The sequence below is a fragment of the Alcanivorax profundi genome, assembly GCF_003597125.1.
Lineage (GTDB): Bacteria > Pseudomonadota > Gammaproteobacteria > Pseudomonadales > Alcanivoracaceae > Alcanivorax > Alcanivorax profundi.
In genome coordinates this window covers 625,791-856,476 of sequence record NZ_QYYA01000002.1, presented here as the reverse complement: position 1 = coordinate 856,476, position 230,686 = coordinate 625,791, and the positions used below count along the sequence as shown (strand labels likewise).

219 protein-coding genes (1 of these 219 running past the window's edge) are annotated in these 230,686 nt (G+C 57.9%); 119 read left to right on the top strand and 100 right to left on the bottom strand.

What is annotated here, in order from left to right; all coding sequences use genetic code 11:
* Positions 1-58: 58 nt before the first annotated feature.
* Both tmpT and D4A39_RS09275 read left to right on the top strand, forming a co-directional pair.
* Positions 59-724, top strand: coding sequence for a thiopurine S-methyltransferase (gene tmpT / locus D4A39_RS09280; RefSeq protein WP_119917955.1), 666 nt, complete (start codon positions 59-61; stop codon positions 722-724).
* A gap of 204 nt (positions 725-928) precedes the next feature.
* Complete coding sequence (locus D4A39_RS09275) at positions 929-1,405, top strand: peroxiredoxin (protein WP_022986078.1); 477 nt, start codon at positions 929-931, stop codon at positions 1,403-1,405.
* Between the two features lie 90 nt (positions 1,406-1,495).
* On the opposite strand, the gene D4A39_RS09270 is transcribed toward D4A39_RS09275, so the two are convergent.
* The 4 genes from D4A39_RS09270 to D4A39_RS09255 all read right to left on the bottom strand — a co-directional run bounded on the left by D4A39_RS09270 (position 1,496) and on the right by D4A39_RS09255 (position 6,762).
* A complete protein-coding gene (locus D4A39_RS09270) occupies positions 1,496-3,133 on the bottom strand; it encodes an alpha/beta hydrolase (RefSeq protein ID WP_147393901.1) in 1,638 nt (545 codons plus the stop codon).
* A gap of 202 nt (positions 3,134-3,335) precedes the next feature.
* A complete protein-coding gene (locus D4A39_RS09265; RefSeq protein WP_022986076.1) occupies positions 3,336-4,418 on the bottom strand; it encodes a DUF481 domain-containing protein in 1,083 nt (360 codons plus the stop codon).
* An 86-nt stretch (positions 4,419-4,504) separates the two neighbouring features.
* Positions 4,505-5,563 (bottom strand): glutaminase A, encoded by a 1,059-nt coding sequence (glsA, locus tag D4A39_RS09260; RefSeq protein WP_022986075.1) that lies wholly within the window; start codon positions 5,561-5,563, stop codon positions 4,505-4,507.
* Between the two features lie 32 nt (positions 5,564-5,595).
* Positions 5,596-6,762, bottom strand: a complete 1,167-nt coding sequence (locus D4A39_RS09255; RefSeq protein ID WP_233552449.1) for a DcaP family trimeric outer membrane transporter — start codon at positions 6,760-6,762, stop codon at positions 5,596-5,598.
* Positions 6,763-7,060: 298 nt separating this feature from the next.
* On the opposite strand from D4A39_RS09255, the gene D4A39_RS09250 reads away from it, so the two are divergent.
* From D4A39_RS09250 to D4A39_RS09220, 6 genes are all read left to right on the top strand, one after another.
* Complete coding sequence (locus D4A39_RS09250) at positions 7,061-7,891, top strand: HAD family hydrolase (RefSeq protein WP_022986073.1); 831 nt, start codon at positions 7,061-7,063, stop codon at positions 7,889-7,891.
* Positions 7,892-7,977: 86 nt separating this feature from the next.
* Entirely contained in the window at positions 7,978-9,390 is a 1,413-nt protein-coding gene (locus D4A39_RS09245; protein ID WP_119917953.1) for an amidase, read from the top strand.
* Between the two features lie 576 nt (positions 9,391-9,966).
* The gene (locus D4A39_RS09235) at positions 9,967-10,623 is read left to right on the top strand and encodes a hypothetical protein (RefSeq protein WP_119917952.1); all 657 of its coding nucleotides are present in this window, start codon (positions 9,967-9,969) and stop codon (positions 10,621-10,623) included.
* Between the two features lie 64 nt (positions 10,624-10,687).
* The gene (locus D4A39_RS09230) at positions 10,688-11,401 is read left to right on the top strand and encodes a restriction endonuclease (RefSeq protein WP_119917951.1); all 714 of its coding nucleotides are present in this window, start codon (positions 10,688-10,690) and stop codon (positions 11,399-11,401) included.
* 62 nt (positions 11,402-11,463) lie between these two features.
* Complete coding sequence (locus tag D4A39_RS09225) at positions 11,464-12,720, top strand: Ea47 family protein (protein WP_119917950.1); 1,257 nt, start codon at positions 11,464-11,466, stop codon at positions 12,718-12,720.
* Positions 12,721-12,842: 122 nt separating this feature from the next.
* Complete coding sequence (locus D4A39_RS09220; RefSeq protein ID WP_119917949.1) at positions 12,843-13,613, top strand: hypothetical protein; 771 nt, start codon at positions 12,843-12,845, stop codon at positions 13,611-13,613.
* A gap of 95 nt (positions 13,614-13,708) precedes the next feature.
* On the opposite strand, the gene mmsB is transcribed toward D4A39_RS09220, so the two are convergent.
* The 3 genes from mmsB to D4A39_RS09205 form a co-directional block, all read right to left on the bottom strand.
* Complete coding sequence (gene mmsB, locus D4A39_RS09215) at positions 13,709-14,596, bottom strand: 3-hydroxyisobutyrate dehydrogenase (protein WP_119917948.1); 888 nt, start codon at positions 14,594-14,596, stop codon at positions 13,709-13,711.
* Positions 14,597-14,727: 131 nt separating this feature from the next.
* A complete protein-coding gene (locus tag D4A39_RS09210; RefSeq protein ID WP_119917947.1) occupies positions 14,728-15,879 on the bottom strand; it encodes an acyl-CoA dehydrogenase family protein in 1,152 nt (383 codons plus the stop codon).
* Between the two features lie 171 nt (positions 15,880-16,050).
* Positions 16,051-17,547 (bottom strand): CoA-acylating methylmalonate-semialdehyde dehydrogenase, encoded by a 1,497-nt coding sequence (locus tag D4A39_RS09205; RefSeq protein ID WP_119917946.1) that lies wholly within the window; start codon positions 17,545-17,547, stop codon positions 16,051-16,053.
* A 101-nt stretch (positions 17,548-17,648) separates the two neighbouring features.
* Between D4A39_RS09205 and D4A39_RS09200 the strand changes: the two genes are divergently transcribed.
* Entirely contained in the window at positions 17,649-18,557 is a 909-nt protein-coding gene (locus tag D4A39_RS09200) for a helix-turn-helix domain-containing protein (RefSeq protein ID WP_119917945.1), read from the top strand.
* Positions 18,558-18,562: 5 nt separating this feature from the next.
* On the opposite strand, the gene D4A39_RS09195 is transcribed toward D4A39_RS09200, so the two are convergent.
* The 4 genes from D4A39_RS09195 to D4A39_RS09180 form a co-directional block, all read right to left on the bottom strand.
* Positions 18,563-19,285: a DUF1963 domain-containing protein gene (locus D4A39_RS09195; protein ID WP_119917944.1), complete on the bottom strand. Its 723-nt coding sequence runs from the start codon at positions 19,283-19,285 to the stop codon at positions 18,563-18,565.
* Positions 19,286-19,433: 148 nt separating this feature from the next.
* On the bottom strand, positions 19,434-20,870 hold the full coding sequence (locus D4A39_RS09190) for a GTPase/DUF3482 domain-containing protein (RefSeq protein WP_119918030.1): 1,437 nt from the start codon (positions 20,868-20,870) through the stop codon (positions 19,434-19,436).
* Positions 20,860-22,248, bottom strand: a complete 1,389-nt coding sequence (locus D4A39_RS09185; RefSeq protein ID WP_119917943.1) for a DUF2868 domain-containing protein — start codon at positions 22,246-22,248, stop codon at positions 20,860-20,862. The genes D4A39_RS09190 and D4A39_RS09185 overlap by 11 nt, the downstream gene beginning before the upstream one ends.
* Positions 22,249-22,260: 12 nt before the next feature.
* On the bottom strand, positions 22,261-22,569 hold the full coding sequence (locus D4A39_RS09180; RefSeq protein ID WP_119917942.1) for a hypothetical protein: 309 nt from the start codon (positions 22,567-22,569) through the stop codon (positions 22,261-22,263).
* Positions 22,570-22,691: 122 nt separating this feature from the next.
* On the opposite strand from D4A39_RS09180, the gene D4A39_RS09175 reads away from it, so the two are divergent.
* Positions 22,692-23,465, top strand: coding sequence for an ATP-binding protein (locus D4A39_RS09175; RefSeq protein WP_119917941.1), 774 nt, complete (start codon positions 22,692-22,694; stop codon positions 23,463-23,465).
* A gap of 98 nt (positions 23,466-23,563) precedes the next feature.
* Here the strand turns inward: D4A39_RS09175 and D4A39_RS09170 are convergent, their stop codons facing one another.
* The gene (locus D4A39_RS09170; RefSeq protein ID WP_119917940.1) at positions 23,564-24,592 is read right to left on the bottom strand and encodes an alpha/beta hydrolase; all 1,029 of its coding nucleotides are present in this window, start codon (positions 24,590-24,592) and stop codon (positions 23,564-23,566) included.
* 82 nt (positions 24,593-24,674) lie between these two features.
* Positions 24,675-25,295: an outer membrane beta-barrel protein gene (locus D4A39_RS09165; RefSeq protein ID WP_119917939.1), complete on the bottom strand. Its 621-nt coding sequence runs from the start codon at positions 25,293-25,295 to the stop codon at positions 24,675-24,677.
* Positions 25,296-25,415: 120 nt separating this feature from the next.
* Here D4A39_RS09165 and D4A39_RS09160 point away from each other — a divergent pair, with 120 nt between their 5' ends.
* A complete protein-coding gene (locus D4A39_RS09160; protein ID WP_022986054.1) occupies positions 25,416-26,333 on the top strand; it encodes a homoserine kinase in 918 nt (305 codons plus the stop codon).
* Positions 26,334-26,417: 84 nt separating this feature from the next.
* On the opposite strand, the gene D4A39_RS09155 is transcribed toward D4A39_RS09160, so the two are convergent.
* A complete protein-coding gene (locus D4A39_RS09155) occupies positions 26,418-27,509 on the bottom strand; it encodes a cellulase-like family protein (RefSeq protein ID WP_022986053.1) in 1,092 nt (363 codons plus the stop codon).
* Positions 27,510-27,658: 149 nt separating this feature from the next.
* Between D4A39_RS09155 and D4A39_RS09150 the strand changes: the two genes are divergently transcribed.
* Positions 27,659-28,012 (top strand): hypothetical protein, encoded by a 354-nt coding sequence (locus tag D4A39_RS09150; RefSeq protein WP_233552447.1) that lies wholly within the window; start codon positions 27,659-27,661, stop codon positions 28,010-28,012.
* Positions 28,013-28,047: 35 nt separating this feature from the next.
* On the opposite strand, the gene D4A39_RS09145 is transcribed toward D4A39_RS09150, so the two are convergent.
* On the bottom strand, positions 28,048-28,941 hold the full coding sequence (locus D4A39_RS09145) for a metal ABC transporter substrate-binding protein (RefSeq protein ID WP_233552446.1): 894 nt from the start codon (positions 28,939-28,941) through the stop codon (positions 28,048-28,050).
* A gap of 123 nt (positions 28,942-29,064) precedes the next feature.
* Between D4A39_RS09145 and znuC the strand changes: the two genes are divergently transcribed.
* From znuC to D4A39_RS09130, 3 genes are all read left to right on the top strand, one after another.
* Positions 29,065-29,841 (top strand): zinc ABC transporter ATP-binding protein ZnuC, encoded by a 777-nt coding sequence (gene znuC, locus D4A39_RS09140; RefSeq protein ID WP_022986050.1) that lies wholly within the window; start codon positions 29,065-29,067, stop codon positions 29,839-29,841.
* Positions 29,834-30,616 (top strand): zinc ABC transporter permease subunit ZnuB, encoded by a 783-nt coding sequence (gene znuB, locus D4A39_RS09135; protein ID WP_031226729.1) that lies wholly within the window; start codon positions 29,834-29,836, stop codon positions 30,614-30,616. Before znuC ends, znuB begins: the two co-directional genes overlap by 8 nt.
* Positions 30,617-30,826: 210 nt before the next feature.
* Positions 30,827-32,107 (top strand): MATE family efflux transporter, encoded by a 1,281-nt coding sequence (locus D4A39_RS09130; protein WP_119917937.1) that lies wholly within the window; start codon positions 30,827-30,829, stop codon positions 32,105-32,107.
* Here D4A39_RS09130 and D4A39_RS09125 read toward each other — a convergent pair.
* From D4A39_RS09125 to rd, 6 genes are all read right to left on the bottom strand, one after another.
* Positions 32,104-33,165 carry a GGDEF domain-containing protein gene (locus D4A39_RS09125; protein WP_119917936.1) on the bottom strand — a complete coding sequence of 354 codons (1,062 nt, stop codon included), beginning with the start codon at positions 33,163-33,165 and terminating at the stop codon, positions 32,104-32,106. The two genes, D4A39_RS09130 and D4A39_RS09125, sit on opposite strands and share 4 nt — an antisense overlap.
* 218 nt (positions 33,166-33,383) lie before the next feature.
* Positions 33,384-34,025, bottom strand: a complete 642-nt coding sequence (locus tag D4A39_RS09120) for a hypothetical protein (protein WP_022986046.1) — start codon at positions 34,023-34,025, stop codon at positions 33,384-33,386.
* An 81-nt stretch (positions 34,026-34,106) separates the two neighbouring features.
* A complete protein-coding gene (locus tag D4A39_RS09115) occupies positions 34,107-34,505 on the bottom strand; it encodes a hypothetical protein (protein ID WP_119917935.1) in 399 nt (132 codons plus the stop codon).
* Positions 34,506-34,662: 157 nt separating this feature from the next.
* Positions 34,663-35,040 (bottom strand): hypothetical protein, encoded by a 378-nt coding sequence (locus D4A39_RS09110; protein WP_022986044.1) that lies wholly within the window; start codon positions 35,038-35,040, stop codon positions 34,663-34,665.
* Positions 35,041-35,105: 65 nt separating this feature from the next.
* Entirely contained in the window at positions 35,106-36,254 is a 1,149-nt protein-coding gene (locus D4A39_RS09105) for an NAD(P)/FAD-dependent oxidoreductase (RefSeq protein WP_119917934.1), read from the bottom strand.
* Between the two features lie 108 nt (positions 36,255-36,362).
* A complete protein-coding gene (gene rd / locus D4A39_RS09100; RefSeq protein WP_119917933.1) occupies positions 36,363-36,527 on the bottom strand; it encodes a rubredoxin in 165 nt (54 codons plus the stop codon).
* 230 nt (positions 36,528-36,757) lie between these two features.
* On the opposite strand from rd, the gene D4A39_RS09095 reads away from it, so the two are divergent.
* From D4A39_RS09095 to D4A39_RS09070, 6 genes are all read left to right on the top strand, one after another.
* Positions 36,758-37,273 carry a chorismate--pyruvate lyase family protein gene (locus D4A39_RS09095; protein ID WP_119917932.1) on the top strand — a complete coding sequence of 172 codons (516 nt, stop codon included), beginning with the start codon at positions 36,758-36,760 and terminating at the stop codon, positions 37,271-37,273.
* A gap of 189 nt (positions 37,274-37,462) precedes the next feature.
* Complete coding sequence (gene ubiA, locus D4A39_RS09090; RefSeq protein WP_119917931.1) at positions 37,463-38,335, top strand: 4-hydroxybenzoate octaprenyltransferase; 873 nt, start codon at positions 37,463-37,465, stop codon at positions 38,333-38,335.
* A 266-nt stretch (positions 38,336-38,601) separates the two neighbouring features.
* Positions 38,602-39,306 (top strand): phosphate regulon transcriptional regulator PhoB, encoded by a 705-nt coding sequence (gene phoB, locus D4A39_RS09085; protein WP_022986040.1) that lies wholly within the window; start codon positions 38,602-38,604, stop codon positions 39,304-39,306.
* Between the two features lie 71 nt (positions 39,307-39,377).
* Positions 39,378-40,688 (top strand): phosphate regulon sensor histidine kinase PhoR, encoded by a 1,311-nt coding sequence (gene phoR / locus D4A39_RS09080; protein ID WP_022986039.1) that lies wholly within the window; start codon positions 39,378-39,380, stop codon positions 40,686-40,688.
* Between the two features lie 54 nt (positions 40,689-40,742).
* On the top strand, positions 40,743-41,327 hold the full coding sequence (locus tag D4A39_RS09075) for an LOG family protein (protein ID WP_022986038.1): 585 nt from the start codon (positions 40,743-40,745) through the stop codon (positions 41,325-41,327).
* 180 nt (positions 41,328-41,507) lie between these two features.
* Positions 41,508-41,684, top strand: a complete 177-nt coding sequence (locus tag D4A39_RS09070; protein ID WP_022986037.1) for a DUF1328 domain-containing protein — start codon at positions 41,508-41,510, stop codon at positions 41,682-41,684.
* Positions 41,685-41,688: 4 nt separating this feature from the next.
* On the opposite strand, the gene D4A39_RS09065 is transcribed toward D4A39_RS09070, so the two are convergent.
* The 4 genes from D4A39_RS09065 to D4A39_RS09050 form a co-directional block, all read right to left on the bottom strand.
* Positions 41,689-42,234, bottom strand: coding sequence for an NADPH-dependent FMN reductase (locus D4A39_RS09065; RefSeq protein ID WP_119917930.1), 546 nt, complete (start codon positions 42,232-42,234; stop codon positions 41,689-41,691).
* A gap of 194 nt (positions 42,235-42,428) precedes the next feature.
* Positions 42,429-43,289, bottom strand: coding sequence for a pirin family protein (locus tag D4A39_RS09060; protein ID WP_119917929.1), 861 nt, complete (start codon positions 43,287-43,289; stop codon positions 42,429-42,431).
* A gap of 97 nt (positions 43,290-43,386) precedes the next feature.
* Positions 43,387-44,388, bottom strand: coding sequence for a glutathione S-transferase family protein (locus D4A39_RS09055; protein WP_119917928.1), 1,002 nt, complete (start codon positions 44,386-44,388; stop codon positions 43,387-43,389).
* A gap of 51 nt (positions 44,389-44,439) precedes the next feature.
* Positions 44,440-45,030: an FMN-dependent NADH-azoreductase gene (locus D4A39_RS09050; RefSeq protein WP_022986033.1), complete on the bottom strand. Its 591-nt coding sequence runs from the start codon at positions 45,028-45,030 to the stop codon at positions 44,440-44,442.
* Positions 45,031-45,152: 122 nt separating this feature from the next.
* Between D4A39_RS09050 and D4A39_RS09045 the strand changes: the two genes are divergently transcribed.
* The 3 genes from D4A39_RS09045 to dsbG are packed head-to-tail and all read left to right on the top strand — an operon-like array spanning position 45,153 to position 47,208.
* Positions 45,153-46,055: a LysR family transcriptional regulator gene (locus tag D4A39_RS09045; RefSeq protein WP_022986032.1), complete on the top strand. Its 903-nt coding sequence runs from the start codon at positions 45,153-45,155 to the stop codon at positions 46,053-46,055.
* 47 nt (positions 46,056-46,102) lie between these two features.
* Complete coding sequence (locus tag D4A39_RS09040; RefSeq protein WP_119917927.1) at positions 46,103-46,621, top strand: DUF4136 domain-containing protein; 519 nt, start codon at positions 46,103-46,105, stop codon at positions 46,619-46,621.
* Positions 46,621-47,208 (top strand): thiol:disulfide interchange protein DsbG, encoded by a 588-nt coding sequence (gene dsbG / locus D4A39_RS09035; protein WP_022986030.1) that lies wholly within the window; start codon positions 46,621-46,623, stop codon positions 47,206-47,208. The genes D4A39_RS09040 and dsbG overlap by 1 nt, the downstream gene beginning before the upstream one ends.
* Here dsbG and D4A39_RS09030 read toward each other — a convergent pair.
* The 3 genes from D4A39_RS09030 to gstA all read right to left on the bottom strand — a co-directional run bounded on the left by D4A39_RS09030 (position 47,184) and on the right by gstA (position 50,099).
* Positions 47,184-48,170, bottom strand: coding sequence for a YheT family hydrolase (locus D4A39_RS09030; RefSeq protein ID WP_119917926.1), 987 nt, complete (start codon positions 48,168-48,170; stop codon positions 47,184-47,186). The two genes, dsbG and D4A39_RS09030, sit on opposite strands and share 25 nt — an antisense overlap.
* A 256-nt stretch (positions 48,171-48,426) precedes the next feature.
* Positions 48,427-49,491: an NAD(P)H-dependent flavin oxidoreductase gene (locus D4A39_RS09025; protein WP_119917925.1), complete on the bottom strand. Its 1,065-nt coding sequence runs from the start codon at positions 49,489-49,491 to the stop codon at positions 48,427-48,429.
* Between the two features lie 11 nt (positions 49,492-49,502).
* Positions 49,503-50,099, bottom strand: a complete 597-nt coding sequence (gene gstA, locus D4A39_RS09020; protein ID WP_119917924.1) for a glutathione transferase GstA — start codon at positions 50,097-50,099, stop codon at positions 49,503-49,505.
* 103 nt (positions 50,100-50,202) lie between these two features.
* On the opposite strand from gstA, the gene D4A39_RS09015 reads away from it, so the two are divergent.
* From D4A39_RS09015 to D4A39_RS08980, 8 genes are all read left to right on the top strand, one after another.
* Complete coding sequence (locus tag D4A39_RS09015; protein ID WP_119917923.1) at positions 50,203-51,123, top strand: LysR family transcriptional regulator; 921 nt, start codon at positions 50,203-50,205, stop codon at positions 51,121-51,123.
* An 18-nt stretch (positions 51,124-51,141) separates the two neighbouring features.
* Positions 51,142-51,858: a 16S rRNA (uracil(1498)-N(3))-methyltransferase gene (locus tag D4A39_RS09010; RefSeq protein ID WP_119917922.1), complete on the top strand. Its 717-nt coding sequence runs from the start codon at positions 51,142-51,144 to the stop codon at positions 51,856-51,858.
* Between the two features lie 5 nt (positions 51,859-51,863).
* Positions 51,864-52,304, top strand: coding sequence for a DUF1294 domain-containing protein (locus D4A39_RS09005; RefSeq protein ID WP_199699437.1), 441 nt, complete (start codon positions 51,864-51,866; stop codon positions 52,302-52,304).
* Positions 52,305-52,459: 155 nt separating this feature from the next.
* Positions 52,460-52,702, top strand: coding sequence for a hypothetical protein (locus D4A39_RS09000; protein ID WP_119917921.1), 243 nt, complete (start codon positions 52,460-52,462; stop codon positions 52,700-52,702).
* A 63-nt stretch (positions 52,703-52,765) separates the two neighbouring features.
* Positions 52,766-53,191: an MAPEG family protein gene (locus D4A39_RS08995; protein WP_022986025.1), complete on the top strand. Its 426-nt coding sequence runs from the start codon at positions 52,766-52,768 to the stop codon at positions 53,189-53,191.
* A complete protein-coding gene (locus D4A39_RS08990; protein ID WP_119917920.1) occupies positions 53,191-54,054 on the top strand; it encodes a DMT family transporter in 864 nt (287 codons plus the stop codon). The genes D4A39_RS08995 and D4A39_RS08990 overlap by 1 nt, the downstream gene beginning before the upstream one ends.
* Positions 54,054-54,389, top strand: a complete 336-nt coding sequence (locus tag D4A39_RS08985; protein WP_119917919.1) for a TfoX/Sxy family protein — start codon at positions 54,054-54,056, stop codon at positions 54,387-54,389. The genes D4A39_RS08990 and D4A39_RS08985 overlap by 1 nt, the downstream gene beginning before the upstream one ends.
* A gap of 16 nt (positions 54,390-54,405) precedes the next feature.
* A complete protein-coding gene (locus D4A39_RS08980; RefSeq protein WP_199699436.1) occupies positions 54,406-54,981 on the top strand; it encodes a DJ-1/PfpI family protein in 576 nt (191 codons plus the stop codon).
* A gap of 57 nt (positions 54,982-55,038) precedes the next feature.
* Here D4A39_RS08980 and D4A39_RS08975 read toward each other — a convergent pair whose 3' ends face one another.
* From D4A39_RS08975 to pilG, 15 genes are all read right to left on the bottom strand, one after another.
* On the bottom strand, positions 55,039-55,482 hold the full coding sequence (locus tag D4A39_RS08975) for a winged helix-turn-helix transcriptional regulator (RefSeq protein WP_022986021.1): 444 nt from the start codon (positions 55,480-55,482) through the stop codon (positions 55,039-55,041).
* A gap of 99 nt (positions 55,483-55,581) precedes the next feature.
* Positions 55,582-56,124: a lactoylglutathione lyase gene (gloA, locus tag D4A39_RS08970; RefSeq protein ID WP_022986020.1), complete on the bottom strand. Its 543-nt coding sequence runs from the start codon at positions 56,122-56,124 to the stop codon at positions 55,582-55,584.
* 231 nt (positions 56,125-56,355) lie between these two features.
* Positions 56,356-57,315 carry an SPFH domain-containing protein gene (locus tag D4A39_RS08965; protein WP_022986019.1) on the bottom strand — a complete coding sequence of 320 codons (960 nt, stop codon included), beginning with the start codon at positions 57,313-57,315 and terminating at the stop codon, positions 56,356-56,358.
* Between the two features lie 28 nt (positions 57,316-57,343).
* Positions 57,344-57,796: an NfeD family protein gene (locus D4A39_RS08960; RefSeq protein ID WP_022986018.1), complete on the bottom strand. Its 453-nt coding sequence runs from the start codon at positions 57,794-57,796 to the stop codon at positions 57,344-57,346.
* A gap of 157 nt (positions 57,797-57,953) precedes the next feature.
* On the bottom strand, positions 57,954-58,442 hold the full coding sequence (locus tag D4A39_RS08955) for an FKBP-type peptidyl-prolyl cis-trans isomerase (RefSeq protein ID WP_022986017.1): 489 nt from the start codon (positions 58,440-58,442) through the stop codon (positions 57,954-57,956).
* Positions 58,443-58,469: 27 nt separating this feature from the next.
* Positions 58,470-59,462, bottom strand: a complete 993-nt coding sequence (locus D4A39_RS08950; protein ID WP_022986016.1) for a lysophospholipid acyltransferase family protein — start codon at positions 59,460-59,462, stop codon at positions 58,470-58,472.
* Entirely contained in the window at positions 59,455-60,453 is a 999-nt protein-coding gene (locus D4A39_RS08945) for an MBL fold metallo-hydrolase (RefSeq protein WP_119917918.1), read from the bottom strand. The genes D4A39_RS08950 and D4A39_RS08945 overlap by 8 nt, the downstream gene beginning before the upstream one ends.
* Positions 60,450-60,896, bottom strand: a complete 447-nt coding sequence (locus D4A39_RS08940; protein ID WP_022986014.1) for a chemotaxis protein CheW — start codon at positions 60,894-60,896, stop codon at positions 60,450-60,452. The genes D4A39_RS08945 and D4A39_RS08940 overlap by 4 nt, the downstream gene beginning before the upstream one ends.
* 29 nt (positions 60,897-60,925) lie before the next feature.
* Positions 60,926-61,939, bottom strand: a complete 1,014-nt coding sequence (locus D4A39_RS08935; RefSeq protein WP_119917917.1) for a chemotaxis protein CheB — start codon at positions 61,937-61,939, stop codon at positions 60,926-60,928.
* Entirely contained in the window at positions 61,936-69,093 is a 7,158-nt protein-coding gene (locus tag D4A39_RS08930; RefSeq protein ID WP_119917916.1) for an Hpt domain-containing protein, read from the bottom strand. The genes D4A39_RS08935 and D4A39_RS08930 overlap by 4 nt, the downstream gene beginning before the upstream one ends.
* 49 nt (positions 69,094-69,142) lie before the next feature.
* Positions 69,143-70,021: a CheR family methyltransferase gene (locus tag D4A39_RS08925; RefSeq protein WP_022986011.1), complete on the bottom strand. Its 879-nt coding sequence runs from the start codon at positions 70,019-70,021 to the stop codon at positions 69,143-69,145.
* Positions 70,022-70,052: 31 nt separating this feature from the next.
* Positions 70,053-72,080 (bottom strand): methyl-accepting chemotaxis protein, encoded by a 2,028-nt coding sequence (locus D4A39_RS08920; RefSeq protein WP_022986010.1) that lies wholly within the window; start codon positions 72,078-72,080, stop codon positions 70,053-70,055.
* Positions 72,081-72,137: 57 nt separating this feature from the next.
* Positions 72,138-72,686, bottom strand: coding sequence for a chemotaxis protein CheW (locus D4A39_RS08915; protein WP_022986009.1), 549 nt, complete (start codon positions 72,684-72,686; stop codon positions 72,138-72,140).
* Positions 72,687-72,700: 14 nt separating this feature from the next.
* The gene (gene pilH / locus D4A39_RS08910) at positions 72,701-73,069 is read right to left on the bottom strand and encodes a twitching motility response regulator PilH (RefSeq protein ID WP_022986008.1); all 369 of its coding nucleotides are present in this window, start codon (positions 73,067-73,069) and stop codon (positions 72,701-72,703) included.
* A 32-nt stretch (positions 73,070-73,101) separates the two neighbouring features.
* Positions 73,102-73,485 carry a twitching motility response regulator PilG gene (gene pilG, locus D4A39_RS08905; protein ID WP_022986007.1) on the bottom strand — a complete coding sequence of 128 codons (384 nt, stop codon included), beginning with the start codon at positions 73,483-73,485 and terminating at the stop codon, positions 73,102-73,104.
* Positions 73,486-73,729: 244 nt separating this feature from the next.
* On the opposite strand from pilG, the gene gshB reads away from it, so the two are divergent.
* The 4 genes from gshB to ruvX all read left to right on the top strand — a co-directional run bounded on the left by gshB (position 73,730) and on the right by ruvX (position 77,009).
* On the top strand, positions 73,730-74,683 hold the full coding sequence (gene gshB, locus D4A39_RS08900; protein WP_102790610.1) for a glutathione synthase: 954 nt from the start codon (positions 73,730-73,732) through the stop codon (positions 74,681-74,683).
* A 133-nt stretch (positions 74,684-74,816) separates the two neighbouring features.
* The gene (locus D4A39_RS08895) at positions 74,817-75,692 is read left to right on the top strand and encodes an energy transducer TonB (RefSeq protein WP_119917915.1); all 876 of its coding nucleotides are present in this window, start codon (positions 74,817-74,819) and stop codon (positions 75,690-75,692) included.
* Between the two features lie 185 nt (positions 75,693-75,877).
* The gene (locus D4A39_RS08890; RefSeq protein WP_022986004.1) at positions 75,878-76,438 is read left to right on the top strand and encodes a YqgE/AlgH family protein; all 561 of its coding nucleotides are present in this window, start codon (positions 75,878-75,880) and stop codon (positions 76,436-76,438) included.
* 169 nt (positions 76,439-76,607) lie between these two features.
* Positions 76,608-77,009 carry a Holliday junction resolvase RuvX gene (ruvX, locus tag D4A39_RS08885; protein ID WP_119917914.1) on the top strand — a complete coding sequence of 134 codons (402 nt, stop codon included), beginning with the start codon at positions 76,608-76,610 and terminating at the stop codon, positions 77,007-77,009.
* A gap of 57 nt (positions 77,010-77,066) precedes the next feature.
* Here the strand turns inward: ruvX and D4A39_RS08880 are convergent, their stop codons facing one another.
* Together D4A39_RS08880 and D4A39_RS08875 are read right to left on the bottom strand one after the other, a co-directional pair.
* Positions 77,067-77,654: a YceI family protein gene (locus D4A39_RS08880; RefSeq protein WP_233552456.1), complete on the bottom strand. Its 588-nt coding sequence runs from the start codon at positions 77,652-77,654 to the stop codon at positions 77,067-77,069.
* Positions 77,654-78,241, bottom strand: coding sequence for a cytochrome b (locus D4A39_RS08875; RefSeq protein WP_022986001.1), 588 nt, complete (start codon positions 78,239-78,241; stop codon positions 77,654-77,656). The genes D4A39_RS08880 and D4A39_RS08875 overlap by 1 nt, the downstream gene beginning before the upstream one ends.
* 361 nt (positions 78,242-78,602) lie before the next feature.
* Between D4A39_RS08875 and pyrR the strand changes: the two genes are divergently transcribed.
* The 3 genes from pyrR to D4A39_RS08860 all read left to right on the top strand — a co-directional run bounded on the left by pyrR (position 78,603) and on the right by D4A39_RS08860 (position 81,709).
* On the top strand, positions 78,603-79,169 hold the full coding sequence (gene pyrR, locus D4A39_RS08870) for a bifunctional pyr operon transcriptional regulator/uracil phosphoribosyltransferase PyrR (RefSeq protein WP_119917913.1): 567 nt from the start codon (positions 78,603-78,605) through the stop codon (positions 79,167-79,169).
* Positions 79,170-79,437: 268 nt separating this feature from the next.
* Positions 79,438-80,439, top strand: coding sequence for an aspartate carbamoyltransferase catalytic subunit (locus tag D4A39_RS08865; protein WP_022985999.1), 1,002 nt, complete (start codon positions 79,438-79,440; stop codon positions 80,437-80,439).
* A complete protein-coding gene (locus tag D4A39_RS08860) occupies positions 80,429-81,709 on the top strand; it encodes a dihydroorotase (protein WP_022985998.1) in 1,281 nt (426 codons plus the stop codon). The genes D4A39_RS08865 and D4A39_RS08860 overlap by 11 nt, the downstream gene beginning before the upstream one ends.
* A gap of 49 nt (positions 81,710-81,758) precedes the next feature.
* Here D4A39_RS08860 and D4A39_RS08855 read toward each other — a convergent pair whose 3' ends face one another.
* The gene (locus tag D4A39_RS08855) at positions 81,759-82,454 is read right to left on the bottom strand and encodes a TetR/AcrR family transcriptional regulator (protein WP_022985997.1); all 696 of its coding nucleotides are present in this window, start codon (positions 82,452-82,454) and stop codon (positions 81,759-81,761) included.
* Between the two features lie 171 nt (positions 82,455-82,625).
* Here D4A39_RS08855 and D4A39_RS08850 point away from each other — a divergent pair, with 171 nt between their 5' ends.
* From D4A39_RS08850 to D4A39_RS08840, 3 genes are all read left to right on the top strand, one after another.
* Positions 82,626-84,068 (top strand): coniferyl aldehyde dehydrogenase, encoded by a 1,443-nt coding sequence (locus D4A39_RS08850; RefSeq protein ID WP_022985996.1) that lies wholly within the window; start codon positions 82,626-82,628, stop codon positions 84,066-84,068.
* A gap of 151 nt (positions 84,069-84,219) precedes the next feature.
* Entirely contained in the window at positions 84,220-84,753 is a 534-nt protein-coding gene (locus D4A39_RS08845; protein WP_022985995.1) for a hypothetical protein, read from the top strand.
* A 31-nt stretch (positions 84,754-84,784) separates the two neighbouring features.
* Complete coding sequence (locus tag D4A39_RS08840) at positions 84,785-86,398, top strand: GMC family oxidoreductase N-terminal domain-containing protein (protein ID WP_102790616.1); 1,614 nt, start codon at positions 84,785-84,787, stop codon at positions 86,396-86,398.
* Positions 86,399-86,514: 116 nt separating this feature from the next.
* Here the strand turns inward: D4A39_RS08840 and D4A39_RS08835 are convergent, their stop codons facing one another.
* From D4A39_RS08835 to D4A39_RS08825, 3 genes are read right to left on the bottom strand one after another with little or no spacing between them, the layout of a single operon-like run.
* The gene (locus D4A39_RS08835) at positions 86,515-86,769 is read right to left on the bottom strand and encodes a hypothetical protein (protein ID WP_119917912.1); all 255 of its coding nucleotides are present in this window, start codon (positions 86,767-86,769) and stop codon (positions 86,515-86,517) included.
* A 7-nt stretch (positions 86,770-86,776) separates the two neighbouring features.
* Positions 86,777-87,265 (bottom strand): hypothetical protein, encoded by a 489-nt coding sequence (locus tag D4A39_RS08830; RefSeq protein WP_147393900.1) that lies wholly within the window; start codon positions 87,263-87,265, stop codon positions 86,777-86,779.
* Complete coding sequence (locus tag D4A39_RS08825) at positions 87,258-87,635, bottom strand: MerR family transcriptional regulator (protein WP_022985991.1); 378 nt, start codon at positions 87,633-87,635, stop codon at positions 87,258-87,260. The genes D4A39_RS08830 and D4A39_RS08825 overlap by 8 nt, the downstream gene beginning before the upstream one ends.
* Positions 87,636-87,748: 113 nt before the next feature.
* Here D4A39_RS08825 and D4A39_RS08820 point away from each other — a divergent pair, with 113 nt between their 5' ends.
* Complete coding sequence (locus D4A39_RS08820; protein WP_119917910.1) at positions 87,749-88,801, top strand: NAD-dependent epimerase/dehydratase family protein; 1,053 nt, start codon at positions 87,749-87,751, stop codon at positions 88,799-88,801.
* On the opposite strand, the gene D4A39_RS08815 is transcribed toward D4A39_RS08820, so the two are convergent.
* From D4A39_RS08815 to D4A39_RS08795, 5 genes are all read right to left on the bottom strand, one after another.
* On the bottom strand, positions 88,798-89,373 hold the full coding sequence (locus D4A39_RS08815) for a DUF4334 domain-containing protein (protein WP_199699435.1): 576 nt from the start codon (positions 89,371-89,373) through the stop codon (positions 88,798-88,800). The genes D4A39_RS08820 and D4A39_RS08815 overlap by 4 nt on opposite strands.
* A 244-nt stretch (positions 89,374-89,617) precedes the next feature.
* Positions 89,618-89,977 carry a hypothetical protein gene (locus tag D4A39_RS08810; protein ID WP_119917909.1) on the bottom strand — a complete coding sequence of 120 codons (360 nt, stop codon included), beginning with the start codon at positions 89,975-89,977 and terminating at the stop codon, positions 89,618-89,620.
* A gap of 38 nt (positions 89,978-90,015) precedes the next feature.
* Positions 90,016-90,426, bottom strand: a complete 411-nt coding sequence (locus D4A39_RS08805; protein ID WP_022985987.1) for a roadblock/LC7 domain-containing protein — start codon at positions 90,424-90,426, stop codon at positions 90,016-90,018.
* Positions 90,423-90,974 (bottom strand): GTP-binding protein, encoded by a 552-nt coding sequence (locus D4A39_RS08800; RefSeq protein ID WP_119917908.1) that lies wholly within the window; start codon positions 90,972-90,974, stop codon positions 90,423-90,425. Before D4A39_RS08800 ends, D4A39_RS08805 begins: the two co-directional genes overlap by 4 nt.
* 2 nt (positions 90,975-90,976) lie before the next feature.
* Positions 90,977-91,954, bottom strand: coding sequence for a hypothetical protein (locus tag D4A39_RS08795; RefSeq protein ID WP_022985985.1), 978 nt, complete (start codon positions 91,952-91,954; stop codon positions 90,977-90,979).
* Positions 91,955-92,452: 498 nt separating this feature from the next.
* Here D4A39_RS08795 and coaD point away from each other — a divergent pair, with 498 nt between their 5' ends.
* The 3 genes from coaD (at position 92,453) to D4A39_RS08780 (ending at position 95,260) form a co-directional block, all read left to right on the top strand.
* The gene (gene coaD / locus D4A39_RS08790; protein ID WP_119917907.1) at positions 92,453-92,944 is read left to right on the top strand and encodes a pantetheine-phosphate adenylyltransferase; all 492 of its coding nucleotides are present in this window, start codon (positions 92,453-92,455) and stop codon (positions 92,942-92,944) included.
* Between the two features lie 208 nt (positions 92,945-93,152).
* Entirely contained in the window at positions 93,153-94,862 is a 1,710-nt protein-coding gene (gene ggt / locus D4A39_RS08785) for a gamma-glutamyltransferase (protein ID WP_119917906.1), read from the top strand.
* Positions 94,859-95,260, top strand: coding sequence for an SRPBCC family protein (locus tag D4A39_RS08780; RefSeq protein WP_022985982.1), 402 nt, complete (start codon positions 94,859-94,861; stop codon positions 95,258-95,260). The genes ggt and D4A39_RS08780 overlap by 4 nt, the downstream gene beginning before the upstream one ends.
* Before the next feature lie 100 nt (positions 95,261-95,360).
* Here the strand turns inward: D4A39_RS08780 and D4A39_RS08775 are convergent, their stop codons facing one another.
* Positions 95,361-97,151: an alpha/beta hydrolase family protein gene (locus tag D4A39_RS08775; protein WP_233552445.1), complete on the bottom strand. Its 1,791-nt coding sequence runs from the start codon at positions 97,149-97,151 to the stop codon at positions 95,361-95,363.
* Between the two features lie 367 nt (positions 97,152-97,518).
* Between D4A39_RS08775 and D4A39_RS08770 the strand changes: the two genes are divergently transcribed.
* Complete coding sequence (locus D4A39_RS08770) at positions 97,519-98,556, top strand: NAD(P)H-dependent flavin oxidoreductase (RefSeq protein ID WP_119917904.1); 1,038 nt, start codon at positions 97,519-97,521, stop codon at positions 98,554-98,556.
* Between the two features lie 122 nt (positions 98,557-98,678).
* Positions 98,679-99,098 (top strand): SRPBCC family protein, encoded by a 420-nt coding sequence (locus D4A39_RS08765; RefSeq protein ID WP_022985979.1) that lies wholly within the window; start codon positions 98,679-98,681, stop codon positions 99,096-99,098.
* Positions 99,099-99,151: 53 nt separating this feature from the next.
* Here the strand turns inward: D4A39_RS08765 and D4A39_RS08760 are convergent, their stop codons facing one another.
* Positions 99,152-100,915 carry a monovalent cation:proton antiporter-2 (CPA2) family protein gene (locus D4A39_RS08760; RefSeq protein WP_119917903.1) on the bottom strand — a complete coding sequence of 588 codons (1,764 nt, stop codon included), beginning with the start codon at positions 100,913-100,915 and terminating at the stop codon, positions 99,152-99,154.
* Between the two features lie 183 nt (positions 100,916-101,098).
* Between D4A39_RS08760 and D4A39_RS08755 the strand changes: the two genes are divergently transcribed.
* Positions 101,099-101,692 (top strand): HPP family protein, encoded by a 594-nt coding sequence (locus D4A39_RS08755; RefSeq protein ID WP_102790629.1) that lies wholly within the window; start codon positions 101,099-101,101, stop codon positions 101,690-101,692.
* Between the two features lie 91 nt (positions 101,693-101,783).
* The gene (locus D4A39_RS08750; protein WP_119917902.1) at positions 101,784-103,043 is read left to right on the top strand and encodes a PepSY-associated TM helix domain-containing protein; all 1,260 of its coding nucleotides are present in this window, start codon (positions 101,784-101,786) and stop codon (positions 103,041-103,043) included.
* A 78-nt stretch (positions 103,044-103,121) separates the two neighbouring features.
* On the opposite strand, the gene D4A39_RS08745 is transcribed toward D4A39_RS08750, so the two are convergent.
* From D4A39_RS08745 to serA, 5 genes are all read right to left on the bottom strand, one after another.
* Positions 103,122-104,417, bottom strand: coding sequence for a CsgG/HfaB family protein (locus tag D4A39_RS08745; protein WP_119917901.1), 1,296 nt, complete (start codon positions 104,415-104,417; stop codon positions 103,122-103,124).
* A 121-nt stretch (positions 104,418-104,538) separates the two neighbouring features.
* Positions 104,539-105,129: a penicillin-binding protein activator LpoB gene (gene lpoB, locus D4A39_RS08740; RefSeq protein WP_022985974.1), complete on the bottom strand. Its 591-nt coding sequence runs from the start codon at positions 105,127-105,129 to the stop codon at positions 104,539-104,541.
* Positions 105,130-105,170: 41 nt separating this feature from the next.
* Positions 105,171-105,569, bottom strand: coding sequence for a YcfL family putative periplasmic lipoprotein (locus tag D4A39_RS08735; protein ID WP_022985973.1), 399 nt, complete (start codon positions 105,567-105,569; stop codon positions 105,171-105,173).
* The gene (locus tag D4A39_RS08730; protein ID WP_022985972.1) at positions 105,566-106,936 is read right to left on the bottom strand and encodes a COG3014 family protein; all 1,371 of its coding nucleotides are present in this window, start codon (positions 106,934-106,936) and stop codon (positions 105,566-105,568) included. Before D4A39_RS08730 ends, D4A39_RS08735 begins: the two co-directional genes overlap by 4 nt.
* 111 nt (positions 106,937-107,047) lie before the next feature.
* Positions 107,048-108,277 (bottom strand): phosphoglycerate dehydrogenase, encoded by a 1,230-nt coding sequence (gene serA, locus D4A39_RS08725; protein WP_022985971.1) that lies wholly within the window; start codon positions 108,275-108,277, stop codon positions 107,048-107,050.
* A gap of 143 nt (positions 108,278-108,420) precedes the next feature.
* Here serA and D4A39_RS08720 point away from each other — a divergent pair, with 143 nt between their 5' ends.
* Together D4A39_RS08720 and D4A39_RS08715 are read left to right on the top strand one after the other, a co-directional pair.
* A complete protein-coding gene (locus D4A39_RS08720; RefSeq protein WP_119917900.1) occupies positions 108,421-109,815 on the top strand; it encodes a D-2-hydroxyglutarate dehydrogenase in 1,395 nt (464 codons plus the stop codon).
* Entirely contained in the window at positions 109,808-110,509 is a 702-nt protein-coding gene (locus D4A39_RS08715; RefSeq protein WP_119917899.1) for a fumarylacetoacetate hydrolase family protein, read from the top strand. The genes D4A39_RS08720 and D4A39_RS08715 overlap by 8 nt, the downstream gene beginning before the upstream one ends.
* A gap of 133 nt (positions 110,510-110,642) precedes the next feature.
* Here the strand turns inward: D4A39_RS08715 and D4A39_RS08710 are convergent, their stop codons facing one another.
* The 4 genes from D4A39_RS08710 to D4A39_RS08695 all read right to left on the bottom strand — a co-directional run bounded on the left by D4A39_RS08710 (position 110,643) and on the right by D4A39_RS08695 (position 116,313).
* Entirely contained in the window at positions 110,643-111,986 is a 1,344-nt protein-coding gene (locus tag D4A39_RS08710; protein WP_119917898.1) for a hypothetical protein, read from the bottom strand.
* Positions 111,987-112,120: 134 nt separating this feature from the next.
* Positions 112,121-113,482, bottom strand: a complete 1,362-nt coding sequence (locus tag D4A39_RS08705; RefSeq protein ID WP_119917897.1) for a PepSY-associated TM helix domain-containing protein — start codon at positions 113,480-113,482, stop codon at positions 112,121-112,123.
* A gap of 126 nt (positions 113,483-113,608) precedes the next feature.
* A complete protein-coding gene (locus D4A39_RS08700; protein ID WP_119917896.1) occupies positions 113,609-115,696 on the bottom strand; it encodes a TonB-dependent receptor family protein in 2,088 nt (695 codons plus the stop codon).
* Between the two features lie 152 nt (positions 115,697-115,848).
* The gene (locus D4A39_RS08695) at positions 115,849-116,313 is read right to left on the bottom strand and encodes a bacteriohemerythrin (protein ID WP_022985959.1); all 465 of its coding nucleotides are present in this window, start codon (positions 116,311-116,313) and stop codon (positions 115,849-115,851) included.
* A 217-nt stretch (positions 116,314-116,530) separates the two neighbouring features.
* On the opposite strand from D4A39_RS08695, the gene D4A39_RS08690 reads away from it, so the two are divergent.
* Positions 116,531-118,015 (top strand): bifunctional 2-methylcitrate dehydratase/aconitate hydratase, encoded by a 1,485-nt coding sequence (locus D4A39_RS08690; RefSeq protein ID WP_119917895.1) that lies wholly within the window; start codon positions 116,531-116,533, stop codon positions 118,013-118,015.
* Positions 118,016-118,058: 43 nt separating this feature from the next.
* Here the strand turns inward: D4A39_RS08690 and D4A39_RS08685 are convergent, their stop codons facing one another.
* Both D4A39_RS08685 and arfB read right to left on the bottom strand, forming a co-directional pair.
* On the bottom strand, positions 118,059-119,009 hold the full coding sequence (locus tag D4A39_RS08685; RefSeq protein WP_119917894.1) for an NAD(P)-dependent alcohol dehydrogenase: 951 nt from the start codon (positions 119,007-119,009) through the stop codon (positions 118,059-118,061).
* A gap of 108 nt (positions 119,010-119,117) precedes the next feature.
* Positions 119,118-119,534, bottom strand: coding sequence for an alternative ribosome rescue aminoacyl-tRNA hydrolase ArfB (gene arfB / locus D4A39_RS08680; protein WP_022985956.1), 417 nt, complete (start codon positions 119,532-119,534; stop codon positions 119,118-119,120).
* Between the two features lie 43 nt (positions 119,535-119,577).
* Here arfB and D4A39_RS08675 point away from each other — a divergent pair, with 43 nt between their 5' ends.
* Genes D4A39_RS08675 through D4A39_RS08665 form a run of 3 tightly spaced genes read left to right on the top strand, consistent with a single transcriptional unit; the run spans position 119,578 to position 123,582 of the window.
* Complete coding sequence (locus tag D4A39_RS08675; RefSeq protein WP_119917893.1) at positions 119,578-121,266, top strand: molecular chaperone HscC; 1,689 nt, start codon at positions 119,578-119,580, stop codon at positions 121,264-121,266.
* Positions 121,266-122,456: a J domain-containing protein gene (locus tag D4A39_RS08670; RefSeq protein WP_119917892.1), complete on the top strand. Its 1,191-nt coding sequence runs from the start codon at positions 121,266-121,268 to the stop codon at positions 122,454-122,456. The genes D4A39_RS08675 and D4A39_RS08670 overlap by 1 nt, the downstream gene beginning before the upstream one ends.
* Before the next feature lies 1 nt (position 122,457).
* Complete coding sequence (locus D4A39_RS08665; protein ID WP_022985953.1) at positions 122,458-123,582, top strand: RDD family protein; 1,125 nt, start codon at positions 122,458-122,460, stop codon at positions 123,580-123,582.
* Positions 123,583-123,626: 44 nt separating this feature from the next.
* On the opposite strand, the gene D4A39_RS08660 is transcribed toward D4A39_RS08665, so the two are convergent.
* The 9 genes from D4A39_RS08660 to D4A39_RS08620 form a co-directional block, all read right to left on the bottom strand.
* Positions 123,627-124,979, bottom strand: a complete 1,353-nt coding sequence (locus tag D4A39_RS08660; protein WP_119917891.1) for an SPFH domain-containing protein — start codon at positions 124,977-124,979, stop codon at positions 123,627-123,629.
* Positions 124,980-125,139: 160 nt separating this feature from the next.
* The gene (locus D4A39_RS08655) at positions 125,140-125,670 is read right to left on the bottom strand and encodes a cytochrome b (RefSeq protein ID WP_022985951.1); all 531 of its coding nucleotides are present in this window, start codon (positions 125,668-125,670) and stop codon (positions 125,140-125,142) included.
* Between the two features lie 127 nt (positions 125,671-125,797).
* On the bottom strand, positions 125,798-127,054 hold the full coding sequence (locus D4A39_RS08650; protein ID WP_022985950.1) for a DUF445 domain-containing protein: 1,257 nt from the start codon (positions 127,052-127,054) through the stop codon (positions 125,798-125,800).
* A 3-nt stretch (positions 127,055-127,057) separates the two neighbouring features.
* On the bottom strand, positions 127,058-127,732 hold the full coding sequence (locus D4A39_RS08645) for an Abi-alpha family protein (protein ID WP_022985949.1): 675 nt from the start codon (positions 127,730-127,732) through the stop codon (positions 127,058-127,060).
* Positions 127,733-127,859: 127 nt separating this feature from the next.
* On the bottom strand, positions 127,860-129,731 hold the full coding sequence (locus D4A39_RS08640) for an MFS transporter (RefSeq protein WP_022985948.1): 1,872 nt from the start codon (positions 129,729-129,731) through the stop codon (positions 127,860-127,862).
* Between the two features lie 58 nt (positions 129,732-129,789).
* Positions 129,790-130,386 (bottom strand): TetR/AcrR family transcriptional regulator, encoded by a 597-nt coding sequence (locus D4A39_RS08635; protein WP_022985947.1) that lies wholly within the window; start codon positions 130,384-130,386, stop codon positions 129,790-129,792.
* 209 nt (positions 130,387-130,595) lie between these two features.
* Complete coding sequence (locus tag D4A39_RS08630; protein WP_119918026.1) at positions 130,596-131,282, bottom strand: PspA/IM30 family protein; 687 nt, start codon at positions 131,280-131,282, stop codon at positions 130,596-130,598.
* Between the two features lie 37 nt (positions 131,283-131,319).
* Entirely contained in the window at positions 131,320-131,592 is a 273-nt protein-coding gene (locus tag D4A39_RS08625) for a YiaA/YiaB family inner membrane protein (RefSeq protein ID WP_022985945.1), read from the bottom strand.
* Positions 131,593-131,671: 79 nt separating this feature from the next.
* On the bottom strand, positions 131,672-132,304 hold the full coding sequence (locus D4A39_RS08620) for an acyltransferase (RefSeq protein ID WP_119917890.1): 633 nt from the start codon (positions 132,302-132,304) through the stop codon (positions 131,672-131,674).
* Between the two features lie 226 nt (positions 132,305-132,530).
* Here D4A39_RS08620 and D4A39_RS08615 point away from each other — a divergent pair, with 226 nt between their 5' ends.
* Positions 132,531-133,247, top strand: a complete 717-nt coding sequence (locus tag D4A39_RS08615) for a DUF4197 domain-containing protein (RefSeq protein ID WP_233552444.1) — start codon at positions 132,531-132,533, stop codon at positions 133,245-133,247.
* A 132-nt stretch (positions 133,248-133,379) separates the two neighbouring features.
* Here the strand turns inward: D4A39_RS08615 and D4A39_RS08610 are convergent, their stop codons facing one another.
* The 3 genes from D4A39_RS08610 to D4A39_RS08600 form a co-directional block, all read right to left on the bottom strand.
* On the bottom strand, positions 133,380-134,108 hold the full coding sequence (locus D4A39_RS08610) for a glutamine amidotransferase (RefSeq protein WP_022985942.1): 729 nt from the start codon (positions 134,106-134,108) through the stop codon (positions 133,380-133,382).
* A gap of 296 nt (positions 134,109-134,404) precedes the next feature.
* Positions 134,405-134,968, bottom strand: a complete 564-nt coding sequence (locus tag D4A39_RS08605; RefSeq protein ID WP_119917888.1) for a DNA-3-methyladenine glycosylase I — start codon at positions 134,966-134,968, stop codon at positions 134,405-134,407.
* Entirely contained in the window at positions 134,937-135,659 is a 723-nt protein-coding gene (locus tag D4A39_RS08600; protein ID WP_102790656.1) for a helix-turn-helix transcriptional regulator, read from the bottom strand. The genes D4A39_RS08605 and D4A39_RS08600 overlap by 32 nt, the downstream gene beginning before the upstream one ends.
* A 179-nt stretch (positions 135,660-135,838) precedes the next feature.
* On the opposite strand from D4A39_RS08600, the gene glyQ reads away from it, so the two are divergent.
* The 5 genes from glyQ (at position 135,839) to D4A39_RS08575 (ending at position 140,950) form a co-directional block, all read left to right on the top strand.
* A complete protein-coding gene (gene glyQ / locus D4A39_RS08595; protein WP_022985939.1) occupies positions 135,839-136,828 on the top strand; it encodes a glycine--tRNA ligase subunit alpha in 990 nt (329 codons plus the stop codon).
* A complete protein-coding gene (gene glyS, locus D4A39_RS08590) occupies positions 136,828-138,900 on the top strand; it encodes a glycine--tRNA ligase subunit beta (RefSeq protein WP_119917887.1) in 2,073 nt (690 codons plus the stop codon). The genes glyQ and glyS overlap by 1 nt, the downstream gene beginning before the upstream one ends.
* 256 nt (positions 138,901-139,156) lie before the next feature.
* Positions 139,157-139,699 (top strand): D-glycero-beta-D-manno-heptose 1,7-bisphosphate 7-phosphatase, encoded by a 543-nt coding sequence (gene gmhB, locus D4A39_RS08585; protein ID WP_022985937.1) that lies wholly within the window; start codon positions 139,157-139,159, stop codon positions 139,697-139,699.
* Positions 139,700-139,701: 2 nt separating this feature from the next.
* On the top strand, positions 139,702-140,427 hold the full coding sequence (locus tag D4A39_RS08580; protein WP_119917886.1) for a lysophospholipid acyltransferase family protein: 726 nt from the start codon (positions 139,702-139,704) through the stop codon (positions 140,425-140,427).
* A 166-nt stretch (positions 140,428-140,593) separates the two neighbouring features.
* Positions 140,594-140,950 carry an H-NS histone family protein gene (locus D4A39_RS08575; protein WP_022985935.1) on the top strand — a complete coding sequence of 119 codons (357 nt, stop codon included), beginning with the start codon at positions 140,594-140,596 and terminating at the stop codon, positions 140,948-140,950.
* A gap of 308 nt (positions 140,951-141,258) precedes the next feature.
* Here D4A39_RS08575 and gyrB read toward each other — a convergent pair whose 3' ends face one another.
* From gyrB to dnaA, 4 genes are all read right to left on the bottom strand, one after another.
* On the bottom strand, positions 141,259-143,676 hold the full coding sequence (gene gyrB / locus D4A39_RS08570) for a DNA topoisomerase (ATP-hydrolyzing) subunit B (RefSeq protein WP_022985934.1): 2,418 nt from the start codon (positions 143,674-143,676) through the stop codon (positions 141,259-141,261).
* A gap of 9 nt (positions 143,677-143,685) precedes the next feature.
* Positions 143,686-144,795 (bottom strand): DNA replication/repair protein RecF, encoded by a 1,110-nt coding sequence (recF, locus tag D4A39_RS08565; RefSeq protein WP_022985933.1) that lies wholly within the window; start codon positions 144,793-144,795, stop codon positions 143,686-143,688.
* Between the two features lie 600 nt (positions 144,796-145,395).
* Positions 145,396-146,496, bottom strand: coding sequence for a DNA polymerase III subunit beta (dnaN, locus tag D4A39_RS08560; protein ID WP_022985932.1), 1,101 nt, complete (start codon positions 146,494-146,496; stop codon positions 145,396-145,398).
* Between the two features lie 43 nt (positions 146,497-146,539).
* Positions 146,540-147,955 carry a chromosomal replication initiator protein DnaA gene (dnaA, locus tag D4A39_RS08555; protein ID WP_119917885.1) on the bottom strand — a complete coding sequence of 472 codons (1,416 nt, stop codon included), beginning with the start codon at positions 147,953-147,955 and terminating at the stop codon, positions 146,540-146,542.
* Positions 147,956-148,743: 788 nt separating this feature from the next.
* Here dnaA and rpmH point away from each other — a divergent pair.
* The 8 genes from rpmH to D4A39_RS08515 all read left to right on the top strand — a co-directional run bounded on the left by rpmH (position 148,744) and on the right by D4A39_RS08515 (position 158,865).
* The gene (rpmH, locus tag D4A39_RS08550; protein WP_008929683.1) at positions 148,744-148,878 is read left to right on the top strand and encodes a 50S ribosomal protein L34; all 135 of its coding nucleotides are present in this window, start codon (positions 148,744-148,746) and stop codon (positions 148,876-148,878) included.
* Between the two features lie 37 nt (positions 148,879-148,915).
* The gene (gene rnpA / locus D4A39_RS08545) at positions 148,916-149,281 is read left to right on the top strand and encodes a ribonuclease P protein component (RefSeq protein ID WP_022985930.1); all 366 of its coding nucleotides are present in this window, start codon (positions 148,916-148,918) and stop codon (positions 149,279-149,281) included.
* Between the two features lie 40 nt (positions 149,282-149,321).
* Positions 149,322-151,070 carry a membrane protein insertase YidC gene (gene yidC / locus D4A39_RS08540; protein ID WP_022985929.1) on the top strand — a complete coding sequence of 583 codons (1,749 nt, stop codon included), beginning with the start codon at positions 149,322-149,324 and terminating at the stop codon, positions 151,068-151,070.
* 174 nt (positions 151,071-151,244) lie between these two features.
* A complete protein-coding gene (mnmE, locus tag D4A39_RS08535; protein ID WP_119917884.1) occupies positions 151,245-152,612 on the top strand; it encodes a tRNA uridine-5-carboxymethylaminomethyl(34) synthesis GTPase MnmE in 1,368 nt (455 codons plus the stop codon).
* A gap of 361 nt (positions 152,613-152,973) precedes the next feature.
* Positions 152,974-154,734, top strand: coding sequence for a hypothetical protein (locus tag D4A39_RS08530; protein ID WP_119917883.1), 1,761 nt, complete (start codon positions 152,974-152,976; stop codon positions 154,732-154,734).
* 10 nt (positions 154,735-154,744) lie between these two features.
* Positions 154,745-156,046: a hypothetical protein gene (locus D4A39_RS08525; protein ID WP_119917882.1), complete on the top strand. Its 1,302-nt coding sequence runs from the start codon at positions 154,745-154,747 to the stop codon at positions 156,044-156,046.
* Positions 156,047-156,062: 16 nt separating this feature from the next.
* Entirely contained in the window at positions 156,063-156,773 is a 711-nt protein-coding gene (locus D4A39_RS08520) for a hypothetical protein (RefSeq protein WP_147393899.1), read from the top strand.
* A gap of 10 nt (positions 156,774-156,783) precedes the next feature.
* Positions 156,784-158,865: a DUF6160 family protein gene (locus D4A39_RS08515; protein ID WP_119917880.1), complete on the top strand. Its 2,082-nt coding sequence runs from the start codon at positions 156,784-156,786 to the stop codon at positions 158,863-158,865.
* A 59-nt stretch (positions 158,866-158,924) separates the two neighbouring features.
* Here D4A39_RS08515 and D4A39_RS08510 read toward each other — a convergent pair whose 3' ends face one another.
* Positions 158,925-159,491 (bottom strand): carboxymuconolactone decarboxylase family protein, encoded by a 567-nt coding sequence (locus tag D4A39_RS08510; protein WP_022985923.1) that lies wholly within the window; start codon positions 159,489-159,491, stop codon positions 158,925-158,927.
* A gap of 174 nt (positions 159,492-159,665) precedes the next feature.
* Between D4A39_RS08510 and D4A39_RS08505 the strand changes: the two genes are divergently transcribed.
* Positions 159,666-160,259, top strand: coding sequence for a TetR/AcrR family transcriptional regulator (locus D4A39_RS08505; RefSeq protein WP_022985922.1), 594 nt, complete (start codon positions 159,666-159,668; stop codon positions 160,257-160,259).
* A gap of 69 nt (positions 160,260-160,328) precedes the next feature.
* On the opposite strand, the gene D4A39_RS08500 is transcribed toward D4A39_RS08505, so the two are convergent.
* Positions 160,329-161,078: a transporter gene (locus D4A39_RS08500; RefSeq protein WP_022985921.1), complete on the bottom strand. Its 750-nt coding sequence runs from the start codon at positions 161,076-161,078 to the stop codon at positions 160,329-160,331.
* A gap of 297 nt (positions 161,079-161,375) precedes the next feature.
* Here D4A39_RS08500 and D4A39_RS08495 point away from each other — a divergent pair, with 297 nt between their 5' ends.
* From D4A39_RS08495 to D4A39_RS08480, 4 genes are all read left to right on the top strand, one after another.
* Positions 161,376-163,007, top strand: a complete 1,632-nt coding sequence (locus D4A39_RS08495) for a fatty acid--CoA ligase (protein ID WP_022985920.1) — start codon at positions 161,376-161,378, stop codon at positions 163,005-163,007.
* 416 nt (positions 163,008-163,423) lie between these two features.
* The gene (locus tag D4A39_RS08490) at positions 163,424-164,536 is read left to right on the top strand and encodes an efflux RND transporter periplasmic adaptor subunit (protein ID WP_022985919.1); all 1,113 of its coding nucleotides are present in this window, start codon (positions 163,424-163,426) and stop codon (positions 164,534-164,536) included.
* Positions 164,533-167,625: an efflux RND transporter permease subunit gene (locus D4A39_RS08485; RefSeq protein ID WP_119917879.1), complete on the top strand. Its 3,093-nt coding sequence runs from the start codon at positions 164,533-164,535 to the stop codon at positions 167,623-167,625. The genes D4A39_RS08490 and D4A39_RS08485 overlap by 4 nt, the downstream gene beginning before the upstream one ends.
* A gap of 174 nt (positions 167,626-167,799) precedes the next feature.
* Positions 167,800-168,465: a M48 family metallopeptidase gene (locus D4A39_RS08480; RefSeq protein WP_022985917.1), complete on the top strand. Its 666-nt coding sequence runs from the start codon at positions 167,800-167,802 to the stop codon at positions 168,463-168,465.
* Between the two features lie 122 nt (positions 168,466-168,587).
* On the opposite strand, the gene cspE is transcribed toward D4A39_RS08480, so the two are convergent.
* The 3 genes from cspE to D4A39_RS08465 form a co-directional block, all read right to left on the bottom strand.
* Positions 168,588-168,791 (bottom strand): transcription antiterminator/RNA stability regulator CspE, encoded by a 204-nt coding sequence (gene cspE / locus D4A39_RS08475; protein ID WP_022985916.1) that lies wholly within the window; start codon positions 168,789-168,791, stop codon positions 168,588-168,590.
* 194 nt (positions 168,792-168,985) lie between these two features.
* Positions 168,986-169,873 (bottom strand): D-hexose-6-phosphate mutarotase, encoded by an 888-nt coding sequence (locus D4A39_RS08470; protein WP_022985915.1) that lies wholly within the window; start codon positions 169,871-169,873, stop codon positions 168,986-168,988.
* A 155-nt stretch (positions 169,874-170,028) separates the two neighbouring features.
* Positions 170,029-171,402 (bottom strand): WS/DGAT/MGAT family O-acyltransferase, encoded by a 1,374-nt coding sequence (locus D4A39_RS08465; RefSeq protein WP_022985914.1) that lies wholly within the window; start codon positions 171,400-171,402, stop codon positions 170,029-170,031.
* A gap of 582 nt (positions 171,403-171,984) precedes the next feature.
* Between D4A39_RS08465 and D4A39_RS08460 the strand changes: the two genes are divergently transcribed.
* Positions 171,985-173,583 carry an isocitrate lyase gene (locus tag D4A39_RS08460; protein WP_022985913.1) on the top strand — a complete coding sequence of 533 codons (1,599 nt, stop codon included), beginning with the start codon at positions 171,985-171,987 and terminating at the stop codon, positions 173,581-173,583.
* Positions 173,584-173,916: 333 nt separating this feature from the next.
* Here the strand turns inward: D4A39_RS08460 and D4A39_RS08455 are convergent, their stop codons facing one another.
* The 3 genes from D4A39_RS08455 to D4A39_RS08445 form a co-directional block, all read right to left on the bottom strand.
* Positions 173,917-175,731 (bottom strand): acyl-CoA dehydrogenase C-terminal domain-containing protein, encoded by a 1,815-nt coding sequence (locus D4A39_RS08455; protein WP_119917878.1) that lies wholly within the window; start codon positions 175,729-175,731, stop codon positions 173,917-173,919.
* 298 nt (positions 175,732-176,029) lie between these two features.
* Entirely contained in the window at positions 176,030-176,839 is an 810-nt protein-coding gene (locus tag D4A39_RS08450; protein WP_022985911.1) for an SDR family NAD(P)-dependent oxidoreductase, read from the bottom strand.
* Between the two features lie 102 nt (positions 176,840-176,941).
* Positions 176,942-178,642, bottom strand: a complete 1,701-nt coding sequence (locus D4A39_RS08445; RefSeq protein WP_022985910.1) for a potassium/proton antiporter — start codon at positions 178,640-178,642, stop codon at positions 176,942-176,944.
* Between the two features lie 356 nt (positions 178,643-178,998).
* Between D4A39_RS08445 and mnmG the strand changes: the two genes are divergently transcribed.
* The 15 genes from mnmG (at position 178,999) to glmS (ending at position 194,367) form a co-directional block, all read left to right on the top strand.
* A complete protein-coding gene (gene mnmG / locus D4A39_RS08440) occupies positions 178,999-180,894 on the top strand; it encodes a tRNA uridine-5-carboxymethylaminomethyl(34) synthesis enzyme MnmG (protein WP_022985909.1) in 1,896 nt (631 codons plus the stop codon).
* A complete protein-coding gene (gene rsmG / locus D4A39_RS08435; RefSeq protein ID WP_022985908.1) occupies positions 180,891-181,517 on the top strand; it encodes a 16S rRNA (guanine(527)-N(7))-methyltransferase RsmG in 627 nt (208 codons plus the stop codon). The genes mnmG and rsmG overlap by 4 nt, the downstream gene beginning before the upstream one ends.
* Before the next feature lie 149 nt (positions 181,518-181,666).
* Positions 181,667-182,464: a ParA family protein gene (locus D4A39_RS08430; RefSeq protein WP_022985907.1), complete on the top strand. Its 798-nt coding sequence runs from the start codon at positions 181,667-181,669 to the stop codon at positions 182,462-182,464.
* A gap of 114 nt (positions 182,465-182,578) precedes the next feature.
* A complete protein-coding gene (locus tag D4A39_RS08425) occupies positions 182,579-183,496 on the top strand; it encodes a ParB/RepB/Spo0J family partition protein (RefSeq protein ID WP_022985906.1) in 918 nt (305 codons plus the stop codon).
* 395 nt (positions 183,497-183,891) lie between these two features.
* Positions 183,892-184,320, top strand: coding sequence for an ATP synthase subunit I (locus tag D4A39_RS08420; RefSeq protein WP_233192030.1), 429 nt, complete (start codon positions 183,892-183,894; stop codon positions 184,318-184,320).
* Positions 184,321-184,336: 16 nt separating this feature from the next.
* Complete coding sequence (atpB, locus tag D4A39_RS08415) at positions 184,337-185,245, top strand: F0F1 ATP synthase subunit A (protein WP_022985904.1); 909 nt, start codon at positions 184,337-184,339, stop codon at positions 185,243-185,245.
* A gap of 56 nt (positions 185,246-185,301) precedes the next feature.
* The gene (atpE, locus tag D4A39_RS08410) at positions 185,302-185,523 is read left to right on the top strand and encodes a F0F1 ATP synthase subunit C (RefSeq protein WP_007151035.1); all 222 of its coding nucleotides are present in this window, start codon (positions 185,302-185,304) and stop codon (positions 185,521-185,523) included.
* Positions 185,524-185,572: 49 nt separating this feature from the next.
* Positions 185,573-186,043 (top strand): F0F1 ATP synthase subunit B, encoded by a 471-nt coding sequence (locus D4A39_RS08405; protein WP_022985903.1) that lies wholly within the window; start codon positions 185,573-185,575, stop codon positions 186,041-186,043.
* Between the two features lie 15 nt (positions 186,044-186,058).
* Positions 186,059-186,595: a F0F1 ATP synthase subunit delta gene (locus tag D4A39_RS08400; protein WP_022985902.1), complete on the top strand. Its 537-nt coding sequence runs from the start codon at positions 186,059-186,061 to the stop codon at positions 186,593-186,595.
* Positions 186,596-186,611: 16 nt separating this feature from the next.
* A complete protein-coding gene (gene atpA, locus D4A39_RS08395) occupies positions 186,612-188,156 on the top strand; it encodes a F0F1 ATP synthase subunit alpha (RefSeq protein ID WP_022985901.1) in 1,545 nt (514 codons plus the stop codon).
* A gap of 23 nt (positions 188,157-188,179) precedes the next feature.
* The gene (gene atpG / locus D4A39_RS08390) at positions 188,180-189,040 is read left to right on the top strand and encodes a F0F1 ATP synthase subunit gamma (RefSeq protein ID WP_022985900.1); all 861 of its coding nucleotides are present in this window, start codon (positions 188,180-188,182) and stop codon (positions 189,038-189,040) included.
* 42 nt (positions 189,041-189,082) lie between these two features.
* On the top strand, positions 189,083-190,465 hold the full coding sequence (gene atpD / locus D4A39_RS08385; protein ID WP_022985899.1) for a F0F1 ATP synthase subunit beta: 1,383 nt from the start codon (positions 189,083-189,085) through the stop codon (positions 190,463-190,465).
* A 20-nt stretch (positions 190,466-190,485) separates the two neighbouring features.
* On the top strand, positions 190,486-190,908 hold the full coding sequence (locus D4A39_RS08380; protein ID WP_022985898.1) for a F0F1 ATP synthase subunit epsilon: 423 nt from the start codon (positions 190,486-190,488) through the stop codon (positions 190,906-190,908).
* 143 nt (positions 190,909-191,051) lie between these two features.
* The gene (gene glmU, locus D4A39_RS08375) at positions 191,052-192,413 is read left to right on the top strand and encodes a bifunctional UDP-N-acetylglucosamine diphosphorylase/glucosamine-1-phosphate N-acetyltransferase GlmU (RefSeq protein ID WP_022985897.1); all 1,362 of its coding nucleotides are present in this window, start codon (positions 191,052-191,054) and stop codon (positions 192,411-192,413) included.
* Between the two features lie 124 nt (positions 192,414-192,537).
* On the top strand, positions 192,538-194,367 hold the full coding sequence (gene glmS / locus D4A39_RS08370) for a glutamine--fructose-6-phosphate transaminase (isomerizing) (RefSeq protein ID WP_119917877.1): 1,830 nt from the start codon (positions 192,538-192,540) through the stop codon (positions 194,365-194,367).
* Positions 194,368-194,475: 108 nt separating this feature from the next.
* Here the strand turns inward: glmS and D4A39_RS08365 are convergent, their stop codons facing one another.
* Both D4A39_RS08365 and D4A39_RS08360 read right to left on the bottom strand, forming a co-directional pair.
* Entirely contained in the window at positions 194,476-195,417 is a 942-nt protein-coding gene (locus tag D4A39_RS08365) for an ADP-ribosylglycohydrolase family protein (protein ID WP_199699434.1), read from the bottom strand.
* A 23-nt stretch (positions 195,418-195,440) separates the two neighbouring features.
* A complete protein-coding gene (locus D4A39_RS08360) occupies positions 195,441-196,175 on the bottom strand; it encodes an NUDIX domain-containing protein (protein WP_022985894.1) in 735 nt (244 codons plus the stop codon).
* A gap of 127 nt (positions 196,176-196,302) precedes the next feature.
* Between D4A39_RS08360 and D4A39_RS08355 the strand changes: the two genes are divergently transcribed.
* From D4A39_RS08355 to D4A39_RS08255, 20 genes are all read left to right on the top strand, one after another.
* Complete coding sequence (locus tag D4A39_RS08355; RefSeq protein ID WP_119917875.1) at positions 196,303-197,361, top strand: bifunctional nicotinamide-nucleotide adenylyltransferase/Nudix hydroxylase; 1,059 nt, start codon at positions 196,303-196,305, stop codon at positions 197,359-197,361.
* 18 nt (positions 197,362-197,379) lie between these two features.
* On the top strand, positions 197,380-198,474 hold the full coding sequence (locus D4A39_RS08350; RefSeq protein WP_119917874.1) for a hypothetical protein: 1,095 nt from the start codon (positions 197,380-197,382) through the stop codon (positions 198,472-198,474).
* On the top strand, positions 198,464-199,570 hold the full coding sequence (locus D4A39_RS08345) for a class I SAM-dependent methyltransferase (RefSeq protein WP_119917873.1): 1,107 nt from the start codon (positions 198,464-198,466) through the stop codon (positions 199,568-199,570). The genes D4A39_RS08350 and D4A39_RS08345 overlap by 11 nt, the downstream gene beginning before the upstream one ends.
* A 207-nt stretch (positions 199,571-199,777) precedes the next feature.
* Entirely contained in the window at positions 199,778-201,181 is a 1,404-nt protein-coding gene (locus tag D4A39_RS08340) for a nicotinate phosphoribosyltransferase (protein WP_119917872.1), read from the top strand.
* A 283-nt stretch (positions 201,182-201,464) separates the two neighbouring features.
* On the top strand, positions 201,465-202,349 hold the full coding sequence (locus D4A39_RS08335; protein ID WP_199699433.1) for an urease accessory protein UreD: 885 nt from the start codon (positions 201,465-201,467) through the stop codon (positions 202,347-202,349).
* A 31-nt stretch (positions 202,350-202,380) separates the two neighbouring features.
* The gene (gene ureA, locus D4A39_RS08330) at positions 202,381-202,683 is read left to right on the top strand and encodes an urease subunit gamma (protein ID WP_022985888.1); all 303 of its coding nucleotides are present in this window, start codon (positions 202,381-202,383) and stop codon (positions 202,681-202,683) included.
* A 12-nt stretch (positions 202,684-202,695) separates the two neighbouring features.
* Positions 202,696-203,001 (top strand): urease subunit beta, encoded by a 306-nt coding sequence (locus D4A39_RS08325; protein WP_022985887.1) that lies wholly within the window; start codon positions 202,696-202,698, stop codon positions 202,999-203,001.
* 77 nt (positions 203,002-203,078) lie between these two features.
* Positions 203,079-204,773, top strand: coding sequence for an urease subunit alpha (ureC, locus tag D4A39_RS08320; RefSeq protein WP_306461024.1), 1,695 nt, complete (start codon positions 203,079-203,081; stop codon positions 204,771-204,773).
* Between the two features lie 28 nt (positions 204,774-204,801).
* Positions 204,802-205,362: an urease accessory protein UreE gene (ureE, locus tag D4A39_RS08315; RefSeq protein WP_119917870.1), complete on the top strand. Its 561-nt coding sequence runs from the start codon at positions 204,802-204,804 to the stop codon at positions 205,360-205,362.
* 43 nt (positions 205,363-205,405) lie between these two features.
* A complete protein-coding gene (locus tag D4A39_RS08310; RefSeq protein ID WP_158586925.1) occupies positions 205,406-205,984 on the top strand; it encodes a HupE/UreJ family protein in 579 nt (192 codons plus the stop codon).
* Between the two features lie 22 nt (positions 205,985-206,006).
* Complete coding sequence (locus tag D4A39_RS08305) at positions 206,007-206,696, top strand: urease accessory protein UreF (protein WP_119917868.1); 690 nt, start codon at positions 206,007-206,009, stop codon at positions 206,694-206,696.
* Positions 206,697-206,813: 117 nt separating this feature from the next.
* Entirely contained in the window at positions 206,814-207,461 is a 648-nt protein-coding gene (gene ureG, locus D4A39_RS08300; RefSeq protein ID WP_119917867.1) for an urease accessory protein UreG, read from the top strand.
* Positions 207,462-207,687: 226 nt separating this feature from the next.
* Positions 207,688-208,161 carry an SLATT domain-containing protein gene (locus tag D4A39_RS08295; RefSeq protein ID WP_158586924.1) on the top strand — a complete coding sequence of 158 codons (474 nt, stop codon included), beginning with the start codon at positions 207,688-207,690 and terminating at the stop codon, positions 208,159-208,161.
* A gap of 1 nt (position 208,162) precedes the next feature.
* Positions 208,163-208,789 carry a hypothetical protein gene (locus tag D4A39_RS08290; RefSeq protein ID WP_147393897.1) on the top strand — a complete coding sequence of 209 codons (627 nt, stop codon included), beginning with the start codon at positions 208,163-208,165 and terminating at the stop codon, positions 208,787-208,789.
* Between the two features lie 599 nt (positions 208,790-209,388).
* Positions 209,389-209,796, top strand: a complete 408-nt coding sequence (locus D4A39_RS08280; protein WP_119917863.1) for a hypothetical protein — start codon at positions 209,389-209,391, stop codon at positions 209,794-209,796.
* A 195-nt stretch (positions 209,797-209,991) separates the two neighbouring features.
* Entirely contained in the window at positions 209,992-210,633 is a 642-nt protein-coding gene (locus D4A39_RS08275; protein WP_119917862.1) for a hypothetical protein, read from the top strand.
* On the top strand, positions 210,620-211,051 hold the full coding sequence (locus D4A39_RS08270; protein WP_119917861.1) for a hypothetical protein: 432 nt from the start codon (positions 210,620-210,622) through the stop codon (positions 211,049-211,051). The genes D4A39_RS08275 and D4A39_RS08270 overlap by 14 nt, the downstream gene beginning before the upstream one ends.
* A 2-nt stretch (positions 211,052-211,053) precedes the next feature.
* Positions 211,054-211,512, top strand: a complete 459-nt coding sequence (locus D4A39_RS08265; RefSeq protein ID WP_119917860.1) for a hypothetical protein — start codon at positions 211,054-211,056, stop codon at positions 211,510-211,512.
* Positions 211,513-211,845: 333 nt separating this feature from the next.
* A complete protein-coding gene (locus D4A39_RS08260; RefSeq protein ID WP_119917859.1) occupies positions 211,846-212,037 on the top strand; it encodes a hypothetical protein in 192 nt (63 codons plus the stop codon).
* A 209-nt stretch (positions 212,038-212,246) separates the two neighbouring features.
* On the top strand, positions 212,247-213,227 hold the full coding sequence (locus tag D4A39_RS08255; RefSeq protein WP_119917858.1) for a transposase: 981 nt from the start codon (positions 212,247-212,249) through the stop codon (positions 213,225-213,227).
* Between the two features lie 221 nt (positions 213,228-213,448).
* On the opposite strand, the gene D4A39_RS08245 is transcribed toward D4A39_RS08255, so the two are convergent.
* Both D4A39_RS08245 and D4A39_RS08240 read right to left on the bottom strand, forming a co-directional pair.
* Positions 213,449-214,015 carry a hypothetical protein gene (locus D4A39_RS08245; protein ID WP_102792573.1) on the bottom strand — a complete coding sequence of 189 codons (567 nt, stop codon included), beginning with the start codon at positions 214,013-214,015 and terminating at the stop codon, positions 213,449-213,451.
* Entirely contained in the window at positions 214,008-214,460 is a 453-nt protein-coding gene (locus D4A39_RS08240; protein ID WP_146026896.1) for a hypothetical protein, read from the bottom strand. The genes D4A39_RS08245 and D4A39_RS08240 overlap by 8 nt, the downstream gene beginning before the upstream one ends.
* Between D4A39_RS08240 and D4A39_RS08235 the strand changes: the two genes are divergently transcribed.
* Positions 214,439-214,996 carry a tellurite resistance TerB family protein gene (locus D4A39_RS08235; protein ID WP_199699448.1) on the top strand — a complete coding sequence of 186 codons (558 nt, stop codon included), beginning with the start codon at positions 214,439-214,441 and terminating at the stop codon, positions 214,994-214,996. The genes D4A39_RS08240 and D4A39_RS08235 overlap by 22 nt on opposite strands.
* Before the next feature lie 18 nt (positions 214,997-215,014).
* Here D4A39_RS08235 and D4A39_RS08230 read toward each other — a convergent pair whose 3' ends face one another.
* On the bottom strand, positions 215,015-216,091 hold the full coding sequence (locus D4A39_RS08230) for an MBL fold metallo-hydrolase (protein WP_233552443.1): 1,077 nt from the start codon (positions 216,089-216,091) through the stop codon (positions 215,015-215,017).
* Between the two features lie 150 nt (positions 216,092-216,241).
* On the opposite strand from D4A39_RS08230, the gene D4A39_RS08225 reads away from it, so the two are divergent.
* The 6 genes from D4A39_RS08225 (at position 216,242) to D4A39_RS08200 (ending at position 224,828) form a co-directional block, all read left to right on the top strand.
* Positions 216,242-216,853, top strand: a complete 612-nt coding sequence (locus D4A39_RS08225; protein WP_102792589.1) for a TetR/AcrR family transcriptional regulator — start codon at positions 216,242-216,244, stop codon at positions 216,851-216,853.
* A gap of 119 nt (positions 216,854-216,972) precedes the next feature.
* A complete protein-coding gene (locus D4A39_RS08220; RefSeq protein WP_119917855.1) occupies positions 216,973-220,242 on the top strand; it encodes a carboxyl transferase domain-containing protein in 3,270 nt (1,089 codons plus the stop codon).
* Positions 220,243-220,542: 300 nt separating this feature from the next.
* Positions 220,543-221,886: a Na+/H+ antiporter NhaC family protein gene (locus tag D4A39_RS08215; protein ID WP_119917854.1), complete on the top strand. Its 1,344-nt coding sequence runs from the start codon at positions 220,543-220,545 to the stop codon at positions 221,884-221,886.
* 91 nt (positions 221,887-221,977) lie between these two features.
* Positions 221,978-222,823, top strand: coding sequence for a DNA ligase (locus D4A39_RS08210; RefSeq protein WP_119917853.1), 846 nt, complete (start codon positions 221,978-221,980; stop codon positions 222,821-222,823).
* 83 nt (positions 222,824-222,906) lie between these two features.
* Positions 222,907-224,316: a phospholipase D family protein gene (locus D4A39_RS08205; RefSeq protein WP_119917852.1), complete on the top strand. Its 1,410-nt coding sequence runs from the start codon at positions 222,907-222,909 to the stop codon at positions 224,314-224,316.
* A gap of 68 nt (positions 224,317-224,384) precedes the next feature.
* Complete coding sequence (locus D4A39_RS08200; protein ID WP_119917851.1) at positions 224,385-224,828, top strand: acyl-CoA thioesterase; 444 nt, start codon at positions 224,385-224,387, stop codon at positions 224,826-224,828.
* A 7-nt stretch (positions 224,829-224,835) separates the two neighbouring features.
* Here the strand turns inward: D4A39_RS08200 and D4A39_RS08195 are convergent, their stop codons facing one another.
* The 4 genes from D4A39_RS08195 to D4A39_RS08180 form a co-directional block, all read right to left on the bottom strand.
* The gene (locus tag D4A39_RS08195; RefSeq protein ID WP_119917850.1) at positions 224,836-225,816 is read right to left on the bottom strand and encodes an NADPH:quinone oxidoreductase family protein; all 981 of its coding nucleotides are present in this window, start codon (positions 225,814-225,816) and stop codon (positions 224,836-224,838) included.
* A 291-nt stretch (positions 225,817-226,107) separates the two neighbouring features.
* The gene (locus D4A39_RS08190) at positions 226,108-226,980 is read right to left on the bottom strand and encodes a MerR family transcriptional regulator (protein ID WP_233552442.1); all 873 of its coding nucleotides are present in this window, start codon (positions 226,978-226,980) and stop codon (positions 226,108-226,110) included.
* 98 nt (positions 226,981-227,078) lie between these two features.
* A complete protein-coding gene (locus tag D4A39_RS08185; RefSeq protein WP_119917849.1) occupies positions 227,079-228,821 on the bottom strand; it encodes an SDR family oxidoreductase in 1,743 nt (580 codons plus the stop codon).
* 42 nt (positions 228,822-228,863) lie between these two features.
* Complete coding sequence (locus D4A39_RS08180; RefSeq protein WP_022985856.1) at positions 228,864-229,541, bottom strand: M24 family metallopeptidase; 678 nt, start codon at positions 229,539-229,541, stop codon at positions 228,864-228,866.
* A gap of 256 nt (positions 229,542-229,797) precedes the next feature.
* On the opposite strand from D4A39_RS08180, the gene D4A39_RS08175 reads away from it, so the two are divergent.
* A protein-coding gene (locus D4A39_RS08175) for a mechanosensitive ion channel domain-containing protein (RefSeq protein WP_119917848.1) crosses the window boundary here: on the top strand, positions 229,798-230,686 show its beginning. It continues 1,400 nt past the right edge of the window; 889 of the gene's 2,289 nt are visible here — the first part of the coding sequence; its start codon is at positions 229,798-229,800; its stop codon lies beyond the right edge, outside the window.

The window sequence follows — 230,686 nt, the reverse complement described above, 5'->3', positions numbered from 1 at the left end:
TCCTGCCGGTCAACCCGCAGGAAGACACGTCTTTCCCTGTTACTCACTGGAGTCTCAAATGGAACCGGATTTCTGGCATGACAAATGGAACAAGAATGAAATCGGCTTTCATCTAAGCCGGGCTCACCCGTTGCTGACATGTCATTGGAACCGATTGGGGCCGGCTTCCTCCGGCCGCGTTTTCGTTCCCCTGTGCGGCAAGACCCTGGACATCCACTATCTCCGTGATCAGGGGGCAGACGTCGTGGGAGCGGAATTAAGCGAACATGCCGTTCTTGCATTCTTCGAAGAAGCGGGCCTTGAGCCCAGAGTATCTGATTGGCATGCAGGAAAACGCTTCTGTACCGAGGGAATTACTTTGTTCCAGGGGGATATCTTCGCGTTGGATCGGAGTACCCTTGGCACCATTGACGCTGTCTATGACCGCGCGGCTGCCATTGCGCTCCCTCCAGCATTACGCCAACAATACGTCCGGCACGTCATCGAGCTCACCGGAAGCTCACCGCAATTGCTTATCACACTGAGCTACGATCAGTCGCTCATGCCGGGCCCGCCATTCTCTGTGGATGCCGAGAATGTGAAGGAATTGTACAGCCAGCATTACCGCCTGAACTGCCTCTCCAGCGAGGAAATTATCGAGAATGAAGTCCGCTTCAGGGAGCGCGGACTCACCACACTGACAGAACGTTGCTGGCATCTTGGGCCAACATTACCAGCAACGTAATCGTGCGACTGCCCTGTGCCATAAACACCCGATTACCACAGCCTAAAGTCACCGTAAGAAAGGTATTACTGCGTGTCAATCATCACGATTATTTGACACATTACTCACGACCAATCATGTTGACTTGAAGGCTTGCACTGGTGCCCCCACAGTAACGAATAGCGCCAATTGCCCTTAATTTCTGAGATTCGAAACGGAGCTACTATGAGCATTTCTGTCGGCGACACCCTCCCTGATGTCACCCTAAAGACCAACGGCGATAATGGCCCGGAAGATCTGGGTACTGGCGATTTTTTCAAAGGCCGCAAAGTCGTACTGTTTGCCGTTCCAGGGGCCTTCACCCCTGGCTGTTCCAATACCCACATGCCCGGTTTTGTGGTCAGTGCCGACACCATTCTGGAGAAAGCCGACCGTATTGCCTGTATGGCTGTGAACGATGCTTTTGTGATGGATGCCTGGCAGAAAGACCAAAATGCTGAGCACATCACCATGCTGGCTGATGGTAATGCCGAATTCACGAAAGCGCTCGGAATGGTTCTGGATGCCAGCGGCTTTGGCATGGGCACGCGCAGCAAGCGATTCGCCATGATTGTTAATGATGGCATCGTGGAGTATCTCGGTGTGGATGATAAGGGTGTGGATAAAAGCAGTGCAGAAACGGTGATTGCACACCTTGCTTGACACCAGGATCCTGCTGGCGGCTGGTGAGTCTCTGATCCGGCTGCCAGCCGCGCAGTTTCGCTCTGTGTTGCCGACAACCCTGACCCGCAGTCAGTGCTGACCGGAAAGGCGGTTACGCTCGATGAAGCGGGTGGAGTCCGTTCCGAAAGAACCTCCGTAACTTTCCCTCACCATTATCTTTTCAGCAATGCCATGCAGACGGTATTGCTCCAGCATCACCAAACCATAATTGGGCAAATGGGTGGTATCCACTTCCTTGTTGGTCTTCTCGCTTGCAGTCACCTTGTGATCGATGAAATCCTGCTCGTACACCAACTCCAGAATCGGAGCATTCACTGACACATCGGCCAACGCATGGCCATAAATCATCCGTTCGATATCATCGTGATAATCTGGTTGGTAGTAAGGCCATATCTCTTCCTCAAGGAAATTAGACCGGAACCAATGTGGCGAGAATGAACTCTGGCCCGTTGCAAGGAATGCACCACGAATACCCGATGACGTACGTCTCACAGGCGATGGATCATCGGGGTTCGCCAGCTGTTTGACCGCAGCATGAATTCCTGCTCCCGCCCCCAACGAAGAACCGGTGATAAAAATATCATCGGGGTTGATATTGAAAACGTCCGCATAATAACGGAAAAACTGAACCGCATGGCTCATATCATCCAGCGATACTGGATAACCGTTGCTATCTATGTCCTTGGCCGGGTGACGAAAGTCCAGGGACGCCACGGTAACCCCTCCGGCAGCACCACCGATTCCCATGTACGCGGACAAGGTCCCCTTCTTCGGGCCCAGCAGTGTTTCCTTGTTATGGTTGGCCGAGTGAGCATAGATAACAAGTGTGTTTGGTGCCCCTTGCGTATGCACACGTCCATCTTGCGTCGGATAATAGACATCAATTCGCAAGCCATTGGGTTCGGCATCAGGCCCGACCAGAGGCAGCCAACTGACCGTTGAATCACCGTAATAGATGTTGCTGTAGTAACCACACACCGGGTCGCAATCCGCGCGGGCAATATAGTGTTGCTGCATCAACTCTGCGCTAAAGGGGTCTGGCGCATCTGCGGCGGCCGGTGCCAGACCGGCTGTGATGGTCTTGTAACCACATGCCTGATCATTCGAAGTATCAACGCAGATTTTTACCTCAATGCTGTCACCGGCCTCCATGCCCCAGGGATAGGTCACTGAAAACTCCGCAGCAGCGTGACTTCCCTTATCGCGTGTCGACAACAATTCGCCATCTACATAATAGTAGTGGCTGGAATCTGTGGGTTTGAGCACGTCATAGTGAATATCAAACGGCGCATCCGGAGTGACATGATTTTTCACTCCGACCGTGTGAATTTCTACCGCCTGGTCCAATGACAGCACGGTACCTGACCGGACCCGTATTTCGTCACAGATTTCATCACCATTTTCCAGCAGACAGATACCAATGGTTTTGATGCTGCCTTCGGGCAAACCGCCGGGGTAGGTCACAGAAAAGCGCCCGGGATCACTGCCAGTAACACTATTTGGTCGCGTTAATCTGAGACTATTGTCTACGTAGTAATAATGGTCGGACTGACTCTCAAAGGTGACATCGTAGTGCAAGGTGAAGGATTGGTTCGGAGTTACCACATTGCCTTGTTCCACGGCATGAATACGAACCTGCAACGGAACAGAGGCCATCACCGGCGCCCATGGCATTGCGGCCACAACGATTATTACACTGATGATCAAGTAAACGCCCTGCATATCCCTACTCCTGCACAGCGTGCCAAAACAAGGGGATGCAACGAGCATAGGAGCAGGAAAAAATTACCGCCATGCCGACAGCGCATTTTTCACTGGAATGGGGACAGTTTCAGCCCCGCGGCTAACCCTGTGGGGAGGCAACCCTCCTCATTTGGCTAGCTCGCGGCTCAGCGTTTGGACTGAGAGATTAAATTTCCAGTGCCAGCCCCAGTGTGGCGGTAAAGTCATCTTTTTGGGGGGTAACACCATCACTGTCCGGCTGCGGTCTTTCGATTCGCTTCCAGGTGCCTGAAATGCGTAAATCCAGCCGCTCTGTGAGATCCACATCCAGTGCAGTATAGAGATCATGTTTGGCTCTACCGGCAGCGGTTTCTGTCACCGTTACCTGATAGCTCATTTCCAACTCGATTTCATCCGTCAGATCCTGCTCATAGAAAGTCCCAAACAGAAAAGCTGGCGTCGATACGGTTCGGTCTTCTCCTTCGGCAACGTCGACGTACTCTGTTCGCTGGTAGCCCGGACCCGCAGTAAACCACCAGTCCAGCTTAGGGGTATCGAATATCTGGTAACCGGCCCCCAGACCCACCGTCCACTCGGCCTCACGGTTTTGGAACGGGTCGCGATAATATTCAGCTTGCACCGGGCGCAAAAACCAGCGGTGGCTAATACGATAATCGTGCGAAAGACTGGCGGTATGATTATTCGCAAGCTCTTCGGATTCTGACTCCGAGTAATTCCCCGTATAACTCATCCTGGTGTAATTCTTGACGGTCCTGCGCTTCAATACCGCCTTGGCGTTGGCATCTTTCTGCTCAACGTTACCGCTTCGAAAATTGACCCCTGCAGAAATATCTGCAGACCATAAATCAAACTCTCTGGGGGAGGCCGTTGCGATACCCACCACCCGCTCAAACTCCACGGGCTCACCCCCAATGTGCAAACGGCCATTTTCGGTTGTCAGCCGCCCCAGAATAATCTCACCGCCATCCAGCAACACAGACTTGGTACGACCGGTACGGATATAGGCAACATCCTCCCAGTCGATGGAAATCAGATCGAAATGATCACTGTCAATTTCGATGGTTTCATCGTTGAGCACCTTGAGCCGCCCCTTGATCCACTCCCCTGTATCCAGCTGAATCCAGTCCCACTGTTGCACATCAAACGCAGGGGGTGTCCAGATTTCCGGAGGGGTACTGGCAGACTCGAAGGTCTGGTCTGCGGCGAACACAGAGTGGGGAATCAGCGCAACAAAAGAGGCAGCCAACATGGCTGCCCTTGTTGCCTGCCCAGCGTGGCCACCGGGCAGGATTTGCCGAGCTGTTTGGATTGCCCGGTTATGCATTGCGTATTTCATTACTTACCGTAAGGTTTGGCCTCGTACGGATTTCCCCCCAACGCGGCGGAAATATCTGCAATCGCTTTCTGAGCACGCACGCTGTTACCGGCGGCATCCAGCGGAGGCGAGATAGCGGCGATACCGAATTTTCCGGGAGAAACTGCGATGATACCACCGCCTACCCCACTCTTGGCAGGCAAGCCGGTCTTGTAAAGCCACTTGCCGGCATCGTCGTAGAGGCCGGCTGTCGCCATCACCGCCAGGATTTCCGGCATATCTTCGGGCTTGACCAGCTGCTTGCCCGTGACCGGGTTGGTGCCGGCATTGGCCAGCGTCGCCGCCATGGTTCCCAGATCTTTGGCATTGACCCCTACAGAGCACTGACGGGTGTAAATGTCGGTCGCTTGCAGCGGATCACCCTCGATGTGGCCATAGGCATACATCAGGTGAGCGATAGCCTGGTTACGCTGGTTGGTGTCCGCTTCGGATTTGTAGATATCTTCCAGCACGGTAAGTTCCCGGCCAGCAAAATCGCTGTAGTAGCCAAGAATCTTGTTCCAGATCTCATTGTAGCTCTTACCCGAGACCATACTGGTGGAGGTAATCGCACCGGCGTTCACCAGCGGGTTCATTTCATGGCCCTGGTGCTGCTCGATAGCGTAGATGGAATTGAATACCTGACCGGTGGCATCCACACCCACATTCTTCGGCAAAGCATCAATCCCCTTCTCTTCAGTCACCTTGGCCATGGTGAAGACCTTGGAGATCGACTGGATAGATACTTCTGATTCAATATCGCCTACGGTGTAGACCTTGCCATCCACCGTAACCAGCACAATACCGAAGATATTGGAGTCCACCTTGGCCAGCGCCGGGATGTAATCCGCATTGGCGCCTTCCTTCAGGCCCTTGTACTTGTCATAGGCCTTTTTCAGGGCGTCGTTGATATTTTTCTCGGTCAACTTGCTGTCCACCGGTGTAGCCGCCGGTGCTTCTGTTTCCGCCGAGCAGCTGGCGCTGGCCATCGCCAGCATGCCAGCGAACATCAGGCTGAAAAACTTACGCGAATATTGCATTGCTCATGCTCCTTCTGAGTGACTCGTTGTTCTTACAGCAGATTGCCGCTGGAAAAACTGTATTTGACGCTGAATTGCACCCGGCGGTCATAACCGGTGGTGCCATCATTGGCGGTACGTTTACCGAACAGGTACTCCATCCCCATCATGACTTTGTCGTTAGGGGTATGCAGCAGGTTAACGGAGGCATACTCGCCCTTGTTGAAGGCATCTGCGGCCTGGAAATCCATGTTGTCGATTTCCGTTGAGCTGTAGCCAAACGAAGTGCTGTAGGCATCGTTCCAGTAGTGATCGTAGTAGGCGATGATGCCCGTCAGCGGCACCGCCTTGTAATCCGGATCAGCGGCATCACCGTCTGGCGCCATATCGACACCGCCATCGTTCATGTAGTTGGAAATACCGTTACCATGAACCACGCCCAGAATGATGCGATCTTTTTCAAACATGTTGATGGTGGAGGTCAGATTCACCCCCCAGCCCAGCTCGCTGTCGTCAGGGCTGCCATCATCACCACCCGGGGTGTCATAACCCACCTGACGCAGAATGCCCGCCACCTGGAAATGCCCCCAATCGCCGACCTGACGGAAATGGGCAGTAATATCCGGATATTCATCATCTCCAGCAGCAGTATCAGGGCCTGCACTGGTTTCGTTGTCCACACCACTGCCGGGGTTCTCGATTGCCACCGCAAAGGTGGAATCCCCACTCACCGGGGTCCAGCGAATTTGAGGATTACGCAGGAACACCATGCCCGACGGGCCCCAGTAATCGATTACGTTGGGGAATACATCACCGTCCATGAACACACTGTTGGTCTGGCCGGCAAGGATCGATTTCCACTCGCCATAGGCATGCCGTAGCCGAATCGTGGTCTGACCCTCATCCGCGCCGACACCAAACATATCGAACTCGAATTTGGTGGTCAGCTCGCTATCACCGGCCATGGTGCTGGCGTTTACGCCCAGACGGCTCTGACGAACACTCAACACGGCCTGACCATCGCTGCCCACGGCGTCCTGGTCGTAAGGAATACGCCCGGGCCTCAAGGTGTCCTCCCACTCGGGAGTCACACGATCAAAACCCTGCACATAATCCACCATGCCAAAGCCATACACTTCGAAAGAGGAATCTGCCACAGCAGTCAGAGGGGCCAGCAGCAGCGCTGCACCAAGGCCACGGAGAGGAATCGTCGTACCCATAGTCATGCATCCCTGTTCTGTTCTTGTTGCCGCAACGTCATCCCTGTTGCCGGAACCCGTCGCACTCCCAAGCGGTTTTTGCTAATTGGTCCGACTGTGATATGAACACATTATCAATATCGAGTCACGAGGCTGACACGCCTGTATCGCAATTCAATGACAACACCATCACACTACCTTCACGCGAACCTGAAAATTCTTATTGCAGGAGTGCAAAAAAACCGTCGTAAAGGTGACTCGCCATGAGGGAAAAATAGAACGATTTCGTCGTCATTACAGGAGCCTAAAAAAAAACGACATGAGTATTCTGCAGCTTCCTCACGCCCGACCGGATGCTATCCTGATGGACTGGCATGCCACCCTTGTCGACACCCACGACGCGATGTATCACGCTGTAGATGATGTCTTGCCTCACCTTGAAGAACTGGACCTCTGGGATCGACTGCTGGATCCCGATGATTCCAAAACCATAGAAGATGCAAAGCTTCTGATGTACGTCAAGGATCATCACCGGCTTCACCCCAAGATTGTTGCTCAGCGAAAAATTTCCCGGACTGACATTTTTGAGGTGCTTTTTGGCAGCGATCAGGAAGCCAAAGCCCGCGCGCACCAGGCATTTGATTCGGCTTACAAAAAATACGTTCAGGAAGTCCACCCGCTGGAACCGGACATACGCCGACAACTCGAGCGCATTCGTGCCATCCATATTCGCACAGGCCTTATCTCCAACCGCAAACGGGATTTCCTGGAGCACGAACTGGCGCTGGTCGATGGTACTGGCTGGGAAGACCTGTTTGACACTGTGGTCTGTGGCAGCGATGTGGCACGCCGCAAACCCGCGCCAGATATGCTGCTTGAAGCGCTGAAAAAACTGCAACTGCCTGCCGATGAACGCTGCTGGTACCTTGGCGACAGCACCACCGACGTAATCGCTGCCAAAGAAGCCGGAATCACCTCGATTTTCTATAATGGCGCGGGCTGGCCACAACCCTGGCTGGACAAGATTTTTCCGGATACCACCAAACACCCCCATCGACCGGATGCCGTAGTGAGCAGCATTGCCGAACTGGCGGACCTGGCCCGACACCTGCTTGCTCAACACAAGAGGGTAATCCGGGCGAAATCCTGACCCACAGAAGGATTGGCCCAGTTGCACACGTTCTTCGGCCCCTTTAATGGTACATTCGTACCAACGAAACGCCACAGGACCGCACAATGAGCCAGCCTCGCCTTCATGTTTTTACCGACGATGCCCTGGGCACCAGCGATGCCACCGCACTCGCACAACAACTGGCGCAAGGCAGCGTCAGCGCCACGGAGGTAACCGAAGCGGCAATTGCGCGGCTTGAGCGGGCTGCACCACTGAACGGATTGACCTTGGCGGCATTCGATAACGCACGTCGGCTCGCAAAAGATAACGCGTTCAGCGGCCGCTTTGCAGGCGTTCCCAGCCTGATCAAAGACAATATTGATATACAAGGACTTCCGACTCTCCATGGCAGTGCCGCCATGGGACGCAAGCCCATGAAGAAAACCAGCATCCTGGCCAAACAATACCTGGCCCAGGGCTTCAACTTGCTGGGCAAAAGCAGTCTGCCTGCGTTTGGGTTCACCGCCTCCACGGAAATGGCTCACACCCCTTCAACCCGCAACCCCTGGCACCTGGCCCACTCTGCCGGAGGCTCATCAGGCGGCAGCGCGGCCCTGGTGGCCGCCGGCGCCGTTCCCATCGCCCACGGCAATGATGGCGGCGGCTCCATTCGTATTCCCGCCGCCGCCTGTGGCCTGGTGGGACTCAAATGCACCCGCGGCAGACTGGTGACCCAGGAAGCCGGTAAAGCCCTGCCGATCAATATCATCAGTGATGGTGTGCTGACCCGCACCGTGCGCGACACGGCCAATTTTTTTGCCGAAGCGGAAATCAGCTATCGCAATCGAAAACTCCCGCCCATTGGTCAGATCAGTGGCCCGGGGAAACAGCGCCTGCACATCGGCTTGATGGTGGACTCCATCGCCGGCGACCCGACCTGCGCGCAAACCCGCCTTGCGGTAGAGGCCACAGCCAAACGCCTGTCGGACCTCGGGCACCATGTAGATGTGGCACAGATTGATCTGCCGCAACGCTTCGTGGACGACTTTCTTCTGTACTGGGCCATGCTGGCCTTTTTCGTCAGCAAGTTTGGTCTCGTGCTGTTCCCGCAGGGATTCGACCGGAAGCAACTGGACCCGCTGACCCTCGGCCTTGCCCGTTATTATCAGCAACGCTTCCTGAAGACCCCGGGCATGCTGCGGCAGCTCCGCAAGAGCCAGGCCCATTACGCCGAAGTCTTCAGCCAGTTTGATGTGATGCTGACACCGGTACTCGCTCACACCACACCTGAGCTGGGTTATCTGGGCCCCGCTGTCGACTTCGACACCCAACTGGAACGCCTGCTGCGCTATACCACCTTCACCCCGGCCAACAATGCGGCAGGCAGCCCCGCCATCTCCCTGCCGCTGGGACAAGCAGAAAACGGTTTGCCCATTGGCGTTCAGCTCAATGGACGCCACGGTGATGAACGCACCCTGCTGGAACTGGCGTTTGAGCTGGAAGCGGAGCAACCGTTCCTTCGCCTTGATCAGGTTTGAGGAGCCCACCCTCGTACAGGAACCGCACGGGGCTCTACACAACACGCGAGCCCCCCTATCTGGCCGATCCCCTCATGCGCGGCACCGCTCATGCGTTCGGCTTTTTTATCATCAAGGTGCTGGATTGAAGACGCCTGGAAGGCGAAAACCCATGCCGGCCCATTCCGCGAGCACAGGAAAATCTGGTCGCCGGAAAACATCGACCCTGCTGTTGGCCCGGCTGCCCACACCGGGAACGTACCGGCAAGGCGTAGCCGAAAAGCGGAAGCACGACCGGCCGCAAGCAGAGTGAGGGCTTTCCTGTTTTCAACGGAACGCCGCCTTCCAGATACACGCCCCTTTGCAATTTTCTTTATAATCAAGCACTTTGCTGTCATCCAACCCGGAAATTCCCGCCAGGAGTTATAAGGAAGCATCTATATAACTCCGTGTAGGAGATTTGCCATTACGTCGTAGCCTGTTGATATGGCAGGATTTTATCGGACGGGAAGCGACTACGGTTCCGGAGTTATATAGAACCGAGTTATACGGAACGTTCTAATTAATACGCTGTTATGCAATGTTAGGAGAAAATAAATGACAGGGGCTGAGATAACTGGCTTAGTGGCTTCGATTGTGTCTCTAATAATTGGAGGCTTTGCCATATGGCTATCGGTAACATTTTATAGAATGTCCAATAAGAGCTCTCAGGAATTGGAGAAGGCTTCATCAAACATAAATTCAACTGTTGATCGCCTTGAAGTGCTTTTTGACAAACTTTATTCCGATACTTTCAACATGATGAAAGATACTGTGACTGACATGAGGAACCATGTTTGGAAAACTAGCACCTTTAAGGAAGGAACAGAGAAAACAGAAATTGAAGAAAGCTTTGATGAACTAAAAAAGGAATTAAATGAAAAAATTGAAAGCCTGATTGCAAGTCAAGGTTCCGCTAGCAACAGGCTGGATGGATTTGCAAAACAAGTCGAATCATTAATTAGTGAGACCATAGACAAATCAGCCAAGGAAAGAGCCGAAAAGTCATGGGAAGAAAAAGAACAACTGATTATAAATGCAATCAGAAAGCGTGGACCATTAACTGAAGGTCAGCTCAGAAAAATTACTGGATTGCCAGAGCATGATACTACTAGCCTTATATTCATTCTTGGTCGAGAGCAACGGCTGGATTGGGACGGTGCTCCTGATTCATTTTCTTCGGGAACTAAATTTTCACTAGGAGATAATGCATAACAAAGCATTGCAGCGGACAAGCCGCTGAATGCGGCGTTAGGCGATCAATACTAGAGGGCATTACTTGAACTGGAAAGATTATCAAGAAAAGGCAGCAGAATTTTTTCAATCTCTTGGGCTAGACGCAGAGACAGATGTGACAATCCAAGGAGCACGGACAAAGCACGATGTTGATGTCTTAGTAAAATCGCACCATGCAGGCTTTGATGTTACGTGGATTGTCGAATGCAAGCATTGGAAATCTAAGGTGTCTAAGCTCCATGTTCTTGCACTTCGTGAGATTGTAAATGATACAGGGGCTGATCGAGGGATCTTGCTTGCTGAAGAAGGTTTCCAGAGTGGCGCAATTGAAGCTGCAAACCTTACGAATGTTCAGGTAACGTCTCTGGCACATGTAGAGACTTCAGCCAGTACGGCTATCAACGCTATGAAGCTGAGAGATCTATTTGATCGTTTAACTTGGTGTAAAACTGAGTATTGGGAAATACCTAAAGATGTCCGGATTAAATCAGGGCTGCGCCCAGAGACAGGAGGGGCTGTCGGATACTCCGGAGACTGGGCAACAAAAGTAGGAGAGGACCTTATTTCAAAGGCGTTCCGAGGTGAATTTCCCGTCACTCCAGACGAGATGCACCAAATGGCCTCTAAAGGACTCGTGGGCCAAGAAATGCCGAGTGAATTTGTAACCATGAAAGATCTAATGCAGTTTTTAGAGCCATTGATTGAAAATCTCGAGAACAGAATCAATGAATGCAAAGCTGAGTTTGGTGAAGCCTAACAAGGCCATGCACGCGACAAGCGCGTGATGGCAGCGTTAGCCCTCTTGAGATAAGTTTAACCATGAATGATTCGCTAAAACCTGCATTTCGAAGGCTATTTGACGCGAAGGCGCACTGGCAGAAGGCAATCGATGGCTACTTCGAACCCAATGACTTTCGGATGGCCGTCAACTCATGCATTCAAGAGCTTCGAAATGTCACATTCGTGCTGCAGGCGAATAAACGGGAGATTCCTGGGTTTGATGCGTGGTACGGCCCTTGGCAAGAAAAGATGCGCGCGAACCCCTCGCTACGCTGGCTCGTTGATGCGCGTAACTACATAGTAAAACAGGGGGATCTAGAGTTACTTAGCAAGCTTAGAATAGAAGTTATTGGCTCGTACTTGGCCGGCGAAGTTGCGATTTTCGAGGAAGACTACAACCCCAACCTGACGAATTCTGAAATCTATTCTAAGACTGTTTCTCTAGGACTCCCAGTTGAAGTCTTTGAAAATTCTTACGTTAAGCTTCAACGTCGCTGGATCGATAAAAATTATCCCGACCATGAGCTAAGCGAATTGCTTAGCGAATGTTGGCTAGCTGTCTCGGCGCTGTTGTTCGACGCTCCGAATTCCGGTTTATCGGCCAGCGGGAAAGAAGGGCCCAGGTTGCCGCCATGTATGCACGAACAACTTCATATGCGAGCCACTTTGATGAAGGTAAGTGGAGAAACACTTGTGCCAACTCTGATTAGCTCCGAAAGCGTTTCAGTAGACGATGAAAAAAGGGCTGCGTTGCAGGAGAAGTATGGAGATACTCCCCTTTTTCGTTCAGCGGGGGAGGGGAAAAAACTCCCAGAGAGGCCGTTTAGGGAGCAATGTGAGTTGTTCTTTGAGCAAGCGAAAGCAGTTCTACAACGGGATCGTTATCATGTTCACCTCGCAATGGTATTTGTCGGAAAAAAGCTTGCACAGCTCATTGAAATCAGAAATGAGGACAAAGCGGATAAATACGTAACCATTAGAGACCTCGCTTCAACGATGGAAAGAATCGGAGCGGACGCCGTCATCATGGTCTCTGAAGCTTGGAGTGCTACATTTGACCCGTCTAATCCCTATCGTGGGGCGGCAGATGCGCCAACGCGGCAAGAGGGCCTCATGCTTGTTGGTGCAACAATGCAAGGTGAAACCTATTGTTTTACAGCACCGTTTTTCAGAATGGATGGCGACATTTCGTTTGGTGATGAATCTGTAGTCGATGCTAAGAATGTGAATGTGATTCAGCCTATCATCGCGATGTGGGAAAAACAGAAGGGAGCCGGTAGTGGAGGCGAGAGCTAACAATACGTTGCAGGCGACGTTTGACCCGCTGTGCATCCGTGCTTCCGCAAGAATGCACATCGCCTCAAACTCGCCTGAACGTGGGCGTTAGCGAGGCGTTAGCGATCAAAACCGGGAGCCTTATGCGTAGATGGATTCTGGAAAAATTTTCAGTAATGACGGAGGAAGAGCTAGCATATTGGATTGCTGCAATTCTATTCGTGTTTGCATTTGTCGCAATTAAGCCAAGTCGCTATTTCGACGTAGAGCTTCCTCAAGTATTGGCTTATGTGGCAGTAGGGTTCCTCATCTATGGGTTTTGGACTTACCTATCACCGGTACTCAAGAAAGCCAGTGAATCTCTAATTGTTAAGGCTGTATGGGCAGCAATCACTATTGCTGGAGCAACGGTTTCTTTTGCTTTCGCTCAGCTTATGGTGAACGAGACGCTAAAAGTGCCATCGTCTGCGTTTCCATATACACAAACGCTTGTCGCTATCCTTGTGGCGCCAGTTGTGATTGGAATATTTGTATTGGCACTTGGCTTGGTGCTAATTCCAGTATTTCAGGTCATGCTTTATTCGGAAACTGGACAGCTTTCAATCAAGTCTCTCCTCGGTCCCCGCAGTGAAGGCTTAAATAAAAAGGGAACAGAAGCTAAGTATTGTGTTCGCTTCGTTGCATTCTTTCTGATTTTGGCCTTATGTGGATATGGGTTGGCTCGCAATGATGTTTACCTTAACGGAATCGGTGATTTCGTCCGCTGGTTTGCCTTTCATTTTGAAACTGAGAACTACTCCAGCTGCGTCGTTGATCCAGGGACGAGAGTTGGATATCTGGGAGGTGATCGAGTCGTTGCCGCATCAAAAGATGGAGATGTTTATGATTTCAAAGTCATTGAATGTGCAACTTGAGTGCTAACAATCGCAGGGACGGCGACGTCTGCTACATTGCGGCTTCGCCTCCATTCCGTACCCGCGCGTGCTGCGGGCGTTAACTGTCTTACGCCCTACTCCTTGTGTCGAAAAAAACGCTGAATGCTGGAAAAGTCTTTTTCAGCGTAGCCATGATTACCATGAGCGGCATACAGGGATTTCGCCAGATTCCCCATGGGTGTCGCCGACTGGCTGCTTAGTGCAGCTTGCAGCGCCAACCCCAGATCCTTGTTCATCAGTTTGACGGCGAAGCCGCCTTCATACTCGTTTGATGCCGGCACATTTTCCATGACGCCGGGCCAGGGGTTGTACTTGTCCAGCGACCAGTTATCCCCGGAGCTGGCTTTCATGATCTCCGAAAGCACCGCAGGATCGAGACCATGATCTGCCCCCATCTGCAAGGCTTCTGCCGTACCAATCATATGGATGGCGAGGAGCATGTTGTTACAGATTTTGGCCAGCTGCCCTGCGCCATTGTCCCCGGCACGAAATACCTGCGCTCCCATGCACTCGAGCACGGGACGTGCCCGATCAATGGCCTCTTCCTGACCACCACAGATAAAGGTCAGCGTACCGGCTTTGGCGCCGCCCACCCCACCGGAGACCGGCGCATCGATCATCACCCTGCCCTGCTCTTTGGCGATGGCGGCCACCTCACGGGCTGTGTCGGCATCGATGGTGGAGCAGTCGATAATCAGGGCACTGGCATCGATATGCTTCAGCACACCCGCTTCACCCAGATAGAGGCCACGCACGGCGCCCGCCGACGGCAACATGCTAATGACAACGTCAGCGCCCTGCACCGCTTGCGCGGCACTGTCTGCCGCTTTGGCACCCTGTTCCACCGCCGCGTTGAGAAGCTCGGGCACCAGATCAAAGGCAATCACCTCATGGCCGGCCTTGACCAGGTTGGCCGCCATGGGGCCACCCATATGACCGACACCGAAGAATCCGATTTTCATTGTTATCTCTCCCTGCCTCTTACACGGACGGATATTGATGCGTATTGGGTAAAGGGTCTGAGCTTGTAAGCCAGACGCTTGAACCCGTTTTTTTATCGTCTGAGGTCTAACCCCAGACGTCCGGCTTTTCTTTACAGAAACGACAAATCCTTGAGCACATTGCGCGCAATGATCACGCGCATGATTTCGTTGGTCCCTTCCAGAATCTGGTGAACGCGGGCATCACGCAGGTAGCGCTCCAATGGATATTCGCGGATGTATCCATAGCCCCCGTGCAGTTGAAGTGCCTGGTTACAGACGTTGAAACACAGGTCCGTGGCCATGCGTTTGGCCATGGCGCAGAGCATGCTTTTGTCGTGGTGATTGTGATCCAGCTTCCAGGCGGCCAGCCGTACCATCTGCTGTGCCGCGACCAGCTCCGTTGCCATATCTGCCAGAGAAAACTGCACGGTCTGGAAATCGCCGATGACCTGGCCAAATTGTTTGCGTTCCTGCACATACTGCTGCGCTTGCTTCAAGGCCGCCTGGGCCGCGCCCAGTGAGCAACTGGCAATATTGATACGCCCGCCATCAAGGCCACTCATGGCGATTTTGAAGCCCTGCCCTTCTTCACCCATCAGGCACTCGGCCGGGATACGGGCCTGTTCCAGGATCACCGCGCGGGTGGGCTGGCTTTTCCAGCCCATCTTGTCTTCATTGCGCCCGTAGGAAATCCCCGGCGTGTCTGCAGGCACGGCAAAGCAGGAAATGCCGCCAGCACCCTGCCCACCCGTACGCGCCATCAATACCAGCAGATCGGTATCACCTGCACCGGAAATAAAGGCCTTGGCGCCATTCAGTACATAGCTGTCACCGTCCTTTCGCGCGGTAGTTGTCAGCGACGCGGCATCGGAGCCGGCGTTAGGCTCCGTCAGACAATAGGACGCCAGTTTTTCACCCGACATTAGCGCATCCGCCCAGCGTGCACGGGTGGCATCATTGCCATAGCGCGTCAGCATCCAGGTGGCCATGTTATGAATGGTGATAAAGGCGGTGGTGGACGTGCAGCCCTGAGAGAGCTGTTCAAAAACCAATGCGGCATCCAGGCGTGACAGTCCCATGCCACCGTGTTCTTCGGCACAGTACAGCGAGCAGAACCCCAGCTCGCCCGCCTGGCGAATCGCATCCTTCGGGAAAACGCTGTTGGCATCCCATTCAGCGGCAAAGGGTGCCAGAGCCTTTTCGGAAAACTGTCTGGCCGTTTCGCGGAAGGCCAGCTGCTCTTCAGTAAAAGAAAAATCCACGGTTGATCCTTTCAAGATCGCTGATAGTTAACCCTTCTCGCCGTAGGAGCGTCGCTGGCGGCGCGATTTCTGCCTCGGTTATCGCGCCGCCAGCGACGCTCCTACAGTGATGTATCTCCACCATCGAACGCAGAATGCGGAGATGGGCATTCGCCCATTTCCGCCCTACGATCATTTCAAATGAATACTCATATTCGGGCCGCTTGCCGGGATGTCATCGTCGAACCAGCGGCTGGTGACGGTCTTGGTTTCCGTATAGAACCGCACCGCCTGTTTGCCGTACGCATGCTGGTCGCCGTAGAACGATCCTTTCCAACCAGTGAAGCTGAAGAACGGCAGTGGCACCGGGATCGGTACGTTGATCCCCACCTGCCCCACTTCCACTTCGTGCTGGTATTTACGGGCGGCAGCACCGCTGGCGGTAAAGATGGAAGTGCCATTGCCGTAGGGGCTGTTATTCACCAACGCCAATGCTTCTTCCAGGGAATCCACGGTGACACAGCACAACACCGGGCCGAAAATTTCTTCCCGGTAAATGGCCATGTCCGGTGTCACATCGGTGAACAGGGTCGGGCCAACCCAGTTACCATCGGGCAGGCCTTCCACGGTGCAATCGGAGCCATCCAGTAGACAGGTTGCGCCCTCCTCCTTGCCCTGCTTGATCAGTGTCAGCACCCGTTGTTTGGCCTGGGGGCTGATCTGTGGTCCGTAGGCCGCTTGCGGATCGTTCCAGGCACCGGGGCGGATGTTGGCAAACTCGTCCTTGAGCTCATCCACCCAGGCTTTTGAGTCGCCGACGAATACGGCCACGCTGATGGCCATGCACCGCTGCCCCGCCGCCCCACAGGACGCCCCCACCAGGCTGTTGATCACCTGGTTCTTGTTGGCATCAGGCATGATCACCATGTGGTTCTTGGCACCGGCGAAACACTGGGCCCGTTTCATGTGATCCGTGGCGGTGCGGTAAACGTGCTGCCCCACCGGCACCGAACCAACAAAGGACACGGCCTTGATATCCGGATGGGTGAGCAGGGTGTCCACCTGCTCCTTGCCACCATGCACCAGCTGCAGCACTCCCGGGGGCGCGCCCGCTTGAAGAAACAGTTCCACCAACCGGTTGGGGGTCATGGGGTCCTGCTCGGAGGGCTTGAGGACAAAGGTATTCCCCGCAGCAATGGCCAGCGGGAACATCCACAGCGGGATCATGGCGGGAAAGTTGAAGGGGGTAATGCCTGCGCATACGCCCAGCGGCTGGGTCCAGGAATACGTGTCGATGCTGCGGGCCACGTTTTCCACCGTTTCCCCCATCATCAACGAGGCGATGTTAGCGGCCTGTTCGGCGACTTCGATACCGCGCCAGACATCCCCCTTGGCATCCTCGAAGGTCTTGCCGGTTTCCTGACTAAGGATCTCGGCAATTTCTTCCTGATGCTCTTTCAGCAACGCCTGATAACGCAGCATCAACCGTGCCCGCTCAGATACCGGCACTTCCTTCCAGCTTTCAAACGCCGCCTTGGCAGCGGCGATGGCTTGCGCCATTTCGTCTGCCGTGGCAGCAGGGGCCTCACAAAGAATTGCCTGGGTAGCCGGGTTGGTCACGGGGATCCACTCACGGGTCTGACTGGCAACGAACTCACCGTTGATCAACAGGGGCAGGCGATGGGGCATAACAACTCTCCAGAGGGTATCGGTTCTGGTTCCAGTTGTAGCACAGCCCCAGCCGATGGCAGATAGTCCTTTTTGCCGCCTAATGGACTATATTGCGGTTTATGAGCCTCTCAACATCCTCTTCACATGGTCACGCGGAGCCCTCCAGCTGGCCACTGTCAGAACGCGGTCAGCGGACGGTTATCCCGCCCGCGGTACTGGACAGCATTGCCGGGCACCCACTGTGTTCAGGCTGCATGCCCCATGGTGTCGGCTTTTATCCACGTGCACGGGGGCATCGCATGCAGCGGCGCAGGCCCGCGGATGACCTGTTGATCTACTGCATTGCCGGGCAAGGAATCTTGCAGGTGGATGGCCACGAACAATACATCGACGCAGGCGATCTGGTGTTGTTGCCCAATGGGGTCGCGCATCAATACCAGGCCGACCCGGCCCAACCGTGGAGCATCTACTGGGTGCACCTGGGCGGCCATGATGTGGCACGTTTTTTTGACGAAATTGCCAGTCAGGCCGGTGACTACAAGGTTCATATCGGCGTTCATTCACGACTGGCGGAGACCTTCCAGGCCCTGCTGGTGGCGGCTACCCGGGTTCAACCGGAACACCTGGTGTATGCCGCCAACCTGCTACGCAGCCTGCTGGCCTTTGCCGCCCTGATGCGCCATCAACATCTGGCTCGCCATGCCACGCTCGACGTGACCCGGGTCAACAGTTACCTGCAAACCGCGCTGGATCGGCGCCTGTCGCTGGACGAGTTGGTCGATGCCACCAGCACGCTGTCCCGTTATCACTTTATTCGTGAATACAAACGGCAGACCGGACAAACCCCCATGCAGGCTTTTCAGCGCATCAAAGTCAGCCATGCCTGTTATTTGCTGGATATTACCGAGGAGAGTGTAGTGCAGGTCGCCGCCCGGCTGGGCTATGACGACCCCTATTATTTTTCACGGTTATTCAAGAAACAGATGGGGGTCTCGCCACAACAATATCGGCGCGAGCGGGGGCAGTAACCGGCTTACATCTCCCGGTTCTGCCAGGTAAGCGTCATGATGTCCCGGTGGGTGTCGCACTGAAATACATGGGCGCAACCATAATAGCCAAAGCAGAAGGGCAGGGTATCCGACGAGTCCAGTTGCAGCACAAAGTTCATCGGTTGCTGGCAACAAGGACAACTGGGGTACGCCACCCCTTCCACCCAGTGAGGCCAGCCCAGCAGCTTGTCCCCTGGCCGTGGAGCGGGTCGATGGGCATGCAACAATGCCAGCGTACCCTTCGGATGACGATCATTGACCGCTTCGGTTTCTTCACTGTCCGGATAATCGGTCAGTGCAATCCAGCCTGTCAGGGCTTGTTCGGGAAACGCATTGGGCTGGTTGAATGGCAGAGCCTCAAAGCCCTGGGCCTGGTCTCGTGGGATAACGCGCACCAATGAGGCATCCGAGAAAGGCAAATGTGCCTGGCCAAGCACCTCGCAATCCTCTTCTCCGTTGGTGCAATAAAATACCTGCAGAACGCCATCCCCGAAGGGCGAGGAAGCAGGCAAGTCCCGGGAATCCAGTTGCACCATCAGTTGCATGGGCTCGTGGCAGCAGGCACAGCACGGCCAGCTTTCATCCGGCTTCAGCAGCGGCAGGCCTCCAAACTTGGACATGGCGCCTGGTACCGCCGGGCCCGCCTGGGGACGCCAGGCAGGACGGGAAAAGGAATCCAGTCTGAGTTTGATTTCTTCGGGCAGCATGTCACGTCCTCTTACGTCCGTGCCAGATTGCCCCTGCGCCCACCTATGGCGCAATGAATGACTTTCGGAAGGGCGTTTTTATCGCCCCAGCGGCGTGCAAATTTTGGTCATACGATACAAATTCGCCGTATGCCCCCACTCCATGCCATCAAAATTGCTCCAGTTGCCACTGGGCAAAGGCCTGTTGCGCCAGCTCCAGCTGCTCGATCAGGCGCTGTCGCTTGCTTGGGTCAAAGCGGCGGCGGGCCAGCGCTTGCAGGCTCTTCTGCAGGGCATTGCGGTCCCCACGGGATAACACGTCCAGCCAATGGCCATCGCTGTCGGTGACCACCAACACATCTCGACCGGCGTGATTACGCTGGCTGACCTGATACCAGTGCACCAACGCGCGTCCCAGCACCACATAGGCGAATTGTGGATCCTTGAGCGGGCCGTAGACCGCTTCGCGGAAACCCCCACTGAGCGGGCCCACTTTGACCTTGTTGAGCTTGTCACTGTAGAAATAACTGCCCGCTGCCCCCAGCAACCCGCCCACCAGGGCCCCGGTTCCCAGGGAATGCCCGAAGGTGACCGCATCGAGCCCGGCACCGCCCACCGCCCCCGCCCCGAAACCGGCAGCGGCCAGTTGCCCCTTGCTGATCCCCCATAACTGGCGGGTTCGCTCGCTGAACAGATCACTTTCGTCTGGCAGGGTCAGATCCGACTCTTCGCGCTGCAGCCGCCTGTGCAGGTAGATATCTTCTACCGCGCGGCGCTGGCGCTGCTCCCGCTCCCGCTGCCAGGCCTGCCAGCGCTGGCGCAACTGCGGCAACAGGGGCCGGGCATCCTGATGTTCCCCCAGCCGGGCCGTTTCCTGATGGCCCAGCATGTCGATGAGAGCATCGGCGATCTGCTCCAGGGCCTGGTGGTCCCGGCCGAACTTCAACGCCTGCAGGTATTCCAGCGCCGCATCCAGGGTTTCGCGCCATTTCGGCGCCAGTTCCCCGAAACTTCGCAGCAGATCAAGGTGTTTTTCGAACGGCGCCCGCACCGCGTCAAAGCGCCGCACAATCTGGAAGTACTGCCCCAGGGCCGCTTCCCAGTCGGCACTGTAGTCGTCACTGCCGATCTGGTTGATCAGCGCCAGACTGGGCCGCCCAGTCCAGCGCAGGATATTCATTTCCGCTTCGTGCTCGCGGTTGTAGGGCACCGACCCATCCACCACGTAGATAATCCCGGCGCCCGCCACAATGGGCCGCAGCAGCTCGCATTCGTCGTGATAACGGGGATCATCGCTATGCTGGTTCACAAACGCGGCCACGGTATCAGGGCGGTCGGACGCAGACAGGCTGTGCCCCTGCAGCCAGGCCAACAGCTTGCGCGGTCGCTGGAACCCCGGGGTGTCGATCAATTCATAGAGGGTGACGTCATCCACCTTCATGGGATAGCGGTGGCTGTCGCGGGTGGTGCCGGGCTCCATGGCGATGGCAATGGAGTCATTCTGGGCGAGGGTCGCCACCACGCTGGACTTGCCTTTGTTGGGGTGGCCCACCACCGCGAAGCGGGGCAGGCTGTCAGCGGCCTTGCCGGTGTCGTTAGCGTCCATGGTCTGCATCAACCGGAGTATTGTCGGATTGGGCCTCAGGGGCACAGAGCAGGAGATGGGAGTCCTGCTGGCGTTCCACAAACCGTTGCCATTGGGCCTGCAAGCCGCGGTCGGTCAACGCCGCCCCCTCTTCATCAGCCAGCGGCACCAATGCCAGCAGGGTGCCTGCAGGCCACTGCTCGCGGGCATCCATAATGAAATCACTGAGTTCACCCGTGGGCGGCTCCCAGCCCCGCGCCACCAGAATCACCGGCTCCCGGCGTTGGCCCGCCTCACGCAGGGCCTCTGCATCCTGCTCGAGCGTGCTGTTGCCTCCGGCCCGTAATTGCCGGGGGCCCGGCCCACGACTCAGGGCACCTACCACGGCACCTGAGCGCATGCCGGCACCGGCCCAGTGAATCAGGGTGCTACTGGCAGGCAAGGGCGACAGGGCCACGGTGGCCTCTGCCGGGGCCCTCGGCGCCTCTTCTTCACCGCGGGTTTCCACCCACGGAGTCTCGAACCGGTACAGCAGGGGGGCATAGCCCGGGTGCCGGGCCAGTGCCCGTCGGGCCTGCCAACGCACCTGCAGACCCGCCAGCACCAATAACACCAGTCGAGGCAGCAGCACGTAGCTGAGCCACAGCATCAACACAAAGGGCCACCAGGTGCCCAACAAGGCGGGATCACTGACAGCCCCCTCGCTGTTGAGACGGTAAAACTGGGAGGCGGAAACCAGCGCCTGGCTCGGCACAGCCTCTGGCCATAGCGTCTGCCAGGGTTGGGCCAACAGACTGACCAGAGCGTGATAGCCCTCGGCAGAGGTCTGCAAGGTAGTACTCCAGCCAAAGGCCAGATCCTGTACCACCACCATGACCAGCAAGGCCAGCAAACCACTGATAGCAAACAGCAGCCCACCGGTATGGGCGATACGGGCAGACAGGGCAGGGCGCAGCGAGGCCAGCGGGTCGTCATCCGCCTGGGCACCGAACAGGCCGCGCCAGGGTTGCCAGCCCAGCCAGGCCTGCACACTGGTCAGCACCGCCAGCAGGCATTGCAGGGCGACCAGCGCCATCAGCAGGGTCAGGTTGATCTGACGGCCACCGTCGTACACCAGCAATCCCAGCATGAAGGCGGCCCCTAGCACCGCGCCAAGACCAGCAAACACCCAACGGGCCTGCCGCCAGCGACGCAGGCGCACATCGGGGCCCGAATCACGGCGCTGGTCATTGAGCGCATGGAGGGCCTGCAACCAGGCCGGCACCGAGAGAGGCTTGCCCTGCTCCTGTTGCTGCTGGGCAAAGCGTCGGTCACGACGGTGCAGAAACGCCTGATCCTGTTTCTGATCACGCCGGTACTGGTCATCAAAATCCAGCAACCGGGTCAGGGCTCGGCTCAATCGCTCCCCCGCTTACTGGGCGCTGGCGGGCGGGTTCTGTTGCGGCGCCGGACGCGGCATTTCCGGGTTCTGTTTCGGCGAGGTGTATTTCACCGCGTTCTGACCGCAAGCCATGCAGGCGTTGCCAAACTCCCCCAGAATGCCGCCGTTTTCATCATAGCCATAGGCCGGACGGTAATCCTGGGTGCACTGCTGCGGCGGATCTTCCGGACAGCTTTCCGTATCGGAGGGCAGCCCCATGGGGTAATCCGTATCGTATTTGTGGGTACAGCCCGCCATCAACAACACAAGGGCAGGCAAGGCCAGTGCAGCAGCTTTCATCAAAGCATCTCCTGAATTCATGAGCGTTCTGCCCCAAGCATAGTCAAAGCTGACGACGGACGCATGTATGATGAACCGGATTTCTCGACTATTTTTCCCTTTCTATCCGTTGTGGAGTTTTCATGAACGCCTCCTCACCTCTCGACTGGCGCACCCTGCCTGCGGCCATCTGGCGCGGTCGCACCGCGTCACTGCGCCCGGTGCAACATCCCGACCCGGTACGACTGGATGATCTGCTCGGCATCGACGAACAAAAGCGAAAGATCATCCAGAACACGGAGCGTTTTCTGGCCGGCCAACCCTGCAACCATGTGTTGCTGTGGGGCAGCCGCGGCACCGGCAAGTCGTCCATCGTCAAGGCCCTGCTCAATGCGTATGCCCCTCGTGGTCTGCGCGTGATCGAGGTGGACAAGGATGACCTGCACGACTTGCCGGAGATCGTCGATGACATTCGCGATCGAAGCCAACGGTTCATCATTTATTGCGACGACCTGTCGTTCGAAGACGGCGAAAACCAATACAAGCATTTGAAAAGCGTGCTGGAAGGATCGCTGGAACTGCCACCGGAAAATGTGCGCATTTACGCCACCAGCAACCGCCGACATCTACTACCTGAATACATGAAAGACAATGCGCAATCACAGGTGGTAGGGCGGGAAATACACCACGGTGATGCCGTGGAAGAAAAGATTTCCCTGGCGGACCGTTTTGGGCTGGGACTGAGTTTTTATCCCATCAGCGAGCCACAATTTTTCGAAATTGTGGATCACCTGTTCGGTGAGGTTGCAGACCGCGAACAACTCCACATTCGTGCGCGGCGCTTTTCCATTGAAAAGGGTGTGCGCTCAGGGCGCACTGCACGGCAGTTTTATAATCAGTTTGTGGGGGAATTTTAACAGCAGCTGCGAGCTTTGAGGAAAAGCCGAGTCTCGAGTTACGAGTAGAAAAAGGCAAAATCTTCAGGCTTGCGATGTCTGGTTTTCGCAGCTCGTAGCTAGAAGTGATTTGCCGTCGCGTCGCAGATCGCATCCAGGGCCGCTTTTGCCGCGGGAATCACGCCACCCATGGTGAAAAAACCGTGGACCAGCCTCGGGAAATCCAGACTGCTGACGGACACCCCGGCCTCACGCAGTTTTTCCCCGTAGGCCAACCCTTCATCGCGCAGCGGGTCGGTGGCGGTCACCAGCACCGCTGGTGGCTGACCGACCAGATCAGGGTTACGCAGGGGGGATACGCGATAATCCTCGACCAGTGCGTCATCCTGAATAAAATGGCTGCGGAACCAGGTGAGCAACGGCAGGTCCAGACCAAAACCCTGCCCCAGATTCTGAATCGAGGGATGCGCCAGAGCCCCATCGGTAGTGGGATACACCAGCACTTGCAAGGCCGGCACCGGCACCCCGGCCAGGGCCGCCTGCTGACAGACCACGGCAGCCAGGTTTCCGCCAGCACTGTCACCCATGACCGCAAGGCGCGTGGAATCCAGCCCCAACGCCGCGGTGTTGTCCAGCAGCCATCGCCACACCGCCAGGCTCTGATCGGCACCGGCCGGCGAGGGATGCTCAGGGGCAAGGGGGTAGTCCACACTCAATACGACGGCATTGGTGCGTTCGGCAATGTAGCGACAAACACGGTCATACTCATCGACACCGCCTACGGTAAATCCCCCGCCATGAAAAAACAGGATTGCCGGAGCCAGCCGCGGAGCATTCTCGGGGCGATAACGTCGCACCAGAACCGCGGTGTCTGTTGCCACCGGCACCTGGTGATCCACCACTACCGGCATGGGACGCTCAGGCACGTCCAGCAGGGCAATCATGTCACGATAGAGCTGGCGCGCTTGCGCCACCGGGACACTGTTGAGTGCCGGCTTGGCAGCACTCAACGCAAGCAGAAAACGGACGTGCGGATCGAGATGATCCCTGGCCCGGGTTTCCATTCCCGCGGCAAGTCGGGACAGCACCGGTCGCGGCAACATCATCAGGGATTTCAGCGCAACACGTTCCAGAGCGACTGAGCTCATCGGGACTCCTTGACTATGGGATCTGCAATCGCGTTTGCCGGCGAGCGTGCTGCGTGCCGGAAACAGAATGTGCGCGAGTGTATCAGAAATACCACTCCAGGCCGCCCTCGATCCCGGTCACGGTGATGTATTCCTTGTCTACGTATTGCATGTACTGCAGGCTAAGACCGATATTCCAGGCCGTGCGCACCCCAATGGCAGCACCGAAAGCCAGACTGGTGTCATCATTGCGATCCACATCGCGACGACAACCCGCCGCATTGCAACGATGCGCTTCGGTCTTGACCTTCACATCAGCAATGCCCGCAAACCCTTGCAGAAAGACACTGTCCAGATGCTGTTTGGCGACCGGGGCAGCGAACGACCACTTGCCGGTCGCCAGCAGCGCGGCGACGTGATCCACGCTGTAGTCAACCTTGCTGCGACTGGTTTCCGAGCGCCGGGTATCCGGGGAAGGGCCAGCCCCCAAACGCAACTCAACCCCCCAGTTCTCATCCACCATACCCCCCAGACGCAGGGCAAGGCCGGAGGGCGTCGTTTCGTAACGGTCGTAATCCAGATTGAAGTGCATCAGGTTTGCAGCAGCGTACCCATAGCGGGCATCCTGAAAGTGGGCAACCCGGGAGGCAGAGTCACGCCCAGCCGCTTCGGCCGCCCATAGGGCGGGGCTGATGAGCAAACCGAAAAGCATCCAGTAACGCATGGAAAGTCATCCTTTTTTGTTATTCTTTGAGTCTCGGCTGCCTGTTATACCACCGCCAGCAGGCTGAGTCTTTGTCCATCGGCCGGGAAGCCCCTCAGCCGCCGCACCAGGAAGCTCCTCATGTCTGTCTACACACCACTTCCCCCAACAGAGATGGCCCGAGTGCTGGCAGCATTTGGTTATTCGCTGGTGAATTTCCGTGGCGCCAGCCACGGCATTGAAAACAGCACCTTCCTGATTGATGCCACAGATTCACAGGGGCGATCAGCAGGCCTGGTGCTTACCGTGTTCGAAAACCTGGACCGCAATGCAGTGCAACCCTACCTGCATTTGTTGGCGGAACTCGCCACTGACCCACAGCTACCCGTACCCGGCCCATTGCGGGATGCCCATAACCGCTGGCAAATTACGGTCGCGAACAAACCTGCAGTTCTGATGCCACGCCTGCCGGGCGACCATGATTTTTCCGTGGATGAGCTGCGCTGCGGCCAGGTTGGTGCCCTGCTGGCACGACTCCATCAGTGCGACACCCGCGCCCTGATGCCGCTCCCGGCTGAACGCCAGCGGCTGGCGTCACTACAGGCCCAGCTGGACAAGCTACCCGCCGCCCAACAGCCCATCGCCCGCGCCCTGCTGGACGCCTGGCAGTCAACCGCTACCGGCAATACCTTGATCCATGGCGACCTTTTCCGTGACAACCTGCTCTGGCAAGACGGCCGCATCAGTGCGCTGCTGGATTTCTACAACGCCTGCCTGGATCACCCGGAATACGACCTCGCCGTGACCCTTAACGACTGGTGTGTGAATGAGGAAGGCAAGCCGGTACCTCTGCGGGAAGAGGCGTTACTGAAGGCGTACCAACAACAGGGGGGAGTGATCGATAACGCTCGCCTGGCACTGGCGCTACCTGTAGCCGCACTGCGTTTCTGGTTGTCTCGACTGGCCGGACCGGTGGCACAACAAAGCGAAGGGCAGGGCAGTAAGGATCCCGCAGAATTTGCCCGGATTTTTGCCTGGCGGACGCAAGATCTCGAATGAATCCGCCTTCTTCGAAGGCGCCACACTGGCAGGTGCATAACTGCAACAATCCATCCCTGCCGCAGGCTCTACTGCCGGGTCCGGTCAGCGCGCTCCCGCCAGGATCATGTGGTTCAGGTGGGCCAGGTAGTCCTGCTCCTGCCACAACCAATCATAATGCGGAGAGGCCAGCGAGGTTGGGGTCATGGCGTCGACGCCCTGAGTCAGGGCATTCACGACCATCATTTCATGCAGATCCGCCCAGCCTGTCGGCATACTGCGCAGCCCTCTCGGCTGGCGCACAAAACCATTGCCCAAAACCGGGCTCAGCCGCCGCAAGCGGGTAAACGCCATACGGCGCTGCAACTGCTCTTCCAGGCGCCGCTGCCAGTGGGTGCCCGCCGCATCCAGCAATACCTGTTTGACCGGACTTGCCAGGCGGCCAAGCAAGCCGGACATGGGCATGGCCTCGCCAGTGGCAAGCCGATACCGGGGATCCTCATCGAGCCACAGGCTGAAATCGAGAAAATCCAGCTCACTGGTGTCCAGCTGGCGCAGCTGTTCACTGAGCGCGGAGGTAGTGCTGAGCCCTACCGGCACCGAGGGGAACAGCGCATGCAACGCCCGTGGCACCTCCAGCAGATAGGCCTCCAGCCGTTCGGCGGCGGTGGGCGACCAGCGAGACGGCAAGCCACGCTCCGGCGAACGACCGAAGACCCTCCGGGTCACTCCATGGGCCGCCGGCAGCGACGGAAACTGATAGCAAAAATCCACCCCCGCGACGTCATCCAGGTAACCCCATTCCTGAATCAGCGAGAGCGTATCGCTCCACACGGCCACATAATCAGCCGGCCGCCGAACAAAGGAGCGGCGGGCACGGCTGTCATTGATGAAGTGACTGCTGAACCACAGCTTCATGCCCCGTTCATGGGTGGATTGCATCAACTGCTGCAAGGCATGTCGGATTTTGACTTCTACCGGTTGGCCGTGACTGGGGATTAACTCACAGCGATCCAGATGGATACCATTTTCCGGCGAAGCAATCAGGTGAGGGCAAGGATCCACACGCAGGGCATTGAACCCACGCAATTGGGTGTCGTCGAGCACACGCTCCAACGAGGCAAAGGCACCGTCGCGCAAGTCGCGGTGCAACAGCCAGGATAGATCCCAGCATGCCATTGCCAACGGTTGAACCATGTGTATCCCTCATAGAAAGCGAACCAGCATACCGGTTTCCGAATCCGCCTCAATGGCTATGGTTCCTGTTATCGGTGAAATGACCCACCTTGACATCCCTCTCAGGGAAAACATTCCCCTTTTGGAGGGCGGCAGCTATGATTCGAGACATGAAAAAACTGATAACAAGCTTACTGCTGGCACCGGGCCTGAGCCTGGCCGCAGAACAATTGCCGGATACGGCGCCGCCTGATGAGCAGGCCCCGCAAACCCGTGAGTCCGGCCCCGCCACTCCGCTCAATGGCGATGAGCTGGAGTCGCTCTACCTGCAATCTCCGGTCGAGCTGGATACCAGCGACGAGAGCCAGGGACTTAACGCCATGAGTAACGAGGCTCGCTTTCTGGAAAATGAGCAGCAGGAAATGCGCCAGCGTCAGGCAGAAACGGTCCGCCCTGTGGCGCCTCCACCCAGTGAGACGCCGCCTCCACCGCCACCCACACTGATCCCGATTCGGGATTTATAGTCCGGTTAGCGGCGACGCGATGCTGAGCCTCCCCTTCAGCCTCGCGCTTGCAGGCAACGCGCAAAACCCTCCCCCAGGGTGTTGAGCCAGGGGAGATAGTGTAACGACGGCTGATCGCGCCCCAGAGGATCCAGCGCCACGGCCTGGCACTCCGGGCAGAGCCTTTCCAGCATGTTGACTCGCGCTTCCGGCTCTACAATCATGCAATGCAGTTCACGGTCACGAATCTCTTCGGCCAGCGCCACAAAGCGGCGGCTTCCAGGGCCGGCATCCAATTGAACACTCACCTGCACCGGCTCAGCCAGCCCCATTGTCTCACTGAAATACCCCCACGGATGGTGATAGCTCAACCAGTCGGTGTTCCCATGAGGCGCCAGTTGCTGGCGGAGTGTTACACGGGTGGCATCAGCCTGTTGCAGCCACACCTCTGGCTGCCCCTGCAGTAACCCCCCGGGCATGGCGTTGGCCACCGCCTGCGCCAGCAACTGCATGTTCTTGATCGACAACCACAGATGAGGATCCAGGCTGGCATTGTGATGCGCATCGCTATGGTCAGGGTGATCATGCTCATGACCGTGCTCGTGATGGGCATGCTCTCCCTCGCGACGCTCCACTGTTGGCTGCTCCAGTAGCGCCACTGACGGCCGGTTACGTCGCGCCACCAGTGGCGCCAGCGGCGCCTCCACTCCAGCGCCCAGCCACACCAGCAAATCCGCGTCGCGCACTTGCATCACCTGACGCGGCGACAGCGCCAGCTGATGCGGGTTCTGGTTGGCCTGCAACAGCGTGACTACCTCCACCTCCGGGCCATACAGGCTGCGCAGCAGCTTGGCCAGCGGCTCCACACTGGCCACGATGGTCTGGCTCCAGGCCGGACCGGCAAACAGCAGCAGAACAATCAACCCCAAACAGCGCATAGCGTCATTCACTCTCAGACCTTTGTTGTCAGCCCCCTGCCTGAGTGCCGCCAACACCGTTGTTTACCGCCCGCTTCGTGCAGGCGAAAGGGCAGCAGTATATCATTGCGCCTTTGTTCTTCGGGCGGGTTTCTCATGTCGGAACCACTGGTCAAGGTTGAGTCGGTCTCGGTCACCCTGGGTGGCACCTCGGTGCTGTCGGAGGTGAGCCTGGATCTTGCGCCCGGCCGTATCACCACACTGATTGGTCCCAATGGGGCAGGCAAGAGCACTCTGGCACGGCTGGTACTGGGTTTGGTGACCCCGGATCAGGGTACGGTGGTGCGCCGGCGCGGCCTGCGGGTCGGCTACATGCCCCAGCACCTCAATATCGACGACAGCCTGCCACTCACCGTGGACCGCTTCCTGTGGCTGGGCGCCAGCGGCCCCACCGCCGCCCGCCGTGCCGCCCTGGAACGGGCCGGGGTCGCGCATTTGCGGCGTCGTGCGGTGCAAAAGCTGTCCGGCGGCGAAATGCAGCGGGTATTACTGGCCCGGGCCCTGCTGCGCAAACCCGACCTGCTGGTCCTGGACGAACCGGCTCAGGGCGTGGATGTGGCCGGCCAGAATGCCCTCTATGGATTGCTCAAGGATGTCCGAGACGAACTGGGCTGCGCCATCCTGCTGATTTCCCACGATCTGCACCTGGTGATGGCCGCCACCGACGAGGTGATCTGCCTGCAACGCCATGTGTGCTGTTCCGGCAGCCCGGAAACCGTTAGCCGGGACCCGGCCTACCACGAACTGTTTGGCCCCACTGCCGGCACGCCGAACCTGGCGCTCTACACCCACGATCATGACCACGATCATGATCTGGATGGCAATGCCCACCACCATCACCACGACCATGAAGGCCCCTGCAACCATGATTGAACTGCTGCTCCCTCCTTTGCTGGCAGGGCTGGCCGTGGCGCTGGTCTCGGGCCCCATGGGCGCATTTGTGGTGTGGCGTCGCATGGCCTTTTTCGGTGACACCCTGGCCCACGGAGCCTTGCTGGGCGCCGCCCTCGGACTGGCACTGGATATCAGCCTGTATGTGGGGGTAGTGGCCATGTGCCTTGGCCTTGCCGCCGCACTGACCGCGCTGCAACACCAGCGCCAACTGGCCAGCGATACCCTGCTCGGGATTGTGGCCCATACCACCCTGGCACTGGGGGTGATTGCCATCAGCCTGCAAACCGGTATCCAGGTAGACCTGTTCGCCTACCTGTTCGGTGATCTGCTGGCCGTGGGCTGGCAAGAGGTGGTCGGGCTGTGGGCTGGTGCATTGGTGATTCTTGCCATGATGGTGTGGCAATGGCGTGCCCTGTTGAGCATCACTGTCAACGAAGAGCTGGCACAGGTCGAAGGGGTGGCGGTGCAACGCACCCGCCTGTTGCTGATGCTGCTGCTGGCGCTACTGATTGCCGGCGCCATTCGTACCGTCGGGGTGCTGTTGATTACTTCGCTGCTGGTCATCCCCGCTGCCAGCGCCCGGCGTTTGACGCACACCCCTGCCCAGATGGCGATCGTCGCCAGCGTCCTCGGCACCCTGTCTGTGCTCGCCGGGCTGACGGTGAGCTGGTTTGCCAATACGCCCGTGGGGCCGTCGATCGTGGTCGCCGCCAGCGGCTTGTTTATGCTGACGCTGTTGCGCAAAACCTCGTAGGAGCGTCACTGGCGGCGCGATTCCAGACCAGGATCAAAAACGTTTCCACCACAGAGATCACGGAGACCACTGAGGAAAGCCATTGTTTTGACTCAGTGAACGCTATGTCCTCTGTGGTAAATCTGCCTTTAACAACGCAGGCGATCGCGCCGCCACCAAGCGCAACGAATAACCGACGCTCCTGCGGCGGGGCATTTTGCCGGAGCATGAATGAGTCTGTCGCTTAACGAACGCATCTGGATGCTGGCCTGGCCATTGCTGCTGTCGAACCTGACCGCGCCGCTGCTCGGGCTGGTCGACACGGCGGTGGTCGGCCATCTGGCACACCCTCGCTATCTGGCCGCGGTGGCGCTGGGCGGCAATTTCTTCATGTTCCTGTACTTCTCGTTCAATTTCCTGCGCATGGGGACCACCGGTTTTGCGTCCCAGGCCCGTGGCGGGGGCCGGGACACCCGCGTGGTGCTGTTACGCGGGCTGGCACTGTCCTGCGCACTGGGGCTCGCCCTGATTGCGCTGAGCCCCCTGCTACGCGAGGCCGGCCTGTGGCTGTTGGGCGGCAGTGACGAGGCGCAAGGCCTGGCGAGGGATTACATTGATATCCGTATTCTGGGTGCCCCTGCCGCACTGGCCAATTTCGCCCTGATCGGCTTTGCCATCGGCACCCATAACACGCGGGTACCACTGAAAATGACCGTGCTGATGCACAGCACCAATGCCCTGCTGGATGTGCTGCTGGTACAGGTGTGGCACTGGGATGTGCGCGGGGTTGCCACAGCCAGTGCCATCGCCGAGTACGTGGGCCTGATTGGCGGGCTGTTCTGGCTGCGTCATGCATTGCGTTCGCCATCGCAGCCCGAACCGGTATGGCGGCTCAGTGCGCTGCTGGCGTTGATGAGTGTGAACCGCGATATCTTCATTCGCAGCCTGGCGCTGCTGACCGCCTTCTTTTTCTTTACCGCGCAAGGCGCCCGATTGGGGGATACGGTACTGGCCGCCAACGCCGTCCTGATCACCTTTCTGCTGATCCTCAGCAACCTGCTGGACGGCTTCGCCAATGCCGCCGAGGCGCTGGTGGGGGAAGCACAGGGCAAAGGAGATCACGCCGGATTTCGTGAGGCCGTGAGCGCCACCGGACGCTGGACCATCGGCTGCGCGGCCCTGGGCTTGGCGGGCTTTGCGTTGGGCGGCGCCCCTCTGATTGGGTTGCTGACCGACCTGCCCGCGATCCGTGATACGGCCACGGCATATCTGCCGTGGGTGTTGCTGTTGCCACTGACCGCCAGCGCCGGCTTCTGGCTGGACGGCATCTTCGTCGGTGCTACCTGGGGCGCCGCCATGCGCAATACCATGCTGGTCTCGGTGGCCCTCTTTTTCGCCATCTGGGCGCTGACCCAGCCCTGGGAAAACCATGGCCTGTGGCTCACCATGAACGCCTTCATGGCCGCCAGGGGGATGTGTATGGGCTGGGTGCTGTGGCGTAACCGCCGCTAGCCGGCGGCTACATCCTTGCTGGCAGATTTGTTCAGGTACATACGCCGGTCGGCAGACTTGAGCAGGGCATCGGCATCTTCGAAATGATCGGGCCCGGTCTGCACCACTCCCATGCTGATACTCACTTCCGGCAACCGCTCCGCCAGCAACCGCCGAATCCTCTGGCAATAGGCGGCCTCCGCCTGCTCCTCGGTGCTGTTGGCCAGCAGCACACAGAACTCATCACCACCATAACGCACACAGGTGTCCTCGCCCCGCGCCGTTTCCAGCAAGACCTTGCCCAGCTCCGTCAGCACGCGGTCCCCATAAGCGTGGCCGCGGCGATCGTTAAGCCCCTTGAAGTCATCGACATCCACAAATATCAACGAAACCGGCTCGCTGCGCCGCTGCGCCGCCTTGACGGTCCGCTGCAGGGCTTCATTCAGATAACGGCGTGTTGTCAGCCCGGTCAGTGCATCCGTGCGCAACTGGCCATTGCGCATGGCAACCGTTTCCTCCAGGGCCCTGGCATATTCTTCCGTGCGGTTTTTCACTGCCTCGATTTCAGAGACCAGACTGAGGATATAGGTTTCAAACACCAGGGTGACGTCAAAGTAGATCAGCTTGTCCAGTGCCAGCAGTGCTCGCTGCAGCTCCAAACCGGACTCCATGGTGTCGTTAAGGTTTTGCACCAGCAACCGGTGCAGCAGATACACCGCCGACAGATAGAATTTGGGCTCTACCCCAATACGCTTGTGGACCAGCCCGATTCGCAGACGGTTATTCGTGTATTCCAGGTCATAGGCGCCGGAAAACAGATCCATGATATAACGGCGCTGGGCGGTCTCCAGGCGCTCAAGCGTGTCGGAATCCCCGATCAGTGAAGCAATATCCGGATTACTGGTCTGAATGCCATAAAAGGTTTCTACGATGTCATCCAGACGACGTTCGATGTGATCCCGACAGCGCAGCAGCGCGGCGACATCCTGGTCATCAAACTCCAGCAGCCGCTTTCGCGCCCCGATTTCCATTTCGGTAATACGCATCTGTTCCAGCAGGGTTTTCATATTGGAATGCATGCACGCTCCCTCGCCCCAAGCAGGTCATCCTGACCCCATGCAAATATGACGGTTATGCCACCATAGTACCCCGTTGTCCGAACATGACCATAGGACCAGGGGGAAAGTTGTGCGTAAGGGACAGACCTGAGGATGAACAGAGTTCAGGAAAGAGGCGCATCCGCCGTGGGAAAGAACAGGAAAGCCGGGCTGGCAAGGCAGCCAGCCCCGGCGGGAAGTCAGCGTTTCAGGGCACCATCCTTGTCCAGCTGGCCCACCACGCTTTTGGCGTAACCCTCAGCACCACTCTTCAGGTTATAGGGGTTCATGCTGCGGGACTGGGCCTGCCACACCGGTTTCTCCGTGGCTGCACTGTAAACCTGAGTTTGCAGATAATAGTCGGTGGCGTTCTGGTAGTAGCCTGGCTGGTAGATCGCGCTGTAGCTATAACCCACATAAGGACCATAGCCCAGATACATCGGTGCAGAGGTCATGGGCATGTAATCCACGGTAGGCGGAATGTACTCATCGCGCTCTTCCACCTTTAGCAGGCTCACGACCATGACACCATCTGCTCCGCTTTCCTTGACCGCGGCTTCGATCTGTTCACGGAAGTCATCTGCGTGTTGCCGCTCGCCTGCGAGACTGGCGGTAGACAGGGTCGAATCTATCGAACGTTTTTTGAGGCTTTTGGCAACTTGCTGCTCAACGACAGCGGACGTCACCGCCGTTTCCGCCAGTACCACAATAAACAGGTGATCAAACGCCGGGCGTGGCTCGCCGGTCTTGGTTTGCCAGGTGGAGTGAGTTTCGGTGGTAGTGGCACAGGCAGCCAGCATGACTGCGGCAGCCAGAACGAACAGGCGTGTAACCATCTGCATGGGGAATCCTTCGTTATGCAAGGGAATGAATCCACACAGAGTAATGCGGCAAGCGCGGTTCGCCAAGCATCTTGCCGAGTATCAGGGCGTCAGCAACCGCTGCGCTGACTTCCCGCAGAATTGCTGCCGGCTTTCGCCACCACGCTGCCGCACCGAGGCCATGCACTTGCTATAACTGCCATGGGACACCACGTTCAGGACATCATTCTCGATAGTCACCGAAAAAACATTGTCCCGAGGGCGCATGCCACTGCGATCCCAATCGGAGAATCGCTGGACGCCACTGGCACAGGCATAGCTGGTGGTGTAGGTAAAACCACGGGCAGCACGGGTGATGTGGGTATAGACCTGCCAACCCCCCCGTCGCCCGTACATAATCTCCCGCTCGCACCCTTTGATCGTATCAATGGCGTCATCCTGGAAAAAAACCACCTCGTTGTAGGTAGTACCATCCAGGTCGAACTTGGCTACCAGATACACAGGGGCATCCGAAGCAGCAAAGGCCCGAACGCAAGACAAGAGAAAAACGACAGCCACGAAACAGGGAAAGGGTCTCATTAATCCGCCAAATGCAATTTTTTGTTATTCAATCCTAGCGGAGAAAACGCAGGCAATACAGGCCCGCCATCAGGCAAGGTTATTTTTTTCCACCCGGCATGATGAATTTCATCAACGTCATGAACCACATCAACTGGCCGGGATCGCCTTCGATCTTGATATCACCGGACTGCATCCCTTCCATGAAGGCCATCTGGTTCTTGCCGGCCTTTTGCAGGGTGTCGAAGGCATAGCCCGCATCTTTGAAATTCAGGGTGACGGTCGGTGCCGGATGAATCCCTCCTTTGGCTGCGACCTTGCCCGGAGTGAATTGGAACCAGCGCGCCGGCTTACCGTTAAAGGTCCGCCATTGCATGATGACGTTGCGGTTTTCCAGCTGCTTTCGGAAACCTTCGTTACGCCACGCCAACCAGCGCAAACGCCACCCCAGAACCAGCAACACCAATGCAAATTTCATGGACCTTCCTTTATCAATGAACAGCGCAACAGCCGGGCTCATGGTGACATGAGCCCGCTGCAAGCTTACGGCATCACCGCCGGCAGTTCCTTGTTGAGCTTCATTTTTTCCTTCACCGCATCACCGGTGAGGGCATAGCCCAGCAAATTGCCGTCCTTGCCGCGGAACAGGGCCTGAACCGTGTTGCCATCGGCTTCCACTTCCCAATCGCCTTCACTGCCTGCCGGAGCCGGACACACCACCACCGGGCAAGCCGGGGTCTTGATGGTGACAGGCATTACGCCGTAGCTGACATCGGTGGGCTCACCGGCCAGCGTTTTGGCCAGCGCCCGGGCAGACGCCATCAGCGGCAACACGTAGGGCAGCACATGGCCTTCTACTTCGGCACAGTCGCCCAGGGCAAAAATATCCTCGGCGCTGGTGCGCAGGCCCTTGTCGGTGAGGATGCCACGATTGGTGCTCAGGCCGGCTTCCTTGGCCATGTCGATGCGCGGGCGCAAGCCGATGGCAGACAGCACCACATCCGATTCCAGCTTGCTGCCGTCAGACAGCTCGGTCACCAGCTTGCCGCTGTCTCCGTGGTGCACCGCCTTGGCCAGCGGGCCGAAGTGGAACTGCACACCCAGTTCCTGCAGGCCGCGACCAACCGCTTCAGAAGCAGCTTCCGGCAGCAGCAAAGGCAGACAGCGTCCCATGGGCTCAACCAGCTGTACCTGGAACCCACCGTTAGACAGATCGTTGGCAAATTCACAGCCGATCAAACCACCACCGAGAATGGTGATTGTCTTCTTGCCCTCAATGGCTGCACGGAATTTGGCGTAGTCCATCAGATCGTTGACGGAAAACACCTCGCCAACCGCGTCACCTTCCAGGGGCGGAGTCCAGGTATCGGCACCCAGCGCCAGCACCAGCTTGCTGTAATCCAGGTGGTCATCCGGCAGCAGTACACGCTTTTTTTGCGGATCGATTCCGGCCACATGAACACCGGTACGCACATCCACATTGAACTGCTCGGACACCTTTTCCGGTGTCGCCATGCACAGGTCATCGGCGGTCTTTTCCTTGGTAAAACCGGCGGACAGCATGGGCTTGGAATAGTTACGGCCGTCGTCTGCGGTGAGCATGACGATGGGCGTTTCCTTATCCAGCTTGCGGAATTCCTTGACGGTATTGAAGCCGGCGAGGCCGGTGCCGATGATGACGATGGGCTGCATGAATGATCCTTTCACTGTTCAATGGACGGGCGGGATGCGCGGGCGCTCAGAATGCGCTGATGCCAGAAGAGATCGGACGGCCCCTGCCGGGGCCAGACCTCGGTGGAATCAGATTTCCACCATCTCGAAGTCTTCCTTGCCCACACCACAGTCCGGGCAAACCCAGTCTTCCGGCACATCTTCCCAGGCGGTACCCGGGGCAATACCTTCGTCCGGCAGACCTTCGGCTTCGTCATAAATGAAACCGCACACTACACATTCCCACTTCTTCATGGTGAACCTCATCGGATTGAAGTAAGCACTCGCTTACTCTGCTACATACAGGGTGTATCTCGGGGGTCGTTAACCTATCGGGGCGGCGCCGAAAAATCAATGACAGTGACCACTGTCATATTCGGTCTATTATGCCGATCCGCACCCCGCAATCCCCGGGTTTTGCGGCCGCCCTTGCTCTCTGTACAACCATGGGCCATAGTCCGCCGGCCTGAAGCCCGGAAGATCCCATGCTGCCTGCCGCCCTGCATCCTGACAGCCTTTGGCGCCCGCTGGAACAGCTGGTGCTACCCCCGATAATCCGCGACTGGATGGCGGACCCGGACTCGCTCACTCGCCGGCTGTCCCGCTACGGTGCCTTCCGCGTTGTCCCGGGTTTCCATGCCCACGCCGTCCCTAAAGCCGATGAACGGCAACTGCTGGCACTCCCCGCCCGTCAGGTAGCACTGATTCGCGAAGTCACTCTTATGCTGGATGACACCCCGGTGGTTGCCGCCCGCAGCGTATTGCCGGTTGGCAGCCTGACCGGGGCAAACCGCTCTCTCGGCCACATGGGCAGCCGCTCACTGGGACTGGAGCTGTACAAACGCCCCCTCTGCCAGCGCGACCAGGTATGGGCAAGGCGGGGCTCACCCGATCAGGACCTGCCGCTGTGCTGGGGCCGCCAATCCCGCTTCATCAAGCGTGGTGCACCGCTACTGGTAGCGGAGTATTTCCTGCCGGCGTTGTGGGAGAAGGTGGGGTAGCGCGTTGCCGAACAGCCCCGTACTCGTCTGCCATTAGACTCTCTGGGCCTGTTTCCTCTGCGTCGCGCGGCGCAAACGATACTCGTCTGGCGCCACAACCCGCTCGCGCGTTTCCACTTTGAACTTTCAACTTGCAACTCAACCCCACCCGTCCGGACAATACCTCCACGCCTGACAACCGGATGTCCCATGTTTACCTTTGTTGAAAACCGCTATCCCGCCCTGTGGCCCTACCTTCAGCTGATGCGCCTGGACCGGCCCATCGGCACCCTGCTGCTGCTGTGGCCGACCCTTTGGGCGGTGTGGATTGCAGGGACAGGCACCCCGAGCCTGACCACCATCGTGATCTTCTTTCTGGGGGTGGTGATCATGCGCGCGGCAGGCTGCGTGATTAACGATTTTGCCGACCGGGATTTCGACGGCGATGTGGAGCGCACCCAGGGCCGGCCGCTGGCCACTGGCGCCATCAGCAGCAAAAAGGCGCTGGCGCTGTTCGCCGGGCTGGGGCTGCTAGCCTTCGTACTGGTGCTGTTCCTCAACGAATTGACCTTCTGGCTGTCCTTCGGTGGCCTTGGGCTGGCGGTGCTGTACCCCTTCACCAAGCGCTTCACCTTTATGCCGCAGCTGTTTCTGGGGGCCGCCTTCAGCTGGGCCATCCCCATGGCTTTTGCCGCAGAAACCGGCGAGGTCCCGGAAATCGCCTGGCTGCTGTACGTGGCCAATGTGGTGTGGACGGTCGCCTATGACACCCAGTACGCCATGTGTGACCGTGAAGACGACCTGAAACTGGGCATAAAGAGCACCGCTATCCTGTTTGGCGACGCCGATCGGTTAATGATCGGTGTCCTTCAGGGGCTAACCCTGCTGGGGCTGATCATGGTCGGCCACCGCCTTGGGTTCAGCTGGCCCTGGTATGCAGGCCTGGCAGGGATGACCATGACCTTCCTCTACCAGCACAGCCTGATCCGCTATCGCGAACGCTGGCCCAGTTTTCATGCCTTCCTGAACAATCACTGGAGCGGGGCGTGTGTGTTTGCGGGGTTGTATTTCCAGTACTTTTGAGTTGAAAGTTTAACGCTCAAAGTGGAAAAGGCGGGAGGCAGGTTTTGCCGTTCCGGCTCTCTGTACCCGCGCCATTACCTGCGAGCGCGGGCACGGCTATGCAAAACCTGCTGGCTTGGGCCGCGTTTCAATTTTGAACTTTCAACTCATCACTCCCTCTCCCGCTTGCAATTCCCCCGCATCCGGCTCAACTTGTCATACGCATGTCATAAAAGAGCAATCTAATAGGGCACCAACAAAAGACTGACAGGCGAAGGAAGGAAGCCATGTCCCGTAACCGAATTTTGATTGTTGATGACGAGCCGGCTATCCGTGAGATGGTCGCTGTCGCCTTGGAACTGGCGGACTTTGATGTACTGGAAGCTGAAAATGCCCAGCGCGGCCACGAGATCATCGTCGACGAACGGCCAGACCTGGTACTGCTGGACTGGATGCTGCCCTCCGTGACCGGCATTGAGCTGGCCCGTCGCCTTAAGCGTGATGAGACCACCAATGAAGTGCCGATCATCATGCTTACCGCCAAAAGCGAAGAAGATAACAAGATCCAGGGCCTGGATGTGGGTGCTGACGACTACATCACCAAACCGTTTTCCACCCGCGAACTGATTTCCCGGATCAAGGCGGTACTGCGCCGCTCTTCCAGCGCTGCCGCCGAAAAAGCTATCGAAGTGGAAGGGCTATGCCTGGACCCGGTCAGCCACCGTATCAGCGCTAACGACGAGCCGGTGGATATGGGGCCAACCGAATATCGCCTGCTGGAATTCTTCATGAGCCATCAGGAGCGAGCCTACTCCCGCACCCAGTTGCTGGATCAGGTGTGGGGCGCCAATGTGTACGTGGAAGACCGCACCATCGACGTCCACATCCGCCGTTTGCGCAAGGCTCTCGCACCCTACGGCTTTGACCGTTTTATCCAGACGGTACGAGGTACGGGCTATCGCTTTTCGATCAAGGCCGCCAAGGCGAGCTGAAGCCAATAATGTGTTAGGGTTCATGACCTCGGTATAACTCCAGTCTGACCCCACAAGGGCAACACACGATCATGAAAGCCAGCCTGGCCAAAGAAGTTAATCGAATCGCCGGCCTGATCGCCCTGGCCGCCTTGACCGCTCTCGCAGTCGGTCACATCTGGCCATTGCTGGTAGGCCTGGTGGGCTACATTTTCTGGAGCACCCGGCAGCTGTTCTCCCTCTACAGCTGGCTGGTCCGTGATGATCATACCGAACCGCCAGACAGCATCGGTCTGTGGGGCGAGTTCTATACCCGGCTTGAACACTTGTTTCAGAAAGAACGGCGTGCGCAGGAAAACCTGCAAAGCATCATCCACCGCGCCCAGCAATCCGTAAACGCTCTGGAAGAGGTGGTCATCCTGATTGACCAGCACGGCTATCTGGAATACTGGAACGCCGCCGCAGAGCGCTATATGGGCTTCAACCCCAGCCAAGACCTGGGGCAACCGCTCACCAACCTGGTGCGCCACCCCGGATTTACCGAATACCTTCATCGCGCCGATTTTCGCGAACCCCTGGAAATTCCCTCTCCGGTGAATGACAACCGCATCCTGCAATTCAGGGTGACGGAGTTCGGCGTTGGCGAGCAACTGCTGATGGCCCGTGATGTCACCCGGATTCATCACCTCGAACAAATGCGCAAAGACTTTGTAGCCAATGTCAGCCACGAGTTGAAAACCCCTTTAACAGTACTCAAAGGCTACCTTGAAACGCTGCTGGATACCGTGCCTGAAGAACAGCCTCGTCTGCGGCGTGCACTGACTCAAATGGAAAGCCAGTCTGACCGCATGGAAGCGCTGGTCACGGATCTGTTGTTGCTCTCGCGACTGGAAAATACCGATGCGGATAACGATCGCCAGGCCGTCGCTGTACACGGCATGCTCAACCGCATGCGCGAAAACGCCCAAGCTCTGAGCGCGGACAAACATCATCAGATTGAAATGGATGTCCCAACCGAGGCGCGTCTGGTCGCCAACCCCGCCGAACTGGAAAGCGCCTTTGGAAACCTGATTACCAATGCAGTGAAGTACACCCCTTCCGGTGGCCTGATTCGCATCCAGTGGTGGCAGGACGAAAAGGGCGCGCATCTGGCCGTTACCGATAATGGTCTGGGAATTGACCCTGCCCATATTCCACGGCTCACAGAACGCTTTTATCGCCCCGATAATAGCCGGGTCACCCAAACGGGTGGCACGGGTCTGGGGCTCGCCATTGTCAAACACGTGATGATTCGTCATAACGGCAAACTGGACATCAAGAGCGAGCTGGGCAAGGGCAGCACCTTTACCTGCCACTTCCCACCAGAGCGACTGGTTAATCGCCCCACTGCAGTTGCAGGGTAAGACGCTCCACCTGCAACCGATTTGCGACAAACCCAAACACCATTAGGGATGATGATGAAAAAAGTCTGCGTTTACTGTGCTTCCAGCGACGGAAACGATCCTGCTTTTGGCATCGCGGCTGAAAACCTGGCCGCAGCATTGGTAAGCCGAAATCTTGGGCTGGTGTATGGCGGCGCCAGCGTGGGGATCATGGGAACTCTGGCCAACGCGGTCATGGACAGGGGGGGAGAGGTAATAGGAATTATCCCCCAGGCACTGCTGCGCCGTGAGATTGGCAATCACCACCTGACCGAGTTGCAGATCGTCGACTCCATGCACGAGCGCAAGGCAGCCATGGCGGATCAGGCCGATGCGTTCATCGCACTCCCCGGTGGCATGGGCACCCTGGAAGAGCTGTTTGAGATTTTGACTTGGGCACAGCTAGGCTTTCATCACAAGCCAATTGGTCTGCTGAACGTCAACGGTTACTACGACCACCTGGCGGCCTTCCTTGGTCACAGCGTCGACAAGGGTCTGCTCAAGCCAGAGCACCGGAACTTGCTGCAGGTCAGCGCCAGTGCGGACGACCTTCTGGGACGCTTCGCAGACTGGAAATCGCCACCGTTGGAGACCTGGCTGGAAACAAGCCACCCATTGTAACGCACGCCACCCAGTCAATAAGACGCGTGCTTTCTGCAAACACCACGATAATGTTTCTAATTCTGGCGGCCGGAAAACGCGAGCACAGTATAAAAAATCGTTAAAGCATTAACCTCTGCACGGAAGCTAAAACGCAGCAACGTCATTCTTGAGACTCATTCTATTAGCGAGGACATTCTCATGCTTGGATGGGCTCTGACTTTTTTTATTGTTGCCATTATCGCTGGCGTACTCGGCTTTGGAGGCATTGCCTCTGGCGCCGCCTCTATCGCGAAAATTATCTTTTTCCTTTTCCTGATACTGCTGGTGATCAGCCTGGTCGCCAACGCCTTGCGGGGTCGAGGTCCCAAAGTCTGACGGTTCACGAAAAATGGGCTGACCATGCCTGCAACGCCACCAACTGATCGGCGATCAGGGATTGTGTCTTGTCGTCGGTCAGGTTGCCCTGCTCGTCACATTTTTCGTGTGCGCTGGAGACAAAGACTTCGGGCTTGTTAAGCAGGTAGGCATCCAACCCCACCAGTATCTGCCGCAAATGGTATTGGCTTCGGCTGCTGCCCATTCCGCCCATGGATGCACCCATGATAGCGGTGGGTTTACCCGCGAAGACTTTGCCCGGCACCCGGGACAGCCAGTCCAGCGTATTCTTCAACACGCCGGGAACGGAGTAATTATATTCCGGTGTGGCAATCAGCAGGGCATCGGCCTTCTGCAGTTTTTCTGCCAGCGCCAACACTTCGGCAGGGCGTTCCTTGTCATTATCGATATCGCCGTTGTACAGGGGGATGCTAGAGATATCGGCGATCTCGATATCCATGCCTTTCGGGGCACAATCAACGGCAGCACGCACCAGGCCTTGATTGAAAGATTGCTGTCTGAGACTGCCTGCAATGGCGATAACTTTCATGGCTGACATTCCTTTGAACGCGAGAAAGTGAGTGGGTTGATGCTCTTTGACAAACCTTGAGGAGTCAACCCGATTTCCGTGAAGATTCAGCATGGGATGCCCATCGTTTATCCCGTGCCTTAACGGTAATCCAATAGCACAATCCCGGTGGCTCGGCACGAGCCTCGCCAACGGGAAAGCCTTTCCTTTGATGGCTAGAGTTGTGACGGTTCAGCAGTCAGGGTGCCATTGCGATAATCACTCAGGGCCTGATTGATTTCTTCCTGGGTGTTCATCACAAAGGGGCCGTACTGGGCAATGGGTTCTCCCAGGGGGCGACCTGCCAGCAGCAGCAGCCTTGCGCCCTCACGGCCCGCCTCGACCGTGAGATGATCACCGTCAGTGAGGGTCGCCAGGTGATCCTGCTGTACCGTTTCCCCTGCCACGGTTATCAGGCCTTCAAACACATAGACAAAGCTGTTGTAGCCCTGGGTGACCGGTACAGTCAGCGCTTCTCCCGGACGCAGTTTCACATCCAGATACAACGGATCGGTGCTACCGCCTTTCATCGGCGCGGTCAGCAATTCACCCGCCACCGTGACTTCACCGGCAATTGCCTTGATCTGTCCGCCGCTGGCCAGGTCCAGACGTGGCATCTCTGTATCTGCTACATCCCGGTAGCCTGCCGCGGTCATTTTTTCTGCAGCAGGCAGATTGATCCACAGCTGAAAGCCACGCAACAGACCGTCTTTTTGTTGGGGCATTTCTTCATGAATGATGCCCCGGCCTGCCGTCATCCATTGCACCCCCCCCTGCGTCAGATCTCCTTCGTTACCCAGGTGATCCCGGTGACGCATATGTCCTTCCACCAGGTACGTTACCGTTTCAAAACCACGGTGGGGGTGCGGAGGGAAACCGGCAATATAGTCATCCGGATTCTCCGAAGAAAAGGCATCCAGCATCAGAAACGGATCCAGACGCACCATGGGGTTATAACCCAGCGCCCGTTTCAGGCGAACCCCTGCGCCATCGGATGTATCCAGTGCGCGAATCGTGTTGAGAAGGGTGCGTTCCATGGGAACCTCCTGTGGAAAGAAGCTGCGAGCTACGAGCTATCAGCTTCGAGTTAACATCAAAATCTTTTCCTCATAGCTGATCGCTCACGGCTCACCGCTAGTCGCTGATCTTTCTCTCCCCCAATCGCTCACGGTCATGGGGAGTTTGCCAATCCAGTTGCGGGCCGATGGAGATGATCCCGTGAGGGTTCACCGTCGGATGGCTGCAGAAGTAGTGATGGCGGATGTGCGCCAGGTTCACGGTTTCTGCCACGCCGGGCAGCTGGTAAATATCTTTTAAAAAACCCTGCAAATTCGGGTAATCGCTAATGCGTTTTCGGTCACACTTGAAGTGGGTGACGTATACCGGATCGAATCTCACCAGAGTAGTCCACAAACGAATGTCGGCTTCTGTGAGGGTGTTACCCACCAGATAGCGCTGCTCGCTTAACCTTTGTTCCAGCTCATCAAGCCTGTCGAACAGCGTCGTGACAGCTTCGTCATAGGCGTCCTGACTGGTGGCAAAACCACTCTTGTACACGCCATTATTCACATCGTGATACACGCGCTCGTTAATGGCATCGATGTCGGCCTGGAGTGCATCCGGATAGTAATTCCCCGGCGTGGCACCCAATGCATCAAAGCTGCTGTTGAGCATGCGAATAATGTCTGCCGACTCATTGCTGACAATCGTTTCGCGTTGCGTATCCCACAACACGGGCACTGTGACACGACCGCTGTAGCGATCATCGGCTTTCAGGTAAAGCTCATACAGTTTGCTGAAGCCGTGCAACGCATCGCCAGTCGCGCCGGCAAAGTCATCGCGCAGCTCCCAACCGTTTCCCAGCATGTGGGGATGGACCACCGAGACACCGATGTGGTCCGGCAGCCCTTTCAGTGCACGCACGATCAGGGTGCGATGCGCCCAGGGACAGGCATAGGACACATACAGGTGGTAACGCCCACTTTCCGCCGGGAAACCCTTGTCTCCACTGGGGCCCGCACTGCCGTCCGCCGTCACCCAGTGACGGAACTGACTCTCAGAGCGCTTGAAGCGGCCACCGGTGCTTTTGGTGTCGTACCATTTGTCTTGCCACTGTCCATCCACTAACAGTCCCATGATGCCTCCTGATCGTTGCCCATGACGTTTTCGGTGTAGAAACCTCGAGCCTTATCCTGCAATCACGGACTTCGCTTCCTGCATCGCTTTTTCTTTGGCCTCATCACCCATGTTCAGGCCTTCCGCATACACCAGTTCTACAGACGTGATGCCAACAAAACCGAAGAACAATTTGATGTAGGGCGTCACGGTATCGTTATCGGTTCCTGCATAGAGCCCCCCCCGGGCCGCCAGCACCGTTACCGGCTTGTCATCCAGCAAACCCTGAGGGCCATTCTCGGTATAGCGGAAGGTAATGCCGGCACGGGCCACATGATCAATCCAGCTTTTCAGCTGGCTGGGAATGCCAAAGTTGTACATCGGCAAGCCAAGCACGACATGATCCGCGGCTTTCAATTCTTCAATCAGCGTCAGGGAAAAATCGTCCACCTGTTGCTGCTCGGCCGTACGTTCTTCGGCCGGGGTGAAAAAGGCACCGACACGCTCTCCATCCAAGTGTGGAATCGGCTGTGCAGACAGGTCACGCACCACCACGGTCGCTCCCGGATTGGCTGCCTTGAGCTGCTCCACCTTGGTATTGACCAACGCAGAGGAATTGCCGTTATCACCGAATACACTGCTTTTAATAACCAGAATGTTCATGTCTGCCACTCCTTGTGAAATTTGGGTACGACCCGGTGTCGAATCGTTATGGGACTATTGTGATTTCAGCTGATCCGATATAAAACGGGACAAATTCGCACGTTTAGCTCAGGATTTTTGATATGTCAGCCAAAATCACGCTGGATCAATGGCAAGCCTTGCTGGCCGTGGTCGACGAGGGCGGCTACGCCAACGCCGCCGAGGCCCTGGACAAGAGCCAGTCGGCCATCAGTTATGCCGTGCAGAAGATCGAAACCGAGCTGGGCGTGCGCGCGTTCAGCCTGGAAGGCCGCAAGGCCAAGCTCACAGAAACCGGACAAATGCTCTATCGCCAGGCCAAAGTGCTGGTGGAAGAGGCGGAGCGTATCGAGAGCACGGCTATCCAGCTGAGCCAGGGCTGGGAACCGCTGGTGCGGGTCGCCGCCGATGCCCTGTTCCCGCAGCACTGCATGCTTACCGCATTGGACGCCTTTGCCCAACAGAGCCCTCTGACACGCGTCGAATACAGCGAAACCGTGCTGTCCGGATCTGATGAGGCCCTGCTACGCAAGGAAGCCGATGTGGTGGTGAACGCCCGCATCCCCCCCGGCTTTGTGGGCGAACCACTGATGCGGGTGCGCTTTCTGGCCGTGGCGTCAGCTGACCATCCGCTCAATCAGGTCGACAGCCTCACCCACGAGGACCTGCGCCAGCATCGCCAGATCGTAATTCGCGACTCCGGCAGCCGCCGCATTGATGCCGGCTGGCTGGGCGCCGAACAGCGCTGGACGGTATCCCATACCTCCACCCGGATTGCCGCTATTCGCCGGGGACTGGGCTTTGCCTGGATACCGGAAGCCGAAATTGGCGATGGTCTGGAAACCGGTGCGCTCAAGGTTCTGCCGCTCAAAGAAGGGGTCGAGCGCTTTGTGGACTTACACCTGATCTACGCAGAGGGTCAGTATGCCGGCCAGGCCGCACGCTATCTTGGGGAACAGATTCATGCCGCCGTGGCCAAACCTTGTCCAGGCGTCACCGTTTTATGACGTCATCGCCACTATACTGAATATTCTTTCGCCTGAAGGAGAAAGCCATGCGCTTTATCGCCCCCACCCTGGGCCTGCTGGTCAGCCTGCTGCTGACAGCCTGCGTCAGCCCGGTGGTCATCGACCGCCAGAGTGACACCAATCTGGCCCATCTTCAGACTTACCGCTTCGTCAGCCAGGACGAGGACAGACCCCGTGAACTGGATGACCAGCGTGCCCGCAGTGCTTTGGCGCTGGCACTGGCTGACAAGGGGCTACACCCCGATGAAAACCAACCGGACGTGGAAGTAAAACACTTCTTCAAGCGTCAGCAACGCTTCGATGGCTCCACCCTTCAGTTCGGCTTTGGCTTCACCCGCAACAATGTCGGCCTGGGTGCCAGCACTCCAACCGAAGGTGAAATCACCGAGGAATACAAACTGGTCGTGCAGCTGATCGACCCCCAGAGCAACAATGTCCTCTGGCAAGCCACCAGCCGGGATCAGCTTTATGACGAGATGAGCAGTGCACGCCGTGAAGCGCATATTCAGCGCGCAGTACAGGACATGTTCAAGAGGTTCCCGTAATGCCGTTGCGTGCGTGGTTGGCCAGCCTGTTGATGCTGGCCACGTTGGGCGCCCATGCCAGCCAGGCAAACAGCGAAAGTCGCGAAGGCGCCAGCATGGATTCCTTGCTGGCACGACTGGAGAACAGCAGCTGGGTCGCAGAAGGCCCCGCGAAGCCGCAGCGGGTGGCCTATGTGTTTACCGACATGGCCTGCCCCTATTGCGCTCAGTTGTGGGAAAACATGCAGCCACTGGTGACCGATCCCGCCAACACGCTACAGGTGCGACACATCATTGTCGGCATGATCAACCCCAAGCGCAGCTTCAGCCAGGGTGGGGCCGTGCTCGCCGCCGACAACCCGGCCGCCGCCCTGGCCCTGCATGAATCCCGTTTTGAAGCCGGCGGCATTGAACCGCTGCTACCCGTACCGGCAGCGATCCGCAGCCAGATCCACAACAATACGGGCCTGATGATCGGGCTTGGCCTTGGCGGCACGCCCACCCTCGTATTCGAAGATCGACAGGGGCAGTGGCGAGTCGCACCGGGGGTGGTCAAACCCGACGCCCTGCGCGATGAAGTGTTTCAGCTGGAAAAACCGAAGCCCTGAACCCAGGCCAACAAGCGCTGCTCCAGCCAGTAGGGATTCTCCGCGCCGACAAACCCTACATGACCACCGTGATCACTGATTTCTGCCGTCACCGCGGGGCCCAGCTCCTCACGGCGAGGCAGGGTCTCTGGCGTCATGAAAGGGTCGTCCCGATTCTGCATCAACAGGGTAGGGGTGCGTATCCCTTGCAGGCGCGGCCCCGCATTGCACTGGGCGTAGTAATGACTGGCGCCGCGAAAGCCGTAAAGCGGGGCAATAATCTGATCGTCGTACCGCCAGAACGAACGGATGCCCGACATGTTCAGGCGATACAGCCGCTTGGCTTCCGCCGGATTGACCTGATCCAGATGTCGCTTCTGGTTGTCCAGGTAACCCAGCAAGGCCTTGAGCAAATGGCCGCGATACAGTCGTGACAGGCCGCGGTCCAGCCGGTTGGCGCACAGGTCCAGGCGCAACGGGGCGCATACCGTCGCCACCCCTGCCAGGCGACCGGAATCCCGATGGATCAACCAGTTGAGCAGCCGGCTGCCCCCCAGCGACACACCAATAGCGATACGATGCCCGGTGGGATCCTGGTGGAACACATGTTCAATCACGGCGTCCACGTCATCGGTTTCCCCGGCGTGATAGCACAGGGCCGTGTCATTGGGGCCCTTGGCCCCGCGGCTGTTGATTGCCACCGAACGGATACCGGCGCCGGCCAGGGTTTTCTGGATACCGCGCATGTAGTGCGAGTCACTGCAACCGGATAACCCGTGCAGCAGTATCACGGTGAGGTGCCCCGGGCCATGTCGGGGACCGGCCCAGTCCAGCAGCAGAAAATCACCATCGGCCAGATCCAACCGCTCACTGTGACGCGCCACCTCCGGCAACGACCGGCCCAACGGCCCCCACAGGGTTTGCAGGTGCGCATTGCGCAGCCACAGAGGGGGCCGGAACGCAGAACGGACAATCTCGCCCATGTTTTACTCGCTTGATAGCAGCCTGTTTGACCGGCGCTATGGTAGCCTTTTGCTTCTGCCTCTGGCGACTGATACCTGTCCGACAAGGGGCTCTCGTATGGACCTTTCGTGTAGTACAGATTACGCAGCCGCAGGCTATCACTGTTCTGGTCGAGTTCATGATTGATCAGCACAAACTGGCTGGGGCAAAGTGCGAGCCTGGCAACCCGTGTTAAGGCGATTGGGGGCTGCCGCCATCAAAGACGACAGCCTTGCTTTACACCGGCAACCTCGCCAGACAATCCGTGATCATCGTGCGAATCAGGGTTCTGGCCTGGCGATGTTGCAGCAACGGTGACGCTTGGCTGGCCCACAGGGCCAGCAGCTCCGGGTTTTCCTGCTGCTGGGCAATCTGTTTCAGTGGCCGTGTCATCCAGGTTTGCAGTGGGTAGCCAGGGATGTCTTGCCGCCCGGCCATTTCCTCCATGAAGCGATTGCGGATCCCCCGCGCCAGCCGGCCGCTAAAGGCCCGCGTCAGGCCGGTGTGTTGTGCCCGCTCACTGAACAGCATGTCGCGGTGCAAACCAGAGGCATTGGATTCCTCGCAAGCCAGAAATGCGGTACCCACCTGAACGGCATCCGCGCCCAACATCAGGGCGGCGGCCATGCCTCGGCCATCGGCAATACCACCGGCAGCAATCACGGGCAGACTCACCGCGTCACGAATTTGGGGAATCAACGCGAAGCTACCATTAAGCGAATGCTCTGCTTCCTCCAGAAACGACACCCGGTGACCGCCCGCTTCAAAGCCGGTAGCAATAATGGCATCCACACCCGCCTGTTCCAGGGCCCTGGCTTCTGCCACAGTCGTCGCCGTACCCAGGGTGCGGATACCCCGTTGCCGGCAGGCACGCAGAGTCGCCGGTTCGGGAATCCCATAAACAAAGCTGAACACCGCCGGACAGGCTTCCAGAATGGCTTCCACCTGCTCGCCATAGTCCGGCCAGTAATCCGCATTGGGGAGGGTGGGCGGCGCCAGGCCCAGTTCGCGGTAGAACGGTGCCAGCAAGTCACTACCGTGCTGCACATCGGCAGGGGTGGCCGGGTCATAGGGAGGGATCCACAAGTTCAGGGCGAATGGGCGATCAGTTCGCTGCCGGATGGCCGCTGCCGTTTCCAGAATGTTGTCTGCTGTCAGGTGGTGTGCTCCAAATGAACCCAGCCCCCCTGCCGCACTAACGGTTGCGGCCAGGGTCACCGATGACAGCCCACCACCAAAGGGCCCCTGAACCAGTGGTATATCGAGATCCAGCAATTGGGTGATGCGGTTGCCGTTCCACATGTCGTACTCCTTCACAGCAGGCTTTCGGCTTTCATCGCCTGACGGACACTGTCGCGCCGTATCAGGGTTTTCCGGTAAGTCTGCAGGCGCTCGGGCAACGCAATACCGGCAACGTCTGCCCAGCCAGTGACGGTGAACAGGTATGCGTCCGCCAGGGTGAAGGTGTCTCCGGTGAGAAAGTCGTGCTGCGTTAATTGATGCGCGATCCAGTCAAATGTGTTTTCCAGAGTATCGCGGGCCCGTGCCCGGCTGGCGTCCGGATAGCCGGGTTTGAAAAAGGGGGCAAAGTTCTTGTGCAGCTCCGTGGCGATGAGGTTCTGCCATTCGTGCACCCGGAAGCGCTCCAGACTGCCTGCTGCGGGGAGCAGGTCCCGGCGCTGGAAATGATCCGCCAAATACTGGCAGATGGCAGGCCCTTCCGTGAGCCGGGTACCGTCATCCAGTATCAGAAGTGGCACCCGACCGTGGGCGGACAGCGAGAAAAAGTCCTGCTCACCCGCGCGGTGAGTGGTCAGGTCCACCTCGGCGAGGGAAAAATCCGTGTCCAGCTCCCGCAAGACAATATGCACCGCCAGGGAACAGGCGCCGGGGGCGTAGTAGAGTTTCATCGTGGTGATTCCTTGTTAGCAATGAAGGAATCCAAAGCGTATTTCTTGCCCTATAATCAATAAATGGCGCTAATATCACATCAGTTATTACATGGTGTAATGAATGGCTCGTTATTTTGGCAATGTGGAGTTGGGGGGCATCGAGCTCTTTTGCTTGGCCGCAGAACAGGGCAGTTTTACCAGGGCAGCCCAAGCGGCCGGGATTTCCCCGGCGGCGGTGAGCCGGGCCATGGGGCGCCTGGAAGCCCGGCTGGGGGTGCGGTTGTTCGTCCGTACCACCCGGTCCCTGCGGCTCACCGACAGCGGGCAGACCTATCTACAGCATTGCCAGGGGGCGCTGGAAAGCCTGAAGGAAGTAGAGCGGGAACTGAGCGGTGCCCAGCAACAGCCAGCCGGCACGATCCGTCTGAGCGTACCAACAACATACGGTCATGCGCGGATCCTCCCCTTGCTACCGGCCTTTCAGCGGCGCTATCCCCAAGTGCGGTTTGATATCCACGTGGGTAACCGCAACGTGGATTTGATGGCAGAAGGTTATGACCTGGTGGTGCGGGCGCGACCGCCAGCGGATAGTGGCTTGGTGGCGCGCCCTCTGGAACAAGCCGAGCTGGTGGTCGTGGCATCGCCGGAATATCTGGCAACACGAGGGGCACCCCAAAACCTGGGGAATCTGGACGACCATCAGTGCATCCAATTTCTGCTGCCTCGTACAGGTCGCCATGTAGCTTGGCTGTTTATGGAAAATGGTCAGGAAACCGCTATGCTCACCCGCGGCGATTATCAGTGTCAGGAGGATGTCAGTGCCGGCATTCAACTGGCACGTGCCGGGGCCGGCCTGTACCAGACTTACCGGTTTATGGTCGAGGCGCAACTGGCGCAAGGGGAGTTGCACGAGGTGCTGCAGCCCTATGCTGGCTGTGCGCGTCCGTTTTCATTGTTGTACGCCAGAGATCGGTTACTTTCACAACCGGTTCGTTTATTTATCGATTACCTGCTTGACTCTGTACCACAGGTAAACCATTAACTACCGCCAAGAGACGTTATGCGCCGTTTTTTCGATGATCAGGGATTTCAGTCCGGCCTTGCCACGGAGCTGGGCGCCAATGCCAGTCACCATATTGGCAAGGTGCTGCGCATGGCGGTCGGTGATGCCGTGACCCTGTTCAACGGCCAAGGCGGCGAATGGTCGGCGCAGATCACCGCCATCAGCAAAAAAAGCGTGACGGTGGAACCGCAGGTTTTCACCGCCGACAACCGCACCCCGCCCCTGAACGTGACCGTAGCCCTGCCCATGATCAAGGGCGACCGGATGGAATATGCCATCCAGAAGGCCACCGAACTGGGCGCCGCCACGATCGTGGTGCTGGACACGGAACGCTGTGAAGTGCGCCTGAAAGGCGAGCGAGCCGACAAGAAAATCGCTCACTGGCAACAGGTGGCGGTCAGCGCCTGCGAACAATGCGGCCTGAATATTCCCCCGCTCATTGAGGGGACCGTGGAGCTGAAACACTGGCTGAACCGAGACTTGCCGGATCTTCGCCTGATCGCCCACCCGGGTGAACAACCCTTTGATCCCGGGGTGCTGTCCACCACCCAAAACCTGGCACTGCTCACCGGTCCGGAAGGCGGGTTTTCGGACGACGAGCTGAACGCCGCCCAGGCCGCCGGGTTTACCCCCTTCGCCCTGGGTGAGCGGGTATTGCGGGCGGAAACCGCGCCCGTGGCGCTGCTGGCGGCCCTCTGGGCCTGGCGAGGATAACCCCCATGCGCGGCCTCACCTTGCCCATCGCCCTCGGGCTGGCTATCGGCTATTTCGCCGGGCTTTACAGCATCACCCGTGAATACCACTTTTCTCCCTTTCTGATTGTCGGCACCGGATTGATCAGCCTGTGCACCCTGATCATCTATGGTCTGGACAAGCGCGCAGCACGACGGGAGCACCAACGCACGCCGGAAAACACCCTGCATCTACTGGCACTGTTCGGGGGCTGGCCCGGCGCACTGGTGGCACGGCCATTGTTTCGTCACAAGACCCGCAAGCAGCCCTTTGTCGGCCTCTTCTGGGGGACAACAGTGGTTAGCCTGTTAATGCTTGGCAGCCTGCTCTTTAGTTCACCACTGGCCCCAGCCAGAGACTGGCTCGATGAGAAAGCCCTGCAGTGGCCGCTGGTCATCCAGCAGCACCTCAACACTGTTAAGCGTTAGCTTCGCTAGCCAATAACCGCTTTGAATGCACCTTCTGTCACTGCAACTGGCAGCACCGCCCCCTTCTGCGTGATACTGAACGAACCGCGCTGATGGCAGATCGCCACTAGCGGGTACCCTGGCCAGGAGGCCAGGGCATTGCAGAGAGGGAAGGCATGCGACTACCGGAAGATGTGGAAACCATCTGGCAACACCACGGCAAGCTGGCGGCAATTCGCTATTTGCATTCGGAATATCAACTAGGCTGGCGCTACGCCACCCTGTGCATCACCCGACAATCCCCCCACCTTGTTCATCTTGAGCCGCTGCTGATTGCCAACCGTTGGCACTATCTCTCGCTCACGGGAATGTTCGCTGTTGGCATCGTTCTCGATTACTGGCTGGACCACGCGTTCTGACCCCGCCTGCACCCTGAGGTATGATCGCAATTCATAACAACGAAACGCTCAGGGAGATTTCACATGGAACCCACCAGTCCCATTCTTGCCCCCGTCGTGACACTGGTTGCCTGGTCCATGGTCATGTGGCTGTGGATGTACCTGACCCGGTTGCCGGCCATGAAAGCCGCCAACATGACCCCCGATCCCCAGGCCCCGCGCGGGGAGCAAATGAACACCCTGCCTGCCAACGTGCGCTGGAAGGCGGACAACTACAATCACCTGATGGAACAGCCCACCGTGTTCTACGCCATTGCCTTGTCGTTGGCGATGCTGGGGCAGGGCGACGGTATCAACCTGACACTGGCCTGGACCTATGTGGGCATTCGGGTCGTGCATTCCTTGCTGCAAGCGCTGGTGAACAAGATTGAAGTGCGCTTCGTGCTGTTTTTCCTGTCGTCCCTGGCGCTGATTGGCCTGACCATCAACGCCCTTCGCACCGTGTTTTGATGCCGCTTCGGCACCCCCTGGTCTTGACCGCGATCGCCATGCTGGCCTTCGCGGCAAACTCGGTATTGTGCCGGCTGGCCCTGCACGATGGCGCCATCGATGCGGCCAGCTTTACGGCGGTGCGACTGGTTACCGGTGCACTTACCCTGGTGCTGATTCTTGGCATTCGCCAGAGCACCTGGCCGCGCCCGCTTGCCCACGGCAATCACCGCTCCGCGCTGGCGTTGTTTGTCTATGCGGCAGGGTTTTCCCTTGCCTATGTGGAGCTCGCAACAGGCACTGGCGCATTGCTGCTGTTTGGCGCCGTTCAGGCCACCATGATTGGTTATGGGCGCTATCGAGGTGAACGCCTCAGTCGTTGGCAATGGGCGGGGCTTGCCCTGGCACTGACCGGGTTATTGGTCCTGTTGCTGCCCGGCGCCACGGCGCCGCCGGTCACTGCAGCCTTGCTCATGCTGCTGGCCGGCATCGGCTGGGGTGTCTATTCGCTGCGCGGCAAGGGCACCGCCGATGCCACAGCCGAAACCACCGGCAACTTCCTGCGTTCCTTGCCCTGGCTGGCGCCGCTGTTGATTATCGCCTGGCCGCCACACCTGCCCACCGGGGAGGGGCTGCTCTATGCCCTGTTATCCGGGGCGCTGGCCTCAGGAGCGGGGTACGCCATCTGGTATCTGGCCTTGCCTGCACTGGCCACCAGTACCGCCGCCACCGTCCAGCTTGGCGTCCCGGTTCTGGCAGCCCTCGCCGGCACCCTCTGGCTGGACGAATCCGTCACCGTCAGGCTGGTGATCGCATCAGTGGCCATTCTTGGCGGCATCGCCCTGGTGATCCGCGGTCGTCTGAGCGCCGGGGAAAACACGTAATGGCTTACGACACCGATCTGGCCGATCGCACCCGTGAGGCATTACTTGCCGTGACCGGGGCCCTGCCTGATGAAAGGCGCATGTTTGGCGGGCTTTGCTTTCTGATCGCGGGCAATATGTGTTGTGGCATTTTGGCAGAGCGGCTGATGGCCCGAGTCGGGCCGCAGGCCTACGACACGCTGCTTGCCAGGCCCGGTGCCGCCGAAATGGATTTCACTGGACGCCCCATGCGCGGCATGATCATGCTGGAAAGCGATGCCGTAGCGGACGAGGATGCTTTACAGGAATGGCTTGGCCACTGCTTCGCTTTCGTCCGCACCCTGCCACCGAAATAATGTCACGAGAGTTGCTATGCTGCAGATTGGTATTGTGATCTATGATGAAGCAGAAGTGCTCGATTTCGCCGGTCCCTACGAGGTGTTCGCCACCGCCGCACGGTTGTGCGGCACCAAGCCCTGGTCGGTGTCACTGATCAGTGAACGCAAAACTGTCCGGGCCAGGGGAAGCTTCCCGGTACAAAGCCATTTCACTCTGGATAATCATCCCCCGCTTGACGTCCTGCTGGTTAGCGGAGGGGTGCATACCTGGGCAATGAACAACACCGTCTTGCTGGATTCGCTTCGCCGCGCAGCTCGCTCCGCCCAATGGATTACCTCGGTCTGTACTGGTGCTTTTATATTGGCGCAGGCAGGCTTGCTGACCCATCAGAACGTGACCACCCACTGGGAGGACATCGACGAACTTGGAACACGCTTTCCTGACTTGAGCATCAAGGAGAACGTACGCTGGGTAGAAGATGGGAACCGCATAACGTCGGCAGGAATTTCGGCAGGAATAGACATGAGCCTGCATCTGGTTGAAAAGCTGCACAGCCGTGATCTCGCACTCAACACAGCGAAACAGATGGACTACTTCTGGGAATCTTGACGGGCAGAACGGAACATCTCATCGGGAAATCGCCAACCTTGACCACGAAGAAACGTTTTATTTTTTCTTCTTTTTTCCTTTGTTTTTCTTCTCTGCTTTTTTGATTTTTTTATCTTTTTTCTTGTTCTTTTCTTTCGGTTTTTTTATTTCTTTTTTGTCATTTTCGCTTTTATTTTTTGATTTTTTCTTTTTCCCTTTCTTGTCTTTCTTGTCTTTCTTGTTGTTTTTTTCTGGGACAATAACAACATCGCTAACGGAACCATTGCCTGAATCGCCATCTGGTTTTGACAACTCAAACATGGCCATTCCAACAGAACGGAAGCGACGCACACAGTATCGGACCTGACCCAGGCTCAAGCCAGATTTTTCAGCCGCTTGCGATTGTGTCGCCCCTTGATTCAAGGCCAGCAAGGCTGCTGCTCTAGGACTGTCTTTTGACGACTTTTTTTGTAACTCAAGGCAGATGTCTTTCTGCGCATCTGTAAGCAAGGCCGCCATCATGATTTCTCCCGCTGTGAGCTTGACGTAATGCCAAACCCACACCTTAAGGGAGAAGAGAAAGAAAAAGCAAAAAAGAAATTTTTTGTCAAAAAAGTGACATCAACTCTGCTGGCTCTCCAACATGTCAGCCTGAAGAATTTCGATCCAGTAGCCATCCGGGTCCTTGATAAAGGCCAGCCCTTTCATTTTTCCGTCATCCGGTCGTTTGACAAATTCCACGTTCATTTTTTCAAACCGCTCCGCCGCCGCGTACACGTCGGGTACCGTGATGCCGATGTGTCCGAACCCCTGGGGCTGCGCATTGCCATCGTGGTAACTGAAGGCCTCATCATCTTCAGTCCCCCAGTTATGGGTCAATTCCAGCATGGCCTCGCGCGCAAAAGTAAACGTCAGGCGCTTGGCATCATCTGCAGGCACCTCACCGGCGTCTTCCTCGCTCAAGTAACCGAGAAAATACAGGCTGAATTGCATCTCCGGGAAATCAATCTTGCGCACCAGTCGCATGCCGAGCACACGGGTATAAAAATCCAGGCTGCGCTTGGGCTCCTTGATACGCAGCATGGTCTGATTAAACAGGTATTCCTGCGTCACCTCGTCCGGGTGCTCGTGCAGGCCTTCGGCTTTCTCAAAATGGCGGGACATGGGAGGCTCCTGAATGCAGAAAATGGGCACTCAGAATATCGGGATGAGGGGGACGAATTACAAGGCCCTCCGCCAAGCACCGCTGATTCGCAGGCGCCAGAGAGGGACACAAAAAACCGTTCTTTTTCTCGGAGAACGCTGTGGTCTCTGCAGGAGAGAGATTTTTTCAGGTTATCGCGCCGCCACCAAAGGAGATGTACGGCGCGAATACCCGGCGCTTCAAGGGAAGGCTCAGGCCGGGGTTTTATCTACCGTCTTGAGTACTTTCTGCAAGCCAGCGACGGCACCACCAATGTCGCTGAGACCATTGGGCAACAGCATGGTGGTGGACTCCTTGGCGACTTTTTCAAAGGCAGCCACATATTGCTCCGCAATACGCAAGCTCACGGCTTCCTGGCCGCCCTCTTCCTTGACCGCAGTCGCGACCATACGCAGACCCTTGGCCGTCGCCAACGCCACCAGCTCGATCTGCTGGGCACGGCCTTCTGCCTCGTTGATCTGCTTCATCTTTTCCCCTTCGGAGATATTGATCATCTCCTGCTTTTCCCCTTCAGAACGGTTGATCGCCGCCTGACGATCCCCTTCCGAGCGGTTGATGGCGGCCTGACGCTCGCCTTCGGACTCTGCTACCACCGCACGGCGCTCCCGCTCAGCCCGCACCTGCTTCTCCATCGCATCCTTGATGGACACCGGCAGGTTGATGTCGGCCACTTCATAACGCAGAACTTTGACACCCCAGGGCTGGGCTGCCTCATCCACAGCCTTGACCACTTCCATGTTGATTTCGCCCCGCTCTTCAAAGGTCTTGTCCAGATCAATCTTACCGATCACAGAACGCAGCGTGGTCTGGGCCAATTGCTGTGCCGCCAGCACATAATCATCAACACCGTAACTGGCCGCTTTCGGGTCGATTACCTGCAAGTACATGACACCATCAATGGACACTTCGATATTGTCTTTGGTGATGCAGCTCTGGCGGGGTACGTCCCGCACGATTTCTTTCAATGAGTGCTTGTAGGCAACCCGGTCAATAAATGGCATCAGGAAATGCAGCCCTGCATCCAGGGAGGTCTGGTATTTGCCCAGTCGCTCTACTACATACACCTCCCGTTGAGGGACGATGCGGATGATCATGAACAGCAATACCACTACGCCGACAGCGATCAATCCGGAGATAATCAAACCTTCCATAAAACGTTCCTTGTGTCGTCAAAAGGGGTCAGGAAACAGATGTTGAATTCCAGGGTTCAACGGTAAGCCACAGGCCATCGTGCTTAACGATGCGCACCATTTGCCCGGGCTTGAGGGGATGAGGGCTCTGTGCCTGCCAGCGCGCACCACGGTAGTTGACGATGCCACTGCCATCGGTAAAAGGCTCCGCCACAGTGGCTCGCTGGCCAATCAAGCCGGCACTGTCTTCATTGCCACCCTGACGCTGCTCTTTGCCCATCAGTTTGTCGCTGAGAACCCGGCGGACAAAGACCAGCAACAGCACGCTGATGAGGGCGAACAGGGTGAGTTCCCAAGTGGTGTCATCGAGCAGGCCGACAAACTTGAGACTGCCGACCAGAATGGCGGCGATACCGAAAAAAATCACCACCAGACCAGAGACGGCGAACTCAGCGATGATCAGTGCCAGACCGGCGATAATCCAGTAACTGTATTCCGGCATTCCCGTGCCCTCTTTCTCATGCTTTTGGCTGAGTAAGATAGCACGAAACAACGAGGGGTAGGAGCATTGCTGGCAGCGCGATCGCCACGGCGTTAAGCCGCGACATCAGCGCCACAGAGCGCCCACGATCAGAGTGTCGCCCTTTGAGCAAGACCAATCAGTGCTGATGGCCACCCACACCGTGGGCATGTTTGTGGGCTTTCTCTTCGTCGCTGGCATCACGGATATCGGTGATATTGACCACAAAGCGTAGCGCTTTGCCGGCAAGCGGGTGGTTGGCATCCACATCGACGGTCTTCAAGCCGACTTTCAGTACGGTCAGCATACGCGGACCTTCTTCAGTGCTGACGGTGACCACCTTGCCGGGGACCAGCTTGCCCGCATGCTTGAGATACTTGCGGGAGATTCGCTGGAACAGGGTACTGTCGTATTCACCATAGGCCTCCTTGGCCTCTACGGTGACGTCGACCTGTTCGCCAACTCCCTTGCCTTCCAGAGCCTTCTCCAGCCCGGCAATGATGTTGTTATAACCATGCAGGTAGGCCATGGGCTCACCGGTTTGGTTGGAGTTTTCGATCTCGCTGCCATCTTCGGCATTGAAGAGCTGGTAGTGCAGGGTAACAACCTTGCCGTTTTCGATGGTCATGGGATTCTCCAGAAAAATAAGACCGAATTACGTATCCGCGTCCGGATGCAGACCCAGGGTCTTGCGATCCACACCCTGCTCGATCTGCTTGAGCAAAGGCATGGACTGACGGTACCAGTTGCGCCGCCCCCGGGGGCTCCACTTGAAACGCTTGTAGGTCCACTGGTACTGCGCCACGTTGCGATCAATACAGCGCTGCAATGCCGCATTCATTTCCGTGAGAATCGCGGTGCAATCACTGGCCTTCTCGATATCCGGAGAGTGCTCGAAATGGATATGGATATCCTTCACTCCGCCCTTGCCACGCTGGCAGGACACGATGAATACATGAGGCCGGTATCGTTGAACCAGTTTGTCGATCAGGGCAGGCGTGGGCACATCATACCCAAAGAAGGGAACGCAGGGATTACTGCGGTTACCGGGATTGTGGTCAGACAGAATACCGAGGGTACCACCCGCCTTCATTGCTGCCAGCGCCTTCTTCACGCCTTGGCTGTTGGTGGGAATCAGGACCGAGCCGGTTCGCTCCCGTGCCGCTTTGACCATGGCATCCATCAGGGTTGCGGGATGCGGCTGGTACATGATCAGGGTTTTCTCCGGGTCGGTCTTGTCACCCAGGTACAGGTTACTGATTTCCCAGCTGCCCTGGTGCAAAGACAACAACAACACCGGCCGCTCACTGGCCGTCGCATCAAGGAACGCCTGTTCGCCATGGATATGCGTGACCCGCGCCAGGGTTTCCTCTACCGGTCGATGCCAAACATGGCTGAATTCGGTCAGGGTACGTCCAAGCTCCGCCATGCTCTTGCGCCCGATTCGCCGGGCCTCTGCCAGACTCATCTCCGGATGGGTGGCCAGCAGATTAATTAACACCACCCGGTAGGCACTGGCATACCGCAATGGCACCAGCGTGATCAAGCTTGCCATCAATGCACCAAACGCGGTGACCAGCGGCAAGGGAAGCCAGGCGAGAAAACGGACCACCAGCCACAACCGGCGCCCCTTATAGAATTTACTCATTACGCTCTTCAAATAGCAGGGTCTCACCATGCTGCGCGACCCGAAATGTTCCAGGGTTAATCTGTTGCTCTTGCAGGGCTGCTGCCAGCGCTTTTGGCGGCGCATCCATGGGCTCGTCGGTCAGTACAAAGGTCCCCCAGTGCATGGCCACAGAGTGACGAGCGCGGATTTCCTGATGAATGCGTACCGCTTCTGCTGGATTGACATGCACTGGCGACATGAACCAGCGCGGTTCATAGGCACCGATGGGCAGCAATGCCAGGTCTACCGGCCCCATTACGTCACCTATCTGCGAAAACAATGGGGCGTACCCGGTGTCGCCGGCAAAATACAATGAGAAAGCGGGAAACTCCAGACGCCAGCTGCACCACAAGCTGCGATTATTGTCACCGGGACCCCGACCACTGAAATGCTGGGCAGGCAGACAGAATGCCTCTACCTGGCCATGAAAACTGCTCTCCCACCAGCCCAGCTCAGTGACTCCTTCCACGCCCAGCTTGCGCAACCAATCGGCCACCCCACTCGGCACGAACCACTGAATATCCGCGCCATACTGGGCATGTAAGGCCGATACCGAAGCCTTGTCCAGATGGTCGTAGTGATTATGGGACACCAGCACCGCATTGATGGGCGGTAACTGGTCAAGGCTGAGAGCCGGCGGCACAGCCCGTTTCGGACCGACAAAGGAAAAGGGTGAACAGCGCTCCGAAAATACCGGGTCGGTAAGCAAATTCCAGCCGCTGTACTGAAACAGAAACGTGGAATGGCCAATCCAGGTCAGTCTTGGAGCACTGGCCGGCTGGGCCAGCAACGCCAGGTCCGGCTCTTGTAGGGGGAAAGCCTGATGACCAGGGAAGCGGCCGCGGGTATCCCATTGCCAGCGCAGAAAATCCTTAATCCCGTGCTGCGGGGTAGGGTAAAGGTTACGAAATCGCCCCTTGGCTGGCCCCTGTTGTGCCGCCAATGCCTGCAGCCGGTCACGATCAATCATGACAGACCGGCAACCGCCCCTTCGATGGCGTCCAGATCGGGAATTACCGCCAGATCTCCACCCACCTGAATGTACATGGATTCCGCCGGACCGGTTTCCACCGGTTCTTCAACCGGGTCATCTTTACCGACCTTGAGGAGACGCGGAATCCCCTGCACGATCACTGCATAAAAAGGGATCTTGCCGGCCACTGTGTTAAGCACCGCAATCCGGGCATCCTGGCCGATGGTAATCTGGCCAGACTCATTGAGCTTTTCGAAGGAGACCAGAGGGATATTCTGGTCACGCCAGCTGAGCCAACCCAGCAGCCATTCCGGCCCCTGACCGGGACGGTCTGGTTGGCGCAAGGGAATGACCTCGGCCACGACAATGTTCGGCACCAGCCAGGGGCGCCCCTGCATGGGAATCAGCAGACTGTTGATGTCGGATGGCAAACTCGCCATAAGCATTCCTCAATGGTTCGTGCCGGTTGTTATCCCGCCTGCACGTTCAGTTCTTTTCTTACCCGCTCTACCAGTTGCAGGGCAAGTTGTTCCGGGGAGCCACTAAAGCTGACACACCCGGTTTCACGCACCGAATCCGGCTGGCTACTCACCGCACAGGTGTCGGCACTCTGAGCCCAGACCGGGCACCCCATGGCTGACAGCCTTGGCGCTGCAATGGCTCCGTCATTACCCATCCCGGAAAACAGAATGGCACCACTGGCCTGGCCAAACCCTTCACCCACATGCTGAATAACCTGGTCAATCGATGGCGCATAGGGCCCTTCCCAGGGCTGTCCTGTGGACTGGATACGACCATCATGGCGAAACTGCACTGCATACTCCACCGGGGCAATCGCCAGTTCCCCATGGCGCAGGGCTTCACCGTCTCGGCCCACTTTACAGAAAATCTTGTTGTCTCGGCCCAACACCCCGCACAGGGTATCCAGAAAACTGCCATCAATGTGCTGGGCCAGCACAAACGCCACTGGCAGATTGTCTGGCAAGCAATCGAGAAACACCTTTACGGCGGCAGGGCCACCGAGACTGGCACCCAATACCCAGACCCGCTGTGGCCTGTCCGCAGGCGCAATTGCCTGAAATTCCCGTGGGGCAGGAATTTGCTGGCGCGGTGGCTTCGCCGGAATGACATCGAGACGCTCTTCCACTGGCGGCTTGCCGATAAAGCTGACCAACTTGGTTACCAGCCGCCGCTCCCATTTGGGATAACGGGCATCGGTACGGGCCGGGGCCTGACCATCACAAAACAGGATCGGTGCACCGGCCCGCTCAAGCAGGGTGTCCAGAAAAACCTGCCAGCGATCCTCACTGGACAGATCGACCACCCACAGATCCAGCGCATCTTCCGAAAGCCAACGCGCCTCCAGAGCATCAGGCTCCGTACTGACCACCACCTGATAACCCTGGCTTTTCACCGCGCTGGAAAGCAGGTGACCCTGCAATGTGTCGTCGGCAATCACACCGACGCGGCCGGGCGCGGTCATTCGTTATGGCTTTCCTGCAGCTCACCCAGCAGCTCACGGATGGTGTTGAGCAGTTCGTTTTCCTGGAAGGGTTTACCCATGTAGCAATTCACCCCGATATCAAACGCCCGCTCGCGGTGTTTTTCACCGGTTCGCGAGGTAATCATGATGATCGGCACATCCTTCAGGCGGCTGTCATGGCGCACATGGGTTGCCACTTCAAAACCGTCCATGCGTGGCATTTCGATATCCAGCAGCATGACATCCGGTTTGACGTCTTCCAGTTTGGCGATGGCGTCCATCCCGTCTTTGGCAGTAACCACTTCGTAGCCATTGCGCTCCAGGAGACGCGTAGTCACCTTTCTCACCGTTACCGAGTCGTCCGTTACCATCACCACTGGTGTCTCGCGGGCTGGCACCGGTTCGACATCCGGCAGCGCCGGGGTTTCTTCCACCTCGACCACCGGCAGGGTCGGTACTTGAACGTGCGCGGCGCGGATCAACGAATGGATATCGAGAATGATCACAACGGAGCCATCCCCAAGGATGGTGGCACCACTGATACCGGCCACACTGGCAAGTTGCGGGCCCACGGACTTCACTACCACTTCCCGGGAGCCCACCAGGTCATCTACCACAATGGCCACCGTGTGTTCGGTGCTGCGAATCAACAGTACCGGCATGGGAGTGGTCTGGTTTTCCAGATGCGGGGCGCGGTTGCCATGGACAAAGTTGCCCAGGTAGACCAATTCGTAATCCTGGCCTACGTAGGTGTACACCGGATTGTCTTCTTCAAAATAATGCTGCAGTTCGAAGGGGCTGATACGCACAATGCCTTCGATCTGATTCAGCGGAATGGCATAGGTGTCTTCCGCCGCTTTCACCATCAAGGCACGGTTCATGGCCAGGGTGAAGGGCAGGCGGATAATGAAACGCGTGCCTTGTCCCTTGCGCGAATCAATGGTGACCGAGCCACCCATCTGCTTGATTTCGCTGGCCACCACATCCATGCCCACGCCTCGCCCGGAAATCTGTGTCACGGCGGCCGCCGTCGAGAAGCCGGCATGGAAGATAAATTGCTGGATTTCCTGATCCGAGAGCTGCGCATCCGGCGCCACCAGGCCCCGCTCGATGGCTTTATTGAGTACCGCTTCGGTATCAATCCCCTTGCCGTCATCGGACAGGGTGATCACCACCTCGCCCCCTTCTCGGCCCAGTTCCAGATTGATGCGACCGGTATCATCCTTGCCGGCAGACTGACGCCCCTCGGCGGTTTCGATACCGTGGTCCACGGCGTTACGCAGCATGTGTTCCAGTGGCGCGACCACACGCTCCATCAGCGAGCGGTCCAGTTCGCCTTCCGGGTTAAGCACATCGAAGTCCACGCGCTTGCCCACTTCACCGGAAATCTGACGCACGATACGGCGCAGACGCGGCACCAGTCGGGTAAACGGCACCATGCGCGTGCGCATGAGTTTTTCCTGCAGCTCGGTGTTGATGCGTGATTGCTGCAGCAGCAGGGTTTCGGTGTCTTTGGTGCGGTCGAGCAGGGTATTACGCAAATCCAGCAAGTCAGAGGCGGATTCCGACAACTGCTTGGTAATCTGATGCAGCTCGGAGTACTGGTCCATTTCCAGAGGATCGAAGTCCTCGTCGAATTCACCGCGGTCCACGCCCTTCTGATAGTTGGACATGATCTGCGCTTCGGTTTCTGAATCCAGGCGCCGCAGCTGCTCGTAGAGACGGTTAACGGTATTGCCCATCTCTTCAAGGTTGAAGGTGAATTCGGAAATCCCCTGTTCCACCCGGCCACGGTTAATGGAAGTCTCACCGGCCAGGTTAACCAGCGCTTCCAGCACATCCGCGCCCACCCGAACCATTTCCTGTGGCTGAGCCTGGGTCTGGCGCTGGCGGCGATCATCCGGTTTCGGTTGTTGCGGCTGCGGACTGGCAGCGGGGATCACTTCCGTGGCGGGGGCCGCTTCTGGCTCCGCCTTCACCTCTGGCAAGTCGGCGCTTCGAGCCACACTTTCCATACCGCGGCTGATTTGATCATGCCAGGCCAGCATGGGTTTGAAGTCGTCCTGGCTGGGCGCACCGGTGCGCTTGTCCAGTTCCAGCAGATAGGTTTCAAAATCGTGGCTGATATCGCCCAGCTCTTTCAGGCCAGCCAGACGCGCACCGCCTTTCAGGGTATGCAGAGCGCGTTTGAGATCATCCACAAAGTCGTTACTTTCCGGATGATCCTTCCAGCTGCTCAGGCAGCCATCAATGATTTCTGACAGCTCCTCCGATTCTTCCAGGAAAATCGCGAGAATTTCCGGGTCGGTATCCGGCTGCCAGGTTTCGCCAAGCATTACCGGCTGCGGGGAGTCCGACGCAGGCGGGGCGGTCACTTGATCAGATGTTTGCTCATCCGTGACGGGTTGCACCGGCGACTCCGGGGTGGCCGTCACGGTATCCATTGCCGGCAGGACAAACCCTGCCGGATCGGCCACATAATCATGGATCGCGACCATCAGCACATCGCCGGTTGGCAAGGCGCGATTGGCTTTCAAGGCCTCGACCATTTCGGCCAACCGATCGTGACAACGGTGGAGAAGATCAATCAGTGAGGGTTCTACCGCCAGCTGGCTCTGCGCCAAACCTTCATACAGGGTTTCCAGCTCGTGCCCCAGATCCCCCAATTCCGGGACCTCGGCCATCCGTGCGCCCCCTTTGAGGGTATGCAAGTCCCGCTGCAAAGACTGCAGTTCGATCAGGTTATCCTGCTGCTCGACCCAGGTCTCCAGGCTGGTACCCGCAGACTCAAGGATTTCATCGGCCTCTTCCAGGAAGATCTCAACCAGCTCCGGGTCACGCTCCGGTTGGGGCAGCACCGCATCCTGATGGGCATCCTCAACCACAACGGGCTCGGCTGGCGGTTCAGGCGCCACATCGCTGAACCCAGGTGCACTCTCCGGCAGGCTGGCTTGCGGCACTGAAGAGGCATCAACGGTATCTGTCGGTTCACCTGACATGAAGGCTCGAATATCAGCCTCCAGCTCGGGGGAACCGCCAGGGGTCCCGCCACGTTTGAGACTGTCGATCATATCCGCCAGGCGATCATGGCAGCGGTGAAGAAGCGCAAACAGGGACGCTGTTACGTTCAGTTGACCTGCGTTATAGCCCTCGTAAAGGTTTTCCAATTCGTGGGAAAGGTCACCAACCGGAGCAATCCCGGCCATCCGCGCGCCGCCTTTCAGGGTATGCAGATCGCGCTGCAGGGCACTGACATTACCGCTATCGCCGTTTTCCCACTGGTCGAGAATGTTGCTCGCCGATTCGAGAATTTCTTCCGCTTCTTCAAGGAATAACTCAACCAACTCCGGATCAAGATGAGCCTGGTACTGACTGCTTATCGCATCGGCGTCGCGAGGCATTTCCAGATTCATCGTCGCCGGATCATCACTGGCGAATTCTGCCGCTTCGGTAATTTCGTCGCCATGAGCTCCAGGCCCAGGTCCATCGTCATCGGGGCCACCCTCGTGAGAGGCTAACTCTCTCAAGGCATCAACCAGCCCGAGTTCCGCACGCACCGTTTGCCCAGCTGCCAGGCAGTCCATCATGTTCATCAGGGCATCCTGCCCCTCTGCAGCCTGCGTGTGCAGCTCTTCACTGAACGGCAAGCGGCCTTCTTCTACCGCGCTGTAGCAATCAGCCAGTGCCGCGGCCAACTCCTGAATCTCCGCGAGACCTGCTGTACTGGCACTGTTGGCCAACAGGTTGAGTTCGTCCCTCAGTCTTACCAGCTCTTCGGTCTGTTGCGGATGCTGCGCCCATTGTTCCAGCAATTGCTCAGCGTCGACGATCAGATCCATGCCTTCGGAGAGGAATACTGCAAGAATATGCGGGTCTGCCTGGCTCGCCGTCGCGCCGGAGGCATTCTCCTGACGCTGTTGCAGCAAGGCGGCTATCAGTGTTTCTGCCCCCGGCAGATGCTCCTGATGCAAACCATGGTCAAGGTTATCGGCAATCAGCTCTCCAACCTGACGCACCAGCGCCACCTGCTCATTGGTCGCCCTGCGATTGTTGCTGATCAGATCGCGCACCAACTTTTCTGCTGGCTCCGCCACTTCTGCCACCGCTTCAATCTCGGCCATACGCGCACTGCCCTTGAGCGTGTGCAGAGCACGATGGACCTCGTCGTCGACGGCATGTTCAGACAGATCGCTGTCCAGACTGAATAACCAGCGGGTTACCAATGCCAGGTTACGGCGTGCCTCGCTGGCAAAGATCTCAAGAAGAACCGGATCCTTGTCACCAATGGCCAGGGCCTGCCCGGACACGTCAGCCTTATCAGCCATGTCAGGAATATCGTCCAGGGAATCGGTGGCGGTGTAATCCGGTTCCCGTTCTGGCAAGCCCAGCTCAATGGTGTCATCAAATTCGCTCGTGACATCCCCATCATCACTGCCGAGATCAATATCAATGGCATCACCCAGCGCACCATCGTCACCGGACTCAATCGCCCAGGGATCTTGTTTGGGCGCATCGCTCACTGCGTCCTGAAAAGCAGAGACATCATCCTCAGAGAGGGAGAGATCTCCGGACTGCGTACCGTCTTCCGCGTTTTCATCAGCCGTATCGGTGGTTTCTGCGCCGGTCTGGGAGGACGCCAAATCCGTTAAAGTCAGCTCAATGTTTTCGCCACTGTCTTCACTGTCCCCGACATCTTCTGCTTGCGCGTTTTCCGCTACACCGGCATCTACCTCAGGAACAACGTCAATCTGTCCACCCGCGGCAAGCGTATCGGCGGCATCAGCGAGAGGCTGCACGTCATAGGGATCAGGCTCACGCCGGGTAAACGCCGTTACCAGCGCAGGGATCCGCTCACGTACTTGCTGTACCAGTTCAATCAAGGTCGGGGTCGGCTCAATGGTCTTGTCGATCACCCGGTTCATCATGTTTTCCACCGACCAGGCCAACTCACCTACCGTGGCGGCGCCCACCATACGGCCAGAGCCTTTCAGGGTATGGAAGGCACGGCGAAATTCCACCAGCGACTCTTCGTCGCTGGTGTTGGCGACCCAGCGGGGGAAATATTCGTCCAGGGCTTCCAGCACTTCGCTGGCTTCTTCCTGGAAAATTTCAATGATCTCATCGTCGATCAGATCATCGCTGTCATCACCGGCTTCAGAACCCTCCGCCGCGGCCGGGTCCAGGGTTGTAACCGGTTCATCCGTCTCATGACTGTCATCGACATCTGGCGCGATGGCTTCGACTACGTCGTTTTCCGCCGGGCCCTGCGGCAGGGTCAGCTCGATGGTGTCGTCCTGCTCTTCACTGACGACAGCCTCGTCATCGTCAAACGCCAGTGGTTCGCCATCCTGCTCCAACGTCTCAGAGGCACTCTCGTCACTGGCAGGTAATGCTTCCACCTCGGTAACGGCGGCGGTATCCAGTTCGATGCGCTCTACATCGACGGCATTACTATCAAATTCGGTTTCTTCTGCGAGCGGATACCCCAACGCATCCACACTGGCACGGGCCAGATGCAGAATGTCATCGGTTGTCTCGGGGTCATCACTGAGACGCTCCAGGTAATACTCGACGGATGTGATGGCATCGGCCAGCGTGTCCATGCTGCGCCAGTCCGGCTTGGGCTTGTCGCTTGCCAGCAACTGCTCTTCGATAAAGCTGACACACTGGCGCAGTATTGCGCCCGGCCGAGCAAGCTGAATCAGTTCCAGCCCTCCGCGTACCGCGTTTAAACGATCAGGAACCGGAACCAGATGCTCGGTATTCCACTGGGAAGCAATAAATTCCACAATGCCATCTTTGGCTTCTTCCAGACCTGCACGGCATTCGCGCAGCACTGCATCCATGGCCTGCCCGACGTGACCCGGCATGTCACCCAGCTCACCACCGGCCTGGCCACGACGATCACCGCCGCTGATACCTGCCAGAGTCGCTTCCACATACAGCAAGGCACCGGCAATATCCATCAAGGCTTCACGCTCAGCAGGATGCTTACCCGCGACGATGTCCTCCATGGCACGTAATTGCTCTTCTACCAGGGTGCGCGGCTGGCCCAGGCCGAGCACGGCCACCGTATCGGCCACTTGTTTCAGCGTGACGGTCTGGGGCTGCAGGGTAGAGGCATCGGTGTTGCCGTTATGAACGAATGACTCCAGTGCATCCTTGACGGTGGTCAGCTCTTCAGAAAGTGCCTGCACCACAGAGCTCATGGCCTCCGCATCCGGGCCGGTCATTCGTGCCCGTTCGGCATTGACCAGGTCGTCTGAAGGTAGGGCATCGTCAAGGCGATAACGTGCCTTGATATCGCGGATACGGGCGCTGGCGGCTTCCGCCTTGGCCACGTAATAAAGCAGGTTTTTTAGCAGATCGGTCGGCGCGGGTTGATTGAGGCTAGCAGCCCCGTCAGTCACCAGCGCACGCATGGTGCGATCGATCTGACCCAACATCATCTTGACAGAGGTACCCAGCACGATGGCGTCTTCGGACAGACCATCCACCAGCGCGTGGCTGATTGACCACAGAGGCGCCCGCGGCGCATCACCTGTCACTTGCTCCAGCTTGGTGAAAACCTTGGCCATGTAACCCAGGTTTTCGCCCATGCGATCGTTACGCAGCACCCCCAGCAGTGCAATCTGGAACATCTGGCGAATTTTTTTCGCCAGTGCCACAAAACGTGGATCATCCAGCAACGCCTGAGGTACCTGGCCCCGGCCAGTCGCCTCACTCAGGTCAGGCTTGAACAGTGCGGTTTCAGAAAGCAGGGATTCTCCACGGGCAGCACGCAGATCATTAAGCAACGGCAGCAGGACAACCGGAAGATCGCGACGATTGCTGGCCACCCGATCCAGATAGGGGGGCAGCTGCAGGATTGCCCGCATCAGGGTTTCCTGACCGTCGGCAACGTTGCCCACGCGTCCTTCGAGCAACGCCTGTGCCAGCTTTTCCATTTCTTCGGCCAGCAAGGCAGCGCCGTAGAACTCCACCATCTGCAGGGTGCCGAACACCTGATGCAGATGAGCCTGGCAAAAACGCATACGGGTGGCGTCGTCCGGGTTTTCCACGAACGCTTCCAGAGCCTGCTGCGCCTGGTTCAGGGTTTCCTGGATTTCCCCGCGAACCCAATCCAGAGCCAGATAGTCGTGACGGTCACTCATGACGTCTCCTGTCATACATCAACCTGCCTTCCTTGAGGCAGGTTTCTTGTTATCTACAGCGCCGAAAGGCCAGCGTATCGGCAAAGTGCACCCGTTCCAGATCCGGATGCTGCCAGTCTGTTACTTCCCCGGGGCCCAGTATCAGCATCCCCCCGGGGGCCAGCCGCTCGGCCAACCGATTGACGATCTGCCGTTTCCGCCAGCGCCGGAAATAGATCAACATGTTCTGGCAAAAAATCAGATCCATGTTGTTCATGGGCGCATTGCCCAGATCCAGTACATTGAGCCGGGCGAAGCAGATACGCTCCTTGAGTTGTGGCGCGACGCTGACCGTCTGACCGTTCTCGGACGGCAGAAAATATTTTTCCCGCAGGCTCGGATCCACCTGCAGGATGCGTCTTGCCGGATACTCTCCACGGCGGGCTTTCGACAGGGTTGGGAGACTGATATCCGTTGCCGTGATGCCGTAAAACAGCTTGCGGTCATTGCCGCAAAACTGCTCGTTGATCAGCATGGCAAGGGAATAGGCTTCCTCACCGGTGGAGCACCCCACGCTCCACACGTCCAGATTGGCAGCGTCAGGCTGCTCGGCCATGAAGCGCTGTACGAATTCCTCCACCAGGGCAAACGAGCCCGGGTGACGGAAAAAACTGGTTTCCTGCACGGTGAGCCTATCCACCAGTACGGACCATTCCATGGCCCGCGTTTGAGTGGTGCCCACCATCAGGTGCTCGTAATAGGTGTCGTAGTCCTCGATCCCCAACTCGCGCATTCGTATGCTCAAGCTGGTTTCAAGGAAGGTCTTGCGTTCGGTCGACAACGTCATCCCGGTACGATCTTCCAACAACGCCTGCCACAGCTGGAATTGCTCCATATCCATGGCTGGCGTGTTCTTGATCGACCAGCGATCTGTCATGGCCGCACCCATCGCAAAACCCCTTTAACCGGCATCAACCGGATCAGGAGTGCTCCGGCAGGCGGAAGCCGGCAACGGAGTTACGCATTTCCTGAGCCATCTCGGCCAGGTTACCAATGGACCGTGCGGTGGCAGTGGTACCCGCCGAGGTCTGAGAGGTAATTTCCTGGATCACGTTCATGGTGTTGGAAATGTGACCTGCTGACGCCGCCTGCTGGCGCGCCGCATTGGAAATGTTCTGGATCAGGTCAGCCAGGGTCTTGGATACGTTTTCAATTTCTTCCAGTGCCACACCCGCATCCTGCGCCAGACGAGCCCCTTTCACTACCTCGGCCGTGGTGGCCTCCATGGAGATAACCGCTTCGTTGGTATCGGTCTGAATGGTTTTTACCAGTGTCTCAATCTGCTTGGTGGCCGCGGCAGAACGTTCCGCAAGGCGCTGTACCTCATCCGCTACCACCGCGAAGCCCCGGCCGGCTTCACCAGCCATAGACGCCTGAATGGCAGCATTCAATGCGAGGATGTTGGTTTGGTCCGCAATATCGTTAATCAACGAAACGATGTCACCAATCTCTTGGGAGGATTCACCCAGACGCTTGATCCGTTTGGAGGTTTCCTGAATCTGCTCGCGGATCGTGTCCATACCATGGATGGTTGCCTGTACCACTTCGGCACCCTTGTTGGCGATGGCTACCGCCCGTTCCGCTACCGCGGCGGACTCGGCGGCATTGGCCGATACCTGGTCAATGGATACCGCCATCTCATTTACCGCCGCCGAAGCCCCGGCGATTTCCTGCGCCTGGTGCTCGGACGCCTCAGCCAGATGCATCGCCGTGGACTGGGTTTCCTGAGCCGCCGACGCGACCTGTACCGCGGTGTTGTTAATGGTCTGTACCAGGCTGCGCAGCTGGTCAATGGAGTAGTTGATGGAGTCCGCGATGGCCCCGGTGAAGTCCTCGGTTACCGTCGCCTGTACGGTAAGGTCACCGTCAGCGAGGTCACCCAGCTCATCGAGCAGACGCAGAATCGCCGCCTGGTTACGCTGGTTTTCGCTTTCCAGTTCTTCTTTCTTTTTCGCTTCCTGGCGGTTCCGTTGAGCCATGATCAGGAAGAACAGCAGCACCGCAATAGCGGCAGACATACCACCCAACGTCACCGACGGGAAGAAAGTACCGGTGGAATCTTCAAACTGGTTGTTCAGGTTAGTCGCTTCCTGAAGCAGGTCCTGCGAGCGACGGAAGATGGTGTCTGCCGCGTTACGCACCTGGAACAGCTCCGGGGCCGTTTCCAGGATCTCGTCCACGGACTGGGTAACGAATTCGTCGAACAGATCGGCCACCTCGGCCAGATAATCCAGCGCGTCCGGGTCATTGACCTGGTCAATACCCATGGCGCTGTCGCCTTCGATCATGCCATTCATGACACGGCCGAAGAGGCTGGCATCACGGCCAAAGGAATCCGCTGCAATCACCGCGCCGTCGCCACCTTCCAGCACCTTGGAGATGGAACGCACGATACGCTCGGCCAGCCAGGATTGGCGCTGCGCAAAGGCGATCTGCTCCGGGTCAGCGCCGTTCATGACCAGAATTTCCACTACGCCTTCATATTCCGCCTGAAGGGAAGGAATGGTCTGGGCCAGGGTGTCTGCCACTTCGTGCAGATCCAGAACCGGGTCTTCCCCTTTCAGAATGGTGGAGGCGTTATCGTCCACTTCATTCCACAGAGTCTCCAGCCGTTGCTGCACCTGTGGATCGGACACTTCCTTGTCTTTTACCGCGCCCCAGGCTTCCTGGAAACCTTTTCGCGATTTATCCAGCAATTCGAAGGCGTCGGCGTTGCCGGCAGCCGCTTCCAGGGCGTTCTTTGCCAGCTGCTGGGAAATTACCCGCATCTCGGAGGCCCGGGTAATATTTTCCTGGGCTTCGTTCGCAGTAGTGGCAGACAGCAGGAAGTTGATCAATGCCAATACGAGAAAAATGGCAAGACCAATATACAGTGCAATATTCAGCGAATTACCGCCGCTCGCACCCCCCCGCAGTTTGTCGAAAAATGCTCCCGGATTGAACTTCATAGTCTGGCTCCTGGCCTGGCGTTCGCTCTTCTTATGTACCCCTAGTACGCGCTGCAGCTAGCCGGTGCGGGCTACCTGCATAAAACGCGGGTCCTCTGCCAGCCGGCTAAGGCTGAAAACGGACCAGTACTCCCCTTCGCGCCGATAGGCCCCGCGCACATACCCTGTGACAGAGGGGTCGCTAACCGGCAGTGATTCCACAAACTCATCAATGGGGAAATGTTGCATCCCCAGCACCTCATCCACTGTCATCCCTGTGTAGAGGTCATCCTGGTCCAGCACCAGCAGTCTTCGCCGCCGCTCCTGTACCGGTGAACTTTTTTCCAGAAAACCGCTGAGATCCATCACGGTCATCAGCCTGCCCCGCACGTTGGCGATCCCCTTCATCCAACTTTGGGCGCCCGGTATCCGGGTGTAGGAGGGCACCGTCAGAATTTCGGAAACCTCATCCAGCGGTGCGACGTATTTCTTGCCATCAAGCACAAATCCCACGCCACTCCAGTAACTCACCGCATCCTGCTGCATGGGCAGGTCACGGGCCTGCTCACGGCAACGCTGATGGTATTCGGCAAGCTTGATATAGGGGGCTGACGCGGTTGCACTCATGGAAGGCTCCAGGTTCAGCTGTCGGCCAGCATGCGGTCGACGGTTTGCAGGAGCACATCTTCATCCACCGGCTTGGTCAGGTAATCCCGGGCGCCCTGGCGCTTGCCCCAGACTCGGTCGGTTTCCTGATCCTTGGTGGTCACGATGACGATGGGAATGTGAGCGGTATCAGCACCCTTGGTGAGCTGGCGAGTCGCCTGGAAGCCATTCAGGCCAGGCATCACTACGTCCATCAGAACCAGCTCCGGCAGCTCGGAGCGCGCCATCGCCACCCCATCGGCCCCGTTGGCGGCCTCGAGCACCTCGTGGCCGTGCTTTTCCAGGATCTCCCGGAGTTTGTAGGTCTCGGTGGGAGAGTCATCCACAATCAGAATACGTGCCATCTTTTCCTCTTCCGGTTACGCGGCAATGCCGCTTAACCTGATATATGCTGACGAATTGCCCCAAGCAGCTCGTCCTTGGAGAACGGCTTGGTCAGGTATTCGTCGGAACCCACGATGCGGCCCTTGGCCTTGTCGAACAGACCGTCCTTGGAGGACAGCATGATCACCGGGGTGGACTTGAAGGCACTGTTGTTCTTGATCAGCGCGCAGGTCTGATAACCATCCAGCCGCGGCATCATGATATCCACAAAAATGATACTGGGTTTGCTGTCCGCGATTTTGGCCAAGGCATCGAAGCCATCGGTGGCGGTGATCACTTCACAACCTGCTTTTTTCAACAAGGTCTCAGCGGTACGACGAATAGTCTTGGAATCGTCGATCACCATTACCTTGAGGTCTTGGAAATTGTCAGTCATGGAAACTGCCTTTAACCGTGAACCGTAATTGGCCGCAACTTGTTGTAATTTTTGGCCTTTTTAGTAATTCGATGGGCGGGGCCTGTGGCATTATCAACCCAAGCGAAGTTTTTAACACAGATTCTACAATCAATCTATAAGGCCCTGTGAAACTTGAGAAAGCGGGCTGTTCCTGCATGCGTAGCGAACACCCTTCAGCGCTGCTAAGATTGGCCAGCCCCGTTCCCGTCCCAGTGGAGACCCCATGAGCCTGCGCATCGGCGTGGTGATGGATCCCATCGCCAAGATCAAACCCTGGAAAGACAGCACCTTTGCCATGATGCTGGAGGCCCAGCGCCGCGGCTGGTCCCTGCACTACATGGAGCCAGGCGATCTGTATGTGCGCGATGGTCGCACCTTTGCTGCCACCCGGACACTGACCGTCACTGACAATAACGACGATTGGTACCGTATGGCCGATGCCGTGAATCACGATCTGGCCGATCTGGACATTATCCTGATGCGCCAGGACCCGCCGTTCAACACGGAATACATCTACGCCACCTATCTGCTGGAGAAAGCGGAGCGCGAGGGTGTACTGGTCGTCAACCGCCCCGGCAGCGTGCGCGACAGCAACGAAAAACTGTTCGCCACCGACTTCCCGCAGTGCTGCGCCCCCACCCTGGTCAGCAGCCAGGCCGGCCTGTTGCGCGATTTTGTACGGGAATTCGGTGACACTGTGATGAAGCCGCTGGATGGCATGGGCGGCAGCAATATCTTCCGGGTACGCAAGGACAGCCCCAACATTTCGGTAGTGATCGAGGTGCTGACCCAGCATGGCAAGACCCCGATCATGGCCCAGCGTTTCGTGCCGGAAATCAAGGATGGCGACAAGCGCATCCTGATGATCAACGGCGAACCGGTACCCTATGCGCTGGCACGCATTCCCAAGGAAGGCGAGCTGCGAGGCAACCTGGCCGCTGGGGGTACCGGCCAGGGCCGCGAGCTCACCGACCGTGACCGCTGGATCTGCGAACAGGTGGGGCCAACCCTGAAACGCAAGGGGCTGTATTTTGTCGGGCTGGACGTTATCGGCGACTATCTGACCGAAATCAACGTCACCAGCCCCACCTGCATCCGCGAGCTGGATGCCATTTTTGATATCAATATTGCCGGGCAGCTGTTTGACACCCTGCTGGAGTTACGTGAAGGCGCCTGACGGCGCCCTTCCTGCAATCGTTCGACCTGCGTCTAAGTTCAACGCATCATCGCTTGCAGACTGACTCCCGCGACACCCAGAATAGCCGCTCGCATGATCAATAATTAAAAAGCAGTAGCGATAAGACACACTCATGGCAGCCAATTCCCCCGTCAGCGCCAACGACCGCCTCACCTTCACGGTATTTCTGGCGTTGGCCTTCCATGGCATCCTTGTTTTCGGGGTCAATTTCGCCCCGGAAAAACAGCGCGCCGCCCCCCATACCCTGGAAGTGACCCTCGCCCAGTTCCAGAGCGACAACGCCCCGGACGAAGCGGACTTTATCGCCCAGAGCAACCAGGAAGGCTCCGGTGACCAGGCCGACAAGCAGGAACTAACCACCACTGAGCAGGCCGACTTTGCCGATAACAAGCTCGAAAATGTACAGCTCAAGGAGCAGACCACCACCGAGCAGTACCAGCGTCAGTCGCAACTGCTGGTCATCACCACCCAGCGCGACAGCGACTACAAGATCAACACCGAGCAAAAAGACAAGACAGAGAAAAAGCCGCTGAAAGTGGCCGAACAGGAAAACCTGGCGGACCTGAGCCGGGAGATCGCCAGCCTGCAAGCGCGCCTGGCCGAGCAGAAGCAGGCCTACGCCAAGCGCCCGCGCATCCGCCGCCTGACCTCGGTCTCCGCCAAAGCGCACTATGAAGCTCAGTACATCGATACCTTCCGCCGCGAAGTGGAAGCCATGGGTACCCGCCACTTCCCGCCCCAGGCCCTCAACAGCAAAACCTTTGGCGCCGTGCGCCTGCTGGTGGCACTGAACAAGGACGGCAGCATCAAGGAAACCCGCGTACTCCAGTCATCCGGCCACAAGTTCCTGGACCAGGCCGCCGTGCAGAGTGTGCGCCTGGCCGCTCCCTTCGATCCGTTCAGCGCCGAAATGCGCCAGAACATGGATGTACTGGAAATCATCCGCACCTGGAAATTCGACAGTAACCGGCGGGTTTCGTCGAAGTAACAGCGGCAAGCTACAACACGAAAGCCGGGCGGAGTTGATTGCAAGATTGGGGCTCCGCGCTGCAATGTCCAAAGATCGGCACATGGCCGCGGCGCGGCGCGTGCGGTTGCGGAATGGCTCCGGATGCTTCCCCGCGTTGTAGCTTGAAGCTTGCAGCTCCTCCCGCGGCGCCGGATACTGTCCCCATGGACGAGACAACCCTGAAACACCAGTTGCTGGTGGCCATGCCGCAAATGGCCGACCCCAACTTCGAGCATTCGGTAACCTATATCGTTGAGCACAGCAGCGAGGGGGCCATGGGGCTGACCCTCAACCGCCCGGTGCAGATCAGTCTCGGCGATATTCTTGCCGACATGGATATCGAGATCGAAGTGCCGCCGTCTGAACGACACCGCGTCGTGGCCGGTGGCCCGGTACAACAGGAAGCCGGCTTCATCCTCCACGCGGCCAGCACCCACTGGCAGTCCAGCATCCTGCTCAGCGATGGCCTGATGCTCACCACCAGCCGCGACATCCTCGAAGCCATCGCCATCGGCGAAGGCCCGGAGCAGTCACTGGTGTGTCTGGGCTATGCGGGCTGGGAAGCCGGACAACTGGAACAGGAACTGGTCGAAAACGCCTGGCTCAGCACCCCCGCCAGCCGCGAACTGATCCTCGACACCCCCTTTGAACAAACCTGGCATGCCGCCGCCGCCCGTATCGGCGTCGACATGAGCCTGATTGCAACCCAGGCAGGACACAGCTAGCAGTTAATAGTGAAGAGTTAACAGTGAACAGTGACGCGAGATCGGTTTTTTCTTTTCCCGAGGCGGCAGGCCGCGGCCTTGGCGTGTGCGCGACGGATAGATTGACAAAAACACGGATCAGTTGTCGCGCAACTATTCACTATTCACTGTTAACTGTTCACTGCTCCTCATGATTTTGGCGTTTGATTACGGCACACAAAAAATCGGCGTGGCCTGTGGTAACGAACTGCTGGGTACCGCCTCGCCCCTGAAAGCCCTGCCTTGCAAAAACACCCAACCCAACTGGGATGACATCGCTGCCCTGTTGAAAGAATGGGAGCCTGAGGCGCTGGTGGTGGGCTTGCCGTTGAACATGGACGGTACTGACAGTGAGTCCACTGCCCGGGCAAAGAAATTTGCCGGCCGCCTGAAGGGTCGCTTTGGCATGAAGGTCTGGTTGGTGGATGAGCGTCTCACGACTCGTGAAGCGCGCGAGCGAACCGGCATTCAAAAAGCTGATAGCCGGGTGGACTCCATGGCAGCAGTGATTATTGCCGAAGGGTTTTGGAGCGAGGGCGGCCAGCCGGTCTAGCAGTTGGCGTAGGGCGGAAATTGGCGTGAGCCAATCTCCGCCGTAGCAGAAGCCCTGTTACTTCTTGATCCCCTCCACCGAGATAATGATCTCTACGCTCTCAGAGGCCGGGCCAAGATTCTTGGTGATGCCGAAGTCGGCCAGTTTGAGTGTGGTACTGGCTTCCAGGCCCATGCGGTAACCGCCCCAGGGATCATCGCCGTAGCCAATGAGTTTGGCATCCAACGTCACCGGCTTGGTGACGCCGTGCAGGGTGAAGTCACCGGTGATTTTGGCGGTCTTGTCGCCGGTTTTTTCAATGCTGGTGCTCTGGAAGGTGGCGGTGGGGTACTTGTCCACATCCAGGAAGTCGTCACCGCGCAGGTGCTTGTCACGCTCGGCGTGATTGGAATCGACACTGGCGGTCTGGATGGTGGCCTGGACACTGCTTTTTTCCGGATTGTCAGCATCCACAGTGAAAGTGCCATTGAAGTCATTGAAGCGGCCATACAACCAGCTGTAACCCAGGTGGGAAATCTTGAACATGACAAACTGGTGTGCGCCTTTCTTGTCGAACTGATAGGTGCCGCCAGGTTCGGCAAAAGCCAGGGTACTGAGCATCAGGGCGGCGGTGGCCAGGCCCGCTTTTTTCATCAGACTTACCATCATTGTGACTCTCCAGGTGATGACGGGGTTGGGTGTCGCGGCGACAGCCCCAGCATACGGCGCAGGGTATCGTCACGATCAAGAAAATGGTGCTTGAGCGCGGCCAGGGCATGCAGCCCCGCCAACACGATAAGGCTCCAGACAGCGACTTCATGAATATCGCCTGCGATGTCTTCCAGCCCGGATTGATGCCCGGTAAGGGAGGGTACCGAAAACCCGCCAAACACTGACACCGATGAACCATCCGCACTGCTGATCAGGTAACCGCTAACCATCGCCACAAATAACAACAGGTACAGGGCCCAATGGGCGAGATGAGCCAACAGGGTTTCCCAGCGCTGGTGGGTTGGCAGGGATGCCGGGGGAGGGGATAACCATCGCCAGAGCAATCGCACCAGCATGACCGCAAACAACAGAATCCCAATGCTGCGATGGATATCCGGGCCGGTGCGATACCAGGGGTCGTAGTAGCCCAGGTCCACCATCCACAGGCCCAGCGCAAACAGGCCGATCACTGTGGCGGCCACCAGCCAGTGCAGGCCAATGCTGAGCCATCCATAGCGTGTACGGTCATTGCGTATTGGCATCCTGCTTCCCTTTCCCTCACCGTCGTCCCGTCTTTGGTTGGAGCCGTTCAGACGGCACAAGTTTCAACACTGTACAAAACTTACCGTGAGGGACCGGGTGACTCCCATCCCAAAAAACTGAAGGGTTTGATCGGATGGTTAGGGATGAGGGTGGCTGCGGGAGATCCTTGGGGGTCCTGCAGCCGCTCACAGACGCTAGGCGATAGAGTGGGAGCGGTCGTTCGACCGCTATGGTCCCGCTCGTGCCTTTGTTCGCAGTGGAACCACCGGTCCCACCGTTCGGGAGGAAGGCTTTGCCTTTCAAAACCCGTATCTCGCAACTCGCGCCTGATCAGGCTTTATTCTTTGCACAACAGAGGCCATGCTTGTCTTTCGCCATACGAGCATGGCACCTACCGTCAGTATCGATTTTCTGGAGAGCCCCTTGAGTTGGGACGAACAACAACTGCAGACACACCTCAGCAGCATGGCCGCAGCCATTGATGCCCACTTTCACGGCCGCAGCCCGTTGCTGGTAGGCATCGAATCCGGCGGCGCCTGGGTCGCCACCGCACTGAACAACAAACTGGCCAAGCCGCTGCCCATGGGCACCCTGAATCCAGCCTTCTACCGGGACGACTTCGATACACGGGGCCTGAAAGCCACAGTCACCCCCTCCAAGCTGCCCTTTGATGTGGATGGCCAGCACATTTTGCTGGTGGATGATGTGCTGATGACCGGCCGCACCATACGTGCAGCCATGAATGAACTGTTCGATTTTGGCCGCCCGGCGTCCATCAGCCTGGCAGTGCTGTTTGATATCGGCCACCGGGAATTGCCGATTCGTGCCGATATTTGTGGCGAAACTTTGGCATTGCCCCCCCATCAACGGGTAGAATTACGCGGGCCCGCCCCCCTTGTGGCGGAGATACGAGACACAATGGCCTAGGCCTGTTATCAGTTTCCTGGGCCGCCGTGTTGCGCCGTAAATAGCGCCAGGCAAGGCGCGAGGAGTGATGTTTGGTTTATCCAAATGAACGACGAGCAACACGGCATGGCGCTATTTACGGCACAACCCGAAGGGCCGGGTCCCTTTTTCCGCAATACGGTGTTGCCGTTCACTTATGTAGAATAACTACACGGTGCTCACGGCGCCTTGTCTTGCGAAAAAACTGCCACCGGCACGGTGGCCCAGGAAACTGATAACAGGCCTCCGAATGACGCTTGCGCCATCCTCCCGCGTACAACTTACCGACGACGGTAAGCTTCGCCATTTCCTCACCACCGAGCACCTCCCCCGTCCCCTGTTGGAAGACATCCTTGATACCGCCGCCAGTTTTGTCGATGTGGGTGGACGGTCCATCAAGAAGGTGCCGCTGCTGCGCGGCAAGACCGTGGTGAATCTGTTCTTCGAATCGAGTACCCGTACCCGCAGCACCTTCGAGCTGGCTGCCCAGCGCCTGAGCGCGGACGTACTCAACCTGGACATTGCCAAGTCGGCGACCAGCAAGGGCGAAACCCTGCTCGATACCCTGCGCAATCTGGAAGCCATGGCCGCCGACATGTTCGTAGTGCGCCACCAGGATTCCGGCGCACCGTTTTTTATCGCCAACGAGGTCACCCCCAATGTGGCCGTGATCAACGCCGGCGACGGGCGCCATGCCCACCCGACCCAGGCCATGCTCGACATGTACACCATTCGTCACTACAAGGGCGGCTTTGCCGGCCTGAAGGTGGCCATTGTCGGCGATATCCTGCACTCCCGAGTGGCCCGCTCCCAGGTCCACGCCCTGAATACGCTGGGGGCCGAAGAAGTCCGCCTGATCGGCCCCAAAACCCTGTTACCCGTGGATGCCGAAGCCCTGGGCGCCACTGTTTTTACCGATATGGCCCAGGGCCTCAAAGAGGTAGATGTGGTCATCATGTTGCGCCTTCAAAAAGAGCGCATGGACTCTGCCTTGCTGCCCAGTGAAGGGGAATTCTTCCGGCTGTACGGGCTCAACAACGACAAACTGCAATTCGCCAAAGAGGACGCCATCGTGATGCACCCGGGCCCCATCAACCGGGGGGTGGAAATCGCGTCAGAGGTGGCTGACGGCCCCCGCTCGGTGATTCTCAACCAGGTCACCTTCGGGATCGCCGTGCGGATGGCGGTCATGTCCATGGCGATCAGCGGTCAGGACAGCGTGGCCGCACAAGGAGGCGCCCATGGCAGCTAAGGCCAATATCCTGATCCGCAAAGGTCGGGTGATCGACCCCGCCTCTGGTCGCGATGATGTGGCTGACCTGTTGATCGAAAACGGGCGCCTGACACGTATCGGCGCCAGTCTCGACGCCCCCGGTGCCGACATTATTGAAGCGGACGGCCATTGGGTGTTGCCAGGTCTGGTGGATGCCTGTGTGCACCTGTCGCTGCCAGGCAGTGGTCGCACTGGCGACATCGCCAGCGAAACCCGCGCTGCCGCTGCCGGTGGTATTACCCACATGGCGGCCCAGCCCGATTGCGGACCGGTCGATTCCACTGCGGTGGTGCGCCTGATTCGCGAACAGGCCGGGCAGGCGGGCTTTGCCCGCATTATGCCCATCGCGGCCATGACCCAGGGGCTGCAGGGTGAACAGCTGGCGGAAATGGCCACCCTGGCCAAGGCGGGCTGTATTGCTGCCGGTAATGCCGGGCGCCGTATTGCCAGCGCCCTGGTGCTGAAACGCTGCCTGGAATATGCCGCCACCTTCGATATGCCCGTCATGTTCCGCCCACAGGACTCGGCCCTCAGTGCCGGCGGTTGTGCCCATGAAGGGCCCGTGGCCACCCGTCTGGGGCTGCCCGGCATCCCGGCCATCGCTGAGAGCGTCGATTTGTCCCGGGATCTGCTGCTGGTGGAAGCCACCGGGGTGCGTGCGCACTTTCAACAGATTTCCAGCCGTCAGTCCCTGCGCTTGCTCCGTGAAGCCAAGCAGCAGGGCCTGCCGGTAACGGCCGATGTCAGCATTCAGCATCTGCTGCTGGACGAATCCGCACTGGAAGGCTTCAACAGCTACTGCCACGTGATCCCCCCGCTGCGCAGTGCCCAGGACCGCGAAGCCCTGCTGGAGGCAGTCGCCGACGGCACCATCGACGCCATTTGCTCCCAGCACACCCCGATCGGCTCGTCCAGCAAGGCGGCACCGTTCCCGGCAACCCGGCCAGGCATGGCTGGCGTGGATACCCTGCTGTCACTGGTACTGGAACTGGTGGACGAGGGCAAGCTGAGCCTGACCCGGGCACTGGATGCAGTCACCGCCGCGCCGGCACGCTGCCTGGGTATTCAGGCAGGTCAGCTGGAAACCGGTCGCCCGGCCAGCCTGTGTGTGGTGGATGCGCAAAGTCGCAAGGATTATGGCGAACACTGGCTATCCGCCGGCAACAACTCGCCGTGGCGCCGCGCGGTACTGAAAGGCAATGTGAAGCTCACCGTGTGCCAGGGCAAGGTCAGCTGGCTGACCGACTGAACCGTGCGAGCGCGGCGGCCGCAAGCCGCGCTCGCCGCCACACCCGGCCTCATTCTTCCCCGGCAAGCTCCATGGGAAACCCCATCAACAGCTGCATGGTGCTGTCCGCCGAGCGGTAACGGTCTTTCATCTCCTGAAGATGGTCACGGGCCTCACCGCGCAGAAAAGGCTCTTCCAGACAGATAATCTGGTAGATGCCGTGGCGCATCAGCCCTTCGTCCAGGGCTTCATCGCTGGCCGCATCCGGGCGCAAACCGTGCACCAGCGCCGCCCAGGTGGACATGATGATCCAGGTGTTCACCATCAGCCCCTGCAGCTGTTCGTCATCGACCTCGATAATGCCACTGCTGCGCAATTCCTCGTAAATCACCGTCCCGCGAACCAGTACCGCCTGCACAAAACGGTGGTAGCTGGCGGCCAGCTGTGGGTCCGCCTGCAGGAAGTGGGACAGGTCCCGGTGAAAAAAGCGGTACTGCCACATGGCCGCCAGCAACCCTTCGAAATAGTACACCTTCACCCGCCAGCTCAGCGGTCCCTGGGGCGCTTCGAGCAGTTGCAGCAACTGCTGCTGATAGCGGTCGAACAACCCCGCCACAATCACTCCCTTGTTACGGAAGTGGTAGTACAGGTTGCCCGGGCTGATGCCCAGCGCCTCGGCAATGTGATTGGTGGTCACGTTGCGTTCTCCCTGCTGGTTGAACAGGGCCAGGCTGGTTTCGAGGATACGGTCTTTAGTGCTGGTCATTATGGGCCAAAGGTCGACGTTTACAGAAGCGCTGTTGACTCTTAGAGTAATTACTCTAAAAATCGATTCAAGATTAATTTTTAGGCGGTAGCGAACCGGACTTTGCAGTGGGCTACCGGCAGCCATCTTATACAAAACAGTCACAACAATTGAACTCGGGAGGCGAAGACCATGGTCGCCGAAGTGAAAGAACTGCAGCAGAACAATACTGAAATCCAGCGCATGCAGCGCATTTTTGATGCCCAGAAGGCGGCCTACCGCCAGCATCCCTATCCCACTGCCGAACAGCGTATTGACCTGATCAGCCGCATTCGCCCCATGCTGGTGGACCACCAGGATGCCTGGGCCAATGCCATCAGCGCGGATTTCACCAACCGTGCGGTGGACGAGACCAAGCTGGCCGAGATCATGATTACCCTGGAAGGCCTGAAGTACACCACCAAGCGACTGCGCAAGTGGATGAAGCCCAGCAAGCGTCATGTCAGCGCCCTGAGCTGGCCCGGCAAGACCTGGGTGGAATACCAGCCGCTGGGTGTGGTGGGCATCATGGTGCCCTGGAACTATCCGATTCAGCTGGCCGTCGTACCGCTGATCACGGCGCTCGCCGCCGGCAACCGGGTGATGGTGAAAATGAGTGAAGCCACTCCCCGCACCGGCGCGCTGCTGGAAAAGCTGATTGGCGAATTGTTCCCGGAAGACCAGGTCGCCGTCATCAACGGTGAAGTGGACGTGGCCCAGGCCTTCTCCCAGCTGCCCTTCGACCATCTGCTGTTCACCGGCTCCACCGCGGTGGGCAAACATGTGATGCGTGCCGCCGCCAATAATCTGACGCCGGTGACCCTGGAACTGGGCGGCAAGAGCCCCTGCATCATCGGCCAGGATTTCCCCATGAAGGACGCCGCTGAACGGATTGCCTTCGGCAAGTGCCTGAACTCCGGCCAGACCTGTGTCGCCCCGGATTACATTCTGTGCCCGGAACATCGCATGGATGAATTCATCGAGGCCTGGAAAGCCCAGGTGACGCAGTCGTACCCGACCATGGTGAACAACCCGGACTTCACGGCCATCGTCAATGAGCGTCAGCACAGCCGCCTCACAGGCTACATTCAGGAGGCTCGCGAAAAAGGCGCCACGGTGATCGAGATCAACCCTGCCAACGAAGATTTCACCGGCAGCCAGAAGATCCCTCACACCATGGTGCTCAATGTCACCGATGACATGCGCATTGCCCAAGATGAGATCTTCGGCCCGCTGATGATTGTCGTGCCCTACAAGACACTCAATGAGGCCATCGAGTACGTCAACGACCGCCCCCGTCCGCTGGCGCTGTACTACTTCGACTGGAACCAGGACAACTGCGACCAGGTGCTCAAGCACACCCATTCCGGTGGCGTCTGCCTCAACGACACCATCTCGCATGTGGGCGTGGATGACATTCCGTTTGGCGGTATCGGCCCCTCCGGCATGGGGGCCTACCACGGCCCGGAAGGTTTCCAGACCTTCTCCAAGGCAAAAGGGATTTACAAGAAGGGCAAGTTCAACGCCACCAGGTTTATCCTGCCGCCTTATGGCCGGGGCATGCACAAGTTCATGTTCAAGCACATGCTGAAATAATCCTGGAGCCGACCGCAGGACACCACGTCATCCCGGCGCACCCGGGGTGACGTTTTTCACCTTGTTATTAACCGTTTATGGCTTGTTCGTCCTGTGGATTTATTCAAAGCTGGTCTCCACTACCAACACTAACAACAAACAAGAGTGCGCTATGGATCAGGGAATCAACCGTCGCGGCTTCCTCAAATTGGGCGCCTTTGGCAGCGCCATGCTCGCCACCGGCTCCGGGCTCGCCCTGCTGAGTGGCTGCGCCAGCAATGATGGCCCAGCGACGGGCTACCGCTACTTTCGTCAGCAAGACATCGAACTGCTCACCCCGTTGGTTGGCGTGGTCATGGGCCCGGCGCTGGCCGCGGTCAACGCGTCTGCCGAAGATGGCATGAAGGCCTATGACGATCTTCTGGAAGGCGCCATGCCCGGCACACGGGCGACCTTGTTCCAGTTACTGGATCTGCTGCAATTGGGCGCCGCCCGCTGGTTTCTGACCGGCACCTGGGCAAGCTTTGCCGAGCAAAGTGACGAGCAACTGCAACAGACCCTGGCCGACTGGTCAGCCAAGGAAAACAGCATTGCCCGCATGGCCCTCAAGGGCCTTACCCAGCCAATGCACATGGCCTGGTATGTGAAACCGGAGGCCGCGCGCAGCACCGGCTACCCCGGCCCGCCAAAGAAAATACTTGCCTGATTGTCTGCCAGCCAAATAACAAGGATTAGCCATGCAGGACCTCAGTTCTCTCCCGATCAAGGTGTCCGATCCGTGGAAAGACCCCGCCGCCAATGGCTGGGACGTGATCGACGGCCGAACCATTCACGACAACCGCACCCTGGAAGCCGATGTCGTCATTATCGGCAGTGGTGCCGGTGGCGGGGTCAGCGCCGAAATTCTCAGCCAGCAAGGCCTGAAGGTCATCATCGTCGAGGCCGCCCGGCTGAAAACCTCTGACCAGTTCAACATGGACGAAGGCGAGGCCTACCGCGACCTGTATCAGGAAGGCGCCATGCGTGCCACCAAGGATGCCGGCATGACCATCCTGCAGGGAAGGGCAGTGGGCGGCACCACCGTGGTCAACTGGACCAGTTCTTTCCGCACCCCTCACGAAACCCTGAATTTCTGGCGCGATCGCTACGGCGTGGACGGGCTCGACCGGGCGTCCCTGGATCCCTGGTTTGCCAAAATGGAGCAGCGCCTGAACATCGAAAAGTGGATCATGCCCCCCAACGCCAACAACGATGTGCTCAAGCGCGGTTGCGATGCCAAGGGCTGGCATGTGGATGTGATCCCCCGCAATGTGAGCGGCTGCTGGAACATCGGCTACTGCGGCATGGGCTGCCCGACCAATGCCAAGATGTCCATGCTGGTCACCACCCTTCCGGAAGCGCTCAACCAAGGCGCTACCCTGATCCACAGCGCCCAGGCACACCAGCTGGTGATTGAGGGTGACACGGTCACCGGGGTGATCGTCCATCCCCTGCAAAACGACAAACAGCCCACTGGCGCCACGGTCACCCTGAAGGCCCGTGCCGTGGTCACCGCCGGTGGCAGCATGCAGAGCCCGGCGTTGCTGTTACGCTCTGAGGCGCCGGACCCCAAGGGGCTGGTCGGCACACGGACCTTCCTGCACCCCACCAATTTTGCCTACGGCATTTACGACAAGGAAATCGCTCCTTACTACGGTGCCCCGCAATCCATGTACTCCGATGAGTTTGTCTTCAAGCATGGAGTCGATGGCCCGGCAGGCTACAAGCTGGAAATGATGCCCATGCATCCTGGCCTGAATACGGCGCTGGTCGGCGGTTACGGCATCGATGCACGACAGCAGGCGGAACAGTTGCCCAACCTGGCCGCGTCCATCGCCCTGCTTCGCGACGGCTTCCATGAAGACAGCCAGGGCGGCCGTGTAGAACTGCGGGACAATGGCGAGCCGCTGCTGGACTACCCGGTGAATGACTACCTGCTCGACGGCACCCGACGTGCCCATCTGACCATGCTGGAAATGCAGTTTGCGGCGGGCGCCAAACAGGTTCGGCCAGGGCACCACGATGCCCCGTACTACAAAAGCTGGAAGGAAGCCAAAGCCGGCATAGCCAGCCTGGACTATGCGCCCACCATTACCGGCCTGGGCAGCGCCCATGTGATGGGAGGCTTAACCATGGGGCAGGATGACAGCCACTGCACCGTTAACAGTGACGGCAGCTACAAGTACCTGAATGGCCTGTACGTCATTGATGGATCGGTGTTCCCCACTAGCCTCGGGGTTAACCCACAGCTCACCATCTACGGCATCAGTGCCCGCAACGCGACACGACTGGCGGAAGCACTCAGCGTGTGACTCGCGTTTACCGGCAAGCCCCGGAGACAACGCCCCGCGCCTTGTCTCCGGGGCCCGGCAGGCTCAGAGCCCAAAGGGCACCGCAAAGGGCCTTCACCCGACGGGACCGGCAACCCCTACCAGAACGTCACCACCGCACCCCAGATCACACCCCCGACACCGATCGGGGCCGTGAAAATCATCAGCCAGTGGCACATGAACAGCGTGTAGAGCACACCACTGATATCCACACCCGCCACGAAACAGGGCTCGGCTTCGGCGGCATCCAGCCGTGTGCCTTTCAACCGGGCAATACCACTGCCCAGCAGCGCCAACCCCAATGGGGCCAAGCCAATCACCACCAACACCGTCACCCACTGTGCTGTGCTCATGTTGTCCTCATCTCGCGATCCCCGAAAAACACACGGACAAATCCGGCGTCAATTTTGGCAGAAGATTACCTGCCCACACCCAGCCTTGCGCCGACAAACCGCACACCAACAACACAACCATGAAAAACAACGCCGGGCGCAAACGGGCCCGCCGGCCGTACACATAACGGGTCGGGCGCAACACCTTTTCTCCTGGCAGGGGGAACTGCCCGAGCCGCCAGGTGCGCCAGCTTCGTCGCCCTTCCAACAACACCACCACGATCACCAGCGAAGCGGGCAAGCCGACTAACACGCCATAGATCACCAGCGTCAATCCATTGATACCCAGGTATTCATGGCAGTGGGCAAGGGGCACAACCGCGTCGAACCAGGGCAGGAAAATTTTTGTTGTCAGCAACAATAACGGCACCGCCCAAAGCAACGTCAGCAACAGCATCCGCCAACGCTCACGCAACGTATATTGTGGAGCAAAACCCGAGGGGGGCAGATTATTCATGAATGGCCTGCCCATGCTCACGGGCCTGCTGCTCCAGCCGCGCTTGCTCTTTGCCCAGCAGAGCGCTGAGCTGTCTGAGTTCGCGGATTCGCGCCTTCACGGCCGCCCGCTTGCTCGCCATCAACCTCGCCCCCTCAGCACAGTTGATACTGTCTGCCCGCAATGCATCCAGCACGTCGCGAATTTCCCGCAGGGTGAAACCCAGCCCCTTGAGTTGGGTCAACATGGCCACCCGCTCCACCGCCTTTTCCGGATAATCCCGGTAGTTATTGCCGCTGCGAGAGACCTCCTGCAGCAGTCCTTCCTTTTCGTAATAGCGAAGCGTATCCCGGCTTACACCGGTGCGAGCTTCCAACTCGGCAATTCGCATCGGACACCCTCCCTGTCTCAGTGGCTGAAGGTCGTGCTTGACCTTGGAGCTTACTCCAGCCTTTAGGGTGACAACAGACCCCACCCATCACACACTGCAAGGAGCCTGACCCAATGACCATTCTGGTTACCGGTGCCACCGGTTTTATTGGCCGCCATGTCTGCGCCACACTGACGAGCCAACAGCATCATGTCGTTGCGCTACTGCGGGACCCGACCACACAACTGCCCACATTGAAGCAACAGATTCGCCAGCTTGGGGGTGACGAACACGCACTCAGCGCCGTAAAAGGCGACCTGGACGAGACCTCGCTGGGGCTGCAGGGCCCGTTACCCGCGCTGTCCGCGATCGTACATCTGGGCGCCCGGTTTGCCTGGCAGCTCGCCATGGCAGAAGCCCGGCGCACCAACGTGGCGGGCAGCCTGGCGGTAGCGGAACTGGCCAGACAACAACAATGCCGGCTGGTGTTCATCAGTGGTTTCATGCTCGAAAACCACGCGCATCTGGCTCGATTGGGGATCGATACCCAACCTGGAGGAAAGACCGAATGGCCCAGTGTCTACACGCGGGCTGGCGGTTACGAAGCCAGCAAGCTGGAAGCGGCCATACGGGTACGGGAGTTTGCCCGTCAACACCCGCTGGACATGGTAGAAATCCAGCCGGCGACGGTGTCCGGTCACAGCCAACGCGGAGAACTGGACCCCCAGCAACCGCTTTACCAGCTGATTGCCAACCTGCACACCGGCCGGTTGGCCATGATCCCGGGGAGTCAATGCCACTGGTTGCCGCTGGTCTGCGTGGACGGGCTCGCCGAGCTTATCGCCCTTGCCTGTGTTGACCCACAGGCCCCTGCACGACTGCTCGCGCTGGATCCAAACACGCCATCACTGGGCGGGCTCCTGCAACACTGTGCGGCAGCACTGGGACGTAAACCGCCCCGCCACTATATGCCGATACCACTATTGAGAGGATTGTTACGGTTGCCCGGGTTACCACGGTTAATGAATACCTGGCCGGAAGCCTTGCACTTCATTCAGACAACCCGGTTCGATACACGGGCCAGCAGCGACTACATGAAACAGCACGGGTTGGTGCACCCGGACACGGACGGGGTGCTGACTCTCTGCGTGCAGCACTTTTTGTGCTGCACGCAGCGCGAGCATTAGCTGTCGCGACGCAGCACAAAGAAGAAAGACTGCTTCATGCCTTTCAGGTCCATGATGCCGAGCACGGTATTGTCATCCACCTTGCGAAAGACATCATTGATGGGCAGGTTGTCGTACACCATGGTCGCGGTGGGCTTGCCGCGGTAGGTGGTCATGCGCAGACGGGCAGCAGACTTGTTGCCGGACAGCAGGGGAATCAGGGTTTGGAACATGGCCCCTGCGGCATCGGTTTTCAGGAAGGTGAGCTTGTCCAGCAGGCCAAGGCCTGGCATGGCCAGCAGCGGCTTGACGCTGGACAGCTCGCCGTTACGTTTGCGAAATACCAGCGGGTGCACATGCTCGGTGGTGTCGAAACGCTTGCCGTGCCAATGGCAACGCTCAAGCATACCGTCCATGGGGTGGCCGGTCTCAAAACCTTCCCCTTTCCACGCCCCCAGCATGAAATCGGCCTCCACCGGCTCCAGTGCATCGAAAATCGCCAGGGCTTCCTCACTGCTTGTGCCGGTCTGTTGTGCCTGGGCAAATCCCGTCACGGCATTATCGTGTGCCATTTCACTTTGGGTGGCGGCCATGCTGAACTCCTTGGTATGCATTCACAGTTGGCTCCAACCTAGAAGCCAAACTTGGCAGACACCAGAAAAGTCAGCGAATTGTCAGGCAGGGCGGGTTACCAAAAAGATCAGAATTGACCGTTACTATCATTGGCGGGCAAATAGCGGTCCGGGCGCGGACCTGTGTGCGTCCCGGCGATGCCAAGACATCCCGAAAAAAGAACCGCCGGCATGGGAGTGCCGGCGGTAACACGAGACAGAAAACTTACAGCTCCAGCGAGTTTTCCACTTCCTGACAGGCTCGACGAGCCAGTGCCAGATTCGACTTGGCCTTATCCAGCACCAAGTAGATGAACAACCCTTCCTTCGAAGACACCGGTCGGATGATGTGATACTGGGTACCGAGGGTAATCAGAATGTCCTCGATCTTGTCGTTCAGACCCAGAGACTTCATGGTTTTCATCTTCGCACGCACCACTTCGGTGTTACCTGCGGCAGCCAGCTCCAGATCCAGACCCGTCCCCTGCTGCCCCAGAACCATACCGCTGTTGGCATCCACAATAGCGGTACACATTGCACCATCGGGTTCCAACAGGGCCGCCATGCTGTCTTTTACATTCGCCATAATACTTCTCCTAAAGAAAGGCTTTTTTCTACGTAGATTCAGGATTGGTTACCCAGTTTCTTGCTTAACTCTTCACAGCAGGTTTTGGCTCCCCAAAGAAGCTGCCCAAGCAAAGAGGCATCATTGGCCACCACGGCAAGTGCCATGGGTGGTTCAAGATTCGGTACTTTCATAACCGCCACGACGCCTTCGTCCGATTCCACGATCAGACGACTGCACTCGGAAATACCCGCCTCCTTGGCGATAGCGGAACTAATGGCGGCCAGAGAACTCCCCATGGCCGCCAGGCGGCTGGCGCTCTTTTTGTCCACCTGCAATGCAGCAACTTCGAAACCGTCACTGCTCAACAGCACCGCAGAGGTAACCCCTGGCGTACTGTTGCTGAAAATCTGTAACTGTTTTTCGGCAATACCAACCGCTGTTTTACTAATAACGGATCCTGCTTTCATGCTTCCGCCAACCCCAGTTCGTTAACTTCAATCTGACAAAGCAGTGCTTCGACCAGAAGCAGCACATCGTCTTTCCTTCTCACATCCACTGACAGAACCGGCGGATTGATGTTGCGTTCAACCAGCGCCTCGGTAATGGCATCAATGGTGAAAAAGTCATCATCAGAGAGACGCCCCACGCCAATCACCATCGGCATCCGGCCGCCTTCCCAAAAGGCATCAACAAAGGTCGACAGGTGTTCGTCAAGATCGGGATGCTGGCCATTCAGAAGCACAATGACCCCTGCGGCATTGCTGGCCAGAATTGGCCACATAAAGCGAAAACGCTCCTGACCTGGTGTGCCGTATAAACGCACTCCGCTGGCACCGGGGATATCAATATGGCCGTAATCCAGGGCGGCGGTCGTCAGCGCCTTGTCGCACTGTTCAAGATCGGTGTTGACCACATCTGTCGAGACACATTCCTGGTCACTCAGCGCCGTTATCGCCGTTGTCTTGCCTGCGCCCATGGGCCCGGTAAAAATAATTTTGAACTCGCCTTCGGTCATCGCTATGCACTCAACCCCAGTCGACTACGCAGTCCCTTGATCAGCCCGCCGAAACGGCTCCCCGCAGCCTCTGCCGAGACGCCCGGCAACGTTTGCAAATCCGCCTTGTCGTAACGCATCAGGCCGCTCATGGCACAGGCATTGATAAAACGGTCCGTGTCATCTTCCGCCGCCTGAGAAAGCGACAGCACCTGATCGCGAGTAAGCGCTTTCTTCGTCAACAAGGCACACAGGGTGAGATCAGAACGGCTTTTGGCAAGGCTGCCAAAGCTTGGCCAGCGCAATAGCTGAAAGGCGCTGTCCGCACTGATCCAGGATGAGAGCCCCGCGGGCAGATGCGGTGTTATCATCCAGCTCATGGCAAACAACGAGCACGCCACAGCACCTTCGGTAGCAGGAGCATTACAGGCCCGCAGTACCCCGGGGCGGATGTTGTGATGCATCATCCGCTTGAGCAACAACGGGTCTGCCATGAAACGACGACTGCGGGCATCCAGCCACAATTCTCCTTCATCGCTTTGCGCCACGTACCAGTGGGCTGCGGCAGGAAAATCTCCATAAAGAAGTTCATGTAGACTGTCCCAGAACTCTCCCACGTCAGCGGCTTCTGCGCCCGCCTGAATACTGGAAGGGGGCAAGTCCGTTTTCAGCGGTGTCTGAGATTGGGTGGGAGCAAGCAGACTGGCAACATCTTCAAGGACACTCAGCAGCTGCATGACACGGAAAGGATGTTGCAAGACGTGGGAGGCAGAAGGTTTGGGTTCGTTGTGGTGGTAAACCACAATCCGGGGCTTGCTGGTGTGTTCCCAGCGTCGGGTTTCATCGGTGCTTTCGTTGGCGACCATCAACACATCGGCCGCATCCGGATCGCTGAGACTCCACGAGATACCTGAGCGCCCGTCCATGATCTTCAACATGGATAAACAGGCACTGGCCGTGTCATCCCCTAAACCTACAAAACCAAGTCGCTGCTGCTTCATTGTTATTCACATCCATGGAGTGATACTTTCCTTCTGCCCTGTGGGAGCAAGCCCTTACTCCCTTCGCTCTACTTCTCTGTTCATCAGTGATCTGCTTCTCACGCTAGTCCTCCCAAACGGGATCAGGGAACCTTGGGGCGACAAGCGGCCGTTATTTGGGGATGAAGAAAGTTTCACATCAACGGATCAAAATCTGACCAATTGTGCAAGGCAAAACAACACGGAAATCGCTTAATTCTTTGTAGGATATTGCTTACAGGAAAAGCACAAAACGTGACATTTTGTGACCTGTTAACCAGTTTTATCGTCACATTTTTGTCATTTCCACTCGCCCCCCACCACGCCTGGGCGCCCCCYCCGATGCGCGCATTACCCCCCGCCCAAAACGACACCCACCCACAGACCTGCACGGCAGCCGGCGCTTGGGGTATCCTTGCGCCACGGTAATGGCGGACCTTGTCCCGCCATGGATCCTGCAGACAGAGAGGCAATTCCCCTATGACCAACCGCGTAATCTACCCCGGCACCTTCGATCCTATTACCAATGGCCACCTGGACCTGGTGGAACGGGCTGCCAAGATGTTCGATGAAGTGGTGGTCGGCATTGCTGCCAGCGAAAAGAAAGGGCCATTGTTCACCCTTGAAGAACGGGTCGAACTTACACAGCGGGTGCTGTCCCACCTGCCCAATGTCAGGGTCTGCGGCTTTTCCAAACTGCTGGCGCATTTCTGTGAAGAGCAGGGCGGCAACATCCTGCTACGGGGCTTGCGCGCCGTCAGCGACTTTGAATATGAGTTCCAGCTGGCCAATATGAACCGCCAACTGGCCCCGGATCTGGAAACCGTGTTTCTCACCCCCGCCGAACACTTGTCCTTTATTTCCAGCTCCCTGATCCGCGAGATCGCCCTGCTGGACGGGGATGTAAGCAACTTCGTCCCACCGCTGGTGGCAGACGCGCTGGAAGAGAAGCGCAAGGCGCGGCAGAAATAGCCGTTCAAAGTTAAAAGTTCAAAAGCGCAGGCTTGGTGATTGGGCTTTGGAGCGCCTTACCCTCTCCCTTAGCGGGGGACGCGGGCAGGGCGTCCAAGAACACAAAGACCAACACCGCGTTTCACCTTTAACCTTTTAACTTTCAACTAAGGCATAACAACAACGCCGGACACTGCTCACCAACACCGGCCTTCAAGGAGGAACCCCCATGCGCTACCTGATCCCTCTACTGCTGCTGCTCACGCTGACCGCCCAGGCCGCAGGCCCGGGCAAAAATGCCGTGGCCAGTGCGCATCCGTTAGCCACCGAGGCCGGCCTGGAGATCCTGGATCAGGGCGGCAACGCCTTTGACGCCGCCGTCGCCGTCGCCGCCGCCCTGGCGGTGGTCGAGCCCTATTCCGCGGGCATGGGCGGTGGCGGTTTCTGGCTGCTGCATCGTCAAAGCGACCAGTTCCAGACCTTTGTGGATGCCCGCGAAACCGCCCCGGGCGCCGCCTCCGCCACCATGTATCAGGACAAGGACGGCAAGGTCATGCGTGACTGGGCGGTGAATGGCCCCAGCGCCGCTGGCATTCCCGGCCAGGCGGCTGCCTTTGTGCATCTGGCCAGCCGCTATGGGCGGCTACCGCTCAGCACCACCCTGGCGCCCGCCATCACGCTGGCACGGGACGGCTTTGCCATCGACCCCCATTACCGCAAGCTGGCCGGCTACCGTGAAGAGGTGCTCAACCGGTTCCCGGACGCCGCGGCCATCTTCCTGCACAACGGCAAGGTGCCGCCCACTGGCCATGTGATCAAACAGGCTGATCTGGCCCGCGTGCTCACGGCCATTGCGGACAACGGCAAGGCCGGCTTCTATCAGGGAGACGTTGCCCGGCAACTGGTCGAGGGGGTTCAGCAGGGCGGCGGCATCTGGACACTGGATGATCTCGCCAACTACTCGGTGGTAGAGCGCACCCCCACGGTCAGCCACTTTCGGGGCGCACGCATCGTTTCGGCACCGCCACCGTCCTCCGGGGGCATTGTCATGGGCAACGCCCTCAACATCATCAGCCAGTTCAACGACGGGCATACCGGCGACATGACGCCACACATCGCCATCGAAGCCATGCGGCGAGCCTATCAGGATCGGGCCCGCTATCTGGGCGATCCCGACTTTGTGGATATGCCTGTGGATAAGCTGTTGAGCACGGAGTATGCCCGCCAGCGCGCCGCCAGCATCACTCTCGACAAGGCCACCCCCAGCAGTAGTCTGGGCAAACCGGTTGGCGTGGATGAGGGAACCCACACCACCCACCTGTCGGTACTCGACAGCGAGGGCAACCGGGTCGCCGCCACCCTCAGCATCAACTTGCCATTTGGCAGCGGTTTTGTGGCCCCCGGCACCGGCGTCCTGCTCAACAACGAAATGGATGATTTCTCCGCCAAGCCTGGCAGCCCCAATGCCTACGGTCTGGTCGGCAGCGAGGCCAATGCCATCGCACCCGGCAAACGCCCGCTGTCCTCCATGACGCCCACCTTTGTGGAGTTCGACGATCGCATTGCCATCCTCGGCACCCCCGGTGGCAGCCGCATCATTTCCATGGTCATGCTCGGTGTGCTGGAAGCGGCCAATAACCAGCCCGTCGATGATTGGGTGGGCAGGGTGCGGTATCACCATCAGTACCTGCCCGATGAAGTTCAGGCAGAACCCGCGTTTGTCGGCAGCGAGGAAGCCAAACAGCTGATGCTGCTGGGCCACAAGGTCGTCTCTACCGGCCGGGATTATGGCGATATGCATGCCATCCTGTGGCGAACCGACAGCAACGAACTGACCGCGGCAAGCGATCCCCGCGGGATCGGCCAGGCGACCGTACGGGCGCCGGCCAGCGCCCCGGCACCCTCTGACGACACCCACAAGGAAGGCAGCGCACCGTGAAGCCGGTGATTCACCTCAGCGTGTCGATCCAGTGCGCCGCACAGCAGGTGTACGACTTTGCCTCAAACCCGGCAAATCTGCCGCTCTGGGCAGCCGGCCTTACCCAGGCGGAACTGGTGCAGGACGGCGACATCTGGATTGCACAGGCCCCGTTCGGCCAGGCACGAATCCGCTTCGCTGAGCGCAATGCCTATGGGGTGATGGATCACTCGGTAGAAATGGACGACGGGCAGGTGGTGTACAACCCCCTGCGCGTGGTGCCCAATGGCGACGGCAGCGAATGCACCTTTACCCTGTTTCGCCGTGACGACATGGACGATCAGCAGTTTCAGGCAGATCACGACGCAGTGGTTGCAGATCTGCAAACCCTGAAGCGTCACCTCGAAAGCCCGTCATAAGCATGCCGGAAGCACACCGCTGACATTGCGAAAATCATGCCCCTGCCAGTGGCAAGGGGCATGCAAGTGTTATGGGTTACCTGTTATTTTTCTTTTGGCATTACCGCTCGACACGCTGCAGCAACAAATCGGTCATTTGAATGCTGCCCGCGGGCGTCTGATCGAACACCAGTGACACGGCATTGACGTTGTTGAAATCGATACCTGCAAAGGCCGTCAGCGGGATATCAACACCGTTGAGCACCGTTTTACGCGAACCATCGTCATCAAAATCCCGCCCAGGCGGGTAGAACAATGCTTCGCTGTAATCCGTCGCCTGTACCGACACGCTGTTGCCATCCAGGTCTTCCATCACAATGGTGAAATCCTGTCCGCCCAGATTGTCTTCATCGCCGTGAGACACACCCACCCGCAACGACAGCACTTGATAGTCGGTGACATCCACCCCCAGCAACTCGGTACGGTAGGTCGCCGCTGCATCCCAGGTCATATAAACCTGCTCTGCGGTATTGAACGTGGGCTCGGCAACCGCGCAGCCTTCACCGGGGCGCCCATTGGTCTGGCACACCCCAAAATCGGAGAAACCGTCGAAAGTCACGTTGCCGCCCAGGTTATTGATGAAGAGGCTGGCAGCATCCAGGGTGTCATCAATGACCATGCGTTCTGCCGAAGGCGCATGGATACTCAGCAGATAGCGGTCATCACAGGGCCCTACGCCATCGGGACAAATATTACCTGGTACCGTGGTTTGGCCATTCCAGTAACTGGCAAACTCCGTTTCACCACCAACGAAGGTACGGAAAAATGACGCCATGAAGAACAGGCCATGCGCTTTCTGTACCTCACGGGTATCGCGCCCGCTGTCGGCCACCGCGGTGCCACAGTGGGGATCGGTCTGCTCGGAGTCGAGAATACTCCAGTCATCAGGGCGGCTTTCAAGCTCGGCGTCTGCCCATTTGGTATTGTAGTAATTGTGGTTTGCGCCCATCGGGATCAACTGAAACTTCGGGTACATATCGTTTTGCATGGCATAACGTGAGGTATCAAAGGCAAAGTTCCCCATCAGGTCTTCCACATCGCCATCGCAGTATCCTGCCAATGCAGCGAACGCCACATTGTTCACCGTCAGGGTGTTGTAATCTGTCGGCGCCAGCGAAAACACCGCAACAATGTTATGGGGCTCGGCCTGGTCACGGTTGTACGAAACCGTCTTGTTCACACCCTCACCACCACGTGAATGCCCCATGATGCCGATGGCGCTCATGTCCAGCTTGCCCACCAGATCATCCATGCCAAACCCGCCATAGGTATTTACCGTACGGAATTCGTCCAGATGCCGAACTACCAGCTGCGCACGTTGCAAGGCGCCAGCATCGCCATTGCTGGGGCCGCTGTCGTTGGCGTTCACATAGTTTGCATCGATGGAAATCACCGCATAACCATGGCTTGCCAGGTTACGGGACAGGTACTCATAGCCGCGGTAACTGGGAATGGGATCTTCACACTCCTCATAAGGCATGCCCCAGGAGCCGCTGTAACAGGTACCATGGCGCCCATGAAGAAGCAGAACTACCGGTGCCGGCTCTGTACTGGCTTCCGGGTAATGGATGTAGCCGTGCAGCGTGCTCTGGTAGGTGTAGTCACGCTTGTCATCGTAAAGATCCATGGTGCCGAAATCGTACTCGTGCTCGGCAACCGCATAGGGACCCATCGCTGAAGGATCCGCTGCTTCACCACTAAACACGGCATCAGGTGTCGTTTTCGCCGTTGGCGTTTCATCAGCAGCCGGGTCAGAAGAGGAATCACCTCCACACCCGGCCAGCGCCAGTGTTCCAGACAATAGTAGTGACGATATGATCCCCTTCGGTGAAATGCTGTCAGGCATATTCATTGTTACCCTCTCTATCACTCGTTAATTGGCGTCCTTGGAAAAAGACGACACCAGTGAAGGCAATCCATATGCCACAAGCAGATAAGTGAGAGCGGGGTTATTCTCTTTCCTTTGAATTTCATTCACTTAAATGAACCATATTCACAAAGCATACATACTCACCGGTATGGCAGCGTTGTTTCGCAGGCACCAGCACGGTGCCCTCGCGCCTTTTATGTGCACAAAACCCTTTTAATTCATATAATTATCGCCCCATTGGCAGGCACATCGAGCGCGCCCGAAAAGTGCAAAATGTTCCGCAGGCTCCTGACAAACGCGCGGCTATCACGGTAAGGTCGCCTTAGTCTCAGGCCACTGCGGAGTCCACATGCCCTGTTTTACTGGCACACATTTACCCCTCATCCAGGCCCCCATGGCCGGGGTACAGGATTGGCGGCTGGCTGCCGCAGTCAGCGAAGCCGGAGGGCTGGGGTCGCTGCCCGCAGGCATGCTGTCTGCCGCACAGCTGGAAGAGCAGCTTGGCGCCCTGGCACAAGCCACCCGCCGCCCATGGGGAGTGAATTTTTTCTGCCATTCCGCCCCTGACAATGACCCGCAAGGCGAAGCACGTTGGGCCAGTGCCCTGGGGCCGCTTTACCAGACCTATGACGTCAACCCTGCCGACATCCCGACAGGCCCGTCCCGCAAACCCTTCGATGCCGATGCCGCCAGTCTGATCGAACAGTTTCGGCCTGCGGTGGTGAGCTTTCACTACGGCCTGCCCGCAGAAGGACTGCTGGAGCAGGTAAAGGCCTGCGGTGCGCAAGTCATCTCCAGCGCGACCACAGTGGAAGAAGCGCTATGGCTACAGCATCACGGCGCCGATGCGATCATTGCCCAGGGGCTTGAAGCGGGGGGTCACCGCGGTCATTTTCTCAGTGACGACCTGACACGGCAGCAAGGCACACTGGCGTTGGTTCCACAGGTGCGCGAGGCCGTGACGGTCCCGGTCATTGCCGCAGGGGGGATTGCCACCCCGCAAGGGGTCAGTGCGGCGTTTAGTCTTGGCGCCGATGCCGTTCAGGTGGGTACCGCCTATCTGCTGTGCCCGGAAGCCACCACCAAACCGGTTCACCGCGCCTGGCTGCAAAGTGATCGGGCCAGGCATACCGCACTGACCACCGCGTTTTCCGGTCGCCCAGCGCGCGGTATGGTGAATCGTTTGATGGAAGAGCTTGGTCATTTCCCGCCACAGGCGCCCGCTTTTCCGCTGGCAGGCAATGCCATCGGGCCCCTGCGGGCTGCGACAGAAGCCGCTGGCAGTGGCGATTGCTCCCCGTTATGGGCCGGGCAGTCCGCCAGCTTGTGCCGTGAAGAAAGCGCTGCCGTTATTACCCGTTGGCTGGCCAACGGATGTCCAACCTGAACATCGCCCCGAACACCGACACACTGCTATGGCCCGAACTAACCTTGCGACCGTATGGCCAGCGTTCAGAATCAACAGCCTGTATAGGGCCCGGTTCGGGCCAGAGCTAATGTGGAGCCAGCATGCAACGTATCGAGATTTCCAAAACCTTCCCCTTTTCCGTGGACAAGCTGTTCGACTTTCTCAGCGACCACGAAAACCTGGAGCTGATTTTCGCCCCGGCCAAGATTCAGCGTATCAAGGAAGGCAAGGACAGCCCCAACGGAGTGGGCTCCACCCGTAACATGAAAATCCTGATCGCTCCGGCCTTCCACGAAACCGTTACCCGGGTCGTGCCCAACGAACTGATCGAGTACACGATCACCAAAGGCAGTCCGCTGAAGAATCACAAGGGTGTGATGCGTTTCTCCGACACCGGTACGGGCGGCAGCCGGCTGGATTACACCATCGAGTTTGAAGGCAAACTGCCGCTGATCGGCCCGATCATCAAGGCTGGTCTGGACCAGGGCATTCGTCGTGGACTTAACAGACTGAAGCTGTAAACGTACGCCGCCTCCCGAGCTGTTGGCGCCCTGCCTGCCAGGGCGCCATCCCCTCAGCGGTCCTCGCCGGACAACAACGATTCCAGTTCTTCACGGCCCTTGCGGTTGGTTTCGACCAGCATCTCCATGTCCCCACGATGTTCGATCTGCTCTCGCAACAGCCGCTCATCAAGATCCTTGAAGCTGCGCACCAGATCCAGGGCGGTAGACTCTGGCACCCCCAACTGCATCAAGGTAACCCTGGCCGACAACAGAGCCGACTCAAACGTTTCACGAATCACCTGGTCTACACCCAATTCATGGAGACGGTAGGCGTGATAACGGTCCCGTGCGCGCGCGACGATCGTCACCGCAGGGAAATGCTGTCGCACCAGTTCCACGGCTTTCAATGAGTCCTCCACATCGTCCACCGCCAGCACCAGTACCCGGGCGTGGTCGAGCCCGGCATTACGCAACAGGTCCAGCCGGGTGACATCACCGAAATACACCTCATTGCCATAGCGCCGCAACAGGTCAATCTCGTCCGGGTCCGAGTCCAGCGCGGTAAACGGGATATTGCGCCCCACCAGGATTCGCGCGGTGATCTGGCCGAAACGGCCCAGCCCGGCAATCACCACCTGTGGATGATGGCTCGGCAGCGTCTCCTCCTCGAGATCCGGACGTGCACGCGAAGGACGGTCCTCACGCCACAACAACGCGACCAGCTTCAACAACAGCGGTGTTGCCGCCATGGACAATGCCACCACCAGATTCAGTTGCCCTGCCACCGCGCTATCCAGCAGGTTCAGGCTTTGCGCCTGCGTCAGCAGTACAAAGGCAAATTCGCCGCCCTGACAGAGCAACCCGCCAAACAACACCGTGCTACGCCAGGTCTGTTTTCGCACACGGCTGATGGCCATCAGTACCGCCGCCTTGATCACCAACAAGGCCACCAGATAAAGCACAATCTCACCGGGGTGATCACGCAGCAGTCGCAGGTCCATGGTCATGCCGATGGCCAGGAAAAACAGCCCGAGCAAGAGTCCCTTGAACGGCTGAATATCCGTTTCGAGCTGCTCCCGATAGGGCGAGTTCGCCAGCAACACACCCGCCACAAAAGCCCCCAACCCCATAGAAAGCCCCAGGTGCTCCATCAACGCCGCCGAGCCCAGCACCACCATCAAGGCGCTGGCACTCATCAGCTCCGGGTTGCGCAAGCGGGCCAGCTTTCCCAGCCACGGGTTCAGCACATAACGTCCCGCCAGCACCATTGCAATCAGGGCCGCCAGCCCGGCCAGTAATTGTGGGCTGTCGTCACCGGCCTGGGTGCCCGCCAGCACCGGCAGCAGTAGCAGAATTGGGATGACGGCCAAGTCCTGGAACAACAGAATCGAAAACGCCGACCGCCCCTGGGGGGTGCCAAGCTGATTGGTTTCCACCAGCATCTGAACCACAAAGGCCGTGGATGACAGCGCCAGCGTCGCGCCAATGGCAAGACTCTGAGGAGCACCGAACCCGAACAGCATAAAGGCCCCTGCCAGCAACAGCGCACTCAGCACCATCTGCGTCGCTCCGAGCCCCACTAACCTGTGCCGTTGTGCCCACAGCTGTTGCGGCGCCAACTCCAGCCCCACCACAAACAGCATCAACACCACGCCCAGCTCAGCAAAGTGCAGGACATCCGTACCCCCACTCACCAACCCCAGCCCCAATGGGCCCACCGCGATCCCTGCCGCCAGATACCCCAGAATGCTGCCAAGACCCAGCCGCTGAAACAGCGGTAGCAGGATGAGGGTGGCGCCCAATAACACCAGTGCCTGCGAGAAAAATCCGTCCACGTTGTTCTCCCGATTATCCAGCTGCTGATGCTACCGGATTTCGCTGTAAGCGGTTGGATTATGCCGACACCGGATTACCCGATTTCTCCGCACCAACCAGCAACATAATGCGCACCATTATTGATCACCAACCCCCCAAGCCTTACCATTCCCGCTCTTTTAATGCCCGCATATGGTGCGCCAATGAGCGAACAGACAGATCAGGTCCGCCAGCAGCTGGTTGGCGGGCTGCTGAGGCAGCTGCACCTTGAAGTGCTGAGTCAGCGCTTCAATCCACGACTGGTGCTGGCGGCCTTCAACCTGGTCAACGGCGGACTCAGCATTGCCCTGATCGCCATGGTCGCGCTGGTGACGCAGCAGGCTTTTATCTTTCCCTCCCTCGGCGCCACCGCCTTTCTGCTGTTTCATGTGCCCACCGCTGATGCGGCATCGCCGCGCAATGTGTTGTGCGGACACATTATCGGTGCACTGTGTGGCTGGGCCTCCCTCTGGCTGTTCGGTCTGCACGATGCCCCTGCCGCCTTTATTACCGGCGTAGAATGGTCCCGGGTCGCCGCCGCAGGACTATCACTCGGGCTCACCAGTGCGCTGATGATTCTCTTTCGAGTGGCACACCCGCCTGCCGGCGCCACGGCCCTGATCGTCTCGCTGGGTTTGATGCACGAATTACAGCAACTGCCGATCCTGGTCAGTGCCGTGGCCCTGCTGGTCGCGCAGGCATTCGTTATCAACCGCCTGGCCGGTATTCCCTATCCTGTGTGGGGCGGCAAGCCCTGACACCTTACATTTGTAATGAGAATGATTGGCATCTGTGCTAGGCTCCGCGTCACCCAGACAGGCTTTATCGCGGACTTTCCAGGTATTTCTCATGCGCTCGCTGCTCGTTGTCCTTCATCGCTGGTTCGGCCTCTTCATTGCCGTCTTCCTGATCATTGCCGGGCTTACCGGCGCAATCATTTCCTGGGACCACGAACTGGACGAATGGCTTAATCCTCACCTGTTCGAGAGCCAGAGCGAAGGCGAACCGCTGCCCATGCTGGAGCTGGTCAAGATCGTGGAAGCGGACGACCCCCGTGTCCGGGTCAGTTTCTTCCCGCTGGCCGCCGAGCCCGGCCACAACGCCGAGATCTGGGTGGATGCCCTGAAAAACCCGGACACCGGCAAGCGCTATGAACTGGACTACAACCACGCTTTTGTGGATCCGGTCACCGGCGAGATCGTCGGCAAGCGCGAGTGGGGCAAGATTTCCCTGCATCCGGAACACCTGATGTCATTCCTCTACAAACTCCATTATTCCCTGCACATTCCGGAATGGCGGGGCATTGATGAGTGGGGCGTGTGGTTGATGGGGGGCGTCGCGCTGGTCTGGTTGTTTGATACCTTTATTGCCATGGCCCTGACTCTGCCGCGCCGTCGACGCACCGCCAACGCCGGCGGCAAAAGCTGGATGCAGCGCTGGAAACCGGCCTGGATGATTCGCCGCGGGGCCGGGCCCTACAAACTGAATTTCGATCTGCACCGGGCCGTGGGCCTGTGGGTATTCGGGCTGTTGCTGCTGCTGGCCTTTACCTCGTTCTCGCTGAACCTGTACCGGGAAGTCTTCTACCCGATCATGTCCACGATTTCCGAAACCACCCCGGGCCCCTTCATGAAACGCGCCCCCACGGCCCTGCATGACCCGGTGGAGCCAGAGGTATCCTGGCCGCAGCTGTTTGAACAGGCCCGCGCAGAAGCCGATAACCGTGGCTGGGACGAGCCCATTGGCGATACGTTCTATAGCGACAACTTCGCCATCTTTGGGGTGCGTTTTTACTACCCCGGGGAAGACCACGACAGCGGTGGCATGAAAGTGAAAAGCCTGTACTACGACGGCAACACCGCTGAGCTGCTGGGTGACGAAGTCCCCTGGACCGGCACCGCCGCCGACGTCTTCAACCAGCTGCAGTTCCCTCTGCACTCCGGCCGTATCGCCGGCCTGCCTGGTCGTATCATCATTTCCATCATGGGCATCGCTGTCGCGATGCTGTCGATCACCGGGCTGGTGATCTGGTGGAAGAAACGCAAGGCGAGAGTGACAAGCAAGCGCAAGAAGCAAGCCGCTGCGCTGGCCGCGAATCCGGCATCCTGATAATCGCGTCGCCGTCCCTTTGCAGGAGCTATGCTCCTACATAAAAACAAAAACCCCCGCAGTGCGGGGGTTTTTGTTTTACCACTGGATCGGCGCGTCAGACGATCCCGGGGTGGCAGGCTGGCCGGCGGGTTGAGCCGCCGGGTTATTGGCCTGCTTGTCCGGGCGCACCCGGTCACCCACCTTGAGCGGGCTGCTGGCATCACCTTCGATCACGGCAATCCCATAATCCGGACGGATTTCACTCACTTTGAGTGTGGCCAGTGCAGCGCCTTCCATCTTGATGGTCATGCCGGTGTCCGGATCTTTCATTTCTCCGGCCGGACGGTACACCTTCATCAGCGCATCCTTCTCCAGACGCCCTTCACCCTGGGTGAGGAAGACCGTGCTGCCGTCTACCTTGATCACCTGAACCGGGTAGAGCACGTCGGTGGCATCTCCGGCGATGGCCCGGGCAATTTCGGGGTACATCACATCGGCAAGGCGCTCAGGATGATTACGGTCATCAATGTTCAACTGGCGGGCCACTTCGCGAATTTCCGCTTCAGACTTGTCCCACACATACAGGTCACTCCACAGTATTTCTGTCGTCGTGGTATCAATCAGACGATAACGCACCCGTACATAGGGCTCATAACCGCCCATCTTGGCACCGTAGAATTCCCGCTCGCTGTCACCAATCTGGAAATCTTCAATGGTCCCGACCAGCAACAGGTCTGCCCCTTTGCGCTGGCCCAGGCGAGCCATTTCTTCCGGGGCAATACTGCCTTCGGCAACCACGCCCAGCTCTTTGTCGATATCCGCCAGGTAGGCACGATCCAGCACCCGGAAACGGCCTGACTGGGTAAAGGCCATGGACAGGTTTTCCGCCAGATCCCGCTGTACTTCCGAGGCGGAAACCTTGACGTCGCCCAGGTCATAACTGGCGGCACGGGTATCAAAGGTCGCAATGGCAATACCGGGAAGATGAGAACGGTCCGGGCCGATGGACTTGGGACGCAAGATATCGGCCTGGATATCCGCCTGCCACATGCCATCGTCCACCTGCTTCACAGACTGCACCTGATAGGTCTTGATGTTGCCCATGGTCGGCAGTTGGGGCTCTGGCACCGAGGTTTCCTTGCCCATCCAGGTGGACACATCCCCTTGCTGCTGAATCACCCACTCGTACACATCCGTACGGAAGTTGGGATCCACCGCCAGGGTCACACCGCCTCCCTGGCGAACCGCCGCCACCAGCGCATTGGTCATGGCCTGCTCGGGGTTGTCGCCAAACCCGCGGGCCGTGACGGACACCGTTTCGGTCAGCGCATGGCTTGCCGTTGAGCATATCGCCAGCAAGAGAAACAGTGGAGCAAATAGACGTTTGAACATGTGACCTCCTTGTTCTGACGGGCGATATTCGCACCGCGGGATACCAAAGAGACCACAGAGCTCACCGTATAGTTTCCCGGTAGGCTCCGCGGGCTCTAGCAACCAGGCGTTAGCCCGCTACTTACATTCCAAACAGGCTTTTCTTCTGGGTCTTGCGGATTTCTTTCTCGTTCGCCCATTCGATGATGCCGGTCTGAATGTTCATCAGCTTGAGGGTGAACTTGTAGTACACATCCTTGGTGCTGCCTTCACGCTTCACAATGGAAGAGAAGTTACCGTACATCATGAACTCGGCACCGATCTGACGACCCATCTGCGCAGCGGTGTTTGGATCCACCAGGCCGGATTCGCTCTGGTAGTCCAGCTGCTCACGCACGCTTTCCACCTTGGTCATGTCCACGAAACGGAACTTGCCCGAGTTAAGCAGTTTGGACTGGATGGTGTCGGTGATGGACTCGGTGTCGATGTGCTCGGTGGTCTTGTTCTTGATGCTGTCCACAAACACCACCGGACGACGGTTCTGGGTCAGCTGCACGATGGGCGGGAACACCAGCATGTCATCGACCATCTTGCTGGCAATCATCTGCAGGTCAGTGGAACCGAAATCGGTGTTCACAGTTTCACGGGCCTGGGCATCGCCATAGTCCACGGTAGAACAGCCGGACAGCGCCACAGCGGCACCCAGCATGATCATGGTTAGTACACGTCGCATTCTTGTCTCCTTGTTCCTTTTAGTCTCGCAAACGCGAGAGGTTATTCCTGTACCCAGATTTCAAAGCGCACGGCCGACGGGTTCGGGGCGATGGCCTTGATATTGTTCTGGCTGCGACCGGCCATCACCACCTGCCGCCAGGGCTGTGCTTCCGGCTGCAGTTCAAAGCCGTCGGCATCAAAAAACTTCACCTTGTATTGAAAGTCGAGCTGGAATTTCCAGTCATTTTCCAGCGTGGCCTGCATGTAGAGCAGGTCGCCTACCTTTTTCTGCTTCAGGTCAGGCACGGAAATCCGGCTGGAAAGCAGGCTGTTATTGGAATAGACCCTGGTAACCGTCTCTCCGTTCTCATCCACTTCCAGCTGCCCCATGTTGCTGGCCGAACAGGCCGTGAGAAGCAGCGCCACCAGCAGCGCCATCAATGGGCGAAATATCGTCATAAGGGTCCCTCCTGAACGGGTAACACACGAGTAATCAAGCGGCCGGGAATGGCCACGGCATGGATCACGGTGAGGCCCCGGTCTACAACCGGTACTGTCAACGTAGCATTGCCCTGCGGGGTGCTCAACACCAGGGTGTGCTCACCGGGTTCCAGGGTAAAGCGGGTGGCCTGGGCATAGGCCGGCAGCGTCAGCCAGCTGCGCTGATCCGCCTGCTCACTGACCAGGTTATAAATCTGGGTACTTAATGAACCCAGCAGACCGAAATTGTCGTTGGCCTGCTTCTGCACATTATATTTGGCAGTGGCACGCAATGTCTGGCGTACCAGCATGCCTGGCATGCGTTCCTTCAGGTCCTTGGCGGCCAGGGCGCCCACATCCGCCAGCACCTGGGTCTCGCCCAATGGCTGGCTGGCAGTATCGAGTACCCGCAGGGTATTGGGCATGGGTTTGTCCGCGAGGGCATAGGTAGGGAAGGCGACCGAGAAAACGCCATGCACGGTAGGAATAGGCAAGCTGAACTCCTGCCGCGGCTGCACGTATCCCTGTTCATAGATGATCGCCACCAGACCGCCATCGTCGACCTTGCGACGCTTCATCCGGTTGGAAATCCGCTCCACATCTTCTTTGAGCATGGTGGAGTCGGGATTGATTTCCAGGGCCTTTTTGTAGTCCACAAGCGCGTCGTTATACTCGCCGTGCGCTTCCCAGAAGAGCGCGGAGAGATAGAAAGTCCAGGCATTCTGGAAGCTGGCCTTCACATCACCGGCCACCGCATTGAGCCCTTCGAAGTAGCCATCGAACTGATTCAGGTCGATGCTGTTTTCGTCAGCATCTTCTTCCGCCTTGGCAATTTCCTTGTCGCGCTTGTTGGCCGCCACCTGCTGCTCAAGTGCTGCTGCGCGGAGTTCCACCGAGGTACCCGTGGCATCGCCATCCGCCCAATAGTTGAGCGCCTGATAGGCGCGGGTGAAGATGCGCTCATAGTCTGGCGCCACATAGGGGCGGGCGTTGTCATTAGTCAGCATGGCCGTACCGGTCGCCGCAAGGGAAGACACCTGAATCTTGGCGCTGGCATCTTCCTTGTCGTACTCCGCTACCGCCCCAGCAAAGGCATTGCGACTGGCCTCCGGCTGCCCATTTAGCTGGGTTACCCGACCCAGTTCCTGCAGATACAGCACACCATCCCCCCCGGCGGTGGACTGCTCAAGCTTGGTTATCACCCCCTGGTCAGGGGCTTCACTGGCCAGCGTAGTCTTCCACTTCTGTGCCTGACTGGGGTAAGACACGAACAACGAATTGGTCGCACACCCCGATAGCGCCGCGAGCAGCACCAGCGCCAGCCATCCTTTGGCAAGAGTTATCATTTCCCGATGGTCCCCAAAACAAAAAAGCCGAAGCAGGCAAGGTAGCCCGACTTCGGCTTTTTGTCGAGCAGGTCACAATCCTCCTGCCCGGTGCCTGGCACTTCCTGTCAATCAGAACAACACGCGGGTACGGATAGTGCCCTCGATGGTGCGCAGCTTGTCCAGCGCCAGCTGGCTGTACTCTTTGTTCACGTCGATTACCACATAACCAATGTCTTCATTGGTCTGCAGGTACTGACCACAGATGTTGATGCCATTTTCGGAGAAAATGGTGTTGATCTGGGTGAGTACGCCGGGGACGTTCTTGTGAATGTGCAGCAGGCGGTGCATGTCCGGGTGAGCCGGCAGGGCCACTTCCGGGAAATTCACCGCGCCAAGGGTGGCGCCATTATCGGAGTAACGGGCCAGCTTTTCGGACACCTCGGTGCCGATGTTGACCTGGGCTTCCTGGGTGGAGCCACCGATATGCGGGGTCAGGATCACGTTGTCGAATTCGCGTAGCGGGCTGACAAACTCGTCGTCGTTACCTTTCGGCTCTTCCGGGAACACGTCGATGGCGGCACCCAGCAGATGGCCGTCCTTCAGCGCTGCCGCCAGGGCATCAATGTCCACCACCTTGCCGCGGGCATAGTTGATCAGATAGCCCTTGGGCTTCATGGCGCGAATCTGCTCTTCCTTGATCATCCAGCGTGTGTCGGCGGTATCCGGCACATGCAGACTGACCACATCAGACTGACCCAACAGGTCGTTGAGGCTGCTCACCTGCTCGGCGTTACCCAGCGGCAACTTGGGAATCACGTCGTAGAACTTCACCTTCATCCCCATGGATTCAGCCAGCACCGACACCTGCGCGCCGATATTGCCGTAACCCACGATACCCAGGGTCTTGCCACGAATTTCGTAGCTATCCTTGGCCGACTTGAGCCAGCCACCACGGTGGGCAGAGGCGTTCTTCTCGGGAATGCCACGCATCAGGTTGATGGTGTGGGCAATCACCAGCTCGGCCACGGAACGGGTGTTGGAGTAGGGGGCATTGAACACCGGAATACCGCGTTTCAGGGCCGCCTTCAGGTCCACCTGGTTGGTACCGATACAGAAACAGCCGACACCAATCAGTTTCTCCGCCGCAGCAAACACCTCTTCGGTGAGCTGGGTGCGGGAGCGGATACCAATAAAATGGGCATCCTGGATCTTGTCCGTCAGATCGCTGCCAGTCAGGGCGGTGGGCAGCAGTTCCACGTTGGTGTAGCCGTGTGCCTTCAGGTTTTCCACGGCATTTTCGTGGATGCCCTCGAGCAGGAGAACGCGGATCTTGTCCTTCTCAAGAGAAGTATCGGCCATGATTGAAGTCTCGGTAGCCTGTGAAATGGGCGCGTATGTTAACATAGCGCGCTCAAATTGAGAGCAACCCGGCAGTCGGATTGCTCAAGTTGTCGTGAGAACGCCTCAAGATCGTGCGTTTTACCCCGCTCAGGAGACCCTTGATGACCGCCCTTGCCCATGCCGCGCTGGAGCAACTGACTGATTTGCTTGGCAAACGCCTGCTCACCGATCCGGACAGCGCCGAGCGCTACGGGGTCGACTGGACCAAGGTGTGGGCCCCGGCCCCCTGTGCCATCGCGCTGCCGGAGACCATCGAGGAAGTGCAGCAGATCGTGGAAATCGCCAACGAGCACGGCCTGCACCTGGTGCCGTCCGGTGGCCGGACCGGTCTGTCTGCTGGCGCCGTGGCCGCCAACAACGAGCTGGTAGTGGCCTTCGATCGCATGAACAAGGTGCTCGATTTCAACGAATTCGATCGCGCTGTCACCGTGCAACCCGGTGTGGTCACCCAGCAGCTGCAGGAATTCGCCGAGGAAAAGGGCCTGTTTTACCCGGTGGATTTTGCCTCCGCCGGCTCCAGCCAGATCGGTGGCAACATCGGCACCAACGCCGGCGGCATCAAGGTGATCCGCTACGGCATGACCCGCGACTGGATCACCGGCCTGAAAGTCATCACCGGCAAGGGTGAACTGCTGGAACTGAACAAGGGGCTGATCAAGAACGCCACCGGCTACGACTTCCGTCACCTGTTTATCGGCTCTGAAGGCACCCTGGGCCTGGTGGTAGAAGCCACCGTCAAACTCACTCGCCAGCCGAAAGACCTGACCGCCCTGGTACTGGGCGCGCCGGGCTTCCGCCAAGTGATGAGCATCCTGCACGCGTTCCAGCAGGACATCGACCTGACCGCCTTTGAATTCTTCTCCGACAAGGCCATGGCCCACGTACTGGCCCACGGCGTGCCCAAGCCCTTCGAGACCGAGTGCCCGTTCTACTGCCTGCTGGAATTCGAGCAGCTTTCCGAGCAGGTCGGCGAGCAGGCCATGGCCATCTTCGAGAAATGCGTGGAAGAAGGCTGGGTACTGGACGGCGTCATGAGCCAGTCCCTGCAGCAGCTCGACCAGCTGTGGCAGCTGCGTGAGCGCATCTCCGAATCCATCGCCCCGCACACCCCGTACAAGAACGACATCTCGGTGAGCATCGCCAAGGTGCCGGACTTTGTCGAAGACGTGGACACCGTGGTGCAGGACGCCTACCCGGATTTCGAGATTGTCTGGTTTGGCCATATCGGCGACGGCAACATGCACCTCAACATCCTCAAGCCGGCAGACCTGGCCAAGGAAGACTTCTTCGCCAAGTGCAACAACGTCTCCAAGTGGGTGTTCGAGATCGTCGAGAAGTACAACGGGTCTATCTCAGCCGAGCACGGCGTGGGCATGACCAAGAAACCCTACCTGACATACTCGCGCAGCCCGGAAGAAATCGCCTGCATGAAAGCCGTCAAGCAAGTGTTCGATCCCAACAACATCATGAACCCCGGGAAGCTGTTTGATGTTTGATGATGCCATCACCCTGAACCGCGACGACGATGGCTACGTCCACCGCTGGATCGACGGCTCCCCCATTGATATCCCGGTGGGCAAGGTCGTGTGCGTGGGTCGCAACTACGTCGACCACGCCCGCGAGCTGGGCAACGAGGTACCCGAGTCCCCAATCCTGTTCATGAAGCCGGCCTCTGCGCTGGCCAGCCTGCACGAACCGGTGGTGATCCCGACAGGGCAGGGGCCGGTGCATCATGAAGTGGAAATGGTGGTGCTGATCGGCAAACGCATCCGCAAGGAAACCGATCTGGAGAACATTCGCTTCAGCATCGCCGCCTACGGCGTCGGTCTGGATCTAACCCTGCGGGCACTGCAAAACCAGCTAAAGGAAAAAGGGCTCCCCTGGGAACGGGCCAAGGCCTTCGACGGCGCCGCCCCGGTATCCGGCTTTATCGATGCCCGCGGCATCTCCGTGCGCCAGAACCTGGATGTGACCCTGGAGATCAACGAAGCCGTGAAACAACACGGCCACACCGGCCTGATGCTGTTTCCCACCTTCGAACTGCTGGCCGAAATCAGCCAGACCTTCACTCTGGAACCCGGCGACGTGGTCTTCACCGGCACCCCCGCCGGCGTCGGACCGCTTAATAGCGGCGACAAATTCACCGCGCGCCTGGGGAATATTATTCAGGTGTTTGGTTCGGTGGCTTGATCCCAACGCCCCCCGGCAAGCCATAATATGACCCCTCTTGCAGTCCCGAATCGCCCTCCTGCAGAGTGTTGGGCGACTCGGGTACAAGGGGTGGGTAAGTTGCGGGCCGAAACCCTGCCTCAACCGACCTGCGTCAGAACCCCCACTCGCTGGCAGACACCTCGGGGGCTTCCCAGCTCACCCCATTGTCGCGAAGATAGCGAAGCAGGGGGCCATAGCCCTTGCTGGTGGCAGTCTTGATCGCGTAGTTCGCCCAGGTGTCCAGGTCGGCCCCGGCCTCGTGCAGCCGCTTGACCATGTGCGCGTAGCCCATGTCGGCCGCGTACGGCAGTGCTGAATTCAATGCCTTTAGTGGCGGATTTTCCGTTTTCAGGTGCTGGTCCAATGCCGCCGCGTAACCGCTTTCACAGAGCTGCCGCAAGGTCAGCGAGCCCGCTGAAAACTGTTCCCGTTTCACCGCTTCATAAAAGGGCAGAACATCAAACCGAAAACGCGGCACGCGGCCGTAAACGGCCACATATTCGCGAATCCAGGCATGAAAGCCTTGTTTGTGGTTGGCATACCGTTTCAACAAAACGACCGCATCGCTGATACGGCCGGTCACCAGCGCACGGCGGATATGCGGCTGAACATCCAGGGTCAGGACCAAGGGTAAATCGCGCAAGACGGAAAGGGCTCCGTCCTCGCCACGGCTGTCGATGACATAACCAAACTGACGTTCGTTAAACTCAATGCAAGCAGAATCAGGCAGGAAACACTGCCACTGGCCGCCAGCAATTAATTGATAGCGCGCAACCGCCTGGCGAACCTTGTCGCCGGAAGGCTGAAAGGTTTCGTCAAACAGCAACAGCAGGTTGGAATCCGCAGACTCCCCTTTCTGGCGCTGTTGAAAGTCCCTCACGGCGCAATACAAATTCTGCTCATAACAGGCGAGCAGGGCCGTTTCATCAAGCAAGCCACTATCTACATACTGGCGCAACAGGGACACCGGGAGCTTGCCGATAACCTCAGCGATAGCTGTGGTTTTCAGTCCAAAGGCTTCCAGGCATTGTCTGTTCAGGTTCGCTCCCAATCCATGAGCCAGCATCACAATGCAATCATGAGGCGCCCCGAACAAGGAGCGGTGCATTTGCAGGGTAAAATCGGATTTCGCCAACCTCGACAGGTCGTCGGGATTCGACAGCTTCCAGCTCTCGACAATTTCCGCCCCGGACAACAAGACGTACTCGAGGGTACTGAAACTGGAGGCACCATCGTGATGCCCCTCTTCATGAATGTGCGCAATATCGTGCTGGTGGTACTGCACGCGATGCAAATAGCGATGCCCCGGTTTGAGAAACCCCGGCAGGTAGCAAGCCCGTGTGGCCAGGATACCGGCCTGCCTCGCCAGATCCCCGAACAGGTCGCTGTCATGACAAGGGGACTCGTGACAAAGACCCTCACTGTCGGAAAGGTGATACCCCGAATACTGACCCATGGTAATTCCATTGCTTGGCGCTGTCATACCGGTTAGACGGACAGCCATCGCGTTTTGACCGGTGCCATGTATCTTCCCGTCAACGAGACAACAGCGTCAATGCATGCGGAACGCGCTCGACGCCGCGCCGGCCACTAGCGCATTCCGCGCCGCAACACACAGACATCCACGGCAATCAACACCAACATGGCCAGTGCCGACAGGGGGAACAGCAACGCCACCAACAGCATGATGGTCGCCACGACAAGGGCGGGCTTTTGGGGGGCCGAGGGTGCAACGCGGCGGGTCTGGCGTTTCCACCAGAGCATGCCACCAGTGACAATCAGTACCAGAATCAGGCACACAAACAGCAGGTTCAGCCACCAGTTCCATGGACCGAGATCCCCCTGATGGAAGGGAATCGACGCGGCCATGGCCTTGCCCATGGCGGGGTAATCGGCGAAGCGTATCGCCTGCAACGTTTCGCCCGTAGCTGGGTCCAGATGGACAATCCACTCCTGACCCGGATCGGTGATATCTCCGGCAATAGTGGTGGCGGATACCGTCCACACGTCAGCGGATTGCTGGGGGAAGTGCACCCGAAAGCCGCCGAATCCTTTTGCCCTGGCCAGGTTCACCACGTCATCCAGGGTCAGGCGTTGCTCTGCGGTCGGGGCCACTGGCATCGGGGTCTGTTCCAGTGCCCAGGGCACCCGGTGTACGCCATGCTCGTTCATGGCGCTATGGTCTCGTGCGCTCGGCGCTGTTTCAGTTTGCGGCACATATCGGGTGCCGGGGAGCGAACCCCAGGGCTGCACGATTTTGCCACCCCAGACATTGGTCCAGGCAAGCCCTGAGATCAGGAAGAACACCAGCGGCAATGCAATCAACCACCCCATCGTCAGGTGCCATTGGCGCCAGGCCAACCGCGATTTTACCTCTCGGCGAGGCAACAAGGCCCGCCAGCCCTGTTTCGGCCAGGCCAAGTACAGACCCGTCACGATCATCAGCACCGCCAGACCCGCGGCCATTTCAATCAGCGCATCCCCCACCCCACCCATAAACAGGGATCCATGAAAGGTCTTGATGCGGGCATAGAGGCTGGTGGCCGGATCCCGATCACCCAGGATTTCACCGGTGTAGGGATTCAGATAAACCAATGTTGCGGGGGCATGGTGTCCACCATGGCCAGCATGGGAATGGGGCTGTAATGAAAACTGCGCTGACTGTGTCGGCGCCTGCGGCGGCAGATAGAGCTTGATGGCGTAGTGGGGATACTGCTGTTCAACTGTATGCAGCAGCGTGTTGACAGGTACGCGGCTATCGCCGACGGCCACGGTGAGCCGATCCGTATTCAGGGCGGAATCCAGCGGCTTGCTCAGCAACATCAGCAAGCCGCTGAACGTCAGCATGAACAGGAAGGGGATAACCACCATCCCCGCCATGAAATGCCAGCGCCAAACCGATTGATAGTATCGGCCCGGCGCTGCCACCGACATCTTCCCGTTCTGCGTCATGATTCTGTCCCTGCAGGCTGCTGAAAAGCCCGTTGCATACTCAGTTTTTCAGCCCCTCGGCAAACCCGCAGGGCGCAGCCTGAAGGGCCAATCTGCTGCGCCTGCAAGGGGCATTTCAACAGCCGGCTAGAAATCGAAACGGACACCAGCATAGACCGAGCGTGGTTCACCGGGCTGAATGCTGACCGGGTTCACTGTCTCATCGTCGCTGACACTGACATTGGCCACGTAAACTTCATCGGTCAGGTTGCGGCCTTCCAGATAGATTTCCCAGTTGTCACGGGCAACTCCGGCGCGCGCACCCACCAGTTCATAGCCCTCGATATCCTTGTTATTGGCAAAGTCACCAAAGCGGTCGTCGACGATGTCAAAGGTGGGGCCGGCAAAGAAGCCATTGCCGTGGCGATAGATGACCTCGCCTTTGATAAAGAATTCCGGCGCCACCGGCAGCTGGTTGTCACCATAGATCGGGTCATTATCAAAAGTGAAATCGTTCCAGGTGAGGCTAACCACCGGTTCAATGCGCTGCGCATTGCTGCCTAGCGCAAAGCTGGCACCCAACAGGGCTTCCACACCGGCATGAATGGTGTTTTCAATATTGGTGGATAGGCTGGTGCCTGACGCATTTGGATCATCAATGGAGAGAATTTCGTCCTCGATCTGAGCGTAGTAAACAGACACTTCCCAGTTCCACTGGCTGGCTTGGCCGAACGGCGCCGAGCCACGGGTCCCGACCTCCCCAACAACCCCTTGCATGGGATCAAGGGTTTCATTATTGGCTTGAACATCATCTTCCAGCTGATACAGGGTTGGGGCCTCGTAGAGTTTGCTCACGTTGGCAAACAACTCGCTGCGATCCGCCAGCTGATAGATCACCCCCACCCGCGGGTTAATCGCGTCATAATCTTCTTTGGGATTGCGCTCAACACCGCTTGCGACATCAGTGTTACTCACTTCTCGGGTACCGGTTACCGCTTGCGCCCCATACACCAGTGTCCAACGCTCGGCAAAATGCCAGTGATCCATGGCGAAGATTTCAAGATTATCTGCCTTGTTATCGACCTTGGTAGACAACGCACCACGGACGCCACCACTGTGCTGGTAGTTACCGCCTTTAACCCGAGTCTCCCCATAGTTGAGACCTAACAGCAGGTCATGGTTGCCGAGCTTTTTGTCGTAACGGACGGTGGTGCCAAAGGTGGTCTGGTCATTATCAATCAGCAAGCTGAAGAACGGGTTCTCGACAATCGGGTGATAGAGAGACTGATCTTCAAAAGAGAAGCCCACCACCAAATCGCTAGTGTCACTTAATGCCCATTCGGTGCGATTGGCGACACGCCATTTTTCCACGTTATACAGAAAATTACCGGGAATATTGTTGGGGTTGGCCTGGTAGGGATCCTCGTCAAACTGCGCCTGGCTGAGAGAGCCAGGCAGTTCCTGGTCGTTATCCACATAGGTAAGGTAAAGGCGGTTTTCGATCCGATCGCTGATCTGCCAACCCGTATTGGCATAAACACCGCTGCGCTGCTGTTCCTGATGACCACGAAAACCGTCATAGCTACGCTGTTCGACGGTTACCAGACCATCAAAGTCCCCGGCAACGGCGCCACCGGTAACACTGTTCTGCACCGTCCCATGACTCCCCGCGCTCAGGTAAACCTCATTGGGGGTGGTTCGCGCAGTGGGGGTAATGAAGTTGATGGCGCCACCAAGGGTGCTGGCGCCGTAAGTCATGGCATTGGCGCCGCGGGCGACCACCGCATAGCGTGCCGCCAGCGGATCGATAAAACTGTTGTGGTTGTTGCCATCTGCAGCTGTGACGGGCAATCCGTCGATCATCAACTTCATGCCATTACCGTCATAGGCAACCGCATCCAGATTGGAACCTCGACTGGAGATAAAGGTCCCGTCGCCAGTAGAGCCTGTAGCCGTCCACATACCCGGTACATAACGCAGCATGTCACCCAGGCTGACGACACTACGCTCTCTGAGATCTTCCGCCTCGACCAATGTTACCCCACCCGGGGTCAGCGCATGCTCACGTTCGAGTTTTGCCCTGGTTGTCTCGGCAGTTTTCATTTGCTCGACTTCTACCTTGATCGCGGCAAGCAGGTTTTCTTCTCCTGCCGGCTGTCCTTCGACAGCAGAGGCGGCCATGGGCAAATAAAGGCCCATACTGGTAGCGAGCAGTTTACGAGCAGGCAATCGCATTTCTTTTCCCCGGCAAAGTCAACGTCAGTCGCGCGGTATTGCTTCAACGCGGGCGGGGATTCTACGGATGCGCCGGTGTGGACAACATGCGGCATAATGCCACACGCAAACTGGCTATCTCCCGGTGACGACCCGACTGGCCCGCCGGGCAATCAAGCCTGCCGAAAATGCCGTCTCACGTTTTCATTTACCCAGCTGCCCAGGCGCTCCTTGCCAATGCCATTAATAAAATCGCGTACCTGTTCCGTGTAGGCCAGATCTTCCTCCAGGATATGGTTCAACAACCATTTTTCCAGCATTCGCAAAAGGGGTTCTACCACATCCTCGCCTGCAAGATGACGCTGGCGCAGGGCCTCAAGATGGAAGGTAAATTGACGGTGCAGATGGTGGTGTCCATCCAGCTCCTGATAACCCGCGCGCTCCATCAGGGCTTCCTCGAAATCAAAATGGGACTCGGTGTAATCGACCAGATCATAGAGCACACGTTCTACCCCCTGGCGAGCATCAGGGAGGCCGACAAGACGATCCAGATCATTGATCAGATCCACAATGCGTCGGTGCTGTCGATCAATCACCACAATCCCCAGCTCGTATTCCTGACTCCAAACAATGCGCATGTTTCACCTCCTTGTTATGGATCCCGGAAGGCTAGCAGCCTGGTCTGGCAGCATATGGATCCAGATCAAGATTGTGATGACTTGCAATGCCTGCCGGCACAGGCACACTGGACTTTCATCTCCCAGCTTTCCGGCATCCATTCGTGTTGCCATGCTCTGGCCAGGTATTTCTTTGCGCCCAACGTCATTCGACCGTTGAACGAGGAGTTACCACGTTATGTCTTCCAATATGGATCTTGCCAACCGTCCCGATTACGACCAGGTGATTCAGGATATCGCTGACTACGTGATCCATTTCAATATCACCTCACGGGAAGCCATGGAAACGGCCCGCCATTGCCTGATGGACACCCTGGGTTGTGGCCTGCTGGCGCTGCGCTTCCCGGAATGCACCAAACATCTTGGGCCACTGGTGCAGGGCACCGTGGTACCCAACGGCGCACGTGTACCGGGCACGCCGTTCATTCTTGATCCAGTGAAAGCCGCCTGGGACATCGGCTGCATCATTCGCTGGCTGGATTTCAACGACACCTGGTTGGCCGCGGAGTGGGGCCATCCTTCGGACAATCTGGGCGGCATTCTTGCTGTGGCCGATCACCTGTCCCAGCAGCGGCTGGCCAATGGCCAGGCGCCGCTGACCATGAAGGATGTGCTGGAAGCCATGGTCAAAGCCCACGAAATTCAGGGGGTGCTGGCACTGGAAAACAGCTTCAACCGTGTCGGCCTGTGCCATGTGTTGCTGGTACGGATGGCCTCCACCGCCGTGGTCACCCATATGCTGGGCGGCGACCGCGAGCAGATCATGGCGGCCCTGTCCCAGGCCTGGGTCGATGGCTCGTCCCTGCGCACCTATCGCCATGCCCCCAATGCCGGCTCACGCAAATCCTGGGCCGCAGGCGACGCCACCTCCCGCGCCGTGCGCCTGGCCGACATGTCCCTGCGCGGCGAAATGGGCATTCCCAGCGTGCTCACCGCCCCGCAGTGGGGCTTCTACGATGTGTCCTTCAGCCACACCAACAAGGACCTGGCCCTGAAACCGGAAGACGAGCGCGAATTCCGCCTCCAGCGGGATTACGGCACCTATGTGATGGAAAACATTTTGTTCAAGATCAGCTTCCCGGCGGAGTTCCATGCCCAGACCGCCTGTGAAGCTGCGGTGACCCTGCACCCGCAGGTGAAAGACCGGCTCGACGAAATCGAGCGTATCGTCATCACCACCCACGAATCCGCCATCCGCATCATTTCCAAGCACGGCACCCTGGCCAACCCGGCGGACCGCGATCACTGCATTCAGTACATGACTGCGGTACCGCTGATCTTCGGCAACCTGACCGCAGAGCACTATGAAGACAGCTTCCACGCCGCCAACCCGTTGATCGACACCCTGCGCGAAAAAATGGAAATCGTGGAAGACGAGCGTTACACCCGCGAATACCTGGACCCGGACAAGCGCTCTATCGCCAATGCCATTCAGGTGTTTTTCAAGGACGGCAGCCACACCGAACAAGTGGCGGTGGAATACCCCATCGGCCACCGCCGCCGCCGTGAAGAAGGCATTCCGGTGCTGGAGGAGAAGTTCAAAAGCAACCTGGCGACCCGCTTCCCGTCCGGCCGCAGCGACGCAATCTTTACGCTGTGCAAGGACCAGAAGACTCTGGAGAGCACCCCGGTGAATGCCTTTATGGATATGCTGGTGATTTAAGGACGACGGGAGTGGCATATGCCGCTCCCGTCAAACACCCCCATCAACACACTTCGATTACAACCTTGCCCCGGCAACGACCGCTACGGTTGCGCTCATAGGCCGCTTCGCTGTCTTGCAGGGGAAAGACACTGTCGATAATGGGGGTCAGGGCACCCTGTTCGACCATCTCCGCCAGGGTATCCAGATCTTCGCGGTAGGATTCCACCACCACAGTGCCGGCCTTCTTGGCTAGCAGACGGTAGAACGGCGTGGCCACCATGGACGCTCCCTGGCCACCGGTGGAAATAAAGTGCCCGTGCTTGCCCAGCAATGCCTTGCAGGTCAGCGGTGTTTCATAAGAGGTCACATCAAACACGATGTCGAACTCGCCAGCGGTCTTGCGGTAGTCCCCCTGGGTGTAATCAATCAGGGCGTCGGCACCGAGCTCACGGACGAAATCCAGATTGCGGGTACTGCACACCCCGGTGACATGCAGCTTCATCTGCTTGGCGATCTGGACCGCCAGCGTGCCGACCCCGCCAGAGGCGCCAATGATCAACACGGACTTGCCCGCCCTGGCACCGCCCTTGCGCAGCCCCTGCAGAGCGGTCAGAGCGGCCAGGGGCAGGGAGGCGGCTTCATTAAAACTGAGGCCCCTGGGTATCTTCGCCACCCGATGCTGGCTGATGATCGCCTGCTCGGCGAGCGAGGCGGTACGCAGCCGCATGTCCATGCCATAAACCGCATCACCGATTTCGAAATGACGCACATTGCGGCCTTTGGCTATCACCACGCCGGCCAGGTCATCACCAAAAATCGGCGGCAGACGCTTGATTCCCACCGGGGTCGCGGCCACGGCCAGGTGGTAATTGAGCTTCCAGTCCTTGGGATTCACGGATGCCGCATGCACCTGTACCAACACATCATCCGGCCCCGGCTGTTGCGGGGCATCGGTCTCGGTCAGGGTCAGTTTGGCGTTCAGGCCCCAGCCTGTGGTGACGATGGCTTTCATGGTCAGCTCCGTGATGACGATTCGGCGCCCAGCTTAACAAAGCCCTGCGCACAGGGGAGGGTCCGATAACGCCAAGGGGCGGGAGGATTCCGGTCAATGCCGCTGCACTTACCCCGGATCGACCTTGCCACGCAGGGATTTGATCTGGCCGCGTTTGGTCTTGTTGTCCATGCGGCGCTTCTTGCTACCCAGGGTCGGGCGGGTGGGTTTACGCTTTTTCTGCTCTACCGTCACGCTCTGGATTAACTGGGCCAGCCTTGCCAGCGCGTTTTCCTTGTTTTTTTCCTGGGTGCGAAACTGCTGGGCCTTGATCACCACCACACCATCGCTGTTGATGCGCTGATCACTCAACGCCAACAGCCGCTCCTTGTAGACATCCGGCAATGAGGAAGCACGGATATCAAAACGCAGATGAATGGCACTGGAGACCTTGTTAACGTTCTGGCCACCACTGCCCTGGGCACGAATGGCCTGCAGGTCGATCTCTGAATCAGGAATCTGTAAATTGTTGCCTATTTGAAGCATGTCCGTCCTCATAATGTGTCGGACAGCATAACAGGGAAGGGATATGACCATCATCGGGATTGATCTGGGCACCACTAACAGTGCCTGTGGGGTATGGACAGAGGACGGGGTCAAACTGATCCCCAACCGGCTCGGCGAGGTGCTCACCCCATCCGTTGTTGGCCTGGACAAAAACGGGGAAATCATCGTCGGCCGGACCGCCCGGCAGCGTCTGATCAATCACAGTGATCGCACGGTAGCAGCGTTCAAACGGCTGATGGGCACAGACCATCAGGTCAAACTCGCCAAACGCACCTTCACTGCCACCGAACTCTCCTCGCTGGTGCTCCGTTCCCTCAAGGAAGATGCCGAAACGTTTCTGGGGGAAACGGTAACTGAAGCCGTCATCAGTGTACCGGCCTACTTCAATGACAATCAGCGCCAGGCCACCAAACAAGCTGCGGAGCTTGCAGGCCTCAAGGTCGAACGACTTATCAACGAACCCACCGCTGCGGCCATTGCCTATGGCCTGCATGAAAAGCAGGAGGGCCTGTTCCTGATTCTGGATCTTGGCGGCGGAACCTTTGATGTATCACTGCTCGAGTTCTTCGACGGCATCATGGAGGTTCACGCCAGTGCCGGGGACAACTTTCTTGGCGGGGAGGATTTTGTCGATGCGATGGTCGAAGACGTGCTACGCGAGCAAGGCATAAAGCGCGACCACCTCACCCCGGTGCAGTTGCAGAACCTGTACCTGCAGATGGAAGGGGCCAAACGCAAGCTCAGCGCCCAGGAACAGACACTGACACTGGATCTCGGCAAACAACCGGTGGAATTTACCGTAACCAGTGACTGGTTCACCCGTGTCTGCACACCGCTGTTATTGCGCGCCAAACATCCCATCGAACGCGCTATTCGCGATGCCAATCTCAATCCCGGCAAAATTGATGATGTGGTACTGGTCGGCGGCTCGACCCGGCTCGGGATCTTCCGTTCAACTGTGGGCAAGATGTTTGGTCGCTTACCGTCATGTCATCTGGATCCGGACACCGTTGTCGCCATGGGCGCCGCGATTCAGGCCGGGCTGATGATGCGCGATGAAGCGCTGGACGATGTGGTGTTGACCGATGTTTGCCCCTATACCCTCGGTACCGGCGTTCTCAATCGTGATAACCCCCGCCAGGGCGATTACTTTCTACCCATTATCGAACGCAATTGTGTCGTGCCTGTGAGCATCGTCAAACAGGTCTACACTGCCCATGACAACCAAACGGAAGTCACCGTCAAGGTGTACCAGGGCGAAAACCGCCTGGTCGAAAAGAATGTATACCTGGGAGAGCTGACGGTACCGGTACCGGCCGCGGCCAAAGGGGAAGAAGCCATCGACATCCGCTACAGCTATGACATGAATGGATTGCTGTCGGTCGATGTCACCGTGGTCTCCAACGGAAAAGCCCACCATCACCTGATTGAGCACGCTCCCGGGGCGCTTGGCGAAGCCGAGAAACAGGCAGCATTGGCGAAACTGGAAAAACTCAAGTTTCATCCCCGTGACGGAGAAGAGAACAGAGCTTTGCTTGCCCGTGGTGAGCGACTCTATGAAAGCTGCCTCGGTGAGCGACGGGACTACGTGGCAAATGTCATGCAACAATTCGAACGCGTGCTGGAAAGCCAGAACCCGGCGGAGATCGCCAAAATGAGAAAGCAGGTCAGCGATGCGCTGGCCCAACTGGAAAATGAGGACTGGTTCTGATGGATCGCTGGGGTATTCTTGAACTGGAACCCACCAGCGATGCGCGCGCCATCAAGCGGGCCTATGCTCGCCAGCTCAAACAAACCCGACCGGATGAACAGCCCGAGGCTTTCCAGCGATTGCATGAAGCGTACAAGCAAGCGCTTGCGCATGCGGCCCGGCAGTCCAGTGCACAGCAGCCTTGTGCCGCCCCCCTCGGCGAACAGAATACAACACCGGAAACACTGGCAAGCTGGACCCTTACCCTTTCGGACACAACGACAACCGGCAGCGACACGGTACAGACTGAGACTCAACAAGCCGAAGATATCCTGGCCCCACTGCTCCAGCGGTGCGAGGCACTGATGGCCGAGCACCACGGTGCCCGGCAACCGCAGTACTGGAACTTCCTGTTGCAGCAGCCCCTGTTCCTCGATGACGATTGTCACCGCCGCTTTGCCCGCCGTTTGTTTGATCTCATCATCGCACATGAAGCGGCCATTCTTGGCGGTGATACACGCCGCACACCAATGTCGCCAGCGGTGCTCTTCTCTCTCGACAATCTGTTCTTCTGGTCTTCCCTGGAGGCCGATGCGTTCCGGGGCCATGACCGCGTGATGCTTGAATCACTCTTTTCGCGAATAGATGACGCACAGCAAACTCAGCCCTTTGCGGGGGTGCGAGGAGGAAAAAAAAGGATCGCTCACCAGCCACTTGTTAGCCACCCGTCTGAGTTCGCCCTGGCTAACCCGTTACTGCGCGGGTTGGCGATGGTCGTTGATGTTGTGATGCTGGGCCTGGTGCTGAAAAGCCTATTCAATATTTCCTGGGTCGACACACACTTCAGTCACTTGCGTCCGCAAGGTGACGACATGCTTTTACTGATCCCGATCTACCTGCTCTTTGCAGCACTGTGCGAACTCAGCCCCTTGCGTGCCGCCCCCGCGCCCTGGCTATTCGGCCTGCGTGTCATGACCCGAACGTTCAAACCAGTGACATTGCGGCATGTGCTTCGACGAGCCGCATTCCTGTTATGCCTGCCATTAATGCTGTACCTGAATCAGTGGGCATTGGGTCTCAACACCCTGGTACTGCTGGTCATGTTCATCAACCTTTTTCTGCAGGGCGACCTGCTGCAAGACCGCTTTTCTGGCACACGTATTATCAACTGGCCTGAAACACGCAATCGCCAACGAGAAAGGAGAGGCTGATATGCCCTGGGACCTGCTCGGCATTCAGCCCACTCAGGATGTACGGGCGATCAAACGCGCCTATGCGCAACAGCTCAAACACACCCGTCCAGATGATGATCCCCTTGCGTTTCAGCAGTTACATCAGGCCTACAAAACCGCCCTGGCGCTGGCGGCCAATGATACGACGGCCCCGCAGGAAACCCCTGACATAGACACCGCAGAGGTTATTGACAGTGCCTCGACACCCGAACCCTTGTCATACCCTGATACCGAAGCAATAACATTACGCCCGTCAGCCGAGGCCCCTAAGGAGGCGGTGTCGCAATGGATCAGTAACGCCAAACAGTATCTTTCAACCCCAGAGGGCCGTTCACAACCTCAGCAATGGCAACCGCTTTTTACCCGCGCGGAACTACTGGATGACGGTTTCCATCATGCCGCCGGGCAGGAGCTTTTCAGGCTTATCGCTGAACAGTATCAGGCAACTGGCGAACTTGCTGATGTGGCGGTGCTATCGTATCTGAATGCGTTTTTTCACTGGACAGGTCAACGCACGGCATTGGCTAACACATTGGGCAGCACCGTATGCGACCCCATTTTTGCCCGACTTGATGCACTCAGCGCCCCCCCGGTAGAGGGTCATGGAATACGGGGAGGAAAGCTGATTGGCCCCTCTGCGCAGCGTGTCGTCGCGAACCAGGATCATGATGTCCCGCCCACACATGCCTATGGCAGCTACAGCATTCGCATCCTGGCCTTTGTGATGGACCTGTTTTTTGTCATGGTGGCCATTGCGATTCTTCTCGTAGGTCCCATCAAAATGATCAGTGGTACGCAATCCGGATACGAAAGCCTGTTGCTACTTTGCACCTTGCCGGGTTATTTGCTGATGGGTCTGATTATGGAAACCACTCCCCTGCAAGCCACTCCGGGAAAGTATTTGCTCGGCTTGCGTGTCGTCAATCGTCATGGCCAGCGTTTGCCTTTCTGGCACAACGGGCTGCGCGTTATTGCCTTCATCCTCACCGGCCTGCTCTGGAAAGTGATTTTTATCGTCAACGCCTTTTTGGGAGGGCGGCTGTTGCATGATCGCATTAGCCGAACGGTAGTGATTTCGCAGCGTTCTGCGAACGGAGGGTACTGACATTGCAGGTGACGATGACCGGTGTCATCGTCACCTGAAAGAGGTTACTTCTTCACATCCCGGTCATAACTCAACCGCTTGGCCGCATCCAGCGTCAGCATTTGCATGAAGGCACGCGTTTCGCCATCAGAGCCAGTAGGCGTGCCTCCCTCACCGCCACCGAATACATACTGTGGCACCTTGCGGTTGGCGAAAGCCTGGGCCCAGATTTTCTGGATTTCGATTTCCGCATCCAGTTTCTGCGCCAGGGCGTTATCCGCCTGCAGCACCGCTTTCTTCTGGTAGGCTTCCGCGTCAGCCAGGGTACGACGGGTTTCCGCTTCGATACGGGCTTTTTCCAGCTGGATCTGTGCAGTCTGTTTCTCGATTTCCGATTGCTCTTTCTGTTTCTGGGCTTCGGTAATGGCCAGCTGCTTTTCCGTCTCTGCTTCGGTAGTGCGCTGGATCTGATCCACCTTGGCCTTGGCCTGCCGTTCTGCCACTTCACGCTCCCCGCGGGCAATGGCCAGCAACCGCTGCTCTTCTTCCTGGACCCGCTGCTCACGGGCGATGGCGCGGTCGGCGGACGCCTTCTGTTTCAGTTGCATGCGCTCGACAAAACGCTGGTTGGGATCCATCTGAGTCACACGGGCTTCCACCACGGAGACGCCGTAATCGATAAAGCGCTGGGATTTACGCAGTGGAATACCGGTCTCATCCAGCATCTTGCGCACCACGAAGATTACCTTGCTGTCATCTCCGTAATCCTGCTGATCCGTGCCCATGGCAACGTTGGCAGAGCCCTTGATATCACCGACGCGTTTCTGGCTGACTTCTTCGCGACGCACGATATAAATGCCGTTGATCATCTGGTTTTCGAATTCGGTATTGAATTCGGTACGGCCACCGGAGTAGTACTCTTCGGCGCTCATCAGAGAAGCGTTGGCCTGCAGGGTTTCCTTGAAGGCCGGGATCAGGGCAGTGCGCAACAGGTTTTCCGGGGTGCGATATTCATGGGCCAGGCGCAGGAAGGTGTCCTGGTCCGTGGGAATGGTAAAGCGGACCGTGGCCTGGGCATTGGCATCCACCTGATCCAGGAACATGATGTTCTGTGGCGGCAAGGCAGCGGATGTTTCCGAGTGTTCGACTTCCACATAATCCAGCGTTTCACTGCCGCCGCGCACGGCCTGTACCGTCAGCGCGCGCTTCCAGGAGTTCCAGCGCCCGAAGAAGAAGAACTGATACCCCACATCGCTGACCACATGTTCCTGACCCAGAATGGTCCGCACGTGATACACATATCCCGGTTCGGCATAGAAGATGGACTTGTTCGCTACCACCAGCAAGACCAGTGCCCCAACGACACCCCCCAGCAGTCCCTTGACCTCAAATACCCCTTTGAGTCGTTCCATAACCATGATTTTTCCCCAGTACTTTTTTATTAAAGGGCGCATTCTAAAGAGCCCTCCGGGGAAGGATAGTGGTCAATGTCTTAAATTGCGGATTTCAAACCGTTCCTGGAAAACCTGATCCGGGTCAGGGCGACTGCCAAGGGAGTGGAAAGAGCTCGTCCAGCCGTCATTTACCCCACATGCGCGGCAGCACATTGATCTGGCCGGGTTGGTGACGGTGCACAAAGGCCATGGCGATGTGACCGGCGATCATGGCCAGCAGTACCCACCCCAACTCCCCATGAAGCAGTGATCCCAGATCCACCATCCAGTCGATCTTGTCACCGCCACCCGGCATCAGCGCAATACCAAACGGATCAAAGGCCCGGCCGGAGCCATATTGTCGCAATAGTGCCAACGCAGGGACCAACAGCAGCAACGCATAGAGGCCAAGATGACCCAGTTTGGCGGGCAGGTTGATGGAGGGCGGACGGCTGGCCAGGTTCTTCAGGGCCCACAGCAGGCGGACCACAATCAGGATCATCAGGAGCAGGCCTAGAGGTTTGTGGGTCGGCCAGAAAAAGGCCTCGAACGCACTGTCTTCAAACCCATAATGCGCAATCGCCGACAGGAACTGCCAGGCAATCAGCAATGCCATGCTCCAGTGCAACAGGCGGGTGACGGTTCCGTAACGTTCAGTGGTGTCCTGGCTGGCCATTGGCTTGCTCCTGATTGACGGTTCAAATTCAAGATACTGTCAGCCAAATGTGCAGACAATATGGACCTGCATTGCCTCCGCTCTTACTGCCCTAACCGCAACGGCCTGCCAGGCTGCTGCAGGACCGTCACGCCACCGGCACCGCAAAGTGCAGCATTACATGCACCTGCATCTCTCCGACCAGGAACCCCAGCAACGCGCCGACGGTAATCAGAATCCACTCGTCCTGTTGAAAAGCCGGCCGTAGCAGTCCCTCGAATTCTTCCTCGGTTAGCTCCTGCATCTTGTTGACCAACAGGTTCTTCAGGTCCATGGCTTCTTCGGCATAGGCTTCCATGTGGCTCAGGGTTTCCGGCAACGCTTCCATCACCTTGTCGGCCACCGACCGTTTCATTTCCTGGTATTTGGTGCTGCCCACCGCAAACACCACCAGCGGCTTGGCCAGACCAGCCTGTTCGTCCAGGGTGCGTTGTACCTGTTTTTGTACCAGGCCAAACAAGCGGTCCGACAGCGGCCCTTTGAGGATAGCCTCGATCACCGCCGCCGGGGTGACAATCTCGCTGGCCACCAGTTCGCCGTAACGGGCGGCCACCTGTTTGCGCCGTTTCAGGAACAGGCCCTGCCATTCAAACAACCCCAGGTAGCGCACCGGTTGCTTGGGATTGAAGATCATCTTCAGTGCCAGCCAGTCGGTGAACCAGCCGGTGAACAACCCAAACAGCGGAATCACCCAGACATTATGGGTCAAGGCCCAGACCACGGCCTGAACAATACCGATGGCAAACCCAAACCAGATACCGGAATTGCGGATAAACTTGAACTCCACATGACCGGCTTCCAGGAACACCCGGTTGAGCAGTTCCTTGTCCCGCACCAGGGCATTGATGACCAGATCCTTGAGGTCGAACACCCGGTGAATATTGCTTTTGATATCCTCCATGATCTGCTCGACCATGTGCGGGGCTTCTTTCTGGATGCGCTGAATCACCAGCCGTTTCACCGATTCCGGAGCAGACTCCCACAGGCCCGGCTGGTACTCCGCCGCAACCTGACGGGTGATGTCGTCCACCGAGCGAATCAGCGGATCGCGAATTTCTTCCGCCACCCGATGCGGGTCGAGCTTGTTGAAAACATCCTCCGGCTTGAGCAGCCGTTCCATCATCAGGTCACAGGCGATGCTGGCCATGGTGGCCGCCTTGCGCGGAACAATGCCCTGCCAGCCCAGAAACGGGCGGATACCCATAAAGCTGAGCGGCTTGAACATCATCTTGATGGCCACCACCTTGGTGCCATAACCAATCGCCGCGGCCACGAAGGGCATGGACAGATACAACAACCAGTTGGCCTGGATGTCTGCGAGAATCAGGTCGATATCGGTAATCACGCCTTACTCCTCATCGCCTGACAGATCCGCCTCAGCCGGCTGACTGAGCAGGGCCCACATCTGTTGACCCATGGGCCCGAGCCGCAGGGTTTCCCGGTGAGGTTTCACTTTCGGCCAGTGCGTCTGTAGCCCGGACATAGCGCGGCGGAAACCGCTGTCGCCTTCCAGCAATTCATAGTCAGTCCGGTTGGCTTCTTCAAAACCGGTAGCAATCACCCAACCCTGGCTGAACAACCGCTGCAGGTAGGTGCCAATCATGTCGGTGCATTGAATTCCGGCGGCACGACCCACGTTGGAATGACGGAACAGGATTTGGCCACGGGAAAACCGGCCTCCGCTGTACAGGGCCAGCATGGGAAACGCGCTGCCATCAGACAGTGCAGCCAGAATACGCACCTCATCGGCGGTCAGCCCGGCCAGCAACTGGCGCACCAGCATGTCTTCCGCCTGATCACGGCTTTGCTCCAGGGACACATCCAACAGCTGATGCAGGTTCTCCGGGGGGCCGGCCAATTCGCCAGGGGTCTCCAGCGCTTCAAGACGCTGCTTCAGGGTCTGGAGCACATCATGCTCGACCTGATGAAAACGGGCATCCGCCCGTTGAACCGGGGGCAGTTGCAGCAGCAACTGCTGGAGGCGCGCCCGCAGTCCGGCGGGCGACAAGGAAGATTCTGACACGCTGAATCCCTGTTGTTATTGTGGTGAGGGGTTACAGACCCACTATTATTGTCGAGTGTCCGGGGTTTTGGCCAATTCGCAAGTTACCGTCCGTATGCTTTGCGCAACCTGCACTGCCGCTGTGGCCTCAGGGGCGCTCACGCAGGGCCAGCACCCGGGTTCGCAAATCCGTGGCATCAACCTGTTCTGGCGCCACCGGGTGTCCCACCGCCAGTTTGATCCGTGACCAGAAGCGGCTTGGCAGGCGGGTAAGCGCCTTGCCTCCCTTGTGACTGAAGAAGCTCCCCCACAGTCCGGACAGTGCCATGGGAACCACCGGTACCGGCGTCTCGCCGACGATCTTCTCGATACCGGCACGGAATTCGTCAATCTCGCCGTCACTGGTGAGTTTGCCCTCCGGGAAGATGCACACGACCTCGCCAGCGGCCAGCTCTTCGCGGATACGCACAAACGCCTGTTCGTAAATGGCCGGGTTACGGGTTTTGGAATCGATGGGAATGGTTTTGCCGGTGCGGAAGATGTAGTTCAACAGCGGCATGTCATAAATCGGTTTGAACATCACAAAACGCACCGGGCGACGGATCGCCCCGGCCAGCAGCAATGCATCCACGTAACTCACATGGTTACACACCAGCATGCATGGGCCTTCTTCAGGAATGTTGTCCATCCCCTCATGCTTCACCCGGTACAGGGTGTGGGTAAGCATCCACACCAACAGGCGTATCAGGAACTCCGGCACGACGCTGTAGATATAGCTCGCCACCAGTACATTGGTAATGGCCAGCGCCAGGAAAAACTGCGGAACCGTGAGCTCCAGAAAACCGATCAGCACGATGCCCGCCACCGCCGAAAGGACCATCAACAGGGCGTTGATGATGTTGTTGGCAGCAATGATCCGCGACAAGTGTTTCGGGTTGGCGCGGTGCTGGATAAACGCAAACAGCGGCACGATGTAGAACCCGCCGAACACACCAATACCGAGCAGGTCGAGCAGCACACGGTAGCCGCCTGCCTGCTGCAGGAAGCCCGCGATATCTACCTGCCCCGTACCGGCAAGACCGGCATAGGAGAAAAACAGGTCGATACCAAACACACTCAGGCCGATGGAGCCCAAAGGAACCAGCCCCAACTCCACCCGCTTGCCGGACAGTTTTTCACACAGGAACGAGCCCAGCCCGATGCCGATGGAGAAAGTTCCCAACAACAGCGCATAGAGACCATCGGTGCCGAGCAGATAATCATCCACGTACACTTTCAGCTGAGTGGTATAGGCCGCCCCGAGAAACCAGAACCAGGAGATCCCCAACACACACATCCACACCGATTTCACTTCGCGGGCGTAGCCAACGATATGCCAGGTTTCCTTGAACAGATTCCAGTTCAGTTTCAGTTCGCCATCCGCCGCCGGAGCGGAGGGAATTCCCCGGGCCGCCAGATAGCCCAACACTGCCAGCCCGATGACTGCCACGGCCACCACCCCATCGCCGACCCCTTCCATCTTCAGCAGCACGCCGGAAATGGAGCCGAGCAAAATGGCCAGAAAGGTGCCCATTTCTACCAGTGCATTGCCGGAGACCAGTTCCTTGTCATCCAGATGCTGGGGAATGATGGAGTATTTGATCGGGCCAAAGAAGGTGGACTGCAGCCCCATGCAGAACAGCACGGCCAGCAGAAAATACACCGCGTCGAAGAAGAAACCCACCGCCGCCGCGGACATGATGCAGACCTCAACGAACTTGATTTTGCGCACCAGGCTGGCCTTGTCGTATTTGTCGGCCACCTGGCCGGCCAGTGCCGAGAACAGGAAGAATGGCAGGATAAACAGCGCGAGGGCCACATTGTTCAGGGTGTTCACACTAAGGCCTGTCACCACACCGGAGGCAATCAGCAGGATCAGCGCCTGGCGGAACACATTGTCATTAAAGGCCCCTAAAAACTGGGTAAAAAAGAACGGCCCGAAACGGCGTGACGCCAGCAGAGAGAACAACCCTTTTTTCATTTTTTCGCCTTTTTCTTCCTTGGTAGGGAAGGGCTGAGTTTAACGTTCAAAATTTAAACTATGCCTCCGCCCAACTATTCAGATAATGCTGCAATAACGATTCGATCATCGCCTGCGCATTGACATCCCCGGCGACCACCAGCTTGTCATCCGCTGCCAGCAAGGCAATGCCGTGCACACTTCCCCATAACGTCCTGGCGGCCAGATGAATCTGTGCAGTGTCGTGCCGCTCGGCCAGTTTTGCCATGCGGACCTCCACCTCACGAAAGAGGGCCGCCGTCTTTTTCTGATACCACTCGGGAACCTCCGCAGCATTCTGCATTTGATGCATGAATACCATCTTCCACAGCGGCGTGTGGTCCTGTGCCATGGACACATAGACCTGGGCCATATGTTGCAATTGCTCACGAGCCTCAGGCGACGGGCAATCAATCATCGCCTCAAGCAGCTGCGCCAGGGTATCCGCATTGGCCTGCAGAATCAGATCATCCAGATTGGCGAACACATGGTAAAGCATGCCGGCGGTATAACCGATGCGCTCTGCCACCTTGCGCACACTGAGTTTCTCCAACCCGTGTTCAGCCACAAGGTCCCGTACCGCCTGTATTGCCAGCGCCTGCAATTCTTCACGGCTGTGTTGGTTACGACGTGCCACAGCAACTCCTTATTAACTCGCATAACACCTTTAAGGCCGTTTGCCACAGAGGGCGCAGAGGAAACCCATACACCCTGTGGGAGCGGCCGTTCGACCGCGAAGGCGTCCGGGCCGAAGTATCGCGGTGGAACCACCGCTCCCACGGGAGATTCCTGGCAGGCTTTGCGAAACGTCTTTCTCGGTGAACGCTGTGTTCTCTGTGGTAAAAATCAGCTTTTCAACCCAGCCAGAATCTCTTCTGCCCGACGGCTCTGGTGATCGCCGATCCCCGCTTCCGCCATGCGCTGGTCCAGGCTGTCGCCCAGGCGATCCCCTTGTAACTGCGCTTCACTCTGCCACAACAGGCGACATTCTTCCTGTCGTTGCTGAATCTGCTGCAGGGTGTGCTGGCTGTCGCACAGTCGCTGCGCCAGACCGCGCTGGTCTTGATGGCGTTGCCGGGATTCTCCAAACAGGGTTTCCTGGCTGCGCGCCATGGATTGCTCCTGGCGCAGGGTTTTCAGGGTATCTGCTGCCTGTTTGATAAACGCCTGAAACTCGGTTTTCTGTTGCTCCAGCGTCACGCCTTGCCGGGCAAGGCGGCTTTGCTGTTGCTCCAGATCCGCCAGACGCTTGCCGATATCCAATGCCAGGACATCATTCTCTGCCGCCAGGGCCTGGCGAGCCCCCTCCTCATAGTGCCGACTCTGTCTGCTCAACTCATCGGCACGGCGCTGATTCAGTTTCTCTTCCGCCATCAGCCTTGCCAATTGACGGCGCGCGTCACGCAGGGATTGCTCGGTTTCATACAGCTGCTGGTCCAGCAGCAGCATGTCATTGGCGTTGACGATCTGCTCCATGCTGATACGGGCCTGGCCTCGCATCAGGGTTTTCAGTTTGTTCCACGCTGTTGCCATGGTGTTCTCCTTATTCACATCTGACATTCGACCGGTTTCAGTCGGTGTATTCCTTCAACAATCTTTCCGTCTTCGCCTCACTGATCCGGTTGATCAGACGCCGGGCCTCATGGTCATCGCGCAGGGTCTTGGCAAGGGTGATGGTGGAACCGACCACAAACATGATGCCCATCACCAGGTAGCCCTTGATCCACAGGTCAGTGGGTAACCAGACGATGCCCAGCACCATCAACCCCAGGCTGATCCCGAATGCCGCCTTGACGTAAAAAAGCCAGCCCCCGGAGTGTCGTTGAATCGCACTTTCATCCATGGTGAAACCCTCTTGTTTAACGGTGTTCAATTAAAATGCCAAACAACTAAACGTCGTTCAACAAGAAGGATGTTACCGGCTATGTCGAGGGGTGTTCAGGGGGCGCACCTGGCCGGCGGCCAATGGGCCGGGCAGGGTTGCCCGCCACGATGGTCCAGGGGGGTACATCCTTGGTAACCACGGCCCCCATCCCCACCACGGCGTGATCCCCGAGAGTCACCCCGTCCACGATCCCGACCCGGGCGCCCACCCAGACATCCTTGCCAATGTGGATCCCCTTTGACGTGACCGGCTGCTCGCGCACCGGACGGTCTGCATGCACACCGTGGTTGAAGGCATAAAAGGTGCAGTAAGCGGCAATACGGGAGCCGTCGCCGATATGCACCCCGGCGGCCCCCCCTTCCAGAGTCACATGGTGGTTCAGACTGACATTTAGGCCCAGGCGTACCGGCCCGTGAATGACGCAATCTGCGGCGATTTGGCTGCCATCACCGACGATAATGTCGCGACCGGGTTCTGCCAGCAGCACCGCCTGCGGCGCCACAAAACAGTCCGTTCCAAATGTCACCGTTTCCAGCGCCATCCAGCGTTGCTGAAGGGCCTGCTGCCACGGCTCGGCCCAGGCGCGATGCTTCGGTTTCAGCCGGGCATACAGCCAGGGCATATAGGCGAGGCGTTGCTTGTGTTGTTCGCGGTAATCGTCTTCGGTCATGGAAAGCGAGTGTAAAGTTGAAAGTTCAAAGTTGAAACGCGGGCCAAGCCGATCCGGATGCCAGGCCGTGCCCGCGATTGCCGCTAGGGGCGCTAGGTTCATGGTTTAAATCAGGCGGTGCCTGTTCCGCGCTTTTCCACTTTGAACTTTGAACTTTCAACTCAATGAACAGTTTAGCCGCCCGGACGGGTGCAGTAGCATGTCCGCCAAAACAAAGGAGACTCCCTTGAAGACACGACTTTCTCTTGTCCCCCTGTTGCTTGTCCTGGCGCTGACCGGGTGTCAGCACATGGAAGCGGTCATGCCCTGGGTCAACGCAGGCAACCAGATGGCCAAGGACGCCGGTTACGATACCGAGTCGCGGCTGGTCACCGGCATCAAGGAAGCCCTGATCAAGGGCACCGATACCGCTGCTGCCCAGCTGTCCCGCGAAGGGGCCATGAACCTGCAACTGCCGGACGCTGCCCAGCCAGTGGCCAACACCCTGCGTCAGTTCGGCTTTGGCCGTTATGTAGACCAGCTCGAAACCGCCATGAACCGGGGGGCAGAAAAGGCCGTCGCGGCGGGCGCCCCGGTGTTCAAAAATGCCATCAATGCCATGAGTGTGGATGATGCCCTGGGCATTATTCAGGGCGGGGACACCGCAGCCACCACCTATTTCCGCGGGGAGACGGAAGCCAGCCTGCGCCAGCGTTTTGAACCCATTGTGGAAGACAACCTGCGCAAGACCGGGTTCTATGATCAATATCAGACATTACTGGCGGCCTACGATAAGTTACCACTTACCAACAAGCCGAACCTGGACCTGGAAAAGTACGTTATCGACACCAGCATGGACCAGCTCTACACCCGCATCGGCGAGCAGGAAACCCAGATCCGCCAGAACCCCTTCCAGCAGGGCAGTGCCCTGATCGGCGCGGTGTTCGGTGAACAGGCAGAATAAGTCGCGAGCGACAACGCGGGAATCTTCATCGTGTCTGAAATGCCCTACGCGGACCGAATCAGGAGCACGGGCAGGGCGGCCTGCTTAATGACGAGACCCACCGCGTTGTAGCTTGAAGCTTGTCGCTTGCTCCTACGCCACCTGCGGCAACGTCAGGCGGGCGAAACGGGCCAGGATGCTGCTGGCATCCTGACACTCCCGCACATCCTGAAGATGGGTATCCACCTGCTGCTGGGTAAGACTGTCACCGCTCAACGCCTGCAGGTAGGCACGCATTACATCAGCGCTGAACTCGGGATGAAACTGCACCCCCCAGACACACTCCCCGTACCGGAAGGCCTGACAGGCGTCATGCACATTGCTGGCAAGCACCGTGGCACCCCGGGGCGGCGTCAGTACTGACTGCCTGTGCACCACTTGTGCCCACGGATGCCCGACGATGGCGCTCAATAACGGATCGTGATGCCCCGCCTCGGTGAGCCGCAGGGGCACAGTCCCCACCTCCATTCCCATCGGATTGTCAGCCACTTCCCCCCCCAGGGCATGGGCCAGCAGTTGATGCCCAAAACACAACCCCAGCACCGGCATCGCCGGGCTATCCTTTACCAGGCGATAAAGCCAGTGGGTCAGGGTCCGCATCCAGGGAGTTTGCTCTGTGACCATGGCGTGGGAGCCGGTGATCACCACCCCGGCCAACGATGTCGGTTCGGGCAGCGGCTCACCCTGGTGGGCACTGATTACAGAAGCCGGGCTATTGCCAAGCCCCGCGTGAATCCAGTGATCAAAGTCCCCATAGTGCTGGCTGATCTGGGGATAGGTGTTGCCGGTCTTGATGATGAGGATGGGCTTGCTGTTATTCATTGCTGGGTACCCTGAACGACATCCTGTCTTTGACTACTCTCCATCCTTGGACTCAGCAAGGGGCGTACCAACTTTGTCGTTTCCCACTTTGTTCTCGCAGACAGGACGTAAGAAAGGCCGTGTGGGGGTCCATCACATATTTCGGGAAAGCCCGTTTGAATTCTCCTACCGCCCTTGCCGTGGGCGCGTCGCTGGCGGCGCGATTGTCAGCGTTTTCAAAGGCCGATTTACCGCAGAGACCCCAGGGATTAGGGTAGGAAAGGCGGTTTTCTCTGTGACCTCTGCCTGGGCCTGCGTCAGCACAACTCCCGGTGCCTCGGACAGGTGATGAGGTGATCATTGACCATGCCCACCGCCTGCATGAAGGCATAGGCAATGGTGGGGCCAACGAACTTGAAGCCGGCTTTTTTCAGGGCTTTGCTCATGGCTTCAGCGGTGGGCGTCAGGGCCGGCACCTCGGCAAGCGTCGCAAAATGGTTGATCGTCGGGGTACCGTCGACAAAATCCCAGAGAAAGCCTGACAAGCTCTGTCCGCGATCACGCATGGCGAGAAAGGCCTGGGCATTGCCAATGGTGGCCGCCACCTTGAGTCGATTGCGGATAATCCCGGGATCCGCCAGCAAGGCAGCCACCTTCGCCTCGTCATAACGGGCGATCTTTTCCGGATCGAAGCCATCAAAAACCTGCCGATAGTGCTCACGCTTGCGCAGCACCGTGATCCAGCTGAGGCCCGCCTGGGCACCTTCCAGATTCAGGCACTCGAACAGGGTCTGATCGTCATATTCCGGAACGCCCCATTCTTCATCATGGTAGCGCTGATAGAGCGGGTCATCCCCGCACCAGGGACAGCGGTCTTTCATCGGCTTCTCTCTTTTCACACTGTTCGATTTCCAGGGCTTCATAATCCGCAAGCGTCTGACCAGGCATGACTGGATAATGGCTGCCCAGGGTTTGCAGAATGACGATCCGGTCGACACGAAAATGCCGAAATGCCCTGCGCAATTCGCACCATCCCACCAGGGTCCAGCAATGGCCCCAGAAATACAGCCCCAACGGCCAAAGCGTACGCACACTCTGGGCGTCCAGGGCATCGCGGTAATGAATCTGCACCTTCACTTGATCGGCGATAGCCCGCTGCAGGGGATCGAGCAACGCACCAAGCATCCTTCGCTCGGGCAAGGCTGGCGCGGTTACCGTCGCGGTCTGCGCCCGTAACCGGGCCGGCACCGCCATGGCGAGTTTTTCCTGAACAGCCTGCAAAACTCCCGCCTGGCGCTGCCCAGCCCAACCTTGCGCCATGGCCAACCCGGTCAGCAACGCCTGCCATTCCTCGGCACTGAACATCAGCGGAGGCAGTTGATACCCCTCCAGCAGGGCATAGCCCTTGCCCGCCTGGGCGTAGACCGGCACGCCACTGCCACACAGATGGTCAATATCCCGGTAAATGGTGCGCTCCGACACCTCCAGGCGCTGCGCCAGAGTCTGGGCCGTGGTCCAGGGGTTGGCCCCGATGATCTGTACGATCTGAAACAAGCGTTCCGCGCGTCGCATGCTCTTCCCTGTGATATGTCGCCTGACGGCCTGCCGGCCGATATCCACACCATTCTACCCGGTGTCTACTGACACCCTGCTGTCAGTAGTTGCGAGAGGCGCAACAGCGGTATCACCGCTGCGGACGGCCCGGTATACTTGCGCCTTCGCGGAAAATGTATTGAACAACAGGATTCACCATGGCGGAACAACCGCAGACGGATATCATGACGTTTCAGGGCCTGATTCTGGCCCTTCAGCAATACTGGGCAGAGCAAGGTTGCGTGGTGGTGCAGCCACTGGATATGGAAGTCGGTGCGGGTACCTTTCACCCCTCTACCTTCCTGCGCGCCATCGGCCCGGAGAACTGGAACAGTGCCTACGTGCAGCCTTCCCGTCGTCCCACCGACGGCCGTTACGGGGAAAACCCCAACCGGCTGCAGCACTACTACCAGTTCCAGGTGGTCCTGAAACCGTCGCCGGACAACATCCAGGAGCTGTACCTGGGTTCCCTGCGCATGCTGGGTTTTGATCCGCTGGTCCATGATATCCGCTTTGTGGAAGACAACTGGGAATCCCCAACGCTGGGCGCCTGGGGACTGGGTTGGGAAGTGTGGCTCAATGGCATGGAAGTGACCCAGTTCACCTACTTCCAGCAGGTGGGCGGCATCGACTGCTACCCGGTGACCGGGGAAATCACCTACGGTCTTGAGCGTCTCGCCATGTACATCCAGGGCGTGGATTCGGTCTACGATCTGGTGTGGTCCGATGGTCCCTTCGGCAAGGTCACCTACGGTGATGTGTTCCTGCAAAACGAAGTGGAAATGTCCACGTTCAACTTCGAGCACGCCAACGTGGAAGAGCTGTTCAAGCAGTTCGACCTGTTCGAATCCGAGTCCACCAAGCTGATCGAGGCCGGCCTGCCGCTGCCCGCCTATGAATATGTCCTGAAGGCCTCGCACACCTTCAACCTGCTGGATGCCCGCAAGGCCATCTCTGTCACCGAACGCCAGCGCTTTATCCTGCGGGTACGCACCCTGGCCCGGGCCGTGGCCCAGGCCTACTTCGATGCGCGCCGCACGCTGGGTTTCCCCATGGCCGACGACGCCATTCGTGAGGAAGTGATGGCAGAGCTGCAAAAGCAGGATGAGAAAGCCGCCAAACAGGCGAACAAGAAGGGGAAGAAATAATGTCCCGGGATTTGCTGATTGAACTGGGCACCGAAGAGCTGCCCCCAAAAGCGCTGCCGAACCTGAGTGCGGCGCTCACCGACGAGTTTGTTCGCCAGCTGGATGAAGCAGGACTGAATCACGGTGACGTAGAAAGCTTTGCCGCCCCCCGTCGTCTGGCGGTACTGGTACGTGGCCTGGACGACAAGCAGGCTGACCGTGACATCGAACGCCAGGGTCCGGCCGTACAGGCGGCCTTCGACAAGGACGGCAACCCCACCAAGGCCGCCCAGGGCTTTGCCGCTTCACTGGGTCTGACCGTGGACCAACTGGGCCGCCAGGACACCGGCAAGGGCGAACGTCTGGTCGCCAACATTACCGAGCAGGGCAAGCCCACCGTTGAGCTGGTGCCGGAATTCTTTGCCCAGGCAATTCAGAAACTGCCGATCCCCAAGCGCATGCGCTGGGGCAAACGCAAGGTACAGTTTGTGCGCCCCGCGCACTGGCTTGTGGCGCTGTTTGGTGACGAAGTAGTGCCGTTCGAGTTGCTGGACCTGCAATCCGGTCGCACCAGCTATGGCCACCGTTTCCACTCACCGGGTGCCATCGAGCTGGCCAACGCCGGTGAATACCCGACACGGATGGAAAATGACGGTCATGTGATCGCTGACTTCAATCGCCGCAAGGCCATGATCGAAGAACAGGCCATTGCCGCGGGCAAGCAGGCCGGCGGCACAGCGCAGATTGACCCTGACCTGCTCAACGAAGTTACCGCGCTGGTGGAATGGCCTGAAGCCCTCACCGGCAGCTTCGACGAGGACTTCCTGCGGGTCCCCCAGGAAGCACTGATCAGCGCCATGGAAGAACACCAGAAGTACTTCTCTGTTCTGGACGCCAACGGCAAGCTGATGCCCAGGTTCATTACCATCAGCAACATCCAGTCCAAGGATGCTGAACAGGTCATCGCCGGCAACGAGAAAGTGATTCGTCCGCGTCTGGCCGATGCGGCGTTTTTCTACGACAACGATTGCAAGAAGACCCTGGCGCAACACGGCGAGGGATTGGCCAATGTGGTGTTCCAGCAGCAGCTGGGTACCGTGGCGGACAAATGCCAGCGCATTGGTGCCCTGGCGGCAGTGATTGCCGAGCAGATTGGTGGCGATGCGGCCCAGGCCAAACTGGCGGGCGAGCTGAGCAAGGCCGACCTTAACAGCGAGATGGTGTACGAGTTCGACACCATGCAGGGCATCATGGGTTACTACCTGGCCCAGCGTGAAGGCCAGCCGGAAGAGGTCGCCAACGCGCTGTACGAGCAGTACCTGCCGCGCTTCGCCGGCGACAGACTGCCGCAGAGCAAGACTGGCATGGCCGTCTCTCTGGCCGACAAGATTGATACCCTGGTGGGCATCTTCGGCATCGGCCAGAAGCCCAGCGGCACCAAGGATCCCTATGCCTTGCGTCGCGCCACCCTGGGGGTGCTGCGCATCATCATCGAAAACGGTCTCGCCATTGACCTGCGTGAGCTGCTCGATCAGGCAGGCCAGCAACTTGGCGAACGCATTGATGCCAGCCAGATCGACGAGGCGTTCGATTTCATCAAGGGCCGTTACCGCGCCATGTACCAGGAGCGGGGCATTGCCACCCCGGTGATCCTGTCGGTACTGGCCATCGACGACGCCTGCCGCAAGCCACTGGATTTCGACCGACGCGTGAAAGCCGTTGCCGATTTCCAGCAGCGTGAAGAAGCTGCCGCGCTGGCCGCCGCCAATAAGCGGGTGTCCAACATTCTGGCCAAGCTCGACGGGGAACCGCCCGAAGAGATCGACGGCGCTCTTCTGGAAGACGACGCCGAACAGACCCTGACCAATCTGGTCGTGGCCAGCTATGAGCAATCCGAACCGCTGCTGGAGCAGGGTGACTATCAGGGCGTGCTGGAAATGCTGGCCGAGCTGCGTGAACCGGTCGATGCCTTCTTCGACACCGTGATGGTGATGGCCGAAGATGAAGCCGTACGCAACAACCGGCTGGCGTTGCTCGCATTCCTGCGTGACCTGTTCCTGAACGTGGCCGACATCAGTCTGCTGCAAGAGTAAGACGCAACACACTGCACGCATCAAGCAACACGCAAAACCGGGCCGCAGTCACTGCGGCCTTTGTTTATACACCCAACACTGCTGTAGGAGCGTCGCTGGCGGCGCGATCACAACGTCGTGAGTGATGAAAACGAGTTTCGAAAGATAAAACCCTCAGACCATTCGGTTTCAAGGTTTTAGAAACTCGTTACCCGTCCCAGGCCAAGATGTTCGCGCCGCGAGCGATGCTCCTACAACTAAGGCACAGGGTTTATTCATGAACAAACTCATTATCCTCGACCGCGACGGGGTCATTAACGAAGACTCCGATGCCTACATCAAGACGGTAGACGAATGGGTTCCAATCCCGGGCAGCATCAAGGCCATCGCACGGCTCAGCCAGGCCGGATATACCGTGGTGGTAGCCACCAATCAGTCCGGGATTGGTCGTGGCTACTACGACGTGGCCACCCTGGATGCCATGCATGCGCGGATGCGTGAATTGGTAGCCGCGCAGGGCGGTGAAATGGGCGGTATTTTCTACTGTCCCCACGGCCCGGACGATGGCTGCGACTGCCGCAAACCCCTTCCCGGTCTGATCGACCAGATTGTTACCGAGTATGGCGATGTCACCGGAGCGCCACTGATTGGTGATAGCCTTAGGGACCTGCAAGCGGGAATCGCTCGCCACTGCCAACCGGTACTGGTACTCACCGGTAAAGGACAAAAGACCCTGGACAAGGGCCTGCCCGAGAACTTGGGTGACGTGGCTATTTTTGATTCTCTTGCCGACTTTGTTGATCACACCTTGAAGGACTAGGTATGCAGCACGACACACCGTCGCTGTCGATCAAGGTTCGCAGCGCGCTGTTTTTCGTGCTGTATAACCTTGCCGGAATCATTTACAGCTTTTTCTGCGTCATCGTTGGCTTCTGGCTGCCGATGCGCCCCCGCCATCGTTTTATCAACCAGTGGACTCACCTGACCATGTGGCTCGACCGCCACCTCAATGGGGTGAAGGTGCAGCTGGAAGGGGCCCGTAACCTGCCCGATAGCCCCTGCGTGGTGCTCTCCAATCACCAGAGCAGCTGGGAAACCTTTTTCCTGCAAACGCTCATCTGTCCGCAGACTACCGTGGTCAAACGGGAGCTGTTGTGGATCCCGTTTTTCGGTTGGGGGCTGGCCCTGCTCAACCCCATTCGCATTGACCGCAGCAAAGGCAATGCCGCACTGAAATCCCTGCTCAAGCAAGGCAAGGAACGGCTGCAACAGGGACTACCGGTAGTCATTTTCCCGGAGGGGACCCGCCAACTCCCGGGTACCATCGGTCGCTTCAATCATGGCGGCACCATGCTGGCCTGCCAGGCCGGTGTCCCGGTGGTAGCCATCAGTAGCAACAGCGGTGATTGCTGGCCCAAAGGCACCTGGATTCGCTATCCCGGCACCATCACCGTTCGCATCAGCCCCCCGATCGGCACAGAAGGCAAGAAAGCCCAGCAGGTCACTGCAGAAGTACAGCAGTGGATTCAGGAGCATTATCCAGGATAGAGAAAGGTTGCCGTCGTCAGATCATTAGCTATGGGAGCTTGCAGGCATACTCCCACCACGGCAGTTTCCTGCGCCACAGCTATTTTAACCAAACCGTTATTGCCAACCCTGCTTAAAATACTTAGAGTCGTCGCGCAGTTAAATGACAAATCACAAGGGCATTATAATGACCATCAATCTTGATGAACTTTCCATCGACGAACTGGAAAAACTGATCAAGCAGGCGGAAGCCGCACTGGATAAAAAGCGTAAGGCTGAGCTGAAAAATGCCCAGGCGGTACTGGAAAAGATGGCCAAGGAACTGGGCGTAGATCCTTCTGAACTGCTGAAGCCCAACGATAAGAAAAAGACCCCTCGCAAGAAAACGGCTGGCAAGAAAAAAGCAGGGGTACGCAAACCTGCTGCAGTGAAATTCCGCGACCCCAACAACAGCAGCAACACCTGGACTGGCCGCGGTAAACGTCCGCTGTGGTTGCAGGATGCGCTGGCCAAAGGCGCCAAGCTGGAAGATTTTGCGGTGTAAGGCAACGCCGACACGCTTGCACGTAAAGAAAAAGCGAACCCATCGGGTTCGCTTTTTTTATGGGTTCATCATCAATTGACGCAATCAGCATCAGCTTCCCGTAGGCGCGTCGCTCGCGGCGCGATCACAAAGTCGCGAGTTTCGAGAAGCGAGTTTCGAAAGGCAAAATCAGCAGATCTGATGGCTTAAAGGTTTTCGACACTCGTTACTCGCTCCTGACCAACAGGATCGCTCCACGCTGGCGCCGGTTGATAAACAAAGGCCGCAGTGTCTGCGGCCTCGATTTAGCGTGTTGCCTGTTGCGTTAATTACACATCCAGGTTCGATACCTGCAACGCGTTGGACTCGATGAACTGACGACGGGGATCCACATCATCGCCCATCAGGCAGGTAAAGATCTGGTCCGCCGCAATGGCGTCTTCGATGGTCACCTGCAGCATACGGCGGCTCTCGGGATCCATAGTCGTTTCCCACAGCTGCTCGGCATTCATTTCACCCAACCCTTTATATCGCTGGATAGCCGTACCGCGACGGGCCTGGATCATCAGCCACTCCAGCGCTTCCGCAAAGTGGCGAATCGGCCGCTGGGTTTCGCCACGCTGCACATAGGCATCCTCTGCCAGCAGGCCTTCCAGGGTCTCGCCCAGTGCCTTGATCTTCTGGTAGTCCGGAGACTGAAGAAAATCGATAGTCACTTGATATTCGCGGGGTACACCGTGAGCAAGTACTCGCACACGTGGCAAGAAGAGGCCACGCTCTTCGTCCTTGCGGGCACTGATGGTAAAGGTCTGGGTAGCATCCGTAATGGCATCCACACGCTTGCCCAAACTCTCACACCAGCTTTCCATGCCCGCCTGGTCTTTCAGGCTGTCTTCAGACAGGGAGGGCATGTAAATCATTTGCTCCAGCACTTCCTCAGGGAAGACCCGGGACTGACGATCCACAATTTTCATCACATTGCGGTATTCCGCAATCAGGTTGGCCAGCGGTTCACCACTGATCGGCGGCGCATCGTTACCCGGGTACAAGGAGGTCTTTTCCAATGCCAGGGTCGTGAGGTACTCCTCCATGGCCGGATCATCCTTGATATAGGTTTCCTGCTTGCCTTTCTTCACCTTGTACAGCGGCGGCTGGGCAATATACACATAGCCACGTTCAATCAGCTCTGGCATTTGACGGAAGAAGAAGGTCAGCAGCAAGGTACGAATGTGGGAGCCGTCCACGTCCGCATCGGTCATGATGATGATGCGGTGGTAACGCAGCTTTTCCACGTTGTATTCATCACGGCCGATACCGCAGCCCAGGGCCGTGATCAGGGTGCCCACTTCCTGGGAAGAGAGCATCTTGTCGAAACGCGCCTTTTCCACATTGAGGATCTTGCCCTTCAGCGGCAGGATCGCCTGATTCTTGCGATCGCGGCCCTGTTTGGCCGAGCCCCCCGCAGAGTCACCCTCCACAATGTACAGTTCAGAGAGGGCAGGGTCCTTTTGCTGGCAATCCGCCAACTTGCCTGGCAAGCCGGCAATATCCAGCGCCCCTTTACGACGGGTCATTTCGCGCGCCTTACGGGCCGCATCCCGTGCACGCGCGGCATCAATGATCTTCTGGGTAATGGCCTTTGCTTCACCCGGGTTTTCCAGCAGATAGTCCTGGAAAAGCTCTCCCATGGTCTGCTCTACCGCCCCCTTGACCTCGGAGGACACCAGCTTGTCCTTGGTCTGGCTGGAGAACTTGGGATCCGGCACCTTCACGGAAATCACCGCTGTCAGGCCCTCCCGCGCGTCATCACCGGACGGGTTGGCCTTTTCTTTCTTGAGCAGACCTTCCTTGTCCATGTAGTTGTTCAGGGTACGGGTCAACGCCCCCCGGAACCCCGCCAGGTGGGTACCGCCATCCCGCTGGGGGATATTGTTGGTGAAACAAAAGATGTTTTCCTGGTAGGAATCATTCCACTGCATGGCCACTTCCACGGCAATACCGTCTTCCTCACGGTCATACTGGAAGTGAAACACCTGATTCAGTGGCGTCTTGTTCTCGTTCAGGAAGCTGACAAAGGCGCTCAGGCCCCCTTCATATTCGAACACTTCCTCTTCACCGCTACGCTCATCTTTTAGATGAATACGCACACCGGAGTTCAGGAAGCTCAGTTCACGCAGGCGCTTGGCCAGAATGTCGTAGTGGAACTTGATGTTGCTGAAGGTCTCAGCAGAAGGGCGGAAGTGGATGCTGGTCCCGCTGGAGTCCGTGTTACCTACGACATCCAGGGGTTTGTCCGGCACACCATGACGGTAGATCTGCTCGTGGACCTGGCCATTACGCCGAATCGTCAGCTTCAGCTCTTCGGAGAGGGCATTCACTACGGACACCCCTACACCGTGCAGCCCGCCGGATACCTTGTAGGTATTGTCATCGAACTTGCCGCCGGCGTGCAGTACGGTGAGGATTACCTCTGCCGCTGAAACCCCTTCTTCCTCATGGATATCCACCGGAATTCCGCGACCATTATCCTGAATGGAGACGGATTCGTCCGGGTGAATGACAACCTTGATCTCGGAACAGAAGCCAGCAAGAGCTTCATCGATGGAGTTATCCACCACCTCAAAGACCATATGATGCAGACCGGTGCCATCATCCGTGTCACCAATGTACATGCCGGGGCGCTTGCGAACGGCATCCAACCCTTTCAGCACCTTGATGCTGGATGAATCGTAATTTTTCTCCGCCATGCTCTTTCCTTATTCACTCCCGGTAAGGGATCGAAGCTTGCCATGTTCCACGTGGAACATTTTGCTCTCGATCGCCTGTAAAGCGTTGTTGTCATTCACGATGGCCGCCCATTGGGGCGCATCCAGCGCGGTTATCAATGTCTGGTGGCCCGTCATCGCCAGGTATTGAAGCAGACGGTGACGGTGCTCTTCGTCCAGCTCTGCGGCCAGATCATCCACCAGCAGGGTACACACCTTGCCCACTCGCTGTATCAGCGGTAACTGGGCCAACACCATGCCATACGCCACCAGCTTGGCCTGACCACGGGACAACCGGTCCCGGGCCACTACCTCACCGATATCAATGCGAATATCCGACCGGTGAAACCCCGCCTGGCTGAACCCCCTGCGGATATCGTCTTGCCGCAAGCGCTGCAGCGCAGCAAGAGTGTCTTCGCCTTTTTGGCGCCCGGTCTGCAGCCGTAAACGGATCTTCATGTCCGGCGATAGCACAGCCAGGGCGTCATCAAGTCCAGCCTGCAGTTCTTTCAAATAGCTGCGGCGTAACCCTTCGATTCTATCAGAAGTCTGCGCCAGTTGCTGATCCCAAAAGCCCAATTCCCGCGGGTTTATGCTGCCACTGCGTAAAAGCGCATTGCGTTGCTTCAACGCAGCATTGGCGGTGCGCCAGAGGGGCATAAACTCATGTTCCACGTGGAACATTCCCCAGTCCATAAAGCGGCGACGCAGAGCCGAAGCCCCAAACACCAGGTCCACGGAGCCGGGGTGAAGCGCCAGTACCGGAAGCAATGTGGCCACCTCACTGAGGGCCTTCGGGGTAGCACCATCCAGCTTGATCGCATCAATGCCGCCCGGCGTCCGGCGAACCCCAAGACGGCGAACACTTTCACCATCATGCACTTCCGCGTAGAGCGTCGCAGCTTCCGCCCCGTCACGCACAAGACGAGACAGGCGCCCCCCCCGAAACGAACGCCCGCCACTACCAATAAAATAGATCGCCTCTAGCAGGCTGGTCTTGCCACTGCCGTTATCACCCAGGATTACATTCAGGGAAGGAGACAGGCTGACATCCGCCTGACGGTAGTTACGAAAATCTCCCAGCTGGAGACGATTCAACATAAATCCGGATCCTGACCCCAAAGACAGCACTGGCACCAGCGCAAAACAACCGCACCGGCAAACGAATTGGACATTGATTGTAGCGCAGGCAGCCCCGGACTGCCTGCGCCCCCAAGCCACCTTTCTCCACAGCAAGACACAGGCTACCCACAGACCTATCCACAGGGCGAAGAAACCCCTAGCCCAAGCTTAAGGAGCCTCTGAACAACGCCTTGCGTACCCAGTCTTTCAGGCTGGCTCACCCCCTCTATGGACTAAAAAGTAAAGAGGGGCGCGCGTTTGAAGGTGTATATCCATCCATCGGCTCTTCACCTTCGAAAGAAGCGCAACAACGAGGGCGGGCCAGCCTGGAAGCCCCTACGCTCCCTGACGAGCATACAGGCGCGGCCTGGAGCGCCCATCTGCTGCGCCTTGCCTCCACACCCTTACCGTCGAGACAAGACAGCTGCACGCTTCAGGACACGCTGAGCATGCAAGGCGTTATTCAGAGGCTCCTTGAATGAACCGCGAGAAGGAAGAGGCTGACGCGCTCATCAACGATAAACCACAAAAAAGCCCGGCAAATGCCGGGCTTTTTCTATCCAGAACAGTCAGGTCACATCACAGCCGCATGGGCATCACCACATACAGTGCCGCCTTACTCTCCGGATCGAAGACCAGGGCACTGCTGTTGCTGTCACCCATCTCCAGTTCCGCCTGGGTGCCAGACATGGTGTTCAACACATCCAGCAGATAACTCACGTTAAAGCCGATTTCCAGCGGCTGGCCATTGAAGTCCACAGACACTTCCTCTTCCGCTTCTTCCTGCTCGGGGTTGTTGGCCACAATACGCAGGCTGCCTTCGGCCAGCTGGACACGCACGCCGCGGTACTTTTCATTGGAAAGAATCGCCACCCGGGCCAGCGCCTGGCGCAGGGTTTCACGATCGGCAATCACGTGCCGGGTGCCTTCCTTGGGAATCACACGATCGTATTCCGGGAACTTGCCATCGACCAGCTTGGAGGTGAAGGTAATCGCGCCCACCACGATCCGCACATGGTTGCGACCGATCGTCAGCCGCGCGACTTCACCGGCATCCCCAAGGATACGAGACAGCTCCATAACCCCTTTGCGCGGCAGAATGACAGAAGCCTCTTCTACCGGTGCCTCCAGCTCGGCATCGCACAATGCCAGGCGATGGCCATCGGTGGCAACCGCACGCAGACGGCCCGGCTTGAGCTCGAACAACATGCCATTGAGGTAGTAGCGAACGTCCTGCTGGGCCATGGAGAACGCGGTGCGGTCAATCAGGCTGCGCAGTACATTGGGCTGGATATCCAGCGTAGAACCCGCAGCATCTTCTTCCTGGTTGGGGAACTCGGAGGCGGGCAGGGTGGACAGGGTGAACCGGCTACGCCCGGAACGCACCAGCATGCGCTCGCCATCGACCTCAAACCGGATATCCGCTTCGGCAGGCAAGCTCTTGGCAATATCCACCAGCTTGCGTGCCGGCACCGTGGTTTCACCCGGCTGCATTTCCCCTTCCAGCGGCAGGCGAGCGACCAGCTCCAGTTCCAGGTCCGTGCCCGTCATGGAAAGCTGCCCATCGCCCACTTCCAGCAACACATTGGAGAGCACCGGCAGGGTCTGACGTTTTTCCACCACCGCAGCCACCTGCTGCAAGGGCTTGAGGAGCTGTTCTCTATTGATTGAGAATTTCATCGCGCTATCCCGTTCTGGTTACCTTCCTGGATGTGGTCCCTGCTCAGGACGTCAGCGTCCGCAGCAGGTTCTGATAATCTTCTTCAATTTCCGGGTTGGATTCCCGTAACTCCAGCACCTTACGGCAGGCGTGCAGTACGGTGGTGTGATCCCGGCCACCAAAGTTCTCACCGATTTCCGGCAGGCTGTGGCTGGTCAACTCCTTGGAGAGCGCCATGGCCACCTGACGTGGACGCGCCACCGAGCGGGTTCGCCGGGGCGAAAGCAGATCGTTGATCTTGATCTTGTAGTACTCGGCCACAACCCGTTGAATATTGTCGATACTGATCTGCCGCGCCTGAAGGGCAATCAGGTCCTTCAACGCTTCCTTGATCAGCCCGATATCGATCTGCGCACCCGTAAATCGCACATGGGCGATCACCCGCCGCAGCGCCCCTTCCAGTTCCCGTACATTAGACCGGATTCGTTGCGCAATAAAGAAGGCGGCATCATTGGGCAGGTCGACCTTGGCCTCTTCCGCCTTCTTCTTGAGAATCGCGACACGGGTTTCCAGCTCCGGCGGCTCCATGGGCTGAGACAACCCCCAGCCAAAGCGACTCTTGAGACGCTCTTCCAGGCCGTCCACTTCCTTCGGGAATTTGTCGCAGGTAAGGATGATCTGCTGCCCGTTTTCCAGCAGAGCATTGAAGGTATGGAAGAACTCTTCCTGGGACTGCTCCTTTCCTGCAAAAAACTGAATATCATCAATCAACAGGGCATCCACACTACGGTAGAAGCGCTTGAACTCATTGATGGTCTTGTTACGCAGCGCCGAGATCATATCCGCCACAAAGCGCTCACTGTGCAGGTACACCACCTTGGCATTGGGGTTACGGCGCATCAGCTCGTTGCCCACCGCATGCATCAGGTGAGTCTTGCCGAGCCCCACACCGCCATACAACAACAGCGGGTTATAGCCATGGCTGGCCGGGTTCTCCGCTACCTGCTGGGCCGCCGCCGCCGCCATGCGATTCGACTTGCCCTCGACAAAGGTGGAAAACGTAAAGCCGGTATTGAGATTGCTACGGTGCTTGCGGGCACCACCGACTTCCGCCACGGGGGGACGAGACTCAGGAGCCTCTTGATGCGCCTGAATGCCATTGAAGGGCTGGGAGGCAGGGCGAGCCGTGGCAGGCTCTGCCGCGGGCGCCACAGGCGCAGGAGCAGGGCGGCTGGAACCGACCTCCAGACGCAATTGCGGCAACGGCCCTGACTGCATCTCACCCAGTACCTCGCCAATCCGGTCCAGGTACTTGTCGCGCACCCAGTCCACCACAAAGCGGTTGGGCGCAAACAGGGTCAGCTCGGCACCATCTGCGGACGCCGCAACCTGTAGCGGGCGGATCCACATGTTGTATTGCTGTGACGGCAACTCATCTTCGAGCCGCGTCAGACAGCGTTGCCAGAGCTCTTCAGACACAAAACCGCCTTGCTCGCTTGTCGTTATACAGAGAAAGAGGGCTCAAGGTGAACCCGAATCGAGCCAGCCATTCTACCCTCAGGCAGGCGCACCTATCCACAGGGCAAGAGGCATTTTTTGCAATCATTCACTCTGTGGATAACTACGACTATAACCATGTGAATTCCCACAGGGACAACCCCGTGGATAACCACAGGGATGACTTATACACACAGTTAATGACAGGTCTTCCCCGCATCATCCCCGCAGACAACACAGGGTAGTACGCAAGTTATCATTACACCAAGATATTGAATTTATTGTGTTTTCAAGACTTACCCACAGAATCCGGCGAGCCCTATAACTACCAATACAACTAATAAATACTTAAATATATAAATTCTATTAACAGTGACCGTTTCAAAAGGGGTCGAACATGCTCAAGGTTCAACCCTCAATCCGTAAAGGGCGTGAATCAGAGCGGTAATGGATCGGATGAAGTGTTGGGGGGCCTCCACAGTCAGCGGTTGGAGCGTCGGTTATTCGCTTCGCTCACCCTGCGGGCATTCCTTCGCTGCGCTCCGTGAACGTGCAATTCCACGCCTGGGCTAAAAACCGTTTCAGCACAGGAGACATTTCACCCACAAAGAAAAGCCATGTTTGCTCTCAGGCTCCAGTGAGCAGGAACAACCCAAAGATCCGCCCCTTCCGGCGACAATCCCGTCACCCAATATCGTTGACACTGCGGGCAGGATTCCCTAGACTTGCCGCCCTTCTAAATAGCAGTCTATTTCCACAGGTAAGACGCCATGAAACGTACATTTCAGCCCAGCGTACTGAAGCGCAAGCGCGCCCACGGTTTCCGTGCCCGTATGGCCACCAAGAATGGTCGCAAGGTACTGGCTGCTCGCCGTGCCAAGGGTCGCAAGCGGTTGGCTGCCTAAGCCAACCGTTTTCTCCTGCCCTCCGGCTGAGGTAACTGTGCCTTTGTCCCAGGCCTTTACCCGGCAACACCGACTTCTCACCGGTTCCCACTATCAGGCTGTTTTTGACCACGCTTCCTGGAAGGTGGGCAATGCTTCGTTTTTGTTGATGGCAAAAGCCTCAGAGGAACCCCTGCCTCGACTGGGTCTGGTGATTGGACGCAAGCGCGCCAAACGGGCAGTTGACCGGGCCTGTATCAAGCGCCGAGCCCGTGAACAGTTCCGGCTTCGCCAACAGAGCCTTCAGGGTCTGGATATTATCTTGCTGGTCCGCGGTCGTGTGGATCACCCCGATCCTGCCCTCGTCAGCCAACAGCTAGGCCAGCTTTTCGACAAGCTGCTTGCCAAGTGCCGGCAGGCTTGAGAAACTGCGGCCCGTTTTTCACGCCAAAGATAAGCCTCTTATGGAAATCCCGCGCGCCTTAGTGATTACTGGCATTGCCATCGTCTCCTACCTGATGATTCAGGCTTGGCAGAAAGACTATGCCAACCCCACCCAACCCGCTGCTACCGAGCAAGTGGCTGACGCCGGCAACGCGTCCCCCGATCTTCCGGCTCCCCAGTCTGATCTGGGCCAGGATAATGGGGTGCCCTCTGCGCAAGCCGAAACCGCAGCGGCTGACGCACTGGGCCTGCCTGCGGTGGAAAACACGCAGACCTCCGCCTCGTCACGGCACATTGAAGTCAACACCGACGTATTGCGAGTCGAAATCGACCTGCAAGGTGGGGATATCGTACGGCTGGCGCTTCCTGACTACCCCATTCATGTCGAGACACCAGATCAGCCATTTGTGCTGATGGAGCAGGATGCTACCCGTACCTATGTTGCCCAGAGCGGCCTGGTGGGGACTAACGGCACCGATTCCAGCGCGGGCCGACCACTGTGGTCAGCAGCGTCGGAACGCTACACCCTGAATGAAAGTGACAATGAGCTGAATGTTGACCTGACCCTGAGCCAGGACAATGGTGCGCAAATCATCAAGCGCTATACCTTTGAAAAAGGCAGCTATCTGGTCCGTGTCAGCCATATCGTCCGCAACCAGGGCAATAGTGAATGGTCCGGGGCCCTGTACGGGCAGATCAAACGCGATGGCAATGACGATCCGGGTCTGGCCAAGCAGGGCTGGGCGCCCATGCCGACGTATCTTGGGGCCGCCTACTGGGATACCGAAAAGCCCTACAACAAGCTGGACTTCGATGACATGCAGGAAAGCCCTCTGAACCTCACGGTAGAGGGCGGCTGGCTGGCCATGGTGCAGCATTACTTTGTCTCAGCCTGGATTCCCGACCCGCAGCAGCGTAACCACTATTCCAGCGTCTACCTGAATCAGCGTGATCAGTACCTGCTGCGTTTTGTGTCTCCCACCGTGAAAGTGGCGCCGGGCGAAGAAAAAGTCCTGTATGCCGAGTTTTATGCCGGGCCGAAAACCCAGGATCACCTGGAAGCCATCAGCCCGGGCCTGAACATGACCGTGGACTATGGCTGGCTGTGGTTTATTTCCCAGCCGATCTTTGCCCTGCTGGTGTTCCTGCAGAGCGGCGAAGTGTCCATTTTCGGCATGGATATCGATATCGGTGGCGGCGTCAGCAACTGGGGCGTGGCGATCATTCTGTTGACCTTCATCATCAAGGCAATCTTCTTCAAGCTTAGCGCGACCAGCTATCGTTCCATGGCAAAGATGCGCAAGGTGGCTCCCGAGATGCAGCGCATCAAGGAGCAGAACAAGAACGATCGTCAGAAAGCGCAGATGGAAACCATGAAGTTGTTCCAGCGGGAAAAGATCAACCCGCTGGGTGGCTGTCTGCCGATGCTGGTGCAGATGCCGGTGTTCATCGCCCTGTACTATGTGCTACTGGAATCGGTGGAGCTGCGCCAGGCGCCGTTCTTCCTGTGGATCAATGACCTGTCGGTGATGGATCCCTATTTCGTGCTGCCGATCCTGATGGGCGCCTCCATGTTCCTGCAGACCCGCCTTAACCCGACCCCGGCGGATCCCATGCAGGCCCAGGTGATGAAGTGGATGCCGATCGTGTTCTCCGTCTTCATGTTGTGGTTCCCGGCTGGTCTGGTGCTGTACTGGCTGACCAACAATATCCTGTCCATTGCCCAGCAGTGGGTCATCACCAAAAACATCGAAAAAGGCAACGACTAACGTCGTTGCCGGGATTTGAGCCTCAAAGGCATGGCTCAACCTCCCCGCAGGAGCGCCGCTCGCGGCGCGATCCCCAACGCCCAATATCGCGCCGCGAGCCTTTTAAACTCGTGACATTTCGCCCTTTTTAGGTTTTCCTTGCGGCTTGTAGCTTGCCGCTTGTCGCTTTTTTCCATGCCCAATTCCGCTGACACCATCGTTGCCATTGCTACCGCCCCCGGCCGGGGTGGGGTGGGTGTGGTGCGTCTGTCCGGGCCTGCAGCCCCTGGCATCTCAAAATCAATCTGCGGCGATCGCGAACTGACCCCGCGCCTGGCGCACTTTGCCCGCTTTCGGGATGCCGCAGGACAGGTCATCGACGAAGGCCTGGCCATCTATTTCCCCGCGCCACACTCCTTTACCGGTGAAGACGTGGTGGAATTGCAGGGGCATGGCGGCCCCGTCATTCTCGATTTGCTGGTGAAGGCGTGTATTGATGCCGGTGCACGGCAGGCCCGCGCGGGGGAGTTCTCACAACGGGCCTTCCTGAATGACAAGATGGACCTGACCCAGGCGGAAGCCATCGCCGACCTGATTGATGCCGGAACAGAAGCCTCTGCCAGAGCCGCGCTCAATTCCCTCCAGGGCGCTTTTTCCAGCGAAGTGAATCAACTGGTAGAAGACCTGATCGGCCTGCGTATCTATGTGGAAGCCGCCATCGACTTCCCGGAAGAGGAAATCGACTTCCTGTCAGACGGCAAGGTGGCCGGTGACCTGCATGCGGTGCACCAGCAATGCCTGCGGGTGCTGGATGAGGCCCGGCAAGGCCGGTTGGTCCGAGAAGGGATGACCCTGGTCATTGCGGGCAAGCCCAATGCGGGCAAGTCGTCCCTGATGAACGCCCTGGCCGGGTTCGATGCGGCGATCGTCACTGACATTGCGGGCACTACCCGAGATGTGCTGCGTGAATCCATTCAGATTGATGGCATGCCGCTGAACCTGATTGATACCGCCGGCCTGCGTGACAGTGCCGATGTGGTCGAGCAGGAAGGTATTCGCCGGGCCTTTGCTGAAATCAAAAAAGCCGACCGGTTGCTGGTCATGGTGGATTCCCGGGAACAGCCAATAGATTCACAGGATATCCACAGCCTGCTGCCGCAGAGTCAGCAACAGCTGGAGGATCTGGCGCTTCCCATCACCGTGATCCTCAACAAGGCGGACTTGTCCGGCTTGCCCTGCGGGCCGCGTTCGGATGGTTGCTTCGTACTGTCCGCTTCCACGGGAGAGGGGCTCCCCGCCTTCCGTGACCACCTTAAACAGGTGGCAGGCTACCAAGGGGAGGGACAAAGCCGATTCTCGGCCCGCCGCCGCCATATCACTGCGCTGGAGCAGGCCCTGCAGGCCCTGGAAAACGGCCGGGCGCAACTGCATAGCCATGCCGCAGGCGAACTCCTCGCCGAAGACCTGCGCGCCGCCCAAAAAGCGTTGGAAGAGATCACCGGGGCCTTCACCGCCGATGACCTGCTCGGCCGCATCTTCTCCTCCTTCTGCATCGGCAAATAAGCCACCTCGAAACTCACAGCCGTAGCAGCGTCGCTGGCGGCGCGATTGCCCAGTATGCACATGCAGCGGCAGCAGGAACCCATCCCCCGTAAACGGTTGATAAACAAAGCGTTTCCTAAACAACCCGTCTACCCGATTGGCCAAATACATCGCATTTCTGACCATTCCGCCCATCCGGCGACAAACGGAAAATCTTCTTACAAAACAAGGAAATAAAACTGCGTATACAAAATAACGCTTGCTGATCATTGTTTGGCCAGTACGATCGCGCCACCGTGTGTAAAGCTATAGAAACTATCTGTGAACATTTGTTAACAGATAGGAAATAAGAATAACGTATATGTATATGGGAGAGTGCGTCATGCAGACGATGCGTCAGTGCATGCGTGAAGTGTGCTATTCGGCACGGGCAGGATTGCTCGGCCTGCTGGCCCTGTTGCCATTGTGCAGCCTGGCAGCGATGGAGCGCATGGATGACGCTGCCATGTCCGATGTCAGCGGAGCCGGCATTGCCTTGGGCTTTGAAGATTTTCGCTGGCTGACCAAGCCAACCAGTTACTTCGAACAAATGGGAACGGATCCCGTTGGGGATACCACCTTTCAACGTGCTGACATGCGCTGGTATGGGCTCAGCATCACTGCAGTTCCAGATGGCTCCTCTGGTAATGAAGGTTTTCATTGGGACGCGTCCACCGGCTCCTTTGGCAGCGCCTGCACCGGAACGGGCTTGGCGTGTCCTCTCGGAGGGGTGATTCCCGATTTCTCCCCCTATGATAATCCCTATGTACTGCGGGCTTTTTCCCCCACGGGATACAGCTACGACGGAACTGTTCTGAACAGTGATCCGGATAATCCGGACAAGACGGTATACGAATACGTCGCGCCGACACAGCAGCCCTACTATAACTTTGCCTTTTGGGGAGAAATTGAAGCAGGACGCACTGGAGCGAATGAAAATCTGGGGACCGGTTCTGGCGATTTTCTCAAAACTCAGACCCTGATTCAGGGTAATGCCGCGGGCTCAATATTCAGGATGTTTCAACACACCCAGCCAGGGAATGAAACATTCGCGATTATGTACCACAGCCATTTGCGCGGGGATTTCCGCTTTTCGGCTGCCCAACATAACGGTGGCGCAGGCAATAACGGCAGTGATGTCATCGGGGTTCCTGTCATCTTTGATGAACAGGAAGGTCTACATTTCAAGAATGTGGATGCCTTTATTCCTCTGGGACAGCTCTTTTACCAGGCGTTGACCCTGGATGCCGTACCGCAACAAGACGGTAATTTTATTCTTGAAATTCCCTATCTTAGAGACCCCTCTATTCCAACAAGTAACCCCCTTAATGCGGCCATGGAGCATTTCTATTCATTTGCTGTTCCGGAGACAACTGCAGACTCAAATGATCCGAATGGTCACACCTTGGCAGGGTTTATTACCGCACGATTGGCACTTCTGGAAAGTACCCCAGGCGCGAATATTGGTGCTTATAAAAACTATGTCAGCAGTACTTATGGCATCCCGTTAGCAGACATAGAACTACCTGAAAGCTACAACGTGACTCACGGTTATTCACGATGGGGAGACTGGTATCCATGCCGTGGAATTGGTTGCCCGTCTGTTCACACAGGGAATGCCTCGCACCCCGATCGAAATATATTTAATTCGACTAGTGATGGTGTCTTTTTCAGGAAATGTACAGGGTGTAATGACTTTGATGCATTTGCCTACATGATCACAGCGGTTGATGTTCGGCCTGGAAATAACCAGTACACCTGCCCGGGTGGAAGCAGCTGTGGTTCATACACGCCACGCGGAATATCTGCCTCAAGTAGAACAGATAATGGCCGCTACTATGCGCAGTCTGATTCTTGTAGTGCAGGAACGGGAAGCAATGCCTATCGCTGCGGGTATGGCGGAAGCTACAGCATTAATGCTGGCAGTCGCTATACCCATGCTTCAAGACAAGATCCTTCAGAGCTGTTTGACGTATCCAGTCAGGCTCCGGCCGCAGGCCTCCCTGTCATTCGTACAGATGTTGTGAATCTTGGTGATGCACGCATTGAAGGGATGCAGATTAATTATATGAAATTTACCAGCTACGGTGCCGGAGCTCCGTAGGGATTCCATTATGAAAATAACAATATCCCGGAAGCTGATGATCTCTTGTACGAATGTGGATGCATTCCGTCACACTATGACTGAGATGGATGACGACTCACTGCGTGATGTATCAGGGCAAGGCCTTTTCGTTGCGGACATGGTCCGAGGGGATGAATTAACTGGGGCAAATGAATACTCAACCCCATTTAATTTTTACCGTATCGGAATGGACGGTGAGATGCAGCTCAATCTCAATATGTCCAAACTTCAGCTAGGTTGCGGCGGCATCAATGACCACCTTTCGGGTCATGCTGGCTGTGATATTGATATTGATTACGTGACGATGATGGGGCGCGATGGATATGAGGCGGGAGATTCCCAGAGCCCGGTGATACTGGACCGTCCGTACATGGAATTTGCCATTAAAAATGATGATACCCGGACCATGAGAGAGGTGGTGGGTATCAAAATTGGTGCCGCCACGGTCAATGGATTTATGGCTACTGGTCGTCGTTACTATCAGGGTGTCACCAACGAAGAGAACAATGGATTCGCCAGTTCGTGCAATCCTTCAGCGGCTACAGGATCCGGAGTTGTCGGATGCCACTCCGGGCTCAATACCGTGAGTGGATTCCTGGGTACAGACTTGTCACTGACTATGAGGGTGAAGGCAAATATTTGTGCATTGGGGATAGTCTTTGGTGCATGCCTTGGTGCTATTGGGCTTGATGCATGGGGCTGTACAGGGCGGACCGCCACTAACGTGGATTTGTGCGGTACCAACCAGAGTGATTCTGTGTTTGTTGATCTTGCCGGTACCAGGATGCAAACGTTGGGGTTGCGCGCCGCAGAACTTACGCTGAATGGCAGCGGGGTGGTGGCTGCGTTACAGGCGTTGGGATTAAATGATGTGTATGCACAGCTGAATACTGATGCCCGAAGTGTGCATGGTCTGGCTTTTGTGGATACCAGTGATTTCTTCCTCTCGTTCCAGAGAGAGGCTGTGGCTTACCCGAGGTACAGCAAAATTACGCCGACGGAAGAATTTACCCAGAATGGTCAGATGGGGGTGGCGCTGGACGCATGTGCAACAACGAATATGGATACGTCTCGTTGTCATAGTGCTTATGCCGTTCCTGCCAATACAGGGTGGTGGCTGAATGCACCAAGTGCAAAGTTGGTAGATGTATTCAATGATGATTTTGATTTGGGTAATCAGACCGTTATCGATGTATTGCCCCTTCTGGCGGCGCCGGGTTTTCTGATTGAGCACCCGGAGTTTCAGATGCAAAGGGCACAGAACTGTTATGGATCCAGCACGTTCTGCTGATAGGGGAGGCAAGATAATGAAAATAAAATTCCTTCCGTTTTATTTGTTCATATGGATATTCGCTCCGATACAGGTTGCCGCTGAGACATTACGTCCAATGCAAGACGAAGAGTTGGAAGCGGTCACAGGCAAGAATGCAATCCAGCTTTCCTTAAAGATGCACAACAATGTGGAAGTTCAGGACGATAACCATGTGGCATTAAGCCATTGCAATACTGCGCCTGGCACATATAACCCTTGCCGGTTAGGGATGGAGTTTGTTGACAAGGAAAGAAACTGGCTGGTGATGAAAGAATTTTATGGATATCTCAACCTGGTGGATATCCGCTTGGAAGGGGTGAAGCTGCCTTCCAGTTCCACTGCGCATAGCTCCTACTATGATCCGGATCGATTCAAACGTGAGGATGGCACCTGCATGATTGCAGGATGTGATCCGCGGGGACTGGCGGCTATTGAAATGACTTACACCTCGGCAAAGGGAACGGGTGAATATGGAGACATGCTCACCTTCCTGAATGTGGGAAGAATGGCGGTAGAGGTGAATGACCCGGGGGCGACATACAGTGATGCAAGTAATCCCCATACGCCTGATGACATTGCAGACTTCGGTTTTATGCAGGAACAGAATCAGGGGGTAGCAAATGCATTCCGCATCAGTGACAGTGCGGGTCCGAATGCAAACATGCAGGTACGTTTTGACGGGAGGGCGTTGATTTATGGTTTCTAGAACGCTTTCGTTGTTATGGCTGGTGCCAGCATCATCACTGGCATTAACCCCGCTGGATGATACTTCGCTGTCTTCGGTAAATGGTCGAGATGGTTTGACGGTCAATTTGCAAAGTCCGGATGGTATCCATATTGATCGGATTACCTGGGAGACAGATCAGGGAATTGCTAATCAGGAGGCACTGACGCATTTTCGCGATCTTTCCTGGGAGGGTGATGGCGGACCCATGCAATCGACCTTCACTTTTGATGTGGGAAGTGATGGTAGTAATCCCATGGTCGCCATGAACTATACCTGGCAGCCAGGTTTTTACCGTATCGGCGGCTTCACTCTCGAAACTCCTACAAACACGGCATTCGCCAACCAGTCTCTGGGACAGCTTGGCTTGTATTCCCAGGGAGGGATCAGTCTGTCCAACCGCGGGTTGTTCAATGCGGATGGTGACTTTGCCCAGTTAGACTTCAACATGACGGGAGATCTGATTCTGCGGCAGGGCGGTCCGGGTGTGGCGGAATTAAGCTTCGGTAATCTGGTGTTTGAAAATCGCTTTACCAATGGCGCGGCAGGGGGGCACGCGGCAGGGAATGGAACGATTGGGATTACGGCTGATGGCTTGCTGATCCAGGCTGATCATACCTATACCGATCTGAGTTTCGATTTAATGTACAAGCAAAACCCTGTGGATTTTGATCGGGCAGGCCGATCACCTCTGGTTCATCTGGGTTGGAAAGGGGGTCTATCCAATGCGCAAATGGAGATTCTTCCGGGGGGGGGGAGCTATAACCTTGTGGGCAATAGCTGGGATTACACAGCAAACCGATCCGAAGGATTATTGTTCCGTTCGCAATGGGATTTTGATTCTGATTTTGGCCTGGCAATTGGTCATGCTGACGGTGACAGAACTCGCCTGACACTTTCGGACTGGACCAAGCTTGGCGGAACAGCAGGACCGATGCTGTCCATGGATGTCATTCTGGATATCCTGCAGAACAATACCGGGCCATCAGGGCTATGCTTCGGCAGTACCTTGACCAGTGGTCAGCCCAACCAATCGCTGTGTGAGGCCAATGGTGGCGAGTTCCTGGATACTCGCGTGGCAGCCAATGATTCTGCTTTCGCGTTTCTTGTCCGTAACGGCCACCTGCATGCTTATAGCAGTAAAATGAACGTACAAAATCCGGTGAGCGGATGGGATCAGGATTATGACTTCGGCCTGATTCTGACCATGGGGAAACTGGATGCGGATGTAGTGATTTATCCCCGTGGTGCTTACAGTGGTAACGGCTTTACGGGGACTGAAGGGTTAAAGCTGGACATTAACTTGTTGGCACAGTCTCCGGGGTATTGGGATAAGGCAAACAGTTCGGATCCCACGGTAAGAGCAACGGCGGGAGACAATTGGGCGACCAATTCCCATTTGATGTTTGCGAATACCAACACTGGTGTGGGTGTCGGTATCCTGAACAATGATGTGCTGTGGCAAACCCGGGATATGTTTATCCGCATCGGCGATACCGACATGGCATTTCCCGATATGCCCAGCGGTATCATGCTAAGCAGTGATACGTTTGCCCGCTACTATCTGCGGGGGCTTTTTGGCGCGGGGGATCTCAATGATCTGGGGAATAACACCGCGAATGTCGCACTTTGGCAATTCAATCTGGCCGCCAGTCAGTACCGGTTCGTTCTCTATCCCAGTACCAAGGCGTACACGGTACCCGATGGTTCCGGTGGAACCACATCCGAAACCTTGTCTACCATCGGCTTCGCCGGCTTCTTCCACCTGGATGGCAGTTCCTATTTGAGTCTGGCGGAATCCTCCAGCCCGCAAGCCTCCTTCAACCTCTACAATGTAGAGGGAAGTTTGGGATGGAAAGACGGTAACGTGGTCATGAAGTCGGGTGACCAGAATCTGGATGGGGCGCCTACCATTACGATTGAAAATCAGTTGTTGATTGGCGAAAGCGTCAACTTTGGCAATGGCCCGGGTAATCCACTGATCGGTAACGTGGGATTTGGGGATCAAAACTACGGACGTATCGCTATGCCTGGCGGAATCTGGAATAGCGAGATTGTAGCCAAGGTTCCCTAGGAAAACTGAACAGCATAAGACCTGTTTCCGGTGTTAACCGGAAACAGGCAAAGCAGACATCAGCAGGTGGGCTGTTCCGCTCCATGCCATGCGAATTTCTTGAACGGTTCATCAACCGGTGTATTGGCCAGATGGTTGGTGTAATTACTCATCACCTTTTGTGCCAGCCCAAGAATAATCTCGAGAACATGTCGCTTTTCAAAGCCGGCACCAAGAAAGCTGTTGATCGCTTCTTCACTGACCTCACCCCGGTCGCGAACCACTGCAAGAGTGAAGTCACGGAGTGCCTCCAGCCTGTCGGTAGGCAGAGGTGTCTTGTCACGTAATGCATTGGTGATGCGGTCGTCTACTTTCATGGATTTGGCGATGCCGGTGTGTGCGGGAACACAATAGTGGCAGGCATGTTCCACATTAATGGTCTGCCAAACGACGGTGATTTCATCATCGTTAAAGCTGGTTTCAAGAAACAGGGAATGCAGTTTTTGGTACCCCTCCAGCAGTCCCGGGGCCTCCGCCATTACCGCATGCAAATTCGGAATCATGCCAAAGCTTTTCTGTGACGCCTTCAAGAGGGCTTGGCTGGCCTCAGGGGCGCTGTCTTCTGTATGCAGCTGAAAATCCGTCATGGGGACTCCTCAGTAAAGGTTTGTTTTTGAGTGATTGCTCAAATACAGGATCAAACCCTAACAGCATTGTGTGGAATCTCAACCTTTTTTGAGTGAATACTCAAAAAAGGAGTAAAATGCATTGCATTCGAGGCGATTGACCCACCAGAGGAGAGAAAGGTTTTGCCAAGACCAATGCGCCAAGACCGCCAAGAGTGTCTACAACGCGCCATGGCCCTGTTCTGGGACAGGGGTTATCACGCGACCTCCATGAAAGACCTGGAACAGGTCCTGGATATGCGCCCGGGCAGTATCTATGCCGCCTTTGGAAGCAAGGAAGGCCTTTATAGTGAAGCATTGACGTTGTATGCCAGAGACATGGCCAGCGAGTTTTCCCAACGGGTCTCCAGCCAGTCCAGTGTGCTCAATGCGCTGGCCAGCTATGTGAGGGAGCTGGGTAAACTGAATCGTGACAAGCTGCCTTCCTGTGCCTGCATGCTGGTGAAAGGGTTGCTGGAAACGGGGGAAAGCCACACCTTGCAACGGCAAATCGAGGCCAGTCTGTCGGGTATGGAAGGCCTGTTCCGACAGGCTTTTCAGCACGCCATCGAGAACAGCGAAATAGCCCGGTCTGGCGAGGACCGCTATCAGCCGGAGCGATTGGCCAGGTGGTTGCAGTTTTCCATCATGGGCCTGCGTGCCTATGCTCAGCGGTCCGGGAATCAGCGCGGGCTTCAAGCCCTGGCGAATGATCTGGCAGATGACGTTTTGAGACTAGGAACCCTCTGACCAGTGCCTTGATGTCTTGCCTGCCGTTTGAAGACCGGCAAGGCTTGGGAGAGCGGGCTTGTTGGGCGGCTAGAACGCGACTGCGATTCCCAGCCCCGTTTCATTATCCACGCTGTCGTTATCCAGGGCGCCGCGGCCATAAAGATCGAATTGAATCGTCGGAGTCAGCATCCAGGTAAGACCGCCGCCTGCGCGATGATTATCGTCACCGTTTTCGTCGTTCCGGCTTAGGCCGGCGTCAAGAAAGACCGCCCATTGCTCGTTGAGCCGTGCGTGCCAGCTTGGCACCACGGTAGTCCACTTTTCGTTACCTCTGTCGTCATAACGAACACTGAGTTGCAGCTGGTGTCGGTCGTCCAGCCACCAGCCTCCACTGATTGCCATGAAGCTGCCATCTTCTTCATTACTGAAAGCGTCGCTGGCGGTATCCAGCAGCATGCCGCCGAGCAATGCTGCGCGAAAGATGTCGCCCCGGTAGAGGGACAATTTGAGACCCAGGCTGCTGTCGCCCATTCCATCCAGTTCGCTGGACTGTTTTCCGGTGGTGTATTCCTGATAACGGTAACTGTTGATACCGACCTGAATTTCCATCTTCGGGATAACACGCAATCGCAACAGGGTATTGAAGTCCAGGGTCGTAATTTCCGGACTGCTGCGCATGTCCAGTGTCGCGTCAGGGAGCCCCTGTTCAATGGCGATGCGGTATTTGCCTAGCAGATCCGGGTTCAGTCCCAGTCCTGGTCGTTCGAAAGCCGGGGCGGCCACGCCCGGGCCAGCAACAAGCAACAGTAGGGGGGGTACGCAAAGCCAGCGGGGCATCGACTCTTCACTCCTTTGAAGAACATGCAGGCAGACAAATCGGAAAAGGCACCCTAGCACCGCCAGAACCGGCTTCACCATTAACCGAAAGAATTAACCGTGCCAGGGGATGACGAGATTGCTAGACAGGGTGTCTACATGGCGTAGTATTTTGTAACCGTTCCGGGTTTGCCGCAGGTGACCTGCGGGGAAGGCTGTGCCACCCTTGGGGGCCGGCATACTGGTGAGTAGGTGGAACACCCTGCCGCCGTCGGAACGATAATAATTGCCATATTTATGGACCTTTGGAGAGTCAAAATGAGTAGCGACCTGAGCATTCAGCGCAGTGCTTCCGCCGTGGAGCCGGCACTGGTGATCAACCGTATCCTGGAAGCGGGGGTGCGCAAGGCGCCGAACCAGACCATCACCTACAATGGTCGTGATTACACCTACCGCGAGTTTGAGGAGCGGGTTCATCGTCTGGCCGGGGCGCTGGCCGCCCAGGGCATCAAACCCGGTGACACCGTCGCCGTCATGGACTGGGATACCAACCGCTACCTGGAAGCCTTCTTTGCAATCCCGATGATGGGGGCTGTGCTGCACACCGTAAATGTACGGTTGAGCCCGGAGCAGATCCTTTACACCATCAACCACGCCAAGGATGACGCTATCCTGGTGAACAGCGAATTCCTGCCGGTGCTGGAAGAGCTGAAAGACCGTATCGAGCCGGTGAAAACCTATATCCTGCTGGACGATGACGGGGTCAAAGGCAGCGACAGCCTGCCCCTGGCGGGGGAATACGAGGCGCTGCTGGCCGACGCACCGGCCCGCTATGCGTTCCCGGAGCTGGACGAAAACACCCGCGCCACCACCTTTTACACCACCGGCACCACCGGCCTGCCCAAAGGGGTGTATTTCTCCCACCGTCAGCTGGTGCTGCATACCTTTGCCGGTCGTAACACCATGTCCGGTGTCGGTCAGGGTCGCTTCAACGAAGACGACGTCTATATGCCGATTACCCCCATGTTCCATGTGCACGCCTGGGGGATTCCCTACATGGCGACCCTGATGGGCGTGCAGCAGGTATACCCGGGCCGTTATGAGCCGGCTACCCTGCTCAAGCTGCTGGTCAGCAAGAAAGTCACCTTCTCTCACTGTGTCCCCACCATTATCCAGATGCTGTTGCAGGCGGAAGCCGCCAAGAGCGTGGACCTGAGTGGCTGGAAAGTGATCATCGGCGGTTCGGCCTTGCCCAAGGCCCTGGCCATGGGGGCGCTGGAGCGAGGTATTGATATCTATACCGGTTACGGCATGAGCGAAACCTGCCCACTGCTGACCCTCGCACAGTTGACCCCGGAGCTGGAGAACGCCGACCTGGAAACCCAGGCCGACTACCGCACCCGCACCGGTCGCCCGGTGGCCATGGTGCAGTTGCGAATCGTCGATGGCGAGATGAACGACGTCCCTCACGATGGCAAGAGCCAGGGGGAAGTGGTTGTCCGCGCCCCCTGGCTGACCCAGGGTTATCTGAACGATCCGGAAAAGTCCGAAGAGCTGTGGGCGGGTGGCTGGTTGCACACCGGTGACGTGGCGGTGATGAGCGACGATGGTTGGCTGAAGATCGTTGACCGCATCAAGGACGTGATCAAGACGGGCGGCGAGTGGGTCTCCTCCATTGATCTGGAAGGCCTTGTCCTGCAACACCCCGGTGTGGGTGAGTGTGCAGTGGTCGGCGTGCCGGATGCCAAGTGGGGCGAACGCCCGGTGGCGCTGGTGGTGAAAAGCGGTGATGCCGACGAAGAGGGTATCAAGGCCCTGATTGCCGACTATGCCGAGAAAGGCATCATCAGCCGTTATGGCATCCCGGACCGGGTGATTTTTGTCGATGCCCTGCCGCGTACCTCCGTGGGCAAGCTCGACAAGAAGAAGATGCGGGCGGAAATGGTGTAAGAAGCCCTGGCAAATACGGTGGTTCGACCGCGAAGGGTCAGCGACGCTTGGCGCGTCGCGGTGGAACCACCGCTCCCTCAGAACAGCGACCTGCAATCAGCGTTGCCACGATAACCACGACGAATACGCTGTAGGAGGGGAGGTTCGGCCACGCAACTGAACTCTGGAAACCCCACCTTCACCGCAGTGCATGACGACCCACAAAGTACCCCGGTTTTATCTCTTTGCCCTCTGTGGTGATGACCACATTGGAGCGCCTTCCCGGCAAGACACCAGCAGATCAAGGCGCAATATTCGCAAAGAATGTATCCATAAATGAATTAGCTTCATACTTGGCGGTCAGACTGGCGTATGAATTGCGAATTGCTTGCATAATGACGCGCTAGGCTTGGCGTGTTGAATTGAGGGAGTACCCCATGGGGCGGATTTTGGCGGGGCTGGTGCTGTTGGCGCTGGCGGCAGGGGGTATCTGGTGGGCACTGGTGCCCGATAGTGCGGCACCGCGACAACGGCCACCCACCGCGGTCAACGTGGCACCCAGCATTGAGCGGGACCTGTTTGATCAGGTCGAGGCCGTGGGCACCGCCCGGGCGGCCCAGGCCGTGGTGCTGTTGGCGGAGGTGCCCGGGCGGGTTTCGAAGATTCATTTTCAACAGGGTCAGCAAGTCAAACGGGGTCAGCTGCTGGTGCAGCTCGATGATCGCAATGCCCGTGCCGAACTGGCCCGGGCCGAAGCCGAATACCAGCGTGCCCAGGACGATTTTCGCCGTGGCCAGCAGCTGGTAGACCGCCGGGCGATCTCGCAATCGGAAGTGGATACTTTCCGCACCAGCCTGGAAGCCGCCAGAGCCAATCGCGATGCAGCCCAGGCGAACCTCAACGACCACCGTATTCAGGCTCCCTTTGCGGGAGTGGTCGGGCTACGCCAGGTGGATCCCGGCGCGTATCTTCAAACCGGTGATGCCATCACCACGCTGGATAACCTGGGCCATATCGAAGTGGATTTTCAGATACCGGAGCGCTATCTGGGGCGGCTTACCGTGGGGCTGCGGGTGCATGCCAGCAATGAGGCGTTCCCGAACCTGAATTTTGACGGGGCCATCAGCCATCTGGATTCCCGGGTAAATGCCAGCAGTCGCAGCCTGACCGCCCGGGCCCGGCTCAACAACCCCGGTAACCGGGTACGTCCCGGTCAGTTCATGCGTATTACCGTGCAACTGGCACAACGCACCGCGTTACTGGTACCGGAACAGGCGATCATCACCCAGGGAGCACAGAGCTATGTGTTCACCGTGGATGCCAACAGCCAGGCGATTCGTCATCCGGTGACCCTCGGCGGTCGGCGTGATGGTTGGGTAGAGATTCGTGACGGTCTGGTGGGGAACCCCGAGATCATCGTTAACGGACACACCCGGCTGGGCAGTGGTCAGGCGGTCAACATCATCGACAACCCCGATGCCTTGTTGCCGGAACAGCGGGTCTTGATTGCCCCACCGACACAGGACGTGGCGGGAGACGCGGCCGCATGATCCTGTCTGATGTGTCCATCAAGCGGCCGGTCTTCGCTACGGTGATCAGCCTGCTGATCGTGGTGTTCGGTGTCAGTGCCTTGCAGAAACTGCCGATCCGGGAATACCCGGACATTGATCCGCCGGAAGTGTCGGTAACGGTGGACTATGCCGGCGCGGCACCAGAGGTGATCGATACCCAGATTATCCAGGTTATTGAAGGCGCCATTGCCGGGGTGGAAGGGGTGCACCGCATTGAGTCGCGCAGCCGGTTGGGCTCGGCGCGGACCACGGTGGAATTCAGCCTTGAGCGGGATGTGGATATCGCCGCCAATGATGTTCGCGACGCCGTATCACGGGTGTTGAATCGCCTTCCGGAAGAAGCAGAAACACCGGTGATTGCCAAGGCCGATGCGGATGCCCGCCCGATCATCTGGGTGACCCTGACCAGTACCTCGCTGGCGCCACAGGAGCTGACGGACTTTGCCGAGCGTTCTCTGGTGGACCGTTTTGCGGTGCTCGATGGCGTATCGGAAGTGATCATCGGTGGTGAGCGCCGTTATGCCATGCGGGTGTGGCTGGATCGTCAGAGGATGGCAGCCAACGGCGTTACCGTGACCGATATCGAGCAGGCCCTGCGCAGCAACAATGTGGAGCTGCCGGCGGGACGGCTGGAGTCCGACTCGCGCGCCTTTACGCTGCGCGCCGACAACCGTTTGGCAACCGTGGACGCCTTCAAGGACCTGGTGGTGCGCCGCCAGGGCGATTACCTGTTGCGGCTCGGTGATGTGGCGAGAATTTCCCTGGGGGTGGAAAACGACGATTCCATCCTTCGCGCCAACGGTGAAACCGCCATTGGCCTTGGGGTCGTGCGCCAGTCCAAGGCCAACACCGTGGCGGTATCGGACCTGGTGCGTGAAGAGATTCTGGCGGTGCGCGAAAGCCTGCCGGCCGATATCCATCTGGATATCAATTCTGACGAGTCCCTGTTCATTCGCGCCTCTATCCGCGAGGTGTTGATCACCCTTGGGATCTCGGTGGTGCTGGTGATTGCCGTGATCTTTGCCTTCCTGGGCAATTTGCGTGCGACCCTGATTCCTGCCGTCACCATCCCGGTTTCCGTGATCGGCGCCTTTATCGGTTTCGGGATGATGGATTTCTCCATCAATGTGCTCACTCTGTTGGCGTTGATTCTGGCCATTGGTCTGGTGGTGGATGATGCCATCGTGATGCTGGAAAACATTCAGCGGCGTATTGATGAAGGGGAGTCGCGACTGGTGGCGGCTTACCTGGGGGCCCGGCAGGTGGCCTTTGCCGTGGTCGCCACTACGCTGACCCTGGTCGCGGTGTTTGTGCCTATCTCGTTCATGGGCGGCGATGTGGGCCGGTTATTCAGTGAATTTGGCTTCACCCTCGCTTCAGCAGTGATCATTTCCAGTATCGTGGCGCTCAGTCTTGCGCCCATGCTGTGCTCGCGCTGGCTGCACCGTCACAGCCAAAAAAATCAGCAAGGGCAGGGCAACGCATTTGAGCGCGCGTTGACGCGACTCAACAATGGCTACGCGAACACCCTGAAACGGACCCTGCAATCACCGGGGTTGCTGATTGGTGGCTGCGTGTTGTTGTGTGTAGTGGCGGTGGTGCTGTTCCGTCAATTGCCCCAGGAACTCGCCCCCACAGAAGATCGCGGCGTCTTTATTATTCCAGCCACCGCGCCCCAGGGAGCCACGGTGGAATATGGCGCTCATCACACCCAGGCCGTGGAAGAGATTCTCATGCCGCTGGTGGAAAACGGTGAAGCAGAGCGGGTGCTGGCAATCGTTGGTTTCCGGGGGGTGGCAGAGCGGGCGTTCACCATTGTTCGCCTGAAAGACTGGGAAGATCGCGAGCGCACCCAGCAGGAAATCGTTAACGGGATTCGTGGCCCGCTGATGAACGTGACAGGCCTGCGAGCCTTCCCGGTGAATCCCCCGGGGCTCGGGCAGAGTGCCTTCAATCAGGAACTGGAAGTGGTGGTCGCCGGACCAGACTATGAGCAAGTGTTGGCCTGGAGCGAAACCCTGATGCAGGCCATGAATGACAATCCCAACCTGACCAGCATCGACACCGATTTCGAACAAACCCAGCCGCAACTGGACGTGAAACTGAATCGTGAACGGGCCGCGGATCTGGGCATCACCGCCACCGATGTGGGGCAGACCCTGCAGGCCATGTTCGCCACCCTCACCGCGTCCACCTACGTGGATCGTGGTCGCGAATATGATGTGCTGCTGGAAGCCGAAAAACGCGCCAGCCGCAGTCCCGAGGACGTACTGCCGATCTACCTGCGCGGCAGTAACGGCGATCTGGTACCGTTCTCCAGTGTGGTGGAACTGACCACCACCGGCGATGCCCCGGAGCTGCGCCGGGTGGATCGCCTGCCCGCGATTACCCTGTCTGCCAACCTGGCAGAAGGCTACGATCTGGCCTCGGCCATGAACTATGTGGAACAGAAAGCGCAGGAAATCCTGCCGCTGGAAGCGCGCATCAGCTATAAGGGGATGGCCGAAGAACTGGAAGAATCATCCTCGGCCATTCTGATTACCTTTGCGCTGGCGCTGGTGATTGTGTTCCTGGTGCTGGCGGCCCAGTTCGAAAGCTGGATCCACCCCCTGATCATCATGTTGACCGTGCCACTGGCGCTGGCCGGCGCGGTGATTGCCATCCGCGTCACCGGGGACAGCCTCAATATCTACAGCCAGATTGGCATGATCATGCTGCTTGGGCTCATGGCCAAGAACGGCATCCTCATCGTTGAATTCGCCAATCAGTTACGGGATGAAGGCAGCAGCGTCAAAGACGCGATTTACCAGGGCGCCATTGTGCGTTTCCGGCCGGTGTTGATGACCGGGGTGTCCACCATTTTTGGTGCCGTACCACTGGTGCTGGCCACCGGTGCCGGTGCGGAAAGCCGTTTTACCATCGGCGTGGTGATTCTGGGTGGCTTGCTCTTTGCCACGGTACTCACACTCTTTATCATCCCGGTGTTGTACCAGTGGTTGGCACCCTACGCTTCCCCCGCCGATGCGGTGAAGCAGCAGCTGGATAAGGAAATGCCGGGAAGCCACTAACTACGCTGTAGGAGCGTCGCTCGCGGCGCGATAAACCAAACCTTTAAAAGCGATTTACCACATAGGGCACAGAGGGCAAAAAGGGAATTTACGCTGTGCTCTCTGTGGTGAAACTGCTTTTGATCCTGGTCTTTTATCGCGCCGCGAGCGACGCTCCTACGGCGAGGTTGATTCATGACTGACTACCAACTAATCCGCAGCAAGCGCCGCAGCCTGGAGCTGCGTGTGCTGGAAGATGGCCGTGTTCAGGTGCGTGCGCCGCAGCGGGCGTCCCTGCGCATGGTGCAGGATTTTGTGGATAGCCGGCGTCAGTGGATAGCTGACCAGCAACAGCGCCAGGCCAGCCGCCCCCGGCAACGCTGGCAAGATGGTGCCACGCTCGCGTGGCGCGGCGAGCCCTTGCAGATGGATGTCTGTGAAGGGCGCACCCGGGTCGCACTCAGCGGACCCTACCTGTCGGTGCGGGTGGCAGAGCCGGAGCAGGAAATGGCGGTGCGCAGCGCCGTGGAGGGCTGGATGCGCCGCCAGGCCAAACCGGTGTTTGAAGACAGTATCGAGCGCCAGTTTCACTGGTTTGAACAACAGGGCTTTGTCCGCCCCACCTTGCGCATCAAGAAAATGCGCACCCGCTGGGGGTCACTGTCTGCCCGCGGTTACATCAACCTCAACATGGCGCTGCTGCACTACCCGGCCGATGCACTGGACTATGTGGTGATGCACGAGCTCTGTCACCTAAAACACATGGACCACGGTCCCGGCTTCCATGCCCTCATGGACGCCCGCATGCCCGACTGGCGTCACCGCAAAACCCTCCTCGAGCAACCCCTGTTCCAACCGTGAATGAAAACCCCCCACCCTTCCCGTAGGAGCGTCGCTCGCGGCGCGATAAACAACGCCTGGCATTTTCGCCAGGCACAAAAAAACCCGCCGAAGCGGGTTTTTTTGTTTGCCGAAGCAGTGACTTAGTCAGCCACTACGTTGGCAGCCTGAGGACCTTTAGGGCCCTGCTGGATCTCGAAGGAAACCTTCTGACCCTCGGCCAGGGTTTTGAAGCCTGAGCCAGTGATTGCACTGAAATGAACGAATACGTCCGCACCACCATCGTCCTGGGAGATGAAACCAAAACCCTTGGACTCGTTGAACCACTTCACAGTACCAGTAGCCATGTGAATCTATACCTCAAAAACTATTACTTAGGGTGTTGCTTGCAAACCATGATGGGGGGTGTTCGGAGACAACTTCAGCTTCACGCAGGGAAGGCAACTACCAACACAAACCTCGGCCATAATTCGCAGCCACTTCCGACTCTACTCCCCTTTTACGGCAATCACCACCTCTTTTTATGGCGTATTTCTGCGGCTTACAGCGGCGTTGTCATAAATCTGACCGCCATCTCATGGTGCTGGCCCGGTGCCAGCACCAGCATGTCGTCCAGCACGCGGGCGGTTTCAATGCAGATCATCTGTTGCCAGGCATCGTCCGGGAACTGGCTCAGGCGCTGACTTTTCTCGACCCAGGGGTTCCACACCACTGCGGATTGGCTGCCGGAAACCGACAGGGTAATGCGCCGTTGCCAACCGGGATCGTCGATATGGAGCTGATTGCCCAGCTTCAGGTACAGGCGATCCGTTTCGCCTTGCAGGGTCAGCGGGCCCTGCTGCAAATGGCTGTGCCATTGGTCCAGAGCATCCACATAGGGGTGCCCATCGAGGCCCTGCAGGGTAATCCGCCGGCTGTCGCTGACCGCAAAATAGCTATGCAGTGCCTGAGACAGCGCGACCTCGGACTCACTGTGGTTGTGGTTAACCAGCGTCAGTGTCAGGTGCTGGTCCAGACAGACGATCAGGGTCGGGGTCACGCCGGGGGCCTCATCGGGCAGGTGATCCGGGTCGGGCCGGAACCGCAGCACACATTGCTGCGAGCTCTGCACCTGCTCTACCAGTGTCCATGGCAGGCCTCGCACCAGGCCATGGGCGGGCGGGTCGGCCAGGATATAGCGTGAGGCGACAGCGTCGGGATTGAAGCCAAGCCCACCAAACCAGGGCCAGCAAACGGGCACCCCTCCGCGTACGCTCTGGCCACGCTGGTAGGCCGCTTCCGGGCTCAACCAGATCAGTGGGGGCTCGCCGTCGTGGCGGTACTCCAGCACCTGGGCGCCCTGTTCGGCGATCACCAGCGTTTGTCCTCGATGATAAATCTGCCAGCAGGACAGTTCACCGCGGGTGATTTGGGAGATGGAAGAGGTCATCCGTTACCTGCCATTGTCGTCAGGAGAAAATCGGCGTTAGCCGATCTTCGCTGTCATATAGCACCCGCTCCGGTTTGCATCGGGCAGGAAATGTCGGAGATGGGCTTGCGCCCATTTCCGACCTGCGGTTCAGCGGGTTACCCAGCTTGCCTACGTCACTTGATCCCTGCCGCGATCTCCAGCTCGCGGATGGACTGCTCCAGATAATCCAGCAGGCGCTGCATGGAAGGCAGGGTCCGGCGGCAGGCGATCAGGCCAAATTCCAGCTGATCCTGGTAGCTGGTCAGGGTGATATTGAGGGCAATGCGATCCAGGGCAATGGAGACCGGGTACACCCCCTTGAGTTGGGCCCCGTTCCAATACAGCGGCTCACGGGGCCCCGGCACGTTGGAAATCACCACATTGAAGGCACGCCATTTGGGGGCCAGCCCGGTCAACAGGTTGAGGCCGGTGGGCGCCATGGTCAGGGCGGTAAAGTTGAGGATTTCCTCGGCACTCATTTGCGAGAAGCGTTGCTTGGCCTCCTCGATGGAGTCATGCACCACCCGGATACGGTTGCCGGGATCACAGATATGGGTGCCCAGGTTGGCCAGGATCATACCGATCTGGTTACCGCCGGCGCTGTCGTCGGTACGCAAGTTCATGGGCACCATGGCAATCAGCGGTTCGTCCGGCAGGGCATGCTGGCTGATCAGATATTCGCGCAGGGCGTGACCGCACATGGCCAGCACCACGGTGTTCACTGTACAGCCAAACGCCTTGGCAATGCCTTTCAGGCGCGACAGGCAGAAGCTCTGGGCGGCGAACCGGCGCGAACCGGTGATGGCACCATTCAGAATGGTGTCAGGGGCCTGGAAGATGGAAACGTAATTCTCATCCTTCTTGGCCTTCTGGGTGACCTTGTAGATCTCCCGCGCCAGCGCAGGCACCGTCGCCGCCTGCTTGCTCACGCCGGCGGTGAGGCGGGCCAGACTGGAGGCCACATCCACCGGGTTGCTGGGCAGTGAGCGTTGGCGCTTCTTGATCTGGAAGGCCCAGCCCGGTGCCATATCCCGCTCATTGGGGTCGGTAGACAAGGTGCGTGTAGCCGTGCGCATGGCCGAAATACCGTCCATGACCGAATGGTGAATCTTGTAGTAGAGCGCGAACTGGCGGCCGCGGATGCCTTCAATCAGGTGGGCCTCCCACAGCGGCCGTTCCCGGTCCATCAGGTTGGAATGCTCTGCCGACACCAGTGCCAGCAGCTCACGGATACGGCCGGGTTTGGGCAGGGCTTCGTGACGAAAGTGATGGTCCAGGTCGAACTGTTTGTCCTCGGTCCAGTAGTACTGGCCAAGGCGCCGGGTAAGGCGCTGATTGAACGGCGCCACCGGGCTGGAATATTCACGCATCTGCTCGGCCAGCTCACTGACATACTTGGGGCCGGCACCCTCCGGAAAATGGAACAATTGCAGGCCGCCTACATGCATGGGCTGCTGGCGTTTTTCGAGCCACAAGAACAACTGGTCCACCGGGCTTAGCGCTTTCATAGAGTCCTGTTCCTTCTCTCTTGTCGTGGTTCCATTTACACAGACTGTCTACCGCTATTGAAAATGAAATGCAGCGTCCGTGCCAATCGGTGAAAAAACCGATTTTTTGCTTGGCAGAGAGGATGATAGCGATAAAAACGGGTGGGGGTCACTGTGTCGACGGCGAGGTCATCATGGCATTCATGTGAATAAGAAGGGCTGTCTCATTGGGTAATGTTATCGAAGAAGATTCAGTGAAAGACAGTGGGATGCCGTTCGCATACGCAAGGAATTTGTGGCTTGCGTAGCGACAGGGTTTCACTAACACTCGATGGCTGACTGAGCAGTCATAACAGGGTGAGAGGGAGAGCGTCCTGGGCTTGCGTCATGCGACGGTATTGTGCGCTCGTTATCCTCAGGAAGGGGAGGCGCCAGCCACTGCAAAGCATTCATCCTGTGAATACTGAAAATAGACCGTATTGATTATGTTTATGGGATGGTGAGGTCTAGAATGCGCTGCATCGTAGGCCGGCATGTCCTGACATGAACAGGGTTGCCCCTCCCCGGTATCGATAAATCAATTTCATATATCAGAGGTTCACCATGTCATACACCAAAGATATCGAAGCACTTAGCTCCGTGATTGGTGCCAACAGCACCTGGAAAGATATCAATCCGGAATCTGCTGTTCGCATGCGTCTGCAAAACCGTTTCAACACGCATCTGGATATCGCAAAGTTCAACGCCAAGACCATGCGTGAAGACATGGCCGCCTATGATGCCGACAACAGCCTGTACACCCAGTCTCTGGGTTGCTGGCACGGTTTCATCGGTCAGCAGAAGCTGATCTCCATCAAGAAGCACTTCGGCACCACCAAGCGTCGTTACCTGTACCTGTCCGGCTGGATGGTTGCTGCTCTGCGCTCCCAGTTCGGTCCGCTGCCTGATCAGTCCATGCACGAGAAGACTACCGTTGCTGACCTGATCCGTGAGCTGTACACCTTCCTGAAGCAAGCTGACGCCTGGGAACTGAACCACCTGTACCGCGCTCTGGACGATGCCAAAGAAGCTGGCGACGCTGCCAAGCAAGCTGAAATCATCGACAAGATCGACAACTACGAAACTCACGTTGTTCCGATCATCGCTGACATCGATGCTGGTTTCGGTAACCCGGAAGCCACCTACCTGATGGCCAAGCAAATGATCGAAGCGGGTGCTTGCTGTATCCAGATCGAAAACCAGGTTTCCGACGAGAAGCAGTGTGGCCACCAGGACGGTAAAGTTACCGTTCCTCACGCCGACTTCCTGGCCAAGATCAATGCCGTACGTTACGCGTTCCTCGAGCTGGGCGTTGACGATGGCGTGATCGTTGCCCGTACCGACTCCGAAGGTGCTGGCTTGACCAAGCAGATCGCTGTTTCCACTCAGGAAGGCGACCTGGCTGATCAGTACAACTCCTTCCTGGAAGGTGAAGAAGTCACCGATCCGTCTACCGTTTCTCACGGTGACGTTCTGGTTAAGACTGCTGGCAAGCTGATCAAGCCGACCAAACTGGCTTCTGGCCTGTTCCAGTTCCGTCGCGATTCCAACATCGATCGTGTTGTTCTGGACTGTGTCACCAGCCTGCAGAACGGCGCTGACCTGCTGTGGATCGAAACCCCGACTCCGAACATCGAGCACATCAAAGGCATGGTTGATCGCATCCGCGAACAAGAGCCGTCTGCCAAGCTGGTGTACAACAACAGCCCGTCCTTCAACTGGACTCTGAACTTCCGTCAGCAAGTATTCGATGCGTGGGAGAAAGAAGGTAAAGACGTATCCGGTTACGACCGTACCCGTCTGATGAGCGCTGACTTCGATGACTCCGAGCTGGCTGCTGAAGCTGACAAGTGGTGTCAGAACTTCCAGCGTGACGCTGCTCGTGAAGCCGGTGTATTCCACCACCTGATCACTCTGCCGACCTACCACACCGCTGCTCTGTCCACCGACCAGCTGGTAGAAGGCTACTTCGGCGAAGAAGGCATGCTGGCCTACGCCGCTGGTGTTCAGCGTCAGGAAATCCGTCGCGGTATCGCTACCGTGAAGCACCAGGACATGGCCGGTTCCAACATCGGTGATGACCACAAAGAGTACTTCTCTGGTGAAGCTGCTCTGAAAGCTGGTGGTAAGCACAACACCATGGGTCAGTTCGAGAACAACTAAGTTTCTCGATCTAACCTTCGGTTAGTGTGAAAAACGGCTCCCGCATGGGGGCCGTTTTTTTTTGGGGATTCATCGTGGCTTGCGGGAATGGGTCCGCTGTAAGGCCCCATCCGCAGGAGCGTTCCTGCCGGAAGACTAAGGCGTATGGGGGCAGGTGGATTTGCCTGGAATTTGCTTTTGGATGACAGAACCGAAACGCTGAATTCCTCAACGCCACCACAGATAGTCTACTTTTCTGGAAAGCCGCGCGCGTCTGCGGCAACAAAAAAAGGGGCGGCCTGATGGCCGCCCCTTTTTGCATCCGACGTCAGTCATCTGACGCCTGACGATCACTTACTCATAATCGAACGAGAAGTGCTCTTCTTTCAACTGCATGGTGCTCTTGGTAGGCTTCAGCGCGGCTTCGGCATGGCCTTTGGCGCTGGGCAGCATACGCTCGAAGTAGAACTCTGCAGTGGCCAGCTTGGCTTTGTAGAATTCCGCCGGCTCGGCACCGCCGTTCTCCAGCTTGTCCTTGGCAACGCCTGCCTGCAGCGCCCAGAAGTACGCCATCATGGCGTAGCCGCTGTACATCAGGAAGTCGTAGCTGGCAGTGGAGACCATGTCGCGGTCCTTGGCTGCCACCAGCATGATGCGGGTGGTCAGGTAGTTCCACTCTGCTGCGATTTTCAGCAGCTTCCAGGCGAACGGACGCAGCTTCGGATCACGCAGGTTCTTGGTGCCGAAGTCCACCAGCTTCTTGCTGAAGTCACGAACACATTTGCCTTTGGTGCTCAGCAGAACCTTACGGCCCAGCAGATCCAGTGCCTGGATACCGGTGGTGCCTTCGTACAGGGTAGAGATCCGCGCATCGCGCACGATCTGCTCCATGCCGTGTTCCTTGATGTAGCCGTGGCCACCGAACACCTGCATGCCGTCGTTAGCCACTTCCAGACCCTTCTCGGTCAGGAAGCCCTTCAGGATCGGGGTGAAGAAGCCCAGCTCGCTATCCCAGTGCTCGTACTTCTTCATGTCGTCTTCCAGGATGCCGGAAATCATGTTGTCGGCGTACTGGGCGGCGAAGTAGATCATGGCACGACCGCCTTCGGCGATGGCCTTCTGCTTGAGCAGCATGCGGCGTACATCACCGTGATGGATCAGGCTGTCAGCAATCTCATCGGGCTGTTTCTTGCCAGACAGGGCACGCATGGACTTACGCTCTTTGGCATAAGGCAGGGCGCCCTGATAAGACAGTTCGGCGTGGGCAATGCCCTGCATGGCGGTACCCAGACGGGCAGTGTTCATAAAGGTGAACATGCACTCCAGGCCCTTGTTTTCCGGACCGATCAGGAAGCCGGTCGCGCCGTCAAAGTTCATCACACAGGTAGCGGAAGCCTTGATCCCCATTTTCTTTTCCAGGGAACCGACGCTCACACCGTGGTCTTCGCCAATCTTGCCAGGCAGATACTTCGGCACGATAAACAGGGAGATACCCTTGGTGCCTTTGGGGGCATCAGGCAGACGTGCCAACACGATGTGCACGACGTTCTCGGTCAGGTCATGATCACCGGAAGAAATGAAGATTTTGGTGCCGGTAATCTTGTAGCTGCCATCACCCTGAGGCTCGGCTTTGGTTTTCACCTGACCAAGGTCGGTGCCGCACTGGGGCTCGGTCAGACACATAGTGCCTGCCCAGGTGCCCTCGGTCAGTGGTACCAGGTAAGCCTGCTTTTGCTCTTCGGTACCGTGCAGCTGGATGGTATTCATCGCGCCCAGGGACAGACCCGGGTACATGGAGAACGACCAGTTCGCAGTGGCCATCATTTCCTGTTTGAGCAGGCCCAGAGACATGGGCAGGCCCTGGCCGCCATATTCAACAGGATGGCTCAGACCTTGCCAGCCACCCGCGACAAATTCGTTGTAGGCTTCCTTGAAGCCCTTCGGAGTGGTAACGACGCCATCTTTCAGCTCACAGCCTTCTTCATCGCCGCTCTGATACAGGGGAGCGATGGTGTTTTCACACAGCTTGGCCATTTCTCCGATGATGGCTTCCACCATATCCGGGGTGGCTTCTTCACCATTGGGCAGAGTCTTGTAGTGACTCTCGAAATCGAACACTTCGTTCATCAAAAAGCGCATGTCGCGCACGGGGGCCTTGTAAGTCGGCATGGAAATTCCCTCGTCAGAATCAGTCAGGCTGTCATAAAGAGCCAAAGGCGGTCTTAAACGGACAGCGGATCACGGAGCGCATTGTTGGGGAAAGCCAACGCAAAGACATTGACTGCCAAGGCGGCAGGGGCGCGGCGTTAGGGTGAATGGGCGTTCACGGGGTGTTGAGCTTCGAGCTGTTAACGGCGAGCGCTGAGGAAAACCACAAACATCGCAACAACGCCGCTGCGCTACGTTCCTGCAGCAGCTCCGCAGAAGGGTTTTCCTCACAGCTCAAAGCGCATAGCTCACAGCTGTCTTACTTCTTTCCCTTCCAGCTATACATGGACGTGGATACCCCGATCCGGTAGGCCACTTCATCCCAGGCCTTGCGCGGCAGTGCCGCCTTGAGCAGCTCGGTGGATTTGGCGATGGCCGGCTCGATGACAAAGCTGTCTTTCTTCTGCATGCCGCGAAGAATGCTTTTGACTACTTTCTCCGGGGTCAGCATGGGGGTGAACATGGGCGTCTTCACCCCGTCGAACATGCCGGTGGAAATGTAGCTGGGGCACACGGTGGTCACATGCACGTGTTTGATCTTGCGCACGTCCAGTTCCAGCCGAATGGATTCAGAAAAACCCACCACGGCCCACTTGCTTGCCGCGTAGGTGCTGCCATAGGGCAGGCCAACAAAGGCAGAAGCGCTGGCGATATTGACCAGGTAACCTTCCTTCGCACTGATCAGGTCATCCAGAAACGCATGGGTGGTGGCCATCAGCCCTTCGCTGTTGATGCGAAAGGTATTGAGGTGCTGCTCCAGATCCACTTGCTCGAACTCGCCGCCAAATACCACGCCTGCGTTATTGATCAGCCCGGTGATGGGGCCCACATCGGCGTGCAGCTTGTCGCGGAATTTGGCGATGCTGGCAAGCTTGCTCACATCCAGCACATAGGGATGGGCCTTGCCGCCGGCGGCCTTGATACGGTCGGCGACCTCGCGGGCGGCACTGATACGGCGAGCGGTGACAATCACCTCGGCGCCCTTGCGCGCAAACTCTTCTGCCATCAGGGCGCCGATACCGGCACCGGCGCCAGTGATCAGAATGCGGTGATTATCAAAACGGGCCATGGGTCATCCTTGTTGGTGTCGACAGTGAATGTGGGGGTCCATGCTCGCATGCCCGCCCCGCCACAGTAAGGATAATAACCGTCAGGGCAGGGATAGGTTGTGCTATCCCGGCAGTTTCAAGCCGGCCAGCACCACCTGTCCATTTTCGACCGAGCGGGCGCGCAGGCGCAGGCCACTGATGCGTACCGTATCGCCGACCACGGCATGCTTGCCGACCTGTTTGGTAAACAGCTCGGCCACGGTGAGCCCCTGCCAAAGGGGCGGGGGAGATTCCACCCCGTAGACGGCCACCAATTGGGCCACCGGGGTTTTGCCGAGCACGGAAAAGTCCCCGTAATAGCGTTTTTCGTCCTGACTCATCTTGTGGCACAGGTCAGACAGCGCCGATTTCTCGGACAGGGGAGCCAGCCAGGAAATCAGGTCGCCGGCTTCAATGACGGGCTCGTCCCGTGGGCTCAGCACCGTGTGATTGCGGTACAGCATCAAGGGCGTGCGCCCGTCATCGGAGAGCTCAGCCAACGGTTTGCCCACTGCACGGGCGCCATCTTCCACCTGGAACTGCAGTAAGTAGCGGTCCCGTGGGGCGGCCAGGGCGACCGTCTGCCGGGGTTCGGTGGAGGGGGGCACCGAGACCTTCAGGCGTCGCGCCATAAAACGCAGGCTTGCGCCCTGGCCAATCAGGGAAATCAGTACCACCACCAGAGTGATATCAAACAACAGGTAGGTCTGTTCCACCCCGGCCAGCAACGGGAACACCGCCAGCACGATGGGCACGGCGCCGCGCAGCCCGGTCCAGGCAATGAACATTTCCTCGCGCCAGGTAAAACGGAACGGCAGCAGGCTGATCCAGACGGCCAGCGGCCGCGCCAGCAGCATCAGGAAGGCCGCCACGGCCAGGGCCCAGGCCAGGTGTTCGGTCAGTCGCGACGGCGTGACCAGCAGACCCAGAATCAAGAACATGCCGGATTGGGCCAGCCAGGCCATGGAGTCCATGGACTTGAGGACGTTGTCGCCGGTCCCGCCGCGGCGATTGCCCGCCACCAGGCCAGTCAGGTAGATCGCCAGAAACCCCGAGCCGCCCACCAGGTTAGTAAGCGCAAACACCATGGCGCCGCCAGAGCACAGCAGCAATGCATGCAGCCCTTCATTGCTGCGCACCCGCAGCAGCAGTTCGCTGATCACCACCCCCAGCACCAGCCCCATCAGTGCGCCAAGGCCGAATTGCTGCACCAGGGTCACCAGCATGCCAATGCCCCACTGGGCATCCGGATTGACCAGTAATCCCACCAGCATCAGGGTGATGAAGATGGCCATCGGGTCGTTGAGTCCGGATTCGATTTCCAGGGTACTGGCGACCCGCTCGTTCAGCGACACACCAGCCCCCTTGATCACGCTGAACACCGCCGCCGCATCGGTAGAACCAATAATGCCCCCCAGCAGCAGGCCCACTCGCCAGTCCACGCCCATCAACCAGGTGGCAAAGGCGCCTACCAGCCCGGCAGAGATGGCCACCCCGAGGGTGGCGAGACTGAGCGCCGGCTTCAGTCCCAGCTTGAAGGTACTGAGCCGGGTGCGCAGGCCGCCATCCAGCAGGATCACGGCCAGGGCAATGTTGCCAATCACATAGGCGGTGGAAAAATCATCGAAATCAATCCCGCCAAGGCCGTCTTCCCCTGCCGCCATGCCCACCAGCAGGAAAATCAACAGCGACGGCACCCCGAAGCGAGCGCTCAGGGACCCAAGCAGCAAGCCGGTGAACATCAGCCCGGTGCCGATCAGCAGGAATAAGTTCAATGAATCCAAGGAGTTTTCCGGTTAAGTGAGATGAACGATCTATAGTAGAATAGCTTACACGCAAGTGGCGCCAGGCTGCATGCTCTCTGTAGGAGCGTCGCTTGCGGCGCGATTCCAAACCAGGATCAAAAACCTTTCCACCACAGCGCGCACTGGGTTCACAGAGAAAACCGTGTTTCCTTAGTGACCTCTGCGCGCTCTGTGGTAAATCCGGTTTAAACGCAGTGGGTTATCGCGCCGCGAGCGACGCTCCTACGGCATGGTGTGAGACGCGTGACACTTGCGGCGTGGGGCGTTCTTTCTATACTATCGCGCCCCTTTGATCATATTTTGAGCAGCAGGCAAACCTGCAAGGTTGTTGTCAGATGGATTATTCCCAGCGTTTTGGCGTGATCGTGATCGGTGGCGGTCATGCCGGTACCGAAGCCGCCCTGGCGTCTGCGCGCATGGGCGTGTCCACCCTGTTGCTTACCCACAATATCGAAACCCTGGGTCAGATGAGCTGCAACCCGGCCATCGGCGGTATTGGCAAGAGCCACCTGGTGCGCGAGATCGATGCACTCGGCGGGGCCATGGCCCGCGCCACCGATAAAGGCGGCATCCAGTTCCGTGTGCTCAATGCCCGCAAGGGCCCGGCAGTGCGCGCCACCCGTGCCCAGGCGGACCGCATCCGCTACAAGGCGGCAATCCGCGAGACGCTGGAAAACCAGCCCAACCTGACCATCTTCCAGCAGCCCGTTGACGACCTGATCGTGGACAATGGCCGCTGTGTCGGCGCTGTTACCAACATGGGCCTGCGTTTTCATGCCGATGCGGTAGTGCTGTGTACCGGTACCTTCCTGGGCGGCGTGATCCACATTGGTCTGGATAACCACCAGGGTGGCCGTGCCGGCGACCAGCCCTCCAATGCGCTGGCCCGCCGTCTGCGCGAGCTGCCGTTCCGGGTGGATCGTCTGAAAACCGGGACCCCGCCGCGTATCGATGGAAAGACCGTGGATTTCTCGGTGATGGAAGAGCAGTGGGGCGACACCCCGCTGCCGGTGATGAGCTATCTGGGCAAGGTGGAAGAGCACCCGCGCCAGATCTGCTGCTATATTACCCACACCAATGCGCAGACCCATGACATCATTCGCAGTGGTTTCGACCGCAGCCCCATGTTCACGGGGGTGATCGAAGGCACCGGCCCGCGCTATTGCCCGTCCATTGAAGACAAGGTGAATCGCTACCCGGACAAGGACACCCACCAGATCTTTGTGGAGCCGGAAGGCCTCGACACCCACGAGCTGTATCCCAATGGCATCTCTACCAGCCTGCCGTTCGATGTGCAGCTGCAGGCGGTGCGTTCCATCCGCGGCTTTGAAAATGCCCACATTACTCGCCCTGGCTATGCCATCGAGTATGACTTCTTCAATCCCCAGGATCTCAAGCACAGCCTGGAAACCAAGCATATGCCGGGGCTGTTCTTTGCCGGCCAGATCAATGGCACCACCGGCTACGAAGAAGCCGGGGCCCAGGGGTTGCTGGCGGGCCTGAATGCCGCCCGCCTGAGCCTGGAGCAGGATGCCTGGACCCCGCGCCGTGATGAGGCCTACATCGGCGTGCTGGTGGACGACCTGATTACCATGGGTACCCAGGAGCCTTACCGCATGTTCACCAGCCGGGCCGAATATCGGCTGTTGCTGCGTGAAGACAATGCCGACCTGCGTCTGACAGAGAAAGGGCGCGAACTGGGGCTGGTGGACGACGAGCGCTGGGCGGCCTTCAATGCCAAGCGCGAGGGCATGGAAAAGGAAGAGCAGCGCCTGAAAAATACCTGGGTGCGGCCACAGACACCGCAGGCTGAAGCGGTGAACCAGCTGATCGAGAACCCGCTGACCCGCGAATACAGCCTGTTGGACCTGCTCAAGCGTCCGGAGCTGGATTACGCCAGTCTGGCCAATGCTGTGGCGCTGGAAGATCGCCCGTCCGCCGAAGTGGTCGAGCAGATGGAAATTCTCGCCAAGTACGCCGGCTACATTGACCGTCAGACCGACGAGATCGAAAAGCTGCGGGCGGCGGAAACCACGGCTCTGCCGGCGGATTTCGACTACGAGCAGGTGAAAGGCCTGTCCAACGAGGTGAAGCAGAAGCTCGGCACCGTGCGCCCGGACACCCTGGGCCAGGCGGGCCGGATTCCCGGGGTGACCCCGGCGGCCATTTCCCTGCTGATGATTTACCTGAAGAAACACCACCACCAGAACAAGGCCGCCCAACACGCATGAGCCTGCCCGCACAACTGGCTGACACTCTGGCCCGGGGGATCGACACCCTCGGCCTGCCCCTCAGCGACGACCAGCAACGCCAGCTGATCCACTACGTGGAACTGCTGGTCAAATGGAACCAGGCCTACAACCTCACCGCCATCCGCGACCCGCAGGAAATGGTGACCCGCCACCTGCTCGACTCGCTGGCGGTGCTGCCGTTCGTGGGCGAGGGCGATACTCTGGATGTGGGGACCGGCGCTGGCATTCCCGGCATTATCCTCGCGGTATCCCGCCCGCAGCAGTCGTTCACCCTGCTGGATTCCAACGGCAAGAAAACCCGCTTTGTGCGCCAGGCCCGCCGGGAACTGGGGCTGGATAACGTGGAGGTTGTACACGGTCGCGTGGAACAGTACCGTAAAGCGCCATCACAGATAATTTGTCGGGCCTTTGCCTCCTTGTCGGACATGCTGGCGCTCATGACGTCCATAATGACCGACAATACCCGGCTACTGGCCATGAAAGCGGCCAGCACGGAAGACGAACTGGCGACCCTGCCGGCACAATGGCAAGGGCATCACCACACCCTGACCGTGCCGGGTCTGGACGAACCCCGCACCCTGGTGGTGGTAAGCAAGGCCTGATGCCCGTGCCCGGCATTGCCGAATGGAGTGTGGGAGCTTGCCTGCAAGCGATTTTCGTTGCGACAGCGCAAATCGCCAGCAGGCTGGCTTCCACAGCGGTCTGATCCGCCCGCATGGCGGAGCCGCAATGTCTCAATAAGGAGAACAGCGTGACCACCGTATTTGCCGTAGCCAATCAGAAAGGCGGCGTGGGGAAAACCACCAGCAGTGTGAACCTGGCGGCGTCACTGGCGGCCACCCGCAAGAAGGTGTTGCTGGTAGACATTGATCCCCAGGGGAACGCAACCACCGGTTCCGGTGTGGACAAGTTCGACACCGACTACACCATCTACGACGTACTGTGTGACGAAGTGCCCACCGAAAAGGCCATCGTCAACACCCCGGAAGACAGCGGCTTCGACCTGATCACCGCCAACGGCGACCTGACGGCGGCGGAAGTCCAGCTGCTGGACATGAAATCCCGTGAGTTCCGCCTGCGCAACGCGCTGGCCCGCATCCGTGACAATTACGACTATATCCTCATCGACTGCCCGCCGAGCCTCAATATGCTCACGGTGAATGCCCTGACCGCGGCAGACTCGGTGATCGTGCCGATCCAGTGCGAATACTACGCCCTGGAAGGTCTCACGGCCCTAATGAACACCATCGAAAAAATCCGCACCGTGCTGAACCCCAAGCTGCACATCGGCGGCCTGTTGCGCACCATGTACGATCCGCGCAACAGCCTTTCCAACGATGTCTCCAACCAGCTGATCAGCCACTTTGGTGACAAGGTGTACCGCACCATCATTCCGCGCAACGTGCGGCTGGCGGAGGCTCCCAGCCACGGCGCCCCGGTGATTACCTATGATCCCAAGTCCCGTGGTGCGGTAAGCTACCTGGCACTGGCCGGCGAAATCCTGCGCCGCGAACAGGCCCTCAAGACTCAACCTGCCGCGGCATCGTAATTGCACGGCAGATGACACGCATTACCTGTGGGAGCGGTCGTTCGACCGCGATTTTCACACTGGAACGGGGATCGCGGTGGAACCACCGCTCCCACAGAAGAACAAGGAACCACCATGGCGGCAAAGCGTAAACGCGGTCTCAGCAAGGGCCTGGATGCCCTGCTCAGCAGTAATGAGTCCTACCAGCAACGGCAGCAGGACGAAGTGAGTGTGGAGGCTGGTGAGCAACCGGATCCGGTGACTCAGCCACCCCGCGACGGTGAATTGCGCCACCTGCCGGTGGAATACATGGAGCGTGGCCGCTACCAGCCGCGCCGTGACATGTCTCCGGATGCCCTCGAAGAGCTGGCCGAATCCATTCGTGCCCAGGGGGTCATGCAGCCCATCGTGGTGCGCCCGCTCGGCGAAAAGCGCTACGAGATCATCGCCGGTGAGCGTCGCTGGCGTGCCGCCCAGATGGCCGAGCTGGACACCATCCCGGCGGTAGTGCGCGAAGTCCCGGACGAAGCCGCCATTGCCATGGCGCTGATCGAGAACATCCAGCGGGAAAACCTCAATCCCATGGAAGAAGCCATTGCCCTGGGTCGCCTTAAAGAAGAATTCGGCCTGACCCATCAGCAAGTGGCTGACGCCGTAGGTAAATCCCGCGCCATGGTCACCAACCTGCTGCGCCTGATGAGCCTGGAGCCTGACGTCAAAAAGCTGCTGGAACACGGCGACCTGGAAATGGGCCATGCCCGTGCCCTGCTGGCACTGGATGGCAACAAGCAGATCGATGCGGCCCGCACCGTGGTAGCCAAGGGGTTGTCCGTCCGTCAGACCGAAGAGCTGGTGCGTGACTACGAAAAGGCCAAACCCGCCAAACCGGCCGCCCCCAAGGAAGACCCCAACGTGAAAGCGCTGGTCAACGACCTGTCCGATCGCCTTGGGGCGCCGGTACAGATCCAGTCGGGCCAGGGGGGCAAGGGCAAGCTGGTGATCAGCTACAACAACCTGGACGAGCTCGACGGCATCCTCGCCCATATCAAGTAACCCACCTTCTCAGCCAGCCGAATTGCAACAAGGCGTGTCCGGCGTGGGTGCGGTTGCCGCTCCTGAAGGTGGCAAATGCGGCGGTCCTCCGTGGCCGCCACTTGTTGCCTGAACGTGCCGCCAGCCTTCAATGGGCAGCTGTCCTCGCCCCGCCTTTACGAGTAAACGAAAAATTCAAATTTGTCTCTTTGTGGATTTGAACTTAGTTCAGGCGAAACCCGCAGCGATCCTGCTGCGAAAACGGCTCGACCATGGTCGAACATTGACCAACAATCCACGCTCTACGGTTGCCACTTGCGTGCCAACTCCATATACTTCGCCGCGCTAACGATCAGGGGTGCCCAAGACCTTGCGCCTGGTGCGGCATCAACATGCATCAGCCCAGAGGCTTCACGGTGACCACCAGCAACGAATTCCAGGCCCACAGAACATTGTTCTGGGGGTTAATGCGCGCTCAACTAGCCGCCATTGTGGTGTTCGCCCTGCTGGTAACGGTAACGGCCGGAACACTGGCCGGCCTGGTAGCGGCCTGGGGAGGCACTATCAGCCTGATCGCATATGCCTGGGGCGGCTATCAGATATGGCTGCATCCCGGCAATCATGCGCCCAAGCGCATGGCCACCGCAGCAGTACGGGCGGAAATGGGCAAGATCGCAATTATGTTATTGCTGTTCTGGCTCACTTTTTCCAAGGTCCCTGAAACGCGGGAAATGAAAATTGCAATGGTTCTGCTGCTAGGCTTCCTGATCGCCCAGGTCGTGGGCTGGATTCAGGTAGCGCGTCTCGACGGACGCACAGCAGGGCAAGACGGGCAAAACGACTGAGACTGTAGGTATCAATATGGCTGGTAGCTCTCCGGGCGAGTACATCAAGCACCATTTGGGTAATCTGACCTATGGCGAACTGCCCGCAGGCTATGTCCGTGAATGTCACGGTCATGCCGAGACGCTGAGCGAAACCACCTGGACTTTTGCCTGTAACGGTACCGAAGCCAAAGACATGGGCTTCATGGCATTCCACGTTGATTCCCTCGCCTGGTCCGGCGGTCTCGGCATCATCATGTGCCTGTTGTTCTGGCTGGGTGCCCGCAAGGCAACCGCCGGCGTCCCTACCGGTTTCATGAACTTCATCGAAACCATCATTGAATTTATCGACACCCAGGTTCGCGATTCTTTCCACGGCAAGAGCAAACTGGTGGCGCCGCTGTCACTGGTGATCTTCTGCTGGGTATTCCTGATGAACCTGATGGATCTGATCCCTGTGGACTTCATCCCGCAGACCTTTACCTGGATCATGACCACCTTCTTCGGCTGGACCGCACACGAAGCCTACTTCAAGATCGTGCCCAGCACTGACCCCAACATCACGTTGTCCATGTCCTTCTCTGTCATGCTGCTGGTGATCTTCTTCACCATCAAGGCGAAAGGTGTGGGTGGCTTTATCGGTACCTTGGCCCTGCACCCCTTTGAGGCCAGCAACCCGGTAGTGAAATGTCTGTTGATCCCGGTGAACCTGCTGCTGGAGACCATTGGTCTGCTGGCCAAGCCGGTATCCCTGGGTTTGCGACTGTTCGGCAACATGTATGCCGGCGAGTTCGTGTTTATTCTGCTGGCCGCCATGATGGGCACCTGGCAGTTTATCGGTGCCTGGCCGTGGGCGGTATTCCACATTCTGGTTATCACCCTGCAGGCATTTATCTTCATGGTACTCACTATCGTGTACCTGAGCATGGCGGTCGAAGACCACTAAGATTTTTTAAACCGGTTTTTAATTAAACCAACCAAGCACTTAACGGGAGTGTAAAGATGGAAGGCATTCAATTTCTTGCTGCTGCTATCGTAGCTGGCCTGGCGGCCATCGGCGCAGGTCTGGGCTTCGGCATGATGGGTGGCCGTTTTCTGGAATCTGTAGCTCGTCAGCCTGAACTGGCTCCGATGCTGCAAACCCGCATGTTCATCATCGCTGGTCTGCTGGATGCTGTGCCGATTATCTGTATCGCTATCGCGTTCCTGCTGATCTTCCAGTAATCGATCGCGTTTGATCCGGTAAATTACCTAACGCGATTGAGGTGATGGCATGAACATCAACATGACGATCATCGGCCAGGCTATCTGGTTCGCTCTGTTCGTATTCTTCTGCATGAAGTTCGTCTGGCCGCCCATTTCCCGGGCCCTGGAAGAGCGCAAGCAGAAAATTGCCGAGGGCCTGAGCGCCGCAGATCGTGCTGAGCGCGATCTGGAACTGGCCCAGGAAAAGGCGACCGCCAATCTCAAAGAAGCAAAAGAGAAGGCGGCCGAAATCATTGATCAGGCCAATCGCCGGGCTAATCAGATTGTGGATGAGGCTAAAGAAGCCGCGCGCACCGAAGGTGAGCGTCTGGTAGCCAAAGCCCAGTCTGAGATTGACCAAGAAGTTAATCAGGCTCGCGAGCAGCTGCGTAAAGAAGTGGCAGCCCTGGCGTTGTCTGGTGCCGAGAAGGTACTGGGCGGCGAAGTAAACCAGGACGCGCACAAGCAGATGCTTGAGCAGCTGGCGGCTGAACTCTGAGACTACGGGTAACCCATGGCTGAACTGACCACCATCGCACGCCCCTACGCCAAGGCCGCCTTTGTTTTTGCAAAGGAACAAGGCGCCCTGGACAAGTGGGAAAAGATGCTGGGCCTGGCAGCAGCAGTGGCAGGTGATGCCAGCATGCGTGCCTACCTTGACCAGCCGGAACTGGATGACGCCGCCAAGGTTTCTGCCTTTGCAGAAGTCTGTGGCGACGAACTGGACGAAAGCGGGCGCAATTTCATTGCGCAGCTGGCGCACAACAAGCGTCTGCCGCTGTTGCCGGTCATCCTGGAACTGTTCCACGCGCTTCTGGCAGCGGAACAGCAGTTCACCGACGTGGAGCTGGTCTCCGCGTTCGAGATGGACGACGCTGTTGCCGAAAAGCTGGTAGCCGCTTTGAAAAAACGCCTTGGCACCGACGTGAATGTCACCACGTCTGTGGACCAGTCACTGATTGGAGGCGTGCTGGTGCGAGCCGGCGATACCGTAATTGATGGCAGTGTGCGTGGCCGACTTAACCGTCTGGCAGAGCAACTGAACTCTTGAGTTTGAGGGATTAGAGATGCAGCAACTCAACCCGTCCGAAATCAGCGAGATTATCAAGTCGCGCATCGCGAAACTTGATACCTCCACCGAAGCACGTAACGAAGGTACGGTGGTTTCCGTATCCGATGGTATCGTGCGTATTCACGGTCTTGCCGATGTCATGTTCGGTGAGATGATCGAGTTTGAGGGCGGCATCTATGGCATGGCCCTTAACCTCGAGCAGGATTCCGTTGGCGCCGTGGTACTGGGCGACTACCTGAGCCTGGCCGAAGGTCAGAAGGTACGTTGTACTGGCCGCATCCTGGAAGTTCCGGTTGGTCCGGAGCTGCTGGGTCGCGTTGTTGACGCCCTGGGTAACCCGATCGATGGCAAAGGCCCGATCAACGCTTCCGCTTCTGACGCGGTAGAAAAGGTTGCTCCTGGCGTTATCTGGCGTAAGGAAGTTAACGAGCCGGTTCAGACTGGCTACAAGGCGATCGACTCCATGGTGCCGATCGGTCGTGGTCAGCGTGAGCTGATCATTGGCGACCGTCAGATCGGTAAGACCGCGGTAGCCGTCGACTCCATCATTGCCCAGAAGGGCACTGGCGTTAAGTGTATCTACGTTGCGGTTGGCCAGAAGCAGTCCACCATCGCCAACGTGGTACGCAAGCTGGAAGAGCACGGTGCAATGGATCACACCATCATCGTTGCCGCTTCCGCTTCCGATCCGGCTTCCATGCAGTTCCTGGCACCGTTTGCCGGTTGCGCCATGGGCGAATACTTCCGCGACCGCGGTGAAGATGCCCTGATCGTATACGATGACCTGACCAAGCAAGCCTGGGCGTATCGTCAGATCTCCCTGCTGCTGCGTCGTCCGCCGGGCCGTGAAGCTTATCCTGGTGACGTGTTCTACCTGCACTCCCGTCTGCTGGAGCGCGCCGCCAAGGTCAGCGAAGAATACGTAGAGAAGTTCACCAACGGTGAAGTGAAAGGCAAAACCGGTTCTCTGACCGCCCTGCCGATCATCGAAACCCAGGGTGGTGACGTATCTGCATTCGTACCGACCAACGTGATCTCCATCACCGATGGTCAGATCTTCCTGGAAACCGACCTGTTCAACTCCGGCGTACGTCCGGCCATGAACGCCGGTGTGTCTGTATCCCGTGTAGGTGGTGCAGCCCAGACCAAGATCGTCAAGAAGCTCGGCGGTGGTATCCGTCTGGCACTGGCTCAGTACCGTGAACTGGCGGCCTTCGCCCAGTTCGCTTCCGACCTGGATGATTCCACTCGTGAGCAGCTGGAACATGGTCAGGCCGTTACCGAGCTGATGAAGCAGAAGCAGTACAGCCCGCTGAGCGTTGCTGAGATGGGTGTTGTTCTGTACGCCGCTAACGAAGGTTACCTGAAAGGTATCGAAATCGAGAAAATCGGTTCCTTCGAAACGGCCATGCTGGACTACATGAACAGCGAAAAGAAAGCGTTGATGGACAAGATCAACGAGAAGGGTGACTACAACGGCGACATCGAGGGTGAGATCAAGGAATCTCTCGATCAGTTCAAAGCCACCCAGACCTGGTAATTCGCTGATAAAAGGTACTTCCTATGGCCAGCGGTAAAGAGATCAAAGGCAAGATTGCCAGCGTCCAGAGCACGAAGAAGATTACCCGTGCAATGGAAATGGTGGCAGCTTCCAAGATGCGTAAGGCACAAGAGCGTATGGCGGCTTCCAAGCCCTACGCCAGCCGCATGCGTCAGGTGGTTGCCCATCTGGCCAATGCCGATCTGGAATACCGGCACAGCTACCTGCAAGAGCGGGAAGTCAAAAACGTTGGCTACATCGTAGTGACCTCCGACCGGGGTCTCTGCGGTGGCCTCAACGTGAACCTGCTCAAGAATGTCGTCAAAAGCGCGCAAGAGTGGAAAGAAAAAGGCGCCAAGGCCCAGTACTGCGTAGTGGGTACCAAAGGTGTGTCTTTCTTCAAAAGCGTAGGCGGCAATGTGGAAGCGACCGTGAACGGTCTGGGTGATACTCCTCACCTGAACGATCTGATCGGTTCCATCAAGGTAATGCTGGATGCCTATGACAATGGTGCCATCGACCGTCTGTACATCGTGTACAACGAATTCGTGAACACCATGACCCAGGCGCCGACCAACATTCAGCTTCTGCCGCTTGAAGCGGGCGAAGAAGAAGAGTTGAAGCGTCACTGGGACTACATTTACGAGCCTGCCCCGAAAGAGCTGCTCGACGAACTGCTGGTGCGGTTCATCGAATCACAGGTCTATCAGGGTGTGGTTGAAAACAATGCCTGTGAGCAGGCAGCGCGTATGATCGCGATGAAAGCGGCCAGCGATAATGCCGGTGACATCATTCGTGATCTGCAGTTGGTGTACAACAAGGCACGCCAGGCTGCAATTACGCAGGAAATCTCCGAAATCGTTGGTGGTGCTGCTGCGGTCTAAACTGATAGACCCGGCAAAAACGCAAGTTAAGAGGATGCAAGCATGAGTAGCGGTCGTATTGTTCAGATCATCGGTGCTGTGATCGACGTGGAATTCCCGCGCGAAAACGTACCGAAGGTATATGACGCCCTCACCGTGGACGGTACTGAAACCACGCTGGAAGTTCAGCAGCAGCTGGGCGACGGCGTAGTCCGTACCATCGCCATGGGCTCCACCGAAGGTCTGAAGCGTGGTATCACCGTGACCGACACTGGTGAGCCGATTCAGGTACCGGTAGGCACCAAGACCCTGGGCCGTATCATGGACGTGCTGGGTCGCCCGATCGACGAAGCCGGTCCTATCGGTGAAGAAGAGCGCATGTCTATTCACCGTGCGGCTCCTACTTACGCTGAGCAGGCAGCTACCAACGAACTGCTGGAAACCGGCATCAAGGTAATCGACCTGGTTTGCCCCTTCGCGAAAGGCGGTAAGGTTGGTCTGTTCGGTGGTGCGGGTGTAGGTAAAACCGTAAACATGATGGAGCTGATCCGGAACATCGCGATCGAGCACTCCGGTTTCTCCGTGTTTGCGGGTGTGGGTGAGCGTACTCGTGAGGGTAACGACTTCTACCACGAAATGAAGGACTCCAACGTACTGGATAAAGTATCGCTGGTTTACGGTCAGATGAACGAGCCGCCGGGTAACCGTCTGCGTGTAGCGCTGACTGGTCTGACCATGGCCGAGAAGTTCCGTGACGAAGGTCGTGACGTACTGTTCTTCGTCGATAACATCTACCGTTACACCCTGGCCGGTACCGAAGTATCCGCTCTGCTGGGTCGTATGCCTTCTGCGGTAGGTTACCAGCCGACTCTGGCGGAAGAGATGGGCGTTCTGCAGGAACGTATTACCTCCACCAAGGTAGGTTCCATCACCTCCGTACAGGCCGTATACGTACCGGCGGATGACTTGACTGACCCGTCTCCGGCGACCACCTTTGCTCACCTGGATTCCACTGTATCCCTGAGCCGTGACATCGCGTCCAAAGGTATCTACCCGGCGATCGACCCGCTGGATTCCACCTCTCGTCAGCTGGATCCGCTGGTTATCGGTCAGGAACACTACGACATCGCTCGTGGCGTTCAGATGGTGCTGCAGCGCTTTAAAGAGCTGAAAGACATCATCGCGATTCTGGGTATGGACGAACTGTCTGAAGAAGACAAGCAGGTGGTATCCCGCGCCCGTAAGATCGAGCGTTTCCTGTCCCAGCCGTTCTTCGTGGCGGAAGTATTTACCGGTTCTCCCGGCAAGTACGTTTCCCTGAAAGACACCCTGGCAGGTTTCAAGGGTATCCTGAACGGTGACTACGACCACATTCCGGAGCAGGACTTCTACATGAAGGGTTCTATCGACGAAGTGGTAGAAGCCTACAACAAGCGTAGCAAGTAACCTTCACCGGGAGACAACAAATGGCGATGACCGTGCATTGCGACATTGTTAGTGCAGAACGCCAGCTGTTCTCCGGCCTGGTAGAAATCGTGGTAGCTTCCGGTGTGGAAGGCGACCTCGGTATCATGCCAGGCCATGCCCCGCTGCTGACCCGGCTCAAGCCGGGCCCGGTACGGGTGAAGAAGCAGAATGGTGAAGAAGAAGTGTTCTACGTATCTGGCGGCTTCCTGGAAGTGCAGCCGAAGCTGGTCACCGTACTTGCTGATACGGCAGAACGTGCCGACAACATGGACGAAGCTGCCGCCGAGCAGGCAAAACAGCGCGCCAAAGAAGCGCTGGAAGGGAAGAACTCCGAAATGGATTACTCCCGTGCTGCCGCGACGCTGGCCGAGGCTGTTGCCCAGTTGCGTGCAATTCAACAGTTGAAGAAAAAGGGCCGGTAACGGCACTTTTTGCAAATCTTCAACACAGAAAGGGTAGCCGGGTGCTACCCTTTTTTGTTTCTGTCATAAAGATGACGTACAACAGCAAGCCAAACGGGCCGGGAAGGTCTGGAACACCTCAGTAAAGCAATAAGGACAGGCTAATGAGTCTAGCGGTAGTCATTCTCGCGGCAGGCAAGGGCACACGCATGAAGAGCGCCCTGCCCAAGGTTCTCCATGAAGTGGCAGGCAAAGCGATGGTTCAGCACGTCGTCGATGCAGCCGCCAGCCTGGAGGTGACCAATACGGTCGTGGTTTATGGACATGGTGGTGACCAGGTACAGCAGACCGTGCAAGGCCATAACCTGCAGTGGGCGGAACAGGCAGAACAACTCGGAACGGGCCATGCTGTCGCCCAGGCGATGCCCTTGGTCAGCGAGGATATCGTCCTGGTGCTCTACGGCGACGTACCGCTCATCCGTCCAGAAACCCTCAAGGAATTTGTCGCCTGTGTGGATGACAACACGCTGGCACTGATGACCCTTACCCTGGATGACCCCAGCGGCTATGGCCGTATCGTCCGTGATGGCCAGAATAACGTCCAGCGCATCGTCGAACAGAAAGATGCCTCCGATGCCGAACTGGGTATCCAGGAGATCAACACCGGTATCCTTGCCTGTACCCGCAGTTTTCTGGCGGATTGCCTGCCGAAGCTGTCCAGCAACAATGCCCAGGGTGAATATTACCTGACGGATGTCATCGCCATGGCGGTGCAGTCTGGCCTGAATGTGGAAACCCTGCAGCCTGGATCCGCCTGGGAGGTCGATGGGGTCAACGACCGTGTCCAGCTGGCCCGTCTCGAGCGTATTTTTCAGCGGGCCCAGGCCGAATCGCTGATGCGTGATGGGGTCACCCTCCGTGATCCCGCCAGGCTGGATATCCGTGGCAGCGTACAAATCGCCAGTGACGTCATTATCGATGTGAACGTAATACTGGAAGGCGATGTCACCATCGAAGAGGGCGTCACCATTGGCCCCAACTGCATCATCCGCGACGCCAATATTGGTGCGGGTACAGCCATCGAAGCCAACAGCCTGATTGATGGTGCGGTAGTGGGCGACCACTGCACGGTGGGGCCCTACGCACGCCTGCGCCCCGGCACCGAACTGGCGGACAAAGCCAGGATCGGCAACTTTGTAGAGACCAAGAAGTCCTATGTGGGCGAAGGCTCCAAAGTGAATCACCTGACCTACATCGGCGACAGCCAAATTGGCAAGGGCGTGAATGTTGGAGCCGGCACCATTACCTGCAATTATGATGGTGTGAACAAATTCCAGACCGTGATGAAAGATGGTGCCTTCATCGGCTCCAACTCGTCACTGGTGGCCCCGGTGACCATCGGCGAAAACGCAACCGTTGGTGCGGGCAGTACCGTCACCAAGGACGTGGACGACAACGGCCTTGCCGTGGCCCGCGGTCAGCAACGGAATGTGGCCAACTGGAAGCGTCCCACGAAGAAAAGTTGACAGTTGATAGTGGACAGTTGACAGCGAAACCGTCGCTTGTCGCTGATTCGTAGGGCGGAAATAAGCGTCAGCCCATCTCCGTCATAACACCGCTATTCAGGAACAGAGTTAGGGAAAATTAAGCATGTGTGGAATCGTCGGTGCCATCGCCCAGCGTAACGTAGGCAACATCCTGATCACCGGACTCAAGCGCCTGGAATACCGGGGCTATGACAGTGCCGGTGTCGCGCTGCTCAACGACAGCGGGATTACCCGGGTACGTCGGCAGGGCAAGGTGGCCGGGCTGGAAGATGCGGTTAATGAACAGGCGGCCAGCGGTTTCACCGGTATCGCCCACACCCGCTGGGCGACTCACGGTAAACCCTCTGAAGCCAATGCCCACCCGCACATGTCTGGCAACGATCTGGCGCTGGTCCATAACGGCATCATCGAAAACTTTCAGGAGCTGAAAGACGCACTGGAAGCCGACGGTTACACCTTCCAGTCCCAGACCGATACCGAAGTGATTGTTCACCTCATCGACCAGACCCTGCAAACCGGCGCAGACCTGTTCACCGCCGTGCAGCAAGTGACAAAGAAACTCGACGGCGCCTACGCCCTGGGTGTGATTCACAAGGCGCAACCGGACAAGCTGGTTACCGTCCGTTCCGGCAGCCCGCTAGTGATCGGGCTTGGCATCGATGAAAACTACATCGCCTCCGACCAGCTGGCCCTGCTGCCCGTCACCAACCGCTTTATCTTTCTGGAAGAAGGCGATCAGGCAGAGCTGACCATCGACGGTGTCCGTATCGTTGATGCCAACGGTAACCCGGTCACCCGCGAGCCCCACGAATTCGACGGCACCCACGAAGATGCGGAAAAGGGTGAATACCGCCACTACATGCAGAAGGAAATCTTCGAGCAGCCGGCGGCCATCCAGAAAACCCTGGAAGACCGTATCGAATCACCGGCAACGTTGATCAACGCCTTCGGTGAAAAAGCCCCGGCCATTTTCGACAAGGTAAAAACTGTCCAGATCGTGGCCTGTGGCACCAGTTACCACGCAGGTATGGTGGCCCGTTACTGGCTCGAAGACATTGCCGGCATCCCCTGCCAGGTAGAAGTGGCCAGTGAATTCCGCTACCGCAAACATGTGGTACCGGAAGGCACCCTGTTCGTGACCATTTCCCAGAGTGGCGAAACTGCCGACACCCTGGCTGCCCTGCGTGATACCCAGTCTCCCAACTATGTGGGCCGGCTGGCCATCTGTAACGTGGACAGCTCCTCACTGGTGCGCGAATCCGAGCTGGTATTCCTCACCAAGGCCGGCCCGGAAATTGGCGTGGCGTCCACCAAGGCGTTCACCACCCAGCTGGCCGGCCTGCTGATGCTGGTATTGGCCCTGGGCCGCCAGAAGGGTCTGGCCGACAGCGAAATCGAAACGGTACTGGCAGAAATGCGCCAGCTGCCGAACCTGATCGAACAGGCCGCCGCACTGGATAAGCCCATCGAAAAACTGTCCGAGCACTTCGTGGAAAAACATCACGCACTGTTCCTGGGCCGTGGTGTGCAATTCCCGGTGGCACTGGAAGGTGCGCTCAAGCTCAAGGAAATTTCCTACATCCACGCAGAAGCCTACGCCGCCGGTGAGCTCAAGCATGGTCCGCTGGCGCTGGTCGACAGTGAAATGCCAGTGGTGTCCGTGGCACCCAACGACGAACTGCTGGAAAAACTGAAATCCAACCTGCAGGAAGTGCGTGCCCGTGGTGGTGAGCTGTATGTGTTCGCCGACAAGAACGCCCACGTTAAAGAAGGCGAAGGCATCCACGTACTCAACATGCCCGCCGTGCCAGAAACCATCGCCCCCATCGTCTACACCGTGCCGCTGCAATTGCTCAGCTACCACGTCGCCGTGCTGCGCGGCACCGATGTGGACCAGCCAAGGAATCTGGCCAAGTCGGTGACAGTGGAATAAGGCAGTTAACAGTTAATAGTGAACAGTTAACAGCGAAAGCCCGGCAACGCCGGGCTTTTTGTTGCACACCTCCCCGTGTAGGAGCGTCGCTCGCGGCGCGGCTTTCTTTCACGATTGGAACACCAACCCAGCCGATGCCTGGCTCTCGTGCGTTCGCTCAAAAAGGGATGTAGCCAGTGCAACGATGTCATCCCGCATGGCGAGTTTGGCCATCCATGCTTCAGGGATAGCGGACGCCCCGTAAAATGCCCCGGCAATCTGTCCGGTGATCGCGGCGGTGGTGTCTGCATCATCCCCCAGGTTGGTGGCGGCAAGGATGGCGTCGCGGTAATTGTCGGTATGGAAGAAACACCACAGCGCGGCTTCCAGGGACTGGATGCAGTAGCCGGAGCCGATAATGTCGTCATAACCCGCTTGCAGAAAACCGCCGCCGGCCAGGGCCTGCACCTTGGCTTCCTGCCAGTGTTGGTCAGCCAGGTTTTGCATGAGTGATGCCTTGTCAGTGCCCCGCAAACAACGGTCCAGCAACAGGGCAAACAGCTCACAACATTCCACCGCTTCCGCAGCGCCGTGAGTAGTACGGGAACTGAGTGCCGCCAGTTCGCGCAAGCGATCCGGGGCAGGGTGGGCAAACAGCACCACCGGAGCCAGCCGCATCAGCGAGCCATTGCCAGCGGTATGGGCTGCGGTGTCGCCAGAGTAGGGCTCGCCAGTATCGCGGAAACGCGCCAGGGCGTCGCGCACGGTGTTGCCGATATCAAAGCAGCTGCCGGTGGCGCTAAGGTAGCCCCATTGCCACCAGTTCAAATAGCGACTCATTTGGTCGCGGGCATCAAAGGCCTGCTTTTCAACGAGGCTTTCCGCCAGACACAGGGCCATGGAGGTATCGTCGGTCCATTGACCGGCTTTCAGATTGAAGGGACCGTTGCCCGTCATGTCGGTAACGGGTGCAAAGCTGCCTCGGGGTGAAAATTCCACCGTCGTGCCCACCGCATCACCGCAGGCAAGCCCGGCCAGCGCGCCGATAAAACGATCCTTGAGTGTGTTCATGATGCTTTCCTCTTGATGGGCCTTTACAGGCCTTCACCAAACACCCTCGCAAACAGATGTTGCTCGGAGCCGGTGGCGGGTTGATAGAGTGCCGCAGGCCGGCCCCGCCCCCCTTCGGGAATGCCTTCGCCCACTTCTTCGAGAATCTCCGCATTGAGAATGCGCCGACGAAACGATTTCTTTTCCAGGGTGGCATCCATCAGTTGTTCGAACGCACGCTGTAACTGGGTAAGAGTGAAAGGGCGTTTCAGCACATGAACCGGCAGCACGGTATAGGCCGTCTTGTTCTTCAAGCGCTCCCGCGCTGTGGCAATCAGGCTGCGGTGATCGAACGCCAGCTCAATGCCTCCGAGCTGATCCAGCGGCCACCAGCGGGCATCGTTAACTGACGCCACGAAGTCTGCGGTAGGGGCATGGGGGATCAGCGCCATGTACAAGGCCGTGACAGACCAGCCACGGGGATCGCGCAGGCCGTTGCCCTTGCTACACACCTGCTCCAGCAGCGGCGCGGCGACACCGGTTTTTTCCTTCAGCTTGCGGTGGGCGCAGGCGTCCAGGTCATCATCACTGTGAATGTCGATAAAACCGCCGGGTAAGGCCCAGCGCCCCTTGTGCGGAAAGTCGCCCCGCTCCACCAGTAGCACCTGCAGGGCGCCTTCGTGCAGGGTAAAGATTGCCACGTCCACGGTAACCAGCGGGCTGTCGTAGTCCCTGGCGTTGTACTGTTTGAGGAAGTCGGCTTCTGAGCGGTAGGTCATGGTTCGATCACCAGGGGTTGCTATATAGTGGCAGTTAGCCAACAATACAGAGCAACACCGGTTCAGGCAACCGGTTCACGGCAGCGAGACAGACTTGCTGCCCACATCCACGGCAAGGAGCTTGCTGATGCAGTACGAATTCGATTTCGCGGTCTTTATTGGCCGCTTTCAGCCCTTTCACGCCGGTCACCTGCAGGTGGTGCGCACCGGCCTGGAGAAAGCCGAACGATTAATCTTGTTGATCGGTTCCGCCTGGCAGGCTCGCAATCCCCGTAACCCCTGGACTCACCAGGAGCGCGAACAGATGGTGCGCGCCTGCCTGACGGAAAGTGAAAACCAGCGCTTGCAGTGTTTGCCGTTGATGGACGTGCCCTACAATGACGAAGCCTGGGTGCGAAACGTGCAGTCCACCGTCGCCGGTATGGTCACCGCCCATCACGCCACCCCGCACCGGCCAGCGCGCATTGCCCTGATCGGGCACCGCAAGGACCACACCGGTTTTTATCTGAACCTGTTCCCGCAGTGGTCCGCAGTGGGCGTAGACAACGTGCGGCAGATCAGCGCCACGCCGATACGCGAGCGTTACTTTTCCGCTGCCCCGGAGACACTGCTCCCCTCGCTGGTCGATACGGACGTGCTGCCGTCAGCAGTAGCGTCCTACCTCACTGGCTTTGCCAATGATGCCGGTGCTTACCAGCACATCCGCGATGAAATCGCCTTCGTACGCAAATACCGCGACGCCTGGTCGTCCGCGCCCTATGCGCCCACCTTCGTCACGGTGGATGGTGTGGTGGTGCAATCCGGCCATGTGTTGCTGGTGGAGCGTCGTGCCAGCCCCGGCAAGGGGCTATGGGCGTTGCCCGGTGGCTTTGTGGATGGCAGTGAACGGTTGCTGGATGCCTGTCTGCGGGAACTGCGTGAGGAGACCCGCTTGAAAGTCCCGGCCCCGGTCCTCAAAGGCTCCATCCGCCGCCAGGAAGTCTACGACGACCCCTACCGTTCCGCTCGCGGCCGCACCATCACCCACGCGTTCTATATGGAGCTGGAGCCCAATGCCAGCCTGCCAAAAGTGAAGGGCGGTGACGATGCCCGCCAGGCACGTTGGGTACCGCTGGGCGAACTGACCCCGGAGCGGTTGTTCGAAGATCACTACTTCATCATTCAGGACATCCTCGGGTTGATTTAACCGGGAACGTGATCAGGGATGGAACTGGACGCCGTTATACAGCGCTATCAGCATGATCTGGCGACCACCGTCTTCCGGGAACCCCACCCGGAGGACGCCAGTCGCTGGCATCAACAGCGCATTGGTGAGCGTACCTGGCGGGTCGCCCAACCGGTAACGCTGACCCCCTACGCCGCGGTGCAGCCCTGCTCCGCCCGCTGCCGGTTCTGCTCGGAAAACCTGCGCGAAAACGGCGATACCGGCACCCATGCCAGCCTGCTGCGCCCGGGCATGAATTACTTCAACCAGCTTCAGACAGCCCTGATGGCGCTGCGTGGCCTGCCGTTGTCCTATTCCCTGTCGGGCCTGGAAATGACCGACCATCGTGACTGGTTTCTGCGCCTGCTGGATTGCCTGTCGTCCCATGCCGCGGTGAGCCCGGTGGAGGGCAGGGTGCTGTACAGCAATGGTGCCGGGCTCACTGCGCTGGGGGAGGATGCGGCGCTGGCCGCGGCCATCCGCAGTTTCGCCTTCGACTGGGTGGAGCTGTCGCGGCACCATCCCGACACCGTTACCAACCAGCAGATCATGCGCTTTCGTTCCCGCGAAGGGGTCATGATCACGGATCAGTTTCGTGAGTGTGTCGCACAACTGGGTGCACTCACGGAGGTTAAGCTGGTGTGTCTGGTGCAGCAGGGCGGGGTGGACAGCCTCGCCGCCCTGCAGCGTTATCTGGACTGGGCTCGCTCGCTGGGGGTACGTCATGTGATCCTGAGGGAAATGTCGCAACTGGATCAGCGCTACCGCGCCAACGGCACCCAGCGCTATATCCGCGCGTCGCGAGTGTCTGTGGCGGGCTTGCTGCAGGCCTTTCTGGAAGCTCATCCCCTGGCCCAGGGCACCCGCCTGCGGCAGGCCACCCACGGCTATTACTTTTCCAATCTGGTAATCGAAAGTGATGGCCTGACCGTCACCTTCGAATCGTCAAACTATCAGCGCCTGCACGAAAAGCATGACAGCGGCCAGATCTTCAAACTGGTATTCCATGCCAACGGCAACCTGTGCGCGGACTGGAATCCGGAGCGCCATGTCTTGATCCCCGCCGTCAACGGAGACATCACCCATGCCCAATAGCTGGCTGCACCTGGACGCCAACCAGGACACCCATGCCCTGGATCACACCCTCACCAGCAGCGACCCGTTTGCTGCCCGTGACCGCGGCTGGGTAGAACAGATGCGGCCTTTCGTACGCGAGTTGTCCCAACCCGGTGATCGGGTGCTGGACCCCTTTGCCGGCTTTGCGTCCACCCTGGTCGCAGCCTGTCAGGAAGGCCGGCAAGGTGTCGGTATCGAAATTGAAGCGGGCCGTCTGCACACGGCGCGCCAGCGACTCGATGATCTGGGCCTTGAGCACGCCACCCTGATCCACGGCGACTGTGAAACCTCACTGGCGAACATGGAACCCGTCGACCTGGTGCTCACCAGCTTGCCGTACTTCGGTTGCGGCATGGAAAGCACTCACCCTGGCCAGCTCTACGGCGCAGGCAGCTATGCGCACTTTTTGCAAAAAGTGCGCGGCATTCTCAAGGCACTCAAGCCGATCATCAAACCGGGGGGTTACATCGTAGTGGGTGCCGAAAACCTGCAACTGGATGGCCTCTGGGTACCCCAGGCCTGGGATGTGGCACGGCTGCTGGCCGAACGATTCCGTTTTATCGAGGAGCGCGTCATTGTTTACGACCGTCCCCACACCGACAGCACCTCACCGCACAGCAACCGCGCCCATGAATACATGTTGGTGGCGCAAAACAGCGCCCGCGTCTGTGATCGGGATGCCGCAATGTCACTGCTTCAGTTGCTGCAAGCGGATTTCCCACAGGCCATGGTCATCGGCAGTTTCGCCCGCTGGTTGAAGGGCGAAGCGGTAACCCCGTCGGATGTGGACCTGCTGTTGCCCAACGATTCACACATACTGCAGCCACTCACGCAGTGGCTGGAAAGTCGGGGCTTTCAGCTCACCCGCTGGGGTGCCCCTCTGCAGGCAACCATGACCACCCAGGCCATGGCCGGTGCCAACTACTTGCGCGCCGAACGACTGGCTGCGACCGGCAGCACCCTCACCCTGGACCTGGCCTTCCATGCGGATCCGCAGGTCTACCCGCAGCTGGCAGGCAAGGCGGAAACACGTCAGGGCATTATCTGCCTCAGCGAGCCAGCAGACCTGGGCTAGCGCCCCTTGGGGGAGCGGTCGTTCGACCGCGATTGCCACCTTGTATGTGTCAGCCGCAAAGGCCCGTAAAAAACAGTTGACACATTAGTGGCGTATCGCCAATATATATTCATCGGCACGACGGGACCCGTCAGTGCCGAGCAGCGGATCGCTGCCAGCGTGCTGGAAAGACCGGCGCCAATCACAATCGACAGGAGGAACTCCGTCATGCGTAACCTGATTCTCAACACCGATTCCTACAAGACCTCTCACTTCGCCCAATACCCGGCCGGTGCCGAGTATGTCTCCAGCTATATCGAATCCCGTGGTGGTCGCTACCGCGACACCGTGTTCTTCGGTCTGCAGGCCTTCCTCAAGGAATACCTGAGCCGCCCGATCAGCAAAGCGGATATCGAAGAAGCCGAAGCGGTCTGTGTTGCGCACGGCGTTCCCTTCAACCGTCCGGGCTGGGATTACATTCTCGACAACTACGACGGTTACCTGCCCATCGAAATCGAAGCCGTGCCGGAAGGCACCGTGGTGCCCACCGGTAATGTGCTGGTGCAGGTCATGAACACCGACCCGAACTGCGCCTGGCTCACCAGCTATGTGGAAACTGCCCTGTTGCGCGCTATCTGGTATCCCACCACCGTGGCCACGGTGTCCCGCAACTGTCGCACCATCATCCAGCGCTACCTGGAAGATACCGCCGACAACAGCGACAGCCTGCCCTTCAAACTGCACGACTTCGGTGCCCGTGGCGCCACCTCGGAAGAAGCTGCTGCCCTTGGTGGTATGGCACACCTGGTTAACTTTGCCGGTACCGATACCCTTTCCGCGATCATGGCCGCGCGCCGTTACTACGGTGCCGACATGGCCGGTTTCTCCATCCCGGCGGCAGAGCACAGCACCATTACCAGCTGGGGGCGCGACGGTGAAGCCCGGGCCTACGCCAACATGATCCAGCAATTCGGCGGGCAAGACCGGGTGGTGGCGGTAGTCAGCGATTCCTACGACATCTGGAACGCCATCGACAACCTGTGGGGTGGCGAACTGCGCGAGCAGGTAGAGCAGGCCGGCGGCACCTTGGTGGTCCGTCCTGATTCCGGCGAACCGGTGGAGATCGTCCCGGAAGCCATCGAACGCTTGATGGCCCGCTTCGGCTACCGCACCAACAGCAAGGGCTACCGGGTGCTGCCGGACTGCGTGCGCCTGATTCAGGGCGATGGCGTCTGTGCCCAGTCCATCGAAGCGATCTTGCAGGAAATGAAAGCCCGTGGCCTGAGTGCGGATAATGTGGCCTTTGGCATGGGCGGCGAGTTGCTGCAAAAGCTTAACCGCGACACCCAGAAGTTCGCCATGAAAGCCTCTGCCATCTGCATCAACGGCGAATGGCGCGACGTCTACAAGGATCCGATCACCGATCCGGGCAAGCGCTCCAAGCGTGGCCGGTTGGCATTAGTGCGCAGAAACGAGAGCGTCCAGACGGTACGCGCCGATGCTCTGAACGGTGACGGTGTAGATAGTGAAGAGAGCCAACTGATCAAGGTGTTCCGTAATGGAGAAATCCTGATCGATTGGGATTTCGAAACCATTCGCCAGCGGGCGGCACTGGGCAACGGCGGCAATTAATCTGCCAATGTCCTGCCCCCGTGACCACATCGCGGATCAAGGAGTAAAGCGTTCCACAGCGAAGCCCGGCAATAGCCGGGCTTTTTGTTGCACACCACTTTCTACACCTCCCCTGCAGGAGCGTCGCTCGCGGCGCGATAGCCGCGGCGCGGCTCTCTTTCGCGGTGGAACCACCGCTCCTGCAAAACCGTGTCGATCCCCAGGCAAACTTGTATACCACCTTGTATGGCACGGTTGCTGCATAAAGTTGGTGCATGGCAACCGGCAGGAAGAGGCCTGGCTCGTGACCGTACAGGAACCGGCACCGACACAACGGCGACATCCCAAGACACCAGCCCATGGCAAGGGGTGGAAGGCCCGGCTGCAGATGCAGCTGGAGTGCGCCATTACGGGGCAAGGCGCCAAGACTGTCATGACCGGCCTGCACCATTATGGGCCGCTGCGCGTTCAGCGCCCCTTCTACCCGGAAGGTGGCACGGCCCACATCTACCTGCTGCATCCCCCCGGTGGGGTGGTCGGTGGCGATGGCCTGGAGATCGACATCACTGCCGGCACGCAGGCCCATGGCCTGTTCACCACCCCCGGTGCCACCAAGTTCTATCTCAGTGCCGGCGATACCGCCCGCGTCAGTCAGGCCCTAACCGTGGCCCCCGGTGGCACCCTGGAATGGTTTCCCCAGGAAAACATCTTCTTCCCCGGTGCCAAGGTGCACATGGACACCACCATTGATCTGCATGGCGATGCCCGCTTCATGGGCTGGGAAATCTCCTGCCTGGGGCGGCCTGTGAACAGCGAGATCTTCGAGCAGGGCAATATCGATGCGCGCTTTCGCATTAATCGCGACGGCAGGCCGCTGCTGATCGAGCGCCTCAAGGTGGATCAGCCGCGCCACCTCAATGCGTCATCCGGGCTGCGTAACTTTCCCATGCAGGCTTTGTTTGTGGCCACTGGTTGCAACGAGGTCTCGCTGGAACAGGCCCGCGACATCATTGCAGGCAACACCGGCGAGATGCCCTGTGGCCTCACCTTGATCGACGACATTCTGGTGATGCGTGTGCTCGGCACCCGCTGCGAAAAAATCCAGGCACTGATGATTCCGGTCTGGCAGTTATTACGCCAGACCCTGCTGAACAAACCGGCGGCAATCCCGCGCATCTGGAATACCTGACGGTGAACGGAAAAGGCGAAAAGGCAAAATCATGGAACTGACACCCAGAGAAAAAGACAAGCTGCTGATCTTCACCGCCGCACTGCTGGCGGAGCGGCGCATGGCCCGCGGTCTCAAGCTCAACTACCCCGAGTCGGTGGCCTTTATCACCGCCGCCATCATGGAAGGCGCCCGCGACGGCAAGACCGTGGCACAGCTGATGGGCGAAGGCCGCACCCTGCTCAAGCGCGATGACGTGATGGAAGGCGTGCCGGAAATGATTCACGAAGTGCAGGTGGAAGCCACCTTCCCGGACGGCACCAAGCTGGTCACCGTTCACGACCCGATTGTGTAAAGGAGTGCACCCATGATTCCCGGCGAAATGAAAGTGCAGGACGGCGACATCGAGATCAATCCCGGCCGTGAAACCGTCACCGTGGAAGTGGCCAACACCGGCGACCGCCCCATCCAGGTGGGCTCCCATTACCACTTCTACGAAGTGAACAACGCGCTGCAGTTTGATCGCGAAAAAACCAAGGGCTTCCGGCTCAACATCCCCGCCGGCACCGCGGTGCGCATCGAACCCGGCCAGAGCCGCACCGTGGAACTGGTGGCCTACGCCGGCGAAAGAAAAGTCTACGGCTTCCAGGGCAAGGTGATGGGCTCGCTCTGAGTTCAGCAAGGAATTCAATGCGGCCTGATCACAGCCTCAGGCGCTAACGGAATAACAGGAGAACCACCGTGGCAACAATGTCCAGACAGGCCTACGCGGAAATGTTCGGCCCCACCACCGGCGACCGCCTGCGCCTCGCCGATACCGATCTGTGGATCCAGGTGGAAAAGGACTACACCGTCTACGGCGACGAAGTGAAATTCGGCGGCGGCAAGGTAATCCGCGATGGCATGGGCCAGTCTCAGCATCCCTCTGCCAAAGTCATGGATCTGGTCATCACCAATGCCCTGATCATCGATCACTGGGGCATTGTCAAGGCGGACATCGGCATCAAGGCCGGGCGCATCGCCGCCATCGGCAAAGCCGGTAACCCGGATGTGCAGCCCGACGTGGATATCATCGTCGGCCCCGGCACCGATGTGGTAGCAGGCGAGGGCAGCATCGTCACCGCCGGCGGCATCGATTCGCACATTCACTTTATCTGCCCGCAGCAAATCGACGAGGCGCTGGCCTCCGGCGTCACCACCATGATTGGTGGCGGCACCGGCCCCACCACCGGCACCAACGCCACTACGGTTACCCCCGGCCCCTGGAACATGGCGCGCATGCTGGAAGCAGCGGATTCGTTCCCCATGAACCTGGGCTTTCTCGGCAAGGGCAACGCCAGCCTGCCGGAATCGCTCACTGAACAGATCGCCGCCGGCGGCATCGGCCTGAAATTGCACGAAGACTGGGGCACCACCCCCCAAGCCATCGACACCTGCCTCACCGTGGCCGACGACACTGACACCCAGGTGGCAATCCACACCGACACCCTGAACGAATCCGGCTTCGTGGAAGACACCATCGCCGCGTTCAAGGATCGCACCATCCACACCTATCACACCGAAGGGGCGGGCGGTGGCCACGCACCGGACATCATCCGTGCGGCGGGGCTGGCCAATGTGCTGCCATCCTCCACCAACCCCACCCGCCCCTACACCGTGAACACCGCCGATGAGCATCTGGACATGCTCATGGTCTGTCACCACCTGGACCCGAGCATTCCCGAAGACGTGGCCTTCGCCGAATCGCGCATCCGCCGCGAAACCATCGCCGCCGAAGACATCCTCCATGATCTCGGTGCCTTCTCCATGATCGCCTCGGATTCCCAGGCCATGGGCCGCGTCGGTGAAGTGGTCATGCGCACCTGGCAAACCGCCCACAAGATGAAGGTGCAGCGCGGCGCCCTCAAGGGCGATCCCGCCGAGCACGACAACTTCCGCGTCAAACGCTACGTGGCCAAGTACACCATCAACCCGGCCATCGCCCACGGCATGGCCCACGAAATCGGCTCGGTGGAAGTGGGCAAGCTGGCAGATCTGGTGCTGTGGAGCCCGGCCTTTTTCGGCGTGAAACCCAACCTGATCATCAAGGGCGGCATGGTGGCCATGGCCAAGATGGGCGACCCCAACGCCTCCATCCCCACACCGCAGCCGGTGCATTACCGCCCCATGTTCGGCGCCTACGGCAAGGCCCGCCAGGCCACCACCATGACCTTCATCTCACAGGCGGCCATGGATGCCGGCATCCCCGAGCAACTGAAACTGGCCAACCGCATCGGCGTGGTGAAAGGCTGCCGTACCGTGCAGAAGAAAGACATGCTGCTCAACGACTGGCAGCCCAACCTGGAAGTGGACCCGCAAACCTATCAAGTGCGTGCCGATGGCGAACTGCTCACCTGTGAACCGGCGGACGTCCTGCCCATGGCCCAGCGCTACTTCCTGTTCTGACAGCGCGCATTAAGACATTGAGAACACCATGATCGAACTGACGAAAAAACTGAACGAGACCGCCCTGGAAGGCCTGGATGACAGCACGCTGAAAATCCTCAGCCTGCCCATCGATGCGCGCATCAAGAGCCGCCAGAAAGCCCTGCTGGAAAGCGGCGAACCGGTGGGCCTGTTTCTGGAGCGCGGCACCCTGCTGCGCGGCGGCGATGTGCTGACCAACGCCGACGGCGTGCTGGTGAAAGTCATCGCCGCCGACGAAACCGTCTCCACTATCCAGTGCGACGATGCCCTGATGCTCGCCAAGGTGGCCTACCACCTGGGCAACCGCCACGTGCCCCTGCAAATCGAAACCGGCTTCGTGCGCTACCAGCACGACCACGTGCTCGACGACATGGTGCGCCAGCTCCCCGGGGCCGATACCAGCGTCACCGTCAACGTGGAGCAAGCCCCGTTCGAACCGGAAGCGGGCGCCTACCAGCAGGGCGGGGGTCATCACGGTCATTCGCACGGACACTCACACGGACATGGCCATAGCCACTCGCATGACCACGAGCATAGCCACGATCACTCACACGAACACAGCCATTGAGATAACGCGATGCCCCGTGGCGTCGTCACGAAAGGAGCACACCATGAAACACCTCACTCGCAAGGCCAGCACCGCGGCCCTCACCCTGGCCACTGTCGCCCTGCCTGCCACCGCTCTGGCTCACACCGGTGATCACGTGCACGGCGGCCTGATGGCGGGCCTTACCCACCCCGTCACCGGCCTGGATCACCTGGTGGCCCTGGTGCTGTTCGGCGCCTTGCTGGCCGGCACCACCCTCAAGGAAAAACAACTGGGCTTTGTCGCCGCCGGCATCAGTCTGGCCGCCGGCTTCGCCGGTGGCGTGGCCCTCGGCGGTCACGTGGCCATGGAAGCCGTGATCACCGGTTCTGCCCTGCTGTTCGCCGCCGCCCTGGCGTTCCCGGCCAGCGTGCGCGGCAAGGCCGCCTGCGCCGTCGCCTTCCTGCTGGGCGCCCACGGCTGGGCCCACGGCGTGGAAATGACCGGCAGCCTGGCCGGCTTTGGAGCCGGCTTTATGGCCAGCTCGGTACTGCTGATGCTGGCAGGCCTGCCGCTGGGCCAACAGATCCAGAAAATCGCCCCGGCCCTGCGTGCCGTACTGGCTGCCGGTGCAGCCCTGGGCCTGATGCTGCTGGCGGGCTGATAACAACGATGAGCACCGCATCATGAGCAACAGTGCCTTCTTCCGCCTGCAGCAACTGATCAGCCCGTCGCTGCCCATCGGTGCCTTCACCTATTCGCAAGGCATGGAATGGGCAGTGGAGTGCGGCTGGATCAAGGATGCGGACGACGTCTACGTGTGGCTCGATGGCCTGCTGGAGAGCAGCGTTGGCGCCCTGGAGCTGCCGGTACTGGCACGGCTCTACCACGCCAGCCAGCAGCAGGATCTCGCTGCCTTCAGTCACTGGGCCGACACCCTGCTGGCCTGGCGGGAAACCAGTGAGCTGCGCGCCGAGGAATGCCAGCGCGGCCAGGCCCTCACCATGGTGCTGGACAAACTGCCCGAAGCCGCCGGCTGGCCCGAGCTGCAACAGCAGGAATGGCGCGATGCCCTGGCCCAGACCCAACTGGCCGGCTTCGCCCTGGCCTGCGCCCGTTGGCACGTGGATCTGGAACAGGCCCTTAATGGCTACCTGTGGAGCTGGCTGGAAAACATGGTCATCGTCGCGGTGAAACTCATCCCCCTTGGCCAGAGCGATGGCCAGCGGGTGCTCTACCGCTTCAGCGACCAACTGGCAGCCATCACAAAGCAGGCCATGGCCCTGGACGACGATGACATCGGCTCCTCGTCCCCCGCCATGGCCATCGCCAGCAGCCTCCACGAAACCCAATACTGCCGGTTATTTAGATCCTGAAGAACGCCGTAGGAGCTTGCCTGCAAGCGATCCTGTCCTGATCGCCTGCTTACCACGCTCCTGCAACCCCGGAACAAGGGGAAAACAAATACCCCCTGTGGGAAAACGGAGACAACCATGACAACCGAACATAAATCCCCCCTGCGCGTCGGCATCGGCGGCCCGGTCGGCTCCGGCAAAACCGCCCTGCTGGAAAAACTCTGCAAAGCCATGCGCGACGACTACCACATCGCCGTGGTCACCAACGACATCTACACCAAGGAAGACCAGCGCATCCTCACCGAAGCCGAAGCCCTGGAGCCGGAACGCATCGTCGGCGTGGAAACCGGCGGCTGCCCCCACACCGCCATCCGCGAAGATGCCTCCATGAATCTGGCGGCAGTAGAAAACCTGGCCCGCAAATTCGGCAACCTGGACGTAGTGTTCGTGGAAAGCGGCGGCGACAACCTCAGCGCCACCTTCTCACCGGAACTGGCGGATCTCACCATCTACGTGATCGACGTGGCCTCCGGCGAGAAGATCCCCCGTAAGGGCGGGCCGGGTATCACCAAGTCGGATCTGCTGGTGATCAACAAGATCGATCTGGCCGATCTGGTGGGGGCGGATCTGGGGATCATGGAATCGGATACCAACCGGATGCGCGGGGATAAGCCCTGGGCGTTTTCGAATCTGCGGAATGATGTGGAGGGGTTGGAGAAGATTATTGGGTTTATTGTGGAGGAGGGGATGTTGAAGAGTCATGCGGAGAAGATGATGGCGGGGTGATATTGCCTTGAGTTAAGGGCGGCAGGGATTGCGGCCTGGGTTGGTTTGGCGCCGGGATGGTGGTATTTGTTGAGGCCGGTCGGAAGTCCGGCTATTTTGTTTTGAGGCGGGGAGATTAAAGCTAGTTGATTTCATTGTTGTATAGGGTGGATTGATAAAGTCGGCCTGCTTGGTTGTTAAACAAAATATGATTCCCAAGTGCCTAGTAAGAAAAAGGGGTAAAGTTGTGTCCGCTCACCATTATTCATCGTTAAATAAATTGATAGTGGAAATTGAGAATAGAAGGAATGATTTTAATGGCAAGAGAAGAAAGAATCAGCGTAGCTACAATTTAACATCCAAAGGACAAATTATTGCTTCTTCAATCACGACGTTCCTTATAGCAATAAATGTGGAGTTGGATATTTCATTTATCGCCTTCCTTGCAATCGGAGTAAGCGCTCTTAGCAGCGTTTTTGGGTCATTTCTCGCAAAATATATGTATTCAGAAAGACTTGCTCATAATATACAGACGGTATGTGCGCTTAGTGAGCTGAAGTTCAATATAGAGATGGATATGGAAAAGGAAATGGACGATCCAGATAACCACCGAATTACCATGGAAGTAATAGATGAATTTAAGGATCGATATCAAAATATCTTGGATCAAGCTAATTCTGAATGGCAAAAAAACCTTAAGATAAGCCGTAAGAAAAAGTAAAATGTTTTCGTCTAAAATAGTTACTTTCAATAAAATAAATTTTTTAAATAAACTTTCTGATGGATTCAAAATCACTAATAAATCTCACAGGGAATACTTTAACCTTGGGCATCCGTTAGAAAGTCCGCCAACCCTGCGAGGGTCAATGGTTGTTGAATTTAAAATGAGCTTCATTCTTGACAATGAAGAGTTTTTTGAGTACGGGAGTCCTGTCGATATTGGAGGTTTAAGCGCTGGATATATCGGCCTGGAAAATTATAAAGCTTCAGATCTTAAGGTTAACTTTTTCGATTTTGATAAAATTATTTCTGAAATATCTGCGGTTAGATTCTATGAAAGGCAGAAGTTTTTGGAGCACGAAATTACTGAATCCGTGTATGGGATACTAAAGAGTAATTTTAATAATGATTTAGCTGATTTTATTCGATTCGATGAAAACCCACACTCACGGTTGTTCGAGTTTTGCTTGGCTGGTGGATATAAGATAAACGAGGATCATGTCCAAAAAATACATATACCCAACACTTATAAAAATAGCCTGTTAATGAAAAGAATTTCCGATCGCTTCAAAGGAAGGGTTTTAACTTTTAATCCTAAGTACGGATTTGAGAGCAGAAATGTGGGATAAAGGTGATTATTACATTGTCGGTCTCTATGAAGAGATGGTGGATGATATATATCCAACACATTTCACTCCAATAATCGCTGAACGGAAATATGGGTTATACCGGCGCTGGAATTACATAGTTAAAAAGCCATACGAAATCGAGCTTAAAAGCCCTGTGAGTTCGTTTAAAGAAAATCACGAAGATCTATTTCCTGTGAAAACCATGCACTATGTCGATCCAATAAAATTAAATTGTAGGACGCAGGTTATAGGTCTAGGTCGCGATAGAATCTTGGCTTCCGATAGTAAGGCGAAACTGGTTCTTAATGTGGCAACTTCAGTTCTCACGCGATGGTCTTATAGTGGCTACTTAGATAGAGCAATGATAACTCTTCGGAATATAGTTGAGTGATTGCTGCGTAGAAGAACGAAGAGTGCAGTCAGGCCCCCCATTTTCCAGCAACAAAGGACACGTACCTCTTTGCGGATCCTATGTAGGTCTCGGCTGACACGTTAAATGGTTATCGGTCTGAAGAAGTTGTACGTGCCCCCGGATTTTTTCTTAAGATCCATCGTATTGAAGGATAAAACGAGGTCTACCGGAGCAAGGAGGATATTCCATGGAATTGGATATAAATATAAGGTTGATTTCGATCTGCTTGAAAAATACCAGAGTTTTTTCTGAGATTTTGCGTTTATCGCTTCTCGCCATGGCGGTTTTCGGGTTTTTGGCCAACGCTAAATGGTTTGATATTGGCGGATCGTTTCTTTTCCTGATGGTTGCAGTCGTGCTTTTCTCGGTCTTAGCTGCTTGCGACTTGGGGTATCGGTATTTTTCTAATGAAGACATGTTTTATCATGTGAGAGCCCTGCGTGGAGAGATCAGGCTGAATGTTTTGGGGCGGGATAAAGAAAATAGGAATCGATATTTTAAACTGTCTGAAGATCTCATTAAGGCGAGCGTGGTCTTTCTGGTAAGTGCTTCCTTAGTCTTGTCTGTCGGGTTGGCGGGTGGCCTCAATGCTTAGTAAGATGAAACCAATAATGTGGGAAACAACAAAGGGAAAGCACCTCTTTCGGATACCTAAGTGAAATGTCGAAAGAATAGGGCCAGGTCTCCTGTTTCCCATCCTTGGGCCACCTTCCAGGCTGCTGTGGATTGGGGATTTCCGCGAAAGCTCGTGGGTTTCTTTTGCCTTTTGGTTGCTGGGTTGAAATAGGTTATGAAATTTTCCGTTCTGATTGGGTCGCATGCGAGGGGGGATGCTAATCAGTATTCCGATTGTGATGTACTATTAATTAACACAAGTAAAATGGATTTCGATGAAGATTGTCTTCCGATTCAAGCGCGAAAGCATGTTAACTATATCGATTATGATTCCGACACCTTTTTAAGGCTGCATGAGATAGGTAGTCTTTTTGTTTATCATGTTTTGCATGAAGGGATGCTGCTGTCTGGTTCGCTTGTCGAATGGAGGGGTTGGAGGGAGAGTTTTTCCGTCCAAACTAACTATTTGGTTGAGCTTGATCACATAGTAAAAGTTACAGATTTCCTATCTAGGACAGGTATGTTTGGTGGCAAGTACCTTACCCCGCTTGTTAATGCATTTACAGAAATAAAAAACGCGTGCATTTTCTATCTTGCCCATAATGGAGTCTATGAATTTAATAAGATGAAATGCTTTGATGCGTGCGCGCAGTTCGTTGATGAATTTTCTCGCATTAAGGAATTGAAGAGGTTTTATGACTATTCTGTTCGTGGAATGAGCTTGGAGCTGCCTTTTAATCCGAACGATGAAGATTGTAAGGGCGTGCTGGAGGATGTCCATGTGATGGCAAGGAGACTCCGAGATGCCTGTAAGTGAAGGTATACTTACTGAAATTTCATCGCTTTACTATGGGTTTAAGAATTCCGCAGATGTCGCTGACTATCTTTTTAAAAATCGAAAAGAGATTCGAATAATTTCAGACTCTTTGTGGGAGCAATCAGTAGAAAATATTTTTGGCGTTAAGCCAAAAAATTATTTGCATGCGATGCAAATTATTAACAAAAATAAGCATGAGATTTCTGATCAAGAGGACATTGCTGTCGTAAATGCATTACATGAAGTTTTGCTGGAGTATGATGTAATTATTGATAAAAGATATATCGATATATCAAAGTCGTTGTTGCCATTGTTTGTCGGAGATCTGAAAAGGTTATGTATCGCCCTCGCATCGCATAGTGCTCACTTAGAAAGGCTTCCGGCAGCAAAGTTGTTAAAAATCCTGCGGAGAGTGTGACTGTGTCTTCTTCAGAGCCTAATGATCTCGATGCTACGGCTGTTCTGTCTAAGGGTTGGGAGATCGTGCAGGAGCTTGCGAAGTCAAATGGCGAGTCGGCCTGGAATATTCGTGCTTGGGGAATTAGTGTTTGGTGCGCTCTTTTGGCGTATGGGTACACGAGTGTAAAGAAAGAGATTCTTGTGGTTGCTGTTGTTCTTTTGGTTGTTGTTTTTTTGATCGAGATTGGAATTAGGCAGGTTCAGTATAAGTTTATTGAGAGATCGCTTGAGATCGAGCATTGTTTGAATCAGATGCTGGCTGGTTCGGGCTTTATTCTGCCTGAGAGCGGCGTGTCTACGAATATCTCGACCCCTTCTTTTGCAGACATGCTGGCTATGTTGTCGATACGCAGATGGTTGATTTGGTTTCCATATTTATTGCTTTTGATATTTACATTGGGTGCCATTAAGAATTTTTGAACGAGACGGATAGTGGTGTCAGCGATGGATAATAGTGGTTAATCGGGGACACCCACGAATTGGCAGATTTCCTACACGATAATCGGGGACACGCATGAATCGGGGCCTGGGATTCGGGGTCAGGTCTCGCATCGTGCGCCAGTATGCACGGTGCAAGATCTGACCCCAATGTTTGCTGGTATTTATCCTTTTGAGTGGGGCTAATTGCTAAATGATATATAGGGATGGAAATATATTGGTAATCGTGGACACGCATGAATTGGGGGCTGATGGAAGCGGGACTGCGTAATTTAGCCAATTATTCCATTCGTAACTGGATAGAAAGAGGTCTGCATGACAAAGGCCATGTTAACCGCGCTAGTCCTTGCGCTGACAACAAATACCGTACAGGCAGAAATGACAATAGGTAAGTTAGCCGAAGTCTGCTCGCCTGGTGGTATTGAATATCCAAATGCAAAGGTTCCAGAGACGCCCGAAGAGAAATTTGGCCAAGCATTCGTAAGCGAGCTTGTCGGTGGCGTCTGATCGGCGATCGGGGACACGCATCCATTGGGGGGACTGACGGTGTTTGTGGTTGTTCTCTGATGTAGTTGGGTTTGAGTAGTCAGTAGTGTCAGCTAGTCGGGGACACGCATGAATTGGGGGATGTCTTACACGGTTCGTGGTTGTTGACCGATATTGATGGGTTCGGGTAGTCAGTAGTGTTGGGTGAAGGATAAGCAAGGAGGCTTGTCATGACCCGAGCGCGTTATAGCCAGGTATCGCTGGATTCCACGTCTTACTATCACTGTATCTGCCGCTGTGTGCGGCGGGCCTTTCTGTGTGGCCAGGATCATTATTCCGGTCAGGATTATGAACATCGCAGGCAATGGGTGGTGGACCGCCTTGCTGTGTTGGGTGAAGTGTTTGCCATTGATCTTTGTGCCTATGCGGTGATGTCCAATCACTACCATGTGGTGCTTCGTATTAACCAGAAGAAAGCCTTGAGCTGGTCGGATCAGGAAGTGGCAGAGCGGTGGATGCAGCTGTTCAACGGGCCGTTGATCGTCAAGCGTTGGCTCAAGGGTGAGACTGAAGCGGCAGAAAACCTGAAGGCTGAAGAAATCGTGCAGACCTGGCGAGAGCGCCTGTATGACCTTGGCTGGTTCATGAAGTGTCTGAATGAGTATCTGGCCCGAAAGGCCAATGAGGAAGATTGTTGTAAGGGCCGGTTCTGGGAAAGCCGCTACAAGTGTCAGGCATTACTGGATGAGAAAGCGGTGCTGCAGTGTATGGCCTATGTGGATCTCAATCCTGTACGGGCGGATATGGCGCATACGCCTGAAGGTTCCGATTACACCTCTATTCAGCAACGTTCAGAAGCGATCAGGTCAGAGGTTGGTGATAAGCAAAAGCCAAACCTTTTACCTCTGGTTGATGAAAATACCATCGAGACAACGCATGAGGATACGGTATGTCGTTTTCGGCTGATGGATTACCTGGAGCTTGTGGATAGTACGGGTCGCGCTGTCCGCGATGACAAGCGTGGCGCAATCTCAGCACATGCGGCAGGTGTGCTGGATCGTCTGGGAATAGATGAGAAGGCGTGGTTAGCCCATATGAAGCCGAAACAGCAACGGAAGCCCATTGCATTGGGTGCGTTGGATAAGCTGAAAGAGTACGCACAGATGACAGGACGTAAATGGATTGCGGGGCAAAGCCTGGCGGGATGGTAAATTGCTATTTTTGCTGATTAAATTTATGCGTGTCCCGTGTTTCTCGTGTTTCTCCCGTGTTTCGCGTTGGATAGACCTCGTACTCTTTATCATTGAAATAAGCAGCCATTGATAAGACACACTGCCCCAAGGCCACGAGATAGCATGTTTCTTTCTTCTGAAAGGCATGAGTCGAGGAAGCAAATACGAGCCCAATAGAAATAATAAATAAACGCAACATGTTAGACATCTCCATATCTTTCTTTAACCAGCGTCGTAAATTTCGTTGGCAAATCCGGACCAGCGAACAGCTCACAACCTGTCGTTTCAACAATTTTATCCACGAAGGAAAAGTACTCCTTTGGATCGACATCCCAAGGAAAGTGTATAAAACGAAACAGAGCTAAATCCCCTGCCCTCCAGTGTGGAGTCTTCGACAAACACAAGTCCAATTGAAACAATTTTTCAGTATGGATCGCCGAAGTAGCCGGAGGAGGCCGACAACTCATGCGAACATAGTTATACCGACCTATATCGTAAGACTTTTTCCATTTAAACCACCAAACACTAAAAGTACTGGTGATGTTATTCCGATTAACTTTCACTATTACTCTTAAGTTAAGCAATACCAATGCACCAACCAGCAAAGGCAGTCCGACGACACTCATAACTCCAAAGATATCAAAGCGGTAGAGCATGAATAGATCGATGGCGAAAAATGGCAAGGACATAAACAACATAATCCTTCCACCATTTTCCTTTGAATCTGACCAATTGCTTTCAAATTCAAAAGTATTCTGATCAACCACATGGCTCTCCATACGTAAATTCATCCCAAACTACAATGTACTCCTCGAAGCCGAAGCTAGTTTCGAAAATTCCGGCCAGCATTATTTTCGCAGAGACTCGCGCGACACCGCCCAACTTCCGGACCGCCCCGCCTGCACACCCGCCAGACGAACAACTATCACCCTCGTAAACAGCTGCGCTGAAATCGACGGCTGCTGTAGCAGCGACCGTAGTTTCTCCACCTACGCCAAATAAATCCGTACATTTCTTATCACCATTATCCATGCATTCTTTGATAGTAACTTCGAGCAAAACAGACACACCAACCTCGGCACGACCAGATGCTTTGACAAGACCTTTAGTACAAGGCTCTTCGTCCTTACATTTGCTGACTTCATGATTAATAGACCCGCCAAAGTTCATGCTACCGCGCCCAAGCGCTCCTGCTTCAATTTTCCCAGACACACGGAAACCCCAACCCAGGTACTGATCTGGAACGGAGACTGCGACACCCAATCCTGGGGCTGGCCGGTGTCGGTGTGTTGGCCTGGAAGACCTACCAGAATTACCAGACCGGCAGCCAGGCCCAGGGGCAGCCTGCCGCAGCACAACAGGGTCAGCCGCTGGATCAGCTGCAAGGCGCAGATCAGGAGCGCCGGGGTCTGGAAATCCTTCAGGCGATGATCATGGCCGCCCGTGCCGATGGGCACATTGATGCCAATGAACGTGCCCTGCTGACCCGGGAAATCGAGCAGCTGGGCGCCGATGACGAACTGCATGCCTGGATACAGACCCTGTTCGATGCGCCCCTGGATGCCAGTGCGCTGGCAGCCATGGCCGATTCTCCCCAGGCCGCTCGCGAAATCTATCTGGTCAGTGTGGTGATGGTGGACGAACAGAACCCCATGGAACGCGCCTGGCTGGACCAGCTCGCCTCTGCCCTGACGTTGGACGCAGGGCTGGCCGCTGAGCTGGAACAGCAGGTGCTGGCGCCGCGCTGAGGCCCGTGCAGCGTGTGATTAACGCTGGCGGGCCTTGAGGGCGGCGGCGTCCTGTTCGGCCCCGGCGAGAGCGGCTTCCAGCAAGGCGGGTTCCGCTTCGTCGCGCCACCAGAAAGCGGTTTTGCCTGGCTGTTGCACGGTCACCTGGGTGCCCATGATGGGGGTCAGCAGGGTGACATTACGTTCCCAGGCTGCGGCGGCGGCCCGCTCCAGAGGTTCAAACCAGTCATGCAGCGCCAGATCGAATGTGCTGTTGTGGATGGGGAGCATGGCGCGGCCCTTGAGATCAAGATGCGCCTGTACGCTCTGTTCCGGCAGCATATGCACCTTGCTCCACAACAGGTTATAGGCGCCGGTTTCGATCAGGGTCAGGTCAAAGGGCCCCAGCCGTTCGCCGATTTCCCGGAAGCCCCCGAAGTAACCGCTGTCGCCACTGAAGAACAGGTTGCCACCCTGTCCCTTGATCGCCCAGCTGGCCCACAGGGTTTCATCCCGGTCGGAAAGGCCGCGGCCGGAAAAATGCTGGGCCGGTGTGGCGGTAAACTGCAGGCTGGCAATCCGGTGGGACTGCCACCAGTCCAGCTCGACGATCTTGTCGTCGGCAATGCCCCAGCGGCGCAGGTGATTGCCCACTTTCAGCGGTACCAGATAGGTGCCGACCTTGTTGTCCAGCGCCAGCAGGCTGTCGCGATCGAGGTGATCATAGTGGTCGTGGCTGATGACCACGGCGGTAATGGTGGGCAGGTCGTCGAGCGCAAAGGGCAGGGGGTGAAACCGTTTCGGGCCGGCCCACTGCACTGGTGAGGCGCGGTCACTGAAGACCGGATCGGTCAGCACGGTGTGGCCGTCCAGCTGGATCAGAATGCTGGAGTGGCCCAGCCGATACACGGTGGCCTGGTCACCGGGCGCAGACAGTTCACCCGCCGGGATCTGGCGCAGTGGCAGCGGGGCGGTGGGGCTGGGAGCCTTGCGCTCGGTGCGCAGGTACATCTTGGCGATTTCCCACAGGTTGCTGGCGGCGGCGCTGCCGGCCATACCGGTGTTATAGAACTTCTGCTCCGGTGTGGAACAGGCCTTGAACAGACTCACTGCCATAACGAGGACTCCTGCAAATACCAGCCAGCGTATTTTCATGACGCACCAATAAAGTAAACTATACGGTGTAGTGTATATGGGTTTTGGGAAAAGTAAACTGCTTAGTGTAAAATGCGCCCCGACCCGGATTGCCTGGACAGTGAATCGACCATGACCGAACACAAACCGACCCGAAGCGAACTGAAGCGCCAGGCCATCCTGCAGGCGGCCCGTGATGCGTTTCAGGAGCGCGGGGTGCACAGCACCAGCATGGACGAGCTGGCCGCGTTGGCGTCGGTGTCCAAGCGCACGGTGTATAACCACTTTGCCAGCAAGGAAGCGCTGATCATGGCGCTGATGACCGAGCTGTGGCAGCAGGCCACCCTGCATGAAGGGCGCGATTACGAGCCCGGTGTGGCGTTGCATTCGCAACTGTGTGATTTGCTCGAGTCGGAAATCGAGGTGATCTGCAGTCAGGAATACATCGAGCTCAACCGGGTGGCGTTCGACCATTTTCTGCATCAGCCGCAGGCGCTGCGTGAACAGGTGGAAAAACTGTCTGCCCATGAGCCGGCCACCCGCCGCTGGATTCGGGCCGCGGTGGCCGACGGTCGCCTGGCGGAACTGGATGACGAGATTGCCAGCCAGCAACTCCATAACCTGATCAAGGGCAGCTGCTTCTGGCCGCAGTTGATGCAGATTGCCCCTTTGCTTGGCGCCCAGGAGCGGCACGATCTGGCGTCGCGCACGGCGGCGTTATTTTTGAGTCACTATCAGGCCTGAGCGCCGTCTTGCGGTATTAACCCAATGCATGCTTCCCCATGCGTAGGGATCAATGTCATCACTCCCCCGCTCTGGCTACACTGTGGTCTTTGTGCTTTTGCCCAAGACTGGAGTTCGCCGTGCCCGCCCCCTTTGCTGCCATCCTGATTGCCAACCGAGGCGAGATCGCCATCCGTATTGCCAACGCCTGTGCGGATCTGGGTATCCGTTCGCTGGGGGTGTTTGCCGAGGATGATCAGGCGTCCCTGCACGTGCGTCAGGTGGATGAGGCCGTCGCGCTGCCGGGCAGGGGCGTGCCGGCGTACCTGAACGGCGCGCAGCTGATTGCCGTTGCCCGTGAACATGGCTGTGAGGCGATTCATCCCGGTTACGGGTTTCTTGCCGAGAATGCGGCCTTTGCCGAGGCGTGTGCCGAGGCAGGGCTGACGCTGATCGGGCCGGGGGCGGACACGCTGCGGTTGTTTGGCGACAAGGCGGCAGCCCGGGCGTTGGCGGCGCGTTGCCAGGTGCCGCTGGTGCAGGGCACCGATCAGGCAGTGACACTGGAACAGGCCCAGGCCTTCATGGCCGCGTTGAATGGCAGTGGCGTGATGGTCAAGGCCCTGAGTGGTGGCGGCGGCCGAGGTATGCGAGCGGTTACTGACCCGGCCGATCTGGCCGCCGCCTATGCCCGTTGCCAGTCGGAAGCGCAGGCCGCCTTTGGTGATGACGCCGTCTATGTGGAGCAGCTGGTAAGCGCCGCCCGGCATATCGAAGTGCAGGTGCTGGGCGATGGCAGTGGGGCGGTGAGTCATCTGTGGGAGCGCGACTGCACCCTGCAGCGCCGCCACCAGAAGCTGGTGGAATTTGCTCCCGCGCCGGGGCTGGACCCGGCCCTGCGCGATCGCATTATCGACAGCGCCCTGACGCTGGCCCGGGAAGTGAAATACCACGGCATTGGCACCTTCGAGTTTCTGGTGGAACCGGAACAGGATCGCTTCTACTTCATGGAAGCCAATCCGCGGGTGCAGGTGGAACATACGGTGACCGAGCAGATCACCGGCGTGGATCTGGTGCAGAGCCAGATTCGTCTGGCGGCCGGTGCCAGCCTGGCGGATCTGCAACTGGAGACGCCGCCGGGGTATGACGGTATGGCGGTACAGCTGCGGGTGAATCTGGAAACCCTCAAGCCAGATGGCGGCACCACGCCAGCGGCGGGCACGCTCACCGCCTACGAGCCTGCCAGCGGGCCGGGGATTCGCGTGGATGGTTACGGCTATGCCGGTTATGCGGTCAGCCCTGCCTACGATTCCCTGTTGACCAAACTGATTGTCTCGGGTGCGGATTATCCTGCTGTGCTGCAGCGCGCCCGTCGCGCCTTGAAGCAAACGCGCATCGCGGGCGTAAACAGCAACCTGCCGCTGCTGCAGGCGCTGTTGGCCAGTGACGATGTGCAGGCCAACGCGGTGACCACCCGGTATGTGGAAACCCATCTTGACCAGTTGCTGGCGGCCCTGCCGGAAGAGGTCGCTTCCGATCTGCCGGTGACAACGACAACGCAGATTGAAAACGTCATTACCCCGGCCGGTTGTGAAGCACTGCTCAGCCCCACCACTGGCGTGTTGGTGTCGTTACTGGTGAAGGCCGGCGCCACCGTGCAGGAGGGCCAGGTGGTGGCCGTGCTGGAAGCCATGAAAATGGAATTCGAAGTGCGTGCCACGGTGGCGGGGCGTGTGCATAGTCTGGCGGCCCGGGAGGGCGATGCCCTCAATGAAGCATCGCCATTGCTGTTTGTGGAGCCGGGTGAGGTGCAGGGCGATGCCATCGCCACGGAAGAAAGCGTGGACCTGGACCATATCCGCAAGGACCTGGCCGAGGTACTGGATCGGCATCAGGCCATCAGTGATGCGGGCCGGCCGAAGGCGGTGGAGAAACGCCAAAGCAAGGGCAAGCGCACGGCACGGGAAAACCTGGACGACCTGCTGGACGGCGACAGCTTCCAGGAATACGGCGCCATGGCGCTGGCCGCCCAGCGTCGTCGCCGCAGCAGTGAAGAATTGCAGGCCATGAGCCCGGCAGATGGTTTGATTGGCGGCACCGGCACCGTTAATGCCGAACAGTTTGGTGAGTCGGCCGCGCGGGTCATGGCGATGAGCTACGACTACACCGTGTTTGCCGGCACCCAGGGGATGATGAACCACAAGAAGACCGACCGGCTGTTGCAGCTGGCCGGGCAGTGGAAGATGCCGCTGGTGTTGTTTGCCGAGGGCGGTGGTGGCCGCCCCGGCGATACGGATTTTGTCGGCGTGGCCGGGCTGGATTGCCACACCTTTGCGGCTATGGCTACGTTGTCCGGCCAGGTGCCGCTGGTGGGCATTGGCTCTGGCCGTTGCTTTGCCGGCAATGCTGCTCTGCTGGGGTGTTGCGATGTGATTATCGCCACCGAGGATGCCACTATCGGCATGGCCGGCCCGGCCATGATTGAAGGCGGTGGCCTGGGCCGGTTCACCCCGGAACAGGTGGGCCCGGTGAGCGTGCAGGCCCCCAACGGGGTCGTGGATGTGTGTGTGCGCGACGAGGCCGAGGCCGTGGCGGTGGCCAAACGCTACCTGTCCTATTTTCAGGGCTCGGTGACAGACTGGCAGGCAGCAGACCAGCGGGAACTACGCCACCGCATTCCGGAAAAACGCACCCGCGTGTACGACATCCGCACCCTGATTGAGACCCTGGCCGATACGGGTTCCGTGCTGGAGTTGCGCAAGGCATTTTCCCCGGGAATGATCACGGCGCTGGTGCGCATCGAAGGCAAACCGTTCGGTCTGATTGCCAATGATCCGACCTGTTTGGGCGGCGCGATTGATGCCGTGGGTGGCGACAAGGCTGCCCGTTTCATGCAGCTGTGCGAAGCGTTTGGGCTGCCGATGATTTCCCTGTGCGATACCCCCGGCTTCATGGTCGGGCCGGAAGCGGAAAAGCAGGCCACGGTGCGTCATGTGTCGCGCATGTTCGTTACCGCCGCCAGCCTGACCATTCCGTTTTTTACCTTGGTGCTGCGCAAGGGCTACGGCCTTGGGGCCCAGGCCATGGCCGCCGGCAGTTTTCATTCGCCCTTGTTCACCGCTGCCTGGCCCAGTGCCGAGTTTGGTGCCATGGGCCTGGAAGGGGCGGTGCGATTGGGCTTTGCCAAGGAGCTGGCGGCGCAGCCCACCCCCGAGCGCCAGCAACGGCTGTTCGACAAGCTGGTGGCCAAGGCCTACCAGCAAGGCAAGGCGCTCAACATGGCCAGCTTCCTGGAAATCGATGCGGTGATTGATCCGGTAGAGAGTCGCCAGTGGATCTTGCGCGGGTTGAATGCGTCCGGCTTCAAGACCGGCTCCCACGGTGGCCGTCCGTTTGTGGATACGTTCTGAACGCGCGGTAGGAGCGTCGGTTATTCGCTCTGCTCACCCTTAGGGCCGCCCTGCGGGTGTTCCTTCGCTACGTTCGGTGGCGGCGCGATAATCCAGGCCGGGAAGAAAAATTATCACCACGGCTCCTCAAGACACCGGTTTCCCTACGGATCCAAGTGCTCCGTGGTGAAGAGGGCCTTACCCGGCACCGAAATCGCGCCGCGAGCGACGCTCCTACAAAAGGACGGCACATGCCCCGTGCTACCGACTTGCGGACGAAATCTCTACACTGGTGTGATCATTGATTGATCAGGACGCCGAATGACTGTCTCTGCTCCGACGCCCCGTGCCTGGCCTTTGCTACCGCTGCTGTTCTTTCTGGTGGTGTTTCTCGGCAGTGGCCTTTACTACACCTCCACTGACACCGATTTCGCGTTTTACCAGATCAAGGCGCCGGTGGTGGCCATGGCGGCCATCGTGCTGTTTATGGTGATGGCGCGGGTGGCGGGCCAGCGGTTGAATGCCAGTGTGGAGCGTTTGCTGGCAGGGATGGGCCACCCCAATATTATTCTCATGTGCCTGGTGTTCCTGTTGGCCGGCGCCTTTGCCAGTGTCAGCGACAGCATTGGCAGTGTAGAGGCAACCGTGCAGTTGGGGTTGCGGATTATTCCTGCCGAGTGGGTATTGCCCGCACTGTTTCTTATTTCGGCGTTCATTGCCACGGCTATGGGGACGTCCATGGGCACCATCGCGGCGACGGCGCCCATCGCGGTGGGGTTCGCTTCTGCCACCGGCTTGCCTCTGCCATTGGCGCTGGGCGCGGTGGTGGGCGGCGCCATGTTTGGCGATAACCTGTCGATGATTTCCGACACCACCATTGCCTCGACCCGAAGCCAGGGCGTGTCGCTGAAGGACAAGTTCCGGATCAATATCTGGATCGCCCTGCCAGCAGCGGTGGTGACGGTGCTGGTATTGATCGTACTGGGCGAGGGTGAACACCAGGTGGAAGCAAAGCCGTACACGTTTGCGCTGGTGGTCCCTTACCTGCTGGTATTCGGGCTCGCGTTGAGCGGCCTGAATGTGCTGGCGGTGCTGATCATTGGGATCGTATCGGCGGGCGTGACCGGTATGGTGCTGATGCCGGATTACACCCTTCCCAGCATGAACGGGGCGATCTACAAGGGTTTTGAAGGCATGTTCGAGATCATGCTGTTGTCCATGTTGATCGGTGGCCTGTCACAACTGATGACGGATCAGGGCGGCACCCGCTGGGTGATTGAACGCATCCATGGATTGACTCGCTGGTTGAAGCTGCCTCTGCAGCGCGCCGGGGAGGTAGGCATTGCCTTGCTGGTGGTGTTCGCCAATGTGTTTGTCGCCAACAATACCGTGGCCATCGTGCTCACCGGTGACATGGCCCGCGACATCGCCACGGATCATGGCGTCGACCTGCGTCGTTCGGCCAGCCTGCTGGATATCTTTTCCTGTGTGGTGCAAGGGTTGATTCCCTACGGTGCCCAGGTGCTGTTGGCCTGTTCCATTGCCGCCATTTCGCCGCTGGCGCTGATTGGCAGCATCCATTACTGCTGGGTGCTGGCGGTGGCCGGCATCGTGGCCATTGTCGTCAATCGTCCACGGCTATCCTCTTCGGCCTCCCCGGTCTGATCTCCTACACGTCTTCCTGAATTCGGCCTACGCCGGTTTGTGCTGCCTTCTGGCACAGTCCGGTGCGAGGCTGTTGTTTCAGGAGTATGTGGTGACTGTTTTTCTGAAAAGTGTGTGCGTTTTTCTGTTCTCTATTGCGTTGGTGGCAGAGGCACAACCGCCGGCGTTGCAGCTGGCCAAGGTGTATCTGCCGGGCATGCCCCTCGACGGTTATTGGGTCAGTGAAAAACTGGACGGGGTAAGGGCCTACTGGGATGGCGCACAGCTGTGGAGCAAGGGCGGCAATCGAATTGCCGCGCCTGAATGGTTCACCCGCGGTTATCCGGATCAGGCCATGGAAGGGGAATTATGGATGGGGCGGGGACGCTTTGCCGAGGTGTCAGCGGCGGTTCGCCGGTTACGTCCACAGGCGCAGGAATGGCGGCAGATTCGTTTGATGCTGTTTGATTTGCCAGAATCGCGGCAGCCCTTTGCGGTGCGGGTGCAAGAGATGCGAGCGCTGGTGGCCGCGTCATCTTCCTATACGCTGGAGATGATTACGCAAACCCCGGCCACCGACCACGACAGGCTGATGCTGCAACTGGACAAGGTCATGGCGCGCGGTGGGGAAGGGTTGATGCTTCACCATGGCGATAGCGTGTATCACGCGGGCCGCAGTGATGCGGTGTTGAAGGTAAAGAGTTACCAGGATGCCGAAGCCAGGGTGACGGGACATGTGGTAGGCCAGGGAAAGTTTGCTGGCATGCTGGGCGCCTTGCAGGTGGAAACGGACGATGGTCGCCGGTTTCGTTTAGGGACAGGTTTCAGTGACGCCGAGCGCCGCGATCCGCCGCCGATTGGCAGTACCGTCACGTTCAAGTATTACGGACTGACGGCCACGGGTCTGCCAAGGTTTGCCAGCTTTTTACGGGTAAGAGAGGACGCACCGGTCAATTAGCGGCCCGCTACCTGCGCTGCCGGCTTGTTCCGAAAAGCACTTTACTGCATGGTGTTCAGCAACACGTTGCAGCAGGACATGGCATGCGCAACCCTTCTTCACCGGTGCAGGAATCCGCAACCGCTGCGTCTTCCCTGTCGCTGGTTTCTGACAGCGATCAGGCATTCACGTTACGTGTGACATTGGCGCGTCTTGCCACCCGAACGCTGGATCTTCAGTACTACATCTGGGATGACGACACCACGGGAAAGCTGCTGATCTACCGGGTGCTGGAGGCGGCCCGTCGTGGGGTAAAAGTACGCATGCTGCTGGATCACGCCAACCAGTTGGGACGGGATGTGAAATGGGCCGTGCTGGATGCGCATCCCAACATTGATGTGCGCTTGTTCAATCCGTTCCGGGGGCGATTCAAACATTTCCTTCAATGGTTGTACCACGCACCGCTGCTGAACCATCGCATGCACAACAAGGCCTGGATTGCGGATGGTGAGCATGCCCTGGTGGGCGGGCGCAATATCTCCGATCACTATTTCGGGGTGAATCCATCCAGTAATTTTCGTGATCTGGATCTGTACGCCAGTGGTCCCATTGCTGCCGAGACTCGTGACGCGTTCGAGGCCTACTGGAACAGCGAGTTGGCGGTGCCCATGAAGACCCTGCGTCGCTATGGTCCGGAGCGGGCTGAGCGGGCCTGGCAGTGGTTATCGCGCTGGCGCCAAAGCCTGAAGGGTTACCCTTACCTTTTCCCTCAAAACGAACAATTTTTCCGTGACTATCTGACCAGACAACAACAGCAATGCCATGTGGCAAAGCCTGTGTTGTTGTTCGATAGCCCCGCCAAGGCAGCGGGTACCCGGCAGGCGTTGATGGGCAATCAGCTGGCGGGTTTACTGGCCAGGGAAGACCATCAAGAGATACTGATCGAGGCCAGTTATTTTATTCCCGGTGAGGACTTCGTCTCGGCGTTATCCGGGTTACGGCAGCGAAACGGCCGGGCGGCGGTGTTGACCAACAGCCTGGCCACCAATGATGTGATTGCCGCCCATGGTGCTTATGCCCGTTATCGCAAGGCGTTGGTCGAGGCCGGAGTGGAACTGCATGAATTGCAGCCCAATGCGCGGGCATTACACCGTCAGGTCAGACTGTTTCGCGGTCGCTCGCGGGCCAGTTTGCATACCAAGGCCATGGTGCTGGACCGGCGTGAAGTGTTTGTGGGGTCGTTCAATATGGACCCCCGGTCGGTGCACCTGAATACCGAAATGGGCTATTACGTCGTCTCGGACAGTCTTGGGCAGGAAGTGGCAACCTTCATTGAGGAAGGCTTGGCCCCGGCCAACAGTTTTCGTCTGGAAAGCGACAAGGGCAAACTGCGCTGGGGAGGCGATGGTGACGCTGGGGAGCCGGCACTGTATCGCCATGAGCCGGGGGTCACCGTGTGGCGCCGTCTGATGGCATGGTTGCTGTCGTTATTGCCCATTGAGCGCATGCTGTAACCCACGCATGCTGAGTGGCACTGCTTATGGTCACGCGCCGCTCCCCAAGCCCAACACAAGGACATACCATGACCCAGCCTTTCTGCTTTCGTTTTCGCGTCCGCTATAACGAATGCGACGCCCAACAGGTGGTGTTCAACGCCCGCTATGGCGATTACGTGGACATCGCCATGACGGAGTTCATGCGTGCGTTGGGGCGGGATTACAACCAGCTGCTGGCTCAGGGGCTGGATAACCAGGTGGTGAAACTGACAACCGAATGGCAGTCGTCAGCGCGGTTTGACGATGTGCTGGATATCTTTGTGTCGCTCACGCATATGGGCAATACCTCGTTCACGCTGGAAGCCGATATTCGTCATGCGGATGAAGGGCGAGCGGTCGCCCGTTCCGAGGCGGTGTACGTGATGATGACCACCGAGCCGTTTGCGAAAACCCCGGTGCCGAATGACCTGCGTGAGTTGCTGCAAGCCGGGGCACCGGGTGTGGTGATTGATCAAAGTGGGTGTGCCTAGCGGAGTCTCAGTCGGGCGCCACGTTTAGCACCACCTTGCCCTTGGCAGTGCGAGAGGTGAGCGCCGCCAGGGCGCGTTCATACTCTTCAAACGCGAACACTTCACTAATACGCGGCTTGAGCTTGCCCTGACCGTACAGCTGAAACAGTTCCATGATGTTCTGCACGTTGGTCTGCGGCTCTTTCTGGGTGAAGGCGCCCCAGAACACGCCGACAATGGCGCAGCCTTTTAGCAGGGCCAGATTGGCGGGGATTTTCGGGATGTCACCGGCGGCGAAACCGACCACCAGCAGACGCCCGTTCCAGGCCATGTTGCGGATCGCCGCTTCGGTATACTTGTCGCCCACCGGATCGTAGACCACATCCACCCCTTTCGGATAACGCTGCTTGAGCGCGTCCTTGAGGTCTTCTTCGGCGTAGTTGATCAGGTCGTCGGCGCCGGCTTCCTTGGCCACGGCCAGCTTGTCTGCGCTGCTGGCGCAGGCAATGACGGTGGCGCCCATGGCTTTGCCCAGCTCTACCGCCGCCAGGCCAACGCCGCCGCTGGCACCCAGCACCAGCAGGGTTTCCCCGGGCTGGATATTGGCGCGCTGCTTGAGCGCGTGGTAACTGGTGCCGTAGACCATGGAGAAGGCGGCGGCGGTGCGGTCGTCCATGCCGTCCGGTACCGGAATCAGATTGGTTTCCGGCACCAGGATTTCTTCAGCAAAGGCGCCGTAGCCAGTGAGGCCCATGACCCGTTGGCCGGGCTTGAAGCGCTGCACGCCTTCACCCACAGCGATGACTTCGCCGGCCATTTCGCCGCCGGGGGAAAAGGGCAGCTCCGGCTTGATCTGGTATTTGCCTTCAATGATCAGGGTGTCAGGGAAGTTGAGACCGGCGGCCTTCACTTTCACCTTCACCTGGCCCTTGCCGGCCTCGGGGGACGGGATGTCGTCGATCACCAGCTTGTCGGCGGGTCCCAGTTCCTTGCACAAGATTGCGCGCATGCGTAGCTCTCCCGGAAATCAGTTTTTTATGTGCAGGAAACGCTAACGCTGATAGCGGCATTAGACAAATGCATGGGACGCATTGGGGAAGATAAAGGGGGATAATAGCTGTGAGCTGTGAGCTGTGAGCTGTGAGGGGCCAGCTACAAGCTTCAAGCTGCAACGCGGATCAGGCTGGTGGGTCTTGAATGGCCGTGCCCGCGTTCCCGGGTAATGGCGCGGGCACTGAGGTGCAGAACAGAAAACTTGTCTCGCGCCTTGTCGCTTGAAGCTTGTGGCTTGCAGCTGTTTTCAGCCGTTCTTCTCGATATGCGCCAGCACGTTGGCCAGACGGTCGACAAGAATCTTGTTGATGCTCTTTTCCAGCACCCGGCCGAGTTCGTCGCTGACTACGGCATCGGCCAGCGGGCGGATGCGGGTGATGAAGTCGGCCAGTTTGGGCACGTCTTCCCCTTCGGGCAGGGCATCGTCGCCGTACTTTTCGTCCACCAGATGGTGAATGATCATGCCGATAAAGCGTTCTGCCAGCTTGTCGACTTCTTCACGAACCAGGGTGACATGGGTAAGGACGGCATCCAGCGGAACACCGGCTTCGCTCAGTTCCTTGCCTGCGTTGTAGACGCGAGGATAGGGGATGCGCAGGCGCATGCCTTCAGGAATGATGTAGCCGAGCTTTACGGCTTTGGTCATCACTTCCGGGGTGATGTCCTCGCCGAAGTCGTCGAGCAGATCCTGGTAGTCCAGATAGGAGGGGACGCCCGGGTTCTGCCAGGAGGTCACCGCTACCTCGAGGCCGAGGATGTCATTGAGTTCGCGGCCCTGTTCCCAGGCGCTGAGCAGGTCACGAATGTTATTGAGCGTGTAACCGCGCTCCAGCAGGGCGCCGATGATTTTCAGGCGGGCCAGATGCACATCGGTGTAGATGCCGGTTCGGCCGCGCTTTTCAGGCGGTGGCAGAATGCCGCGGTCCTGATAGGCACGTACGTTCCGCACCGTCGAGCTGCCTTCGCGGGCCAGCTCGTCGATGGTGTATTCCTTGTGGGTACCGGCGTCGGCCGGGGCGTCCTCTGCGGCAGGCTGGGTGTATTTCTTCAGGCTGCGCAGGATGGCTGCGGGGTTACGGTCACTGGTTTTCATGCCGCGATGATAGCCCGGTTTTTGCACAGGCGCTACAGGCTGCAGGCCAGAGTGTGTGCCGGTTCGGGACAGAAGGGTTCGCTGGCCGCAGAGCGGTGTGTCGGTCTGCGGCCAGCGGGTTTGGCTTACGGTGAAAGTTCTACCTGGGCCAGGTTTCTTGCCAGGCTTGGGGTAAAGCGTCCCAACCATTGCATGCCCACGGCTTCGGGGCTGACAGGGACCACTGCCTGGTTGGTTTCCACGGCGCGGACAATGGCGGCAGCCACCCGGTCGGGAGTAAACGCGCGACGCTGGTAAAGCTTCTGTGCGCTTTCCTGACGGCGGCTCTGTTCATCCTCATCGACACCCACAAAACGGGTGTTGCCGGCGATGGCCGTGTTGACGATGCCGGGGCAGATGGCGCTGACGCCGATGCGGTGATCCGCCAGTTCGGCGCGCAGACATTCGCTGAACATCAGCACGGCACTTTTGCTGGTGGCATAGGCTGGCAGTACCCGCGACGGCATGAAGGCAGCGGCAGAGGCCACGTTGATGATATGGCCGGCCTTGCCCTGATCGATCATCTGCCGGGCGAACAGGCGGCTGCCGTGGATCACGCCCCACAGGTTGACTCCCAGCACTTGCTGCCAGTCTTTCACACTGGTTTCCATCAGGCCGCCTGACAGGCCGATGCCGGCATTGTTGACGACGATGTCCAGGGCGCCGAATTCCTTCTCCACATAAGTGGCCAGGCTTTCCATGGATCGGGTGTTGCTGACATCGCACTTGCGGCTCAAGGCGGTGCCGCCTTCTGCCAGAATCACATTGGCGGTGGCCGCTGCGGCATCGGCATTGATGTCGGTGCACAGGACAGTGGCGCCGCGGCGGCCGAAGGCCAGGGCGGTCTCGCGGCCGATGCCGGAACCGGCGCCAGTGATCAGTACCGCCTTGCCTGAGTCAGGGCCTTGTGTGGCGTCACTATTTACCTTTGCCCGCTGCAGAGGTGCACTGGCCGGGCCGCCTTCGATGTGGAGGATAAACTCTCTGACCCACTTGGCGGTCACGTCAGGGTACTGCTGCAACGGCCCCCAGTGGCCGGTATCCAGCTCGCGGCGCCAGAGCTGGTCGGTCCATTTTGGCAGGTCTTCGAGCATGGCCGGGCGCACATAATTGTCTTCCCGCGCCACGATCAGTTGCACAGGGACTTTGGTGTAGCGCTCGCGGGGCTTGAGCAGGCAGGGAAGCATATTGGCGCGGTATAGCTCGATACCGTGCACACCATCTTTCAACTGGCTGGCGCTGGGTTCGATGTCGAGATTCTCGGTGCGCTTGAGCACTCCGGGCCAGGCCTTGGCCAGCCCGGCTTTCCACAGGGCCGGTGCCAGTACCGGCAGCTGGAAGGCGCCGATGTACCAGGAATGGGACAGTTGATTCAGTACCGCCGCCGGGTTCTGCTTCAGGTTGGTCTTCATCCACTGGCCCACGTGATCCAGGCAGGGGCCAGACAAGGTGGTGTACGAGGCGATGCGCTGTTCCGCGCCGGGGTCGGTGACCGATTCCCAGGTCTGGATGGAGCCCCAGTCGTGGGCCACCAGGTGAACCTTTTCGTCAGGACATTCGGCATCCATCACGGCGTGCAAGTCGTTACGCAGTTCACGCAGCTTGTAGGCGGCGCGCCCTTTGGGCACCGAAGAGTCGCCGGCACCGCGTACGTCGTAGGCGACGACCTTGAAGTCGCGGCTCAGTCGTTCGGCGACTTTTTCCCACACATGGTTGGCATCCGGGTAGCCGTGCACCAGCACAACGGTGGGACTCTTGTCATCGCTCCAGGTTCTGACCGCCAGTTCCACGTCACCGCGGCGTACCTTGCTGTCGCGCCATTGCACCATCTTGTGTGTCCTCGTTGTACTGTCTGTCGACTCTGTCGTCGGTTATTGCGTCAGTGTTGGGGGATCCAGGGTCAGCGCGTCGGCGCCCTGACTCAGCCAGCGTGGGCCATGATCATCCATCACCAGAAACTCATTGCCGGCCACGGTGTGGCCATCGCGGCTGAGGCTGAACTGCCATTGCCACAGGCCCGGGATCAGTGCCCCCTCGGCAATGCGGTTGCCCTCCGGCAGATTGCCGGTGATCGGTGCCAGCCTGTGGCGCTGCTGAACGTCCGGAAATCGCGCCGCCAATTGTTGTGGGCTGTGCCCGTGGGCCAGCGTTGCCGGCAAGGCTTGCCGCCATTCCTCCAGTTCGTGCTGCAGGGCGACCAGAGCCGGTTCTTCGGACGGGCCGGCCAGGCTGGCTTTGGCGGCATAGCCGTTCAGCACGGCATCGCAGCGCAGTATATAAGTCATACCTTGACGGTAGCGGCGCTTGCCCGGTCTGTTGAGGCCAAAGGGGCGAGCGCGGTTGTGGCCGGAAAAACGTACCCTGGGTGGTCGGGCAGGATCGAAGACCTGATGGGCCCGCAGCCAGTCCCGCATGAGTTGTTCGCAGTCGGCAACGGTCATGCCCGGTTGCAGTGAACCGGCAATGATCTGCACGCATTTCTCGGCGTAATGTTTCGCCTTGAGATAAGGGGCCAGCGCCTGCTGGTCCGGGGTCCAGAACGCGGTCATGGCGCCTCCGGGTTGTTGTTAGATGGCTATCGATACTTACACTCGTCAATGTAACAGTCAACTGGCCGAGTTGGCTTTGCACCACGGGGGGCTTTCCTCCAGGGCCAATCGGGTCTTACAAAACTTGAACATTTTCTTCGCGTGAACTTCACATCTTGTTGGCCCTGAGTTGTTAGGGTGGCGGCCTTGAATACCATTCAAATTCTGGCTTCTCCGGGCTGGGTCGAGCGGCGGGTCCGGGGAAAAGGAGAGGAGCGTGTCGCATCAAGTCCGGTTAGCCCCAAATCTCATTCTGCTATTGAGCCTGTTGCTGTCGTTATGGGTACCAACGGCGTCGGCTCAGGCGCCATCCTCCGCGCAAAGCCAATACGGTGAACTGGCCGATGCGCTGGAAGATGACGGTCGTCGTGAGCGCTTGATCGAGCAGTTGCGTGGCCTGGAGCGTGCCGCTGAGCCTGCCCCGCTGGGAATGGAGGGTGAGGTGCCAGCCGCGCAGATTGCGGCCAGCTCGCCCAGTGGTCAGACCGCAGAACAGGTCTCTTTCGCTCGTCGGATGGCCGCGGCAACCGGCAATATTGCCGGGGACCTGGGGCAGCAGTTTGCAGCCATAACCGGGGTGGTAACCGGCTGGTTTGGCAGCGATAGCGGTGCCGGGGTGGCCCCGGCCTCTGAGACTGCGCTGGACATGAAGACGGTGGGGGCCGCGCTGTTGAATCTGGCGATGCTTGTGGTGGCTACCTTTGTGGTGTTCTGGGCCCTGCGGGCTCTCGCAGGGTCGGCATTTATCCGGTTGAGTCGCTGGGCAAGCAGAGGGTCAGAGAAGCTGGCGATCCTGCGTACGGCTGCTGCGGTGGGTATGGCGGCTGTCGCGGATATTGTGGTGGTAGCACTGGCCTATCTGGCCGGGAGTTTCATCGCCTCTTTGTTGACGGAACAGCTGGCCGCAGATGCCACTCGGTTGGCGCTGTTTCTGAATGCGTTCCTGGTGGTTGAGCTGGTGAAGGCGGGGTTGAGGATGTTGTTCTCCTCCCGGTACGAAGGCTTGCGCTTGCTTCCGGTCGCGGCGGAGCAGGCGCGTTACTGCAATCGCTTTCTTGCCCGCGAGGCGGGGCTGATTGGCTATGGCATGCTGGTACTGGTACCGG

Coding starts and splice junctions, on each gene's coding strand:
- tmpT (WP_119917955.1), top strand. CDS start 59: ATGGAACCGGATTTCTGGCATGACAAATGGAACAAGAATGAAATCGGC.
- D4A39_RS09275 (WP_022986078.1), top strand. CDS start 929: ATGAGCATTTCTGTCGGCGACACCCTCCCTGATGTCACCCTAAAGACC.
- D4A39_RS09265 (WP_022986076.1), bottom strand. CDS start 4,418: ATGTTGGCTGCCTCTTTTGTTGCGCTGATTCCCCACTCTGTGTTCGCC.
- glsA (WP_022986075.1), bottom strand. CDS start 5,563: ATGCAATATTCGCGTAAGTTTTTCAGCCTGATGTTCGCTGGCATGCTG.
- D4A39_RS09255 (WP_233552449.1), bottom strand. CDS start 6,762: ATGGGTACGACGATTCCTCTCCGTGGCCTTGGTGCAGCGCTGCTGCTG.
- D4A39_RS09250 (WP_022986073.1), top strand. CDS start 7,061: ATGAGTATTCTGCAGCTTCCTCACGCCCGACCGGATGCTATCCTGATG.
- D4A39_RS09245 (WP_119917953.1), top strand. CDS start 7,978: ATGAGCCAGCCTCGCCTTCATGTTTTTACCGACGATGCCCTGGGCACC.
- D4A39_RS09235 (WP_119917952.1), top strand. CDS start 9,967: ATGACAGGGGCTGAGATAACTGGCTTAGTGGCTTCGATTGTGTCTCTA.
- D4A39_RS09225 (WP_119917950.1), top strand. CDS start 11,464: ATGAATGATTCGCTAAAACCTGCATTTCGAAGGCTATTTGACGCGAAG.
- D4A39_RS09220 (WP_119917949.1), top strand. CDS start 12,843: ATGCGTAGATGGATTCTGGAAAAATTTTCAGTAATGACGGAGGAAGAG.
- mmsB (WP_119917948.1), bottom strand. CDS start 14,596: ATGAAAATCGGATTCTTCGGTGTCGGTCATATGGGTGGCCCCATGGCG.
- D4A39_RS09205 (WP_119917946.1), bottom strand. CDS start 17,547: ATGCCCCATCGCCTGCCCCTGTTGATCAACGGTGAGTTCGTTGCCAGT.
- D4A39_RS09200 (WP_119917945.1), top strand. CDS start 17,649: ATGAGCCTCTCAACATCCTCTTCACATGGTCACGCGGAGCCCTCCAGC.
- D4A39_RS09195 (WP_119917944.1), bottom strand. CDS start 19,285: ATGCTGCCCGAAGAAATCAAACTCAGACTGGATTCCTTTTCCCGTCCT.
- D4A39_RS09190 (WP_119918030.1), bottom strand. CDS start 20,870: ATGGACGCTAACGACACCGGCAAGGCCGCTGACAGCCTGCCCCGCTTC.
- D4A39_RS09180 (WP_119917942.1), bottom strand. CDS start 22,569: ATGAAAGCTGCTGCACTGGCCTTGCCTGCCCTTGTGTTGTTGATGGCG.
- D4A39_RS09175 (WP_119917941.1), top strand. CDS start 22,692: ATGAACGCCTCCTCACCTCTCGACTGGCGCACCCTGCCTGCGGCCATC.
- D4A39_RS09170 (WP_119917940.1), bottom strand. CDS start 24,592: ATGAGCTCAGTCGCTCTGGAACGTGTTGCGCTGAAATCCCTGATGATG.
- D4A39_RS09165 (WP_119917939.1), bottom strand. CDS start 25,295: ATGCGTTACTGGATGCTTTTCGGTTTGCTCATCAGCCCCGCCCTATGG.
- D4A39_RS09160 (WP_022986054.1), top strand. CDS start 25,416: ATGTCTGTCTACACACCACTTCCCCCAACAGAGATGGCCCGAGTGCTG.
- D4A39_RS09155 (WP_022986053.1), bottom strand. CDS start 27,509: ATGGTTCAACCGTTGGCAATGGCATGCTGGGATCTATCCTGGCTGTTG.
- D4A39_RS09150 (WP_233552447.1), top strand. CDS start 27,659: ATGAAAAAACTGATAACAAGCTTACTGCTGGCACCGGGCCTGAGCCTG.
- znuC (WP_022986050.1), top strand. CDS start 29,065: ATGTCGGAACCACTGGTCAAGGTTGAGTCGGTCTCGGTCACCCTGGGT.
- znuB (WP_031226729.1), top strand. CDS start 29,834: ATGATTGAACTGCTGCTCCCTCCTTTGCTGGCAGGGCTGGCCGTGGCG.
- D4A39_RS09130 (WP_119917937.1), top strand. CDS start 30,827: ATGAGTCTGTCGCTTAACGAACGCATCTGGATGCTGGCCTGGCCATTG.
- D4A39_RS09125 (WP_119917936.1), bottom strand. CDS start 33,165: ATGCATTCCAATATGAAAACCCTGCTGGAACAGATGCGTATTACCGAA.
- D4A39_RS09120 (WP_022986046.1), bottom strand. CDS start 34,025: ATGCAGATGGTTACACGCCTGTTCGTTCTGGCTGCCGCAGTCATGCTG.
- D4A39_RS09110 (WP_022986044.1), bottom strand. CDS start 35,040: ATGAAATTTGCATTGGTGTTGCTGGTTCTGGGGTGGCGTTTGCGCTGG.
- D4A39_RS09105 (WP_119917934.1), bottom strand. CDS start 36,254: ATGCAGCCCATCGTCATCATCGGCACCGGCCTCGCCGGCTTCAATACC.
- rd (WP_119917933.1), bottom strand. CDS start 36,527: ATGAAGAAGTGGGAATGTGTAGTGTGCGGTTTCATTTATGACGAAGCC.
- D4A39_RS09095 (WP_119917932.1), top strand. CDS start 36,758: ATGCTGCCTGCCGCCCTGCATCCTGACAGCCTTTGGCGCCCGCTGGAA.
- ubiA (WP_119917931.1), top strand. CDS start 37,463: ATGTTTACCTTTGTTGAAAACCGCTATCCCGCCCTGTGGCCCTACCTT.
- phoB (WP_022986040.1), top strand. CDS start 38,602: ATGTCCCGTAACCGAATTTTGATTGTTGATGACGAGCCGGCTATCCGT.
- phoR (WP_022986039.1), top strand. CDS start 39,378: ATGAAAGCCAGCCTGGCCAAAGAAGTTAATCGAATCGCCGGCCTGATC.
- D4A39_RS09075 (WP_022986038.1), top strand. CDS start 40,743: ATGAAAAAAGTCTGCGTTTACTGTGCTTCCAGCGACGGAAACGATCCT.
- D4A39_RS09070 (WP_022986037.1), top strand. CDS start 41,508: ATGCTTGGATGGGCTCTGACTTTTTTTATTGTTGCCATTATCGCTGGC.
- D4A39_RS09065 (WP_119917930.1), bottom strand. CDS start 42,234: ATGAAAGTTATCGCCATTGCAGGCAGTCTCAGACAGCAATCTTTCAAT.
- D4A39_RS09060 (WP_119917929.1), bottom strand. CDS start 43,289: ATGGAACGCACCCTTCTCAACACGATTCGCGCACTGGATACATCCGAT.
- D4A39_RS09055 (WP_119917928.1), bottom strand. CDS start 44,388: ATGGGACTGTTAGTGGATGGACAGTGGCAAGACAAATGGTACGACACC.
- D4A39_RS09050 (WP_022986033.1), bottom strand. CDS start 45,030: ATGAACATTCTGGTTATTAAAAGCAGTGTATTCGGTGATAACGGCAAT.
- D4A39_RS09045 (WP_022986032.1), top strand. CDS start 45,153: ATGTCAGCCAAAATCACGCTGGATCAATGGCAAGCCTTGCTGGCCGTG.
- D4A39_RS09040 (WP_119917927.1), top strand. CDS start 46,103: ATGCGCTTTATCGCCCCCACCCTGGGCCTGCTGGTCAGCCTGCTGCTG.
- dsbG (WP_022986030.1), top strand. CDS start 46,621: ATGCCGTTGCGTGCGTGGTTGGCCAGCCTGTTGATGCTGGCCACGTTG.
- D4A39_RS09030 (WP_119917926.1), bottom strand. CDS start 48,170: ATGGGCGAGATTGTCCGTTCTGCGTTCCGGCCCCCTCTGTGGCTGCGC.
- D4A39_RS09025 (WP_119917925.1), bottom strand. CDS start 49,491: ATGTGGAACGGCAACCGCATCACCCAATTGCTGGATCTCGATATACCA.
- gstA (WP_119917924.1), bottom strand. CDS start 50,099: ATGAAACTCTACTACGCCCCCGGCGCCTGTTCCCTGGCGGTGCATATT.
- D4A39_RS09015 (WP_119917923.1), top strand. CDS start 50,203: ATGGCTCGTTATTTTGGCAATGTGGAGTTGGGGGGCATCGAGCTCTTT.
- D4A39_RS09010 (WP_119917922.1), top strand. CDS start 51,142: ATGCGCCGTTTTTTCGATGATCAGGGATTTCAGTCCGGCCTTGCCACG.
- D4A39_RS09005 (WP_199699437.1), top strand. CDS start 51,864: ATGCGCGGCCTCACCTTGCCCATCGCCCTCGGGCTGGCTATCGGCTAT.
- D4A39_RS09000 (WP_119917921.1), top strand. CDS start 52,460: ATGCGACTACCGGAAGATGTGGAAACCATCTGGCAACACCACGGCAAG.
- D4A39_RS08995 (WP_022986025.1), top strand. CDS start 52,766: ATGGAACCCACCAGTCCCATTCTTGCCCCCGTCGTGACACTGGTTGCC.
- D4A39_RS08990 (WP_119917920.1), top strand. CDS start 53,191: ATGCCGCTTCGGCACCCCCTGGTCTTGACCGCGATCGCCATGCTGGCC.
- D4A39_RS08985 (WP_119917919.1), top strand. CDS start 54,054: ATGGCTTACGACACCGATCTGGCCGATCGCACCCGTGAGGCATTACTT.
- D4A39_RS08980 (WP_199699436.1), top strand. CDS start 54,406: ATGCTGCAGATTGGTATTGTGATCTATGATGAAGCAGAAGTGCTCGAT.
- D4A39_RS08975 (WP_022986021.1), bottom strand. CDS start 55,482: ATGATGGCGGCCTTGCTTACAGATGCGCAGAAAGACATCTGCCTTGAG.
- gloA (WP_022986020.1), bottom strand. CDS start 56,124: ATGTCCCGCCATTTTGAGAAAGCCGAAGGCCTGCACGAGCACCCGGAC.
- D4A39_RS08965 (WP_022986019.1), bottom strand. CDS start 57,315: ATGGAAGGTTTGATTATCTCCGGATTGATCGCTGTCGGCGTAGTGGTA.
- D4A39_RS08960 (WP_022986018.1), bottom strand. CDS start 57,796: ATGCCGGAATACAGTTACTGGATTATCGCCGGTCTGGCACTGATCATC.
- D4A39_RS08955 (WP_022986017.1), bottom strand. CDS start 58,442: ATGACCATCGAAAACGGCAAGGTTGTTACCCTGCACTACCAGCTCTTC.
- D4A39_RS08950 (WP_022986016.1), bottom strand. CDS start 59,462: ATGAGTAAATTCTATAAGGGGCGCCGGTTGTGGCTGGTGGTCCGTTTT.
- D4A39_RS08945 (WP_119917918.1), bottom strand. CDS start 60,453: ATGATTGATCGTGACCGGCTGCAGGCATTGGCGGCACAACAGGGGCCA.
- D4A39_RS08940 (WP_022986014.1), bottom strand. CDS start 60,896: ATGGCGAGTTTGCCATCCGACATCAACAGTCTGCTGATTCCCATGCAG.
- D4A39_RS08935 (WP_119917917.1), bottom strand. CDS start 61,939: ATGACCGCGCCCGGCCGCGTCGGTGTGATTGCCGACGACACATTGCAG.
- D4A39_RS08930 (WP_119917916.1), bottom strand. CDS start 69,093: ATGAGTGACCGTCACGACTATCTGGCTCTGGATTGGGTTCGCGGGGAA.
- D4A39_RS08925 (WP_022986011.1), bottom strand. CDS start 70,021: ATGGGTGCGGCCATGACAGATCGCTGGTCGATCAAGAACACGCCAGCC.
- D4A39_RS08920 (WP_022986010.1), bottom strand. CDS start 72,080: ATGAAGTTCAATCCGGGAGCATTTTTCGACAAACTGCGGGGGGGTGCG.
- D4A39_RS08915 (WP_022986009.1), bottom strand. CDS start 72,686: ATGAGTGCAACCGCGTCAGCCCCCTATATCAAGCTTGCCGAATACCAT.
- pilH (WP_022986008.1), bottom strand. CDS start 73,069: ATGGCACGTATTCTGATTGTGGATGACTCTCCCACCGAGACCTACAAA.
- pilG (WP_022986007.1), bottom strand. CDS start 73,485: ATGACTGACAATTTCCAAGACCTCAAGGTAATGGTGATCGACGATTCC.
- gshB (WP_102790610.1), top strand. CDS start 73,730: ATGAGCCTGCGCATCGGCGTGGTGATGGATCCCATCGCCAAGATCAAA.
- D4A39_RS08895 (WP_119917915.1), top strand. CDS start 74,817: ATGGCAGCCAATTCCCCCGTCAGCGCCAACGACCGCCTCACCTTCACG.
- D4A39_RS08890 (WP_022986004.1), top strand. CDS start 75,878: ATGGACGAGACAACCCTGAAACACCAGTTGCTGGTGGCCATGCCGCAA.
- ruvX (WP_119917914.1), top strand. CDS start 76,608: ATGATTTTGGCGTTTGATTACGGCACACAAAAAATCGGCGTGGCCTGT.
- D4A39_RS08880 (WP_233552456.1), bottom strand. CDS start 77,654: ATGGTAAGTCTGATGAAAAAAGCGGGCCTGGCCACCGCCGCCCTGATG.
- D4A39_RS08875 (WP_022986001.1), bottom strand. CDS start 78,241: ATGCCAATACGCAATGACCGTACACGCTATGGATGGCTCAGCATTGGC.
- pyrR (WP_119917913.1), top strand. CDS start 78,603: ATGCTTGTCTTTCGCCATACGAGCATGGCACCTACCGTCAGTATCGAT.
- D4A39_RS08865 (WP_022985999.1), top strand. CDS start 79,438: ATGACGCTTGCGCCATCCTCCCGCGTACAACTTACCGACGACGGTAAG.
- D4A39_RS08860 (WP_022985998.1), top strand. CDS start 80,429: ATGGCAGCTAAGGCCAATATCCTGATCCGCAAAGGTCGGGTGATCGAC.
- D4A39_RS08855 (WP_022985997.1), bottom strand. CDS start 82,454: ATGACCAGCACTAAAGACCGTATCCTCGAAACCAGCCTGGCCCTGTTC.
- D4A39_RS08850 (WP_022985996.1), top strand. CDS start 82,626: ATGGTCGCCGAAGTGAAAGAACTGCAGCAGAACAATACTGAAATCCAG.
- D4A39_RS08845 (WP_022985995.1), top strand. CDS start 84,220: ATGGATCAGGGAATCAACCGTCGCGGCTTCCTCAAATTGGGCGCCTTT.
- D4A39_RS08840 (WP_102790616.1), top strand. CDS start 84,785: ATGCAGGACCTCAGTTCTCTCCCGATCAAGGTGTCCGATCCGTGGAAA.
- D4A39_RS08835 (WP_119917912.1), bottom strand. CDS start 86,769: ATGAGCACAGCACAGTGGGTGACGGTGTTGGTGGTGATTGGCTTGGCC.
- D4A39_RS08830 (WP_147393900.1), bottom strand. CDS start 87,265: ATGAATAATCTGCCCCCCTCGGGTTTTGCTCCACAATATACGTTGCGT.
- D4A39_RS08825 (WP_022985991.1), bottom strand. CDS start 87,635: ATGCGAATTGCCGAGTTGGAAGCTCGCACCGGTGTAAGCCGGGATACG.
- D4A39_RS08820 (WP_119917910.1), top strand. CDS start 87,749: ATGACCATTCTGGTTACCGGTGCCACCGGTTTTATTGGCCGCCATGTC.
- D4A39_RS08815 (WP_199699435.1), bottom strand. CDS start 89,373: ATGGCCGCCACCCAAAGTGAAATGGCACACGATAATGCCGTGACGGGA.
- D4A39_RS08810 (WP_119917909.1), bottom strand. CDS start 89,977: ATGGCGAATGTAAAAGACAGCATGGCGGCCCTGTTGGAACCCGATGGT.
- D4A39_RS08805 (WP_022985987.1), bottom strand. CDS start 90,426: ATGAAAGCAGGATCCGTTATTAGTAAAACAGCGGTTGGTATTGCCGAA.
- D4A39_RS08800 (WP_119917908.1), bottom strand. CDS start 90,974: ATGACCGAAGGCGAGTTCAAAATTATTTTTACCGGGCCCATGGGCGCA.
- D4A39_RS08795 (WP_022985985.1), bottom strand. CDS start 91,954: ATGAAGCAGCAGCGACTTGGTTTTGTAGGTTTAGGGGATGACACGGCC.
- coaD (WP_119917907.1), top strand. CDS start 92,453: ATGACCAACCGCGTAATCTACCCCGGCACCTTCGATCCTATTACCAAT.
- ggt (WP_119917906.1), top strand. CDS start 93,153: ATGCGCTACCTGATCCCTCTACTGCTGCTGCTCACGCTGACCGCCCAG.
- D4A39_RS08775 (WP_233552445.1), bottom strand. CDS start 97,151: ATGAATATGCCTGACAGCATTTCACCGAAGGGGATCATATCGTCACTA.
- D4A39_RS08770 (WP_119917904.1), top strand. CDS start 97,519: ATGCCCTGTTTTACTGGCACACATTTACCCCTCATCCAGGCCCCCATG.
- D4A39_RS08765 (WP_022985979.1), top strand. CDS start 98,679: ATGCAACGTATCGAGATTTCCAAAACCTTCCCCTTTTCCGTGGACAAG.
- D4A39_RS08755 (WP_102790629.1), top strand. CDS start 101,099: ATGAGCGAACAGACAGATCAGGTCCGCCAGCAGCTGGTTGGCGGGCTG.
- D4A39_RS08750 (WP_119917902.1), top strand. CDS start 101,784: ATGCGCTCGCTGCTCGTTGTCCTTCATCGCTGGTTCGGCCTCTTCATT.
- D4A39_RS08745 (WP_119917901.1), bottom strand. CDS start 104,417: ATGTTCAAACGTCTATTTGCTCCACTGTTTCTCTTGCTGGCGATATGC.
- lpoB (WP_022985974.1), bottom strand. CDS start 105,129: ATGCGACGTGTACTAACCATGATCATGCTGGGTGCCGCTGTGGCGCTG.
- D4A39_RS08735 (WP_022985973.1), bottom strand. CDS start 105,569: ATGACGATATTTCGCCCATTGATGGCGCTGCTGGTGGCGCTGCTTCTC.
- D4A39_RS08730 (WP_022985972.1), bottom strand. CDS start 106,936: ATGATAACTCTTGCCAAAGGATGGCTGGCGCTGGTGCTGCTCGCGGCG.
- serA (WP_022985971.1), bottom strand. CDS start 108,277: ATGGCCGATACTTCTCTTGAGAAGGACAAGATCCGCGTTCTCCTGCTC.
- D4A39_RS08720 (WP_119917900.1), top strand. CDS start 108,421: ATGACCGCCCTTGCCCATGCCGCGCTGGAGCAACTGACTGATTTGCTT.
- D4A39_RS08715 (WP_119917899.1), top strand. CDS start 109,808: ATGTTTGATGATGCCATCACCCTGAACCGCGACGACGATGGCTACGTC.
- D4A39_RS08710 (WP_119917898.1), bottom strand. CDS start 111,986: ATGGGTCAGTATTCGGGGTATCACCTTTCCGACAGTGAGGGTCTTTGT.
- D4A39_RS08705 (WP_119917897.1), bottom strand. CDS start 113,482: ATGACGCAGAACGGGAAGATGTCGGTGGCAGCGCCGGGCCGATACTAT.
- D4A39_RS08700 (WP_119917896.1), bottom strand. CDS start 115,696: ATGCGATTGCCTGCTCGTAAACTGCTCGCTACCAGTATGGGCCTTTAT.
- D4A39_RS08695 (WP_022985959.1), bottom strand. CDS start 116,313: ATGCGCATTGTTTGGAGTCAGGAATACGAGCTGGGGATTGTGGTGATT.
- D4A39_RS08690 (WP_119917895.1), top strand. CDS start 116,531: ATGTCTTCCAATATGGATCTTGCCAACCGTCCCGATTACGACCAGGTG.
- D4A39_RS08685 (WP_119917894.1), bottom strand. CDS start 119,009: ATGAAAGCCATCGTCACCACAGGCTGGGGCCTGAACGCCAAACTGACC.
- arfB (WP_022985956.1), bottom strand. CDS start 119,534: ATGCTTCAAATAGGCAACAATTTACAGATTCCTGATTCAGAGATCGAC.
- D4A39_RS08675 (WP_119917893.1), top strand. CDS start 119,578: ATGACCATCATCGGGATTGATCTGGGCACCACTAACAGTGCCTGTGGG.
- D4A39_RS08670 (WP_119917892.1), top strand. CDS start 121,266: ATGGATCGCTGGGGTATTCTTGAACTGGAACCCACCAGCGATGCGCGC.
- D4A39_RS08665 (WP_022985953.1), top strand. CDS start 122,458: ATGCCCTGGGACCTGCTCGGCATTCAGCCCACTCAGGATGTACGGGCG.
- D4A39_RS08660 (WP_119917891.1), bottom strand. CDS start 124,979: ATGGTTATGGAACGACTCAAAGGGGTATTTGAGGTCAAGGGACTGCTG.
- D4A39_RS08655 (WP_022985951.1), bottom strand. CDS start 125,670: ATGGCCAGCCAGGACACCACTGAACGTTACGGAACCGTCACCCGCCTG.
- D4A39_RS08640 (WP_022985948.1), bottom strand. CDS start 129,731: ATGAAAAAAGGGTTGTTCTCTCTGCTGGCGTCACGCCGTTTCGGGCCG.
- D4A39_RS08630 (WP_119918026.1), bottom strand. CDS start 131,282: ATGGCAACAGCGTGGAACAAACTGAAAACCCTGATGCGAGGCCAGGCC.
- D4A39_RS08625 (WP_022985945.1), bottom strand. CDS start 131,592: ATGGATGAAAGTGCGATTCAACGACACTCCGGGGGCTGGCTTTTTTAC.
- D4A39_RS08620 (WP_119917890.1), bottom strand. CDS start 132,304: ATGACCGAAGACGATTACCGCGAACAACACAAGCAACGCCTCGCCTAT.
- D4A39_RS08610 (WP_022985942.1), bottom strand. CDS start 134,108: ATGAATAACAGCAAGCCCATCCTCATCATCAAGACCGGCAACACCTAT.
- D4A39_RS08605 (WP_119917888.1), bottom strand. CDS start 134,968: ATGAAAGACCGCTGTCCCTGGTGCGGGGATGACCCGCTCTATCAGCGC.
- D4A39_RS08600 (WP_102790656.1), bottom strand. CDS start 135,659: ATGCGACGCGCGGAACGCTTGTTTCAGATCGTACAGATCATCGGGGCC.
- glyQ (WP_022985939.1), top strand. CDS start 135,839: ATGGCGGAACAACCGCAGACGGATATCATGACGTTTCAGGGCCTGATT.
- glyS (WP_119917887.1), top strand. CDS start 136,828: ATGTCCCGGGATTTGCTGATTGAACTGGGCACCGAAGAGCTGCCCCCA.
- gmhB (WP_022985937.1), top strand. CDS start 139,157: ATGAACAAACTCATTATCCTCGACCGCGACGGGGTCATTAACGAAGAC.
- D4A39_RS08580 (WP_119917886.1), top strand. CDS start 139,702: ATGCAGCACGACACACCGTCGCTGTCGATCAAGGTTCGCAGCGCGCTG.
- D4A39_RS08575 (WP_022985935.1), top strand. CDS start 140,594: ATGACCATCAATCTTGATGAACTTTCCATCGACGAACTGGAAAAACTG.
- gyrB (WP_022985934.1), bottom strand. CDS start 143,676: ATGGCGGAGAAAAATTACGATTCATCCAGCATCAAGGTGCTGAAAGGG.
- recF (WP_022985933.1), bottom strand. CDS start 144,795: ATGTTGAATCGTCTCCAGCTGGGAGATTTTCGTAACTACCGTCAGGCG.
- dnaN (WP_022985932.1), bottom strand. CDS start 146,496: ATGAAATTCTCAATCAATAGAGAACAGCTCCTCAAGCCCTTGCAGCAG.
- rpmH (WP_008929683.1), top strand. CDS start 148,744: ATGAAACGTACATTTCAGCCCAGCGTACTGAAGCGCAAGCGCGCCCAC.
- yidC (WP_022985929.1), top strand. CDS start 149,322: ATGGAAATCCCGCGCGCCTTAGTGATTACTGGCATTGCCATCGTCTCC.
- mnmE (WP_119917884.1), top strand. CDS start 151,245: ATGCCCAATTCCGCTGACACCATCGTTGCCATTGCTACCGCCCCCGGC.
- D4A39_RS08530 (WP_119917883.1), top strand. CDS start 152,974: ATGCAGACGATGCGTCAGTGCATGCGTGAAGTGTGCTATTCGGCACGG.
- D4A39_RS08525 (WP_119917882.1), top strand. CDS start 154,745: ATGAAAATAACAATATCCCGGAAGCTGATGATCTCTTGTACGAATGTG.
- D4A39_RS08520 (WP_147393899.1), top strand. CDS start 156,063: ATGAAAATAAAATTCCTTCCGTTTTATTTGTTCATATGGATATTCGCT.
- D4A39_RS08510 (WP_022985923.1), bottom strand. CDS start 159,491: ATGACGGATTTTCAGCTGCATACAGAAGACAGCGCCCCTGAGGCCAGC.
- D4A39_RS08505 (WP_022985922.1), top strand. CDS start 159,666: ATGCGCCAAGACCGCCAAGAGTGTCTACAACGCGCCATGGCCCTGTTC.
- D4A39_RS08500 (WP_022985921.1), bottom strand. CDS start 161,078: ATGCCCCGCTGGCTTTGCGTACCCCCCCTACTGTTGCTTGTTGCTGGC.
- D4A39_RS08495 (WP_022985920.1), top strand. CDS start 161,376: ATGAGTAGCGACCTGAGCATTCAGCGCAGTGCTTCCGCCGTGGAGCCG.
- D4A39_RS08490 (WP_022985919.1), top strand. CDS start 163,424: ATGGGGCGGATTTTGGCGGGGCTGGTGCTGTTGGCGCTGGCGGCAGGG.
- D4A39_RS08485 (WP_119917879.1), top strand. CDS start 164,533: ATGATCCTGTCTGATGTGTCCATCAAGCGGCCGGTCTTCGCTACGGTG.
- D4A39_RS08480 (WP_022985917.1), top strand. CDS start 167,800: ATGACTGACTACCAACTAATCCGCAGCAAGCGCCGCAGCCTGGAGCTG.
- cspE (WP_022985916.1), bottom strand. CDS start 168,791: ATGGCTACTGGTACTGTGAAGTGGTTCAACGAGTCCAAGGGTTTTGGT.
- D4A39_RS08470 (WP_022985915.1), bottom strand. CDS start 169,873: ATGACCTCTTCCATCTCCCAAATCACCCGCGGTGAACTGTCCTGCTGG.
- D4A39_RS08465 (WP_022985914.1), bottom strand. CDS start 171,402: ATGAAAGCGCTAAGCCCGGTGGACCAGTTGTTCTTGTGGCTCGAAAAA.
- D4A39_RS08460 (WP_022985913.1), top strand. CDS start 171,985: ATGTCATACACCAAAGATATCGAAGCACTTAGCTCCGTGATTGGTGCC.
- D4A39_RS08455 (WP_119917878.1), bottom strand. CDS start 175,731: ATGCCGACTTACAAGGCCCCCGTGCGCGACATGCGCTTTTTGATGAAC.
- D4A39_RS08450 (WP_022985911.1), bottom strand. CDS start 176,839: ATGGCCCGTTTTGATAATCACCGCATTCTGATCACTGGCGCCGGTGCC.
- mnmG (WP_022985909.1), top strand. CDS start 178,999: ATGGATTATTCCCAGCGTTTTGGCGTGATCGTGATCGGTGGCGGTCAT.
- rsmG (WP_022985908.1), top strand. CDS start 180,891: ATGAGCCTGCCCGCACAACTGGCTGACACTCTGGCCCGGGGGATCGAC.
- D4A39_RS08425 (WP_022985906.1), top strand. CDS start 182,579: ATGGCGGCAAAGCGTAAACGCGGTCTCAGCAAGGGCCTGGATGCCCTG.
- atpB (WP_022985904.1), top strand. CDS start 184,337: ATGGCTGGTAGCTCTCCGGGCGAGTACATCAAGCACCATTTGGGTAAT.
- atpE (WP_007151035.1), top strand. CDS start 185,302: ATGGAAGGCATTCAATTTCTTGCTGCTGCTATCGTAGCTGGCCTGGCG.
- D4A39_RS08405 (WP_022985903.1), top strand. CDS start 185,573: ATGAACATCAACATGACGATCATCGGCCAGGCTATCTGGTTCGCTCTG.
- D4A39_RS08400 (WP_022985902.1), top strand. CDS start 186,059: ATGGCTGAACTGACCACCATCGCACGCCCCTACGCCAAGGCCGCCTTT.
- atpA (WP_022985901.1), top strand. CDS start 186,612: ATGCAGCAACTCAACCCGTCCGAAATCAGCGAGATTATCAAGTCGCGC.
- atpG (WP_022985900.1), top strand. CDS start 188,180: ATGGCCAGCGGTAAAGAGATCAAAGGCAAGATTGCCAGCGTCCAGAGC.
- atpD (WP_022985899.1), top strand. CDS start 189,083: ATGAGTAGCGGTCGTATTGTTCAGATCATCGGTGCTGTGATCGACGTG.
- D4A39_RS08380 (WP_022985898.1), top strand. CDS start 190,486: ATGGCGATGACCGTGCATTGCGACATTGTTAGTGCAGAACGCCAGCTG.
- glmU (WP_022985897.1), top strand. CDS start 191,052: ATGAGTCTAGCGGTAGTCATTCTCGCGGCAGGCAAGGGCACACGCATG.
- glmS (WP_119917877.1), top strand. CDS start 192,538: ATGTGTGGAATCGTCGGTGCCATCGCCCAGCGTAACGTAGGCAACATC.
- D4A39_RS08365 (WP_199699434.1), bottom strand. CDS start 195,417: ATGAACACACTCAAGGATCGTTTTATCGGCGCGCTGGCCGGGCTTGCC.
- D4A39_RS08360 (WP_022985894.1), bottom strand. CDS start 196,175: ATGACCTACCGCTCAGAAGCCGACTTCCTCAAACAGTACAACGCCAGG.
- D4A39_RS08355 (WP_119917875.1), top strand. CDS start 196,303: ATGCAGTACGAATTCGATTTCGCGGTCTTTATTGGCCGCTTTCAGCCC.
- D4A39_RS08350 (WP_119917874.1), top strand. CDS start 197,380: ATGGAACTGGACGCCGTTATACAGCGCTATCAGCATGATCTGGCGACC.
- D4A39_RS08345 (WP_119917873.1), top strand. CDS start 198,464: ATGCCCAATAGCTGGCTGCACCTGGACGCCAACCAGGACACCCATGCC.
- D4A39_RS08340 (WP_119917872.1), top strand. CDS start 199,778: ATGCGTAACCTGATTCTCAACACCGATTCCTACAAGACCTCTCACTTC.
- ureA (WP_022985888.1), top strand. CDS start 202,381: ATGGAACTGACACCCAGAGAAAAAGACAAGCTGCTGATCTTCACCGCC.
- D4A39_RS08325 (WP_022985887.1), top strand. CDS start 202,696: ATGATTCCCGGCGAAATGAAAGTGCAGGACGGCGACATCGAGATCAAT.
- ureC (WP_306461024.1), top strand. CDS start 203,079: ATGTCCAGACAGGCCTACGCGGAAATGTTCGGCCCCACCACCGGCGAC.
- ureE (WP_119917870.1), top strand. CDS start 204,802: ATGATCGAACTGACGAAAAAACTGAACGAGACCGCCCTGGAAGGCCTG.
- D4A39_RS08310 (WP_158586925.1), top strand. CDS start 205,406: ATGAAACACCTCACTCGCAAGGCCAGCACCGCGGCCCTCACCCTGGCC.
- D4A39_RS08305 (WP_119917868.1), top strand. CDS start 206,007: ATGAGCAACAGTGCCTTCTTCCGCCTGCAGCAACTGATCAGCCCGTCG.
- ureG (WP_119917867.1), top strand. CDS start 206,814: ATGACAACCGAACATAAATCCCCCCTGCGCGTCGGCATCGGCGGCCCG.
- D4A39_RS08290 (WP_147393897.1), top strand. CDS start 208,163: ATGTTTTCGTCTAAAATAGTTACTTTCAATAAAATAAATTTTTTAAAT.
- D4A39_RS08280 (WP_119917863.1), top strand. CDS start 209,389: ATGGAATTGGATATAAATATAAGGTTGATTTCGATCTGCTTGAAAAAT.
- D4A39_RS08275 (WP_119917862.1), top strand. CDS start 209,992: ATGAAATTTTCCGTTCTGATTGGGTCGCATGCGAGGGGGGATGCTAAT.
- D4A39_RS08270 (WP_119917861.1), top strand. CDS start 210,620: ATGCCTGTAAGTGAAGGTATACTTACTGAAATTTCATCGCTTTACTAT.
- D4A39_RS08260 (WP_119917859.1), top strand. CDS start 211,846: ATGACAAAGGCCATGTTAACCGCGCTAGTCCTTGCGCTGACAACAAAT.
- D4A39_RS08255 (WP_119917858.1), top strand. CDS start 212,247: ATGACCCGAGCGCGTTATAGCCAGGTATCGCTGGATTCCACGTCTTAC.
- D4A39_RS08230 (WP_233552443.1), bottom strand. CDS start 216,091: ATGGCAGTGAGTCTGTTCAAGGCCTGTTCCACACCGGAGCAGAAGTTC.
- D4A39_RS08225 (WP_102792589.1), top strand. CDS start 216,242: ATGACCGAACACAAACCGACCCGAAGCGAACTGAAGCGCCAGGCCATC.
- D4A39_RS08215 (WP_119917854.1), top strand. CDS start 220,543: ATGACTGTCTCTGCTCCGACGCCCCGTGCCTGGCCTTTGCTACCGCTG.
- D4A39_RS08205 (WP_119917852.1), top strand. CDS start 222,907: ATGCGCAACCCTTCTTCACCGGTGCAGGAATCCGCAACCGCTGCGTCT.
- D4A39_RS08200 (WP_119917851.1), top strand. CDS start 224,385: ATGACCCAGCCTTTCTGCTTTCGTTTTCGCGTCCGCTATAACGAATGC.
- D4A39_RS08195 (WP_119917850.1), bottom strand. CDS start 225,816: ATGCGCGCAATCTTGTGCAAGGAACTGGGACCCGCCGACAAGCTGGTG.
- D4A39_RS08185 (WP_119917849.1), bottom strand. CDS start 228,821: ATGGTGCAATGGCGCGACAGCAAGGTACGCCGCGGTGACGTGGAACTG.
- D4A39_RS08180 (WP_022985856.1), bottom strand. CDS start 229,541: ATGACCGCGTTCTGGACCCCGGACCAGCAGGCGCTGGCCCCTTATCTC.